The sequence below is a fragment of the Hoeflea sp. AS60 genome (genome assembly GCF_038900115.1).
Classification (GTDB): Bacteria; Pseudomonadota; Alphaproteobacteria; order Rhizobiales; family Rhizobiaceae; genus Hoeflea.
On the sequence record NZ_JBBMQP010000002.1, the window covers coordinates 1 to 227,522 of the forward strand.

A 227,522-nucleotide genomic window follows, 5' to 3' on the forward strand; every position below is an offset into this window, starting at 1 on the left:
GCTGGCGGCAACCGCTTCACCGTGCAAGGCGTTAAGGTTGCACGAAACGTTGTCATTCTCGATCTGGGCGCTTCGATGAACCTGACGCCCGACGCAACGCTTGGCTTCACCTATAGCGGTCAGTTCGGATCTGGAGTCAGTGATCAAAGCCTCAAGGCAAACCTCAGCGTCAAATTCTGACAATCGGCCTGCCGCCAAGGGATAGACCCCACCTGTCTATCCGCGCGACGCTCATGAAACCAGGCGGCGGTCGATCTTCCTTCCACAGTGAGAGTCTCCCTATGTTAAGTGCACGACCCGTCCTTGCGGCATTTGCTCTGGTAAACCTTGCTGGCATGGCCTTCGCTCAGGAGGTGAGCCTGCCGGGCAATGCGTCATCGCTGACCGAGGCCCATGGCGACTGGACAGTCAAATGTGCGGTTGTGTCTTCGTCTGACGGTGCAAAAACCAAGCGTTGCTCACTTTCGCAACAGCAAGTCGCCCAACAAACCGGGCAAAGGGCGCTGGCAATCGAACTCACGACTGCCAGCGAGGGTGCGAGCGGATCCCTCGTTCTGCCCTTCGGTCTTGCGCTGGAGCGCGGCGTTACCTACCAACTCGACGATGGCCCCATCGGCGCGACCCAAACCTTCCGCACCTGCTTGCCCGTGGGCTGCGTTGTCGACGTCACTTTCGACGCTGGCACCCTTGCCTCCTTCAGGTCGGGAAAGCAGCTCCAAGTGACCGCCACTGCCGACGGCGGTCAGGAGATGATCTTCTCCATTTCGCTCAGCGGGTTCTCAAGCGCACTTGACCGCGTGGTGGCACTCTTGGAGTCATAGCGAGCGGCACGTTCATGGTGGGCGGGAGCGGTCAAGAGCGCTTGGAAGACGCTACCCTATCCTTGTGGAAACGAACGAGTTCGGATCCAACAAAGAGCTTGGGAATTTCGGTGTCGCCCCGACGCAAGTCATGCCTCACATGATTACTCACCGTGTTTCGGGTAACACCTAGAATGTTGATGATGTCGTCTACGCAGTAGACGTGAGAAGCCTTGAAGCGACGCCACCAAGCGGACCACTTCATTTTTAACCCCTCAACCCCGTTTCGAATTTGAGAAGATCATCGAACATCCAGTGCGTGGAGCCGCTGCCCAGTTTGCCTGGCTGCGGGAGATCGGCCCTTTCCTCGGGCCACGGCCAGATTGTTGCGATGCTGACACTGTGTCGAGTAGCAACCTGCCTGACCTTGAGAAAAGGTCCCGAATTGCCATTGTCCGTCAAGTTTCCTGTGTTTGGCTTTTTCCAGGCAGTCGGATGGATTTGGCCGGCTTGTTCGGAGCATTCGACTAGCTCCTTTCCGGCGCCACTGGCGCTCGAGGAGCATTCTCATCTGTAAATAGGCGCCTGATCGGCCGGTGCGCAGTCGAATTTCGCAGAAACACGAAAATGCGCGGCAAAAAAGAGATCAGAGTGTTTGAATTCGGGCAAATTCCGATGTTGAATAACCAGCCACCCCCAGCTTGAGGGTAAGAACTAGCAACGTCATGTGCTGGAACCAAAAAAACAGCGAGTCGTCGCGATTGGTCACATGCTGTCGAATTATATCTCGACCTAGCTCGCCGGAACTCACGCTTAAGAGCTACCGCGATGTGGGGCCACGCATGGGGCCAGAAATCTGACTCTCCAAAGATCGTATAAAATCAACGTGCTGTAGAAAATAATGGCGGAGAGGAAGGGATTCGAACCCTCGATACCCTTCCGGGTATACTCCCTTAGCAGGGGAGCGCCTTCGACCACTCGGCCACCTCTCCGTCGACCGTCTGTTACCTTAGCGTGATCGGGTAATCAACCGGAATTCGGGAACGAAATCATCAATTGCATTGGGCTGCGGCCGGCCGATGGCCAATTCGTGTGCCCGAGGCTTGTCCACTCTGTATAACAGAGCCGGAAATTTGCGGTTATCAGCAGGCGGGGTCAGCTTATCCAGCGGAGTTCTCCAGGCAGGAGGCTGCACCCATGAAGCGATGCATCGGTCGGGTAAGACCGGGGCGTTCTTTGGCTCTCGATTGTTCGGGGAGCGACCCGTGTCTGCCGAATGTTGATTCGTGGCAATTCGAAGTGGGTGGCGTGCGCGTCGCCATGGATTGGTGAGCAGGGTCGGATTGCAGCCGAAATTGCGATCAATCGGGGCCTTTTCATGTGGCGGTAATGATCGGCGGTGGGCACGCCCGAGAAATTCGTATTGAGATGTGTTCAATCCGTTGGGTATTGATTGATCATGGCTGGGCAGAGAGCCTGATCCGGTCACCTGAACTCTCCGTCTCTCTATATATACAGATTGCAGTTCAGCGAGGTGTTGGCCCAATGTGCCGAGCAAGATCCACTTGCCGCAGTGCTTGTAAAAGCATTGCCCCTGATCATAGCGAGTCGGCAAAGGGCTTCCCAAATTGGCTCATACCACTCCGATTCTCACCTGATCCGCCGAAAATTGCCGCGAAACCACCGGCGGATGCTGCCTTGTGAAGCGTCTTGCGGCCCTGAGTTCCTAACGAAGGGTAAACAAACCAGGCCGGGCGCGCAGATTTCGTGTCATTTGTGCAACAGGATGTGGTGAAGGCAGGGCGAGAAGCCGTGAGGCGGAGTGATCAGCGTTGCGCGGGCCGCTCCGGTGAGTATGTTCACTAACGAAGCCACGGCGGTTACCCGCTTGTCTTCTTCCATTGTGGGGATGGGACAGAGAATACTGTCCTTCAGCGACAACCCAGACCATTAACTTTTGACTGGAGGTCAGAAATGAACATCAAGAGTCTTCTCATCGGCTCCGCAGCGGCTCTCGTCGCTGTATCCGGCGCTCGCGCTGCAGACGCAATCGTTGCAGCTGAGCCTGAGCCCGTTGAATACGTCCGCGTTTGCGACGCTTTCGGCACCGGCTACTTCTACATCCCTGGCACCGAAACTTGCCTTCAGATTTCTGGTTTTGTCCGCTTCCGCGTGACTGCAACCAAGGGCACCGCCGGTTACACCCAGAACACCCGCGCTCGCATCAACTTTGATGCACGTTCGGAAACTGAAATGGGCATGCTGCAGGGCTTCATCCGTCTTCAGTCCAACTCGGGCAACACTTTCGGCACCGACTCAGCTGTTGTTACCGACCAGGCGATCATCCGTCTCGGCGGCCTGTTCATGGGTTACACTGAATCTGCATTCGCAGCTCTCTGGGGCGGCGGCGTTGGCAACTGGGGCCTCATCCAGACCGATAACGGCGGTTCTTATTCCTACCAGCAGCGTCAGCAGATCGGTTATCGTTACGATGCCGACTCGTTCTACGCGGCTCTGGTTCTCGAGCATGATGCCAACCCTTCGCTCAACTGGACTCCTGACGTCGTCGGTGTTCTCGGCGTAACCCAGGGCTGGGGCGGTGCATTCGCTCACGTCGGTTACGACGAATCTGCCAAGGCAACCGGCGTCAAGGCTGGTGTTGAACTTGCAATCGCTGCTACCGGTGGTTCGCTCCGCGTCGGCGGTTTCTACTCGAACAAGATCGCTAACTCATACGGCGTTACCTTCGGTGCCATCGGTGAAGTTGCTAACTGGTCTGCTGGTCTTGGCTACACCCAAGACCTCACCGAGACCCTCAACGCGACCCTCGGTTACCAGTACTTTGACGGCTTCTCGGCTGCCAAGGGCGGCACACTCAAGAACGGTCACCTCATCGAAGGCGCACTGTCCTGGACTCCTGTCACGAACTTCAACGTTCGTCTTGAAGGCAACTGGGGCACTTCGCGCTCTTATGCTGGCGTGAAGACCAACACTGCAAGCGGCTTCATGTGGGTACGTCGTTCGTTCTAATCAAACCTCGGTTTGATCTGATAGAGCCCGGCAGCTTTGGCTGCCGGGTTTTTTTGTGCCAAGATTCCACTCTTGGATGATCTTTGGCTGAGAATCGTCGTCCGATGTGCATTTCGCTTTAGGCTTGGCCTCTTTTGAGCAGGGGTGATACGCTTCCGGTCTGCAAAGTTGCGGCGGAGAACCGATGCGAAACGTTAAACTCTGGACATGGCCTGGCCTGGCCGCCGTGGTATGTCTTTCGGCTCTCGCGATATGGTTCAAGGCTGGCGCGATTGAAGCAGATCTCCGTTCACGGACAATTTCCGCTTTGCAGCGAGACCATGCCTGGGTGCAGGTGCTGATCAACGGTCGCGATCTCACCCTGACAGGCCTGGCGCCAGATGAAGACAGCCGGAGCAAAGCGCTCTCCATCGCCCGCAATGTCCATGGTGTTCGCGATGTTAAGGATGCGTCTGTTCTGTTGCCGGAGGAAAAGCCTTACCGGTTGTCGGCAGAGAAAACCGAGAACGGCATCACGCTTGGGGGCTTTGTACCCAATGAAGCTGCGCGCGCTGACATTGTCTCGACGCTGACCGGATTGCTTCCAGGTATCGCGCTCTCAGACCAGATGAAACTGGCGAGAGGTGCGCCCGCGGAACTGGTTTCTCTTGCTGGCTTTGGATTGTCTGCGTTCACCCGCTTTTCCATCGGGTCAATGACCATTACTGACGGTACCATGCGGATCACCGGTAAGGCCCTTAATCCAGATGACCATGAGGCTGCGTTGTCAGTGCTTTCGTCCGTTCCGGCTTCCGCAGGTGTAGTGAGTGAAGTGGAGATTGTGCCAGCGGCAGCGATCGGCGACTATAGCTGGTCAGCCTCCAAGGGACCGGGCGGGCTTGTCCTGAATGGGTATGCGCCGGACTTTGCCGTTCGCAAAGCCATCATGACGCGAGCCGGTTTGGCGGGGGGAGACCTCGCTGCCGTTGACCGGATGCGGTTTGCAACGGGGGTTCCTGCTGGCGTGGACTGGCTGACGGCTGTCGAACTGGGGTTGTCTGCTCTTGAGAAAATGAGCGAAGGCACGGTCACCATCACGGACAAGACACTCGATGTGTCCGGGGAGGCGCGCGACGCGGACGCCTTCCGGGCGATACAGGACATGCTTTCCGGCAAGCTGCGAGGCGGTGTCTTGCTGGGTACGGCGGATATCGGGATGGCGCCAGGCCACGGCGCTGATTGACTGCATGACAGCTGCATCGCTGCTGCGGACGGACTGGTAGCCACCGGACATGGTGAAAGCCGTCCGCTCATGAACAAAGAAACGGACGAGGGCAAGGCGGAGTACCGCCGGATTGAGTTTCACATCCTTAATTAACGGGCCCCAGGCCCCTGGAGGGAATAATGTGGTACATGTTCACACATCTTTGGTTTTGGTTGTTGCTGGCTTTTCTCGTTGGCGGGCTGGTGGGATGGAAGACCTGCGGTCGCGTTCGGAGTTGAAAGCAAGTTCAGCTGATTTGGAGGCGGAGTGATGACCATGTTTGTTTTACAGGCCGTGTTTTTGATAGCCGTAGCGTTTGGTTTGGGATGCCTGGTTGGATGCATTCTCAAGGGCAGGTCGGGAAGCGCGCAGCCGCATCCGGGCGCTGCAGGTGCTGTCACTCATGAGGGTGCCGCGCATGCGGTAACTGCCGGCGAGCTTGCGGCGCAAAGTCCGCATTATGAGCCTGAGACTTCACCCCAACCGGCATCGGCCTTGGTTCCGAAGCCGGAACCGACAGAAGAAAATACAACTCCGGCTGCTGCAGCTCCAGCAACGGCGGCTTCAGCCAAAAAGGCAACCACACCTAAGACGGCCAAGCCAAAGGCTGCCAAATCTGCCGTGAGCAAGTCCAGCGCGCCGAAAGCCGCTGCTTCCAAGCCCAAGCCCAAGCCCAAGGCGACGGCTAGCGATGCTGCAAAGGTGATGGTGGAGAAACCGGTCACGGCGAAAGCCGCCGCCGCGAAGACGAAAGCAACAAAGACCAAGCCTGCTGCATCCGCAACTCCTGATAATCTTAAGCAAATCAAAGGGGTGGGGCCGCAGATTGAAGCCAAATTGAATGCTGCCGGGATTAACAGCTTCGCGCAGATCGCCGCCTGGACTAAGAAAGAGCAGGCGCAGTTCGCTGAGCAATTGTCCTTTGCCGGCCGGATCGAGCGAGAGGAATGGGTGAGCCAGGCCAAGATTTTGGCAAAGGGCGGTTCCACCGACTTCGCCAAGCGTGTTGCCAAGGGAGAGGTGGCGACTTCGGCTGGCAGCAAACCCAAGCGTGGCGCCAAGAAGTAGCATCGATTTGCTGCTGCCGCGTCATGCGGCAGCAAGCCGGTGCGGCGTCAGTGCTGTCGTTGTTTGTCGACCGCGGCGAAAAACCGGGTCAGGATGTCGGGAATTCCAGACAGATGCAGGATCGGCGCGTGGCCGTGACCGGGAATTGTGATGGTCTCAAGTGACGGCACACGGTTCTTCATCTCGATCAGCGTATGAGCTGACAGCAACGTTGAATGCTCCCCACGCAGTGCCAATAACGGCATGCCGCCCAGCCCCTCGAACTGCGGCCACAATGTCGGCAGCGGCGTGCCCAGATCTACGCCCTTGAGGCCATCAAGCAACGAAGGGTCGAAGTCAGCCTGAAGCTTTCCGTCTTTTTCCACATAGATTGCATGGGCGAAATCCATCCAATCGGCTTCACTGAGGGCGGGGAAGCTTTTTGCATGGGCAACGGCAAGGATCTGTGCCGCGTCCGTCCAGTTCTTAGGTGTCGGAGTGCGGGACAGATAAGCCTTGATCTGGACCAGTCCGGCACCTTCGATCACCGGACCGATGTCATTGAGCACGCCCGCGGCCATTACGCCGGGCCGCGTTGCTGCAAGTACATGCATGATCAATCCACCGCGCGAGGTTCCTATGAAGATCGCATGTTCAAGGCCGAGTGCCGCCATGCCGGCCAGCACGTCGTCGGCTTCGACGATAATCGTATAGCGGGAAGGGTCCTTGTCCCAGCCGGAACGGCCGCGACCACGGTAATCAAAACTGACCACGCGCCGCGGTGTTTTTGGATCGCTCGACAGCTGGCGCGCCAGATCATCAAAATCTCGGGTGGTGCGGGTCAGTCCGGGCAGACATACGACGGGCAGGCGCTCTCGGGTGGCGGGATTGTCGCGACCGTAGTCGGCAGCATGCAGACGAAGACCATCAGTGGCGGAAAAGAACACGCTTTCGTATGTGTCGGTGCTCACAGAACCGGCTGTGCCAGATTTTTCGTTTGTCCCAGATTTGCCGTTCGCCATCGTCAGATCCTGCTTTTGTCGGTTTTACTTCAGGATCAAGCCTATAGCCTTTTTGATGGGCAATGCGACAGGGCTTATCTGCGGCCAAACCTTAGGTCGCTCTCGATGTTGCCGGATTGGCCAAGGCGAGCCTTGTAGATCTGATAGTTCTCCATGACACGTTGCACGTAATGGCGCGTCTCGGTGAAAGGGATCATTTCAACCCAGTCAATGACCTCGTCAAGCGGTCGCCCGCGCGGATCGCCGAAGCGCTTGATCCACTGTGATACACGGCTAGGGCCTGCATTGTAGGCAATGAAGGTGAGGATGTAGGATCCGCCGAAGTCGGAAATCTGTTCGCCGAGAAAATGCGCGCCCAGGGTGGCGTTGTAGCTGGCATCGGTTGTCAGGCGTTCTTTCGAGTAGGGGAGGCCGTGGCGAGCTGCGACTCCTTTTGCCGTTCCGGGCAGGATCTGTAACAGCCCGCGGGCATTGGCCGGCGAAATCGCCGCCTTGTTGAAAGCGCTTTCCTGGCGCGCGATCGAATAGGCAAGCGCCTTGCCTGAGCCATTGATGTTGGCGGCCGTGGGCACCGCGCCCAGCGGATAGGCAAGGGCTGCGACATCGAGCCCGCGGTTCCAGGCGATCTTGCCGACTTGCAAGGAAATCTGATGTTCGCCGCGTTTCTCCGCCATGGACGCAAGGATGGCGAGTTCACCGGGATTGTCGAGTTCGGCCGCAAGGGCGCGGTAGAGCAGATTGGCACGCCACTCCACACCCGCATCCTCGAGCTTGCCAATGGCCTGCACCGCCTCCCGGCCAGCGAAGGTTGTCCGGTCCTTGGCGGTCGGCGACGGATAGGTGATTTCAAGGGAATTGCGGCCGAGTTTGGCGCTGGCGAGCTGGCCGTAGAATGTGGATGGATACTTTGCTGCTCGTGCGTAGTGCTCGGAAGCTTTCCCGCCGGCTCCGGCTTCAGCCGCACGGCCCAGCCAGTAGTGAGCGCGCGCGGTTGAAATCTGTCCACTTGCGACGGCAAGGATAGCGGAAAAATGCTTCACGGCGGTCTTGGCGTCCTTGAGCCCCCTCAGTGCGTACCAGCCTGCGTGAAATTCGGCTTCGGCTACCTCTTCCGGGCTCTGCGCGAGATGGGCTGCGGCGAGCTTGTAGGCAGTCTTTGCGTCACCATCTTCATAAAGGCCGCGACTGACCACCCTGGCTTCCACCCACCATTCATCCGGATCAACCAGGACCTCGCGGTCGCGTGGCATCCTGGCAAGAAGGGCAGCAGCTTCCTTGTCGCGCTCAAGTTCGCGCAATTGGCGAATACGCAGGTACAGGTAGGCTGGCGTGTCATGCCAGGACTTGTCGACGGCCTTGATCGCCGCTGTGGCCTTTGCAGGATTGCGGATCACGGCTGCCCAGGCGAGGTAAAGCGATTGCGCTTCGGCCTTTTTGGAAAGTGCTTTGGCGTCCTTGAAGTGATCACGGTAAAGCAGCATTTCCATGCGGCGGAAATGGTCGGCCTTGGTCAGCAGGCTGTCGAATTCGCGCAGAAATAAGCCGGCATCACGGTTATCCATGTTGACCGTGCGCCAGAAGTTTGAGGCAATGGTGCGCGCACGCTTGGTGTCGCCGCTCTCCATCAAGGCCCTGACAAGCGTGATGGCGCCTCTGGTGGTTTCGGGTTGCTTGTCGGCGAAGGTGGCCAACACCTGCTGTGCTGACGGCTTTTCGCGGAAAAGGGCATTTTCATAGAGCCGCGGCAGCGCGTTGAGGCCCGGCCAGCCTTTCAATTCGGTGGTCGCATCGGCTATCTCAGCCGATGGCACGCCGTCTTGTCCTGACAGGGCAATCGCCCAGGTCAGTATGTGGCGATCGAGCGTTTTCCGGGGCATGGAATCACGGATCGAGCGGGCGAGGCCGGCGTCCCTGTCGCCAAGCGCTTCCAGGCCTGACTTGAGCGCAAGGCTGGCCGATCTGGAGCCTTTGGTCAGTTTGGAAGACTGTTCGGGTTTGGGATCCGGCTCGGGGCTGACGGTGGAGGGCCGGGGCGCGGGCAGGGGGATCGAACCGGAGGGCAGCGGAGCAGCCGAAGTGACGCCGGCCAGCACTGTGGAAAGCGCGAACAGTGTTGCGAGTGCGGTCTTTTGCATTATGGCCTTCTGTTCGAAATGATGTCCTTGTCTGCCTGCTGCCGAACCGTCGCGCCCTCACCGTGGGTCCTGCATTTTCAATCCCGCAAAAAGCTTTAGCAAAAGCCCGTGAAGCGAGAGTTAAGCAGAGCGAATGCGCCTTGCCTCAAGCAAATAATCAAACCCAATTGCGGGGAATATACGGCCAGCACCACAAATTGGCCGCTGACGGGCTCCAATCAGCTCAAAAGCGCTTCGAGGTGCGGAGCAAGGCTTTTCCGGCGCGGTAATTTCCTGTATCGCCTCCGGTACAGGTTATTGAATGCGCTCACTGGGCGGCGAGTACAGTTTTTGGAGATCAGCATGTTCAAGGGTTCCCTTCCGGCCCTCATCACCCCCTTTACCGAAAATGGCGCGGTGGACGAGGATGGCTTTGCCAGCCATGTCGAGCGGATGATCAAAAACGGTAGCCACGGGCTTGTTCCGGTCGGCACCACGGGTGAGTCTCCAACGCTGACCCATGCCGAGCACAAGCGGGTGGTTGAGCTGTGCATCGAAGTCGCTGCAGGCAGGGTTCCGGTCGTGGCCGGAGCCGGATCAAACAACACAGCTGAATCGATCGAACTTGCGGTGCACGCCGAAAAGGCCGGGGCCGATGCCGTGCTTGTGGTCACCCCCTATTACAACAAGCCGACCCAGAAGGGCCTATATGCGCATTTCAAAGCCGTGGCTGAAGCAATCACGATACCGATCATCATCTACAACATTCCGCCGCGCTCGGTGATCGATATGTCGGTGGAGACGATGGCTGCGCTCAATCGTGATTTTCCCAATATCGTTGGTGTCAAGGATGCGACCGGCAATCTCGCCCGGGTACCGGAACAGCGTATGGCCTGCGGTGCGGACTTTGTGCAGCTGTCAGGTGAGGACCCGACGGCGCTGGGTTTCAACGCGCATGGCGGCGTGGGCTGCATATCGGTAACCGCGAACGTGGCGCCCAAGCAGTGCGCGGAATTTCAGGAAGCGACATTGCGCGGAGATTACGCCACCGCGCTGACGATGCTCGACCGGTTGATGCCGTTGCACAAGGCTATTTTTGCAGAGCCAGGTGTTTCCGGTGTCAAGTACTGTCTGGGCAAGATGGGCCTGGTCAAGAATGTGGTCCGTTCGCCGCTGCTTACGGTTGAACACGGGACAGCGGCCTTGCTTGACGCGGCGCTTGCTCAGGCGGGCGTGGCCAACTGATCATGGCTCCGAAAAAGGAAGACAAGTCGCAGTATGGCAAGGTCGTGGCTGAAAACCGCAAGGCCCGCTTCAACTATGAAATTGTCGAAACATTCGAAACAGGTCTGGTTCTGGCCGGGACCGAAGTGAAATCGCTTCGGGAAGGCAAGGCCAACATCGCCGATTCCTACGCCAATGAAGAGGGCGGGGAAATGTGGCTGATCAATTCGTATGTGCCTGAATATCTGCAGGCCAACCAGTTCAATCATGAGCCCCGGCGGCGGCGCAAGATTCTGGTGAAGTTGCGCGAAATTGCGCGGCTGGGGCAAGCCGTCCAACGTGACGGCATGACACTGGTGCCGTTGAAGATCTATTTCAACGACAAGGGCATCGCCAAGCTGCAATTGGCTCTGGCAAAGGGCAAGAAACTGCACGACAAGCGCGAGACCCAAAAGGAACGTGACTGGAACCGGCAGAAATCACGGCTGTTGCGGGACCGAGGCTAGAGCCGATCATCTTTAGCTTCAAGCCTGAGCCGGCTGCTGATGGCCGCTGCACTCAATCCTTTTCGGCAAGCAGCGATAGCGCGACTTTTTCAAACACGGCATTGAACATTTCAGGTGTCAGGCGACCGGTGTTTGTGTTGTAGCGTGAGCAATGATAGCTCGAAAACACGCTCAATCCGCCAAGTCTGGTTTCATTCGCGTGACCAAATGGGTGGTGCGAGGGATTGCCGCCGAGCGCGCGAATAGTGCTGTCGTGGGCAACCTTGCCCAGCGTTACTATGGTCTTGAGTTCTTGCAGTTGCCCGATCGTTGCGGTGAGAAACGTCCGGCATGTGTTGATTTCCGATGCGATCGGTTTGTTCCCCGGCGGAACACAACGAACAGCATTGGTGACCGCGGTGGCTCTCAAATGAGGTCTGTCAGCGGACAGGGTTTCAGAATTGGTCTTGGCGAAGCCATGTTTGCCAAGCGTTTCGTACAACAGTTCCCCGGAATGGTCGCCGGTAAAGGGAACCCCGGTACGATTTGCGCCACGCAAACCAGGCGCAAGCCCAACAATCAGCAGCTCTACCGAGCCTGATCCTTCGGGTGGATACCAGGTTGCCACCGGTCCGTTGTGCCAATCTGGAAACAATCTGCGGTTATCTACTACAAGACTTCGCAGCCGCGGGCATAGGCTGCACTCATGGTCAGGCTCTGTCATCGCTGAAACGTTCAGTTGGCAGCCAGCTTTTTCACCAATCAATCATCAAATTCGTCTTCATCTTCTTCCGCAGTCGCAAAAGCGCGTTGCGGACGCTCGGATGGGTCACGGCCAATTTCTGCTTTCAGACTTGTCAGATCGATAAAGTAATCAGCCTGGCGGCGCAGATCATCAGCGATCATCGGCGGCTGAGACAGGAGAGACGAGACAACGGTCACCTTGCGGCCCTTGCGTTGAAGCGCCTCAACCAGCGAAGTGAAATCGCCATCTCCGGAGAAAATCACGAGGTGATCGACCACATCGGATTGTTCCATGGCGTCAATTGCCAATTCGATGTCCATGTTGCCCTTTATTTTGCGGCGGCCCATGGAATCGGTGAATTCTTTTGCTGGCTTAGTAACAACCTTGTATCCGTTGTAATCGAGCCAATCGATCAAGGGACGGATCGAGGAATATTCCTGATCTTCAATCAAGGCGGTGTAATAGTAGGCGCGCAACAAATAGCCGCGAGACTGAAATGCCTTCAACAACTTCCGGTAGTCGATGTCGAAATTCAGGCTTTTTGAGGCGGCGTACAGATTCGCCCCGTCAATGAAGAGCGCAATTTTCTCTCTTGGATCAAACACTTATAGTATTCCTTTCAAATAAGCCTTTTGTCGCTGTCGCAGGCAAATTTGGCCTCCATATGGCAAATTTAGATCGATCTCGAACTTTTTAAAAGCCATAAAACTACCATCGCCCTACTATTCCACGACTCAGTAAATCGTGAGGGTGAACCAAATGCTGCGGTTGGTCCCATTTTTCAAGGGGTCGGGCCTTGATACTTATGCATAGCTGCTAAACAATCGATGATGCTGACGCACGGGTCCCTTACGTAAGGTGCTCCGAAGCGGGCATTTACAGAAAGCTCTTTGTTAAAATAAGGGGCTATTTTGCAGAAGGACTTTACGGAAATAGCCGCATCTGGAGCAAAGGACTTGAATTAGCCACACAATGTGTTTATCGCATGGACAAATTCCCCCATAGCAGTTTGTAAAGGACACGCAATGGCCCGCGTCACAGTCGAAGATTGCATCGACAAAGTTGATAATCGTTTTGAACTGGTATTGCTTGCCAGCCATCGCGCCCGCCAGATTTCTCAGGGCGGCCAAATCACGATCCCTCGTGACAACGACAAGAACCCGGTCGTCGCGCTGCGCGAAATCGCGGACGAGACCCTTTCGCCTGGCGATCTGAAGGAAGACCTCATTCATTCGTTGCAGAAGCACGTTGAAGTGGATGAGCCGGAGCCCGATCCGGAGCGTTATCTGCAGACCGGCGAGACTGCTGAAGAGACAGTGGTCGAAGATGATCAGCCGGAAAATGTTTCGTTTGGCTCAATGTCGGAAGAAGATCTTCTTGCCGGCATCGAAGGACTTGTGCCGCCGGAAAAAAGCGACGACTATTGATTGTCTGGTCGGTTGCCTGCTGATTTGCAACGAATTGGCAGCACCCGTCCCAGAGGCCGATAGACAACTGATGCTACACAATGCGCCGGTCGTTCGATTCGGCGCATTTTCTTGTTTTGGAGTGCCATTCCGATGATGCGTCAGTACGAGCTCGTGGAGCGCGTGCAAAAATACAAGCCGGATGCCAATGAGGCCCTGCTGAACAAGGCTTACGTTTATGCCATGCAGAAACATGGCAAGCAGACGCGCGCCAGCGGCGATCCGTACATCTCGCATCCCCTGGAAGTGGCTGCGATCCTGACCGAGATGCGGCTTGATGAATCGACCATTGCCGTGGCGCTGCTGCATGACACCATCGAGGACACTTCGGCAACGCGGGCGGAGATCGACGAGCTGTTCGGCGAGGACATTGGTCGGCTTGTCGAAGGCCTGACCAAGATCAAGAAACTCGATCTTGTGACCAAGCGCGCCAAGCAGGCCGAAAACCTGCGGAAATTGCTGCTGGCAATATCCGATGATGTGAGGGTGCTCCTGGTCAAGCTCGCTGACCGTTTGCACAATATGCGCACACTCGAATACGTGCCGCCGGAAAAGCGCGCCCGCATCGCCGAGGAAACCATGGATATCTATGCCCCGCTGGCCGGGCGCATGGGGATGCAGGAAATGCGCGAGGAGCTCGAGGAGCTCGCCTTCAAGAACATCAATCAGGAAGCCTATGACACCGTCACCGGCAAGCTGGCAGAGCTTTCGGAGCGCAATCGCGATCTGATCCACACCATCGAAGATGAATTGTCTGCGCTTTTCAAGCAGGAGGGTTTGAAGGCGCTGGTGAAGGGCCGGCAGAAAAAGGCCTATTCGGTGTTTCGCAAGATGCAGTCCAAGTCGCTGTCATTTGAGCAGCTGTCTGACGTTTTCGGTTTTCGCATTATCGTTGACACCGAGGCTGACTGCTACCGGGCACTTGGTATCGTGCACATGCGCTGGTCGGTGGTGCCCGGGAGGTTCAAGGACTATATTTCGACGCCGAAGCAGAATGATTATCGTTCGATTCATACGACCATTGTCGGGCCTTCGCGGCAGCGGGTCGAGTTGCAGATCCGAACCGGCATGATGCAAGCCATTGCCGAGCGCGGTGTTGCTGCGCATGCGCTGTACAAGGATTCCGCCTCGAGCGAGGAAGCTGTTCTGCTGTCCAAGGATTCCCGGGCCTATTCCTGGCTGAGGCAGACAATCGAAGCGCTTTCGGTCGGCGACAACCCCGAGGATTTTCTGGAACACACCAAGCTGGAGCTGTTTCAGGATCAGGTATTCTGTTTTACGCCGAAAGGTCAGCTGATCGCCTTGCCGCGCGGGGCGACGCCGATCGATTTTGCCTATGCGGTGCACACCGATATTGGCGATACCTGCGTCGGGGCCAAGATCAATGGCCGGATCATGCCGCTTGTCACCAGGCTTGCCAATGGCGACGAAGTCGAGATCCTGCGGTCTGGCGTTCAGGTTCCGCCGCCGGCATGGGAAGAGATAGTGGTGACCGGAAAGGCGCGTGCTGCCATTCGCCGGGCGACCAAGGCTGCGGTGCGCAAGCAATATTCCGGCCTCGGCATGCGTATTCTGGAGCGGACGTTCACGCGAGCGGGAAAGCCGCTGTCCAAGGATGGGCTCAAGCCGGTGTTGCATCGTCTGGGTCACAAGGATGTCGAGGACGTGCTGACAGCGGTCGGTCGCGGTGAACTGGCCTCCGACGATGTGTTCCGTGCGGTTTATCCCAATCACCAGGAGACACGGGTCTCGCCGCGCAAACCTGCGGATGAAGGATGGTTCAATCTTCGCAGTGCGGCGGGACTGATCTTCAAGCTTCCCGGTCTCGCCAAAACCCAGAAAGCATCCAAGGCTTCGCGGAAAATAGGGCCGGATCCGGACATGGACGCGATGCCTATCCGCGGCATGGATGACAATTCGGTGGTCAAATTCGGTCCGGGGGGCGCAGTTCCGGGTGACCGGATTGTGGGTATTCTGGAGACTGGCGCGGGCATCACCATTTATCCGATCCAGTCGCCTGAGCTGACCAAATTCGATGACGAGCCGAACCGATGGATCGATATCCGCTGGGATATTGATGAGAACAACAAGAACCGTTTTCCGGCCCGGATTCTTGTCACCGCTATCAACGCGCCTGGAACACTGGCTGAAGTTTCGCAGGCGATCGCAACCAGCGAGACCAATATCCAGAACCTTTCAATGGTTCGGGTTGCTGCCGATTTCACCGAGATGTTGATTGATCTGCAGGTATGGGACCTCAAGCACTTGATCCAGTTGATTACCCAGTTGAAGGCGCTCGGATCGGTATCTACAGTCGAACGGATTTATCAGTGAGCACAGGTGGCGGCTTGAGGGCTTGCCAAATGGGCAGCTGTGCCTTTGTCAGGAGTGTATATTTGAGCCGGACCTTTACCAGTTCTTCGCAGTTGGCGGGCACCCTGGTTCCCGTAAAATAGGGATAACGGGCGCTCTGGGAAATTTCTTGTCGGACTGACTTAGAGCTGACACAAAAAGAGCGATATACGGACACCACATGCTGTTTCGCCGCCGAAGACCAGAGGGATTTTTTGACCGGGTGCGCACCGCGCTCTGGCCAAGGAGATCTTTTGTCCGGTCGTTCCAGTATCTCATCAAGCGGGTACTGCGGTTGACGGCGACGCCGCACGCGATTGCTGCAGGGGTGGCGGCCGGTGTTTTCGCATCCTGGACACCGCTGCTCGGGTTTCACTTCATCCTCGCCTTTGCGCTCTCCTATGTGCTGGCGGGCAACATGGTTGCCGCGGCGCTCGGAACAGCGTTTGGCAATCCTCTGTCGTTTCCCTTCATCTGGGCTTTGACGATAAAGATCGGCAACATGCTGATCGGGATTGAAACCGGTGCGCATCAGAAGCACGTCAATCTGGAGGCCTTGCTGAGGCATCTCGATGTCAGTCAATTGTGGGATCCGGTGCTCAAGCCCATGCTGATCGGCGCCATACCGCCAGGGCTTGTCACCGGTATCTCATTTTATATTCTTACCTATTGGGGTGTGCGGGCATTTCAGGCACGGCGCAAATCGCGGCTTGCGGCGCGGGCCAAGGTCCGGATCCAAGAACTGGCAGCCGCACGGGCAGAGCGAAAAGCAGACAGGGTAAAGAACGCGTGATCATCGGCATAGGCAGCGATCTGATCGACATCAGGCGGATAGAGAAAACCCTTGAACGCCATGGCGAGCGCTTCACCCAGAGGTGTTTTACCGATGTGGAACGGGCCAGATCGGATCGCCGGGCGCAGCGTGCGGCCTCCTATGCCAAGCGGTTCGCGGCCAAAGAAGCCTGTTCAAAGGCACTTGGCACCGGGCTCTCCAAGGGCGTGTTCTGGCGCGATATGGGCGTTGTCAACCTGCCAGGCGGCAAGCCGACAATGCAGCTGAGCGGCGGGGCCGCCGAGCGTCTCGACAGCATGACGCCTGCCGACATGGTCTGTGCCATTCATTTGACAATAACTGACGATTACCCTCTCGCGCAGGCCTTCGTGGTCATCGAAGCGCTGCCGCGGTCTTGATGCTGACCTTGGTGGTTCCATCGGGTCTGGAAAAGGATTTTTGTTCGGGATCTGCGGAGCAGATTGCAGGACATTGGTGAGCGGTGTTGCCGCGAACGATGCAAAGGGCTAGAGAAAGCGCTTCCGCGCTCTACCTGAGGATTCCAACGCGTGTCAGATACTAAAAAAGACCAGTCCGGCGGACTTTGGGAAAACGTCAAGGTGCTTGCCCAGGCGCTGCTGCTTGCCGTGATCATCCGTACCCTGTTTTTCCAGCCGTTCAGCATTCCTTCCGGGTCGATGATGGAAACCTTGCTGGTTGGCGATTATCTGTTCGTTTCGAAGTACTCCTACGGATACACAAAATATTCGCTGCCGTTTTCGCCTGACCTGTTTTCCGGCCGGATCTGGGGCAGCGATCCCGAGCGCGGTGATGTTGCTGTGTTCCGCCTTCCCAGCAACACCAAGATCGATTACATCAAGCGCGTGATCGGGCTTCCAGGCGACCGGATTCAGGTCACTGACGGCGTGCTCTATATCAATGGTGAAGCGGTCGAGCGCGAACTCGTCGGTGCCTACAAGCCGGAAGGCCGCTACAGCCAGGGAACCGATGTTCCTGTCTACAAGGAAACGCTCCCCAACGGGGTGACGTACACCACGCTCGATCTCAGCCCCAATTCGCCCGGCGACAACACCCGGGAATTCGTGGTGCCTGAAGGCCATTATTTCATGATGGGCGACAATCGCGACAACTCGCAGGACAGCCGGTTTGAGGTTGGCTATGTGCCGCTCGAAAACTTCATCGGCCGGGCAACGATCATCTTTTTCTCTATTGCCGAAGATGCGTCACCGCTGGAAATCTGGAAGTGGCCGACTGACCTCAGGTTGGGTCGGTTCTTCAAATCAGCGCAGCGATGAAGCGGGCGTCGAAAAAGGTAGCGGAAATCGTCGCCAGTGTTGAAGAGCGCATCGGCCACACATTTGCCGATGCCGAAAGGCTCGAACGGGCGCTGACCCACTCAAGTATCCGAAATCCGGCGGGCGGCAATTACGAGCGTCTGGAGTTCCTGGGCGACCGGGTGCTTGGCCTGTGTGTTGCGGAACTGTTGTTTGATCATTTCCGCGAGGCCAGCGAGGGCGAACTCTCGGTCCGTCTCAATCAGCTTGTGAGCGCGCAGACCTGCGGTGAAGTGGCCGACAATCTGGGATTGCACGAGTTCATCCGCACAGGCGCGGATGTCAAGCAGGTGGCCGACAAACGCATGCTCAATGTCCGTGCGGATGTGGTAGAATCAATCATTGCGGCGATCTATCTCGATGCCGGGCTGGAGGCTGCGCGGGCCTTTATCCACAAGCACTGGAAGCCGCGGGCGTTTGCTGAAGATGCCGCAAGGCGGGACGCCAAGACAGAATTGCAGGAATGGGCCCATGCCCGCCATGGGGTTACACCCGTGTATCGTGTGACCGACAGATCAGGCCCCGACCATGAACCGGTGTTCAAGGTGGTTGTCGAGATCGAAGGTGCCAAGCCTGCGAGCGGTGAAAGCCGCTCCAAGCGTGCGGCCGAACAGGCAGCAGCGACGGCACTCCTCGAACGCGAAGGCGTCTGGCAGGCAAACGCAGGAAAAGATGATGACTGACACACCTGAAACAGATGCTACCCCGACCGAACCTCAGGCCCCGACCCGATCCGGCTTTGTTGCCTTGATCGGTGCTCCCAATGCCGGAAAATCGACGCTGATGAACCAGCTTGTCGGTGCCAAGGTCTCGATCGTCTCGCACAAGGTGCAGACGACACGGGCGATCGTGCGCGGCATTGCCATTCATGACCGGACACAGATCGTATTTATCGATACGCCTGGGATTTTTACGCCACGTCGCAGGCTCGACCGGGCAATGGTGACAACCGCCTGGGGTGGCGCCAAGGATGGTGATCTGGTTCTGGTGCTGATTGACGCCGAGCGCGGGATCAGGGGCGACGCTGAAGCGCTGCTCGAGTCTCTGGCCGATCGGCACGGGCACAAGATCCTGGTGATCAACAAGATCGACCAGATCAAGCGCGATACGCTGCTGGCACTGACCGCAGCCATTCACGAGAAGGCCAAGTTTGACGAGACCTTCATGATCTCGGCGCTGAACGGTTCCGGCTGCAAGGACCTGATGGAGTATCTGGCGAAAACGCTGCCCGAAGGTCCATGGTATTATCCCGAAGACCAGATCTCGGATCTGCCGATGCGGCAGCTGGCGGCTGAAATCACCCGCGAGAAGCTGTTCCTGCGGCTGCATCAGGAACTGCCCTACGCGTCGCATGTGGAAACGGAAAACTGGGAAGAGAAGAAGGATGGCTCGGTGCGCATCGAGCAGGTGATCTATGTCGAGCGCGACAGTCAGAAGAAAATCGTGCTGGGACACAAGGGCGAGACCATCAAGGCCATCGGCCAGGCGTCGCGCAAGGAAATCGCCGAGATCCTGGAGCAGAAGGTTCATCTGTTTCTTTTCGTCAAGGTTCGCGAGAACTGGGGCAATGATCCCGAGCGCTACCGCGAGATGGGACTTGAATTTCCGCACTGAGCGGGCAAAGTCACGCGATGGAATGGCGAGACGAGGGAATCATACTGGGCCTGCGAAAGCATGGTGAGACCTCGGTTATCGCCGAGGTAATGACGAAAGCGCATGGCCGACATCTGGGCATTGTGCGGGGAGGGCGCTCCAAGCGCTTGCAGCCAGTGTTGCAACCGGGCAATTCGGTGGATCTGGTCTGGCGCGCCCGGCTTGACGAACATCTGGGTCAATATCAAGTCGAGCTTCTGAATGCGCGTGCCGGACGTTTGATGGAAAGCGCCATCGGTGTGCATGGTGTGCAGGCTATGGCAGCGCTGTTGCGCCTTCTGCCCGAGCGCGATTCCCACCCACGGCTGCATGATGCCTTTGCGATCATTCTCGACAGTCTTGATACGCCTGAAGAAGCGGGTGCTCTTTATGTGCGCTTCGAGCTTGCGGTGCTTGAGGATCTCGGCTTTGGCCTCGACTTGAGCGCTTGCGCTTCGACGGGCGTGCGGACCGATCTCATCTATGTGTCTCCGAAGTCAGGCCGGGCCGTTTCAGCGGATGCTGGCGCGCCCTGGGCGGACCGACTGCTAGCCTTGCCGGCATTCCTGCCCGATCGGACACAAGCCTGTACGGATTCCCAGATGCTCGACCAGGCATTCAGGCTGACCGGCTATTTTCTCGGCCGCCACGTGTTTGAACCGCGCGGCGTGGAGCCACCGATCAGCCGTGAGAGTTTTTGCGCAGCCGCTTTGCGGGCAATGCCGCAGCCGGAACCTATCCATCCCTCTGTCCAGGAACCGATCTCATGACTGACAACGCAAATATCCGCGGCAACGGCCAGTTTTCCGGCGTTATTCCGCTCGAAGTCGTTGCCGAGGAAGGCGGCCTGTCGGTGATGCAGGGCATTCTCGAAGGCCGACTGCCGGGCGCCAGCATGGCCAGGACGCTCAATTTCTGGCTTACCAAGGTTGAAGAGGGCCTGATCGTTTTTACCGGCACGCCCAGCGTGGACCATCTCAATCCGCTTGGCACCATTCACGGGGGGTGGGCTGCTACGATCATGGATTCGGCGCTTGCCTGCGCGGTGATGACGACGATTGCGCCGGGTGAGGGGTACACAACAGTGGAGTTCAAGCTCAACCTGACGCGGCCGATCCTGCCTGACATGGGCGAACTGGCGTGCGAGGGCCGCATCCTGCACCGGGGCAAGACCATTGCCACCTCGGAAGCCTATCTGCGTGACAGTTCCGGCAAGTTGCTGGCACACGGCACCGAGACATGCGCTATTTTTCCGATTGCCAAATTGATGCGTTGAACCTGTGGAGCGGGTGGCGCGGAATAGCCGCCGAGAGGTTGTCTAGCCGGTGGTGCTGTACCTCAATCCATATCGTCCACGACGATGCCAAGCTTCTTGATCCTTGAATACAACGTTGTGGGCTTGATACCGAGTAGCTGCGCGGCGCCGTCTTCACCGGATACACGGCCACCGGTTCGTTTCAGGCAGGCGATGATGTTGCTGGCCTGAAGATCGTTCATCTGCTGCTCTGTCAGGATGTCTGCGTGCTTTGCAGCGTTCGATCTGCCTGAGCTCTTCTGCAAGTCGAGGATCAGCTTTTCTCCCCGGGACAGGATCGCCCCACGCTCGACGACATTCTGTAGTTCGCGGACATTGCCGGGCCAGTGGTAGTCCTGCAATTGTCGGATATTGGCCTTGGTGATCGTCGGCTTTTGCAAGTTCAGGCGCTCACAGGCGAGCGTCAGAAAGTGCTGCGTCAGCTCGGGTATGTCCGACAGACGCTCGCGCAGAGGCTGGCATTCGATGGGAAACACGTTGAGATGAAAATACAGGTCCTGACGCAACGTGCCGTTCTTGATGCAGGCTGTCAGATCCTTGCTTGACGATGCGATCACGCGAACATTGATCTTGCTGATGCGGTTGTCACCCAGCCGCTCGAGGGACTGTTCCTGCAGGGTCTTGAGGATCTTGCCCTGAAGCTCGATCGGGATTTCGGAGACCTCGTCGAGGTACAAGGTTCCGCCATTGGCGATTTCCAGCTTGCCGGTGCGGTCATGGACCGCTCCTTGAAATGCGCCGCGCACATGGCCGTACAATTCGCTTTCGAAGGATGAGGGCGGGATGCCAGCGCAGTTGATGCGAATGATCGGGCGTTTGGCGCGAGAACTTGACTTGTGAATGGCCGATGCGATGAGCGATTTGCCGGTTCCGCCTTCGCCGCTGATCAGGACATTGCTCTGGGTTTTCGAGACCAGTTCGATCTGGGCCAGAGTACGCAAGATTGCAGGTGAAGAGCCGGCAAGGTCGTAATGGGAGCGAACGTTGCGAATTTCTTCCTGCAGATATTCGTTTTCCTGCTCCAGCCGCTCGCGCAGGGCCTCGATCTGATCCATCGCCGCGCGCAGCTTGCGCTCGTTTTCACGTCGCTCGGAGACATCGCGGAAAATGACAACAGCACCGGCCAGGACCTGCTGGTCATAGATTGGTGTCGAGGTGTATTCGACCTGAATCGGGCGACTGTTCTTGTGCCAGAACACTTCGTCTTCCACCCGGTTGACCTGCTCATTGCGGAACGAATGATAGATCGGACACTCGCGCGAGGGGTATTTCCTGCCATCCAGATGGTGGTGATGTATCATGGCGTGGATGTCTTCGCCGAGCAGGTCCTCTTGTGTCCAGCCGAGCATCTCCTGTGCTGCATTGTTCACAAACGTGGTCTTGCCCTCAAGATTGATGCCGTAGATCCCTTCACCTGCCGCATCCAGGATCAGCCGGTTCTCATTTTCCATCTCCCGGAAGAAATCGCGCGCGCGGTTCCATTCCATCAGACCCTTGGCATGGAGATTGTGGGTTGACACGTTCTGGGACCGCGTATCGTAAGCGTCCATATCGATGATCTGCATCACCAGATATGTTGAGGCATCACGGTTGATGATGACACCGTGTATTTCCGTGTCGATCTGCCGTCCGATGGAGCTGACGAGCGTGAGGTCTCGGGTCCATGCGGTCTTATAGTAATCGACCTTTTCAGTGAAAACGATCAGTTCCGGCAGGCCGCCTGCAAGCAGGATCGCAAAATCCTTGCCAGGCAATTCGTCATCGTCAAGCAATTGGCAGGCCGAGCTGTTGGCCGTGACAATGACACCGCTGTGCGTGTCCAATGCGATGCACGGAAGAATGCTCGAATGCACATGGCCAAGCAGGGTTGGGTTGGAGTTTTCCATTCCTGATTAGTGCGCAGTGCAGCATAAAAAATCAACGATATTTCGTAAATTACGATAAATCGTAATATTCTGATCAATAGCTTGATTTAATATATTATTAAAAACAATGCATTGTGGGATTCTGGGGCTTTTCACAATTTTGCAGATTTTCGTGTTTCAGCCGGTAACCTGACTTCAGGAATTAGCGCAGGAGAAACCGATGACAGTCAAAAGTCTAAACGATCCCTTCTCAAGCAAAGCCGATCTACGGCATGGTGCCAAGTGTGGCTGCTCAGATTGCTCAGCCACTTCCGGCATCCGCGAAGAAAGCACTTTGCAATCGAGCGACGAGATGATGGAGCGCGCGATTGAAAGTGCAATCGTGCGTTCGGTATTCGGGCATTCGGACATCAGCCGCCGCTCTTTCATGGGAATGGTCGGGGGAGGGACGGCGGCTGCTGCGCTCGCGTCGATTTTCCCGATCGACAAGGCGAAAGCCGCATTGCTCGACACTTTGGGCAAACCTGAAAAGACAGACCTGAACATCGGCTTCGTGCCGATTACCTGCGCAACGCCGATCATCATGGCGCAGCCGCTTGGATTTTATGAACGGTATGGCCTCAATGCACAGGTCATCAAGACCGCCGGCTGGGCCGTGGCGCGCGACAAGTCTCTTGCCGGCGAATATGACGCCAGCCACATGCTGACGCCGATGCCTTTGGCGATGACACTGGGCGCCGGTTCGGTGGCCGAACCCTACATCATGCCGGCGGTTGAAAACATCAACGGCCAGGCCATCGTCCTGTCGAACGAGCACAAGGACAAGCGCGATCCAAAGCAGTGGAAAGGCTTCACCTTCGGTGTGCCGTTCGAGTATTCGATGCACAACTTCCTGCTCCGCTACTACGTGGCCGAGTATGGTCTGGACCCGGATGTCGACATCCAGATCCGCGTCGTTCCGCCACCGGAAATGGTCGCAAACCTTCGTGCAGGGAACCTCGATGGCTATCTCTCGCCAGACCCGTTCAACCAGCGCGCTGTCTGGGAAAACATCGGCTTCATCCACATCCTCACCAAGGAGATCTGGGAAGGCCATCCGTGCTGCGCGTTCGCAGCGCCGCTGTCCTTCGCAACAGAATTGCCCAACACCTATGGCGCTCTACTCAAGGCGATCATCGACGCGACGCAATACGCGTCCAATCCCGAGAACCGCAAGGAAATCTCTGCTGCGATTGCGCCAACCAACTATCTCAACCAGCCGGTTGAAGTTATCGAGCAGGTGCTGACCGGAACCTATGCGGATGGTCTGGGCGAAGTGAAAATGGTGCCTGATCGCATCGATTTCGATCCTTTCCCCTGGCAGTCAATGGGTGTGTGGATCCTCACCCAGATGAAGCGTTGGGGCTATATCGAGGGTGATGTCGACTATAAGTCGGTCGCCGAGCAGGTGTATCTTGCAGCTGACGCTCGAAAAATCATGAAGGATCTCGGCTACGACGCGCCGGCTGAGAACTACAAGTCGCACGTCATCATGGGAAAGACCTTCGATCCCGAAAAGCCCGAAGACTACGTCTCAAGCTTCGCGATCAAAAAAGGCTAAGGCATGAACGGCTTGTCTGTAAACAAACGTGCCGCGATCCTCTCGCTTGTTCTGCTGATTGTCGGCCTCCTGATATGGGAGGCCGCCATTCCGGGGCAGAAGCCGGTTGGGGAGCTCACCGAGTATGAGCGTTTGACGGGAGGCGCCTCTCAAAAGGCCGGCGTCCCTCCGCCAAGCCAGGTGTTTGAGAAGGCATGGGAACAGCTGAGCGATCCGTTTTATGATGCGGGACCGAACGACAAGGGGATCGGCATCCAGATCGGGTACTCGATCTACCGCGTGCTGTCAGGTTACTTTCTGGCAGCCCTTGTTGCGATTCCGCTCGGGTTTCTGATCGGCATGTCGCCTGTGGCCTACAAGGCGCTGAACCCTTTCATTCAGGTGCTCAGGCCCATATCGCCGCTGGCCTGGATGCCACTTGCGCTGTTCATCATTCAGGACAGCGAGCAGAGTGCGATCTTCGTGATTTTCATCTGCTCGATCTGGCCGATGCTTATCAACACGGCGTTCGGTGTCGCGGGGGTGCGCAAGGATTGGGTGAATGTGGCGCGAACCCATGAACTCGGGGCATTGCGCACCGCCTTCATGGTGATCCTGCCTGCCGCAGCACCCACAATCGTGACCGGTATGCGTATCTCCATCGGCATTGCCTGGCTGGTTATCGTGGCGGCTGAAATGTTGGTCGGCGGCACAGGCATTGGCTACTACGTCTGGAACGAGTGGAACAATCTCGATCTCACCTCGGTCATTTTTTCCATCCTGATGATTGGCGTCGTCGGCATGGCGCTCGACGCCATGTTCGGCGTATTGCAGCGCTTTGTCGTCTACACGGAATAGGAGCTTCATCTCGTGACCACTCCTTTTTTAAGCGTTGAACGCTTGACCCAAAAATATCCCGATGGTGCGGGTGGCCAGACCACCGTTTTCGAGAAGGCGAGCTTCGGCATCGAACTGGGTGAGTTTGTCGTCATTCTCGGCCACTCGGGCTGCGGCAAGTCGACCATCATGAACATTCTTGCCGGACTGGCGGATGCATCGGAAGGCGTTGTCATCATGGATGGCAAGGAGGTTTCCGGACCGAGCCTTGATCGCGGTGTGGTGTTCCAGAACTATTCGCTGTTGCCGTGGCTGAGTGCACTCAAGAATGTGACCTTTGCCGTCGCAGCCCGCTATCCCGACTGGTCAAAGGACCAGGTGCTGGCGCATTCGAAAAAGCATCTGGAAATGGTTGGCCTCAACGCGGATGTGTTTGACCGCAAGCCGAGCCAGCTCTCGGGCGGCATGCGCCAACGCGTGTCAATCGCACGGGCGTTCTCGATCAGCCCGAAACTGCTATTGCTGGATGAGCCCTTCGGGGCGCTCGATGCGCTGACCCGCGGCACGATCCAGGATGAGCTGCTGAAGGTCTGGGCCGGCACCAACCAGACCGTGTTCATGATCACCCATGACATCGACGAGGCAATCCTGCTGGCGGACCGCATCCTGCTGATGACCAATGGTCCCTTCGCCCGGGTGGCGGAATCCGTCGACATCACGATCCCACGCCCGCGCAACCGGATAGAGATCGTTGAAAACCCCAATTACTACGCGATCCGCAATCATCTGGTTCAGTTCCTGGGCAAGCATTCCAAGGAACTGGCCGGGCCTACCGATGCTGACGAGAACCGGCCTGTGACTGTCCATATCGACAAGACAGTGCCCGAGCGCTCGCACAACAAACTCGCCATTTAACACCAGACCAGGAGACTTCATCATGGCCAAAATGATGACCAAGGAAGACGTGACTGAAATGATACTGTCAGCCAAGCGCACCGCTGGCATGAAATGGGAGGACATCGCCTCACAGATCGGCATGTCGCCGGTCTGGACCCATTCCGCGGCCATGGGCATGAACGCGATGCCTAAGGAGAAGGCCGAGGCTTTTGTCTCCGTCATGGGCCTGCCGCAGGAGGCTGCACTGGTGCTGCAGGAGTACCCGACCAAGCTCTGGGAACAGGCGGTTCCGACAGATCCCTGCATCTACCGGCTTTATGAAATTGTCGGCGTCTATGGCCCGACGATGAAGGCATTGATCCAGGAAGAGTTTGGCGACGGGATCATGTCGGCCATCGATTTCGACATGCAGATCACACGCGTCAGCAATCCGAAAGGTGACCGCGTCAAGATCGAAATGTCCGGCAAATTTCTTGGCTATAAATCCTGGTAATGTCGCGGCCTCCCTTTCCACCTTTCACCGAGCAAACGGCTGTCCAGAAGATAAGGGCAGCCGAGGATGGCTGGAACGGTCGCGACCCGGCAAAGGTTGCACTCGCCTATACGCCTGACAGCAGATGGCGAAACCGGTCAGACTTCATCAATGGGCGCAGCGAGATCGAGGCGTTCCTGACCCGCAAATGGGAGAAGGAGCTCGAGTATCGGCTGATCAAGGAACTCTGGGCGTTCAGCGGCAATCGCATCGCGGTGCGCTTTGCCTATGAATGGCACGATGCAGGGGGCACCTGGTATCGTTCCTATGGAAACGAGAACTGGGAATTCGATGACGCAGGTTACATGAGCGCGCGTCATGCCAGCATCAATGATATCGAGATTGCCGAAGCTGATCGCAAGTATCATTGGCCGCAGGGCAGGCGGCCCGACGATCATCCCGGGCTTTCGGAGCTTGGACTGTGAACCGGCGGCAAACGTTCGGCATTTGAACGACGAAGGGCGCCCATGAGGCGCCCTTCGCAATTTGGCGACGTATTTGCGCCGGTCAGGCCATGGCTATCTTGCCGCCGCCCTGTCTGGTGACGGCGACAACCGCCGGACGGACCGGCATATCGTCCTTGAAATCGGGCCAGCGGGTGGCGGGCTGCTCATAGGTGGCAAGGCCTTCATCGCCCGGGTGCTGCACCGCGAGGAAAACGGTTTCGCCCTTGGGGTCGAACAGTGGACCGCACATCTCTGCTCCGACAGGAACCCGGAAGAACAGTTTCGAAGTGGCGCGGGCGTCACCATCCGTGTCAACAGCCCAGAGGCCGTCGGCGCGTCCGGTCTTCTTGGCCGAGTTGCCGTCAGTCGAGACCCAGAGCCTGCCATCGGCGTCAATGGCACAGTTGTCAGGCATGCCGAACCAGCCGTCCTTTGTCGTGGCGGAGGAGAAGCTGGCGCCGACTTCGGCGACCGAGGGATCACCGCATTTAAGCAGGATTTCCCAGGTTGACCTGGTGGAAGCGAAATCGCCATCGGTCTCGCTGATCTCGATAATGTGGCCGAAGGCATTGTCGGCGCGGGGGTTGGCGGCATTCTCGTCGCCGGCCTTGCGGCGCGTGTTGTTGGTCAGCATGCAATAGACCTTGCCGGTCATTGCATTGGGCTGAACGTCTTCGGGGCGGTCCATCTTGGTAGCGCCCAGAAGGTCGCCGGCGCGGCGGGCTTCAATGACCACATCGGCCTGGCTGGCAAAACCGTTGTCAGCAGTCAGAGGGCCGTCGCCATGAACCAGCGGCATCCAGTCGACTGTGCCGTCTTCGTTGAAGCGCGCGACGTAGAGCGTGCCGTCATCGAGCAGGTTCATGTTGGCTGCGCGGTCATCGGGGTTGTACTTGGCTGCCGTGACGAACTTGTAGACATAGTCGAAACGCTCGTCGTCGCCGCAGTAGAGCACCACGCGGTCGTCCTTGTTGACCACGCTCTCGGCACCCTCATGCTTGACCCGGCCAAGCGCGGTGCGCTTTTTCGGCGTCGACGTCGGGTCCATCGGATCGACCTCAACAACCCAGCCAAACCGGTTCGGCTCATTGGGTTCCTTGGAGACGTCGAAACGGTCGTGATGAGCGCCCCAATTGTACCAGCCAGCCGGTGCGCCATAGCGCTTGTAATTGGCTGCCTCGGGATGGCCTTCAGGCAGGTCGCCCATGAAGTAGCCGTGGAAATTCTCCTCCGCCATCAGCCATGTGCCCCATGGGGTGACGCCGCCGGCGCAGTTGTTCAGCGTGCCAAACACCCTGGTGCCCGAGGCGTCTGCATTGGTCTTGAGGCGGTCGTGGCCGGCGGCCGGGCCGGTGAGCATCATTTCGGTGCCCACATGCAGGCGGCGGTTCATCTTTCCCTCAAGCACGGGGCTCCACTTGCCGTTTTGCTTGCGGATTTCAATCACGGTGCCGCCATGGGCAGCCATTTCGATGTCGACGACGTCCTTTGTGAACTCGCCCATCATAACCTTGTCTTTGCCTTCACTGTCCTTGCCGATCGAGGCCCAGTTCGGCAACATCAGTTCTGCGTTGGTGTATTCGTGATTGACGACCAGCAGACCATGATCACCGGCCTCATCCAGCGGCACGAAGCCGACATAGTCATTGTTGTAGCCGAACTGTTTGGACTGGCTTTCTGCGGTCTGGTTCATCGGATCAAAATCCGGAGAATCGGCGAAAACCTTGTCGCCCCAACGCAAAAGCACGTCGGCGTCATAGCCTTCGGCGACATGATGGGTCTCGTCTACACCGGCCTCGATTTCCTTGAAGGAGAAGGCGCTCATGCCTTCGGCGCGAGCTTCATCGGCAATCATCAGCGCCAGCGGGCTGACGGTCGTGGCAATGGCGGTGACGGCCAGCGTGCCACCCAGGAACCCGCGACGTGAAAAGCGGCGGTTGATGATGTCGCCCATGGTCGGATTGCCCGAGGGGTTGCGGCCGACGTCTTCCTCGGCTTCGCGGATCTCGGTGAGGTTGATAACTTCGTCTTCTGGCTTGAACATCTCGTTCATGGCTTTCTCCATCGTGTTGGACTGAACCGTATGAGTGCCAATGCACCATTTTGCGTAACAGGCTTATGACATTTGCAGAAAAGGCACTCCCAGGATCGTCATCAATGGCCGGCGAAGGCTTGCAGCCTTTATCGATGGTATGCGAAAGATTTTGCCGGACTGTCCTGTGTGGCCGTTTTTCATTTGCCGACTGCTGGGTATGTATCTTGGAAGCCTTGGTTCTTATGTTTTTTGGTGCGGTTTTGTTCGCCGTGATGAGTATCCTGCCGGGGGACGCCGTGGCTGATGATGCCGATTACAAGGCCATTCTTGAGGCTTTTCTGGCTGAAAACCGGATTGCCGGTGGAACGCTTCATGTTTCGGGACCCGATGAAGAAGTCGAGGTTTCCAGCGGTGTTGCCGATGTCAGATCCGGCCAAGCGGTGACGGCGGAGACACGCTTCTACATTGCTTCGCTTGGAAAGATGGTGGTTGCCACTGCGATCCTCGCGGATGTCGAAACGGGCAAACTTGATCTCGATGCCAGCATATGGCCGCTGGTCAGCGACATTCCGCAGATCGCGTCCCTCGCAAATGTAAGGGATGTCAGTCTTCGGCAGTTGCTCAATCACACTTCGGGGTTTCCGGACTATTTGAGCGAAGATTTTGCACAAGCCAGTGCGCGGCAGCCTGACCGGCGCTGGACCGAAGCAGAGGTTCTCGCATTCGCCTATGACTGGCCGCCGCTTGGAAGCCCGGGGCAAGTCTTTGAATACTCGAATACCAATTACGTCCTACTGGGGCACATTCTCAAGCGGTCTCGTTCGAACATGGAGACGGCGTTGCGGGACAGTGTTCTGGCAAAGGCCGGTATGACTTCGACTAGTGTCGGTGCGGCGCACGACGAGCTTGATCTTGCGCGTGGGTATGCGGGCAGCGGGCGGCGCACCGACGTAAGCCGGGAAGCCTGGGCCAGAGCAACCGGCGACGGCCCTTTGGTGGGTACGGTCGGCGATGTTTCGCGCTTCATGCGGGCGCTCCTGCGAGACGGCAAACTGATCGGGCCCGACCTGGTGCGTGAGATGCTCTCGGGTTCAGGCCCGGAGGAAGGCTATGGCCTCGGCATAGGCATTGATGGGGATGAATGGGGCGACTGGTATGGGCATGCCGGCGGTGACGACGGCTTCGAGGCAGATGTCCGCTATTATCCGGATTCCGACGTTGTCATCGCCTTCAGCGTGAATGGAAATACCCACTCGGACACAGATCTTCTGGATCAGGCCGCCGAAATCTATTTCGAGCGCTGATGCATGCTGCGCTCAATTGGCTTAAATCGAGCGGTTACGTAAATGCATCACAACAAAGCCTCACAAGGTCCTTTGCGAATCCCATTGAATGCAGGGAGCATCAGCGGCCCGGCTGTTTTGGCAAGATCTTTCGTTCGATCGGCACTGAAATTGACTGCCTACTCCGCGGGAATCAGCGCGGGCCGGTCCACGGCCTGCTCCTTGATCGGCCAATGCACAATTGCCGCAAACAGACCGAGCGCCACGCCCAGCCACCAGACCGGGTTGTAGGTGCCGAAGATGTCGTAGAGGTAGCCGCCTAGCCAGACGCCGAGGAAAGAACCGACCTGGTGGGAGAAGAACACCACGCCGCCCAGCATGCCCAGATGGCGGGTGCCGAACATGATCGCCACCAGCGCGTTGGTTGGCGGCACAGTCGACAGCCACAACAGGCCCATGACGATGGCGAAGATCACCACTGATGTTCCTGTCTGCGGCAGCAGCAGAAAGGCGGTCACCGCAATCGAGCGGCCGATGTAGATCCAGACGAGTGCCATTGGCTTCGAATAGCGTTGGCCGATATAGCCCGAGGCCAGGGAGCCGATGATGTTGAAAAAGCCGATCAGCGCCAGCGACAGCACTGCAAACGAGCTGTCTATGCCGATGTCACGCAGATAGGCCGGAAAATGGGCGGTGATGAAGGCCACCTGGAAGCCGCAGACGAAGAAGCCCGAGACCAGCAGAAGGTAGCTCTTGTGACCCAGCGCCTCGCGCAGGGCTTCGCCGATGGACTGCTTGTACTGCAAGGCCGATTGCGAACCCGAGTTGGAATTGCCGCGCAGGGGAATGGCCAGGAACGGAATGATGAACATCATCGCCGCCATCCAGAGCAGAGCTTCCTGCCAGCCGTAAGCGTCGATCAGGCCCTGGCTGAGTGGTGCGAAGACGAACATGCCGGCAGAGCCCGCAGCCGTGCCGATGCCAAAAGCCATCGAACGCCGCTCGGGCGCGACATTTCGGGCAAAGGCTGCCAGCACGATGCCGAAGGACGCTGACGCAACGCCGAGACCGACGAGTACGCCGCCGCCGATGTAGAGCCAGCCGGGGGTTGGTGCGACCGACATGATGAACAGACCGGCGGAATAGACAAACGCGGAAAGCGCCAGCACCTTCCAGGTTCCATACTTGTCGGCAATGGCGCCAAAGAACGGTTGTCCCAGCCCCCAGAACAGGTTCTGGATCGCCATGGCGAGACCGAACGTGGTGCGGTCCCAGCCGGTGTCGGCTAGCATCGGCAGCTGAAAGAAGCCCATCGCCGAGCGCGGACCGAAGGACATAAGCGCAATCAGCGAACCGGCAACGATGATCAGCCAGGGCAGAGGCGGGACGGCTGCAGACGGACGGGTTTCGGACATGGAAGGGCTCCTGAACAGTTCGGCGACTTTAGTCATTGCCGTGCCGGGAACAAGTACTTTTGCTTGAACATAATGATCACAGAAATTGATTGATGGGAGGCGGCTGATCATCATCGCCAGAGGGTTTGTGCCCGCTTGTTGACAGCTGATGCCCTTGCAGGAATGGTGAAGGCAGACAAACTGTCAGCGGGAGGTAGCAGCCATGAAGCAGGGAATTCTGAAGGGATTTGCCGCGGGCCTCCTGTTGGCTGGGCTGACGGTCTGTACCTATGCCGGCGATTTCGACCCGGACCGTGCCGCATTCGATCCGGAAAGCAAATTTGTCATTACGCCGTTTGGAGCCATCATCGGCGACCCGGCGCAGGTGACTGACCTTTCCACTGACCGCACCGGCTTCACCTATTGCTCGGCTGTGCCGGACAAGGATCGCGGCCTCTTGTTGTTGGCATCAATCATGGTCCCGGCTCAGAACGGTGCCGAGGGCGGTGGCCATGCGATGATGATGAGTGTCGATCAGGCGCGCAATTTCATTGCCCATCTGCGCAAGGGCCCGGAATGGGCCAAGGTGGCCGCCGATAACAAGGTTGGGCTGTTTTCCAAACCGATCGGGGACGTGATCGGCGTGGAAGGCGAAGTCGAACATCTGGCGATCAAATTTGTCTCCGATGAGCAAAGCAACGGGTCCGTCAGGATCGAGCACATGCTCGGTGGCGTGCCCAAGGCATTCAGCCTTGGCATCAATCCGGCGCTGAAATATGCCGCACAGGCGGAATACGCACTTGAAACAGCGCTTGCATTGACCCCGGACGCGGCGCCTGCGGAGGACGCGGAAAAGAGCAAATTGTTCGAGTGACGAGAGCCCTTGGCGATATTGGGCCCGCTTGCAATCACAAAAGCAAAGTCCTATGTGAAGGGTTCCCCGGCATTGCCGGGTTCTTTTGAAACCTAATTATGCTCAATTTGAGCATAATAGATGATGACGGGAGGGTTTGCCATGACCCGATTGGACACAAGCACCGGCGCACAGGCCGCCATACAGGCACAAAGTGCTGCAGAGCGATTTGGCGTGATGGAGCGCCCGGAGTTGAAATACACCCCGGCAGTAGCGCGGGAAACCGCCCATCTCTACGATCGCGTGCGCCAGCATATCCCGGAAATAGAGTGGCCCGTCTACGCGCCTTATGTGCACGCCATCAACCGGATCAAGAAGGAACGCGGCGCTGCGATCCTGGCGCACAACTACCAGACCCCGGACATTTTTCACTGCGTTGCCGACATCGTCGGCGATTCGCTGCAGCTGGCGCGCGAGGCGTCGCTTGTTGATGGCGAGATCATCATTCAGTGCGGCGTGCATTTCATGGCCGAGACCTCGAAGCTGCTCAACATGGACAAGACCGTGCTGATCCCCGACGGGAAAGCCGGCTGCTCGCTATCTGATTCCATCACCGGCGCCGATGTGCGGCTGCTCAAAGAACGTTATCCCGGCGTGCCGGTGGTGACCTACGTGAACACTTCGGCCGATGTGAAGGCTGAAACCGACATCTGCTGCACCTCGTCAAATGCTGTTGCCGTGTGCGAAAGCTTCGACTCCGACACCGTGCTGTGCATCCCGGACGAATATCTGGCGATGAATGTCGCCAAGCAGACCAAGAAGAAGATCCTGACCTGGAAGGGCCACTGCGAGGTGCATGAGCGCTTCACCGCGGCCGAACTGCTGGCCTACAAGGAAGCCGATCCGACCATCGAAATCATCGGCCATCCCGAGTGCCATCCGGACGTGATCGCGGTCTGCGATTATTCCGGATCGACCGCAGGCATGATCAACTATGTCAAGGACACGCGTCCACCGCGGGTGCTGCTGGTGACCGAATGCTCGATGGCGTCCAACATTCAAAGCGAGGTCGAGGGCGTAGAGTTCATCAAGCCGTGCAATCTATGTCCGCATATGAAGCGCATCACCCTGCCCAAGATCCTCGACAGCCTGCTGTACATGACCGAGGAAGTGCTGGTCGATCCGGCGATTGCCGGTCGTGCACGACTTGCAGTCGAGCGGATGATCAATCTGAAAAACTGACGTTCTGGCCCGGCGGCCCGAGGGCCGCTCTCGTCCAGCAGGGAGCATGCCATGGCGTCCACCGCAATTGCCATTCATCAGCCGCAAGCCACCAAGCGATCCGATGAGGTCGTCATCATTGGTGGCGGGCTCGCGGGTCTGTTCTGCGCGCTCAAGCTGGCGCCCAAGGCGGTGACCGTGCTGGCCGCGGCGCCTATCGGGCGGGGTGCGTCCTCAGCCTGGGCGCAGGCGGGCATTGCCGCAGCCGTCGGGCCCGGCGATACGATCGAAAGCCACGTCAACGACACCATCGTTGCCGGTGACGGTATCGTCGATGAAGAAATCATCCACATGATGGCGTCGGAAGCGTCTGACCGGATCCACGATCTGCTCGGCTATGGCGTGCCGTTTGACCGGGACCTTGAAGGCCATCTGGCGGTCAGCCGTGAAGCGGCGCATTCGGAAAGCCGTATCGTCCGGGTCAAGGGCGACATGGCCGGGCGCGCCATCATGGAGGCGCTGGTGGCCTCGGTGCGCAAGACGCCATCGATCCGGGTGCTGGAAGGCTATGTGGTCGAGGATCTGATTGTCGAGGACGGCCGGGTGACCGGCGTCATAGCCCGCGACAAGGCTGGCAGCGGCGAGGAATTGCACCGCGTCACCGGCTCCAACGTGGTGATGGCGACTGGCGGCATCGGCCATCTCTACGAGGTCACTACCAATCCGACCGAGGCGCGCGGCGGTGGTATCGGCATGGCGGCGCGCGCAGGCGCGCGGATGGCCGACATGGAATTCGTGCAGTTTCACCCGACTGCAATCAATGTCGGCAAGGATCCTGCGCCGCTGGCCACCGAAGCGCTGCGCGGCCATGGCGCGACGCTGCACAATGCGGCCGGTGAACGCTTCATGCTGCCGCTGCACAAGGACGCCGAACTGGCCCCGCGCGATGTGGTGGCGCGCGGCATCTTTGCGGAAGTGAAGGCAGGACGGGGGGCGTTTCTCGATTGCCGCACGGCGGTGCACGATTTTGCCGCTGAGTTTCCAACCGTCTTTGGATACTGCACCGAAGCCGGCATAGACCCGGTTACCGAGATGATCCCGGTTATTCCGGCAGCCCATTATTTCATGGGTGGCATCTGGACCGACATCAATGGCCGCTCGTCCTTGCCGGGTTTTTGGGCCTGCGGCGAGTGCACCTCCACCGGCGCACACGGCGCCAACCGCTTGGCCTCGAATTCGCTGTTGGAAGCGGTGGTGTTTTCAGCCCGCATCGCCGAGGCGCTGAAGGCGGAAATCAAGCCGGATGCGCCCGAGAACTGGCAGGACGGCTCGGTGACCACGACCGAATATCTCACGGAAAACGATCACCCGAACATGGTGGCGCTGCGCCAGACCATGAGCGCCAATCTGGGCGTGTTGCGCGATGGCGAGGGCATGCGCGAAGCGCTTAACACGATCCTGCATCTGGCGCGGGAAAGCCACTCGGTCAGGTTTGACAATGTGATCACCACGGCGAAACTGATCGCGGTCTGTGCGCTCAACCGCACCGAAAGCCGGGGCGGGCATTTCCGCACTGATTTTCCGGAGGAGCATGCCGAGTGGAAACGACGCACGCTGGTCACGCTTGAGCAGGCTCACGCCATCATCCCCGATCTGCTGGAGGGCTGATCCATGACGACTGCATTCCTTCCCGAACTGCCGCAGCTGATGGTCGAGGAGCAGGTGCGCGCTGCACTTCTCGAGGATTTAGGCCGCGCGGGTGACATCACCACCAATGCCACTATCGGCCCGGACCGGCAGGCGACAGCCGAGATGAACAGCCGCGAGCTGGGGATCATCGCTGGCCTGCCGCTGGCCGAGGCTGCGTTCCGGCTGATCAATCCGGCGATCAAGTTCCAGGCCCTGTTGGCTGATGGTGCGCGGGTTGAGCCGGGGACGATGATTGCCCGCATCTCGGGTCCTGCGCGCGGGCTCTTGTCCGTCGAACGGGTGGCCCTGAACTATCTCATGCATCTTTCGGGCATCGCCACCTACACGGCGCGCTTTGCGGATGCGATTGCCCACACTTCGGCCAAGGTTACCTGTACCCGCAAAACCATTCCGGGGCTCCGGTCGGTGGAGAAATATGCCGTGCGCTGCGGCGGCGGCTCGTCGCATCGCTATGGGCTGGATGACGCGATCCTTATCAAGGACAACCATATCGCGGTGGCTGGCGGCATTGCCGAGGCGCTGAAGGCCGCCAAGGCGTTTGCCGGACATCTGGTCAAGATCGAGATCGAAGTTGATACCCTCGAGCAGTTCGAAACCGTTCTCAAGGAAGGCGCAGATGTCTGCCTGCTCGACAATATGGGTCCGGAGATGCTGAGAAAGGCGGTCGAGATGAACCAGGGACGGATCGTCCTTGAAGCCTCCGGCAACGTCAATCTCGACACCATCAAGGCGATTGCCGAGACCGGCGTCGATTACATCTCGACGTCAAAGATTACCATGGCGGCGCCTACGCTGGATATCGGGCTGGATATGGCGATCGGGTGAGGGAGCTTCGTCCTAGAACTCTGGGCGCGCACAAAGCCTTCTAGCCCCGTTTGGAAACCATGGTCATTTGGGCAGGCTTTGGGATCGTCAGTTCCTAGGCGATATGGATTTCCGTGGAAAACACGGTGCCATTATCCGATGTGTAGGTATGTGACCCGCCCAGCTGCATGACCATTCCCTTTATGATCTTGGTGCCCATGCCGGCCTTGCTGTTTTCAACATCAAACCCGGGCCCGTTGTCCGAAATGACAAGTTTCGCCACGTCGTCCGCTACGTGCTTGAGGCTGATCGAGATTGTCGCGTCGGGATTGTCCGGGCCAGCATATTTAAGCGCGTTGGTGACAACTTCATTGATGAGCATCGCCAGCGGCGTTGCGCGATCGTGGTTGAGCGACAATGGATCGATATCGAGGATCAATTTGGCAGTGGAGCCATAGGCCTGAAAAAGCTCATCCGTGATTGAGGCTATGAAAACGGGGGCATCGATCGCAGCATAGGCATCGTAGTTGTACATGTGCTGATGAACATTCGACATTGCTGCAAATCGCATTTGAATGTCGGTTTTCACCGCCTCTGGAAGATTTTGCATTCTCACCAGCGATTGCATCGACTGCATGTTGTTCTTTACCCGATGATGGATCTCGCGAAACAGCATCGTATTGGTAGCAAGGGCCGCTTCAAGCTCGTCATGACGCCGCCCATCTCGTTGAAGCAGCCTGATGACCCAGATCGCGCATACTGCAAGGGCCAGAACAGTCGGGATAACGATTGAAAGAAACAGCCCGACATCACGCCAGAACCGTCCTATCGTTTCTGAGCTTGCCACCGAAGCCAAAGCAATCAGCTCGGTGTCTGGCACTGTTTGGTAGCTGACAACTCTTTGAACATGGTCCAGCGGTGACTCGGCATAGTAGACACCAGATTCGGCATTGGGAAGAAGATCGGTGAAAAGGACGTAGTTGCTGAGATCGAGAGCTCCGTCTGCCAGTGGGTAACGAGCAACCAGCATTCCGTCTGAGCGTATGATGCTGATGGTTGACGCGGGTCCAAGGTCCAGAGACTCAAGCAGATCTTTCAGCACGGTTACGTCGAATGAAATAATTGCCACGCCGATGAAGGCGCCATCTCTCTCAAGCCGACGGCTGAAGGCGAATATCTGGTTGTTATCCAGGCGACTGATGAGAAGTGAGGATGTAAAGAAGAGCTTTCCTGCCGCGGGAGCCGAGAAATACTCCCGGTCGCGAATGTCGCGGTCCGCAAATTTGGGATCCGTCGTGTAAAGGGTCTGGCCGTCGGCTGCCACAATATATGCCTTGGCGCTGGCTGGCAGTCCTTCAAGCGCATCGCGAACGCCTGTCAGGGTGGAAAGGTCATTGGGCCGGACATCCCTTCCAAGCGCGGCGTCCATTCGCCGGAGCGCCTGGGCGGCGACTTCCACGATCCATTCGGTGTTGATCTTGACTGCCAGCGAAGCGGCTGTTGCAGAAGCCTCTGCCCGGGCTCCGGCGTCCTTTGCACCCTGATAGACCAGTGAGCCGACGATAGCGGAATAGATCAGCAGGGTCGCGGCGAGGAAAATACCGGCAGCCCGCGCGGAACCGGCAATCGCTTTAGTGACCATTGAGCATCTTCTCCGCGGCGACAGACCGCAATGCTTAGCGAGAATACATCCATTTAGCCATAGGCGTTTTGCTCCTACGGGCACCTCTGGGTTTCGCAAATTGAGCCCGGCACAGATAAGGCAACCACCCTAATCTCATAACGGAATCTGCTGCCGGGGTATTGGAAAACTCTGGCAGCCGGTACCACCATCACGGCGTCGCCCGAAGCCTTGATCCTATCGCCATGGAAATGGAAAGGGCCGCCCTATACCTGGCGGCCCCTATCGTTTTAGCGCGGTTCGCTGTGCAGTCCCTTGACGATGCAGTAGCAGGCGAGCAGAAGGATGATGGTGAACGGGAAGCCCGTTGAGACAGCCATCGCCTGCAACGCCCCCAATCCGCCGCCGAGCAGCAGCGCGATAGCGACCAGCCCTTCGAAGCTTGCCCAGAAGATGCGCTGTGGCACCGGCGCGTCGATCTTGCCACCGGCGGTAATGGTGTCGATCACCAGCGAGCCTGAGTCCGACGACGTGACGAAGAACACGATTACCAGCACGATGGCGATGAACGAGGTGATCTGCTGCAGCGGCAAGCCTTCAAGCATGGCAAACAGCTTGAGTTCCAGCGGGGCTTCGGCAACGAGCTGATAGCCGTCATTGACCAGCTGGTCGATGGCTGTGCCGCCAAAAACGGTCATCCAGAACACCGAGACGACCGACGGGATGAGCAAGACGCAAGTGAGGAACTCGCGCACTGACCGGCCTCTGCTGACCCGGGCGATAAACATGCCGACAAATGGCGACCAGGAAATCCACCAGGCCCAATAGAACGCCGTCCAGCCCTGGCGGAAATTGTCATCGTCACGTCCGAAGGGGTTGGAAAGTTCTGGCAGGTAACGCGCATATTCATAGAGATTGTGGAAGAAGCCGGTGAAGATTGCCATGGTCGGCCCGACGATCAGCACGAAGACAAGCAGCAAAGCTGCCAGCGCCATGTTGATTTCGGAAAGCCGCTTGACGCCCGCATCGAGGCCGGCGATCACCGACAGCAGCGCGACGCCTGTAATGGCGACGATCAGCAAGACCTTTGAGACGTCGCTCACTGGAATGCCAAACAGATGATTGAGGCCGGCATTGGCCTGTTCTGCGCCGAAGCCCAGCGAAGTGGCAAGCCCAAACAGCGTGGCGAAAACCGCCAGGATGTCGATGACGTGCCCAGTCCAGCCCCAGATGCGCTCGCCAAAGATCGGGTAGAAGACCGAGCGCATGGTGAGCGGCAGACCCTTGTTGTAGGAAAACAGTGCCAGTGACAGCGCCACGATGGCATAGATCGCCCAAGGGTGCAGGCCCCAGTGGAAGATCGTCGCCGCCATGCCAAGATCGCGTGACGCGGCAGCATCGCCTGCTGCCCCGCCCAATGGCGCCCAGCTCTCCGGCGTGCCGGCGGCGTCGGCGAAGGAGGAGGAGAAGTGCGAAATAGGCTCTGAAACGCCGTAAAACATCAGCCCGATGCCCATGCCGGCGGCAAACAGCATCGCAAACCAGCCAGTGTAGGTATAGTCGGGCGTCGCGTCCTTGCCGCCGATCCGGACCTTGCCGTAAGGCGAGACTATCAGGAACAGGCACAACAGCACGAAGATGTTGGCGGCCGTTAAGAAAAACCAGTCGAAGGTGCCGGTCAGCCAGTCGCGCAGCTCATTGAACGCCACACCGGCACTCTCCTGAAAGGCCAGAGTCACGAAGACGAAGGCAACGATGCTCAATCCGGAAATCGCAAAAACCGGATTGTGGATGTCGAGGCCGAACGGGCCTACTGACATGGAAATGTTGTCCTGACCGACTTCGTATTCGGTCTCGATCAAAGTGGCTGGGCCTTCCGGCGCCGGAATGCCGGGGTCGCTGATGTCACTCATGGGGTGTCTCCCGCTTGTGTTTTTGTTTGTGGCACATTTGCCGCGTGTCTGAAGTGCGTTCGTCCAGATGGAGGCTCTAGCCTCGGACGAGAAAGACCGATGCGTCGGTATGGGTTGCCAATCGGCCGCCATTGGACGGCCAGACATGGTCGACGACATTGGGAATATGCGACGCCATCACGACGAGATCGCTGTCGGTTTCATGCACCGCTTTGACCAGAGCGTCGTCAAGTTCGACGGCCGGATCGTGGCTGATAACGGCCTTGGCATCGGTCTCGATTCCGTGGATTTCGGCCTGGGCGGCTGCAAACCCCCCGAGTTTTTTCCCGTATTCAGCCGGATTGTGCCCCAGCGGTCCGGGTGCACTCGATGTTACTCCGACATAGGTTATTGGTGCAGAATAGAGTCTTGACAGATTTGCGGCTGTGTTCAATGCAACGTCCATTTTATCGACGTGTGCAAGATCAACAGGAACCATTATTTTCTTGTACATTGTCTATATCCGTCTTTTGTTCGACCGGCATTCTAGTTGCCGATATTATTATTGTTATGTCAGAATGACGGTCATGTATGGGGTGTTTTGGTCGTGGAGCGGCGCAAGACGCTCCGATTGCGACACAAGACTAGCCGGTACGAGGTGCGGATGCAAACCGCGGGGGAGGTTTTCTGAAACGGGGAACGCTGATCCGGCAACTATCCTGTGGATGTTGCAGCGGGTGAACGCCCCCGCGGTGCACTCGCTGCCATCCCAATATTGCTATACAACAGGCATGAACTTGGGTTCGGGAGGCCTAATTGTTTCAGACTGGCAATGGGAGGATGACGCCACATGAACCTTTTTTCGATGATGAACAAACGCGCCGAGGACAGCAATCCGATCCGCATCGGCATGATCGGCGCGGGTAAGTTCGGGACGATGTTTCTGTCGCAGGTGCGCAAGCTCGCGGGCATCCATCTGATCGGGGTGGCGGATCTTTCCCCTGCTAGCGCTAGGTCGAACATGGAGCTTGTCGGCTGGGAGCCGGAGCGGTTTTCTGCCACGTCGCTCGATCAGGCGGCGCAGGGAAACACCACCCATGTGGGTGACGACTGGCGAGCGCTTGTTGCCCATCCGGCCATCGATATCATCATCGAATGCACTGGCGCGCCGGTGGCGGCAATCGATCATATTCTTGGAGCATTCGAGAACGGCAAGCACGTGATCAACGTCACAGTCGAGGCGGATGCGTTTTGCGGCTATGCGCTCGCCCGCAAGGCCGAGGAAGCCGGGGTGATCTACTCGATGGCCTATGGCGATCAGCCGGCGCTGACTTGTGATCTTGTCGACTGGGCGCGGACCTGTGGTTTCAACGTGACCGCTGCCGGACGCGGCCACAAATGGCTGCCAGAGTTCCGCAAGTCGACGCCGGAAACGGTTTGGGACCATTGGGGTGTCACCAGAGACGCCGCCGAACGCGGCCGGCTCAATCCAAAAATGTTCAACTCGTTTCTGGATGGCTCCAAGCCGGCGATCGAATCCTCGGCGATTGCCAACGCGACTGGCCTGCTGGTTCCAACGAACGGACTGCAGTTTCCGGTCGGTGGGGCCGAGGATCTGGCCAACATCATGCGGCCGGTATCGGAAGGCGGGTGTCTGGAGCAGAAGGGCATGGTCGAGGTCGCCTCAGCGCTGACGCGCGAAGGCAAGCCGGTTCCCTACGATATCAGGCAGGGTGTCTGGGTGGTGTTCGAAGGCGAAACCGACTACCTGCGCAACTGCTTTCAGGAATACCTGGTCCGAACCGATGACAGCGGGCGTTACTCCTCGCTGTACAAGCGCTGGCACCTGATCGGGCTTGAGCTGCCGGTTTCTGTCGCCTCGGTCGGGTTGCGCGGCGAGCCGACCGGCGTTGCGCGGTGCTTCAACGGAGATGTGGCCGCGATTGCCAAGCGCGATCTTGCTGCTGGCGAAATTCTCGACGGGGAGGGCGGTTACACCGTGACCGGCGGTTTGCGTCCGGCGAAAGCATCCGTCGCTGCGGGCTACCTGCCGCTGGGGCTGGCGCACAACGTCAAGCTCAAGCGCGCCATTGCCGATGGCGATCCGGTCCGCTTCGAGGATGTTGAAATCGACGAAACAACGACGGCGTACAAATTGCGCAAATGGATGGAAGGGCTGGCTTGAGTTTGCGGCTCTGTCGTCTTCCGTCAGGATGAAGGTTTATTGGAGCTCCAGTTGCTTCTGGGCATAGTGTGCCGGCGGCAGGCCAACGTGACGGGTGAAGGCAACGCTGAAAGCGCTTGCGGAACCGTAGCCGACGCGCTCTGCGACTGCTGCGACGCCCGCTTCACGTCGCCGTAGCATATCCTTGGCCATCGCCATGCGCCAGGCGAGCAGATACTCCATTGGAGCCAAGCCGATCAGGCGCTGGAAGCGGTCGAAAAATGACGAGCGCGACAGGCCCGCCTGTTTGGACAGGTCCGCGACAGTCCATCGGCGGCCCGGGCTTTCGTGGATGGCGCGTATCGCCAGCGTCAGGCGCTCGTCGGCGAGCCCGCGCAGCAGTCCCGGCGACGCTGCCGTCCTTGCCGAGGACCGCAGCGCTTCGATGAGAAGAACCTCCAGCAGCCGTTCCAGGATGACATCGCGCGCCGGTCGCCGGGCGCGGGATTCGTCGCTGACAAGCTGCACAAGGGTCGCCAGCCTGCTGTCGTCTCGAATGTGGATGAGTTGCGGCAGCAGTGACACCAGCAGCGCCGCATCCGGTGACCCGAAGACGCAATAACCCACCAAAAATCGAATGTCCGGCGGGCAATTTTGAAGGCCATGCCTGATCTCGCCGTTGAGCAGCGAAGCGACCGGGGAAATGGCGTCTCCGGTTGCCGCCACCTCGAGCGATGACATGGTGAAGTCGTGGGCCGAAGGTATCAGCGCGAAGTCACCCCCTTTGAGCAAGATCGGCTCTTGGCCATCCACCGAAAGGCGGCAGGATCCGTCGAGAATGACGCAGAAGAAGGGCCGTCCGTATTCGGATCGGCGGACGCTCCATTGACCGGCACCACTGACAACCTTGGAATAAGGGGCGCCAGGCCGCAGCAGCGTGACAACTTCGGCGAGAGGATCAACCATTTCCGGACTCCTGCGAATGAAAGATGGACTTGTAATTATAGCACGTCCGAATTCGATGATCTATTTTCCTTTCATCGCAAACCAAAGGAGTCGCCATGAAAACCGTTCTTATCACCGGATGCTCGTCTGGATTCGGGCTTGAGACCGCCCGCTATTTCCTTGATCGAAACTGGAAGGTGATCGCCACAATGCGCAAGCCCGACGAGGCTCTGCTTCCCCGGTCCGAATATCTCAAGGTGTTTTCACTCGATGTCACCGATGCGGAAAGCATCCGGCAGGCCGTCGATGCCGCCGGGCCGATCGACGCGCTGGTCAACAATGCCGGCATCGGTTTGCTCGGCGTATTTGAAGCCACCACAATGGCCATCGTCCGTGAAATCTTCGAGACCAACACGTTCGGCACGATGGCGCTGACGCAGGCGGTGCTGCCGCAGTTCAGGCAACGGCAGGCGGGCGTCGTCGTCAACGTCACCTCAAGCGTGACATTGATGCCTCTGCCCCTTTTGTCAGTCTACACCGCCAGCAAGGCAGCGGTTACGGCCTTCACCCAATCGCTGGCGTTGGAACTCGGCCAGTTCAATGTGCGTATGGCTCTGGTGGAGCCGGGGCGGTCGCCAACGCGCTTTGCGGAAAACGCCCGGCCGCGGATGCAGGGCGGCATTCCCGACGCCTACGCCGGCTTTTCGGAGACTGTTTTCGCGTCTATGGGACCGTCTGCTGGCACCGAGCCCTTGGATGTGGCGCAAGCGGTGTGGCGCGCGGTTACCGATTCGGCGTCGCCGATGCGCATTCCTGCCGGAGCCGACGCCATTGCCATGGCCGAGGCAGGCTGACGTCATCATCCGGAAGATTGCCGATAGATGGGTCTTGGTGCCGCCGTGCAGATCCTGCATGGCGGCGTTACCGCGACCAGTGCAGCCGGCACACTAACCCCGGCTTCCCAGCCGCAACCCGGGCGCCGGGCGTTCCTCGAGGATCTTGGCGCGAAATCTGTAGAGTGCTGCAGGTCGTCCGCCGGTGGCGGAGCTGGCCGCGCCTGTAGGCTCAACCAGTTCGGCGCCCTCGACCAGACGGCGGAAGTTCTGCTTGTGCAGGTGGCGGCCTGAAATTGCCTCCACCGTGGTCTGCAATTCGGTCAGCGTGAATTCTGGTGGCATCAACTCGAAGATCACCGGGCGGTACTTGATCTTTCCTCTCAATCTTTGAACTGCAGTGGCAGCAATCCGGCGATGGTCAAAGCGCATGGCGCGACCCAGCTGGGTGGAAAGCCCGGTGGATTTCACTCTTTGATCAGCGACGGCTTCTGTGAGCAGTCCTGCTTCGTAAAGCAGTTCATAGCGGTCGAGCACCCGCTCCTCGTCCCAGGGGAAATCGCCCAGTCCGAACGCGAGCCTGATGCGCGCCTTGCGGCTTGGGGTCTGTGGGCGCTCAGCCGGTTCTTCGGCCCATGGCAGCAACCGTGGCAGGATCGCAGCATCAAGCATTCCGGGGCGGCCTTCGCGCCAGTCTTCCCAGGGAAACAGCTCGTACCAGTCGCGCCAGCGGGCACCGGTGGCGTGCAATGCTTCGGGGTTTTCAGCGTCGGCGCGGGTCAGGGCCAGATAACCGACGGAGACCAGATGCGGTCCGCCTTGGTCCCTGGCTTCATCGCTGTGCATCTGGCGGCCGCGGTCGCCAAAAGTGTAGAGCTGCTCGACATAGCCCAGATTGAGCGCGGTCTGGCTTTCGACGCTTGAGCGAAGACTGGCCTCGAATGTGCGGTGCCGCGTGGGATCGAAGGGTCCGAAGGGAAGGCCGTCGGCTGGTCCTTCGCCGGGAGAGGCAGGCACAGCCAGAATGCTCGGCGTGCGGTTGGTGACAGCAACGATCGCGGCGTTCAGGCCGATGCGCAGAGGAGCAATGTCGTCAGGTTGCATGCTGTTTGCTCCGTGGCGTGATCAGCCAGCGCCCCTGGGCCGATCCGGCGTGGCTGCGGGTACGTCGTCGCCAGGCCGGATTGCAAAGCAGATACGGCCACCCTCGAAGGCATCTGCGCCGCGGCCAATGGCCTTGATGGCGCGGATCAACCTTCCGCCACGGCCGAGCATGGAATCACCGATTTCGATCAGTCTCGCATTGGGTGTCACGAACGGCGAAGCTGAACGCAATCGTTCGGCCAGCGCCATCTCGTCCTGATCCGGCTCAAGCGTCAGGGCTGTGATTGCGGCGGCGGCCGGGGACCGGGAAATCCCGAGCCAACAATGAACGACCAGCGGCGCACGTTGATCCCACCCCTTTGCAAAGCGGATCAGCCGGTCGACATGAACCTCACCGGGAGCGGTGAGGCCCGGTCGGGCTTCGGCTATGTCATTGACCCCGAGCGTGAGGTGCCGGTTCTGGTCGATCACCCCGGGACGGTGGAAATTCTGGTTCCCCGCCAAGAGGCTGACCATCTCGCGTGCGCCATGCAGCACGGCGGTTTCGGCGATCTGGTTGAGGCGGCAGATAACGATATAGGACACCCGTCAACCTTTCCCGGCGCGGCGCATGGTTTCGATGGCCTCAAAGCGCTGAACGAACATCTTCTCGACTTCTGCGGCGGGACGGGGCAACACGTCGAGCATGTCCCTGCTGATGTCGCGTGGCGGTCCGAAGAAGGCACGCGCCTCCTTGTCGTCAAAACCTGCGAGTTCCGTCGCCTCGAAATAGGCCGCAATCCGGTCCGCCCGCTTGATCAGCGCCTTGATGTTCTTTGGCAAGACTGGCGGAAGAGAAAAGCGGATATGAATGGCAGCCTCCAGTCTGGCTTCAACGGTCTTGTAACCGCCGCCGACGACGGATTTGAACGGCGAAATCATGTCGCCGATGACATATTCCGGCGCATCATGCAGAAGCGCAAGCTGCAAGGTCTCAGGCGAAGCAACGGAAATCCTTCCGACAATCTGCTCGACCATCAGCGAATGCTGCGCCACGGAGAAGGCATGATCGCCGCGGGTCTGACCGTTCCAGCGCGCCACCCGCGCCAGTCCCTGGGCAATATCCGAGATCTCGACATCCAGCGGTGAGGGATCGAGCAGGTCCAGCCGCCGGCCGGAGAGCATGCGCTGCCAGGCGCGGGGAGCTTTTTCAACAGGGGGCATTGATCAGGGGTCCGGAGTGGTTGCTTCGTCGCTCTTAAAGGACAAACCGGTCCAGTCTGGCAAGGTCAATGTGACCGCAATCCCGTTAAGTGTCAGCGGACTGTCTTGCGCCATAGCATCACCGACCCGATCGGTCCGCACGATGGCAAGCGCAGATTTTCCTACCACAGAGCCAAGGGTGCCGACAGGCTTGTCGCCCGCCAGAATGCTGGTCTCCGATTCGGTCAGGGCTGCGGGCAAGTCTGCTTCCGCCGTCAGTGTTGCCACCCTGCGCCGGGCGGTGCCGCGATGCTGCATGCGGGAGACAACCTCCTGGCCGACATAACAGCCCTTCTTAAAATCGATGCCGGCATTCTTGTCCATCAGGACGTCATGCGGAAATACATCGGAAAGGGCGAAATCCGTGCCTGATTCCGCGACGCCGTGAGCTATGCGGACCGCATCCCAAGCCGGGCGCTTGGCGTCCAGGACTGCTCCGCTGCCGTGCAGTCGCCAGACATGAGCCTCTTGGGGAAAGCGCATGTCGCGAAGAGCGCCGTGCGGGGCGTCTCCAGCCCAGCCGGCAATGACGGGTACGTCAGCAAGCTGTTCAAATTTGACGGCAGCGCGAAGCTTGTAGAGCGTCAGCCTGCGGATGAAATCAGCGGTCTGATCAGCTCTTATGTCGCAGTCATAACCGGTCTCACCATGCTTGGAGATCAGAAAATCGAACAGGATCTTGCCCTGGGGGGTGAGCAGTGCTGCGGGCCGCGCTTCGCCCTGCCTTATCGCCTCGACGTTCGCAGTGATCAGGTTCTGCAGGAAATGCCCTGCATCGGCACCATCCACGCGTATGATATTCCGGTCGGGAAGAATTAGGGCTGGCACGGTGCGGCACTCCGGATCGGTCGGCATGAATACAGGTGGATAGGTAGGCGGTCGCGTGGCCACCGGCAAGGGTGAGCGGGCTCTGGTCTCTAGTCGCCGGCCATGAAAAAGCGCCACTCGCCATCGGGCGAGATGCCAACGCGGTAGAAATTGTATGCGCCGTAGGCCTTCATGTCCTCGACGTCACCGGCTGTCACCAGCCGCAGCAATTCCACCTTTTGCGGCGCAGTCAGGCTGTCGAGCGGCAGGGCCACGAAGTAGGGCCAGACAAAGGTCTCGTTCGGTCCGCCTGCGTCGATGCGGACAAAGCCGGTGTTGAGCAGGTCAATCAGGATAGCCAGGATTTCCTGTCCCTCGCCATCGCCGGAAATGGTGCGCAGGTATTCGACGGCATCTGCATCGATCTGGCTGAACGCCAATTGGGTCGCGTTGGGACCTGTTCCGAGCAGAGCGCGCAGTTTTTCCGGATCACCGGTGGCGGCTGCCTCCAGGATCAATTCACGCATTCGGCGCGCAGGTTCGGGCAACTGGCTGAGATCGGTGATGATGTCGGCTGGTGCTTGGTCCTCGACGACCGCTGCATCAGGGTTGCTATCTTCCGATTGGGACTGAGGAGTCTCGCGGATGATCGGATCTGGTTGAGGCAGTCCGCCATCGGGTCCGATTGTGGGTTCGTCTAGTGGAGGCGGGGCTACTTGGACTTGTTCCGCGTCCGCCGGTTGGGCTGGCTTCAGCTCGCTCAGGGCATTTGCCGGCGAGGTGAGGGTCAACATCAACGCCGCGGCCAGAACGGTTGATCCCAAACGCATCAAGTTCGTTCCGAATCCGCGTTTGCCCTTTTGGATCACTTGGTCGATCACGTGGCTCCCCGCCGGTAACCCTATTGAAGAATGCGTTGGGGGGAGAATTCGCCCGCCAGGATACGTTCCCTGAGCGAATCCACCAGAGCTTCTGCCTGATCCTCGCCCAGGGCGCGGACCGTTTCGCGAATCGCGGTGATCATAGCTGCATCGGCGATGATCTCAGGTTCAATGCCGTCGGCCGCGCTCTCGGCCCAGGCATCATGCTGCAATTCCAGCGCAACCTGAAGCTTCTCCTGGATGATCAGGTCATCGAGTTCATCGGGCGTATGGGGTGTGGGATGTGTCATGCGGACCAACTCTTACTTACTATCTCGTTAACACCCTAGCACGGCTTGAATCGTTTCGGCACGGTGCAGAGATGATATCGGTTAACAAAATGTCAATTTCCGTAGCGTGCAACAATTTCTGCGATGAGTGTGGCACCTTCGTGACGGTATCGCTGTTCTGCAACGAGGGCTGCCCCGGTGCAAGTTGTGTAAACTGCGGCAAACGCGCGGAACCCCCGATTGTAGCCTGCAGTAAGCTGCTCGCGGCGGTTCGGCTCGTCAACAGTCTCGCTGTCGAGCAGCGCCTGCATGCTCTCACGCCAACCGGTTTCGTCTTCGGAACCGCAAAGCGTCCGCAGATACTGGATGGATCCGAGGATTTCGGCCAGCCGCAACAACCTTGCTTCATAGGGCGGCGGCGGCAGGCTGGGCGAGGTTTCAGCCGCTTCGCCAGCTTCCTGTGCACCTGCATGCTGCTGGCCGATGGTCAGCAAGGCGGGCGTCAGCAGGGTGAGGACAAGGAGCAAGCGGCGCATCATGATGGCTCCCTTACACCAAGACAATGGCCGATGAAATCCCGTGCGCGGGTGCAGTTACTATTTACCTGGTCCTGTTTGACCCAAGAAGTGGCTGTGGCAAACACAGATGTTTGTTCACGTGCATGGTACTTGCAGGGTGGAGTTCAGCGAATCTGTCGTTCAGGCGGTTGGCTCTGCGACGATGCCGGGCGTTGAAAATGCCAAGACACTGGATTGAGATCAAACCTGTTTCTTCAATTCGGTCGCGAGTTTTTGAATCTGCTCGGCGCCAATTCCACAGCAGCCGCCGACCAATGTGGCCCCGGCTGAAACCCAGTCGCGGGCAAAGCGCAGATATCCGTCGCCATTGAGCTCGGCGCGCATGCCGCTCAAGCCTTCATTTGCCTTTTCTTCAGCCGTTTCCTGCTCGAATGCATTGGCATAGACACCGACCTCGGTTTTGGCATCCATCTGGCGGAAAACGGAAGCTGCGGTTTTGATTGCGGCTTCCATGACCTCAGGCTTCGAGCAGTTGAAAAGTAGTGCCTCGATCCCGGATTGCGCCGCCCAAGCGGCTGCCGCGGCAACGGTTTCACCGGACCGCAAAGCCGGCTCTGATGCGGCTGAGCCCCCCTTGTCATTGAGCGTAAACGAGATCCAGACCGGTTTGCCGGTGGCTTCAACTGCGGAGCGTACTGCTTCTGCTTCCGCGATCAGGCTCAGTGTTTCACCAAGCCAGACATCAATGTTGGGCAACAGGTTGTCGATCAGAACCGACAAATAGTGCTGTGCGCGCAAGGGATCAAAATTCTCAGGCTCGTAGGAGCCGAAAATCGGGGGCAGGGAGCCGCAGACCAGAACCTTGCGATCGGTGCGCGCGTCGGCGGCTTCACGCGCGAGCTTTCCGGAAAGGGCAATCAGCGCCGGGCCCTGCTCGTCAAAGCGTTTCTCACCAATGTGGAATGGCACCAGAGCATAGCTGTTGGTTGTGATCGCGTCGGCACCGGCGTCAATGAATTCCGAGTGAACCTGGCGCACGATCTCGGGGCTTTCCATCAGTGCCAGGGCCGACCACTCGGGTTGAACCAGCCGCGCACCAAGCCTTGTCAGTTCGCGGCTCATTCCACCATCGAGGATCTTGAGAGTGTGAGCCATGCGAAATGTCCTTGTACCAGATGGCGGGCGGTCGGAATCGTGTGTGGTTTTCGACCACAGCATGCCGCCTCAGGGGTTGAGCCTGTTCTCAGTATGAGTCGCCTCAAAAGGTCAACGCCTCATCGGCGTCGTCCAGCGCTCACAGTTGCGTGAGAATCGCGGCTTTCCAGGCGGTATACAAAAGGTGCCTACTTGCAGCTTTGCGCACGGTCCGTATCTCGGCCGGGTACATCGTGAACCAGCGCCGCGCAATGGCTCCCAACATTGCCCGGCGCAGCGTTCGCGCGACCAATCATAGCCTGAAAGGCCCTCAAAATGTTGCTTGAAAAGCTGAACTGGCGTTATGCCACCAAGAAAATGAACCCGGAGAAAAAGGTCTCCGACGACAAGGTTGAAAAGATCCTGGAAGCAGCGCGGCTTGCCCCCACATCCAGCGGCCTGCAGCCTTTCGAGATCATCGTCGTGACCGACCCCGAAGTGAGAGCCAAGATCCGCGCAGTGGCATGGGATCAGGCGCAGATCACCGACGGATCGCACCTGCTGGTTTTCGCGGCCTGGGACAATTACACTGAAGACCGGATCAACACCATGTTCGATCAGGTAAACGAAGAGCGTGGCGGCACCAACGAGGGGTGGGAAGCCTACCGGCAGAAGCTCCTGACCGGCTATGTTCCTCGCGATGCGGACGTGAACTACGAGCACGCCGCCCGTCAGGCCTACATCGCTTTGGGCATGGCTCTGACTGCCGCTGCCTTTGAAGGTGTCGATTCGACCCCGATGGAAGGCTTTGAGCCGGAAAAGGTCGACGACATTCTCGGTCTGAAAGCGCGCGGTTTGCGCTCGGTGACGCTGGTGCCGTTGGGCTATCGCGCCGAAGGCGACTGGCTGGTTGACCTGAAGAAGGTTCGCCGCGCCAAGGAAGACTTCGTGAGCTTCGTTTAAAAAAAACCACGCCGCGCCTCGATCTCGAGGCGCGGCTAGTCCTGTTGTTCCGTCTGATAATCACTCTCCAGCATGCACATGCAATCAATCATGCTTTGCGGGACCGGCAGTTCGCGTATCTCTGCGGGCGTGAACCAGCCAACAGCCTTGGCGTCATCCATGGCGATGGCATCACCGCCGGGATCATCGGCGCGAAAGACAGTCAGAAAAAAGTGCGAGGCGTTCCCTCCGGGATCATCCGAGCCGAGATCAAAGGTCGCGAAAGCGCGGGGATTTCTGGCCTTGAGTCCGGTTTCCTCCTCAAGCTCGCGCAGCGCAGCGAGCTCAAGCTTTTCCTCCGGATCAACCCGACCGCCTGGAAACGCATACATGTGCTGGGCCGGCGGGTTGGCGCGCAGAACCAGAAGATATTTCCCATTCCGCTCCAGTGCGACGGAGACGGCGAGTGCCGGTCCGGGTGCGGATTGATCTGCCTGCGTTGCCATTGCTTGACCCTGTCCCTCTCGTCAGTCATGGATTGGCAATGTGTGGACGATTTTCATTAACCGCAACCCCGGAACAGGTGCAGGAGCTGTTCGGTCTCGAAGAGATCGAGGGTTTCCCGCCGCGCTACAATATTGCGCCGACTCAGCCGATCCTGATCATTGCCGGAGACCGCCGCCGTGACGAGGGCGACAACCGCACCGACCGGCGGGCGCTTCTGGCGCGCTGGGGATTTCTGCCCGGCTGGGTCAAGGACCCGGCCGAGTTTCCGCTCCTGATCAATGCGCGGTCTGAAACGGCGGCCGAAAAGGCCTCATTCCGCGCCGCCATGCGGCATCGCCGTGTTCTGATAGTGGCATCGGGGTTTTACGAATGGCATCGACCGGGGAAGGGCTCGAAAGAAAAATCCATTCCTTACTGGATCAAGCCTAAGCAAGGCGGCATCGTCGCCTTTGGCGGGCTGATGGAAACCTATATGAGCGCCGACGGCGCGGAGATTGACACCACGGCGATCCTGACGGTCGGGCCCAATCGCGAGATCGCGCCGATCCATGACCGGATGCCGGTGGTGATCGCGCCTGAGGACTTCACCCGCTGGCTCGATTGCCTCAATCAGGAGCCGCGCCATGTGAGTGACCTGATGCTGCCTGCGCCGGACGACTATTTCGAGGCGATCCGTGTCTCTGACCTCGTCAACAAGGTTGCCAACTCCGGACCCGAAGTGCAGGAACCTGCAACAGATGCCGACCCAATCGAGCCCCCGGCAAAGCCCGCGAAGCGCACGGCGAAATCCAAAGCCGCCGATGCCCATTCCGACCAGATGAAGTTGTTCTGATCCATGCATTCCTTGTTCGCTTCCGCGATTTCCGGGCTTCTGCTCGGCGGCTCGTTGATCATCGCCATCGGCGCACAGAACGCCTTCATTCTGAGGCAGGGTCTGCTCAGGCAGCATGTGTTCATCCTGTGCCTGATCTGCGCGCTGTCGGACGCTGTGCTGATAGGCCTTGGCGTCGCGGGTCTCGGCGCGATCATATCGGGCTCGCAGATCCTGATTGGCGTGGTGACGCTGGGCGGTGCGGTGTTTCTTGCCTGCTATGCATTGCTGGCGCTCAAACGGGCGATCAAGCCTGCCGGGCTGGAAGCGGCCAAGACCGGTCCGGGATCGCTGAAGGCTGCCGTGCTCACCTGTCTCGCCTTCACCTTCCTCAATCCGCATGTCTATCTCGATACCGTGCTGCTGGTCGGCGGGTTGAGCGGGCGTTATCAGGGCACCGCGCGGCTGGCCTTTGCAATCGGCGCCATGTCGGCCTCGTTCCTCTGGTTCTTTGGGCTTGGCTATGGCGCGCGGGTTCTGGAGCCGCTGTTTTTGAAACCCTCTGCCTGGCGGGTTCTGGACGGGCTGATCGCTTTGGTAATGGCTGCGTTGTCTGTGTCGCTGCTGGTGCGGTTTTTCGCCGGCTGAAAGCCGCTGACGGGCATCTTGACCGGGCTCACGCAATCGGGGATAAGCACGGTATGAAAACGGCACACGGCGCACGCGCCACCTGCATTTGCGGCATCATTATTCGCTAGCGCTTCGCTGGCTCGGCCGTTTTCGTCTTCTCACCATACAGGACAAACGATCCGGGCCAGGGTGCTGGCATCGGGGAGTGGACATGACCGAACTCAAATTCTGGAACACGCTGACGCGGGTCAAGGAAGAGTTTACGCCGATCGATCCGGACAATGTGCGGATGTATGTCTGCGGCCCGACGGTCTATGATTTCGCCCATATCGGCAATGCCCGCCCGGTGATCGTGTTTGACGTGCTGTTCCGGCTGTTGCGCCATGTTTATGGCGAAGACCACGTCACCTATGTGCGCAACATCACCGACGTCGACGACAAGATCAATGCCCGGGCGCTTCGCGATTATCCCGACCTGCCGCTGAACGAGGCGATCGCCAAGGTGACCGAAAAGACCGCCGAGCGGTTCCACAAGGATGCGGCCGCACTCGGCTGCCTCGAGCCGACATTCGAGCCGCGCGCTACCGCCCATATCGACGGCATGGTCAGGATGATCCAGACGCTGATCGACAAGGGCAACGCCTATGTAACGTCGGGCAGGGAAGGACGCGAGGTGCTGTTTGCGGTTGGCTCTATGCCGGCCTACGGCAAGCTGTCGAACCGCAAGCTCGAGGACCAGCAGGCAGGCGCCCGCATCGCGGTGGAAGACCACAAGCGCAACCCGGCGGATTTCGTGCTGTGGAAAGAGTCGGCGAGCGACGAACCCGGCTGGGACGGCAGCTTCACCGAGGGCGGCGAGACTGTCAGCATCCATGGCCGCCCCGGCTGGCACATCGAATGCTCGGTGATGAGCGAGCATCATCTGGGTGAGACCTTCGACATCCATGGCGGCGGGTTGGATCTGATCTTCCCACACCACGAGAACGAGATCGCCCAGTCCTGCTGCGCCCACGGCAATGACCGGATGGCCAACCTGTGGATGCACAACGGCTTCCTGCAGGTCGAGGGCAAAAAGATGTCCAAGTCCGACGGCAACTTCGTCACCATCGCCGAGCTGCTCGACACCGACAAATTCGGCGGTCGCAAATGGCCGGGCGAAGTGCTGCGGCTGGCCATGCTGATGACGCATTACCGCGAGCCGATCGATTTTTCAGTGAAGCGGCTGGAGGAGGCGGAGGCTGCGCTTTGGAAGTGGGCTGACGCATCTGAAGGTGCATCGCTCATGTCTGGGATGGATGAGCATGCAGTTGAGATATTGTCTGAAGACCTCAATTTTTCTGCGCTTAAGGCTTATTTGGATCAGCTGAGCAAGGCAGCTTCAGGTGGGGATGAAAAGGCGCGCGATTGGCTTCGAAGCACACTCTATCACCTCGGATTTGTAGAGCTGCAGAGGCAGTCAGACGGCGAAACTGCCAAAATAGTTTTCGAGATGGCAGATTCAACTATAGGTCCGCGTATTCAGAAACGTCTCGAACTCCTTGCCACTAAGAACTGGGCCGAAGCCGACAAAATCCGTAACGAGTTGCTTGAGCAGGGTATCCAGCTCAAGGACGGTAAGGATCCCGAGACTGGCGAGCGGGTGACGACCTGGGAGGTCAAGCGGTGAGTAGCGGGCTTTACCCCCCTCTGTCACCTGCGGTGACATCTCCCCCGCAAGGGGGGAGATTTGGGGCCGTGCGGCTCCGCCTGAGTTCCAGATTAATTTCAGTGTTGGCGAGAGGTTCTCTTTCAGGTTGTGTTTCGGTTGCAGATGCAGTTTTGTTGGTGGGGCCTGATCTTTCGGCACGTCAATCTCCCCCCTTGCGGGGGAGATGTCACGCAGTGACAGAGGGGGGTAACTTGCCGCACAGCAAAGTGCCGCCGCACCTTCGCACAAACGCCCGCCGCAAGCGCAGCGCAACGACCGAGGCGGAACTCAAGTTGTGGAATGAACTCAGAGCTCATCGTCTGATGGGTCTGGGTTTCCGGCGGCAAGTGCCGATTGGCCGATATATTGTCGATTTTGCCTGTCCCGAGCACAAGCTTGTTGTCGAAGTCGATGGTAGCCAGCACGCCGAAAACCAAGCCCATGATGAGGTGCGCTCAGCCTATCTCGAGCAGCAGGGATGGCATGTCGTACGTTTCTGGAACCACGATGTGCTCAACGACATCGACAATGTCTGCACGCATATTTTGCGCCTCGTCGGAGGGGGTGACCAATGACGTCCTTTGAGAAGGGCATCCACACCGGCGGCTGCCAGTGCGGGGCGGTTCGCTACCGGATCGAGGGCGAACTCGAATATCCGCATCTGTGCCATTGCCGCATGTGCCAGAAGGCTGCGGGGAATTACTTCATGGCGCTCGGGTTCGCGCCGGGCAAGATGCTGAGCATCACCCGCGGCAAGCCGGGCTGGTTTCAGTCTTCCGATCCGGTGCGGCGCGGGTTTTGTCGGGACTGCGGCACGCCGCTGTTTTTCGACACGCTGCAATCGGACGGCATGGCGGTCACGCTTGGCAGTCTCGATGATCCGGCGGCGTTTCCGCCGGTGGCCAATGATGGCATAGAGACACGGGTTCCGTTTCGCGCGGCGCTGGACGGTCTGCCGGCAAAGAGTGTCGACCGGGATGATCTGCCGGGCGGTATCGCCAGCATTGCGTCCTCCAATCATCAGCACCCCGACCATGACACCGGCGTCTGGCCGATGGAGGAGACCACATGAGCACTGATACTCATTCCGGTGGCTGCCAGTGTGGCGCCGTGCGGTTCCGACTGAGCGGAGCGCCAGGCAACTCGTCGGTCTGCTATTGCCGGATGTGCCAGAAGGCATCGGCCAGCCATACTCTGGCCCTGGTATCTGTGGGCGAGGCCGGTTTCGAATGGACCCGTGGCGAACCATCCTGGTTTCAAAGCTCGAACGCGGCGCGACGAGGCTTTTGCAGCCAATGTGGAACGCCGCTTGCCTATGATGCTCCGGATGGGCTGGCACTGTCGGTGCTGACGTTTGACGATCCGGATGCTGTGGCGCCGACCATTGCCTATGGCATCGAGGGCAAGCGGATCTGGTGCGACGGTATTCCGGCGCTGCCTGAGCGCCACACTATGGAAGACGCCGACGCGGTGGCGTTTCTGAAAACGCTGGTGAATTACCAGCACCCCGACCATGACACGGAAACCTGGCCGGAGCGGAAACAGTGACCGCGCACCGGCCGGGAACCGAGATGCCGAATGGCTGCTTTACGGCCTGATCGGCAAGGGCGTACTGGTGGCCGTGGTCACAGTCGCCGTCGTCGTCTGGATCAATTGGAGATAATTTGATGAGTAATTTGCGTACACTTTACCCCGAGATCGAACCCTTCGAGACCGGCTTTCTCGATACCGGCGACGGTCATCAGGTCTACTGGGAGCGGGTCGGCACCAAGGGGGCCAAGCCGGCAGTGTTTCTGCATGGTGGCCCGGGCGGCGGCTGCGGTCCGGTACACCGGCGGCTGTTTGATCCTGCACTTTATGACGTGATCCTGTTTGACCAGCGCGGATGCGGACGCTCGACGCCGTTTGCATCGCTTGAGAACAACACCACATGGGATCTGGTCACTGATATCGAGCGGCTGCGGCAGATGGCAGGCTTTGAAAAATGGCTGGTCTTCGGCGGCTCCTGGGGCTCGACGCTGGCGCTGGCCTATGCCGAGACCCATCCGGCGCATGTGAGCGAACTGGTGCTGCGGGGCATCTACACGCTGACGCAGGCGGAACTCGACTGGTACTATCAGTTTGGCGTCTCGGAGATGTTTCCCGACAAGTGGGAGCGCTTTCTGGCGCCGATCCCGGAAGCCGAGCGTGGCGACCTGATGGCGGCCTACCGCAAGCGGCTTGTGGGTGATGACCGGGAGCAGCAGATTGCTGCGGCGAAAGCCTGGAGCGGCTGGGAAGGCGAGACGATCACGTTGCTGCCCGAGCCGTCGACCAGCGACAAGTTCCACGAGGATCAGTTCGCGCTGGCGTTTGCCCGGATCGAGAACCATTTCTTTGTGCACAAGGGCTGGCTTGAGGAAGGTCAACTGCTACGTGACGCTCACAAGCTTGAAGCGATCGACGGCGTGATCGTGCACGGGCGCTATGACATGCCGTGCCCGGCGCGGATTGCCTGGCAACTGCACAAGGCCTGGCCGCGTGCCGGCTTCCACCTGATCGAAGGCGCAGGCCATGCCTTCTCAGAACCAGGTATTCTCGACCAGCTGATCCGCGCTACTGACAGGTTTGCTGGCAAGGCAGACACATGACGGATTCCGTGATGGGCAAGCAACGCATCTACCTGTTCGACACCACGCTGAGAGACGGCCAGCAGACGCCGGGCATCGATTTTTCCGTCGAGGACAAGATCGCCATCGCCAAGATGCTGGATGATTTCGGCATCGATTATGTCGAGGGCGGTTATCCGGGGGCCAATCCAACCGATACGGCATTTTTTGCCAGGAACCGCACAGAGAAGGCCAAATTCGTGGCCTTCGGCATGACCAAGCGCGCGGGTGTGTCGGCGTCCAATGATCCCGGCCTTGCCGGTCTCATTCAGGCCGAAAGCGATGCGGTTTGCTTGGTTGCCAAGGCCTGGGACTACCATGTGAAGGTGGCGCTCGGTTGCACCAACGAGGAGAACCTGGACTCGATTTCGGGCTCCGTGCAAGCCGTGTCGGCAGCCGGCAAGGAGGCGCTGGTTGATTGCGAGCACTTCTTTGACGGCTACAAGGCCAATCCGGACTATGCCGTGGCCTGCGCCAAGGCAGCTTATCAGGCCGGCGCGCGCTGGATCGTGTTGTGTGACACCAATGGCGGCACCCAGCCTTCGGAAATCCGCGAGATCATTGCGTCGCTGATCGCTGAGGGCATTCCGGGTGATCATCTCGGCATCCATGCGCACAATGACACCGGCCAGGCGGTGGCAAATTCGCTTGCCGCCGTGGAAGCCGGCGTGCGGCAGATCCAGGGCACGCTCAACGGCATCGGCGAGCGCTGCGGCAATGCCAATCTGGTGACGCTGATTCCGACCCTGATGTTGAAACCGGCGTTTTCCGACCGGTTTGAAACCGGGATTGCACCGGAAAAGCTCGAGGAACTGACCCCGCTCAGCCACGGCTTTGATGAGTTGCTCAACCGTTCGCCGGCAACGCAATCGCCTTACGTCGGCGCATCTGCGTTTGCCACCAAGGCCGGCATTCACGCCTCGGCATTGCTCAAGGACCCGCGCACCTATGAGCATGTGCCGCCGGAAACTGTCGGCAATTTCCGCAAGGTCATGGTCTCGGATCAGGGCGGGAAATCCAATTTCATCAATGCGCTGAAACGGCGCGGCGTCGAAGTCGGCAAGGATGATCCGAAGCTCGACAAGCTGATCGGCATCGTCAAGGAGCGCGAGGCCACTGGCTACGCGTACGAGGGCGCGGATGCGAGCTTCGAGCTGCTGGCGCACCGGACGCTTGGCCGCGTGCCTGAATTCTTTTCCGTGACCAGTTTCCGGGTCATGGTCGAACGTCGATTCAACGCTATGGGGCAGATCACGACGGTCTCGGAAGCCGTGGTCAAGCTGGTGGTCGACGGCGTCGAAATGATGTCGGTGGCGGAAGGTCACGGCCCGGTCAACGCGCTCGACATCGCCCTTCGCAAGGATTTGGGCGTCTACCAGTCGGAGATCGCCGATCTCGAACTGGTGGACTACAAGGTGCGCATCCTCAATGGTGGCACCGAGGCGATCACGCGCGTTCTGATTGAATCCGCTGACAGCGACGGCGGGCGCTGGTGGACAGTCGGTGTGTCCGACAACATCATAGATGCCTCTTTCCAGGCGCTGATGGATTCGATCGTCTTCAAGCTGATGAAGAACCGGGACCTGGCGGGCAGGGTGGCTGCTGAGTAACGGGCCGGGCGATAGAGGAATGTGATTGATGATCGTGCAGGCATGTCTCAATGGTGCAAGAGCGCCTGATTTTCATCCAAAGTTACCGCTGACGCCAGAAGCCATGGCAGCGGATGCCGTTGCCTGCCTAATGGCGGGTGCGGCCGAGCTGCATATCCACCCGCGCGACGCCGATCTTGCCGAAAGTCTGGGCGCGGTAGATTCAACGATTGGGGTCGTGCGCGCGGCTTGCCCGGGAACGCTCATCGGCGTCTCCACCGGTGCCTGGATCGAGAACGATGTGCAGCGCACCCGCGATTGCATCTCCAGCTGGTCGGTGCTGCCCGACTATGCCTCGGTCAACCTGTCGGAAGACGACGCACCGGAGGTTATGGCCATATTGAGGTCGATCGGCGTGGGCATCGAAGCCGGACTTGCGACCGTGGCCGATGCCGAGCGCTTCGTCGCACTTGCCGATCACGACAAGGTTCTGCGCATTCTCATCGAGATCGAGGAGCAACAGCCACGTGCCGCAATCGACATCGCCGAGGGCATCATCGCGGTGCTGGCGCGCGCCGGCGTGACGCGGTCGATCCTGCTGCACGGTTTCGACGCCACTGTCTGGGATTTTGTGCACCTGGCCCGCGAGCGCAGCTGGTCGACCCGGATCGGGCTCGAGGACGGTCGCGTCATGTCGGACGGAAGCCTTGCAACCGGCAACGCCTCGCTGGTTGCAGAGGCCGTGGCAATATATCGGCGCGGATAGCCGCTGCCCGGCTCCTGGCGGGTGCTGCAAGAGCAATCGATGACCTGGCCGCGCAGCCCGAGGCAATCACGGAATTGAAAATCGCGGCAACGTGGAAGAACGGCCAGCCGGTCTATGCCGTGCTCAGGTCCTGGCTGAAACGAGGTCTCGCCATTGCCGCGTTCCGGGACATGGTGAAAAAGCAGTATCAATCTCGGCGATCAAAGCCGGTTGTCATTGTTCAGCGGAATGAATTTGCCCATTCATGCGGCTTGGCATAAGCGTCGTCCCCCAAAGCGAGAAGAGAACGGGACACCCGATGGCGACTGAAAAAGCTCCGGCAGCCTATGATGAAGACACGCCGCGCGGCTTTGCCTTTGCGCTGACCGCCTATCTGCTGTGGGGCTTTCTGCCGCTTTACATGAAGGCTGTCGGCCATATTCCTGCGCTGGAAGTCGTCGCGCACCGGGTGATCTGGTCTGTGCCGATTGCGGCCGTGGTGCTGATCTGGCTTGGGCGGACACAGGATATCCGCGCCGCGTTCAAGTCGCCGCGGACCATGGGCATGGCGCTGATCACGGCCGCGCTGATTACTGTCAACTGGTGCATCTATGTCTGGTCGGTGGCTGCGGGCAGGGCCATCGAGACGGCGCTGGGCTACTATATCAATCCGCTGTTCTCGATTTTCCTTGGCGCGGTGCTGCTGAGGGAAAGTCTCGATGGACGCCAGAAAACAGCGATTGCGCTTGCGGCGGTCGCGGTCGCGCTTCTGGCATGGGAATCGGGCGGCTTGCCCTGGGTCTCGGTCGGTCTTGCGTTGTCCTGGGGGTTTTATGCGTTCTTCAAGAAGTCGCTGCCCGTCGGTCCCAATCAGGGCTTCTTTCTTGAAGTCCTGGTCCTGACTGCGCCGGCGCTTGGCTATATCGCCTATACCGAATTCAACGGTACCGGCCATTTCGGCGATACCGGCATGACCGACATGCTGCTGTTGATTGGCTGTGGTCTGGTCACCGCGGTGCCACTGATGATTTACGCCAATGGCGCCAAACTGCTCCGGCTCTCGACGATCGGGATCATGCAGTATATCGCGCCGACGATGATCTTTTTCATCGCCGTGTTCATCTTCAAGGAGCCGTTCGGTGCCTACAAGCTGGCGGCCTTTGTGCTGATCTGGATTGCGCTGGCGATCTATACCTCATCGCTCTTGCGCAGCCGAAAGGCACGACAGGTTGCAGCCGCTTCAGCGCCAGCGGCTATAACCGACTGACGGTCAGTCTTACAGTTACACCTTGCTCACGATTGGGCAGATCTGTTCCTGAGGCCCGGTCCTGCTTGGCAAGCAACCCCGCATCAGATTGGTTGGCTTTGCACTGCCCCGAGACCGGGCAGGGTCAGGTTTCAGCAAGGCCTACATTTTTTCGAGTACAGCCGCATCGCCGTCAGATCCCAGGTTCTTCGATTGGGCCAGGATTGCAGGAACGATGTCTTCCGCGCGGTCGATCACCAGGGGCTGGACAAGATGGGCTGTATGGATGAAGCCCTGACTGCTCATGTGCCCGATCAGGGCATTGAGTGGGTCCCAGAAGCCGTTGATATTGGCAAAGACCATCGGCTTGGTGTGCCTGCCAAGCTGGGCCCAGGTCATGATCTCGATGATTTCCTCAAGCGTTCCGATGCCGCCCGGCAGGGTGACAAACGCGTCCGATCGCTCGAACATCATGTGCTTGCGTTCGTGCATGTCCTTGGTGACGTGCAGTTCGGTCAACTGGCCGAGTTCCTGCCGCGAGGCTTCCTTGTCCATCAGGAACTCTGGGATGATTCCGACAGCCTTTCCGCCGTTCGACATGACCGCGTCTGCGACCGCGCCCATGAGGCCCTTTGTGCCGCCGCCATAGACCAGATCAATGCCGTTCTCGGCCATGCTTCGGCCCAGTATCTCGGCCGCTTCACGGTATGCGGGCTCATGGCCCGGCTGGGATCCGCAATAGACGCAGATGGATCCAATTCGCGTTTGTTGTGTGCTCATTTTGCCAATGAGCATGTGCTCCATCATACGGTCAAGGTCAGCCATGCGATGCCAATTGCTTTTTCTTGTGCCATATACCCAAACCATATAGGTTTTTGCGCAATAGATGCATTTTTTGCCGTATCCACGGAGCATACAATGAATAAAAGCAATGCCGGTTTTTGGGCGTTCCTCGGAGTGGTGGCCGCGATTGTTGTCGGCGCATTCTTTTTAGAACCTAACATGTTCAAAACAAATCCGGAATCGGCTTCTGAACCGGCTCCAAACAGCAACATGATCGATGCCACTGCGGAAGCACCGGACACAGCTGCGGCAGTGCAGGGCGAGGGACAGGGTTTGCCTGCCGACGCGGCGAAAGCCGAATCGTCTGACAGGGCCGCATCCGATCCGGCAGATGTTGCTGACAGCTGGGCAACGCCAAGCTTTGATTTGCTCAGGGTTGAACCGGACGGGTCCACTGTGATTGCGGGCAAGGCTGAACCCGGCACCACGCTTGATATCATGAACGGAGAGACCGTGATTGCCTCGACTGACGTCGGCGCGAGCGGCGACTTCGCGGTTATTCTCGATACGCCCTTGTCGGCGGGTGATTACCAACTGACCTTGCGGGTCGTGGGCGAGGACGGAACCGTGCGGCAATCGGAAGAGGTTGCCACGGTTTCGATTCCCGAAAAAGCAGATGGCGAATTGCTGGCCATGGTCAGCAAACCCGGAAAGGCAAGCAGGATCATCGCGCAGCCGACAGCTGCCGCGACCGCGGGCCCAGTCGAAGTCGCATCCGCGACCGCTCCATCATCTGACATGAAGACAACGGATGCTGCTGCTGGTCAGCCGGAGGCTGCAGGCGCCGACCCTTCGGCTGAGAATGTGGCACGAACTGCAGGCAAAACCGAAATGGCTTCCGCTGTGGCTTCCGCTGGCGATACACCAACCGTTTCTCAAACACCTGCGCTTCCAGAGGCCTCGTCGCTGCTGACGACATCTGCGCCGCAGGTCGCTGATCAGAACGAAGCGACAGATCCTGCTGCTGCTTCCTCTTCGGAAGCCGAGCCCGCTGCCGAGGTTGCAATGGCTTCACCTGAAGCTGCCGCAGAAGCGAGCAAGGTTGAAATTCCCGCTGACGCCAGTGTGCGTGTCGATGCGGTTGAGATTGAAGGAGACAAAATTTTCATCGCCGGCTCCGCCACGCCTGGCTCCCGGGTTCAGGTTGCTGCCGATGGCGTTGTCATTGGTTCTGACACGGCCGATGAAACCGGACGCTTTATTGTCGAGGCCACCAGCAAACTCTCAGTCGGAGATCACATCATCAGCGCCGACCTCATGGATGCTGCCGGTGAGAACGTGTTGCTGAGGGCGACAGTGCCGTTCAACCGACCCGAAGGCGAAGCAATGGCAGCGGTAGCTCCAGCCCAGCCTGCCACGCCGGACACGGACACTTCGGCTGGTATGCAGACCTCTGACGTTGTCGCTGCCGGCGAATTGATCCTGCCTGATATCGCCAGCCTTTCGAAGGTGCGTGAAGATGCGTTCGAAGCGTTGTCGGAGCTCAAGAAAGTACTTTCTGGAACCGAGGCTCCGGAGGCCGCTACGGTTTCCGACGCGCTTGCGCTGGCAGTCGAGAAGCTCAAGTCTGCGGCGATGGCTGATCTGCCGGCGGGAAGCAGCAATGAAGCCATGGCAATCGCCCGGTCAATGCGGATCCAGGCCGAGGCAGCGCTTGCGGCGCTGATGCCAAAGGCTGAGGGCGGCGAGGCAACCACTGCAGCTCAGCCGAACACCGGAAATGACGCCTTGGTTGCTGGTGATCTGGCGAAAATGAGTGAAGTCATTACCCAGGCCGAGACGGCGCTGGCGGAACCGGCGGATATGGCCGCAGCCGCTGCTGATGTCGGCCCGGGGATCGTGGGCAGCTCGGGAGAACCGGGCGAGCCCAAGACCATCCTTCAGGCTCCGCTCGCCTCCACGCCCGGTGCCGTGATCATCCGCCGCGGCGATACCCTGTGGCAGATCTCGCGGCGCACCTATGGCGAGGGCGTTCGTTACACCACTATCTACGTGGCGAATCGGTCTCAGATCCTCAATCCGGACCGCATCAAGCCGGGGCAGGTGTTCTCCGTTCCCGAGAAGCCATTGGAGAATGCCGAGGAAATGCACCAGCAGCTTCTGGGCAAGGGGAAAAACCCCTAGAGCGGTTGACCAGTATCCATTCATCGTATATCGCCGATGAACGATGAATGGATCTGCCCTGAACAACGACCAGAAGGACGAAGCGGTCGCTCGCAAGCTTGCGGCGCTGGCGCATCCTGTGCGGTTGCGGTTGCTCAGGGATCTTGGGGCGGCTGACAGTTGTTGCGTCAAGGATCTGGTCGGACGGATCGGATTGGCACAGTCGACGGTATCGCAACACCTCAAGGTCCTCGTCGAAGCAGACCTGGTGAATTTCCGCAGTGAGCGGCAAAGTTCCAGATACACCGTCAACGCCGATGCCCTGCGCCAACTTGCAGGTGTTATCGGCCAGACTCTTGATCATTGTTGCGGCGACGCCAGTTGTTCGCGAGCGGGCAATGGTGAATATGCAGACCAAAATCGGCAGGTGGACGCCCAAGCGACACTGACCGGAACCAAGGACATCTGAATTGGCATCGAAAACGGTATCGGCTGACAAGGGGAACCCCTTCGGCACCCTGAAAAACCTGTGGCCCTACATGTGGCCCGCTGAACGGCCCGACCTCAAGATGCGGGTGCTGTGGGCGACGCTGTTCCTGCTCCTGTCCAAGCTCGTGCTGATCTCGGTGCCGTATTTCTTCAAGTGGGCCACCGATGCGCTGAATGGCGACCCGACAGTTGCGGCCTGGATGCCTGCGCTGATCGCCACACCGGTGATGCTGGTGATCGCCTACAATGTGGTCCGGATCGTGCAATGGGGGTTCAACCAGCTGCGAGATGCGCTGTTTGCCCGCGTCGGGCAGCATGCGGTGCGGCAACTGGCATACAAGACGTTCGTGCACATGCATGAACTGTCGCTGCGGTTCCATCTGGAGCGGCGCACTGGTGGTCTGTCGCGCGTCATCGAACGCGGGACCAAGGGCATCGAGACGATTGTCCGTTTCACCATCCTCAATACCGCGCCGACGCTGATCGAGTTCGCGCTCACGGCTGTCATTTTCGGTGTGGCCTATGGCTGGAGCTATGTGCTCGTTACCGGCGTTACCGTCTGGTTCTACATCTGGTTTACTGTGCGGGCGTCGGACTGGCGCATTGCGATCAGGCGGTCGATGAACTCGTCTGACACCGATGCAAACACAAAATCGGTCGATTCACTTCTCAATTATGAAACGGTCAAATACTTCGGCAACGAGGAGATGGAGGCGCGCCGGTTCGATGTGTCGATGGCGTCTTACGAGAAATCGGCGACGCAGGTCTGGACCTCGCTCGGTTGGCTCAACATGGGGCAGGGTGTCATTTTCGGCGTCGGCATGACGGTGATGATGGTCATGTCTGCGCTGGCGGTGCAGGCAGGCGAGCAGACTATCGGCGATTTCGTCTTTATCAACGCGATGCTGATGCAGCTCTCCGTGCCGCTGAATTTCATCGGCTTCGTGTACCGTGAAATTCGCCAGGGCCTTACCGACATCGAGCAGATGTTCGAGCTTCTCGATGTCGAGCCCGAAGTGCGTGACGCACCCGACGCGAAGCCGCTGGTGATCGATCAGGGTTCCATCCGGTTTGACAATGTCAATTTCAGCTATGATCCGGCGCGGCCGATCCTCAAGGGCATCTCGTTCGAGGTGCCGGCAGGAAAAACCGTCGCCATTGTCGGGCCTTCGGGTGCCGGCAAATCGACATTGTCGCGGCTGTTGTACCGGTTCTATGACATCCAGTCCGGCAGCATCACCATTGACGGCCAGAACGTGCGTGACGTCACGCAAAAGAGCCTGCGCGCCGCCATCGGCATGGTGCCGCAGGACACGGTTCTGTTTAATGACACCATTGCCTACAACATCCGCTATGGCCGGATAGATGCCAGCGAAGCGGAAGTTGATCAGGCCGCTGATCTGGCGCAGATCGGCGGCTTCATCCGCACGTTGCCTAACGGCTTCAAGGCGATGGTCGGCGAACGCGGGCTTAAACTGTCCGGTGGCGAGAAGCAGCGCGTGGCGATTGCCCGCACTATCCTCAAGGCGCCGCCGATCCTGATCCTGGACGAAGCGACGTCGGCGCTCGATACAGCGACCGAACAGGAAATCCAGACCGCGCTTGATTTCGTTTCAAAGGGCCGCACGACGCTTGTGATTGCTCACCGTCTGTCGACCGTCGTCAGTGCGGACGAGATCATCGTGCTCAAGGACGGCACTATTGCTGAACGCGGGGATCATGCCGATCTGCTTGCGCAGAAGGGGCTCTATGCGTCGATGTGGGATCGCCAGCGCGAGGCCACAGAGGCCGAAGAGCAGCTCAAGCGCATGCGTGAGGATGACGAGATGGGCATCGTCACGCGGCGGCGTACGCCGGAGGTTGGCGACGCCTGAGCAATCCTTGCGCAGTTGACGCCGTAAAGTGGTTTCCCCTTTGAGGCAATTTGCTGTAGTCACGGCCCAATGGTCAAATCAGGGAAGACGTCATGAGTATCATCGACAGCGTTCGCAACGCGCTGGTTCCGGTTCACCGGGACGGCTACAAATTTGTCGCCATTTTCTTTGGCGTATCTTTGCTGCTTGGCTGGATCGCCGATCCGCTGTTCTGGATCGGCATGGTGTTGACCGCCTGGTGCGCCTACTTCTTCCGCGACCCGGAACGGGTGACGCCGCTTGACGAAGATCTGGTGATCAGCCCAGCCGATGGCCGTGTGTCTTCGGTCGTGCGGATGATGCCGCCGTCCGAGCTCGGTCTGGGAACCGAAGAGATGCTGCGTATCTCGGTGTTCATGAACGTGTTCAACTGCCACGTGAACCGTGCGCCGGTTAAGGGGCGGGTGGTTCGCAAGATCTACTCGCAGGGCTCGTTTCTCAACGCCGAACTCGACAAGGCCAGCACGGAAAACGAACGCAGCGGTCTTGTGCTTCAGACCGGTCACGGCGAGATTGGCGTGGTGCAGATCGCAGGTCTGGTTGCGCGGCGGATTCTCTGCTGGGCTGAGCAGAACGAGCATCTTGATGCGGGCGAGCGGTTTGGTCTGATCCGGTTCGGATCGCGGCTCGATGTGTTCCTGCCCGCATCGGCGCGGCCTCTGGTCAGCATCGGGCAGACCGCTATTGCGGGTGAAACCATGCTCGCAGAATTTGGATCGAACAAGGGACCTGTGGTCAGCCGCCGCGACTGACCGTTGGCTCCGGCGACAAGGGAGACATGCATGCCAACGCCGTTTCCACCCTATGACCCGCATGGTCTGGATGAATCGGAGTACGAGGAGGGGCGTGGTCCGCGTCTGCGCGAAATCCCGTTCCGGATGCTTATCCCCAACCTGATCACGGTTCTGGCGATCTGTGCAGGCCTGACCGGTATTCGTCTGGCGTTCGAGAATCGCTTCGAAATGGCCGTCGCCATGGTGCTGATCGCGGCCTTTCTTGACGGTATTGACGGGCGCGTGGCGCGGCTGCTGAAGGCTCAGTCGAAGTTCGGCGCCCAGATGGATTCCCTTGCTGATATCGTCAATTTCGGTGTCGCTCCTGCGCTGGTCCTGTATGTGTTCATTCTCGATCAGGCCCGGTCGTTCGGCTGGATCGCTGCAATTGTGTTTACGATCGCTGCCGCGCTAAGACTTGCCCGTTTCAATGTCATCTCCGAGAGCACGACCAAATCGGCGTGGGAAAGCTATTACTTTGTCGGAGTGCCTGCGCCGGCAGGTGCTCTTTTGGTGCTGTTGCCGGTCTACCTGGGTTTTCTCGGGTTTCCGATTGACCGTGCCACCGGGCTTGCCGCTTCCGCATACACCGTGTTTATCGGGTTCCTGCTGGTCAGCAGGGTGCCGGTGTTCTCCGGCAAGGGGATCAGCGGCGGTGTACGGCGTGATCTGGTCATGCCCTTCATCCTGGTTGCTGTGGTTTACGTGTCGCTGCTGATGAGTTTCACATGGGAAACGCTGACGCTGACCGCGATCGCCTATCTCGCGTCTCTGCCATTCGGCGCCCGGGCATGGGCGCGAAAATATGGTCCTAAGTCACGTCAGGCGAATGGCAAAACCGAGTCTGGAAAAGCGGCATCTGGCTCGGATGATGATGCGGGCAAGTGATCTGAAGGGTCTGGCCCCCATCGCCGGTTAGCGATCTTCGCTTGTTTGGCAAGGTCAAGACTATCAGACGGTGCTGTCGGTGCGGTGCGACTTGATCCATTCGTCTGCGATCTTCTGGGTCGTCACGTAATCGGTCTTGCCTGAGCCGAGGAGCGGAATTTCGGGAACGTTGACGATTTCGCCGGGGACCATAAGGTCGGTTGCGCCGAAGCTGCGGGAATAGTCCCGCAATTCCTCACGCAGCGCAGGCATCTTGGTGGTCACCAGGACAATGCGCTCGCCCTTTCGCCTGTCTGCGACTGCGACAGCGGCATGGAAGGCTTCCGGCCAGAGCTGCTGGGCCATCAGTTCGATAGCCCCGAGCGAAACCATCTCGCCGGCAATCTTGGCAAAGCGCTTCACCCTGCCGCGGATGGAGATATAGCCGTCCTCGTCGACGTCCACGATGTCGCCGGAATCATGCCAGCCATCGGTCATGGTCTGAAGCACACCGGGATCAGAGGCCAGCATGTAGCCGAGCATGACATTGGGGCCGGACACAAACAGCCGGCCTGCATCATTGATGCCTTCCACCGGCTCGAGCCTCAGCGACATTGCAGGCAGCAATCTGCCGACCGTTCCATCCTTGAAATGACTGCCCGAATTGACGGCGGCGACGGGCGCAGTCTCGGTCATTCCGAAACCCTCGATGATGGTGGCGCCGAACCGTTCGCGATAGATCCGTCTGGTCTCGGCGCGGACTGCTTCCGCGCCTGCCACGATCAGCCTCAGGCTTTTGAAATCGGTATCCTTGGCGGTGCGGGCATAGCCGGCGAGGAAAGTGTCGGTGCCGAACATGATCGAGGGTTTGACTTCGCGTGCCACTGCCGGAATGAGCCGGTAGTGCAGGGGCGAGGGATACAGAAACAGTCTGACGCCATAGAGCAGCGGCAGGATGGCGCCGCCGGTGAGCCCGAAGCAGTGGAACACCGGAAGAACGTTGAACAGCTTGTCGCCTACCGAAATGTCGATGCGGGCTTCGGCCTGGGCAACATTGGCGTGCAGATTGGCATGCGAGAGCACCACGCCCTTTGGTGTTCCCTCCGAGCCGGACGTAAACAGGATGACGGCCGGATCACTCGCCTTGACTGGCCTGAGCGGCCTGCGCCAGCCGAGGAACGCGGTGGCTTTCTCGGCGCGTGAAATGCTCTCACGCAGGTCTTCAAGCCAGACAATCTTGACGCCGGCTTTTTCTATGGCAGCGACCGGTGCTTGAAGGCTGGCCTTTTCGACAAAGGCGCGGCTCACCAGCACGGTGCGGATCTTTGCAGTCGAAAGGGCTGAGACGATGGCTGCGGGACCGGCGGTGTAATTGAGCATGGCCGCGACCCGCCCGGCGGACTGGAGCGCCAGAAACGTCACTATGGCGGCGTTGGCGTTGGGCAGCATGACGCCCACGGCTTCGCCAGGCTGGCTCATCTTCGCGAACCGGGCGCCCAGAACGCGTGCGCCAATAAGAAGTTGCTTGTAGCTGAGCCTGCCGCCCAAGGCATCTTCGAGCACGGGCCCCACCTTGCCGTAGTGGTCGGCGGCATCGCGAAAGGCCAGAAACAGGCCGCGCTCGAGATCGTTGCTTTCAAACCGCGCCAGCGCCAGCAGATCGTGAACCCGGTCTTCATCGCGGGGAGCCGTCGCTCCATTGTCGGCCGGGCTGACGTCGTCAAATTCGAGAACACCCGATTGCGCCAGCGTAAAGTGCGGCAGCAGATGACGCGGTGCCCTCGATCTGGGATGAGCCGACCAGACCGAGAAGCTCGATCCGCGAACGTGCATGGCGTGAACTGCCGCGCCGTGTTTTCGCGCAAGTGCTGCCACGACCTTGTAAGTGGCCAGGGTTTCGATGGCGGGTTCCACATCGGGCGGGAACGGCAGTGTGACCGAGCCTCGAGCAGCAAGTACGGCCTCGATTGCGGCGGTGTCTCCGGCATGGGCAGTGCGGGCGAACAGGCGCATTCCAAACAGGATCAGCGAGCGTTGATCGTCGTCATGCAGCACATGCAGGCAATTCCGGTCGAGGACGGACCAAAGCACGGCTGCATCAAGACCGGATTGGCGCGAATAGACATGGACAAGAGGCCTGCCGGGTTTGGCGGAGAGGGTTTCCCGAGTGGGCAGGCGAAGACGGAAGAGCGTCCGGAGTTTGATCAGGGTGATGCCCTGCGCCAGTCCGGCGTTGCGTTGGCGCGCGACTTTAACTGCTGCCAGTAAACCCACGCCCAGCAAAATGATTATCAGCGTTGTCGCCAAACCCGCCATACACAACATCCTCCAGGCCCGCCGGTCCAGGAAGATGGTTCTCTGATGAACCGGGCGCAGCTCCCGTCCACAAGCCTAGAGCTGATCCGCTGCTAAGGGAACAGTCATGATTGGCGCCGGGGCGGCGGGAGAGGTTATACAGGTGGCTGATAGTCGAAGAAGCGGTTTTCAGCGACCCGGAACAGCTTGCCGGTTTCGGTGCATTCGGGCGCGCAGAGCGGGATCAGCTTTGCAGCGACTTCTGAAGGGTGGGGCAGGGTATCGGGATTTTCCCCCGGCACTGCCTGTGCCCGCATCGCCGTACGTGTGGCGCCCGGATCAATCGCGTTGACCCTGAGGGCGGTCTTTTCGGTTTCGGCGGCCCAGACCCGTGTCAGTGTTTCGACGGCTGCCTTGGAGGCTGCATAAGCCCCCCAGAAGGCGCGCGCTGAGTGGGCAACACCGGACGACAGGACCAGAGCCCGGCCGGCGTCAGATTTGATCAGCAACGGCTCAACCGAGCGGATCACGCGCCATGTCGCGGTGACGTTGACGGCCATTACCTTGTCAAACACCTTGGCCTCGAAATGGCCGACCGGCGAAATGGTGCCCAGCACGCCTGCATTGGCGATGAGAATGTCGAGCTTGCCCCAGCGATCGTTGATGGCGCCACCAAGACGGTCGATGGCAGGCATGTCGGTCAGATCCATCGGCACCAGCGTGGCGCTGCCGCCTGCCGCCTGAATGGCGTCGTCGAGTTCTTCAAGGCCGCCGGTGGTACGGGCCACGGCAATCACGTGCGCGCCCTCTTTGGCAAGCGCCAACGCGGTCCAGTAGCCAATGCCCCGGGAAGCGCCGGTGACGAGCGCGATGCGTCCTTGAAGAGAAGTCATGGAGAAAACTATCCGTTGTTTGCCAGCAGCGACAGGCTGCGCACATTGCCCAGATCGCCCTGATCGGTGAGCGTTGTCGGGTACTCGCCGGTAAAGCAGGCATCGCAGAACTGCGGGCACTCGGCATTGCGGCCAGGTTCACGCACCGCGCGGTAGAGGCCATCAATGGAGACGAAGCCCAGGCTGTCGACGCGGATGAAATCCGCCATCGCATCCACCGACATGCGCGAGGCGAGAAGCTGGGATTTCTCGGGGGTGTCAACGCCATAGAAGCATGACGACATGGTCGGCGGCGAGGCAATGCGCATATGCACTTCGCGGGCGCCGGCTTCACGCACCAGCTGGACGATCTTCTGGCTGGTGGTGCCGCGGACGATGGAATCGTCAACCAGCACGACGCGCTTGCCTTCAATCATGTTCTTGTTGGGGTTGAGCTTAAGCTTGACGCCCATGTGCCTGATCGAGGAGGAGGGCGCAATGAACGTGCGTCCGACATAATGATTACGGATGATGCCGAGCTCGAACGGCATGTTGGCCTGCTGGGCAAACCCGATGGCTGCCGGCGTGCCGGAATCTGGAACCGGAATGATGACATCGGCATCGACCGGGCATTCCTTGGCCAGTTCCTCGCCGATCCGCTTGCGCGCCTCATAGACATTCCGGCCCTCGATGGTCGAGTCCGGGCGGGCGAAATAGACATATTCGAAGATGCAGAGCCGCGGCGATTGTTTTTCGAACGGGAAATGGCTCTCGATGCCCTTGCCGGTGATGACCACCACTTCGCCGGGCTGGACTTCGCGAACGAAGCGCGCGCCGATGATATCGAGTGCACAGGTTTCCGATGCCAGGATATAGGCCCCGTCGAGATCGCCGATGCACAGCGGCCTGATGCCGAGCGGATCACGGGCGCCGATCATCTTCTTCTCGGACAGGCCGACCAGTGAGTAGGCGCCCTCGATCTTCGACAGCGCATCGATGAACTTCGGTACGATCCGGGTCTTCTCGCTGACAGCGATCAGATGCAGGATGGTTTCGGTGTCTGATGTCGAAGAGAAGATCGAGCCGCGCTTCTGCAATTCGCGCTGCACGGTGAGCGCATTGGTGATGTTGCCATTGTGGGCAATGGCAAAGCCGCCGCCGGCAAATTCGGCAAAGAAGGGCTGAACGTTGCGAAGGCCTTCGCCACCGGTGGTCGAATAGCGGGTGTGGCCAATGGCGCGGTCGCCGGGCAGGCGGTCCATGACCGAGCGCTTGGTGAAGGTGTCGCCAATCAGGCCGACATGGCGCTCAACGGAAAACTGTGATCCGTCGAACGAGACTATGCCTGCTGCTTCCTGGCCGCGATGCTGGAGCGCGTGCAGTCCGAGTGTCACAACGGCTGCGGCTTCGGGCTTGCCGAAAATTCCGAACACACCACACTCGTCATGGAAGCAGTCGGCTTCGTTGTCGACCGGTTTCAAGCCACTGTCTGTCATCGGCGTCGAACCTTTATGTAGACCTGCCGAGTTGATCCCGACAGGTATGTGTCATCCGCTTGTGGCAGGTGCCGCATCCGCTCCCGGTTCCTCGGAGCCGCCGCCGCGCATGCGATCAATGATCGTGGCATCGACATTGTCGGGCAACATGTTGACCAGCTTCGCGCCCAGCGAATCGAGCATCGGCTTTGATTTTGCGGTCACAACCCATTCAGGCTGCTTCGGCGCCTGTACCAGCCAGTTGAAGAACAGCATGGCCACGACAACCAGTAGCACACCGCGCGCTGCGCCGAAAACAAACCCGAGGGTCCGGTCGAGCGCGCCGATGCGGCTGTCGATGATGAAATCTGCAATGCGCATGGTGATGTAGGAAACCAGGATCAGCGCAATCAGGAAGACCAGCGCCGCGGAACCGATCATGGCGATCTTGTCGGAGGATGTATATTTCAGCGCCAGCGGTGTCAGCATAGGATAGATGAAATAGGCTGCAGCTGCTGCGGCGATCCAGGAAGCGACGGCCAGAACCTCGCGCGAGAACCCACGAACCATGGCAAGCACCGCTGAAAACAGCGTGATACCAAGCAGGATGCCGTCAAGAAGGGTAATAGGCATGAAATCGCGTTCCGTTCAGGCTCTGCCTACCTTTGCCTTTTGAGGCAGCCGGATAGGCTGAATTCAGTTTTCGTCATCGTCACTCCCGGTCAGAAGAGCACCTTTCGACCCGGCGATACGCGCAACCAGATCCGCCAGTGATTCCATCTGGGCCAGACCCGCCCCCGATTTGGATGGCAGGTCGGCGGAACCCGATGGCAATACCGCGTTGGCGAAGCCCAGCTTTTCGGCCTCCTTCAGCCGCAAACCCGTTTGCGCCACCGGCCGGATTGCACCCGACAGGCTGACTTCGCCGAAATAGACGCAATCGGCCGGAAGGGCAAGCCCGGCGAGAGAGGAAACCAGAGCCGCAGCCACAGCCAGATCTGCCGCCGGTTCTGCGATGCGGTAGCCACCGGCGATATTGAGGTAGACATCATGGCTGCCAAGACGCACTCCGCAATGGGCTTCCAGCACCGCGAGGATCATCGACAATCGTGCCGAATCCCAGCCGATCACCGCGCGGCGCGGCGTGCCGAGGCTCGATGGGGCAACCAGCGCCTGGACTTCGACCAGCACCGGCCTGGTGCCTTCAATGCCCGCGAACACCGCCGCACCCGGGGCTTTCGCATTGCGTTCGCCCAAAAAAAGTTCTGATGGATTGGCGACCTCGCGCAATCCCTTGTCGGACATTTCGAACACGCCGATTTCGTCGGTCGCGCCAAAGCGGTTCTTCACCGTGCGCAGGATGCGGTAGTGATGACCGCGGTCGCCTTCGAAATAAAGCACTGCATCGACCATGTGTTCAACCACACGGGGACCGGCGATCTGCCCATCCTTGGTGACGTGACCCACCAGAACCATGGCCGCACCCGTCTGCTTTGCGTAGCGCACCATGGCGTGCACGCCGGTGCGCACCTGCGTAACAGTGCCCGGCGCCGACCCAGCAAGATCGCTCCACAGGGTCTGGATCGAATCAATGATGACGAAATCAGGTCGCTTGCCCTCGGCGAGCGTGGCGAGGATGTCCTCGACATTGGTTTCGGCCGCCAGCAACACACCTGAGTCGGCGGCGCCCAGCCGTTGCGCTCTCAGCCGCACCTGGGCGACAGCCTCTTCACCCGAGACATAAATCACCCTGTTGCCCTGCCTTGCCAGCGCCGCGGCTGCCTGCATCAGAAGCGTGGACTTGCCGATGCCCGGATCGCCGCCGACCAGGACTGCAGACCCGCGCACGAAGCCGCCACCGGTGACGCGGTCGAGTTCGCTGACCAGAGTTGCGATGCGCGGGGCTTCCTCGATCTCGCCCGACAGGCTGGCGAGCGCTACAGGCCGGCCCTTCCGCGCAGCCGCCCCCGGTCCGCCACCGATGCCACCGGTCGGATCGTCCTCGACAATGGTGTTCCATTCGCCGCAGCCATCGCACTTTCCCGCCCAGCGCGTGTGCAGGGTGCCGCAGGATTGACAGACGAATTGAACGCGGGTCTTGGCCAAGGGTCAGTTACCTTTCTGTTTTAGCCGGTTTGTCAGGAAGATGGCGGTTTGTCCACTGTTTGTTCTCGTTTGCGTCGGGATATTCTGAAAAGCAGTGGATTGTTTCGCATGAAAGAACAGATGGCCTGGTTCAGGCACGGTAGCTGCGGGCATGGCGGCTTCCGAGGCTTGTAAGCACTTCGTAGCTGATCGTGCCCGAGGCGGTTGCTGCCTCTTCCAGCGTGATTGTGGGCCCCAGAAGCTCAATCCAGTCGCCAGCCTTGACGGCAGCTTCGGGCAGATCGGTGACATCGAACATGGCCAGGTCCATGGTGATCTTGCCGACCACCGGAACGCGAACGCCATCAACTGCGCCACAAGCGCCCTGCGGCACCGCGGAGCGCAGGGGTACGCCGGAGCCAGATCCGTTGCGGAGAAAGCCGTCGGCGTAGCCTACGCCGCAGACGGCGATTCGGCTGTCGCGGGTAAAGATGTGCGAAGCGCCATAGCTGACCGTCTCGCCCGCCTTGCCTTGCCTTATGACAAGCACCTGCGTTTCGGCGGTGACGACCGGGCGCATGGGCGTGACCGCTCCCGACACGGGTTCTCCGCCATAGAGCGCAATGCCCGGACGGGTGAGATCGTAACGGGCAGGAGAGCCAAAATGGATGCCGGCCGAATTTGCCAGGCTGGCCTCAATGCCGGGAAAATGATCGCGTATGCTCGCGAACATCTCCATCTGACGGGCGTTGAGCGGATGCGCGGGGTCGTCGGCACAGGCGAAGTGGCTCATCACCAGACAGGGAGAGGGCATGCTGGATTCGCTATGCTGGACAGCCTGCTCCGGCGAAAGTCCCATCCTGTTCATGCCGGTGTCTATGTGCAGCGCATAGGCACGGTCGCCGGCGCTGCCGCACCAGAACGCGGCTTGCTGTGGTGAATTGATGATGGGGACCAGATCATGCGCCAGCGTCTGGGCGAACGAGCCTTCGAAGACGCCGTTGAGCACGTAGATGCGGGCGTCCGGCAGCAACGGACGCAAGCGCGCACCCTCGTTGGCATCTGCGACGAAGAAATCTTGGCAGCCCTCGCGTGCCAGTCTGGCGGCTGCGTGATCGGCACCGGTGCCGTAAGCATCTGCCTTGACCGCCGCACCGCAGCGGGCGCTGCCCGACAGATCACGCATGATGCGCCAGTTCTGAGCCAGCGCGCCAAGGTCAATGGTCAGGCGCGTCGTGGCTGCGGAGGCTGAAACAGCTATCGTATCTATGGGTTCTGACCGGGGCATTGGTTTTCCTTATCGACGTTCAAATCGAATGGAAACAGCTGACAAAGGCGAATGCAAGCGGCTGTCCGGTTCTGAGGTCTTCCACTCTGTTGGCGACAGATGGCGTGACTGACCGAGCGGGCCTGCGTTTCTGCCCTAACGCGCATTGGAATAGGCCGTTGCTGCCTTGCGCTCGAGGTGCTTTGAAAATTTGGACAGGGGAAAGCAGATGACGAAGTAGAAAAGTGCCACCAATCCGTAGACCGTGAATGGCTGGAAGGTGGCATTTGTGACGATGGTGCCGGCCTTGGTCAGTTCGACGAAGCCGATAATCGACGTCAGGGCGGTGCCCTTGACCACCTGCACGGAGAACCCCGCGGTCGGCGGAATTGCGACCCTGAATGCCTGTGGCAGAATGATGAACCGCATCTGCTGAACATAGGTCAGCGCCAGGCTCCGGGATCCCTCCCATTGACCCTTCGGGATCGATTCGACACAACCTCTCCAAATCTCGGCGAGAAAGGCTGCCGTCCAGAGCGTCAGCGCCAGGCCCGCGGCCAGCCAGGCCGGAACGTCTATGCCGAACAGCCCGAAGCCGAAGAAGGCCAGGAAAAGCTGCATCAACAACGGCGTTCCCTGGAACAATTCGACGTAATAGCGGGCAAAGAGTTTTGCGAAGCGGTTTTTTGAAATGCGCAGAAACAGGATGACAAGCGCCACGATGCCACCGCCGATGAAGGCGACGAGAGATAAGACGAGTGTCCAGCGGGATGCCAGCAACAGGTTGCGAACGATATCCCAGGTCGAAAAATCGGTCATCAGCGGCTCCCGACCCGAGACGATGGAAAAAGCAGAAAACCCAACCGGTCGAGCCCTTTGCGCACAAGGATGGACAGCAGCAGATAGATCAGCGTTGTGACGAAATAGGCTTCGAAGGCGCGGAATGTGCGTGATTGAATGAAGTTGGCGGCAAAGGTGATGTCTTCGGCTGCAATTTGCGAAACCACAGCGGACCCGAGCATGACGATGACGATCTGCGACGACAAGGCCGGCCAGATCCGCTGCAGCGCCGGCAGCAGAATGATCTTCCAGAAGATCTGCAATGGCCGCAGGGCAAGTGCATGGCCCGCTTCAAACTGGCCTTTCGGGGTGGCCTCGATACCGGCCCGAATGATCTCGCAGCTGTAGGCTCCAAGATTGATGATCATGGCAAGGTTTGCAGCAGGCAGTTCTCCAAGCCTTATGCCGAGGGCTGGAAGGCCGAAGAAGATGAAGAACAATTGCACCATGAAAGGTGTGTTGCGTATCAATTCGACATAGACCGCGACCGGTGGCCGGAGCCAGCTTGGGCCGAGCGTGCGCGCCCAGGCACAGAATATCCCAAGGCCGACGCCGATCACCGCACCGACAAGTGTCAGCTCCAGAGTGATGGCGATCCCCTTCAGAATCACGGGATAATACTGGGCGATCCAGTCAAAATTGAAGGTGTAGTTCACCTGTCAGACGCCTCTGATGGTCGGGGTGGGCGCCGCCGGACGAGGCCGGCGGATTTCGTCCGGTGATCAGAGATCTTCCGGCAGTTTGATGCCAAGCCACTTTTCCGAGATGGCATTGAGCGAACCATCAGCCTTTGCTTCGGCAATGATCGCATTGACCTTTTCCATCAGTGCGGGCTCGTTTTCATTCATGCCGACATAGCAGGGTGAGTTCTTGATCAGGAATTTGGGCTCAGGACGCTTGGGCGGGTTTCTCTCGATGATGGCGGCAGCCACCACATTGCCCGTGGCCACCGCATCAACCTGACCGGACAGGAATGCCGAAATCGTTCCGTTGTTGTCCTCATAGCGCTTGATGGTGGCCTCGGAAGGCGCAACCTTCGTCAGTTCAAGATCCTCGATTGATCCCCTTGTAACACCGACGACCTTGCCCGCGAGGTCAGCTGCGCTCGAGATCGCAACATCGGCCGGGGCGAAAACGCCATTGTAGAATGGGGCATAGGGTGTGGAGAAGTCGATGACCGCATCACGCTCTGCATTCTTGCCGAGACTGGAAATGACCAGATCGACCTTGTTGGTCTGCAGGTAAGGGATGCGGTTAGCGCTCGTGACCGGAACGATTTCGGTTTTCACGCCAAGCTTTTCGGCGATCAGGTTCGCCATGTCGATGTCATAGCCTTGCGGAGCCATGTCGGAACCGACCGAACCGAAGGGCGGGAAGTCCTGCGGGACAGCAACGCGCAAGGTGCCGCTGCTTGCGATTGTGTCGAGCGCGTTGGCGCTGGCGACGTTCGCGCCCGGCAGCGCATAGGATATTGTGACGGCGAGCGCGAGGCCCAGGAAAGTTCTGCGTTGCATGGGAGGCTCCTTGTAAATTACACAAAGAAACCTCAGCAATTCGTATGCCATCTTCAAAACCGCTGCTATTCGAGCGGCTGACGGCTGTCTTACTGCCTTTTGGCGGCATTGTTACTGCTGCGCTGCCTAAATATTAAGCTATACTCAAACAAGTGCGCACTATTCGTCGTGGACAAACTGGTTGTAGGAATTGTCGGCCAGATCGGCAAACCGGGTGAATTCCGCCTGGAAGCCCAGCTGCACTGTGCCGGTAGGACCATGCCTCTGCTTGGCGATGATGACGTCTGCCGTGCCCTTGACCTTGAGCATCTTTTCTTCCCAGGCAAGATATTCCGGCGTCTTGATATCGGCGGCAATTTCGTCCTGGGCCCGGCGTGGTTCGCCGTTCTTGACGTAGTATTCCTCGCGGAACACGAACAGCACGACGTCGGCGTCCTGCTCGATCGAACCTGATTCACGCAAGTCGGAGAGCTGCGGGCGCTTGTCCTCGCGGCTTTCCACCTGACGCGACAGCTGGGAGAGGGCGATGATGGGAACATTGAGTTCCTTGCCGAGCGCCTTCAGGCCGGTGGTGATCTGGGTGATTTCCTGCACGCGGTTGTCGCTCGACTTGCCCGAGCCTGTCATCAGCTGGATGTAGTCGATCACCAGCACATCAAGCCCGCGCTGGCGTTTGAGACGGCGGGCGCGCGCCGACAGCTGCGCGATGGAGATACCACCCGTCTGGTCGATGTAGAGCGGGATCTTCTGCATCATCTGCGAGCAGCCGACGAGTTTCTCGAAATCGGCCTCGGAGATCTCGCCGCGGCGGATCTTGGACGAGGAGATCTCGGTCTGCTCGGAAATGATACGTGTGGCGAGCTGTTCAGACGACATTTCGAGCGAGTAGAAGCCAACGACGCCGCCGTTCTTGGCCTTCATCGAGCCGTCCGCCTGCACTTCGCCCTCATAGGCCTGGGCGATGTTGAAGGCGATGTTGGTGGCGAGAGACGTCTTGCCCATACCCGGACGTCCCGCGAGCACGATCAAGTCGGAGTGCTGCAGGCCGCCCATGCGGGCATCGAGTGACGAGATGCCGGTGGAAATGCCGGACAGTCCGCCGTCTCTCTGATAGGCAGCGCCCGCCATGTCGATGGCCAGCGAAACGGCATCATTGAACGACTGAAAGCCGCCGTCGTAGCGGCCGGTTTCGGCGAGTTCGAACAGGCGGCGCTCGGCGTCCTCGATCTGGGTGCCGGGCGGCATGTCGAGCGGCGCGTCAAAGGCGATGTTGACCATGTCCTCGCCAATCGAGATCAGCGAGCGGCGCAATGCCAGATCATAGATCGCGCGACCGTAATCCTCGGCGTTGATGATGGTGACGGCTTCGGTGGCAAGACGGGCGAGATACTGCGCCACCGTCATTTCGCCGACCTTGGCGTCGGACGGCAGGAAGGTCTTGATGGTTACCGGGTTTGCGGTCTTGCCCATGCGGACGATGTCGCCGCCGACCTCGTAGATCTTGCGGTGCAACGGCTCCTGAAAATGTTCGGGCTTGAGGAAGTCCGACACCCGGTAGAAGGCGTCATTGTTGACCAGGATCGCGCCCAGCAGCGCCTGCTCGGCCTCGATGTTTGACGGGGCCTCACGAAACAGCGGGCTTTTCTCGGCTCGGGCCGGGATCGACTCAATCTTGCGGGCGGCGTCATTCATAATGTCTTCTATCCTCGACAGGGTGCGGGCAAGTGTCTGACATAACCGGGGTGGGTGGCAGAGTCCGCGTGAAACGGACACGATTCGGCCAAGCACCCATTTTGTTCCCATTGTCCCCGTTGTCCACAGGTCGGATGCCGCCTGACATGAACAAAGACACGAAAACTCAAAAAAGTGCTTGGCCGGACTGTCGATGAATCGAATCAGACGCTGGTGTCAGGCAGAGGTGAGATAGCTCTCGCAGTCGACAACCGAGGCATAGGTGCCGTCCAGGGCGCTCATGAATGAGGCGTGCACCTGGGCTGCAGGCACTGCGACGCCGTCAAACTCCGTATCCCGCGCCGCGCAGGCGTCATGAACGACGGTGACCTTGTAGCCCAGATCCGAGGCTGCGCGTGTGGTCGCGTCCACGCACATCTGGCTCATGGCACCGACGATGACCACCTTCGTAATCCCGCGTGAAGACAGGGTGTCCTGCAGACGGGTGTTGAGGAAGCTGTTCGGCTCGTGCTTGAGAATCACCTCTTCGCCCGGCTGCGGCGCGACTTTGGGGTGGATCTCGGCTCCCTTGGTTCCCGGCTGGAAAAACGGCGCTTCATCGGACGGGATTTCATGATGGATGTGAGCGATCATGGCGCCGGTCTTTCGCGCATGCGCCAGAACCCGTGCCGCGTTGTCGCTGGCCTGGTCCATCTTGTCGAGTGTCCAGCGGCCGCCTTCAAAATAGTCATTCTGAATGTCGACGACGATAAGGGCTGTGTCAGTCATCTTGGCTCTCCTTGAATTGGTTACCATTGTTTACAGCTCGCGGCTGGATCGATAAATTGGCGAATATGACAAAGATTATGCGAAATGCGCCACAATGGTAACCCCCGACCGGTCGCTGGCCATTGTTGCCTACGAAGGGGTTCAGGAAGCAGCGGTGCTGGGGCTTGCTGACCTTCTTGACACGGCCAACATCATCAGCAGGCGGCAGAATGGTGTGGTGATTGACGTTCACACGATCAGACCGGGCGCATTGCCGCCGTTGTCTTTGCCCCTTGACGCGATGATCCTTCCACCCAACCGAAGTGGCGCGCGCGGAGCAACCGACCATGAGCTTCATGCCTGGATCCGCGAACGTCACGGGGCAGGGACACTCACCGCGTCGGTCTGTGCCGGACTGTTCTGGCTTGGTCATGCAGGATTGCTGGCGTCACGCCCGGTGACAACCCACTGGGCGCTGGAGGACGAGGTTCGTGCGACATTCCCGGATGCGGATCTGCAGCCCGAACACCTGCTGATTGACGACAATGATATTGTCACGGCGGGAGGCATGATGGCCTGGGTCGATCTTGGGCTGTTCTTTGTCGAACGCTGGCAGGGCATCGATGTGCTGACCAGCACCGGGCGGGATCTGCTGGTCGATCCCGGGAAACGGGAGCAGCGGAACTATCGCAGTTTCCGGCCAAACCTGAACCATGGTGACGAGACCATCCTGGCGCTTCAGCTGTGGATGGAAGGTCAGGTGCGCAATGATCTGAGTGCCGATTCGCTGGCTGAGCGGGCACGGCTGTCGGGAAGGACATTCCTGCGCCGGTTCAAGGCAGCGACCGGCTCAAGCCCGAATGCCTATGTGCAGGCGTTGCGCGTTGAGAAGGCCCGTGGATTGCTCGAAAGAACCCGGGATCCGGTCAGCGCCGTAGGCTGGGCGGTGGGCTATCAGGATATTTCGGCGTTTGGCCGGGTGTTCCGGTCGATCACCGGCCTAACGGCGGTCGAGTACAGAAGCCGGTTCAGCGTTCTCGACGTGCGGGCATAACTCACTGGAATTGGCTTCGAAACAAACGCGTCAGAGATGCGGCCTTCACCTGCGCGAGCGTCAGGGGGGCCTGTTGTCTGCAGCGCCGGGGTCCGGAAAACCTCCCAACGGCAACAGCATCTCGCGTTCAAAAGCGATGTGGCGCCGCATGGCCTCGAAAAAACCTCGCAGCATGTAGCCGATCGCTTCTATGTTGACGTCCGCACTTCCACTGCCGAGCGCATGGAGAGCATCGGTCAGTTCTTCGGCGAAACACTCGTCTTCACAATGCTCGAAGCGCAGACGGTTGAGTGTTGTCTCGATCTTATGATCGACGCCGGGCCGTCCCGCAATCATCGGGAACACCACATCTTCCTCGAACCGATGCACGCCTCTGATCATCGGACCAAGGGCGCGGGCCGCATAGATGCATTTCTGACGGTTGATGCCGTCGGGCAGTGAATCCGCGATTTCTTCCAGCCGATCGCAGAGCAGAAGCTGGTCCTTGTGCGCCTTGCGCAGGGCGGCAATCGGATCCTCGCCATGCGCCAGCTTGATCGTGGCGTTGTCTGTCATGAAGTGTTCACCCCAGTCAAAGAGCGGTCTTGGTGTGCGTTCCGGTATCCGTCTTTATCTGGAAGTTAAGTTCGGGATCGGCGCGCGTCCTTGACTTGGATCAATGCGGACCCATCGCGTCTCTGCGACTTGTGCAACGGTCCGGCAAAAGTCCGCGGCTTGTCTAAAGGGGGCAGGCGCGGCGGGTCTTGCGGCTTCGTTATGATACCCCTGGGGGATGGATACCAACCATGAAATACGCTTTCGAAACAATCGCTGTAGGCATCTTTGCCTTTCTGGCATTGCTCGGCGTGGCTTTCGCCAAGGACGATCTGTTCCAGGCCCATATGTGGGTCCTGTTCTTCGTCCTTCTGGTGAGCACCGTGCTGTTGCTGCGGCGAATCACATTCTCACCTGCAACCGGCCAATCAACCGACGACAAGTCGGGCTATTTTGACGAGGTCATACGTTACGGCACAATTGCTACCGTCTTCTGGGGGGTCGTCGGCTTTCTGGTCGGTGTCTTTGTGGCGCTGCAACTGGCCTATCCCGATCTCAACATTGAGCCCTACTTCAATTTTGGCCGTATGCGGCCGCTGCATACCTCCGCAGTGGTTTTTGCCTTTGGCGGCAACGCGCTGATCATGACCTCGTTCTACGTGGTTCAGCGCACCTGCCGCGCTCGCCTGTTCGGCGGCGATCTCGCATGGTTCGTGTTCTGGGGCTACCAGCTGTTCATCGTTATGGCTGCAACCGGCTATCTTCTGGGCATCACCCAGGGCCGTGAATATGCAGAGCCTGAATGGTATGTCGATCTCTGGCTGACAGCCGTCTGGGTAGCCTACCTGGTCGTCTTCATGGGAACGCTGTTCAAGCGCAAGGAACCCCACATCTATGTGGCCAACTGGTTCTACCTGGCCTTCATCGTCACCATCGCCATGCTCCACATCGTCAACAACCTGGCCATGCCGGTGTCGTTCCTGGGGATCAAGAGCTACTCGCTGTTTGCAGGCGTTCAGGACGCGCTGACACAGTGGTGGTACGGCCACAACGCGGTTGGCTTCTTCCTCACCGCCGGCTTCCTCGGAATGATGTACTACTTCATTCCGAAGCAGGCCAACCGGCCGGTCTATTCCTACCGGTTGTCGATCATCCACTTCTGGGCGCTGATCTTCCTCTACATCTGGGCCGGTCCGCACCATCTGCATTACACGGCTCTGCCCGACTGGGCACAGACGCTGGGCATGGTGTTCTCGATCATGCTGTGGATGCCCTCATGGGGCGGCATGATCAACGGCCTGATGACGCTGTCTGGCGCATGGGATAAGATCCGCACCGATCCGATCATCCGGATGATGGTGATGGCGGTGGCCTTCTACGGCATGTCGACTTTTGAGGGTCCGATGATGTCGATCAAGGCGGTCAACTCGCTTTCCCACTACACCGACTGGACCATTGGTCACGTGCATTCCGGTGCGCTGGGCTGGGTCGGCATGATCTCCTTTGGCGCCATCTACTTCCTGACGCCCAAGCTGTGGGGCCGTCAGCGGCTTTACTCGCTGCGCCTGGTCAACTGGCACTTCTGGCTCGCCACTCTCGGCATCGTCGTCTACGCCGCTGTCATGTGGGTTGCCGGCATCCAGCAGGGCCTGATGTGGCGCGAGTACAATGATCAGGGCTTCCTGGTCTACTCCTTCGCCGAATCTGTGGCAGCCATGAAGCCCTATTACGTCCTGCGCGCCGTCGGCGGCATGATGTATCTCGCGGGCGGCCTCGTCATGGCCTGGAACGTATACATGACCATCCGCGGCCATGAGCGCAACGAGGTCCCGATTCCGGGTTCTCGGCCCGCCATGCAGCCTGCAGAATAGGAGGCAAGACCATGTCATTGCTTGAAAAACACGGAATAATCGAACGCAACGCAACGCTGCTGATGGTCCTTTCCCTGGTGGTGGTCAGCATCGGCGGCATTGTCGAGGTCGCGCCGCTCTTCTATCTTGAAAACACCATCGAGAAAGTCGACGGAATGCGCCCCTACTCGCCGCTGGAACTGGCGGGCCGCAACATCTACATCCGCGAAGGCTGCTATGTCTGCCACAGCCAGATGATCCGCCCCTTCAGGGACGAGGTCGAACGCTATGGTCACTACAGCCTTGCAGCGGAATCGATGTACGATCATCCGTTCCAGTGGGGATCGAAGCGGACGGGGCCAGACCTCGCCCGCGTCGGCAATCGCTACTCGAACGAATGGCATGTCGGACACCTGACCGAGCCCCGCTCGGTGGTGCCTGAATCGGTGATGCCGAGCTACTCGTTCCTGGGCACCACGCCACTCAAGGTGGCCAATGTCACGGCTGATCTGGAGGCAAGTGCGATCGTTGGTGTGCCTTACACCGAAGAGATGATTGCAAACGCGGAAGCCGATCTGGCGGCGCAAGCCGATCCCGAGGCAGATACCTCGGATCTTGAGGCGCGTTACCCCAAGCTCAAGCTGGGTGACTTCGACGGCAATCCGACAGTGGTCACCGAGATGGACGCACTCATCTCCTATTTGCAGATGCTTGGCACGTTGGTCGATTTCTCGACCTACGACGAAGCCGCTGGCTACCGGTAAGGGGAACGCGAGATGGAAACCTACACTGCAATGCGCCACTTTGCCGACAGCTGGGGACTTGTCTTCATGTTTGTCGTGTTTGCTGGCGTGATCCTCTTCACGCTGAGGCCGGGCGGCAAGAAAGCCGCCTCCGATGCAGCGCAAATCCCGTTGAAGGAGGACTGAGACATGTCCGAAAAACACGTTGATGACGTATCCGGCGTCGAGACCACTGGTCATGAGTGGGATGGCATCCGGGAATTGAACAATCCGCTGCCGCGCTGGTGGCTGTGGACCTTCTATCTCTGCATCATCTGGGCCATCGGTTACGCGATCGCCTATCCGGCCATACCGCTGATCAATGGCGCGACCCCGGGTCTGCTCGGCTACTCGAGCCGCGCGGATGTGGTGGCAGACCTGGCGGATGCAAAGGCGGCACAGGGCACTCTGCTCGACAAGATCGCCTCGACACCGATCGAAGAGATCGAGGGCAATCAGGAGCTGCTTCAGTTTGCCATCGCCGGCGGCTCTTCGGCCTTCAAGGTAAACTGCGCGCAATGCCATGGATCAGGGGCTGCCGGATCCATGGGCTATCCCAACCTCAATGACGACGATTGGCTTTGGGGTGGAACGGTGAGCGACATCTACCTGACCATCGCGCACGGCATCCGTTATGATGCGGACCAAGATACCCGCACCTCGATGATGCCGGCCTTTGGCGACATCCTCGAGCCCCAGCAGATCAACGAGGTTGCGGCCTATGTGATCAGCCTGAGCAGCACTCCGTCCGATGAGGCGCTTGTCGAGCCGGGCAAGGTGGTGTTTGCGGAGAACTGTGCTGCCTGTCACGGCGAGAATGCCGAGGGTATTCAGGATTTCGGTGCGCCGCGTCTGTCCGACGGGATCTGGCTGAAGGTGTCAACCGAAGCCGAGATCGCCTCACAGATCCGCAATCCCAAGCACGGCGTCATGCCCGCCTGGTTGCCGCGTCTGGGAGAGCCGACGATCAAGCAGCTTGCCGTCTATGTCCATACGCTGGGTGGCGGTCAGTAAGGTCTGAACTGGTCCTGTAGTTCGGGACCTGATCAATCGCGAAACAAACCCCGCCGGATGCAAGTCCGGCGGGTTTTTTTTGGCGCTCAGCGTGGAAGTCGGCAACAAATTGCCGGGGCGGGATTGCTGGTTCAGCGACTGCTAGGTGAACGGGATATGGGTTGCGCGGAAACCTGATTTCATCAGCTTCAAGGCCCAAAGCTGCGACCAAACGGCTTCAGGTGATTACAATGCTTGGGTAGTCTCGAAAGCTCGCATCTACGGAAGCTAACCTATAGTAATATCCATTGCGCATCTTGTTGTGTGCCAATCGGCCGGCCTCGACAACCGCAGCGTCCACTGATGTGAATTCAACCCAATTCTTTTCATGCAATTGGTTGGATTTGTATGTCTCGCAAAGAACTCGGGCGCCTGGCTTGTTTCCAGCTTCGATCGTAATCGCGCATACAGTCAATGATTTTTTGAAGAGACGTTCCAGTACTATTGTTTGAAATATTTCGTGAACGCCACGGTTATTCTCATCCGCCGGAGATGGCATAAGCATATCGTAGAGATTTTCTGGACACCCCATTCGAGGCTCCCACCGGATCGGTTGCAAACAACGTCCAAAAGCTAACGTTATTTAAGCTTTCTATGATTTGCTTAATTTGGTCAATTTGCCAGAAGTACTCATTAAGTTCTGAGATTGCCGGCGCGCTCTCTGTCCAAACGGATAAGCAGAAATCGTGCCAATACCCATAAAGTATCAAACCAAGAACACACCCGATCAGATCTACCAATTCCCACCAAGCTCCGAAGTGAACTATGAGGCTGCTGCAAGCCTGTACGATCGAAGCGACAGGAATCATGCGTTCCAGTTCTGCTGAATGGCGGTAGCAAGCAGGTTCAAGACCTTGGGTTTCGATGCTCGCGTCGTCAGTTGCGGCCCTTTGCGGACCTACGTTTTTAGGCAGCCCAGGCTCAGTTAGAGCCCATATCTACCGAGAACGCGGTCGAAGTATGCTGACAATCGGATGACATGCCTTCGACGGCAAACTGATCAGAGCAGGACCGACAACTGGTTCACTCAAGCGCCACGAGTTCACGATCTTGTCGCGGCGATCGTCCAAATTTTCGGGAATACTCCCTCGAAAATTGTGCCGAGCTTTCGTATCCAACACCGAATGCGATCTCCGACACTTTCGCGCTGGAGGTCTGAAGCGCATCTCGCGCCCTGAGCAGGCGCAAATCCTTTTGATATTGCAGCGGAGACGTTCCGGTCACAGCCTTGAATTGCTCGAAAAAGGCCGAACTGCTCATGCCGACATCCCGGGCCAGTTCCTTGACGACTATGGTCCTGGCGAGATGGGTTTGGATGTCCCGCGTGGCCTGAAAAATGCGACTGGCCGTGCTCTCATGCCACAGCAGTTTATGAAGCGTCTCGCCGTGCGGCCCCATCAGGAGGCGGGCGTGGATTTCCCGGGCGGTGATCGGGGCCAACAGACGTCGCGACGCGTCGGTATCGCATTGGCTGAAATAGCGCCGCAAAGCGTCTTCGATCTCTTCATCGGTGTCGCACAGGTGAATTGAAAACGGTTCCGAAGGCCGGGTGTCCGACGAAGACAATACAGCCGGCGCCAAGGAGCGGATCAGGTCGAGATCAAGCGGGAAGACGAGCGCGACATAGGGCAAATCGGGTGTTGCTTGGGTAATCCGTGAGAGAACCGGCAAGGCGTGGCTGACGATCAGCGACTGGCCGGCGCGCACGGTTATTGTTTTTGCACTAGTCGCCACTTCCTTGGCACCTTGAAGGATAAGGCAGAGCAATGGGCGATAGACGGTTGCGTTTTGGCCTGTGGGCGCCTCGTGGCGCAGCAGATGTATGCCGCTGTCCTCATGAAATAGCGCCCCCTGACGCAATCCCGATTGATCCAGTAGCGACGACACGCGGTTCAGCAGTGCTACGTGTGTCATGACGGTCTCCCTTGCTCGGGCGCGAGCCATAGCATGGTAAGGCGAACGAATTTACAGAAAAACCCCAAAAATGGAGGATCATGCAAGAAAATAGGACAAATCATAAAGATTACCACGGGTGCCTCGAATATCGTGTCCATATCAACACGGAGGTATCACAGAGATGAAAAATGTTCTCATTACCGGTATCGCAGGTGGCTTCGGCAAACCCACGGCGCTGGCTCTCTTGGCAAGGGGCTACGTCGTCGCCGGAAGTGTCCGCAGTCGCAGCGGGAAGAATGCCACGACTGTCGCCGAACTCGAAGCGGCGGGCGCAAAGATTGTCGAGATGGACGTGACCGACACGGCCAGCACCGGGCGCGGTGTCTCTGATGCCATCTCTCAACTCGGCGGGCTCGACATCTTGTTCAACAATGCGGGCATTGGCTCCTATGGCATCCAGGAGCTGATGTCGCCAGAGGACATGACACGGGTTTTCGACGTGAATGTCATGGGCGTTCAACGGGTCATGCGGGCAGCGTTGCCGCATCTGCGGGCGCAGGGGCGCGGCACCGTGCTCTACACCTCCAGTTTGATCGGGCGGATTGCGACCCCGTTCTACGGCACCTATTCGGCATCGAAATGGGCGCTGGAAGCTATCGTCGAATGCTACCGTACCGAGCTTTCAGGGTTCGGGATCGAATCCTGCATCATCGAACCTGGGGCAATGCCAACAGCCTTCTTTGATGGCATGGTGACACCGAACGATGCTGCACGCGAGGCCGAATACGGCGACTTCGCCGCTGTGCCCGCGATGTCCAGCAACGGACTGGCCCAGATGCTCGACGCAACGCCCGATCAGCGGCCGGAGCGCATTGCGGAGGCGGTCGTCGCTCTTCTGGATAGGCCGCTTGGGGAAAAGCCCTTCCGCACGGTGGTCGACTATGTCGGCGTCGGCCCTGAGATCGTGCGTTACAACGAAGTGCTCCACGACGTCACCCGCAATATCTTCACCAATTTCGGCATCGAACAGATGCTCGATCTGAACGCTTGAGGCGGCTTACATGAAAACCATACTGATCACAGGAGCCTCATCGGGCATCGGCGAAGCAACGGCGCGGCACTTTCAGGCAAAAGGTTGGAACGTCATCGCCACGATGCGTGCTCCGTCCGAAGACAGCGCACTTGCCGATCTGGACAATGTGCTGGTGACGCGACTGGATGTCACCGATGCCGCCTCCATCCCTGCGGCAGTGGCGGCGGGCATTGAGAAGTTCGGCAAGATCGACGTGCTGCTAAACAACGCGGGCTATGGCGCTTACGGTGCGCTTGAGGCGTTCACGATGGAGCGTATTCGGCGACAGTTTGACACCAATGTTGTCGGTCTCCTGGAAGTGACCAAGGCCGTTCTGCCCCATATGCGCCAAAATCGTTCGGGCACGGTCATCAATATCTCTTCCATCGGCGGCCAGATCACCTTTCCCCTTGGCACCTTGTACCACGGCACCAAGTTCGCGGTCGAAGGTCTGTCAGAGGCCCTGCACTACGAACTTGAACCGCTTGGCATTCGGGTGCGCATTGTTGAACCCGGAATGATCAAAACGAACTTCGGCGGCAGGTCTTTCGATTTCGCGATGGATGAAGGCCTTTCGGACTATGCACCGACCGCCGAGGCGATGGGCCGCCTGTTCGGCAAGCTGGCATCAAATCCTTCCGCACCTGAAACGGTGGCGGAGGTCATTTGGGAAGCCGCGCATGAGGACGGAGACCGTTTGCGTTTCCGCGCCGGAGAGGATGCGGTAAGGCTGTTGGAAGAGCGGAAGAGCCAGGATGACGGAACGTTCATCGGCGGCATCAAGAAGTTGATGAGTGGCTGAGCCAATGTTGGCCACGATCGCATTGGCAGCGATGGTTCCGGTGCAGTAAAGGTCCGCTCCCCGCCCACCTTTGCCTAACGCAACAGCTGTTCGCCTGAAATCATTCAGCGCAGAAAACTGCCGCAATCCCGTCCTCACTCCACCGCAAACGTCAGTGATGCCCAGTAGCTTTCCCAATCTGCATTGCGATCCGCTGGTGCCTCGATCATCTCGACGGCTGCGGCGAGATAGGTGCCAGAGGCGGGGATGGTGAAGCTGGCCTGGCCGCTGTCGTCGGTGCGGGTGATGGTTCGTGCGGCGGCGGCTCCGTCTTGCCCTTTTTCAAACAATGCCACTTGCGTGTCAGCCAGCGGCTTGCCTTCCCAGAGGAGTGTAAACCCCATTTCGGCACCGGCCGAGAGCGTCGACGGGTTCTGGGCTGCGACCAGCTCAAGCCGCATGCCTGTGGCGCGGTCCTGGTCACCCGATGCGTCGCCGACGGAGACAAGCGTCTTGGCGCAACGCGTGTAGAGTTCGCGGACGTCATCGCGCGACAATCCGCGGGCATCATGGCGGGCGGGGATCGCAGTCAGGCCTTCGAGATCAAGATAATAGGCGAATTTCTCCCACTCCTGAAACCGGATCCTCTCTGCCATGGAGACGTAGGTGAAGATGGTCAGTCCTTCCGCACGCGGTGTCATCGAAAGGGCGGGAAGATCGCCGGTCACGCCGGTTACATCGGCCTCGCCGAGCCGGTCATAGCTTTTGAAAGCAACAAACCGGGAGGGGATATAGGGGAAGGCATTGCCCTTGAAGTCCTGCCCGATGCGGATGTCGGCCTTGATTTCGGTTTCCGGACTGACTGAATAATCATCGGGTTCAATCCAGAATTCATGCGCCGAGACTGGACTAATGGCCAGCATCGCTCCAATTAGTGCCCATACAGGTGTGCGGGCCGATCTGCGGCGTGCCGGTTGTTCCATGGTGTTGTCTCCAATGTGGTTCTGCAGATGAAGATGTTCTCCCGGTCTTTTAATCAAGTGCTTGCGCGGGTGATTTTTGCGTTCATCCTCGTGGCAGGAGCTTGCCAAAGCTTGCGCGCGCATGAAATCAGGCCGGCGATCGTCGATCTGGTGTTTGCTGGCGACGGCACGGTGCAGCTTGATATGTCGTTGATCCTCGAAGCGGCGCTGGCCGAAATCGGCGCAGGGCATGGCGACACCGATGACAGCCCAAATGCTGAGCGGTACGACCAGTTGCGGCTGCTGGGCGAGGCAGAACTCGCGGCCGAGTTCGAGCGGTTCAAGGCGAGGTTTCTGGAGGGCGTCAACATTGCGGCCGATGGAACAAATCTTCCGCTCGAGGTGGTCAATCTCGATCTCGATCCGGTCGGCGACACCGATTTTGCGCGGCTGAGCCGTTTGTCACTGACGGGCCAATTGCCCGCAGGGGCAAAGGATGTGGTGTTTTCGTTCGATCAGGCGTTCGGCCCGAGCGTCATTCGTGTCCCCGATGCACAAGGAGAATACAGCTATTCCGCCTATCTTGGTGATGGCAGCCCCAGCGAACCCATTCCGGTTGTTGGCGGCCTTACCGTGAGCGCCAGTCAGGTGTTTTTCGACTACATCGGCATCGGGTTTACCCACATCGTCCCCAAGGGGCTAGATCATATCCTTTTCGTGGTCGGTCTGTTTCTGCTGTCGCCGCGGCTCAAGCCGCTGCTTATCCAGATCACATCCTTCACGCTGGCTCATTCCGTGACGCTGGCGCTTGCCATGCTGGGCATCATTTCGGTGCCTGCGAGCATTGTCGAGCCGCTGATTGCAGCCTCAATCGTCTTCATTGCGGTTGAAAACCTGGCGACGAACAAGCTCAGCCCGTGGCGTCCCTTCGTGGTGTTCGGGTTCGGCCTGCTGCACGGTCTCGGCTTTGCGGGAGTATTGACGGAAATCGGTCTGTCGCCAGCGCATTTTGCCAGCGGGCTGATTGCCTTCAATGTCGGCGTCGAGGCGGGGCAGCTTGCGGTGGTGGCAGGATGCTACGCGCTGTTCGGAGCCTGGTTTTCCGACAAGAGCTGGTACCGTGCCCGCGTGACCATGCCAATGTCGCTGGCAATCGCCTGTGTCGCGGTATGGTGGTTTGCCGAGCGCACCGGTCTGGTCGCCTGAACGCCCGGGCGGATTTCGCCGACACAAATGCGTGCCACGCTCAAATTGCCGCGGCGCAAGACATGAGCCGGCAAATCCGTCCGTCTGTTTGACGTCTGGCCGCCCACTCTTGGTTGAAGGCGCCCAAGGTGGGTTTAAACAGATGTTAATCGGTTTGAATTCTAATTCACGTTGTAATTTTTAGGCTTTCGCCTGCAGGTTTTCCCGACGCTGGTGCATTTGGCGCCATGTATTTATTGGCTGCCAATTTCAACAATACCTTTGTCAAAATGAAAAAATTGCGTTTCAGAAGACTCATCCCGGCCATCCATTTTCTCGCGTTTCTGACGTTTCACTACCTGCTTGTTCTGGGGCATGTACCGCCGGAAAATCAGGTCCCGGCAACGCTTGGTGCATCCAGCTTGACGGCGATGACGTTTGCGATGGTGCTGGCGGCGCGGTTCCGGGCGGTGGACTGGTTCCTTGATGGTCCGGGACGCTCGTACAGACTGCACCGCTGGCTCGGTTATGCTGCCATGGCTCCGATGGTTGGGCACTGGATCCTCGCCACACCGTCTGGAGACGGCATCGTTCCGGGGCTCGCCTCGTCCGCAACAGTCAGCGCCGAATATGCAGCGGTCCTTCTTGTCATGCTTGCGGTGATCTCGCCGCTCAAGCTGGTACCTTACCATCTGTGGAAGTTCGGGCACTTCCTGATGGGGCCGGTCTACCTGATCGCGGTCTACCACACGTTTTTCGCCAGAATGCCAATTGCGACAGGCGATACGGTTTGGTGGGTTCTGCTGGCCTTGTCGCTTCTTGGAACCTTATCCCTGATCCGGACAGTGGTGCGCCATGTTCGCCCCGCCCGGACCTACGTTGTTTCGGAGATCATCCGGATCAAACAGGGGCTTGATATCCGCCTCAGGCCGATTGCAGCGAGGGACGAGATCAGCTGGCTTCCAGGTCAGTTCGCCTCGGTATCTGTCGAGGGCGCCGGCAGGTGGGAAACCCACCCTTTCACGATTTGCTCGGCGCCGGGAAAAGCCGAAATGCGCTTCGTTATCGGCAACCGGGGCGATTACACTGCGGATCTCGTGTCGCACCTCAAGCCGGGCGACAGGTTTCGCATTCATGAGGTGAATGGTGAATTCACCCCGCAATTCGCGCCCGACAGAACCGCCGCGCAGGTTTGGGTGGCTGGTGGCATCGGATTGACGCCATTTCTGGCAGCCATTGATGCGATGGTTCCCGACAACGGGGCGGCAATCGATCTTGTCTATTGTTACAGGTCTCTGACCTGGGCCTTCGATGTCGAGCGTCTGGTCAAGGCGGCGGAGACTTTGCCGCAATTGCGCGTGCATTTCTTCGACGGAGAACTGGCCGGGTTGTTCCAGAAAAACACCTTGCCGAGCCTGTGTGCTCCCGGCTGGAAGCAGGGTGACCTTTACATCTGCGGACCGGAGCCGTTGATCGATCCGGTTTGTGATTGCTGGCGGTTTCATGGTGGCGAAGGCTCGATCCATGTCGAACTGTTCGAGTTCAGAACCAGTTGGGAAGTATCCAGGTTGCTTGGAAAGCCGCGCCCGAACATTGACGGGGGTGCGGACCTTGCTCCTCCGGCGATATTGAGCTTCGGTGATCTTGCCGAACAGCCGGTTTCGGCTCCCCGTCGCAGGCGAGGTCCTAGCGTGCGAGCCTGGTTGGAAACGCGCCAAAAAATAGTTCACGAATGACGCGATTTGGCGCGCGTGTTCACAAGCGTCGCAAATAGTCTCGCCTTGCAGGGCGCTACGCGTGCCTTTTGCTCGGGAGACCTACAATGCCGCCTTTCCTGTCCATTTCCCGCCGCACCCGGCGCACCCCCTTTACCGATCGCGTGACCGCCGAAGGTGTGTCCGCCTATACGATCTACAATCACATGCTGCTGCCGACGGTTTTCCGGTCCGTGGTCGAGGATTATCGCCATCTCAAGACCGCCGTGCAGGTCTGGGATGTGGCATGCGAAAGGCAGATCGAGATATTCGGACCCCAGGCGGCCGAACTGGTGCAGATGCTGACGCCGCGCGACTTGTCGGACATGGTCGTCGGACAGTGCCTTTATACGCCGATGGTGGACGAGACCGGCGGCATGCTGAATGACCCGGTTACGGTCAAACTCGATGAGGACCGATACTGGGTGTCGATCGCCGACAGCGACCTGTTGCTGTGGATCAAGGGCCTCGCCGTTGGCTTCAGGCTCGCGGTGGACGTGGTCGAGCCGGATGTATCACCACTGGCGATCCAGGGGCCGCGCGCCGATGATCTGGCTGCACGGGTTTTTGGCGAAGAGGTGCGTTCGATCCGCTTCTTCCGCTACAAGCGGCTGGCCTTCAACGGAGTTGATCTTGTGGTGGCGCGATCGGGCTATTCAAAGCAGGGCGGCTTCGAGATCTATGTTGAGGGCGGTCAGCACGGTGAGCCCTTGTGGGACGCGCTTTTTGAAGCGGGCAGGGATCTTGATGTACGGGCCGGGTGCCCCAATCTGATCGAACGGATAGAAGCTGGCATGCTGTCCTACGGCAATGACATGACCCGCGCCAATACGCCACACGAGTGCGGCCTGGGCCGGTTTTGCGACACGAGGTCAGCCATCGGCTGTGTCGGCCGCGATGCCTTGTTGCGGGTCGCCAAGGAAGGGCCGCTCAAGCAGATCCGCTATCTGGAGATCGAAGGCAAGGCGGTGCCACCATGCTCGGAACCGTGGATTGTCAGTGCCGGAGACGAACCGGTGGGGCAGATTACCTCGGCGGCATGGTCTCCCGATTTTGGCACCAATGTCGCAATTGCAATGATCGGTCGTGATGCTTGGGACGAGGGGAGCGTTGTCGATGTCGCCACGCCCGATGGAAACAGGAGTGCGCGGGTGCGGGCCGGAAGCTGGCTGTGACGGATTGATCTTGATCAAGGCATAGGGGAGGCCGCGCATGCATTGTGCGGTCCAAACCAATGGTGCCCGATATGAACACGCAGACTCCTCCCGACGTCTCGGACGAACTTGACCAGATCGAACGACTTGAGGCCGAGTCGGTCAATGCTGCCTGGAAGCGCAAGCCGCTCTATGAAGCCCGCAAGAAGATTTTTCCCAAGCGGGCCGAAGGAACCTACCGCCGGTTCAAGTGGCTGATCATGCTGGTCACACTCGGGATCTACTACATCACGCCCTGGCTGAGATGGGATCGCGGGCCGTTTGCGCCGGATCAGGCCGTGCTGCTCGACGTTGCAAACCGCCGTTTCTACATGTTTTTCATCGAAATCTGGCCGCAGGAGTTCTTCTTCGTCGCTGGCCTGTTGGTGATGGCCGGATTCGGTCTTTTCCTGATCACCTCGGCGGTTGGGCGCGCCTGGTGCGGCTACACCTGTCCGCAGACGGTCTGGGTGGATCTGTTTCTGGTTGTCGAGCGGGCGATCGAGGGCGACCGCAATCAGCGCATGAAGCTTGAAGGCGCGCCCTGGAGCGTGTCGAAACTGGCCAAGCGCGTGCTCAAGCATGCAATCTGGATCCTGATCGGGGTTGCCACCGGCGGCGCCTGGATTTTCTATTTTGCCGACGCGCCGACCCTTTTGATGGAATTTCTCACGGGCCACGCCGCGCCTGTCGCCTATATCACGGTGGCGATCCTGACGGCGACAACTTACACCTTCGGCGGGCTGATGCGCGAGCAGGTGTGCATCTACATGTGCCCGTGGCCGCGCATCCAGGCTGCAATGCTGGATGAAAATTCGCTTGTGGTGACCTACAATGACTGGCGCGGCGAACCACGTGGACGCCACGCCAAGAAGGCTGCCGCGCAAGGGGTGATCCAGGGGGATTGCGTGGATTGCAATGCCTGTGTCGCGGTCTGTCCGATGGGCATCGACATCCGGGACGGCCAGCAGCTCGAGTGCATCACTTGCGCATTGTGCATCGATGCCTGCGACAACATCATGGACAAGCTCGACCGGCCACGCGGCCTTATCTCCTACGCCACGCTGTCTGATTATGCCGACAACATGGCGCTTGCCACGGACCCTCAAACCGGTGCGCTTGATCCAACCCGGGTTCGCACCGGAAACAACGGTTTTGTCGATAAGGTCAAGCATTTCAACTGGCGCATCGTCTTCCGCCCGCGTTCGCTGCTCTACATGGGCGTCTGGTCGTTGGTCGGCATCGGCCTGCTGGTGGCGCTGGTGTCGCGTGACCGTCTTGAGGTCAACGTTCTGCATGACCGCAATCCGCAATATGTGCTGGAATCAAACGGCGATATCCGAAATGGCTATTCGGTCAAGATCCTCAACATGATCCCCGAACCGCGCATCATCTTCCTGTCGATCGAAGGTCTGCCGGGCGCCACCATGAAGATCCCGGGGATCGATCAGCCTGCTGGTGTCTCCTTCGCAATCCCGGTCGAACCCGACCGCCTGCGCGAACTCAGGGTGGTTGTGAACCAGCCGAAGGAGTATGTTGGTTCAAAGACCGAGATTTTCCGCATCATTGCTGAAGACAAATCCAGCTCTGAGCGGGACAGCTACAGTGCGCATTTCCATGCGCCGGAGACAAAATGATGCAAATGATGCGAGCGATATTCCAGCCCAAGGAATTTACCGGCAGACACATGCTTTTCACGATGCTGGCGTTCTTCGGGGTCATCATCACGGTCAATCTGGTGATGGCGCGTTTCGCGATCACCACCTGGAGCGGCCTGGTTGTGCCCAACACCTATGTGGCCAGTCAGGAATTCAACGCCAAGGCGGCTGAAGCTCGGACCATCGACGCTCTGGGCTACCGGATGAAACTGATCCCCAGTGTCGACGGGCTTGAGATCGATTTCATCGATTCTGCGGGCAATCTGGCAATTGCGGATTCGATCATTGCCGAGTTACGGCGTCCGGTGGGCGAACACCATGACCGTCACATGGTTCTGACCCGCGATCCTGACGGGATTTACCGGGGTGCAGGCGAACTTGCGGAAGGCGAATGGATCGCCACCGTAACTGCGACCCGGGACGGCCAGACGCTTTACAAGAAGGGCCGGCGGTTTCACGTCAAGGCGGACGGGAGCATGGGACAGTGAGCTGTTGCGCGGCGGGTACAGAAAGCGCTGCGGAACTCGAGGCGCTGAAAACCGATGGGCCGTCAGCCGAAGAAATGTGGCTGTCGAGCCGTGCGCTGGGCGATGGGTTGCGCCAGGTTGACCTGATTGTACCCGGCGTCCATTGCGGCGCCTGCATAGCTCTTCTTGAGAAGGAGCTGCCCAAGACCAAAGGTGTCGATCACGCGCGGGTCAATCTTTCCACACGGCGCGTGTCGGTGGTGTTTGATGGCAAGGATGCCGGCGGGGCAGGCGCGGGGCACCCTGAAGCCGTGTTGACGGCGCTCGGCGAAAAATTCAAGTCGCTTGGCTATCCGGCGCATTTGCCCGGCGGCGCCGACGAGGCCGCGGATCCTGCCATGCGCGAGCTTCTGAAGGCACTCGCAGTGGCGGGCTTTGCCTCGATGAATGTGATGTTGCTTTCGGTCTCGGTCTGGTCAGGCGCGGAAGCGGCGACCCGGGATCTGTTTCACTGGGTCTCGGCGCTGATTGCAGCACCTGCGCTGATCTATTCCGGCCGGGTGTTCTTTGTCTCGGCCTGGGGCGCGCTCAGGCATGGTCGCGCCAACATGGACGTGCCGATTTCTCTCGGCGTGATCCTGGCCTACGGGATTTCGCTCTATGAAACGATCACCCATGGCGAGCATGCCTATTTCGACGCCTCGGTGACACTGCTGTTCTTCCTTCTCGCCGGTCGCGTGCTTGACCACATGATGCGCGAGAAGGCCCGTTCGGCGGTTCGCAATCTGGTGCGCTTGTCGCCGCGTGGCGCCATGGTGATCCGCGATGACGGCAGCCGTGAGTATCTTGCTCTCGACGAGATCGAACCGGGTATGCGGCTGGCGATTTCTGCCGGCGACCGGATCCCGGTGGACGGTCGCATCGTTTCGGGCCGTTCGGACATGGATTTTGCCGTCGTCAATGGCGAGAGCGCGCCGCAACTGGTCGAAGCCGGATCGCTGACACCGGCGGGCACGCTCAACCTCACTGGGCCGCTGGTGCTGGAGGCCACGCGCAGTGCCAGGAACTCGTTCCTGGCCGAGATGGTGTCAATGATGGAGGCGGCCGAAAGCGGCCGCGCTGGCTACCGGCGCATAGCCGACCGGGCCTCGGCCATCTATGCGCCCGTGGTGCATCTGCTGGCGATTGGCACATTCATCGGCTGGATGGTGGTGTCCGGCGACTGGCGCATGGCGATGCTGACAGCCGTCTCGGTGCTGATCATCACCTGCCCCTGCGCGCTGGGGCTCGCGGTGCCCGTGGTTCAGGTGATTGCTGCTGGCCGGCTGTTCGAGAACGGCATCATGGTCAAGGACGGGTCGGCGATGGAGCGCATGGCCCAGACCGACCACGTGGTGTTCGACAAGACCGGGACGCTGACCCAGGGCAAGCCGCAATTGATCAATGCTGCCGCGGTGGCTGCAGATCATCTGGCCATCGCGGCGCGGATCGCGCGGGCATCCCGTCATCCCTTGAGCCGGGCGCTAGCCCTGCTGGACCAGACAGGCAAGGACCTGCCGGAGTTCGAGATCGTCGAAATTCCCGGCGACGGGGTGGAAGCCAAGTCGCTCGATGGCGCAGTCTACCGTCTCGGCCGCAGCACATTCGCGCTTGATGGTCACACTGACGGGCCCGAGCGCGCGGCTGATGCAAGCCAGGTGATCCTTTCCAGGAACGGCCAGTTCCTGGATGTGTTCCTGTTCTCCGATCAGCTTCGCCGTGGAGCCCAGCAGGCCGTGGCGCGATTGGCATCGCTTGGCGTTGATGCCGAAATCCTGTCCGGCGACCGCGAAGCGCCGGTGAAGGCGCTGGCATCAGAACTCGGCATGACGGACTACGTCGCCGGTGTCCGCCCTCGTGGCAAGGTCGATCGGGTTCAGGCGCTGGCGGCAGCCGGTGGCAGGCCGCTGATGGTGGGAGATGGTCTCAACGATGCTCCGGCCCTGTCGGCAGCCTATGTGTCGATGGCGCCTGCCAGTGCCGCCGACGTTGGACGAATGGCTGCGGATTTCGTGTTCCTGCATGATTCGCTTGAGGCAGTGCCCTTGGCGATCGCCGTCTCTCGTAAGGCGGGCAGCCTCATCCGGCAGAATTTTGCGCTCGCCGTGATCTACAACTGCGTGGCGGTTCCGGCCGCGGTTCTGGGGCATGCCACGCCTCTGATCGCAGCGCTTGCCATGTCGTCCTCCTCGGTTCTGGTGGTGTTGAATTCGCTCAGATTGCGACGCAAGACCAAGGTTGAGAATTTCGCCCGGTCCGCACCCGATCAGGTTTCGACCGCGACTGTGGCCAGCGCCGGCCTGCAGGCATCGGCATGAACAACCTGATTTTCCTGATCCCGATCGCGCTCTTTCTCGGTGCCCTTGGGCTTGGCGCATTCCTGTGGTCGATGAAGAGCGGTCAGTATGACGATCTTGAAGGTGCTGCCTGGCGGGTGCTTGATGATGATGACGACAAGCCCAAACCGGATTGATCCGGCGTAAACGCAGAGCAGCCGATCCTTCAGCGCTCCAAAACTGTGGCAATTGAACAAGATAGCAGGCTCTGGCGCTTGCCGCGTGGCGTGGCTTGGGCCAAGGTTTGTTCCGGCTAGACCGCATTGCAGCCTCACGCCTGACGTGGCCAGATTGCTGTGGAGCCTGTGAGTTGGTACGCAGTCATTTCTTTGAATCAATTCGGATTTAAAGCGAACTGCCGATAGTAAAGGGAGGCCGGGATGGCCAAAGCGGAAATAGGTGTCATCGGATTGGGCGTCATGGGCGCAAATCTGGCCCTCAATATTGCCGATAACGGTTATCACGTCGCCGTTTACAACAGGACGGCCTCCCGCACTGAGGAGTTTGCTGCCGGCGCTGGCAATTTGTCCGACCGGGTAACAGCCTGCGCGACGCTTGAAGACTTTGTCGCCGCCATCCGCCCGCCGCGCCCGGTTATCATCATGGTCAAGGCTGGAGAGCCGGTAGATCAGCAGATTGCGGCGCTGAAACCTCTGCTGGCCGCAAACGACATCATCATTGATGCGGGTAACGCCAATTTTCGCGACACCATGCGCCGGTTCACTCACCTTGAAGGTTCAGGTCTGACCTTCATCGGTATGGGCGTATCAGGCGGGGAGGAAGGCGCGCGCCGCGGGCCTTCGATCATGGTCGGCGGTGCCGAAGAGGCCTGGCGGCGGGTCGAGCCGGTGCTCACCGCGATTTCGGCCAAATACATGGACGAGCCCTGTGCAGCCTGGCTTGGTGAAAATGGCGCCGGACACTTCGTCAAGACCATCCACAACGGCATTGAATATGCTGACATGCAGATGATTGCCGAGGTCTACGGCGTCATGCGTGACCATCTCTCAATGGATGCCGCGGCGATAGCGGCGGTGTTTTCAAACTGGTCGACAGGGCCTCTGGATTCCTACCTGATCGACATCACAGCGGATGTGCTAAGGGTTCAGGATGCGAGCACCGGACGCCCGATTGTCGATATCATCGTCGATGCTGCGGGCCAGAAAGGAACTGGCCGCTGGTCGGTTATCGAAAGCCAGATGATGGGGGTTCCGGCAACCGCCATCGAGGCGGCGGTGGCGGCGCGCAGCCTGTCAGCGATGCGCGACCAGAGAGCAAAGGCACAGGAACGCTTTGGCCTGCCTCAACAGCAGGACCCGCGTGAGGTTCAGCTTGTGGTCGATGATCTGGAGAAGGCGTTGCTTGCCGGCAAGGTTGTGGCCTATGCGCAGGGTTTCGCTGTTATGGCGGCAGCCTCGGAGGAGTTTGGCTGGAACCTGCCGATGGCCACGATTGCCCGGATCTGGCGTGCGGGATGCATCATCAGATCCCGGTTTCTCGATGAAATCGCCACTGCCTTCACCCAGGATCCCGACGTGCCTAACCTGGCGCTCACGCCCGCATTCTCCCAGATGATCCAGGATACCGATATGTCTCTGCGGCGGATTGTTGCCGAGGCTGCGTTAAACGGTTTGCCAGTGCCTGCGCTGGCCAGCGCGCTTGGATATTTCGACACCTATCGCCGCGAGCGCGGGACGGCCAACCTTATCCAGGCGCAACGCGATTTCTTCGGCGCGCATGGATTTGAGCGGCTTGATGGGGAAGGCGAGCACCACGGTCCGTGGGGCGGATAGAGCCGATCAGGGCGCGGCGAACCTCTTTTCAATGGCGGAGATCCCGGCCATGAGCTGCTCGGCACCTGTCTGGCCGAGCATTTCCATCAGCTTGGCCTCGTAGCTTCGGGCAAGTGTGACCAGATCCCGATAATTGGCGCTGCCGTCGCGCGTCAACTCGATGTGCTCTATGCGGCGGTCGGTTTCGTCAACCTGACGCGTGATCCATTTTCGCTCCTCGAGTGCACGGATGGCTCGGCTGACCTTGGTCTTGTGCATAGAGGAGTGGGCCCCGATCTCGGTGGCGGTGATCCGGTTGAACTGGCCGATGGTCGCCAGTGTCCGCCATTCCGGTCGGGTCATGCCATGCCGCTCGCGGTAGAGCGTCGCAAACTGGCGGCTGATGATTTCCGACGCTCGGGCCAGCCGATAGGGCAGGAAACCCTCGAGTGCCAGCGAGGCATCGTCCGGCTCAACTTCGGATGGTGTTTGAGGCACAGTCATCATGGTTTGTCATTTCCTTGATGGTTACGATTGCAACTTTTGTGAGTGTTCCGCATAAACCGAAAGTATCTCGGGTGCAATTGCAACGCCCCCGGCCAGGTTCTAAATCTGGATTCTTTTGGTAAGAAAAACCGGCTCAGGCCGCAGCGAGGTGTCATGGAGCGCAGTCAGATCAACGAAATCCTGGAAGAGAGCGAACGCTTCATTCGCTCTTTCGGTTACGTCATGCCGCCATTCGCCTATTGGAGCCCGGCGGAAATGCGTGCGCGCACTGCGTCAGACGCAGGGGCCATTCGCGACAACAGGCTCGGCTGGGACATCACCGATTACGGACAAGGAAAGTTCGATGATCTTGGGCTGTTTCTGTTTACTGTCCGCAACGGATCAGCGGCCGATCTGGCCGAGGGCAGGGGCATGCTCTACGCCGAGAAGATCATGATCTCGCGCAAGGACCAGTTGTCGCCGATGCACAGGCACACCATCAAGGCCGAAGACATCATCAATCGCGGCGGCGGCAAGCTGGTGCTGGAACTGTTCGCCTCCGGCGAGGATGGATCAATCGATCCTGCAGCCGATGTTTCCGTTTCGACCGATGGTGTGGTGCGAACATTTTCCGCCGGTGGCCTGCTCAAGCTCGATCCCGGCGAGAGTGTTACGCTGATGCCGGGCGTCTGGCATGCGTTCTGGGGAGAAGGCGGCGACGTTCTGATTGGCGAAGTCTCGACGGTGAATGATGATCTGACAGATAATGTCTTTCGGGAACCGATCGGTCGGTTTTCGACGATAATCGAAGACGAGAAGCCGCGTCACCTGCTGGTGTCGGATTACGATGACTGGCTTTGATGCTTTTTAGGCTGTGGTCCGAGGAGAAGTTGGCGTCAGCCGGAACCCCGCATGGTTCCGGCTGACGCTCAGGAAAAACCGCGCCGCACATCCTCACCCCGCCCCCGAGGCAGATGGGCTGCAGTTCCCCGTTCCTGATCAGGTGTCGGTTTTTTGGAGTAGGCCGAGCCTGCCCGCCTTTGCCAGCCCGGCAAGCCGGTTCGGGACCCGCAATTTCAACACTACCACATTGAGCACTGAAGCGACTTCAAATTCCGTCAGTTCCAGTTCGACACCGATTTGTGCATCGGTGATGCCTTTCGCACACTGGCGAAGGCATTCCAACTCTGTTCCTGTCAGGGGCAACAGTCCGCTGTCTTTGCCGAGATCCACAATCAAATTCCTTTTGTCAGGATGTCTGATCAGGCTGCGCCCGCTACCCGGCAGGGCGTTGCCCCAAGGAATTGAGCCTGAGGGCGGTGTGCGGTGCAGCAATTTCAGAATTGATGGTGCTTATGAGCGGCATCGCCACGAAAGGCATTCACCTCGCGCGCCAAAAGTAATATTTATGGCAAGTTGTAAACAATACGGTGTTCGCCTTGGTAAAGGCGAATTTTGCCAGCTTCAGGATCGTTCGTTCTTTTGGGTCTGCCTGTATTCTCTGGGGGGCATGCCGAACCAACGAATAGCGGACCGTGTGAATGCAGCTGGCGCCGAAAAGCCGAGCTTGTAACCGATTGTGGAGAGGGTGAAATTTGTCTCCAGCAGCAGCCGAGTTGCCATTTCCTTGCGTCCTTCATCAAGGATGGACTGCATACTTGTTCCTGCTTGAGTGAGCCGCCGCTGCAATGTGCGTGAACTGATACCAAGCCGTTCAGCTTCACTCGCAAGCGTCGGTGTGTCGTTCTCGAGGTTTTCCGCAACATGAAGCCGGATTGCGGATACCGGGTCACTGATATCAGTGCGGCGTAACTCGACCGCTTCGATCTGTTGCGACATCATGGCGAACAGCCGTGTGTCTGCCTGCGGATTGGCTCGATCCAGCAGTTGCACCGGAATGACCACCGTGTTGACCGGCTCTTTGAAGCTTATATTGCGCGTGAGTAACTGCCTGTGAAGATTAGGGTTTTTCGGCTGATCTCGCTCCAGCTCAACCCTTAGCTGACTGACGTCGTCTCCCAGAAAGCTACGAAAATGATTGAATGTCTGGGCTACACTCATGTCTACATATTGGTCGCGGTGCAAAATTAATGGCGAGTAGCTCCATTCAAAATGCGCCAAACGCGGGCCGACTTCCAAAGTGCAAATACTGGTCTCTGTAATCTTCTGAAGATTGCGTCCCATGAACACGAGGCAATCACGCAAGGTGGCCGCGTTCAGCATGGCGTAGCCGAATGGTCCCGAGGCACCCTTTACAAATGCCGCTGCTGATTTGAGCCCAAACTGGTCATCGCCGGAGATAAGCGCCAGCGCTTCCATGTAGCGGCAGACACGGTCAAGGCTTACCCGTTCGCCGATGATGTCGAAACGATCGGGATCCAGTCCGCACGCCCTGGCAATAGGTGCGGATTCCATGTCAAGACTTGCCGCATAACGGGCTATTCCAGAGGCCAGTCCGGCGGCAACTTCAAACTGGTCTGCCAGTGTAGGCTTCATAAATTGGCGTCCAAGGTGAAGAGTTCGGCGCCAACAGTAAACGCTGAAGTGGAGACGCTGTCGAGATCAAAGCTAAGCTGAATCCAGTAAACGAGTTGAAAAGAGTGCACTTTCTGTATGACAAGCGATATTTCTGCGACCGGTTTCCAGCTGCCCGCCAATGCGCCCAAGCGTATTTACGACTTTCATGCGCTGTGGCTTGAAAAGGCTGTCGGCGGTTTGCCCGATTCCGCGGCATTCGATGTGCTTGCCTTGAGCGCTGATTATCCCTTGCTGGCGCGTATCGGTGTCGAGGAGTTGAAGACCGGTCTGATCTGGCTTGAGGTTGCGTCTGCTGAATTCTGGCCGTTCAAGACGCCGGTGAAGGGCAGGCCGGTTATGGAATCTGTTCCGCCCCTCAGTGTGAAGCGCGTGATAAGTTCATTCCACGAGACGCTTGAGAGCGGGATTCCCGACTATTTCGAAACGACATCCTGGTTGAATGGTGGGCGCACGGTGTCGCTGGCGCGGCTGGTGGCGCCGCTGTCAGGGGCTGCCGGGCGGGAGCTGATTGCGCTCTGGGAAATGATAGAGCCGCCGCCGGCGGTTTGAAAGTGCGGTTTAAAGCCCGATAATCGCGAGATATTTATTTTAAGCTTATAGTATCTCGGGAAATCCATGTTAAAGAAAGGGCAGAGGCTGTAATGTGCCCCTTGATCAGGGGTCGATGCGCCCTGACTGGATCAATTGGGAGTTTTCAAATGTCCGTATCCCCCGCCGTTTCGATCAAATCTGCAAAATCGTCGTTTCAATGGGACGATCCGTTTCTGATCAATGATCAGTTGACCGAAGAAGAGCGGATGATCGCGGATGCTGCGGCAGCCTTTGCCGCCGACAAGCTGATGCCACGGGTGACCGAGGCTTATCTCAACGAGACCACTGACCGCGACATATTCTCCGAAATGGGTGCTGCGGGTCTGCTCGGTGTCACTGTTCCCGAACAGTATGGCGGTGCGGAGGCGGGTTACGTTTCCTACGGTCTTGTGGCGCGCGAAGTCGAGCGGGTCGATTCCGGCTACCGCTCGATGATGAGCGTGCAGTCATCGCTGGTGATGTACCCGATCCAGGCGTACGGCAGCGAAGAGCAGCGGAAGAAATATCTGCCCAAGCTCGCAAGCGGCGAGTGGGTTGGCTGCTTCGGCCTGACCGAGCCCGATGCCGGTTCTGATCCCGGCGGCATGAAGACCCGCGCCAAGAAAGTTGACGGCGGCTATGTGCTCAATGGCGCAAAAATGTGGATCTCGAATGCGCCGATCGCCGATGTCTTCGTGGTCTGGGCCAAGTCTGAAGCCCATGGCAACGAGATCCGCGGCTTCGTGCTGGAAAAAGGCATGAAGGGCCTGACGGCGCCGAAGATCGGTGGCAAGCTGAGCTTGCGCGCCTCGATCACCGGCGAAATCGTCATGGACAATGTGGAAGTATCGGAAGACGCACTGCTGCCGAACGTTTCGGGTCTCAAGGGTCCGTTCGGCTGTCTCAACCGGGCGCGCTACGGCATTTCCTGGGGCGTGATGGGTGCGGCAGAGGATTGCTGGCACCGTGCGCGGCAATATGGTCTTGACCGGCACCAGTTCGGCAAGCCGCTGGCCGGCACGCAGCTGTTCCAGAAGAAGCTCGCCGACATGCAGACCGAAATCGCGCTTGGCCTGCAGGGCTCGCTTCGCGTTGGCCGGCTGATGGATGAGGGCCGCTTTGCGCCGGAAATGATCTCGATCATGAAGCGCAACAATTGCGGCAAGGCACTCGATATCGCCCGGATGTCGCGCGACATGCACGGCGGCAATGGCATCCAGGCCGAATATCACGTCATGCGCCACGCGCAGAACCTGGAAACGGTCAATACCTATGAGGGAACCCATGATGTGCATGCGCTGATCCTGGGGCGGGCGCAAACCGGCATTCAGGCGTTTTTCTGAGGCTGAAATCTCAATCTCAAGCTGAATTGAAGGCGGGCCATGCGGTCCGCCTTTTTTCGTGCGCGACCTTGCCATCTGCAATCGGCCAGCAAGTTGGCCTGACTGCCTAAAAACCATATGATAATATTTACCCTTCTGAAACTGCATCCTGTTGAATTCAGCATTGGTTACATATCACCCGCGGTTTCAGGCGCTTAGATGCTCACACGCATTCCCAAGACTGACATAAAAAGAGGCATGTTTGTCGAAGCGGTCGAGTGTGCCGCGGTGGTTTTCAGCAAGCGTCGTTTCTTCGTCAGATCGGAACGCGATCTCAGCGAGATCATGGACAGTCCGGCCGAGTTCGTTCTGATCAACACGGCGATTGATGCCGACGGCGAGCCATCGACCGAGGTCGCGGCAGCGGCAATGCGGCAGGCTGGCAGTTTGCTTACCAAGGCCGAAGCGCTGGCGGCTGCGTCAGTCATGGTTGCGCGCTCGGTCAAGGTTCTCAAGACGGAACTGATCAGCATGGTGACCGGCCGCGGCTTCAACATGGCGCATATCGGACCGGTGATTGAGGAAATCGCCCGGGCCGATCCGGAAACCTCGTCATTGTATGTTCAGGTCTCGCGGCTCAAGCAAAAGGACGAGACCTCGTTTCAGCATTCGCTGTCGGTCGGCATCCTGATGGGCAAGCTGGGCGATGCGCTGGATCTGGACATGGATACTATCGAGATGCTGGTGCTTGCGGGCATGCTGCATGATGTGGGCAAGCTGACGATCTCGAAGGACATCCTGCAGAAGCAGGGCCCGCTGACGGTGCCGGAACGCAAGCTGATCCAGAGCCATCCGCGGCGCGGCCACCAAATCCTGACAAGATACCCGGGCATTCCGGCCGAGGTTCTCGAGATTTGCCTGCATCATCATGAATTGATTGACGGCAGCGGCTATCCATCGGGCAAAGCCGGAGACGAGATCGGCCTGCTGGTGCGGATTTCGACCGTTTGCGATGTCTTTGATGCGCTGACATCGGTCAGGCCCTACAAACGGGGCTGGAGCGTGTCTGAAGCCTTGAGCTGGATGTTCGAGCGGGATCAGCATTTTGACCGGAAGCTGGTGCTCCGTCTCGGTGCCAGCATCCACGCCTGACGTCGGTCGCTGCAACAAACACTTTTTTGTCAACCTCCACACGAAAACCCGGCGCGCGAAAACCTCGCCGTCGGTTTGAGGCATTTCAGTTCTTCCGGATGCTGCTGACAGCGGGCCGGACTGCGGGGCGCGCACGGGCACACGCCCGTGGTGGAATAATATGGGTTGGCTTTTGGCGCGTGGCAGCGCGCCCCGCCGTTGAGCGGCGCCGGCGCCTTCCGGGCGCCAGCGGGATCCAGGATCAGTGCACGAACACACGCAGCGGACGGTCGTTATCGTTCGGCATCCCGCCGCCGAACCCGTCCTTCCCGGTGGCCACTCGGGTCAAAGACCTTCCAGCCTCCGGGCCTGCCGGTCGCGGGCGGGCCCGCGAAAACTCCGGCAACCGGCCTGGGGAGCGCCCTTGTCCTCATCCGGCGCGGTTTCGCGCCAGCGGGAGAGGTGCTCCTGTCGCAGTGTCTTTCGGCGAATTCCCGTCGCCTGGACATGCTGTGGCCGGGATGTCCGATTTCTCATCCCTTTCGCGCTGGCGCTACGGTACCGCCCGCACGAAAGCTCACCACCTGCCGCCGCCGCGGGATCCGTAAGCCCGCAACATCCGTTCTGGCGGAAGGCGGGAACAGTTTGGCACAGGGCCGGGGAGTGGGGATGAAATGGGATGGGGATTTTGGGTAAGGGGTTGGGATTGTTGAGGTGGGGGTGGGAGTTTGTGCACGGGATTGGCTGATCAGATCCGGAGATTGCAACTGGTTAGCCCCTCCCAACTGTGGGTAGGGGGTTGGGAGGGGCCTTGTAATTTATCCGTAAACCCCAAATTGTGCGGCCAGATCCCAAAGACCCCGCCCCGGACCTTCGGTCCGTGGGCGCGAGTCACGTGCCTCGCCCCGTCCGATGGACCCCCACAAGGGGGAGGGTTGGGCACGGTGACCGCTGCGGCCTATGTGCCATCTTCGGCGATTTGCACCGGACCCCAATCTCCCCCCTTGCGGGGGAGATGTCGGCGTCGCCGACAGAGGGGGGGCATGTTTCGGCTTGGTTTGATAGTCCGGCGTGTGGCGCGGTTTACCCCCCTCTGTCACTTCGTGACATCTCCCCCGCAAGGGGGGAGATTAGGGGCGGCGGCCAAATGATTTAGGCGGGAGGCATGATATGAAAGCTTGTTATTTTCCAATCCTTTGTCAAAAGTACCGGGCACCATCGACTGAGTTTTGGGATCGATTTTATGGTCGCGGCAATTTTTTACCACAAGGCTGACAGTGCCTATGACGACCTGCCGTCACTCTATTACCATTTTCCCAAACAGTATCTTTCCAGAGTTGAGCAGGTCATTGGTCAGCCGATTGTCTACTACGGTCCACTCGGCGGCCAAGCAGGGCGCTTCTATTGGGCGACCGCGATCGTCACGGGCATCCGCCAAGATCCGTTGCGGCCTGATCACCATTATGCGGATCTTGATCAGTATATCGATTTTGATCGACTGGTCGGTTACCAGGAAAATGGTGGCTTCGAGCGAAAACTGATCCTTGCAGATGGGAAGGTTAGCGGAGGCCGTGCGGTTCAGGCGGTTCGTGTGATCAGTGATGAAGAGTGCGATGCCATTCTGAATGCAGGAATGAGTGAACAGAGTCCGTGGCCAGAACGCTATGACGAGGTTGCGCTTGGCTATGAATTTGATGACAACCCGCAAGCGCCGCTGGAACGTCCTCTCGTCGAGCAACTTGTCAACCGGCGTTTCCGCGATGTGAAATTCCGGCAGCATGTCCGGATTGCTTATGATCGGCGCTGTGCATTCACCGGTTTGCGACTGATTAATGGCAAAGGTAGGCCGGAAGTTGAAGCCGCGCACATCATGCCAGTCGAAAAGAACGGACCAGATTCCGTGCAAAACGGAATTGCTTTGTCAGGCACCGTGCATTGGATGTTTGACCGCGGCCTGCTGTCGATGAGTGATGATTTCACAATTTTGAAATCCCGCCAGCTCAATCACGATGTCTCACACCTTCTTAGGCCTGACATGAAAGCGCTGGTCCCCGAGGACCGAAGATTGCGGCCGCACCCCTATTATCTTGATTGGCATCGCACCAATTGTTTCAAGGCTGCCTGACTGCGTGCCGCAAACAATCCCCGTCTCCGTCGCGTCCCCTGCTTGACACCATGCCCACTCGCGCTCTCCTATGCGGCTGAATTTCGAGCACGGGCAGCGTCATGAAATATTCTGCATTTTCCATTTTCAAACAGGCGTTGTCTGGCAACAAGGGCTGGACGCCGGCGTGGCGGGAGCCGGAGCCGAAGAGCCATTATGATGTGATCATTGTCGGCGGTGGCGGGCATGGGTTGGCTGCTGCCTATTATCTGGCGAAGAACCACGGCATCACCAATGTGGCGGTGCTTGAGAAGGGGTATCTCGGCTCGGGCAATGTCGGGCGCAACACCACGATTGTGCGGGCCAATTATCTGCTTGAGGGCAATGAGCCGTTTTATTCGCATTCGCTCAGGCTCTGGGAAGGGCTTGAGCAGGAGCTGAATTTCAATGCGATGATGTCGCAGCGTGGGGTGATCAACCTGTTTCACTCCGACGGGCAGCGCGATGCCTATGCGCGGCGCGGCAATGCTATGCGGCTGGCGGGCGAGGATGCGGAGCTGCTGGGTCGCGAGGAAGTGCGCGAGCTGGTGCCTTATCTCGATTTCGACAATCCGCGGTTTCCCGTCCATGGCGGGCTGATGCAGCGGCGCGGCGGGACCGCGCGGCATGACGGCGTTGCCTGGGGCTATGCGCGGGGTGCGGACAGCCGCGGCGTCGATCTCATCCAGAATTGCGAGGTGACCGGCATTCGCCGCGAGGGCGGGCGCGTGGTTGGCGTTGAGACTTCGCGCGGGTTTATCGGTTGCAACAAACTGGGGCTGGCGGCTGCGGGGAACTCGGGCCGGGTGGCTCAAATGGCGGGGATGCGGCTGCCGGTGGAAAGCCAGGTGCTGCAGGCGTTTGTTTCGGAAGGGCTGAAACCCTTTATCGACCAGGTGGTGACGTTTGGGGCGGCGCTGTTTTACATGTCGCAGTCGGACAAGGGCGGGCTGGTGTTTGGCGGCAGTCTCGATCTTTACAATTCCTACGCCCAGCGCGGCAATCTTGCGACGGTGGAAAGCGTGATGGAGGCGGCCTGCGCGATGGTGCCGTCGGTCTCCCGCGTCAAGGTGCTGCGCGCCTGGGGCGGGGTGATGGACATGTCGATGGATGGCTCGCCGATCATCGACAAGACGCCGGTGGAGGATCTGTATCTCAATTGCGGCTGGTGCTATGGCGGCTTCAAGGCGACGCCGGCCTCGGGATGGTGCTTTGCGCACCTGCTGGCGACCGGCGAGACGCATGAGCTGGCGAAGGCGTTCCGGCTGGACCGGTTCACGCATGGACGCCAGATCGACGAAACCGGGCATGGTGCCCAGGCAAACCTGCACTAGAGGAGGGACGAGATGGCCAGTCTGATCACCTGTCCTCATTGCGGCGTGCGCCCGAAAGAGGAATTCACCATTCGCGGCGATGCGAGCCCGGTGCGGCCCGCGCCTGCAGCTGAGTTTGCGGCATGGGATGAGTATGTGCACATCCGCGACAATGTGCGCGGCGTGATGAAGGAACACTGGCAGCATTCGGGTGGTTGTCGGCGCTGGCTGGTGGTGGAGCGCGATACCTTTACACATGATGTGCATGGGGTGACGGACGCGGCGGACTTCACCAAAGCTAGGGCCGGCAAGCCGGCGAAGGCTGAGAAACCGGCGAAAGCAGGCAAGGGGAGGGCGAAGGCATGAGCTTCTCCCGGTTCAAGGATGGCGGGCTGATCGACCGCAGCAGGACGGTGCGGTTTAGCTTTGACGGACGCGCCATGGAAGGCTTTGCTGGCGACACACTGGCCTCGGCGTTGCTGGCGAATGGCGTGAGCCTGATGGGGCGGTCGTTCAAATATCACCGGCCGCGCGGGCTTTTGAGCGGCGGCGCATCGGAGCCCAATGCGCTGGTGACGATTGGCGACGGGGCGACGCGCGAGCCGAACTTGCGAGCATCGATGGTGGCGTTGCGTGAGGGGCTGGTGGCGGAAAGCCAGAACCGCTGGCCGTCGCTGGGATTTGATGTCGGTGCTGTCAATTCGGCGCTTTCTCCGTTTCTGGGCGCGGGGTTTTACTACAAGACCTTCATGTGGCCCGCCGCGATGTGGGAAAAGCTCTATGAGCCGGTGATCCGCAAGGCGGCGGGGCTGGGGCGGGCGAGCCATGCGCCGGATCCGCAAGACTATGAAAAGCGCTGGGCGCATTGCGATGTGCTGGTGATCGGCTCCGGGCCTGCCGGGCTGATGGCCGCGCTGAGTGCCGCGCGGGCGGGTGCACGTGTGATCCTGTGTGATGAGAATGCCGGTTTTGGCGGGCGGCTGATCCGCGACCGGGTGGAGATCGGCGACAGCGACGGGCCGGGCTTCGTGGCCTCCGTGATTGCGGAACTGGCGGGCAATCCGAATGTGCGGCTGCTCTCCAGCACGACCGTGTTTGGTGCCTATGACAGCTCTGTGTTTGGCGCAGTCGAGCGGCGCGATGGCGAGGCTTCCGGACCGGCGCAGCGGGTCTGGCGGATCGCGGCGAAACGCGCCGTGCTGGCGGCGGGTGCGGAAGAGCGGCCTTTGGTGTTTGGCGGCAATGACCGCCCCGGCGTGATGACGGCGTCTTCGATGCGCGGGCTGGTCAATGCCGAGGCGATCAGGCCGGGCGATCATGTGGCGGTGTTTTCGACCGGTGCTTCCGGACACGAGACGGCACGGGATCTGCTGGCACGCGGCCTCGCGGTGACGCTGGTGGATGCGCGCAGCGATGTGCCTGCGGCGGAACTGGCGGCGTCCGAGGGCGCGCGGGTGCTCAAGCGGCATGTGGTGGCGGATGCGCTCGGCGGCAAGGCGGTGTCGGGCGTCGAAGTGGTTGATCTTGCATCGGGCAGGCGCGAAAGCATCAAGGTCAGCGCGCTGGCGATGTCGGGCGGTTGGAACCCGGTGGTTCATCTCACCTGTCATCGCGGCGACCGGCCGGTGTGGGAGGCGGGCGCGGGCATGTTCCTGCCGCCCAGGGAGCGCGACGGGCTGATGGTGGCGGGCAGTGCTGCGGGCGTGCTCGATCTGGCAGGGTGCCTGAAGAGCGGCGCAGAAGCCGGAGCGCGGGCGGCCAGCGAGCTTGCCTTGAAGTCAGGCAAGACGGATCTGCCGAAAGTGCGGGAAGCCTGTGGCGGCTCGACCGGGTTTGCCACGCTGTGGCATGTCGCGGAAGCCAAGGGGAAGGCGTTTGTTGATTTCCAGAATGATGTGACGGTGTCCGATCTTGGGCTCGCGGTGCGCGAAGGCTATGGCCATGTGGAGCTTGCCAAGCGCTACACCACCACCGGCATGGCGACGGATCAGGGCAAGCTGTCGAATGTCAACGCCATCGGCATTCTGGCGGAAAACCGGGGGGTGACGCCCGATCAGGTAGGGACGACGACATTCCGGCCGTTTTACACGCCGGTCAGCATTGGCGCGTTGGCGGGTGAACATCGCGGGCATCATTACCGGCCGGTACGGCGGTCGCCGCTGCATGGCTGGGCCGAGAAGCACGGCGCGGTGTTCATTGAGGCTGGCGCGTGGATGCGGGCGTCGCATTTCCCGCAGGGTGGCGAGACGACATGGAAGGAGGCCTGTGATCGCGAGACATTGGCAGTCCGCGCAGGCGTGGGCATCTCGGATGCTTCGACGCTCGGGAAGATCGATCTCTCGGGCAAGGATGCTGCCAAGTTTCTCGATCTGATCTACACCGGCAAGATGTCGACGCTGGCTGTCGGCAAGGCGCGCTACGGGCTGATGCTGCGCGAAGACGGCTTGCTGATGGATGACGGCACCGTCAGCCGGTTTGGCGAAAACCACTATCTCATCACCACCACGACTGCGGCAGCGGGCGAGGTGATGGCGCATATGGAACTCTGTGCCCAGGCGCTGTGGCCGGAGTTGGACGTACGGCTTGCGTCGGTGACGGATCAGTGGGCGCAGATCACTGTCGCCGGGCCACGTTCACGCGATGTGCTGGCGCGCATCGTTGCTTATGATCTCGGCGAAGAAGCGATGCCGTTTCTGGCTGCGCGAGAGGTTACGCTGCATTCGGGGCTCAAGGCGCGGCTGTTCCGGATTTCGTTTTCGGGTGAGCTGGCGTTTGAGCTGGCGGTGCCGGCGCGGCACGGTGAGGCGGTGGCGGATGCCATTATGAACGCGGGAGCGCCGTTTGGGATTGTGCCTTACGGGCTCGAAGCGCTCAATGTGATGCGGATCGAGAAGGGGTTCATCACCCACGCCGAGATCGATGGTCGGACTACGCCGGGCGATCTTGGGCTTGGCAAGATGGTGAGTAGCAAGAAGGATGATTTCATCGGCCGGGTGATGCTCGGCCGCGAGGGGCTGCAGCGCGATGATCGCGAGCAGCTGGTGGGCCTCAGGCCAGTCAATCCGGCGCATCGCATTCTTTCCGGCGGGCATCTGCTGGAACCCGACACCGCGCCGACCATGGCCAATGATCAGGGTCATGTGACATCGGCGTGCTGGTCGCCGCATCTCAAATCGACCATTGCGCTGGCCATGCTCAAGCGTGGTCGTGCGCGGCATGGCGAGACGCTCATGGTGTGGGATGCGTTGCGCGGGATCGAAACAAAAGTGATCGTCGGCGAGCCGGTGTTCCTGCAAACAGGCGGAGCCGCATCGGCCAAGCCGGTTCGGGAGTACGAATCGGTTGCGCCTGGTGAGCCGCTTGTGATGGATCTGCTTGACGGGTTGACGGTGAGTGCCGATGGCAAGGCGGTGCTGGCGCAATTGCCCGACGCGCCGGTGTGCCTGGTTTCGGGACTGGCGGGCAAGGATGGTGCGGTGCGCAAAGCCGCCCGGAGCGGTGACGGTTTGATCCGGCCTGTGCAGCCGGGGCAGGCGCTCTGCGTTGGCAAGACTGGCGAGGCGCTTGAAGATCTGGTGGCGCGATTGGGTGTGGCGAGCGAGTTGAGCCTGTGTGATCTCACTGACGCGCGGGTCCGCTTCTCGATCTCCGGACCGCAGGCCGTGGATATCATCGCCACCCAGTCCGGGATCGACATGCATGCCAAGGTATTCAAGACAGGCTCAAGTGCGCCGACCCTGTTTGGCCATATGCCGGTGCAACTGACAAGGCTCGGCGATGACGCCTTCGAGATCATGGCGTTTTCGACCTATGCGCGAGACCTGGCCGAAAGCCTGTCGCGGTCGGTGTCCTTGCTGTCCTGAATCGCTGGTAACAGGAACGGTTTTTGGGCGAAACGCAGCGCTGCGTGAACACAGCGTATAACTTTAGTCGCAAATGGTGACTTGATTTTGTTGCGTTGCAGCATTAAATGAACATCAGGAGATTTCGGGAGGAATGACCTTTGGAAGTCGACCATGTTTTTGAAGTTTCTCTTCAAGCCACGCGATCCGGAATTCAGCCTCGGCGATGATATCAAACTCAGATATCTCGGTCCCGCGGACCTGAACGCTTTCCGCGACCACATTCACGAGCTTCATTTCGAGGATTTCCGGGATCGTTTCAACGGGCTGGTTTCTGACTACTGGCTCGACAAATATATAGCCCGGTCACTCAACGAAGCCATCGTCATCGGCGCCTATTCCGGTGACCATCTGGTGGCCGTGGCGGAGCTGCATACCGGCGGACGCATTGAACCCGGTCAGGGCGAATCAGCATTCTCTGTCGCATCCGACTGGCGGCAGAAGGGGCTCGGCACGATCCTGCTGAAGGCGCTGCTCAGGGCTGCATCCGAGAATGACGTGTCGACAATCATCGTTGAAACCGGTTCGCAGAACCATGCGATGAAGGGACTGGCGCGCAGATTTGGCGCCAAGATGCAGTTTGCAACTGATCAGTCGATCGGGCGCATCAACGTCGCCGATGGCCTGAGGCTTGCCGCGCGCAAGCTGGAGAGACGGAACTTTCCCGCCCCGCCGTTTCCTGTCGGCGAAGTTCCGCCAATTTCGGCATCGCTCATATAAGAAACTGATTCAAGTTGGTGGCAATCTGAGTCCGGATATTTCGACAAATTGTTGATAATATTTGGTTTAGTGCAATTTTGCAGGCGCAAACAAAAACGCCCGGGACACGATCATCGCGTCCCGGGCGCTTTCTATTCGTCCATCAAACAGTCGCCTCATGCGGCCTTGTTGCTGGTGGACCATGCCTTGGCAGCAGTCTGCTGCACTGATGCGTTTGCCTGGGTAACCGTTTCGCGGGCTGCGTCGGCAGCCTCGCGGATGCGATCATAATTGGCTTTGGCACTGTCGCGAACGTAGTCGGCCTGGATCTGCATCACGTCGGGCAGCGACCTGGCGGCAGCGGCCTTTTCGACCGTCGCAAAGGCGTGGCTGACATTGGCGGTGGTCATGTCGATCAGCGTCCGGGTGAAGCTGGCGTAGCTGCCCATCAACGAGACTGTTGCCTTTTCCGCCTCGGCGTTCATTGCGGAAGCGCTCTGATGAACCTGCTCTGCATGGGCCTGAGCATTTGCTGCCTGCTCGGCCACGAATTCGCGCGCAGCTTCCGGGTTGGCAATGTTTTCACGCAGATTTTCCACGGCCTCGGTGATGATCGTGCCCGCGTCCTGGGCCTTGGTTTCGGTTGCCTTGGACGTTGCTGAAGTGTTGGTCTTGGTCATGATCTTCATCCTCCTTGGTTGGGCAATGTCGCCACCCGGACGTCATGTCCGGGAGCTCGGCCATCGCCGCACAGTAAATTGTGTGATGCACAATATATGTTGCGTTGCAGCATAACCTTCAAGGGGTGGTGTGGAATAATTTCCCGTCAAACGGGCCAGGCGGGATGAAGTCTGATAGTGTGGACCGGCGATGATGTGTGATTGGCGGGGGCTGCCTCTGCCGTCACATTTGTGCCACGGGGCACGTATCACTATTGACGTGAGCTGAAGCGCCTGCACCTTCGTAAAGGGTCCGATCACCAGCGGCGACAAGAGCCTCGCCACAACAGGGAGAAACTCCATGACCGACAAAAAAGCCACCGACGATCTGGTTTCCATGTTCATGAATTTCGGCAAGGACATGAAGCTTCCTTCGCCCGACCTCGAGGCGCTGGTTGCACGGCACAAAAAAAACCTCGAGGCGCTTGATACCGCAGCGAAAACGGCCGGCTCGGGCGCAACGACCATCATGGCGCGCCAGCGCGAGATGGTGCAGGAAGCACTCAACGAGATTTCGGCCATGGCCGAGAATGTGAAGGGCGGCTCTGATCCGCAGAAGATGATGGCGGCTCAAACGGAGTTCGCCAAGCGCTCGTTCGAAATGGCGATCAAGAATACCAGCGAGATTGCCGGACTGGCGCAACAATCGGGAACAGAAGCGTTCAAGGTGCTGCAGCAGAATATGCAGGAAACGCTTGAGGAAGCCCGCAAGGCGATGATGCAGACCAAGAAATAGGTTGTCGCGTCAGATGAACTAGGCCCGACCGGTGTATCGCGCACCGGTCCGCCGGGGCTCCTTGCTCGGTCCTTGCGAGCAGCAGCGCTGGCAGTCTAGATACGGGTACAGGCCCTAGAATGTCCCCCGAGAAGGAATGAGCATGCGTATTGTTACCGGAAACGACATCCGTTCGGTCTGTTCCTGGCCATTTGCCGTGGAAGCCTTGCGCGCCGGGCACATGCTGGCGCCTGCCGAACTGCGCGACTCGCTGGTGGAGAATTCCGGCCGCAAGATGCTGGTGCGCACCGCCTGGATCGCTGGCCTTGCGTCCGGCGTCAAGGCGGTGACGATCTATCCCGAGAACCCTTCGCAACAGCCTCCACGGCCATCGGTGCAGGGGCAGGTGCTGCTGTTTGACGAGGCCGGCGGCCACGTGGTGGCGGTGCTGGAAGGCGTTGATCTGACCGCGTGGAAGACTGGGGGGGATTCGGCGCTCGGCTCATCGTGCCTGTCGCGTCCCGATGTGAAGACAATGCTGATGGTTGGGGCGGGATCGATGGCGCGGCCACTGATTGATGCGCATCGCTCGGTGCGGCCGTCGCTTGATACAGTGATGATCTGGAACCGCAACATTGCGCGGGCCGAGGAACTGGCGAAAGCGCTTGGCGCGGACGGGATCACCGCGAAGGCGGTGGCCGATCTCGATGACGCCGTTTCGCGTGCCGATCTGATCTCTTCGGCCACAATGTCGCTCGAGCCCCTGATAAAGGGTGGCGCACTCAAGAAAGGCGCCCATGTCGATCTGGTTGGCGCCTATACGCCGACCATGCGCGAGGCCGACGACGCGGTGCTCACGCGCGGGCGGTTTTTTGTCGACAGCTACGCCACCACTATCGGCCATATCGGCGAGGTGATGATCCCGATGGCTTCCGGCGTGATCAGCCGCGATGATATCCAGGGCGACATGCATGACCTGGTGCAGGGCAAGGCCGGGCGACAGTCCGATGACGAGATCACCGTGTTCAAGAACGGCGGCGGGGCGCACCTCGATGTGATGATCGCGCATGCTGTGTATGGTGCGGTTGACAACCTCTGACAGCGCGTTGTTTGGGTTGAATAATTTCGCCCGCCACGCAACTTGATCGTCGCCAGCGCGTTGAGCCATAAGTTTCCCACACTCGATTGCTGGCGGGTTCATGTTTCAGAATTTTTTCGCTGAATTTTCTCAAGACACACCTTCCGTCTTGTCGGCACTCATCGTCGGACTGGTGTTTCTCGGCTTTTTGTTCGAGAAACTGCCGCCAGCCGCGGTGGCGACTGCAGGGGCTGCCGCATTCCTCTTGCTGGGATATGTGTCGACCGAGGAAGTGCTGGCGGTGTTTTCCAACCCGGCGCCGATCACCATTGCAGCGATGTTCATCCTCTCTTCGGCGCTGGTCAGCACAGGCGTGCTTGATGCGGCTTCCTCGTATCTGGTCGGTTTGTCCGAACGGCGCGGACCGATCGCGCTGGTGCTGCTCTTGCTCGGTGCCGCGCTGGCGTCCGGCCTGATGAACAATACGCCGCTGGTGATAGTGCTGATCCCGATCATCTCGAAAATGGCCCGGGCGCTGAACATCGCCTCGAGCAAGGTGCTGATCCCGCTGTCCTATATGGCGATCCTTGGCGGCACGCTGACCCTGGTTGGAACATCGACGAACCTGCTGATTGACGGTGTGGCGCAACGCGAGGGTATGGAGCCGATGCGGATGCTCGAGATCCTGCCGTTCGGCCTGGTTGCGCTTGCGGTGGGCGCGTTGACATTGCTGCTGCTGGGGCCACGGCTTCTGCCCTCGCATGTCATCGCGGGCGAAGCGCTTGATGACAGCGCCACGGAGTTCATGTCGGAAGTGAAGATCCTCGCCGCTGCCGGCACTGACGCGGAAACGCCGTCAACCGGCAGGCCGCTGTCGGATTTCAGCGCCCTGTCAAAAACACGCGTGCTGGGCATCCTGCGCGGGACCGAGCGGCTGAAGCCCGACCCGGAGCTTGAACTCAACACCAATGACCTGGTGATTTTCAGCGCCAACCAGTCGGAGTTGCTGACACTTCGTGACCATCCGAACTACAAGCTTGGCTACTTCAAGACCCTGCTTGCGGCCGCGGATGAGAAGAAGACCGACAAGGTGGAGGCTGTCTATGCCGGTGATGCGGGCAGCAGCGGGCGGCAGCTGAGCGATCTCGGCTGGTTCAAGGCGGGAGTGCGGGTGCTTGGCATTTCACGGCAAAGGCACAACCCCGGGCCGGAACTCTCTGAAGTGCGGCTGAGGGCGGGCGACCGCATCCTGCTCGAAGGCAGCCCCGGCGATCTGGCGGGTATTCTTCAATCGGAGAGTTTCGTCGCCGTCAGCGAGCCAAAACTCAGGCCCTACAAACGGCACCGGGCGGGACTGGCCATGCTGACGATGGCAGCAGTGATTGCGCTCTCGATCTTCAATGTGGCGCCGATCGTCACCCTTTCACTGCTCGGTGTCGGCATCATCCTGCTGACGCGCTGTGTCGAGGCGGATGATGCGCTCAAAGCCATCGACGGGTCCATCCTGGTGCTGATCTTCGCGATGCTCGCCATTGGCCGGGGCCTGGACAACACCGGCGTGGTGCAGGACCTTGTGGATGCGGTGACGCCGTATCTCAAGACAGTCTCGCCGCTGGTGCTGCTGTTGGCCATCTACGGGCTCACATCGCTGCTGACCGAGCTGATTTCCAACAACGCGGTGGCCGTCATCCTGACGCCGATGGCGATCGGTCTCGCCACCTCGCTCGGGATCGATCCGAAGCCTCTGATCTACGCCATCATGTTGGGCGCCTCGGCCAGTTTCGCCACCCCCATAGGCTACCAGACCAACACACTGGTGTACGCCGCCGGCAACTACCGCTTTGCCGATTTTCTGAAAGTCGGGCTGGTGATGAATGTGGTTGTGGGTATTGCGAGCTGTCTGGCGATCTGGGCGTTTACGGGGATGTGATGGGTGGTGGCGCGTTGTCACTGCGCCCAGCCAAGCAGTGGCTGCAATATTTCGTTAACATTTTAGGCTCATAGATTCTGTTTAGAAACCAGGGCTCGTTTTCGAAATGTCGATGTTCAGATACTACGCGGCCAAGGCAAAAGGGCAGGCACTTGTTCCGGCAAAGGCGGTCCACACCAACTTCCTGAGAACCGGGCGGATCGCGCGCGACGCCGAGGACTGGGTCGCAGAAGAACGGCGCTACCTGACCGACGAGGAGGTGGCGGCGCGAACCGGTCTGCGGCTTGAAAACGCAGGCAGGAAGACGCACCAGCGGCTGAGCAGGTTCCACAAGGGCATCAGGTTTCCCGAGATCATCTTTCACAAGACCTTGGCTACGTTGCCGCATCTTGGCTATGTCCATGTGACGGCGTCGAAGGCAAACTTTGCCGACTACAAGGATGTCACCTGGGGTTTCTACATCGCCAATTTTTCGGCCGAAATCACCGCGGATGAGCACTTCTTCAATCGCATAAATCCGCGCTACTCGCGGATGTATTTCGCGGTGGCGATGAAAAACGAGGAAGACGGCAAGACGCTCCAGCAGGTGATCAACCGCGACTTCCGGGAAAACGGCGTCGTGTTCAGAACCGCTGACCCCAAGACAGCGCTCAAGAACGTGCTGATGCTGGGTGCAAAAAACGCCGAACTGCGCAAGATCGTCGAGGCGATCGGCTGAGAGGTTGAAACCACCGTTGGCCATATCTGCGCGGTGGTGATCGCCATGGGTTCAGGTGTGACCAGCCGGCAGGAACAAACAGGGCGACTTTTACAATCTGTTGCATTGCAGCGCCGAACGGAAATCGGCCGACGAGATCACCATGTTCAAGATTGGCGGCGGTGTTCATTGTAACGTGATGATCGTTCACGCAGAGTATGGGGCCGCTGGGGGGCTGTGAGGGGCGGACACATAACGTCGGTGAAGTGCGGGAAGCGCAGATTTGCCGGGTTGCCCAACAAGCTCCGCAAAGCATGATTTTCTGCACTTGCTCCCAGAGTCAAAGTGGTTCAGCGAAGTTTGTAAAACTACAGGACGCATGTACGATTGCGCACATTTGGAAGTCCTGAATGCAACCAAAGTTCAGGGATAGCGGAAATAAGTATTGATGCTTTCAAATACGATTTTAAATACCGCATATTTCACGGCCAATTTTTTGAATTTTCTATTCGAATACCAGTGTGGTGAGGCGAATTAAGCTTATTGAAAAGATTGGAAACGAGCAAAAATAATACCATACTCTGTGAACGATGTTTGGTTTATTTCTACTATATTTCTCAATTTCTGCGTCTTCTTTAGTGTAATGCCATTGTTTTGGATTCGCTTCTATCGCTTGGGATATGAGGTCGTATGCCCCAATAAATTGACGAAGGTCGCGCCCCGATTTGATTTTGGAAACAAATCTGGCGAGATACATGATGGTTTTGAGATCATGGTAATAGACTGCCACACGCTTGGTAGCCTCTCGTGGTGCAAGAGCTACCCAAACAAGCAAAGCTTCAATGGCAGATTCTCGGCTCGAGGAGTATTGCGCCAATTGAAATGCAAAAAGCCAGAAGTCGCGCGCTGCCGCGTCAGCAAAAGGCATGGACCGCTCCGGCACCTCTTCAAAGTCAAAAAAGCCGATATCGCCGCTTTGATGCTCAAACATGTCCCGCAAATTCGGACGCCCATGGATTAGCCCAGCGGCATGGAGTCGACCTAAGGAGGCCGTGGCCCGTCTCAATAGCGCATCTATAGACTGATGATCATGCGATAATAGAAATTCGCTAATCTTGTCATAGAGAGTCTGACCGAGATCAGGTGCAATAAAGACTGTGGGTGTTACAAGCGTAATCGGAGGGCTAGGTATGCCGACGGCATTCAGTGCCTTGGATTTGGCAAATTCATCTTCTGTTCGCTTGACTGCGCTCCTGAGTGGAGAGCTCTTTATAATAGGCGGATAAAGTATTGGGCTTGCAATCCCATGCAACAACTTTCCTACCGGATATATTGCTGGGCGATCTGACCTTTTAAGCCAATATGAGTTCCCGCAAATCGAGAATTTTTTTAAGCGATTTCCAGGGTATAAGCCAACGAGACGTTTGGCTTCTTGAGCAGCGGCATGATCTGTAACCGTGTCGTAATCTGGAATCTCCATATCTGCCATTTCCATTCCTGCTCATCGCCATCTTGCATTGAACTCAGCGCCAGTTCATGGGCCCTTGTCGTGGCTTGAAGCTGGCATCGGTCACTCGCTGAGGCGGTCGGCAATGCGATCAAGTCAAGTTATCCAAAAGCATCAGCAATGAGGTTTAATCATACCAATGCACGTTGGCCCATATTGACGGACTCCTTTTATAGGAAGCAAGAAATATGGCGGAAATTTGCGCCAATTTTATCTCTTCTACAGTTCTGTCTGTGATATCTCGTGATTTTGGTAAAAACATATTCGATCATCAATATTTAATGCTACAAAATTATTCAGATTGAATATCTAAAAAATTGTGTATTTAAACATATAAAAATAATTATATATATGTATAATACAAATATATTATTTGTGAAAGATTTTGAATGTATTTTGATAAAGAGACGTGTGACGAATAAATACGGTTTTATATGTGATCCTCGTTAAAATCATTATTATATGTGCCGCCTATCCTTTCAAAACGCTGCAAAAGGTTTCTTGGGTGAGGAGCTGCTGAATTGCGGCTTTGGGCCGAAAGTGCCGGGGCAGGGAGCCCATTGATAGGTTGTTCCTACCGGATAACTTCAGAACGCTCACTGCGCGTCGAAATCCAGCACCAGCTTTTCGGTATCCGGCCGCGCCTGGCAGCTCAGCGTAAAGCCGGCTTCGATTTCCCAGGGTTCGAGCGAGAAGTTTTCATCCATGGTGGCGGAGCCCTCGACGATCTTGCAGCGGCAGGTGCAGCACATGCCGCCGGCGCAGGAATAGGGCAGGTCGAGGCCTGCCTTCATCGCGGCGGTGAGCACGGTGTCGGTGCCTGCATCGACTTCGATGGTGCGGCGGGCGCCGTCGAGGATGATCTGTACGGATGAGCCGTGTTTGGCGCCGTTGACCTTCGCAGGATTTGGGGCCGGTTTTGGTGACGCTGCGGGCGCAGAGCCCGGGGCAGGGGTGAACAGTTCGAACTTGATCTTGTCCTCCGAAACACCGAGGGCGGCCATGGCGGCGGAAGCGGAGCGGATCATCGGCTCGGGGCCGCAGATATAGATCGCGTCGGCGGCCTTCGGATCGATCAGGCCGTGGCTTGCGAGCGTCTCGAGCTTGGCGGCGTCGAGCCTGCCGTTCATGATCTCCACGTCCTGAACTTCCTCATCCATGACATGGAGCAGCGTGAAGCGACCGGTGTAGCGGTCTTTCAGATCATTGAGATCATCAAGGAACATGACGCTAGAAGAATTGCGGTTGGCATAGAGCATGGTGACCGAGGAGTCCGGCTCGCCGGCCAGCACGGACTTTGCGATCGACAGGCAGGGGGTGACGCCGGAGCCTGCGGCCAGAAGCAGATATTCATGGTCGCCGCCGATCTGAGCGGTAAAGCGGCCCTGCGGCGGCATGACCTGGATACGGTCGCCGACCTTGAGTGTCTGGGCGAAACCCGAGAAACGGCCATCGGCGATGCGCTTGACGCCGACGGTGCGGCGGCCGGTTTCCAGCAGTGGCGAGCAGATCGAATAGGACCGGCGCATGTCCTCGCCGCCGATGTCGGCGCGCAGCGTCAGATACTGGCCCGGCAGAAAGGCAAAGGCCTCGCCAAGCTCATCGGGAATGGCAAAGGTGATGGCCACGGCGTCCGGCGTTTCCTTGCGGACGGCGGCAATTTCGAGTTCATGAAAGCGCGGAGCGGCCATGGGTCAGTTCCTCAGATGCACTTGAAATAGTCAAACGGTTCGGAGCACGCGTCGCAGCGGTAGTGCGCCTTGCAGGCGGTGGAGCCGAATTCGGACACCTTGGAGGTGTTGGACGAGCCACAGCGCGGGCAGGCGATGACGTCTTCGGAGAAGAAGGCGCGACGGCCACCGGACGCGCCCACCGGCGGGGCGATGCCATAGGCGCGCAGTTTCTCACGACCTTCCGCGCTGATCCAGTCGGTGGTCCATGCGGGCGTTATGACGCGCTCGATTTTCGCGTCTATGCCTGCGCTGAGCAGCGCCGACTGCACTGCCATCTCGATGGCGATGACGGCGGGGCAACCCGAATAAGTCGGCGTCAGCCGGACGAGGATGGCGCCATCCGCATTGCGGGTGACCGAGCGCAGGATGCCGAGATCGGCGACTGTGACGCAAGGTACTTCGGGATCGGGCACGCTGCTTGCCACATCAAGCGCGCGGGCGAGCTCGAAGTCAGTCACATTCGTGACGGGGCTATCGCTGCTCTTGCGCCCGGTGATGGTTGGCGACGGGTTCAAAGCGGTTACCAGGTCTGGCCGGGGTAGGCGCGCTGCATGAACTGGAGTTCAGCCAGCAGATGGCCCATGCCTTCGCCGTGGATACCGTCGCGGCCGCCCTTCTGGGGCATGCGCACGTCGGGCACGGTGAGATTTGCCGGGCGGAAGACAGTGGCGATGGTCTCGTCCCACTCGACGCGCAAAGAATCCGGATCCGGAAGGATGCCAGCCGCGACAGCGTCCGCGCGGGCGGGCGAGGCCATGAACATTTCGCCGGTGTAGCGGTGCAGCTCAGTCACGGCATCGGCCATGCGAGCAGCACTTTCGTCGGTGCCGTCGCCCATGCGGATGACCCATTCGCCTGCATGGCGCAGATGATAGGCCATTTCCTTTTCGGCCTTGGCGGCAATGCCGCGCAGCGTCTCGTCGCCCGAAGTGGCGGCGATGGTGTGCCAGTGGGGCTGCATGAAGGCTGCGAAATAGAGCTGGCGCAACATGGTGTGGGCAAAATCGCGGTTTTCGCGCTCGACCAGCAGACAGTTGCGATACTCGCGTTCGCGGCGCAGGAAGGCGAAATCATCCTCGCCACGGCCCTTGCCTTCGAGCTCGCCGGCATAGGCATAGAGCGCGCGGGCCTGGCCCAGCAGATCAAGTCCCATATTGGCGAGCGCCAGCTCTTCTTCGAGGATCGGCGCATGGCCACACCATTCCGACAGGCGGTGGCCGAGTATCAGACAATCATCGGCAAGTTCGAGGATGGCCGGAACAGCGGTGTCTTGCGAGAGTGTTTCAGCAACAGCCATCACATGTGCCCCACTTCATCGGGGATGTCGTAGAAGGTGGGGTGGCGGTAGATCTTGTCGTCGGAGGGCTCGAAATTGGCTTCCGCGAAGGACGGATCGGAGGCGGCGATGTCGGACGAGCGGACAACCCAGATCGAATTGCCCTCACCGCGGCGGGTGTAGACGTCGCGCGCCGACTGCAGGGCAAGTGCGGAATCGGCTGCATGCAGCGAGCCGACATGGCGGTGGTGCAGGCCGTTGCGCGGGCGGATGAAAACTTCCCAGAGCGGCGTCAGTTCGTGCTTGTCGGTCATTCTGCGGCCTCCTGAGTAAGGTTCTGTCTGTTGGCGCGTTTACGTGCGTGGGCGAGGGCTGCTTCGCGCACCCAGGCGCCATCATCCCAGGCCTTGTTGCGGTCGCGCAGGCGGTCGCGGTTCATCGCGCCGTTGCCGGAAACGACGGCCTTGAACTCGGCCCAGTCGATCTCGCCATGCTCATAGAGCTTGGTCTCTTCGTTCCACTTGAGATCCGGATCGGGGATGGTGAGGCCGAGATACTCGGCCTGCGGCACCGTGGCGGTGATGAATTTCTGGCGCAGCTCGTCATTGGAGAAGCGCTTGATCTTCCATTTCATTGACTGGTCGGAATTGGTGCTGTCAGTGTCGGACGGGCCGAACATCATCAGCGACGGCCACCACCAGCGATTGAGCGCGTCCTGCGCCATCTGCTTCTGCTCCTCGGAGCCCTTTGCGAGCGTCATCATGATCTCGTAACCCTGGCGCTGGTGGAAGCTTTCTTCCTTGCAGACGCGGATCATGGCGCGGGCATAGGGACCGTAGGAGCAGCGGCAGAGCGGGATCTGGTTCATGATTGCCGCGCCGTCGACCAGCCAGCCGATAGCGCCGATGTCGGCCCAGGTGGGGGTCGGGTAATTGAAGATCGAAGAGTACTTGGCCTTGCCCGCGAGCAGCTCTTCGGTCATCTGCTCGCGGCTGACGCCCAGGGTTTCAGCGGCCGAGTAGAGATAGAGGCCGTGGCCGCCTTCGTCCTGCACCTTTGCCAGAAGCGCGATCTTGCGGCGCAGGCTCGGCGCGCGGGTGATCCAGTTGCCTTCTGGCAGCATGCCGACGATTTCCGAATGCGCGTGCTGGCCGATCTGGCGCACCAGCGTGCGGCGATAGCCTTCGGGCATCGGGTCGTTGGGTTCGATTTTTTCCTCGCGGTCAACCCGCGCCTGGAATTCTGAAAGAAACTCTTCCGATTCCGTGGTGCTTGAGTCCGCGCCGATAAGGCCTTGGCTGTACATATCGAGATCCTCCGCAGTTGAGTCTGTTATATGTTACAGGCATGAAGAATGTCAAGAATATCTTGTAACACGTTTGCGCGCGGCCTGAATTCAGGCCCGGCTGCAGCCAAAGCGCTGGCGCAGCCGCGCATCGGGTGGTGGAAGGGGGCCTGAGGCCGTCATTACGTTCTCATCGAGCCAGGTCTCTGAGGCTGGCAGCAGCCGGGCATAGACTGCGGCGATCAGGCTGCGGGTTTCAGGCTCGGGATCATCGGGCTGGACGAGTTCAGCGGGCACGGCAAGCACGCGGAGTGCGACGCGCCGCCATTCGTGGATCATCAGGCATCTGAGCGTGATGGCATCTTCCGGCGTTGGAGTGGGGCCCAGATCAAGCGCCGCCCTGATGGGCTGATAGGCCGCGCGCAGCCGCTCGAATTCCGAGACCTGCCGCGCCTCGGCCATCTTTTCGAGCATGGCAGCACCGGGTTTGAGCGTTGGCGCATCAGCGAGCGTTGCGCCGGGCAGGCGCAAACCTGCTGGAAGCTTTTCAGCCAAGGCAAAGCAGAGGAACACCTGTGGCGTGAGTTGCAGCGCGCCCGCAGTTTCAATGTCGCGCAGGGTGGCGTCCGAGAGTGGCTCAGGTGCAATGACCAGTGATCTTGGCGTGCCGGCCGGCAGCAGAGATGTTTGTGCGTAGATTCGGCGTTCGGCGGACAGCACCGTGTCCCCTACATCGCCGGACAGCGCATAGAAACTGTTGCGGCCGTCGCGCGAGCGCTCGATCCAGCCATCGGCGGCAAGCCGCGAAATCGCGGTGCGCACCGCGCCGGCGCCAATGCCCAATCGCTGCATCAAGGTCTGCAGTGCACCGGCTGACACCACACCGCCACGCGGGCCGATGGCATCGCCCATGAAGCTCACGATCAGCGACCAGGCCGACAGCCGCTCGCTCGCCTGCACGGCGGCAAGGCGGGTCTCGATGGCACTGGAAATCGGATCGGGGGCGCGCATGGGGAGAGGCAATAGACGGATTTGGACGAGGCGGAAAGGGGTGGCGGGATGGCGGATGGTTTGGACGTCGGTCCAGTTGTTGTTCCGGACCTGACTATTGCGGCCAGAGGCTCATTGCCGTGTGAACACCACACAGAGATTGTTGGCAGGCATCTCGACTACGGAGGTCAAGGACAGTCCGGACTGTTCGGCGGTGCGGGCCACATCCTCCAACAGGCGGATGCCCCAGGCGGGATTTCGGGCGCTGAGGCTTGTATCGAAATCCACGTTGCTTGGCGCAAGTGGCTGGCCTTGGCGGCGATAGGGGCCGTAGAGCATCAGTACGCCGCCAGTGTCGAGCAGTTCGCCCGCGCCTTTCAGCAGGCCTTGGGTCGCCGGCCAGGGACTGATGTGGACCATGTTGATCGCGATCATCGCGTCGGCCCGCGCGATCGGCCAGGTCTCGCTCGACGCGTCAATATCGAGCGGTGGCAGCACGTTGCTCAGGGCTTCCGCTTTCGTCCATTCCTCAATCGAGGCACGCGCATCTGTTGACGGATCGGAAGGCTGCCAGACCAGGCTCGGAAAAAGGCTTGCAAAATGGATGACATGTTCGCCGGAGCCGCTGGCAATCTCGAGCACTTTTCCCGTGCCGGGCAGGATATCAGCCAAAACATCAGCGATCGGGCCGCGGTTACGAAGGGCGGCGGGGCTCGAGAGTTTCTGGTCTTGAGATGACATTGATGCGTCCTTGTGGTGGGGGGAACGGCAGCGATCTGGTTTCGGCTTGGCGTCGGGCTCTGCCACTATCCCTCATTCGCGGTAAGTCAGAAAGCCCAGGACAGCCCGGGTCACCCTGCGAGTCACGGCCTGAGTGTCCGTTTCGCCGCGCATGGCGGCGTCATTTGTCAGAACGCGGCAGATGGAAACAACGTCAGCGGCGATGACGGGGCTTGCATCCGGATCGAAACTCCGGACCACGCTTCTCACCTCGCCCGCGATTGACGACGCCAGATGCTGCATCTCTTCAGAGAGCTCCAGCGAACTTTCGACATATTCGAGTTCGAGCGCCAGCCGGGGGCGGGCAAACTGGTGATCGATGGCAATAGCGATCAGGCGGTGGAGCTTTTCGTCCGGTGGCAAATCTGATTGTGACACGGTCCGGATCTGGTCGAGCATCGACGCCCATTCGCGCCTGAGAAGCGAGGCGATGATCGACTGCTTGTTGGGGAAATACTGATAGAGCGAGCCGATGCTCACACCGGCGCGTTCCGCTGCCGCATTGGTTGTCAAAGCGGCAGCCCCGTGCTGTTCGAGAATGTGAGCCGCGGCCTCGATGATCGCCGTCTGCGTCGCTATCGAGCGGGTCTGACGTGCCTGTTTTCGTGGCGCATGCTGGGTCATGGCTGGCTTCTGTCCAATGCGAGTTGCGAAAGTGAGCATTAGCTCACATTCTTGTTGTCGTCCACAACACGAAGGATGGAAACATGAACTTTCTCAGGCCTTTCGACGTGCTTGCAGCCGTCGCCTTGTCTACCAGCAGCGCAACGGCGCAATTGGCCGATACCGCTTGCCCTGCGCGGTCCCCGCGGTCAGCCGGATCGGTATGGAGTTGTCGCATTGTCGCTGCCGGTTAGGAGGATCTCAAAATGAAACTGACAGTGTTTTTGTTGCTGCAGGCTTCCAGCGATTGGCTTCAGCTGGATCGCGCCACCCGCAAACAGATCGGAGATCAGGCCTTTGCCGACAGTTTTGGCGGTAGCGGGATTGCCGTCCGCTTTTTCGACGCCGAAGCGTTCTGCGCTGAAGTATCCGACGTGGCCATGATCGAGGCCGACAATCCGCACGATTACTATTTCGCCATCGAAAGGCTGCGCGACACGCCGGTGATCGCAAAGGGATATTTCCGCGTCGAGAAGATGATTCCGAGTTTCGAGAACGGTTATCAGGAGTTTGAAGATGCGTCATAAACACCAATCTCTGGCTGGAAATGTGATTCTCCTGACGGGCGCAACGCGGGGGATTGGCCGCGCGATGTGTGACAGGCTGGTTGCGGAAGGTGCACGCGTTCTGGCCGTTGCCAGCAACGCGGACGCGCTGGAGCGGCTGAGGGCCGAGTTCGGCGATGCCGTGGTGGCGATGCCGTGTGATCTTGATGATCCGCAGGCGCGGGCCGAGTTGGTCGCGCAGGTCAAAGACGAGGTGCCTCGGCTGGACGGGTTGATCAACAACGCCGGAATTCAGATCGAGATGCGCTTCTTCGCGCCGCAACACCCGCAAATCGCTGCAATGATCGCGCGCGAGATCGAGATAAACCTGGTCGCGCCGACCGAGCTGATTGCCGGACTTTTGCCGCAGCTGGGCGCATCGGGCTCGGGGTTCGTGGTGAACGTCACCACAGGGCTTGCGATCTTTCCGAAGCAGGCCTCTCCGGTCTATTGCGCGACAAAGGCCGGGCTGCGCAGCCTGACGCAATCGCTTCGCTACCAGGCTATGGCGGAGGGCGGGCAGGTCTTCGTCAGTGAAGCGATCATGTCCCTGGTCGATACGGAAATGACGCAAGGGCGAGGGCGCGGCAAGATCAGCCCCGAGCGGGCCGCCGGGGAAATTGTTGCCGGACTCAAGGCGAGAAAGCCGGAGATCTGGATCGGCAAGGCAAAGCTTCTTCGCGTGCTGGCGCGTGTCGTGCCGGGAGTGGCTGCCCGCATTTTGAGGTGATCGCGGATTTCCAACAGCTCACGCCGGCACACGCGCTGCCGCGTGCCCCGGTGGTGCATTGCACAGCGATCAGCTAGGCTCTTGGTTTGATAAGCATGTGAAACCAGCCGAAAAGGACCACCAGCCATGAGAGTTATCGTTATGGGGGCCGGCGTGATCGGGGTGACCACTGCGTATTATCTGGCCAAGGGCGGGGCGGAAGTTGTGGTGCTCGACCGGCAGACCGGACCGGGGCTGGAGACCAGTTACGCCAATGCGGGTGAGCTGAGCTACGGCATGACCTCGCCATGGGCAGCGCCGGGCGTGCCGGTGAAGGCGCTGAAATGGCTGTTCATGAAGCGCCGTCCGCTGTTCATCTGGCCGCTGATCAGCCCGCGGATGTGGATGTGGGGCCTGCAGATGCTCCAGAATTGCAACGACGAGAGCTACCGGGTCAACAAGGGCCGGATGGTGCGGATCTCGAACTATTCTCGCGATTTAATGCCCGAGCTGATCGCGGAAACCGGCATCGAATATGACGGACGGGCGCAGGGCACGCTGCAGCTGTTCCGCAATGCCAAGCAGATGAAGGATTCGCGCGCCGACCAGGAGATTCTTGCGGAGTATGATTCACCCTACGAGGTGCTGGGCCGTGATGCCTGCATTGCGGCCGAGCCGGCGCTGGCCGAGGTGCGCAACAAGTTTGTTGGCGGCCTGCAATTGACCGCTGACCGGACAGGCGACTGCCGCATGTTTACAATCGCGCTGGCCGAAAAATGCGCCGAAATGGGCGTTGAGTTCCAGTATGGCCAGTCGATCCGGTCGATCGCTGTGGAAAACGGCAAGATCGCCGGTGTCGACACCGAGATCGCCGGGCGGATCGAGGGTGACGCCTATGTCTGCGCTTTGGGCAGTTTCGGGCCGAGAGTGCTCGATCCCATCGGGGTGAAACTGCCGGTCTATCCGGTGAAGGGCTATTCGGTGACGCTGCCGGTGACAGATGACGCTTTTGCGCCGCAATCGACCATCATGGACGAAACCCACAAGGTGGCGATCACCCGGCTCGGCGACCGTATTCGCGTAGCGGGCACTGCCGAGATCGCCGGCTATTCCAATCGGCTGGGACCGCATGCGACCGACACAGTCAAGCACGTGATCAGCGATTTGTTTCCCAAGGGCGGCGATATCTCGAAGGCCGAAGGCTGGACCGGGCTCAGGCCGATGACGCCCGACGGCACCCCGGTGCTCGGAGCCTCGCGCTACGACAATCTCTACCTCAACACCGGCCACGGCACACTTGGCTGGACCATGGCCTGCGGATCGGGCCGTGCGGTGGCGGATGTGGTGCTGGGCAAGACGCCGGAGATCTCGTTTGAGGGGCTGACTGCGGAGCGGTATGGGTGAGGGGCCCGAAACGCCTCACATGTTTGCACAAGCGACTTGAAGGCGGGCCCATCCCACATCCAACGCATTTTGCAATACAGCGCTTTTAGCTTGCAGTTTCCTGTGTTCGCGGTTCGGGGCGGACAAAGATGCGTCTCACTTCGGGATGAGTCTTGCGCACCGCAGCGCCGATTGTGCCGATCAGACGCTCGAGATCCGGAACGGTCATCTCGTCGGGGAATTCCAGGGTAAAGGCCGCGAAAACCTGGTCGGCACCGAGCTGGACCGTTAACAGATCCACGATACGGCGGACTTCGGGATGCTTGCCAACTGTAGAGCGAAGGGCCTCAACAACCTCGGGGTTGGCGGCCTCGCCCACCAGCAGATGCTTGCTTTCACGCGCAAGCACGACGGCAACACCGGCAAGCAGGACGCCGATGGCGATCGAAGAGGCACCGTCCCAGACCGGATTTTCCGTCACCACGGCAATACCCGTGCCCACTGCAGCAATCGCCACTCCGATCATTGCCGCTGAATCTTCAAGCAAGACTGTGAAGGATGTGGGATCCTTGCTGCGCTGGACTGCCTGCCAGATGCTGCGGCGCCCCTTGACTTTGCGGAACGCCTTCCATGCGAACCACAGAGAGATCCCCTCGAACACAAAGGCAAGGCCGAACACGATGAAGTTGACCATCGGCTGGGTGATCGGCTCGGGGGCGAGGATGTGGATGACGCCTTCATAGATCGAAATTCCGGCACCCAGCGCGAAGATCATCATGGCGACCACGAAGCACCAGAAATAGAGTTCGCGCCCATAGCCCACCGGGTGTTCGGCGTCGGGGGCCTTTGCCGCACGTTTCTGCCCGTAGAGCAGCAGAACCTCGTTGCCGCAATCAACCAGACTGTGAACGCCTTCGCTCATCATCGCCGAGCCGCCGGTTATGAACGCTGCGATGAACTTGGTGATCGCAATCGCCAGATTGCCAATCAACGCCGCGTAAAGCGCTGTGGTGTTCTCGTGCTTGGCCATGGTCCCCGCGTCGTTCCCCTGAAAGTTTCTGACGTCGCGCATCAACGTCGAGCTCTACAGGAAGGTTCATTTAATTGTGCGGAAGGCATGAGCCATGGGGCGGGGCTGCGATGCACTCCGTTGTGGTCTTGTGAGATTATGAATGGAGACCTGCTGATACCGTGTGCTGGTGTAGAGGGCGGTGACCGACCTGATTCTGGGAAAACTGCCGGCAATTTCTTTCGAGTGGCTGGCCGATATGAGTGAGGGGGAGCCAAATCCGCCACAACCACAGCTGACGTTGACCCTAACCTGTGTCAGTCCCGGGCGTTTCTCGACGTGATAATCCTTTAATCTGAACAATTTGGCAGATTCAGTATCAATATGCCTGTCAATTCATTCCCGCGAAACAAGCTCGGGAAATCGAACTGCTACGGCAGACTGACCGTGCCCGGCAGCAACAGCTGCATTCATGGGCCTTTTGCAGGCGCGGCAAACACGGCTTTGCCACCCGCAAAACAAGAGACTTGGAAAGTTGTCCAATATGAAAAGCATTTTTTTCGCTGCTGCACTCGCAGCACTCGCGACCCCGACCGCAGCCCTGGCACAGGAGAATTGCGGTGAAGTCACGATTACCCAGATGAACTGGGACTCAGCGGCCATCGTGACGGCTGTGTCGAAATTCCTGATGGAACAGGGCTATGGCTGCGACGTGACCATCGTGCCATCCGATACCACGCCGGCGATGACATCGCTGTCTGAAAACAACGAGCCCGACATTGTCACCGAGCTGTGGGAAAATTCCGCAGGCGACGCCTACAAGAAGCTCAAGGCTGACGGCAAGATCGTCGAGCTTGGCAGCGTGCTTGACCCGGGCGGCGTCGAAGGCTGGTGGTTGCCTACCTACCTGGTCGAAGCCCATCCAGAACTTGCGACAATCCAGGGCGTGATGGAAAATCCCGAACTGGTCGGCGGCATGTTCAACAACTGCCCCGATGGCTGGGGCTGCCGCATCGTCAATGACAATCTGATCCGCGCCTACGACCTTGAAGGCAAGGGTTTCGAGATCTTCAACCACGGCTCCGGCGAGACACTGGCAACATCCATGGCAGCAGCCTACCAGGCCAAGGAGCCCTGGTTCGGCTACTACTGGGGTCCAACCACGCCGCTGGGCAAGTTCGACATGACCAGCGTCGATCTGAGCGAGTTTGACGCGGAAGCCTTTGCAGCCATCCAGAATGCTGATGCGCCAAATCCGAAGCCGACCTCGTTCGCCTCGGCTTCGGTGCTGACGATCGTGACCAAGGACTTCATGGAATCCCACCCTGACGTTTCAGCTCTTATGGGCCACGTGACGTTCAAGACGGAAACCATGAGCCAGCTTCTGGCCTGGAAGGAAGAGAAGAACGCATCGAATGAAGAAGCTGCGGTCTATTTCCTCAAGAACAATCCCGATGAGTGGAGCGGCTGGATCAACGCACCCGCCAAGGAAAAGCTCTCGGCATTGCTGAACTAGAACCGGTTCCGGCTGGCACATCTGCTGCCAGCCAGCGCCTGCGGGTGGCGTCCGTGAGAACGGGTCGGCCAACCAAGGCGGGCCAACAGACAGGGCCAGGGTCATGCGACCCGGCCCTGTGATTGGGCCCTGTGATTGATTGAGACAAGTAAATTAGGGGCTGCAACGGCCGCTATATTCTGCCCCGGGTGAGTGATGCATGGCGACTTATGATTTTCTTTTCGATTGGACGGGCCTGCGCACCTGGTGTGGCGCCAGCGGTGATGACGGCGGCGGGATGATGTCCATGGCGCAATTGCTCGCGCAATCATCGGGCAACAGCGCTGAAAAGACGGCATGGGAAACCCCGTTTCCATCGATGGATGCGATGCATGAAGCCTGCACGTCCTTTCCCCAGTCGCGCGAACTCACCAGCGGTCTCGAGCAAGGCTTCATGTCGATCAAGAACAGCCTGAAAGTGGTTGTCGATCCGCTGACCCAACCATTGAGCTGGGCGCTCAACGAAGCGCTGTGGATCATGCAAGCGGTGCCCTGGTTCATCATGATTCCGCTGTTGATGCTGATTGCCTTTGCGGTCGCCCGCTCGTTCAAGCTGGTCGGGCTGGTGGCGCTCTGTTTCGGCTTCCTCGGCTTTGTCGATTATTACACCTACACGATGCAGACGCTGGCTATCATCTTTGTCTGCGCCTTTACCTGCGTGCTGCTGGGCGTGCCCATAGGCATTGCCATGTCGCGCAGCGACCGCGTGCAGCGCATCATGATCCCCATTCTGGACATGCTCCAGACCCTGCCGCCCTTTGTCTATCTGATCCCGTTGATCTTCCTGTTCTCGGTCACCGAGCCGAAGCTCTACGGCATCGCCATCATCCTTTATGCCATCGTGCCGGTGGTCCGGCTCACCGATCTCGGCATCAGGCTGGTCGACGCTGATGTGATTGAGGCGGCAGACGCATTCGGCATGACCAAGACGCAAAAACTGTTCAACGTCGAAATCCCGCTGGCGCTTCCCAACATCATGGCGGGCGTCAACCAGACCATCATGATGAGCCTCGCCATGGTGGTGATCGCATCGCTGGTCTCGGCCCCGGGGCTGGGCGTGCTGGTGCTGCGCGGCATCCGGTCTCTGGAGCTTGGTGTTGGCCTGCTCTCGGGTCTCGGCATCGTTCTCCTCGCGATCATTCTCGACCGCGTCACCAAGGCGGCGCTTGCCCGCATCAATGTCAGCCAGACGCGATAGGAGATGACGGATATGACCGATACCAAGACCAAGATCTCGATCCGCAATCTCTACAAGATATTCGGAGAGAATCCCGAGGTGGCCCTGCAACAGGTCAAGGATGGAATGGGCAAGACCGAGCTTCAGGAAACGCACAACCACGTTCTTGGCCTCAACGATATCAATATCGATATCGAGACCGGCAAATCGACGGTCATAATGGGATTGTCCGGCTCGGGCAAATCGACGCTTATCCGTCACCTCAACCGGCTCATCGAGCCGACTTCGGGCGAAGTATGGGTGGAAGGCGAAAACATTCTCGAGTTCGGCGAAGCGCAATTGCGGCATCTGCGTCAGCGCAGAATGTCGATGGTGTTCCAGAAGTTCGCACTGCTGCCGCATCGCACGGTGCTGCAAAACGCCGGCCTCGCGCCCTCCATCGAAGGGCAGAACGAACGCAAATACGCAGACGAGGCGCGCAAATGGCTCGACCGTGTCGGGCTGCAGGGGCAGGGCGACCAGTATCCACATCAGCTCTCGGGCGGCATGCAGCAGCGGGTGGGCATCGCCCGTGCGCTGACCAGCAATTCCGACATCATGCTGATGGACGAAGCGTTTTCAGCCCTCGACCCGCTGATCCGCACCGATATGCAAAACCTTCTGAACGAGCTGCAGGCCGAATTGCAGAAGACCGTGGTGTTCATCACCCACGATCTCGACGAGGCGCTGAAACTGGCCGATCATCTGGTGATCCTCAAGGATGGTTTCGTCGTCCAGCAGGGCGAACCGCAGCATATATTATTGCATCCGGCGGATCCCTACATCGAGGATTTCGTCAGCGACATCAACCGCGCCCGCGTGCTGCGGGTGCGTTCGGTCATGCTGAAGACACCCGACGCACATGGCGAACGCGCAGGCGAGATCGATCATGACGACACGCTCGAATCGGTGATCGCGCGGTCGGAAGGCGACACAGCTCTCAGCTACCGGGTGATGAAGGACGGCAAGCCGGTTGGCGTGCTGGATATGCGCAAACTTGTCCGCGCCCTGGTGCCGTCGGCACAATCGGAAGATCCGGAAAGTGCGCGTCGCAGCGGCTGACGCGGCACTCCACCTATGGGGCAGAGGCTAAATCGACGATTGCTCGCTGATCAGCAATCCGCACGGGAGGTACGTTTGTGCTGTGCAGCGCTGGCACCTCGCTACCGGAATGCCCCTTCACACCTCCGCCTGGTGCTCTCGCCAGATAATAAACACTCCGCTTGCGATGATCACCGCCGCGCCCACAAATGTCAGCGCGTCCGGGATCTCGTTCCAGAACAGCCAGCCGAGAGCCGTGGCCCAGATGATGGCGGTGTAGTCCAAGGGCGCCACGACCACGGCGGGCGCGAGGCGGAAGGCCTGTGTCATCAGGGTCATGCCGGCGGTGCCGAAGATGGCGACGGCGGCAAAGAGCCATAGATCCTGCGCGTTCACCGGGGTCCAGACGAAGGGGACAAGGAACAGGCTGATCAATGCGCCGGTGGCCGTCATGTAGAGCAGAAGGGTCCAGACGCTCTCGCGCGTATCGACCCAGCGCGCTGACAGCATCAGAAGCGCGTAGATGAAGGCAGTGGCGACCGGCAACAGCGAGATTGTCTCGAAAGCTGAGGTGCCAGGACGGACGGCAATCAGGACGCCGAGAAAGCCGACAGCGACGGCGAGCCAGCGCCGCCAGCCGACATGCTCGCGAAACATCAGCGCCGAGAGAGCGGTGATGAACAACGGTGCGACAAAGATCAGTGCCGTGGCTTCAGCGAGGCCCATATAGGTAATCGAGGTGAAGAACAGGTAGGTTGCAGCGATCCAGAGCCCGCCGCGCAACATATGCGCAAGCGGCCGGTGCGAGCGCAGCGCCGGGGCGCCACCCATCTTCCAGGCGATCAGGATGGCGAAGGGCAGGGCGATCAGGTTGCGCAGGAACTGGATCTGAAGCGGTGAATAGCTCGCTGTCAGTGTCTTTGCCAGCGCGTCGTTGACGCAAAGGCAAGCAACGCCGACGCACATCATGATAATGCCCGCAGACGTGCGAGTTCTCTGTTCGGTCGGTTTTTGCAGCAAGATTCGCTCCCCGTCTCAGTGGGGCAACCTAGCAGCATCGGCTCGAAAATCGAGTGCGATGTTGGCGCGGCGAGTGCGTGGATCAAGTCCGAGGTGAAGGGGTGCTGAAACTGTCGCCCGGTCTGCCATCAGCCGTATTCGTTCATCGTGTGCAGCTCATACTCCGCTACCTCGTCGCCGTCCTGGTTCAGCACTGCAACATGCCAGCGGACTTCGCCATATTCGTCGGTGCGGCGGGTCTTGCGCTTGACGGTGAGCTGCACCGAGATGGCGTCGCCGGGCGAGACCGGTTTCATGAATTTCAGCCCGTCCAGACCGGTGTTGGCGAGCACCGGGCCGGGGTCGGGGGAGACGAACAGGCCGGCTGCGAAGGACAGAAGCAGGTAGCCGTGGGCGACGCGGCCTGGGAAGAACGGGTTGGCCTTGGCGGCTTCCTCGTCCATGTGGGCGTAAAAGGTGTCGCCGGTGAAATGGGCGAAAGTCTCGATGTCTTCGAGCGTCACCGTGCGCGGACCCGCTTCGATGGTGTCGCCAATCTGCAGCTCGTCGAAGGTGCGGGTGAAGGGGTGGGCGGTTGATATCGGCTTGGCCGCGCCCTTGATCCAGGTGCCTGTGATGCCGGAGATGATGTCGGGGCTGCCCTGGATGGCGGTGCGCTGCATGTAATGCATGACGCCGCGGATGCCGCCGAGTTCCTCGCCGCCACCAGCGCGGCCGGGGCCGCCGTGAACCATGTGCGGCAATGGCGAGCCGTGGCCGGTGGCTTCCTTGGCGCTGTCGCGGTTGTTGACATAGATGCGGCCATGCGAGGCGCCGGCATCCATCAGCAGCGAGCGGGCGACGGCGGGATCATGGGTGATGACGGATGCGACAAGGCTGCCCCTGCCGCGGTTCATCAGCTGGCCCGCGTGGGCGAGATCGCGGTAGGGCATCAGTGTTGCCACCGGGCCGAAGGCCTCGACCGAGTGCACGGCGTCGGCCTTGTCCGGATCATCGCAGGCAAACAGCATCGGCGGCACGAAGGCGCCTTTCGTCTTGTCCGCGCCGTCGACTTCGAAGGATTCCGGATCGCCGGTGAGAACCCGGCCCTCGGCGGCAATGCGGCTTGCCTTGTCCAGCACGTCGGATTTCTGCGCGGCGGAGGCGAGTGCGCCCATGCGGGTGGTCTCGAGCGCAGGATCGCCGATGCGGGTTTTCGAGAGCTTTTCAGCAATCGCGTCGCCGACAGGGCCGAGCAGGGCCTGAGGAACGATGATGCGGCGGATGGCGGTGCATTTCTGGCCGGCTTTCGCGGTCATCTCGCGGACGGCTTCCTTGACCAGAATGTCGAATTCGGGGCTGCCTTCGGTCACATCTGGCCCCAGCACGCTGGCGTTGAGGCTGTCCTGTTCGGCGACGAAGCGGACGCTTTTCTCAAGCAGGATCGGATTGGAACGCAGCATCAGTGCGGTCTTGGCCGAGCCGGTGAAGCCGACGACGTCCTGGTAATCGAGCCGGTCGAGCAGATCGCCGAGACCGCCGGAGACCAGTTGCAGCGCGCCGTCGGGGAGGAGGCCGGATTCAATCATGCGGCGGACGCATTGCTCGGTGACATGGCAGGTGGATGTTGCCGGTTTGACGATCGCGGGCATGCCTGCGAGCAGCGTCGGCGCCAGTTTCTCGAGCATGCCCCAGACTGGGAAATTGAAGGCGTTGATGTGGACTGCGACGCCCTGCAGCGATGTGGCGACATGCTGGCCGACGAACGTGCCGGTGCGCGAGAGCATTTCGAGTTCGCCGTCGACATAGATGTGGCCATCGGGCATTTCGCGACGGCCTTTTGAGGCGTAGACCATCATGGTGCCGATGCCGCCGTCGATGTCGATCATGGCGTCGGACTTGGTGGCGCCGGTGGTGTAGGACAGGGCGTAGAGCTCGTCCTTGAACTTGCCGAGTTCGAGTGCCAAGGCTTTGAGCATTCGGGCGCGATCATGGAAGGTCATGGCCCTCAGCGCCGGCCCACCCTTCTGCCGGGCGTAATCAATCATGGCTTGCGCATTGAGCGAGGCCTGGCCTGCGATGGCGAGCGGCTGGCCGGTTACGGCGCTGGCGATGGGACGGGCGCCGTCATCGGCAGCGGTCCACTGACCGGTGAGATAACTGTGCACATTGATCAAACCCATGTCTCTCTCCCTGATGGCGGCCGGGCCGCCCTTTATCCTGCATTTGATTTCGCGCGTGGGGCGATTATGCCTTGAAAACGCCGGCTGCTTTCCAGGAGCCGGGACTTTGTGCGGCGATGGCCTCGAATGCCTCGCGCATCCGGTCCATGCCGGTTTCCTCAGCCCAGAACATCGGGCCACCGAGGTGCTTGGGGAAGCCGTATCCTTCGGTCCAGACGATATCGACGGCGGTGTCGCTGGTGGCGATGCCTTCCTCAAGGATCAGATTGGCTTCGTTGACGATGGCTGCCATGATGCGCACGACGATCTCGTCGGTGGTGAAGGACTGCTCGGTTGTGCCGTGTTCTGCCCGCCAGGAAGCAACCATCGCAAGAACCTCCGGGTCAGGCTTGCCGGTGCCGTCGGTATGATCGTACCAGCCTTTTTTCGCCGCGCTTCCGCGGCCCTGACGGCCCATTTCGCAGAGCTTGTCGGCGATATCGACATATCGGCCGGGCCAGGTGCCCGCTGCCAGTTGGCGCTTGCGGTTGGCCCAGCTGATCTGCAGCCCGGTGCGGTCCTGCAGCTCATAGGGTCCCATCGGCATGCCGAGGCTGCGCATGGCTTTGTCGACATCGTAGGGCGAAGCGCCGTCGGCGACCATGTAATCTGCCTGGCGACGGTAGGCGGAGAGGATGCGGTTTCCGATGAAACCATCACAGACGCCGGTTTCGACCGGGATCTTGCCGAGGCCGCGGGCAAAGGCGAAGGCGGTGGCCATGGTCTGATCGCTGGTGACCGAGGTGCCGACGACTTCGACCAGCTTCATGATGTTGGCGGGCGAGAAGAAATGCAGGCCGAGAAAACGACCCGGTCCGGGCATGCCTTCGCTGATAAGGTTCGGATCAAGATAGGATGTGTTGGTGGCGATCAGTGCGGTCTCTGACATCACGTCCGAGAGTTGCTTGAACACCGCACGCTTGACTTCGGGGTCTTCAAACACGGCCTCGATGGCGATGTCGGCGTCGCTCGCTGCCGCGTAATCCGCACCTGCGGCGAATGCCGCGCGACGGGCTTCAGCCTTCTGTTCGGTAATGCGGCCCGAGGCCAGGTCCTTGGCGATAATTTCCTCGACCCGGCTGCGACCGGCTTCCGCGCTTTCGACATCGCGTTCGAGAATCGTGACCCGATGACCGGCGGCGAGGCTCGCCGCCGCGATGCCCGCGCCCATCAGACCGCCGCCGACGATGGCAACATGGGAAATGGCTGCAGGCTCAAGAGCCTTCAGGCGCTCCGGCCTTGTGACCGAGCGGCTGGCAAAGAACAGCCGACGCAGGGCGCGTGACTGGGAACTTGCGCGCAGGTCCAGATGGGTCTGGCGTTCGATCTTGCTGCCTTCGGCGAATGAGAGTTTGGCGGCCAGCGCTGTGGTTTCGAGCGCGATCATCGGTGCATCAGCGCCCTTGGCGGATTTGGTGATCTCGGCCTTGAGCGCGGTGAGGTCGGCGTCCTCGACGGCGCGAGCGGATGTGTTTTCGGGGCGTGCGGGCAGGGTGTCGCGGAACGCGGCCAGGGCTGCCATCTGATCGCCGTTGAAGACGAGATCGAGGCCACCGAACTCTTCGAATGTCTTTGCATTGACTGGCTTGCCGTTGGCGGCCATGCGCGCGGCGCGCTCCAGTCCGATGACGCGGGGCAGTCGTTGGGTGCCGCCAGCGCCCGGGATCAGGCCGAGCGTGACTTCGGGCAGGCCGAACCTGGTCTTTTCATCTGCAATCCGCCAGGCGCAGGCAAGCGCCAGCTCAAGCCCTCCGCCGAGCACTGTGCCATGCATGAGAGCGATGAACGGGGTCTGGCTGGCTTCGATCGCGTCGAGCACATCGGGCAAATGCGGCAACGGTGGTGGTCCGGCGAATTCGGAGATATCGCCACCGGCGACGAAGGTCCGCCCGGCGCAGACAATTGCGGCGGTGGCGCAATTGGCTTCGTTGACAAGGCGCACGGCCTCCATCAAGCCCTTGCGTACGCTGACCGAGAGCGGATTGACCGGGGGATTGTCGATGGCCACCAGGGCGTGACCATCCTGGATGACGACATCGACCACCTTTGCTTCCGGACCTGATTGAAGGGTGGCGGAATGGGTCGTCACGATGGCGGCTCCTCGAGAGATTTTTTGAAAAGATTGGCGGTGAATATCACTGTTTTATTAATTGACCAACCGGTCGGCTTATGCAACCCTTATTTTCAGGAGGACCCTTGCGATGAGTGAACCGGTAGTACATTCCTGGAACGGCGGCGTGCTGGAAATCACGCTCAACCGGCCGGATCGACTGAACTCTTTCAATGACGAGATGCACGCGGTGATGGCCGATTGCATGGCCACCGCACGGGACGATGCGCGGTGCCGGGCGGTGCTGCTGACCGGCGCGGGGCGGGGGTTTTGCGCAGGCCAGGATCTGTCGGCGCGCAATCCGGACGCGATGGACGGCCCGCCGGATCTTGGCGACACGATTTCGCGTTTCTACAACCCGCTTATCCGCAGCATCCGCAATCTGGAGAAGCCGATTGTCTGCGCCGTCAATGGCGTGGCTGCAGGCGCAGGTGCAAACCTGGCGCTGGCCTGCGACATCGTGCTTGCGGCGCGTAGCGCCAAGTTCATCCAGTCGTTCGCCCGGGTCGGCCTCATTCCCGACGCCGGCGGTTCGTGGATGCTGCCGCGGCTGATCGGCGAGGCGCGGGCCAAGGCAATTGCCATGACTGCGGAGCCGGTCAGTGCGGAGCGGGCGGAACATTGGGGCATGATCTGGAAGTCCTATGACGACGCCGAACTGATGACCGAGGCAAGGGCGCTGGCTTCACGTCTCGCCCTTGGACCAACCTTCGGACTGGGCAAGATGAAGAGCCTGATCCAGGCCGCTGCCGGCCACGAGCTCGACGTGCATCTTGATCTTGAAGCCAAGACGCAACGCGAGGCCGGGTTCTCTGCAGATTACGCCGAGGGCGTGCGGGCCTTTCTTGAAAAGCGCGATCCGAAGTTCGGAGGCAGCCAATGAGCGGTATTTCCGATCAGGAACGCGCCGAGCGGTCATCCGCTGCTATGCTGAAGGACGACCACACCACCAAGGGCATGGGCATGACAATCGATGCCGTGGGGCCGGGTCTGGCGACGCTTTCGATGGTGGTGCGCAAGGATCATCTCAACGGTCATGGTTCGTGCCACGGCGGCGCGATCTTCACGCTGGCCGACAGCGCGTTTGCCTTTGCCTGCAACAGCCACAACACCATGACGGTCGCCCAGCATTGTTCGGTGACCTTCCTGGCGCCGGGGCGTGAGGGCGACCGGCTGACGGCAACGGCGCGGGAAGTGGCGCTGGCCGGCAGGTCAGGTATCTACGACGTGACGGTGACACGCGAAGATGGCACCACAATTGCCGAGTTTCGCGGATTGTCGCGGACCGTCTCGGGCACGCATTTTGAAGAACCGGCCGCTTAAGGGCGGCGCACAGTTTGGGAGGAGCGCGCGAGGCTGAAGGCCGCCGCCGCCCGTGGAGTTGAGGAAAAACCGATGCTTGATTTGACGCCCGACCGGGCAAGCCTTGATCCGATTGAAACTGCGTCGCGTGATGAAATATCCGCGCTGCAGCTCAGCCGCATGAAATGGTCGCTGGCCCATGCCTATGAGAACGTGCCGCACTACAAGGCGTCGTTTGATGAAAAGGGCGTGCATCCGGACGATCTCAAGACGCTGGCCGACCTTTCCAAATTTCCATTCACCACCAAGATCGATCTGAGGGACAACTACCCCTTCGGCATGTTTGCCGTGCCGCGCGAGAAGGTTGTCCGCGTCCACGGATCATCGGGCACGACCGGCAAGCCAACCGTCGTTGGCTACACCGCCGGTGACATCGACATGTGGTCCAATCTGGTAGCGCGCTCGATCCGCGCCTCGGGCGGGCGTGCCGGCGACATCGTGCATGTATCTTATGGCTACGGGTTGTTTACCGGCGGTCTCGGCGCGCATTACGGCGCCGAGCGGCTGGGCTGCACCGTGGTGCCGATCTCGGGCGGCATGACCGAGCGGCAGGTGTCGCTGATCACCGACTTCAAACCGCGCGTCATCATGGTGACGCCGTCCTATATGCTCTCGATCCTCGACGAGTTCCGGCGTCAGGGCGTCGATCCGCGCGAAAGTTCGCTGGCGGTCGGCATTTTCGGGGCCGAGCCCTGGACCAATTCGATGCGCAGCGAGATCGAGCAGGCCTTCGACATGCATGCTGTCGATATCTACGGGCTGTCGGAGATCATGGGGCCGGGCGTTGCCAATGAATGCGTCGAGACCAAGGATGGCCTGCACATCTGGGAAGACCATTTCTACCCCGAGGTGATCGATCCGGTTACCGGCGAGGTTCTGCCTGATGGAGAGATCGGCGAACTCGTGTTCACGACGCTGAGCAAGGAAGCGCTTCCGATGGTGCGTTATCGCACGCGTGACCTGACACGGCTGTTGCCGGGCACCGCGCGCTCGATGCGGCGGATGGAGAAGATCACCGGGCGTTCGGATGACATGATCATCCTGCGCGGGGTCAATGTGTTTCCGACCCAGATCGAGGAGCAGATCCTCAAATGTGCGGGCCTTGCGCCGCATTTCCAGATCGAGCTGAGCACCAATGGCCGCATGGACGACATGACGGTTCATGTTGAATCCACGGCTTCTGCTGCCAGTGAAGCTGCGCGCGCCGCGTCCGCCAAGGAGCTGGCGCATCACATCAAGAGTGTCGTCGGCGTCACTGCCCGCATCGACGTGGCCGAGCCCGGCAATGTTGTGCGTTCCGAAGGCAAGGCCAAGCGTGTGGTCGACAACCGGAACCGGGCCTGAACCCATGGCCCGGACCATCGCCAAGGATCATGAAGCCAAACGCGAGGCGATTCTGAAGACCGCCGCCGTTTTCTTCGCGAAGCAGGGCTTTGACCGGGCCTCAATGGGCAAGCTGGCGGATGCCTGCGGTGTGTCCAAGGCACTGATTTATCACTACTATCCGTCGAAAGATGCGTTGCTGTTCGATATTCTCGACACGCATCTGACAGCGCTTGTGGAGGTGGTGGAGACCACGGCCTCCCAGCCCGGCACTGCCTCCGAACGGCTCCGCGCGCTGGTCCGCGCGATCCTGATTGCCTACCGGGACTCCGACGCAGAACACAAGGTGCAGCTCGATGCACTGTCATCACTGCCGGAGGACAACCAGATCCATCTGCGCGCGCTGCAGCGGCGGTTGGTTGCCTGCATGTCGGAAAGCGTGCGCGAAATCGAGCCCGAGCGGTTTGTCAGCCGGCCCGAACTGCTGGCGCCAGTGACGATGTCGGTGTTCGGCATGCTCAACTGGTTCTATCTCTGGTACAAGCCGGGCGGTCCGGTAGACCGTGACGCCTATGCGGACATCGTTGCGGATCTGGTCATCGGCGGGCTGCCTGCGGTGTGTGCCGGTGAGGCGGCTAGCTAGAACAGGTATGTCTATCGAAGCTGGATGGACATCCAGCCGGCGGTGATTTTGACAGCTCAGGCTCAATTCCCGACAGGTTGCCGCGAATTTCGGCGGAAAAAATACCACCCTGTCCACAACACCGCGTAGAGCGCCAAGGCTGCGTAGATTGCCGGTTGAGGACTGTCGGGCAAACTGATCGAGCCCGCGTAGGATGCGATCAACACATAGGGAAGCGTGCTCAGGCTAAAATAGCCCACGTAATGAGCGAATGGCATGTTGGTGGCTCCAGCCATGCAAGCGGTCACTTCTGGAACTATGGGGGCCGCACGGGAGAGCACAATCATGGTGGGACCATTGCGTTTGAAGGCTTGCGCCATCTCCTGCCGCTCTTCCTTGTCGCGCACCAAAAATGAAACAGCCCGTGCGCCCCAGATGCGGCTGATGCCATAACCGGAAAATGCGGCCAGCGACATGCCCGTGAATGCGGCGGCGGCTCCGGCTGGAAAGCCAAGGAAAAATCCACCCAATATTGTAATTGTCAGTGTTGGAACAGCGACAAACAAATCCAGAAACAGCAGCAGAACAACGGTTCCGGCCAGCCAGAACGGATCGACACGTCCGGCCAGTTCGAGCCAGTGGTTGACGTTCTCCACCGTCAGAATGCCGAGGATGCGGCCCAGAATGAAGGTAAGGGCGAAAGCTGCTCCCAGGAACAGCATTACTTTGATCAGAGGTTTCATGAGTTTATCCCGCCTTCATGATGTTCTGTGCAAGCCGAGGAGAGAGGCGCTGTATCAGCCGCAGTAACTTCACTTTGCCGATATCGATGTTCGGCCCGGAAGATTGCATCCCACGGATGATTTGGGCGGCAGCTTGCTCGACGGATATTTTCGCCTTGCCTCTGCCTTTCGTCATGGCTGTATCAATCAATGGCAGGAATACCTGTTTGACCTCGATATTGGTGTCTTCAAACTGGTACGCCAGCGATTGGGACAAAATGTTGAGGGCGCCTTTGGTGGCGCAGTAAACGGCTGAACTGGTCTTTGGCACCAAGCCCAGACCGGAGTTGATGTTAACAATCATTGATGGATTTGGCTGCAGGAGGTTGGGCAGTAGAAGATGGATGAGACTGCAAACGGAGGTGAAATTGATATCGATCTCCCGCTTGATGGTTTCATAGCGGAAATTTTCGTCGAGAAAGTGCGGCGTGTACTGAACAGCTGCATTGTTGATCAGGATATCGATTTTCTTCTCGCTTCGGACCAGAAGATCAGCAGCTCTTTCGACAGATTTCAGATCTGCTAGGTCCGCCTCATAGATTTGGACGCGGTCGAATGAGCGGCGCAGATTTTCGAGGCCGGTGGACATGCGGGCGATAATCGAGATTACATTTTCATCCTGGAGTTGTTTCAAAAGCTCAAGCCCGAGGCCCGATGCGCCGCCGGTTATGACGATGTGTTTGTCGACAATGCCCATGAAGAATTCCTGCTATGGCTGGTTCATGTTCAAATTTCGTGCAAACTAGGCAGGCGTTTCGGTTCTGGAATTAACCCAAGTCAAAAGTCATGAAATTAGGCGAGTTTATTGCACAGAACGGCACCTCGCTTTCGAAGCAGCCAGGGCAGCATTTGTTCCGGCAGGGGGATCAGGACTCTTCGCTGTACTTCGTAAAAACAGGATTGTTGAAGGCCTATTATCTGTCTGCGGACGGCAAGGAGAACATCAAATCCTTTATCCTGCCGGATGATTATATCGGCAGTTTGATGGCGAGCCATGCGGGAAAGTCCTGCACCTTCAGTCTTGTTTGCCTGAAGCAATGTGACCTGACAGTCTTGCCGTTCAACACCCTGTATCAGGCAGTTCGAACTGACCCCGACATCTCGGCCGCCGTTGTCGACTTCCTCCTGGGCTTTGCGATGAAAAAGGAAGTTCGCGAGTACGAGCTGCTGTGTCTTTCGGCGCAGGACCGATACAAAAGGCTGCTGGAAAATACACCTGATATCCTGAAACTCGTGACGCAGAACGAGATCGCCCGTTATCTCGGGGTTACGCCTGTCGGGTTGAGCCGTATCAAGAAGCGCCTGACGACCTGACGCAGACCGCTGTATTGATGCCCGGGGGCGGGCGGGGCGGCCATCTGGTTGCCAAAGTCAGTTACCTGTCATTTCCCCTGGCATTTTGCGCTTGAGCGGTGCGTGGACCGGTGTAAAGCGCCCTTGGCCGGATCAGCTGGTTGGCGGTTCGCTGCTCCAGCCCATGCGCGATCCAGCCGACCGAGCGGCCGATTGCAAACAGCAGGAAGGCGGAGCCCTCGGGCAATCCCAGATAGCGTCTGAGGGCGACAAGCGCGAAGTCGAGTGATGGCTCTGCTCCTGTCAGTTGCCTTGCCGCCTCAACCAGTTGGGCGGCCTCGGCAAAATCCGGTGCTATCGTCGCCAGAAGCGCCTTGGCGCGGATATCGCCGTCCGGATAAAGCGGATGGCCAAAGCCCGGCAGCGTGTCGCCGGTCCGCACCCTGTCGCGGAGGCTTTTGACTGGGTCGATGCTGTTCCAGACTGTTTCGACGCTTGTCGTCGTCGCTCCATGCTTGACGCCGCTCAAGGCTGCGAGCGCGCCGACAATGACCGGCTTCAGTGATGCGCCAGTGGACGCCACGCAGCGCGCGGTGAAGCTGGAAGCGTTGAGTTCATGATCGGCGCAAAGGACAAGGGCCTGGCGGATAAGATCGGCGCCGGGTCCATCAACGCCCCAGGCTGCGGCCAGCTGCTGGTGGATCAGGGCCGATTGCGGCGCTTGCCTGAGAGCGGAGGCGGTGAGGATGCGCACCAGATCGCCGCCGCCGCGCGCTTGTGAAGCCGGATCGGTTCGCCATGCCGAGGTCGGGTCATTGCGCGCTGCCACGGCGAACAAGGGCAACAGGGTTTCTGTTGCCGGCGCAGCGGCGACCTGTGCGGCCAGCTCAATATAGGCCTTGATGGTCATCGGGGCGCGGCGCGGGAAGGCCGTCTCCGCAGGCGCCTGCCAGAGCAGGGCCGCGATGTCTTCAAGCGATGCAGTGCGAGATAGCTCCACCGCGCTCTGGCCACGATAGTAGCACTGGCCATCCTCAATCAGCGTCAATCCGGATTCCAGCACCGGCATGCCCCAGTCGAGCGTTGCCTTGGCGATTTCCTTCGGTTTGCGGCCACGCCGTCTTGTTTCGGCCAATTGCTCGACGGCATCGGCCAGATAGCGGCTCTGGCGCGGATCGTCGGCGGGCACGGCCTTGATCAGTCCGCGGCTGACATAGGCGTAAAGCGTCTGGCGCGAAACACCCAGGCGGTTCGCCGCTTCCTTGGCATCAATGTAGTCCGCCATATGAAAACCCTATGGTTGATTAATATGATCAATATTGACGATATCTGGATCCTGCGATCATGTGAAGCTCTAACGCTGAAAGGAGCCTTGCCATGGCGCAGATGCAGACAAGTGAGGAAACCGGTGTGCGCAGGATGACGTCCAAGCTTTGGAGCGCCTTGGGTGGAAAGCTGGAACTGGCTGAAAGTGTAAAAATTGCCGGGCACGGCTCTTTGCCGTCAATCTTTGCAGTCAGCGATTTTGCGGCCGCCACGATTGCCACGGCGGGGCTTGCGCTTGCCGAGTGGACCGAAGTGCGGTCGAGAGATGTGCCGTCTATCACGGTGGACCGGCGGCTGGCGTCGCTGTGGTTCGGGTTTTCGATTGCGCCGCAGGGCTGGGAGCTTCCGCCGGTATGGGATCCGATCGCAGGCGACTATGCCTCCGCCGATGGCTGGATCCGACTTCATACCAATGCGCCGCACCACCGCGACGCAGCGCTCCGCGTGTTGGGAACGGGGGCCGAACGTGCGGCGGTGGCGGAAGTGGTTGCGACATGGCGGGCTGACGAGCTGGAAGCGGCGATCGTGGCTCAAGGCGGGTGTGCCGCTGCCATGCGCAGCGGGGAGGATTGGGCGGATCATCCGCAAGGTCGGTCCGTGTTGGCGGAACCGCTGATGCGGATTGAAACAGGGGCCACAGCAGCAAGATTTGCTGATGGTTTCGATGCATCGCGACCGCTGGCCGGTGTGAAAGTTCTGGATCTGACGCGGGTGCTGGCAGGCCCGGTTGCGACGCGGTTTCTGGCAGGCTTCGGCGCTGACGTGCTGCGGATTGATCCGCCCGGGTGGGATGAGGGCGCGATAATCCCCGAGGTTATGCCGGGCAAGCGGTGCACGCGGCTTGATCTGAAAACGGCGGCCGGTCTGGATTGCTTCAAGTCGCTTCTGGCTGAGGCTGATGTTCTGGTGCACGGCTACCGATCGGACGCGCTTGAGGCCTTGGGGCTGGGTGCCGATGTCCGCGCCAGTATTCGCTCGGGTCTGATTGATGTGTCGCACGACGCCTATGGCTGGACAGGATCGTGGGCCAACCGGCGCGGGTTTGACAGTCTGGTGCAGATGAGTTCCGGCATTGCCCACGCCGGAATGGCCGCCGCCGGGGCAGGCCGGCCGGTACCGTTGCCGGTTCAGGCGCTCGATCATGGCACCGGTTATCTTCTCGCTGCGGCTGCAGTGCGCGGGCTGACGTGGCGGCAGATACAGGGCACAGGATCGCGGTCGCGGACGTCGCTTGCGCGCGTCGGCGGCTTTCTGACTTCGTACCCGCAGGGCGCGATCAACAGCCTTATTGGCAAGCCTGAAACGTCCGACTACCTGGGAGACATCGAGCTGACCGACTGGGGCCCGGCCTTGCGTTTGCGGTCACCCTTGACGCTGGGAGGTGCAGTGATGCGCTGGGAAAAGCCTGCGGGGGAACTGGGGACATCGCCAGCGGAGTGGTGAAACTTACCGGCGGCATCGACCAACCGCCGAGGGGAAGACGTGGGTAATTTGTTGCCCATTCGCTCTCGCCCGTGGGCAATAAATTGCCTGTATCGATGTTCGGATTTGCCCAAGGTGGCTGAATTCATGTACAGCGGTGGTCTGGCATGCGCATTGCAAGCTGACATCCGTATTCAAGTGCAGCGAAGATGAACGCTTCGCAATAATAATAAGATGGAGGAGAAACCTATGATCACAATCAACCGCAGAAGCCTCGTAACGCTGATGGCCGCGACAGCCATGGGCCTGTCGCTCGCACCGGCCAAGGCCGACCAGTTTGTCAACATCCTGACCGGCGGTACCTCGGGCGTTTACTATCCGCTCGGCGTAGGCCTGTCGAAGATCTATGCCGAGAAGATCGACGGCGTACGTACCCAGGTCCAGTCGACCAAGGCTTCGGTCGAAAACCTCAACCTGCTGCAGCAGGGCAAGGGTGAACTGGCTCTGGCGCTTGGCGATTCCGTCAAGCTTGCGTGGGAAGGCGATCCGGAAGCCGGTTTCAAGGCTCCGCTCGACAAGCTGCGCGGCATTGCAGCGGTCTATCCCAACTACATCCAGATCGTTGCGTCGAAAGAGTCCGGAATCAAGAACTTCGCTGACCTCAATGGCAAGAGCCTGTCGGTTGGTGCGGCAAAGTCCGGCACCGAACTCAACGCCCGCAAGATCTTTTCTGCTGCCGGCATGTCCTATGACGATCTTTCCAAGACGGAATATCTGCCATTTGCGGAATCGGTCGAGCTGATCAAGAACCGCCAGCTGGATGCAACACTGCAGTCGGCCGGTCTCGGCGTGTCGTCGATCAAGGATCTTTCGACCTCGATTGACGTGCAGATCGTTGCCGTTCCCGATGATGTGGTGAAGGCGCTTGGCGCACCCTACATCGCGGCAACCATTCCGGCCGGCACCTACAATGGCCAGGACGCCGATGTCAGCACCGTGGCCGTGGTCAACTTCCTCGTCACGCATTCCGATGTCAGCGACGATCTCGCCTACGAGATGACCAAGCAGCTGTTCGAGAACCTTCCCGAGCTGGAAGCAGCACACAAGGCCGCAGCCCAGATCAAGCTCGAAAGCGCGCTGAACGGTATGCCGCTGCCGCTGCACCCGGGCGCCGAGCGCTACTACAAGGAAAAGGGCATGATGTAAGACCGGGCGAAAGTTCGGTCAGCATCATCGTTTGACCGTGGCGGCCACTTCAACGCGTGGCCGCCACGGGTACTTGTGTCCTGGGGAGACAACGCATGCTTCATGATCAGACACCGCATCAGGCTCCGGAAGATCAACCCGACCTCGGCCTGCATGATCCGCTGGCGGAAAGCTTTCCTGCCACACGCGAAGGCCGTTTGCTGTTCTGGATTGCACTGGCTTTTTCGGTCTTCCAGATTGCCACCGCGGCCCATATCGTGGATTTCGCGAGCCAGGTGGTGCGGGCGATCCATGTCGGCTTCCTGATGCTTCTGACATTCCCGCTGGTCGCGCTGGCAAGGAAATCCGGCCCTGCAGTCAAGGCGGTTGCCTGGTTTGCAGCGGGGCTCGGCGTCCTTGTCGCCTTCTATCAATGGTATGAATATACAGAGCTGTTGTTGCGCGCAGGCGACCCTCTCGACCGGGACATCGTTCTGGGCGTGATTGCGCTCGTAACCGTGTTTGCTGCAGCCTGGGTGATCATGGGGCCGGCGCTGCCGATCATTTCCGGCGCCTTCCTGGCCTATTGCCTGTTCGGCGAGTATCTGCCGGCGCCGTTCGATCATCGGGGTTACGATTTCGCCCAGGTGATCGACCATATGGCCTACGGCACCGAAGGCATTTACGGCATCCCGATCTTCGTTTCTTCAAGTTTCATTTTCCTGTTCATCCTGTTCGGCTCGTTTCTCGAGAAGGCAGGCATGATCCAGCTGTTCACCGACGTGTCGCTCGGGCTGGTTGGCCACAAGCGCGGTGGGGCTGCCAAGGTCTCGGTGATCTCGTCGGGCCTGATGGGAACGATCTCCGGATCCGGCGTCGCCAATGTGGTGACGACAGGGCAGTTCACCATTCCGCTTATGAAGAGTTTCGGCTACCGCGCAGCCTTTGCCGGCGGCGTGGAAGCGACCTCATCGATGGGTGGTCAGCTGATGCCGCCTGTGATGGGGGCGGTGGCCTTCATCATGGCCGAGACGCTCGGCGTCGAATATTATGAAGTGGTGCAGGCGGCGATCATTCCGGCCGTGCTCTATTTCGCGTCCGCCTTCTGGATGGTGCATCTGGAGGCCGGCAAGCACAATCTGGTCGGCTTGCCAAAGAGCGAACTTCCATCGCCGATGAAGGCGCTGAAAGCCCAGTGGTATCTGGTGCTGCCACTGTTGATGCTGATCTATCTGTTGTTTTCTGGCTATACGCCGCTGTTTGCAGGAACTGTCGGCCTGGCGCTGACGGTGCTGCTCATTCTTGGCGGTTCGATTGCGCTCGGCCTGCCTGCAGGCGTGATCCGGATCATGTTCTGGATCGGGCTCGGACTGGTTGCCGCAGCCTTCCTGCAATTCGGCATCATGGTGGTCCTGGCTGCAGTGCTGGCACTGGTTGGCTGGAATGCACTGAGCAAGGGTGGCCGCGAGACGCTTGCGATCTGCCGGGATTCCCTGGCCGAGGGCGCCAAGACGGCGCTGCCTGTCGGTGTCGCCTGCGCCGTGGTCGGCATCATCATCGGGACGATGACGCTGACCGGGGCTGCCAATACGTTCGGTCAGTTCATCGTCTCTGTCGGCGACAAGAGCCTGTTTCTGTCGCTGGTGCTGACGATGATCACCTGCATCGTGCTGGGGATGGGGATACCGACAATTCCGAACTACATCATCACCTCGTCGATTGCCGGGCCGGCGCTTCTGGAGCTGGGCGTGCCGCTGATCGTCAGCCACATGTTCGTGTTCTATTTCGGCATTCTGGCCGATCTGACGCCGCCGGTGGCGCTCGCCTGTTTTGCCGCAGCACCAATTGCCAAGGAGAACGGGCTGAAGATCTCGATGGAGGCGATCAAGGTGGCCGCCGCAGGCTTCGTCATCCCGTTCATGGCGGTCTACACGCCGGCGCTGATGCTGCAGGACGGAGGACCGCTGGCGGCGGAGATCGGTTACATTCCCGCGGTCATCTACATTGTCGCCAAGACGGCTCTTGCGATTGGGTTGTGGGGCGCCGCGGTGATCGGTTTTCTCGGCAGCCGGCTTGGTTGGCCGCTCAGGGGCCTCGGGATGATCGCGGCTTTTACCCTGATTGCGTCGCTACCGCTGACCGACGAGATTGGCTTTGCGCTGGCGGCAGTTTTCGCGTTTTTGGCCTATCGCCAGATGCGCGGGCGCGAGGCAGCGGTCTGAATGGTACTCGCGCTCTGCGTCACGGCAGGCGGCAAGGCGGTGGCCATTGCTGCCACGCTGTTCAGTCTGTCCTGGACCCACTCGGTGGAAAAGACCGAATGGCTGGAGAACTGGCGGGTGACACCCTCAGGTCTTGAACTGACCGAAGCGCGGGTCAAGGGATCGGGTGCCGGAATGGATCCGGGCGAGGGGGCCCGGCTCGAAGATGGCTGGTGGGTGTGGTCGCCCGAGATGCCCATAGTGCCCGAACTGGTTCTGGCGTCTTCCGGCGCAACTGTGTCTGCGTGGAAACTGTGCCACAAGGACGGCTGTGTAGAGCTTGGCGCCGAGGCGCAAGAGCCGGTGCGGATCAGTCCCTGCCAGCGTTGAATTGTTGCTTGGTCTCTCAGTGGCAACGCCTCTATGCATTTTGCAGATGCAACACTACAGTACCACTATATCGCGGCAGGTCTGATATGGTCGTGATGTGTACTGGTTGGAGAGAGCATAAACACGATGGGCAGGTTTTCATTTCCGATGGCTCAGGGCCGCGCTGAAGCACTGGGCGAAATTCATGCGCGCCCGTTCGCGCTGGTGGGCAAGTCCCGCGTCATCTTCCAGCTGGCATTTCTGACAGAAGGCGGCTCGGTGGTGGACCATGCAGTGCTGGCCGGTCTTGCCCGCGCCAGAGGCGTGGCGGTGCCCGGGCGCGATACCGCGCATTTCTCGATGCCGTGGGGGCAGGGCACTCTGCGCTGGGAACGGCATACGGAATTCTCAACCTATTTCTGGGATACGCCGGCGCCATCAAAATTTGGCGACGTTGTCGATACGCATCCGTTCGGTGACCAGTTTTCGCCGCCGGGCAGCATGATTTCCGGAATCCGGCTTGAGGTGCGGGCGGATTCACCTGAGACGGAAGCCGCGATGGAGTCGTTCGATCCCACGAGCCTTTGCATAAGTGAGGTGAAGGGCGGTCAGGCCATGATTGCCACGGACTTCCGGCAGGACGGCGATGGGCTCACGCGCATACTGGTGATCGACAAGGGCATGACAGATGCCGGTCGCGGTGCTGTGGTGCAGCGGCTCCTCGATATCGAGACCTACCGGACGCTTGCGGCGCTGGGACTGTCGCTTGCCCGCTCCTTGTCGCCCGAAATGCGTCGGATCGAGGACAATCTGACCAAGATCACGCAAGCCATGAAGACCGGCGCGCGTGACAATGCTGACAGCCTGCTTGCGGAAATCACCATTCTCGCGGCGGAACTGGAGGCGAGTGCTGCACTGAGCCTCTACCGCTTTGGAGCCAGTCGCGCTTATTACAACATTGTCGGCGAGCGCATCTCATCGCTCGCGGAAACCCAGCAGCCGGGGATCGAGACCATCGGCGCGTTCCTGGAGAAACGGCTGGCGCCTGCCATGCGCACGTGCCAGTCGATCGAAGAACGCCAGGCCAACCTGTCGCGCAAGCTTTCGCGCGCCACTTCCCTTCTGCGAAGCTGGATCGATGTCGAACTCGAACGCCAAAACAGCGCGCTGTTGAGTTCCATGAACCGCCGGGTGAAGTTGCAGCTCAGAATGCAGCAGACCGTGGAGGGGCTCTCGGTGGCCGCGATTTCCTATTATATCGTCGGTTTGTTCGGCTATCTCGCCAAGCCGCTGGATGCGCTCGACCTGCCGGTCAAATCCGGTCTGGCATCGAGCCTGTTTGTCCCAATCGCCATCGGCTTTACCTGGATGGTGGTGCGATCGATCCGCAAGGGCCACGATGTTGAGGACCAGGCCGGCGGCGACTGATGGCGGTGCACGCAGAGCTTTCGCGGCCCTTGTTGCATCCAAGAGGCAGTAAATAGGACCCGCCACGTTTCGTTCCTGACACGGGCGGGCAGGAAAAAAGCCGCCCTGAAGGCGGGCGGCTTTCTCTCGACCAAGATGGATCAGAAATCCATTCCGGCTGGCATGGCCGGAGCCGGTGCATCCTTCTTGGGCTTCTCTGCGATCATCGCTTCTGTTGTGACCAGCAGGCCGGCAACGGATGCGGCGTCCTGCAGGGCGGTGCGAACCACCTTGGCCGGGTCAATGACGCCCATCTTGTAGAGGTCGCCATATTCGCCGGTCTGCGCGTTCCAGCCCCATGCGCGGTCAGTCTTCTCGCGCAGTTTGCCGACGATGATGGAGCCTTCCGCACCGGCGTTCTGAGCGATCTGGCGCACCGGCGCCTCGATGGCACGGCGGACGATGTCAATGCCGACGCGCTGGTCGTCATTGGCGGGCTTGAGGCCGTCAAGCGCGCCGATGGAGCGCAGCAGGGCAACGCCGCCACCAGGCAGGATACCTTCCTCGACCGCTGCGCGGGTGGCGTGCAGCGCGTCGTCGACCCGGTCCTTCTTTTCCTTGACCTCGACTTCGGTGGAGCCACCGACGCGAATGACGCCGACACCGCCGGCAAGCTTGGCCAGCCGCTCCTGCAGCTTCTCGCGGTCATAATCGGAGCTGGTTTCCTCGATCTGCGCCTTGATCTGGGCGATGCGGCCGTCGATTTCCTTGCGTGAGCCGGCTCCGTCGATGATGGTGGTGTTTTCCTTCTCGATCGACACCTTCTTGGCGCGGCCGAGCATCTCGAGCGTGACATTCTCGAGCTTGATGCCGAGATCCTCGGAGATCACCGATCCACCGGTGAGGATGGCGATGTCCTCGAGCATGGCCTTGCGGCGGTCGCCGAAGCCCGGCGCCTTGACGGCGGCGATCTTGAGCCCGCCACGCAGCTTGTTGACCACGAGTGTGGCCAGCGCTTCGCCCTCGACGTCCTCGGCGACGATCAGCAGCGGCTTGCCGGACTGGACCACGGACTCGAGAACCGGGAGCATGGCCTGCAGGTTGGAGAGCTTCTTTTCGTGGATGAGAACATAGGGATCTTCCAGCTCGACACGCATCTTGTCCTGATTGGTGACGAAGTAGGGCGAGAGGTATCCGCGGTCGAACTGCATGCCCTCGACAACTTCGAGTTCGGTTTCGGCGGTCTTGGCTTCCTCGACCGTGATCACGCCGTCATTGCCGACCTTCTGCATGGCTTCGGCGAGATAGCGGCCGATTTCAGTATCGCCATTGGCGGAGATGGTGCCAATCTGGGCGATCTCGTCGTTGTTCGAGATCTTGCGGGCGCTGGACCTGAGGTCCTGAACGATCGCGTCGACGGCAAGGTCGATGCCGCGCTTCAAGTCCATCGGGTTGAGGCCGGATGCAACGGCCTTTGCGCCTTCCTTGACGATTGCCTGGGCCAGCACAGTTGCGGTGGTGGTGCCGTCACCGGCCAGATCGTTGGTCTTGGAAGCGACTTCGCGCAGCATCTGCGCGCCCATGTTTTCGAACTTGTCCTCAAGCTCGATTTCCTTTGCGACGGAGACACCGTCCTTGGTGATGCGCGGCGCACCGAAGGATTTGTCGATGACGACATTGCGGCCCTTGGGCCCCAGTGTGACCTTCACAGCGTCAGCGAGAATGTCGACGCCGCGCAGCATCTTCTCGCGTGCGTCGGTATGAAACTTGACGTCTTTAGCAGCCATTTTTCGATCCTTTCAATTCGTTCCCAATTGCTGGCAAGCACTCAGGCAGCCGCCTTGATCGTTGCGCCGGTGTCGAGAATTCCCATCACGTCGGACTCCTTCATGATGAGAAGGTCTTCGCCATCAATGCTGATTTCAGTGCCGGACCATTTTCCGAACAGCACGCGGTCACCCTTTTTCACGTCGAGCGCTACAACTTCGCCCTGATCGTTGCGCGCGCCGGGGCCGGTGGCGATGACTTCGCCTTCCTGCGGCTTTTCCTTGGCGGTGTCGGGAATGATGATGCCTCCCTTTGTCCGTTCGTCACTCTGAACGCGACGGACGAGAATGCGGTCGTGTAAAGGTCGGAATTGCATGTTTTCCTCCTGGACAAACATAGAGTTGACTCCCTTTCCATCCGGAGCCGATAGCCTTCCGGCGGAAGCCAGACCCTGAGCTCTCCAGGCATCTGGCGGCAGTCGATTTGGTTTTTGAGAATGAGCATTTCAAGAGCTGAGATGAAAAAAAATCAGCACTCACTTCTGGCGGCTGCTAACGTACTGAATATGCGACGCAAAACGTGAAACTTCTTGCCAAGCTTTCGGTCTTTTGGTCTCATCCTCCTGTTCAAGAACAGGAGGTCAAGGCGACAATGGTTTCACCTGAGTTCGAACGGCAGATCGAAGGCTATGGATTGACGACGGCACATATATTCTACCGGCTGCCGGATTTTCAGTCCGTGCTGCAAACCTATGTCTGGCAGGACTACGATATTGCTCCGCATTTTCCGGGCATGCGGCAATTTCTGGAATTCTGGGAAGCCCGGCTCGAGGGCAAGCTTCACTCCGTGCAATACGCGCATCAGAAGCTGATCGGACCGAAAGAGTGGCGGCGCGTCGACGGCGAATTCCTGTTGAATTGACGTCCCCAGCACTTCCGATGGCCAAAGGCAGACTTCAGGCGTGAAGCGTTGCGCGCATGCCTGCCTCGCAAAACCGCACCAGATCGTCAGCAAGGTCATTCGTGGCCGCTTCGGTGTCCGGCGCAGCCGACAGTGCTTCGATGCGCCATTTCGAGGTCGATAGCGACAGCATGGCCGAGACGGAGAAGACAAAAGTCACTGCAATGCTGGTCTTGTCCGCCTTGGGGAACAGTCTGGCGATTTCGGTGATGAAGGTTCCTGCGGTGGGGTCGAAACAGCGCTCGGAGATTGCGTGCCAGCGGGCGTCGGCGGATACCATCGCCACCAGCCGGGCATAGGCCAGCCATTGCGGATCACCGGCGCCGGCCTTTTCGAGATAGGGGCGCAGGAACGCAGAGAGCAAGGCCTCGAGTGTAAGTGGTGCGTCGAGCGCTTTGCGGGCCGCAAGTGCATCCAGCCGCAACTGCGACAATTCCAGTGCCCGCCTTTCGACAACGCGTTCGAACAGGGCTTCCTTGCCGCCGTGGTGAAAGCTGATCGAGGCGATCTGCGCGCCGGCTGCCGCTGCAATGTCACGAACCGACGCGCCATCATAGCCGCGCTCGGCAAACAGGCGTTCGGCGGCATCAAGAATGCTCAGGCTCGTGGCGAGCGACCGCTTGGAAGCGGCGCGACGGCGTGGTTGCGATTCATGGCTGGAGATCGGGAAATTGGGGCTCATGATTCATCTTGTCTTATTTTGAACGATCGTTCAATATTGTCTCGACGAGGAAAATCCACTGAAGCCAGGGAGGGGGCAGTTGGACATGCAGTTGAAAGCAGGCGGAGAGAATCCGTCCGGCACCGAGGATTTGCGCAGCCACTATGCCTTGATTGGCGCGGGCCCGATGGGGCTGGCGATGGCAAAGACGCTGATCGAGCAGGGCATCGCCTTTACCGGCTTCGAGCTGAATTCCGATGTCGGTGGACTTTGGGACATCGACGGTCCGAAATCGACCATGTACGAGACGGCGCATCTGATCTCGTCGAAGAAGATGACCGAGTTCGCGGATTTTCCGATGGATGAACGGGTGGCGGAGTACCCGTCCCATCGTGAGCTGAAAAACTACTTTGGCAAGTTTGCGGATCATTTTGGAATTCGGAAACATTTCAGGTTCGGCACGGAAGTGCTCTCGGCGACGCCGCTGGGCAAGCCGGGTGAAGGTTGGCGGGTGACGTGGCGCGAGGCCGACGGCCAGGAGAGCCAGGCGGATTTTGCCGGGGTCCTGATTGCCAACGGCACGCTGTCAGAGCCGAACATGCCCAAATTCAAGGGTAATTTCTCCGGCGAATTGATGCATTCGAGCGCCTACCGGGATCCCGAGGTGTTCAAGGGCAAGCGGGTGCTGATCATAGGGGCTGGCAATTCGGGCTGCGATATTGCCGTGGATGCGATCCATCACGGCAAGAGCTGCGATATCTCGATGCGGCGTGGCTATTACTTCGTGCCCAAATATGTGTTCGGCCGACCCGCCGACACGATGGGTGGCGCAATCAAGTTGCCGATGTGGCTCAAGCGCCGGGTCGACGGCATGATCCTGAAATGGTTCACCGGTGATCCGGCGAAATACGGGTTTCCGAAGCCAGATTATGCGCTTTATGAATCCCATCCGGTGGTCAATTCGCTGATCCTGTTTCATGCCGGGCATGGCGATGTCACAATAAGGCCGGACATCGACCGGTTTGACGGCAACACGGTTCATTTCAAGGATGGCGGCCAAGCCGATTACGACCTCATACTGGCGGCGACCGGATACAAGCTTCATTACCCGTTTATAGACAAGGCGCTTCTGAACTGGCAGGGCGATGCCCCGCATCTGTTTCTCAACTGCCTGCATCCCGAGCGCGACGATCTGTTCGTGCTTGGCATGGTGGAAGCCTCCGGTCTTGGCTGGCAGGGTCGGCACGAGCAGGCCGAGATGGTGGCGCGCTACATCGCAGGGCTCAAGAAAAACTCCATGGCAGTCAAGGCGTTGCGGGAAGAGAAAGCTGCAGGGTTCAAGCGCGCGACGGGCGGCATGCATTACATCGACCTGCCGCGCATGGCCTATTACGTCGACAAGAGAACCTACCGGACTGCTGTGACCAGCTGGATCGCGGCGCTGAAAGGCGGTGGGAAATGACCGATATCGACGCCATTCGGCTCAATTTCAGTCCCGGAAGCCTGATGCTGCTCAATGCTATCCTGGCAATAGTGATGTTCTCGATCGCGCTGGATCTCAAACCATCGGACTTTCGCGCGCTTCTGCGAACACCGAAAGCCTTGCTGACCGGTATGGTTGCGCAATTTCTTGTACTGCCGGTGCTGACATTCGGGATGCTTCTTGTGACCAATCCGCAGCCGTCGATTGCATTGGGGTTGATCCTGGTCGCAGCCTGTCCGGGCGGCAATATTTCCAATTTCATCACCCATCGCGCAGGCGGGAATTCGGCCTTGTCGGTCTCGATGACCGGGATTGCCACTTCGGCTGCCATTTTCATGACTCCGTTCAATGTCGCTTTCTGGGGCAATCTGTATGAGCCGACGCGGGCGATCCTGCGGCAGACGACACTTGATCCGGTGTCGATTGCCATAACGGTTTTCTTCATGCTGATCCTGCCTTTGATTCTCGGGATCATGGTCAATGTCCGGCGACCGGATCTTGCTGCGCGGATACGCAAGACGATGCAGCGGATATCCATGGTGATCTTCATCGGCTTTGTCGTTCTGGCGCTGGCGGCGAACTGGAGCTTCTTTCTGTCCTTTGCGGGTGCCGTGGCGGGGCTGGTGGTGTTGCACAATGCATTGGCGCTTTCGGGCGGTTATCTCACCGCAACGGCAGCAAGATTGTCCGACTATGACCGTCGAGCCATCACCATCGAAACCGGTATCCAGAATTCGGGGCTGGGCCTGGTGCTGATCTTCACTTTCTTTGGCGGGCTTGGCGGAATGGCAGTGGCGGCGGCGTTCTGGGGTATCTGGCATGCCATCTCCGGGCTGGCGCTGGCCGCTGTCTGGTCCCGCCGGGAGGCTCGGCGATGAGCCGCGTTCTGGTCACGGGCGCTGCGGGTGCGGTTGGGCAAGTGTTGCTCAAGCAACTGGCGGCAGCGGGTGTCGAGACGCTTGCCACCGATCTCCACAGGCATGAAGATACGCCCGATGGCATCGGTTTCCTGAAACTGGACGTGCGCGGCAACGATGCCAAACGCGTCATCAGCGGGTTCAAGCCGGATGTAATCGTGCATCTGGCCTCGATCGTTTCGCCCTCGCGCGGCATGACGCGGGAATTCATCCATGAAGTCGATGTAACCGGCACCCGCAATGTGCTTGAGGCCGCCATCAGCCATGGTGTCAGGCGTCTGGTGGTCACCTCCTCGGGGGCTGCCTATGGCTACCATGCGGACAATCCGGTTCCTCTGCGCGAAACTGATCCGGTGCGGGGCAATCAGGAGTTTCCCTATTCAGATCACAAGCGGCAGGTCGAGGAGATGCTGGCCGAGGCGCGCGCCTCGCATCCGGAGCTTGAACAGGTGGTGTTGCGCGTTGGCACCGTGCTGGGGGCGGGGCTCGAAAACCAGATCACCGAACTGTTTCACCGCTCGCGGCTGATTGCGGTTCAGGGATCGGACAGTCCGTTCGTCTTCATCTGGACGGTGGATCTGGCGCGTATCCTGATGCGCGCTGCAGGCGTGGGGCCCGCGGGCATTTTCAATGTTTGTGGAGATGGCGCACTTTCGGTGCATGAGCTTGCCAAGGCGCTTGGAAAGCCGGTGATGGCGCTGCCAGCCTGGGTGCTGAAAGCGGCGCTCGGGATTGCCCGGCCGCTTGGCGTATCAAGGTATGGGCCTGAACAAGTGCGCTTCTTGCAATATCGCCCGGTTCTCGACAACACGGCCTTGAAAACCGTGTTTGGCTACAAGCCGGAACTGAGCAGCGCCGAGACTTTCGAGGTGTGGCGCAAGGCGGCGGGTCTATGAGCCGTGTCGCGGTCATCACCGGCGGCGCCGGGGGGCTAGGGCAGGCGTTTGCCGGCCAGCTTCTGAAGGATGACTGGCAGGTTGTGCTGGTTGACCTGCCTGGCGCTTTGGATGCCTTGCAGCTTCAGAGTGATCGGCTCGAACGGGTTGCCTGCGACCTGACCGATGAAGCAGCGGTCGCCTCGGTCTGTGGCGAGATTTCGGCCCGCTATCCGGCGCTTGATCTCGTCATCCACAATGCCGGGGTCACCCAGATCGGGCTGTTTGACGAGACCACGCTCGCCTCGCAACGGCTGGTGATGGAGATCAACTATTTCGGCTCGGTGCGGATCGCTGCAGGTTTGCTGAAAGCGGTGCGGGCCGGCAAGGGGACGCACCTGGCAATTTCGTCGGTCGCGGGCTTCGCGCCGCTCTACAAGCGCACGGCCTATGCGGCCAGCAAGCACGCGCTCAACGGCTTCTTCTCCTCGCTGGCATCGGAAGAGGCGCAGTATGGCGTCAACGTGGTGATAGCGGCGCCATCGTTTGTTGCCACCAATCCGGGACGGCTTGATGCCGGGGATGATGGCATCGGTAGGCCGGGGGCTGCGACGGACGGGTTTGACGAGATGAGCCCTGAGCGGGCCGCGGAAATCATTTTTGCCGGCTGGCGGCGGGGCAAGACGTTCGTCCCTGTTGGGCGGGTGGCCACGCTTGGCTGGCTGATCACACGGCTTTCGCCACGGCTCTACAGCTGGCTGATGATGCGGAAAATCCGGCCCTAGGCCAACAATTGTTTCACAGGTATCGGCGGCCGAAAGCGTGATGCAGCGGCCCTGCGGATTGGATTCATTTGTGTGTTTCAAACACATGAGAGGCGGTCGGGATGAAATTTAATCAATCGATTGATTAAATTTTGGGACGCGCTATGATTGAGCCCAATCCAACCTAGGGACCATGTGCCGTGCCAACAGGATCAGCCGCCTCATCAAATGCCACCAAAGCCGGCGATCAGACACGCGCGGCGTTGGTGATGGCCGGTATCAGGCTGTTCGGCACCAAAGGGTTTGAGGCCACTTCAACCCGCGAGATTGCGGCTGCGGCCGAAGCGAATATCGCCTCCATCGCCTATCATTTCGGCGGCAAGGAGGGGTTGCGGCTTGCCTGCGCGGACATGGTGGGCAGCCGGATCAAGGCCGTTGTCGGTCCGGTTCTGGGTGCCATCGATCCAAAGGGAGATCCCGCCCTGGCGCAGGATGCGTTCGAGCGCGTGATCATGGGCGTGACGGATTTCATGCTCGGGCAGGTGGAGGCCCGCGACATCGCCAGCTTCATGGTGCGCGAAATGGGGACGCCAGGCGCGGTGTTCGACAAGGTTTATTCCGATTTCGTATTACCGGTGCATCGCAGCCTCTGCGGTCTTCTGGGGCTGGCCACCGGTCAGGATCCTGAGAGCGACCTGATCCGCATTGGCACCTTCAGCATTGCGGGTCAGGTCGTCTATTTCCGCATCGGGCACGCAATCGTCGCCAAGCGGATGGAATGGAAAGCGGTCGGTCCGGATGAGGTTGACGCCATCAAGGCAGTCATTCTGGCCAATATACGCGGCTTTATCACAACTCACAGGAAGCAGGACTGATGATGTCGATCATTTGCGCCATACCCGTCATTGCCAGCTTGTTCTCGTCATGCGGCGGCGCTGGTCCGCTTGCCGTCGGCTATGTCGAAGGTGAATATGTGCTGGTGGCCCCGGTCGAAACAGCACAGATCGTTGATCTGGCTGTCAGACGTGGTGAGCGGATCATCGCCGGTCAGGCGCTGGGAAAGCTCGAAAGGCGTGATGCCGAAATCGCTGTCGCCCAGGCTGCCGCCGGACTGGCGCAGGCCGAAAGTCAGTTGGCCAATCTGCAGGAGGGACGGCGGCCCGAAGAGATTGCCAGCATTGTCGCTTCGCTCAGTTCGGCGAAGGCCCAGACACTGGAGGCCGAGCGTGTGCTGCAGCGCCAGTCGGACCTTCTGAAACAGGGAATTGCCACCCAGGCAGCCTATGATTCTGCCTCGACGGCGTTGGAGCTCAACCGCGCCAAGGTGAGCGAGCTTGAGGCAAATCTGGCGGTAGCGCGGCTTCCCGCGCGGCTCAACGAAATCAAGGCTGCGAAGGCTGCCGTTGATCAGGCGGGAGCGGTTCTGGAATCGGCCGAGTGGCGGCTGACCAAGCGGGTATTGTCGATCCCGCAAGCGGGCGTCGTCTCCGACATCATCAGGAACGCCGGCGAGGTGGCGGGTCCGCAGGCGCCGGTTCTCTCGGTTCTGCCGGACGGGGCAGTCAAACTCAGGGTCTATGTTCCCGAACAAGCACTTTCCGGCATTGCTGTCGGCAAGGTCCTCGTGGTCCATTGTGACGGTTGCGGCGAGGGGATGCGGGCAACTGTCAGCTATGTTTCGCCTGATCCCGAGTTTACCCCGCCGGTGATCTACTCGCTCGAGAACCGGCAGAAGCTGGTTTATCTGATTGAAGCCCGCCCGGATGCAGATGCCTCGGCGCTGGTGCCGGGACAGATCGTCGATGTCGAGCTTGAAGGTGACGGACAGTGAACGCCATCGAGGTCAGCGGACTGGTCAAGCGCTTTGGCGACAAGACGGTCGTCGATCATGTCTCGATGTCAGTGGCGGAAGGCGAAATCTCCGGATTTCTCGGGCCGAACGGGTCGGGCAAGACAACGACCATCCGTGTCATGTGCGGACTGCTGACGCCGGACGAGGGCGAGGGGCGGGTGCTCGGGCACGACATTCGCACCGACGGGCTCATAATCAAGCGCGAAGTCGGCTACATGACGCAGAAATTCTCGTTCTACGAGGACCTGTCGATGGAGGAAAACCTGACCTTCGTGGCCCGGCTATACAACCTGCAACCGGTTGCTACCGTGGTGCGCGACACGCTGGAGGATCTCGGGCTCTTGTCGCGGCGGAAACAACTGGCGGGTACCTTGTCGGGCGGCTGGAAACAGCGGCTGGCGCTTGCCGCCTGCATCATGCACAAGCCCAAGCTGCTGCTGCTCGACGAGCCGACCGCAGGGGTCGACCCCAAGGCCAGGCGCGAGTTCTGGGACGAGATCCACATGCGCGCCAGCGCCGGGCTGACGGTGCTGGTCTCGACCCATTACATGGACGAGGCGGAGCGCTGCCATCGCATTCACTACATTTCCTATGGAAAGCTGCTGGCGAGCGGCACCGTGCCGGATGTCATTCGCGATGCGGCGCTGACCACGTTCGTGCTCGATGGCGGCGACACCACCCAAGCGGCCAAACTGTTGCAAGGCATGGACGGGGTTGATCAGGTCGCTCCCTTCGGCCTCACCTTGCATGTCGTCGGGCAGGACAAGGCGTCTCTCGTCGCTGCGGTCTCGAAAGTGGCAAAGGAGACGGGTGTCAATTACCGCGAGGGCAATACCAGCCTTGAGGATGTATTCATCCAGTTCATGGGCAAATCGACGGACAACATGGCATGAGCTCGATGTTCTCGTTTCGCCGCCTGATGGCCATCATCATCAAGGAAGGCATCCAGATGCGGCGCGACCGCATCACCTTTGCGATGATGCTGGGCGTTCCGCTGATGCAGCTGGTGCTGTTCGGCTTTGCCATCAACAATGATCCCAAGGGGTTACCTGCGGCGCTGGTGACCACCAGCCATGACCACTACACGCGGGCGATGATCTCGGCGATGGAGAACACCGGCTACTACCGCTTCGATCATGTGGTGGCCAGCGCCGCGGAGGCCGACCGGCTGATCCAGTCCGGCGCTGTCTCGTTTGTTGTTACCGTCCCGTCTGATTTCGCCCGCCGGGTCCAGCGCGGCGACCATCCGCAAATCCTGATCGAGGCGGATGCGACCGATCCGTCGGTGGCCTCCGGCGCGATTTCAACACTCGGTACGGTGGCAGCGCAGGCGCTGCTGCGTGAGCAATCAGCCGAGGCGCTTGCCGCGCGACAATCGACATCAGCGCTCGAGGTCGTGGTTCACCGGCTCTACAATCCGGAAGGCGTCACCCAGTACAACATCGTGCCTGGTCTGCTCGGCGTGATCCTGCAATTGACCATGGTGATGATGACATCGATGGCGCTGACACGCGAGACCGAGCGCGGCACGATGGAGAACCTGCTCGCCATGCCGGTGAGTCCGCTCGAGATCATGCTTGGCAAGGTGCTGCCTTTTCTGGTTGTCGGCGCGGTGCAGGTGGTGGTGGTGCTGACGGCTGCCAAGTTCCTGTTCAACGTGCCGTTTATCGGGTCGATGACGCTGCTGCTGGTCAGTATCCTGATCTTCGTGCTGGCGCTGGTCTTGCTGGGATACGCGTTTTCGACGCTGGCGCGGACCCAGATGCAGGCGATGCAGCTCACCTTCTTCTTCTTCCTGCCGTCGCTGCTGCTCTCAGGCTTCATGTTTCCCTATCGGGGCATGCCGGGCTGGGCGCAGACTCTTGGCGAGATTTTCCCGCTCACCCATTTTCTCCGGATCATCCGCGCGGTGATGCTCAAGGGCGCGGACCTGCAAGGGGTGGCCACCCCGCTTGCAGCCCTGCTGATCTTTGTCGCGGTCTACATGGTGCTGGCGCTGATGCGGTTCCGCCGCACGCTGGACTAGACACGCTCAGGAAGGTTCTGCAGACTGCGAGCCTGTCCGGGATGCAAGGGGGATCGAAATTCGAGCCTCCAGCCCGCCGAGCGATGATGAGCCGAGTTCAAGTTTTCCGCCAAACGCGTCGACGATGTCGCCGGATATCGCCAGGCCGAGGCCTGCACCGGTTTCGGATTGATCAAGCCGCTTGTCCTGCTCGATAGCCCTGTTCGCGTCAACCGGATCAAGGCCAGGGCTATCATCGCCAATGCGGATGACAATCGCATCTGATGAGGTCTTGGCTTCGACCAGCACATGGTGACGCGCGAAGCGAACCGCGTTTTCCGCCAGATTGCCGAGGAGTTCGTTGAGATCGTCCGGATCGACCGGAACCGTGATGGCTGCATCGACGACGCATTCCAGCCTGAGGTCTTCTCCTGCCGGGGTCCGCTTGAGCGCGCGCAGGATGCCATCGACGATGGGCTTGAGTGGCGTGCGGTCCTGGCTTCGACCATGGCGCAGCCGGGCGCGGGCAAGTTCACGCTGGATATGGCGGCGCATACGCTCGGTCAGTTCGGAAATATCGTCGGCGATCTCGGTCTCGCCCCTGGCACGCAACCGTTCGACGTCGGAGACCAGCGCGGACAATGGGGTTTTCAGGCCGTGAGCCAGGTTTGCCGCGCGGTCCCTGGCGCGGCTGATGGCCTGATCCTGGGCGTCGAGCAGGGCGTTGACCTCCTCGACCAGCGGCCCAACCTCCTGTGGCACGTTGTCGACTTCCAGCCGCCGCAGCGCTCCGTTCCGAATGGCGCTGACGCCCGAAAGAACGCGATAAACCGGCTTCAGGCCTTCGTCGATCTGAAGTAGCAAGCCGAGCAGAAGCACGCCGCCGAGGATTGCCAGAACCGGAGCCAGATCTCTTGCAGATCCGGTCTCGAGCGTGCTGATTTCTGCCCGGTCGATGGCCACGGCTACCCGCAATCGATGATCGCCGTCAGGTGCCGTGAGAAGCACCAGTGTTTCATGGACCAGGAGTTCCGAGCCCTGTGGACCGGCGGTGTCGTGGACATGGGTTTCGCCCGGGCGCAATGTGTCTTCGGGGACGTTGATGTCGGTATCCCACAAGGACCGCGACTTGAGCTCTCTGGCTTTCGTTTCATCGCCGACCTGCCAATACAAGCCGCCAAAGACCGCATGAAACCTCGGGTCGACGGGCTCACGATCAAGCGACAGGGCCGAGTTGGCGTCAAAGCGCAGGCCGCCGGTGAGCTGGTTTAAATGGGTGTCGAGTTCCTGGCCGACGCGGCGCTCGAGGTGGCGATCAAACAGGGCCGACAGGCTGAAGCCGGTGACCAGCAGGGCCACCGCCACAACGATTGCCGCAAAGGCAAACAACCTGAACCGGAGCGACCGACCGGGTTTCATGAGGCGATGTCCGGCTCGGCGACGATGTAGCCGAAGCCACGGCGGGTCTCGATCAGCTCGAGAGGCAATTTGCGCCTGACGCGGCCGACCAGTACCTCGATGGCATTGGATTCGCGCTCGAAATGAGCCGATTGCAAATGCTCGGCAAGTTCCTGCTGCGGCACCACGCGGCCCTTGTGCAGCATCAGGTAGGCAACAAGGCGATATTCCTGCGGCGACAGGCTGATGGGCAAGCCATCCACGCTGAGCCGCATCTGCCGCGTGTCGAGTTCTGCTCCTCCGACAATGACGACCGGGCTTGCCTGTCCGCCGGAGCGGCGGATAATGGCGCGCAGCCGGGCGACAAGTTCTTCCATGCGAAAGGGTTTGGGCAGGTAATCATCCGCGCCCGCGTCGATGCCCTCCACCCGCTCGGCCCATGTTCCCCGTGCGGTCAGGACCAGGACCGGTAAATCACGCCCTGCTGCACGCCAGCGTTTGAGAACGGTCACTCCGTCGATGCCGGGCAATCCGAGATCAAGAATGGCAGCGGCGTAGGTCTCGGTGTCGCCCACAAACCAGGCCTCTTCGCCATTGGTTTCGCTGTCGACGATATAGCCCGCCGCGTCCAGCGCTGTGGCGACATCCCGGCGGATACGTTCATCATCTTCGACAAGCAGAATGCGCATGGGCTCTAGCGACCGTTCTTGAGGATGAGGATCTTCGCCGTCCGCGCGTCGATTTCATATTTAAGGCGGCGACCTGCGCCATCGAGAACATAGAGCTCGTAAATCGGCGTGCCCTCGGAATATTCGAACTCTATCTCCCGAATTTTGCCCCCGATTTGCGGTCTGATTGTCTTGAGGATGTCCGACAACGGCAGGATCTCTCCCTTTTTTACCGCAGCGCTGAGCTTTTCGCGTTGACGCAGATCATCATTCGCGCGCGCAGGCGCCAGAGCAATGAGCAACAGCAGGACAAAGAAAAAGCGATTCATGGAGGCATCATCGTGTTTTGAAGATGACAGAACACTGACACGCCCGGTCAGCACACAGTCTCCCGAAGTCTGCCGTATCACCAAAACACAATCCACGGAATGACAGGCTTATCCTCCGCGCTGTCTTGTATGTGGTGCACCGGTGGGGCAAGTTCGCTGCCGTCCGGGCTGTGCAATCGCGCACTTTTCCGGGAACGCCGGGCAAATGCTGCGACCGGTTGCAGCCAGGTGGAGTGTCTTCGGGGTGTCTTTATGGATCTGATTGAAAACCGCACCATTGACGAAATAATTCTCGGCGACCGGGCCGAGATCGAACGGGTGCTCACACGTTCGGATGTCACGCTGTTTGCAACGGTTTCGGCCGATGTCAATCCTGCAAGCCTGGATGCAGGCGACGAGGATGGGCCGGAACTTCAGCAGGGCATTGTTCAGGGCATGTGGGCGGGGACACTGATTTCTGCGGTTCTGGCGACGCGGCTGCCGGGTCCAGGTACCGTTCATCTCAGCCAGACGCTCAAATTCCATCGCGAGGTCAGCGTTGGTGACCGCATCAGCGTGAGGGTTGAAGTCACCGGCATCGACAAGAGCTCGGGCCGGGTCAATCTGGAGTGCGCTTGCGTCAATGCCGATGGCGAGATCGTTGTGTCCGGCAGCGCCGAGGTGCAGGCGCCGCGCAAGAAGATCAAACGGCACATGGCCCGCATGCCGATCACCCAGCTCAAGGCGCCGGGTGTTCGATTTGGCGAGCTGGTTGATCGGGCGAGGCTGCTTGATCCACTGGTCACGGCCATCGTTCACCCCTGCGACGATCTCAGCCTGGGCGGGGCGCTTGCTGCGCGCGACGAGGGCATGATCGTGCCGGTGCTGGTCGGCCCGAGGGCCAAGATCGAGGCCGCTGCGGAAGCGGCGGGTCTCGATTTGCACGGGCTCGAAATCGTCGACGCCCCGCACAGCCATGCCGCAGCCGAAATGGCAGTGGCGCTGGTGCACGAGGGCCGCGCCGGCGCACTGATGAAGGGCAAGCTGCACACCGACGAATTGCTGACCGCAGTCCTCAACAAGGCCACGGGATTGAGAACCGAACGGCGGCTCAGCCATGTCTTCGCGCTCGATGTGCCGGGCCAGAACCGGACGCTGTTCGTCACCGACGCGGCGATCAATATCTCGCCCGATCTCGAATCATTGCGCGACATCGTCCAGAACGCGATTGATCTCGCCATTGCGATCGGGGTCGAAACGCCGCTGGTGGCGCTGCTGTCGGCTGTCGAAACCGTGACCGGCAAGCTGCCGTCAACAATTCTCGCTGCCGCTATCTGCAAGATGCATGACCGCGGCCAGATCGTTGGTGGCAAGGTCGATGGACCGCTCGCCTTCGACAACGCCATCTCTCCCGCCGCCGCGGCCGCCAAGGGGATCGTTTCCGACGTGGCTGGCTATGCCGATATTCTGGTGACGCCCAATCTCGAAAGCGGCAACATGATCGCCAAGCAGCTGATCCATCTGGCCGGCGCGTCGTCAGCGGGTATCGCGCTCGGCGCGCAGGTGCCGATCATGCTCACCAGCCGATCCGACACCGTCGATGCCCGCATCGTCTCGGCGGCGCTGGCCAAGGTGTTTTATCACTGGCGGAGGGAGCGGCCGTTGGGGCTGGGGTAGGGGCAGAGTGAGGGTGTATTTCTGTGGGATTATCAGGGTTCAGTTCGGGGCGATCAGAGGTTGACGATATCTCGACCGCTTCCTAAAAATCGACGAATGATGGTCCCCGTTGCAAAGCTCTCCAGCCTGGTGGCAACGGCTTTCGTTGCAGTCCTCTTTGGTATTTTCCTATTGGAACCTGGCCCAGTCTTGGCGCAGGTTCCGGATAATGCAGCCGAAACACGTGTAAAGGCGGGCATTTATGTAAGTCCCCCTTTTGTCATGATCGATGCGAATGGCACTGAAACCGGGATGGCGATCGATCTCTGGGAGCACCTTGCTGAAAGGTTGAATATCCAGACGGACTACACAGTGTATTCGACATTTCGTGATTTGATCGATGCGACCGCCGGCGGCGCAGTGGACATTGCCATAACCAACCTGACGATCACCAAAGATCGCGCAGCAGTTGTTGATTTTACGCAACCCTGGTTCGATGCGGGATTGCGGATCATGGTGTCTGAGCAGCCAGCCACCGGTTTCAACGCAATCCTTCAGGGCCTGTCGGAAGCGGGTTACCTGCGTGCCTATGGTTGGCTGATCGCGATCATTGTGTTCGCTTCGCTCACACTGACTGCATTTGACCGCCGGTTCGATCCCGATTTTCCCCGGCGCTGGCGCGACGGGATCGCCGAGAGCTTCTTTGCGGTGATGTCGGTGGCGACGTCAGGACGGACCCCTGCGCGAAAGAACCTCTTCGGCTGGCTGGGGCGCATATGGTCCGCTCTGTGGCTGGTCTGCGGGATCGGGGTCCTGGCGTATGTGACGTCTTCAGTCACCAGCGTGATGACGACCCTTGCAATCACGGGGGCTATCGACGGCCCTGCAGATCTGCCGGGCCGCCAAATTGGTGTTTTTGCCGGAAGCGTGGCTGAGGATTTCTCCAGAGCCTCAGGCCTGAACATCAGGTCTTTTGCCGGCATTGAAGCTGCTGTCAGAGCCCTCAACGAAGGGCAGATCGACGCGATTGTGGGCGATGCGCCGGTGCTGGAATACTATGCCCATGTGATGCCCGACCTGTCGCTTTCGGTGGTTGGGCAGATCTTCGAGCCGGATAAATATGGTTTTGCCCTGTCGCCGGAAAGCGCGCTGACCAAACCGCTTACAATTGAGTTGCTGGGCCTGAAGGAGGACGGTGTGATCGACGATCTGAAGACCGAGTATTTCGGAAGCGACTGGTGAGCGACGAGCTGGTTGCCGCGAGCACTGCCGTTGATCCCCAGGCTTTCGCGCACATCCGGGTCGTGATCGGTGTCGTTACCGGGTTGAGCGTGACGCGTCTGCTGGGTGGGCTGTCTCGTTTTGTACAACATCCCGCACTCAACCGGATCTATCCGCCGCACCTGGCATGGGTATTCTTCGTGCTGCTCTCGGTCATTCATTTCTGGTGGTTCGAGTTCGGCTTGTTCCGGGTCACGCAATGGGGGTTCGGCGAATATGTGTTCGTGCTCAGTTATGCCGCGCTGATTTTCTTCATCTCCACATTGCTGTTTCCCGACCATATGGCGGATTATTCCGGCTATGAGAATTACTTTCACTCCCGGCAGAAATGGTTTTACGGCCTTCTTGCCACGTTTTTTGTCGTGGACATGTTGGATTCGGCTCTGAAGGGCGGGCAATATTTCGAAGCACTCGGATCAATGTATCCTGTCCGGCAAACCCTCCTGAGCTTGCTCTGCATCGCCGCAGCTTTCATCAAGCGAAGAAGCTACCACCTGGCTTTCGCGATTGCCGCGATCGTGGCCGAGATCTGGTGGATCTTCTCCCAATTCAGGTTCCTGGAGTAGCGCACGGTTCCACAGACCTTGCCTTTATTGAAGAAAGTGTGCCGACAACAAATTGCAATCAGATTGGGGTGTGTTGGGCTTACGTGATACCGGCAAGCCGATCACGTTCGGCTTTCTTCCCTCCGCGTCTCTGGCGGCGTCTGCCGGAAGGTCGACGATCTCATCCCGACAGGCCCAATGACGGGAACATCACGCGCAATACCCAATGACCGGATACCAGGCAAAATCGCTGCATCCTTGCAGCTTCTCGCCAGTTCAGCCTGTACCACGCCTATTCGGGATCGGACCTAGAGCCCGACGTCCGCCGGGTTACGCCGACATTCTGGTGACGCCCAATCTTAAAAGCGGCAACATGATTGCCAAGCCGCTGATCCATCTGGCTGGTGCCTCGTCAGCAGGCATTGCGCTCGGCGTGCAGATGCCGATCATGGTCACCAGCCGGTCGGATACCATCTACGCCCGCACGTCTCGGCGGCGCTGGCCAAGGTGTTTTATCACTTGCGGCGGGAGTGGCCGTTGGGGTTGCCGTCTTAGATGCGGAAACTCAGAGTTGACTTGCTCCGACAGGTCAGCGGCTCGCACCAGAAATGGCGACCCGTACAAGCCGCGCTGTCAAAAACCTGCAAATTTCTGTGCGAAAATGACAGGCGCCATGAGGGCAGATGTGTGCGGATCACAGGACGTGAGTTCCAGCTCATGTCCTGGCAGCCTGTTTGATATTTTGGGGCATTACAGTTGATGCATCGGGCACGAGATGGAGTTGGGCCCGGCTTCTTGGAAGGCTGCCGGGATGCTCGCGTTGCAGCCATTCAAGCATGTTTTCCCGGACTTCGCAGCGGAGTTCCCAAGCGATCGGCGAATTGCGAGCGCTCATCAAGGCGCGCACTGTGACGCTGTCGCGGTCCGTTTCAATCACCTGAAGATTGACGACTTTCTTGTCCCATCTGGGCGACGCTTTGACGATTTCTTCCAGTTTCAGCCGAATATCGCCAATGGGTGCAGTGTAGTCCAGATGCCAGTTTACCGAGCCGATGATCGAACCGCTTTCCCGCGTCCAGTTCTCAAACGGCTTTTCAATGAAGTAGCTCAGTGGAACCACCAGGCGGCGCCAATCCCAGATCCGTATGATCACATAGGTGGATGCAATCTCCTCAACCCATCCCCACTCTCCCTCGACGATAACCACGTCCTCAAGGCGGATTGGCTGTGTGAGAGCAATCTGAATTCCAGCAATCAGATTGGCAAGCACAGGGCGCGCGGCAAAGCCCAGAACCAGACCTGCAGCACCGGCGGACGCGAACAGGCTGACGCCGAATTGCCGCACCGCGTCAAAACTCGACAGCACGAAGCCTGCGGTCATCAGCACGATCAAAAGTCTGCCGATCCTCTGGATCATACGCACCTGCGTCGTCTGCTTGCGCGTCGACAAATTGTCTTCAGCGTCGCCCGGAAGACGTCTGAGAAATCGCATGCATGCAACGTCCAGTGCTACGATCAGGATCCAGCCGATGACGACCAGCAGCGTCGCTGTGGCGAATTGAGACAGGCCATCACGCCAGGCGGGAGGCAGACCCGCGACATTCACAAGGAAAAGACCAACAATCATCAGAACAAGCAGCCGGCTTGGTTTGCGCAATCTCGGCAAGACAGAAAAGACAAGTCCCGACCGGCCCCTGTAGAACCTGCTGACGGGGCGCCAGAAAACCGAATGCAGGATCAGGGCAAATAAAATACCAAGTGTGACGATCAGCCAGGGCCAGATTGCAGCCGGCACCAGGCTTTCGAAAAGGCCCATGGCCTGTTTGACTTCGTGAAAGACCGGTTCAACGGCTTCAACTGGTTCCATAAGGTCTTCCGTTTCTGTTGCACTGCAGCATCCAAGTGCAGCTTGAGCAGGGTGTCAAGGCATCATCCCAAATCGATTGGCTGTGGCTTCACCATTTTGGGCTGAGGTTTCAGCGCGAAATTATCTGATGGAGATGCGGTAAGATGCTAGCTGCGAGCGGATTCTGGTTGCTTGCGGTGAGGCCACAAAGACCTGGTGATGCCCAAATTCGAAAGCGGCAACATGATCGCCAAACAGCTGATCCACCTGGCCGGCGCCTCGTCAGTGGGCATAGTGCTTGGCGCGCAGGTGCCGATCATGCTGACCAGCCGCTCGGACACCGTGGATGCCCGGATTGTCTCGGCGGCGCTGGCAAAGGTGTCTTATCACTGGAGCAGGCTTAGGCCGCTTGGGGTGGCTTAGGGAAGCTGGGACAGGAGGTCAGGCAGCGCCCTCAGGTTTTCGATCTGTCTGAAACGGTCATGATCGACGGGTGCTTCGACATGCTCCAATGACCAGGTGAGGGCATGCGGGACGAAGATGCCCCATGCGCCAAGCTCGAGCACGGGAACGATGTCTGACTTGAGCGAGTTGCCGACCATCGCCGTGCTGTGCGGCTCCGCGCCTCTCTGGGCGAATATCCGCCGGTAGACCGCGGCGTTCTTGTCCGGCACTATTTCGATGGCGGCAAACTTCTCTGCCAGACCGGACTGGGCAAGCTTGCGTTCCTGGTCGAACAAGTCGCCTTTGGTAATCAGCATAAGGCTGTAGCGGCCGGCGAGCGTGTCGAGCACATCGCCCGCGCCTTCCATCAGTTCGATCGGGTGGCCCATAAGTTCGCGGCCGATCGCCAGAATCTTGGCGATGGTTTCGGTCGGAACCTGGCCGTCGGTGACTTCGATCGCCGTCTCGATCATCGACAGAACGAAACCCTTGATGCCAAATCCGTAGATCTTCAGGTTCCGTTTCTCTGCGGCCAGCAAACGTTCCGAAAGATGGTCGCCTTCCGCATGGTCAAACAGGAGTGCACGGAATTCCCGCTCGGTCAGGCGATAGAACTGCTCGTTTTGCCAAAGTGTATCGTCGGCGTCGAAAGCAATGGTCTTGAGCATTGCAAATATCCCAAATACAAGGTTTTCCGGGGCAGGCCGGAACTCTCACCGCATCAACAGCACCGGTGCCTTGCAGCTTCTGAGCATTTCACTAGTCGTCGAGCCGATGACGAAGGCGCGGATGCGGGAGTGGCCGTAGGCGCCCATGGCGACGAGGCAGGAGCCGTGCTCCTCGACGCGTTTGCCCAGAACCTCGTCGGGCTGTCCTGACAGAATGGTTGTTTCCACGCTCAAACCGGCGCCAACGAGAATGGCCTTGGCGTTTTCGAGCGCCTTTTCGGTGTCGCGGTTGCGGCTTCCGACGGTGACCAGATCAATGTTCAGGCCTGCAAACAGCGGATTTCGGGCAATGTGATCGACCACGCGCTGGCTTGAAGCGCCGCCATCATAGGCGATGATTGCGGTGGTGATCGGCTTGAAGGCGCGGGAGGCGACAAAGACCGGCTTGTGGCTGGCGCGGATGAAGCGCTCGAGGTGGGCGCCGAGCCTGAGGCTTGCGAAATCGGCTTCTTCGCCGCGTTTGCCAACCATGATCACGCTGGCGGGGCCTTCCTGCTCGATCACCGTGTCGACTATTTCGCCCATACGCAGGTGAGCGCCGGCGACCTTCTGGCCTGCGGCCTCGATGATGCTGCGGGCATCGTCAAGGATGGCGCGGCCCTTCTGCTGCAGCAGTTTTGAGCGTTGCTCATCAAGCGATGAAAGCTGTTCCAGCAATGCGGTGCGGGCACCCAGCGCAATCGATCCGGAGAGATCTGATTTGCTCGCGCCCGGATGGCGGTCGAGCACGTGCAGCAGGTCGACTTCGGCGTTCATGCGTTCCGCAGCCCAGGCCGCGTGGTCGCAGACGCTTTTCGAATAGGTGGACCCGTCAACAAGGGCCAAAAGGATGTTGGTCATGATCATGTCCTCCCTTAGAGCGCATGCCACGTCCACCTGGACGCACAAAGGTCGCTCTATTTCTACTAAACCAGGGCATCTTATATGCATCAGGCGATTTCGCCTGATGCAGGATGCACTAGCTCGTTGATTTTACGCAATTGCGGACGCGAAACCGGTTCCCACTTTCGCTGGAATTGCTTTAATGCGAAATCAGCTGGTCCATGGCGCCCGGCTTGTCGTGAATGGCAAGCCGGTCGACGATGGTTTCCGATGCTTCGTTCATGCCGATGATCTCCACCTCGGCGCCATCGCGGCGGAATTTCAATACCGCCATGTCGAGTGCTGCGACGCTGGAAATATCCCAGATATGGGCGCGGGAGACGTCGATGACGACACGCTCGAGCACTTCGCGGAAATCAAAAGCTTTCATGAAATCTTCCACTGACGCGAAGAACAGCTGGCCTTCGACGATGTAGGTCCGTGTGCGGCCATCTTCCGAAAGGTGCGAGCGGACGCCGAACAATTGCGCGATCTTCCAGGCGAAGAACAGGCCCGACAGCAGCACGCCGACGAGGACGCCGATGGCGAGATTGTGGGTGAAGACCACGAACAGGACGGTCGCCAGCATCACTACGGAAGAGGAGCGGGGATGGGTGCGCAGGTTCTTGATCGAGGACCAGGAGAATGTGCCGATCGAGACCATGATCATGATCGCCACCAGCGCCGCCATCGGAATTTTGGCGACCGAATCCCCCAGCACGACAATGAAGAACAAGAGCATGGCGCCGGCAACAAAGGTCGACAGGCGTCCGCGTCCGCCGGATTTCACATTGATGATCGACTGGCCGATCATGGCGCAACCGGCCATGCCGCCAATGAAGCCGGTGGCAGTGTTGGCGATGCCCTGGCCGACGCATTCCATATTGCGGTTGGATGAGGTGTCGGTGAGATCATCGACGATGGTCTGGGTCATCAGCGATTCGAGCAGGCCGACGGCGGCAACTGCGACCGAATAGGGCAGGATGATCCACAATGTTTCGAGCGTCAGCGGGATGTCAGGGATCAGGAAAATCGGCAGCGTATCGGGCAGCGCGCCCATGTCGCCCACGGTGCGCAGGTCGAAGCCGAAGAACACCGTGACTGCGGTGAGCACGACGATGGTTACCAGCGGCGAGGGGATGGCGGTGGTGATCAGCGGGAACAGATAGATGATGCCAAGGCCTGCTGCGACCATGACATAGGTGAGCCAGGGCACACCCATGAGTTCGGGCAGTTGCGCCATGAAGATCAGGATCGCGAGCGCATTGACGAAGCCGGTCATCACCGATTTCGACACGAAGCGCATGACATAGCCCAGCTTGGCGATGCCCGCCACGATCTGGATCAGGCCGGCGAGCACGGTGGCTGCAAGCAGATACTCAAGCCCGTGTTCCCTGACCAGAGTGACCATGAGCACGGCAGTCGCCGCCGTGGCCGCCGAAATCATGCCCGGACGCCCGCCGACGATCGCGGTGATGACAGCAATCGAAAACGAGGCGTAGAGGCCGACCTTGGGGTCGACGCCTGCGATGATCGAGAAGGCGATGGCTTCCGGGATCAGCGCCAGTGCGACGACGAGGCCGGACAGGATGTCGCCCCGGATGTTGCTGGTCCACTGCGAAAAATAGCTGTTGAGCGAAATCATGGAGAGTTGGCGTCCTGTCCGGTGAAAGGATGTTTCGGTGATGCTGTGCTTGCAGGAGGGGCCAATGCGAACAGTGTTTGCGGCCCGGCGTTCCTGCTTCCTGCTGGGATCATGATCCGTAAGCGGATCAACGAGAGTGCGGTCTCGATACAGGCATAAGCCGGGATTGCCAAGCCACGCCTGTTCGCAGGTGCGGAAAAACTGCCGATAAGGCCGAAATCAGGCGGTGAGTTCGTGGATCTTCACGTCCGGGCACACAGACCTGGCAATGTCGCAGAGATGACTATGGTGAGTGAGATAGATCACCTGGCCGACGCCTGCCATGCCGGCAAAAAGCCTAAAGGTTTCCTCGGCGCGGAAATCATCAAACGTCTCCATGATGTCATCGGCAATGAACGGCACGGTCTGGCGCGAGGCGGCAAATTCATGGAAACCCGCAACCCGAAGCGCCAGATAGAGCTGGAACCGCGCGCCCTTGGACATTTCCGCGGCCTGCTTGGAGGTTCCGTCGTTCTGGATGGCGATCAGCAATTCGCGTCCCTTGTCTGGCTGCGAGGCCAGGTTCCTATAGCGGCCACGGCTGATGGTGCGGATGGCCTCTGACGCGCGCTGCATCATTGATGAGCTGTGGCGCTCGCGATAGAGCGTGAGTGCCTGTTCCATGGCGATGATCCCGGCTGAAAGCCTGAGATAACGCTCGGCACCGTCCGCGATGGCGAGCAGAATTGTCTTGCGGCTCTGTTCGATCCGGGCCACCGCATCGTCTCCGCCGACCGCGTTCATGGCCTCTGATGCGCGGCTCTGGGCGGCGAAAAGATGCTGGACTTCGGCGTCGAGCTTTTCAAGTGATGCTTCAAGGTCCTGCTTTTCGGCGCTCAGTTCTGCTGCGTCCGTGGCCTCCAATTGGGCACGGGCCTCCTCGAGCGAGCCTGCGCCCAGCGTCTCGCGAATCTCGGACGCGATCTGCTCTATCCTGAGAGCAAGCTGTTTGCGTTCGAGTGCCTGCTCTGTGCGAAGGGCCGCATCGGCCAGCGTCTCGGCGCCAAGCGCATCAAGCATCTGCGACTTCCGGGCCGCATGGGCTGCAAGGGTTTCAGAGTGGTTGCGCTGCCGTGACGTGGCCTCTTCGATCTTTCGCGACAGATCCTCGTGCCGGGTGCGCGCCTTTTCCGCTGTTGCCAGCCGTTCGGTCAGGTGTCGCGCGATGGCGGCCGGAGGGACAGCGTCCGTTTCAATCCCGGCGCTCAAGGCCGTTGCCTGAAGGGCGGCAGTATAATCGGCCTGATCGCGTTCCATCTTGGCAATGCGGTCGGCAAGGCTTGCGCGGTCATGGATCGCGGTTGCCAGTTCGCCAAGCACCGGCAACGCCTCGCGCACTTCCGCAGCGGTCGGGGCCTGTTTCCCTTCGCCAAGCCAGCATCCGTCGCAGGCTTCCTTCCAGGCCAGCATCCAGACCTTGGCTTCCTCTTCGGCTGTTCGCACATCACGTTCGCGCCGGGTCAGAATGCGCTCCTGTTCGGCCAATGTCTGACGGTAGCCCTCGAGCCGGGTTTCCTGGCTGACCAGATGCTGCCCTCGGGTGACCAGCGTCTCTAGGTCGTCCTCGGTTGAAAGCTCAGGATCGAGTGGCTCCAGCGCCCGAACCATCCGGTCGACCGCCGCCTGCCGATCCTGTCCAGCGGTTTCAAGGTCCCGGAGGTGGGCACGAAGCGTTTCGTCAGCTTCAATCGCCATCTCTCTGCGGTGGAGCCAGGTCTCGAGCGTCTCAATTGTCATCTCGGTCGGAAGGCTGGCCGAGAGTTGTTCGATGCTTTTGGCGATCCGGGCACTCAGTTCGGCAAGCGCGGACTCGAGCTTGGTTTTTGTGGCCGTTGCGCCTTCAAGCTCCGTTGTCGCGATAGCCGTTTGCACCGCAATTTCATTGAGCTTGGCAACATCGGCCTGATGCGATGCGCGCTTATCGGCTGCCTCATCATAGGCCCGCATCGCGGCTTCGAAGGATGTGGCGGTATCTGCGTCAAGACTGGCCTTGTGATTTGCCCAGGTCAGATCTCTGGCTGCCCGCAGACTATCGGTTTCCGTGGCTGAGAGCAGGGCGCGCGATTGGGCGACTGCGCCAGCCTCGGCCTCGAAACGTTTGAGGGAGTGCGTGAGGCGGGTGATGTCTTCGCGGGCGACGTCCAGCTTCCGCCCTGTTTCCTCGATTTCCGACTTCCATTTCCGGAGTGTGTCGGGGGAAGGAGGCTGCATGGCTCGCAATTCGGTGGTGTCGCCCTGCCATGGGGACAGTGTGTCGATGAGCGCAGCGGATTTTTCGCGGGCTGCGGCAACGGCACGTTTGGCGGTCTGGCGCCGAAGCCCGTGATCGTCATTGCGAAGCAGTGTCAGGGTCTCGCTCAAGGCCGCGATCTGGCTTTGCCGGCGCTCTGGTGTGGTTTGAGCGGGGTCACCGCCAGCAGACTGCAGGTGTGCGTTGGCGTCGTCGCGGCTGGCCTTGGCGTCTGCGGCTTCTTTCTTTGCGACGGTCAACCGCACATCGAGGCTTGACCGCGCATCGATGAGGTCGCGCAGGGCCGCAGTCCTGGATGTGTTCAGCAGGAGCTGTTCCGCGTCTGGTTCGCCGGCCCGGCCGAGGCGGACCAGAAACTGCTCGATGCGTCCGTCAATCCGGCCCAGTGCAGTGCGGCGCTCCGGCAGATCCTCGCCGGCTGCATCATGGCGCGTTCGCAGCCGGTCAAGTTCTGTAAGCCTATCCTGAAGCGACAGGATTTCCGCATCAACACCGATTGTTTCCAGTTCAGCGCTGAGACGATCGATCTCTTCGTTCAATGCTTCGCCGCTGGCGGTGAGGGACGCTTCCTCATTTCCGAGATCGCGCACCTGCTGCCGCCATTCCGGCGCGACTGCGGGCAGGTCCATGAGCGGTTCAAGCTGCTCGCTCAGTCGCTCAATGTCTGCCAGGCGCGGCCGTGCGTTCAGCAGGCGATCAACCGCTGTCAGCCGGATGCGGAGGTGCTTTCGTCGCTCGCCGGCTTCGGCGTGCCGCGACCTTGCCTCATCAAGATCCTTGTTCAGCTGGGCATATTTGCTGGCCTGGGTGTCGATCAGATCGCGCTCGGCTTTCAGCTCCGCCAGCTCGGATTTGAGTTCACTGAGGATACGCTTCTGGGCGCGGGGCTTGTAGAATTCCTCGGTCTCCGTGCGGATCTGGACAAGCCGCTGGGAGAGTTCACCCAGCCCCGCGCTGGCAGAGAACAGCAGTTCACCCAGATCGCCACGGCTTGCGAGGATGCTTTCGCCGCCCTGTTCCAGGCTCTCGTCATCAAGCGAAAACATGGTCTGGTAGCTGTCCCGGTCGAGCCCGCCAAGACCTGCAAGCAGCGCTCCGTCGGAGACGGTTTGATCTCTGCCGTCGAGCAGGCTGTTCTGCGGCCGCTTGATCCTTACAAAGTCCTGGGTCTTGCCATCGATTTCTATCGCTGCGCCAATACGCATGTTTGGATAGGGGTGGAGGAAGTTGTAACTGCTTTGCGCGCCGATGCCGAACAGCAGGTCGAGCCAGGCGCTGAACAGGGTCGACTTTCCCGCTTCATTGGGGCCGTAGACGATATGCAGATCGGCTGCGCCCTCGGTCCGGGCACCGAAATTGATGACATGGTCGGTGAACTTGCCATAGCGGGTGAGATCGAGGCGATTGAGGCGCATCAGGCAGTCTCGCTCCCTGATGAAGCGCCGGATTGGAGCCGCGCCAGCACGTCATCACCGCCCTGGCGGGCAAGCTCGATGCGGCGGGCTCTGGTCTCTGTCTCGTCCCTGCCGAACAGATCGCGAAGATCGGTCGGCAGTTGAGCCTGCAACGTATCCGCCAAACTCGCCAGGGCGGTTTCAAACGCGTCAGACTCGAGGATGCCGGTTTCAATCAGCGCTTTGAGCTCATGCAGCGGGTCGGTCGCAGAGCCTTGAGCCGTCTTTGGCGGTGTGCAATCAATGTCGAGCTTTTCGATCCAGATTGCGCCAATCTGCGCGGCGCGTTCTTCAGCTTCGGCCATGAGCAGATCGGCGTCACGGCGCATGCGCCAGGCGAGCGGGGTTTCACCGGTAAAGCCGAGCCGTACCACCAGTTCAGATGCTGCTGAAACCGTGCGAGCTTGTTTCAGAGCGTCGCTGAGGGACTGCGCCAAGGCGTTCCATTCGCTCACGCTACCCGCATCAATGGTGACACGGGTGAACTCGGCGAGTGCGGTCTGTCTTTCTTCAAGATGCACGGTTCCATCGTCTAGGATGGACACGAGCGTCACGGACTTTGGGCCGTCCTCGTTGATGTCGCGCCCCTGCGGCATGCCGGGCATGACGATGGTGGTCGATCCGGATATGGCAGCGCGTTTGTGGATATGTCCCAGTGCCCAATAGTCAAAGCCGGTGGCTTGCAGTTCAGCCGGGCTGCAGGGCGCATAGGGATCGTGGCCGGGCGCACCGCCGAGGCTCGTGTGCATGATGCCGATGTTGATGGCATCGGGTATGGCCCGAGCGTATTTCGGCAGCAGGCTTTCAGGCGCTGTCGGATTGGCAAAACTCAGACCGTGGATGGCAACGGGCTTTTTGCCTGGGCCACGTTCAATGAGCGCATGCTGGGCGCGTCCACCAAACAGTTTGACCAGGTCCGGCAGCACCAGTTCGCGGGATATGCGCGACAAGGCGTCATGATTGCCACGAATGATGAAGGTGCGGATGCCGGCGTTTGAAAGACGGCCGAGTTCGCTGGCCAGAAACCGGGCCGTTTTCATCGATGTCTGATCGCCATCGTAGAGATCGCCGGCGATCAAAAGCGCATCGACACGCTCATTGATGCAGAGGTCAATAATGTTGCTGAAGGTTTGACGGGTCGCCCCGCCGATCAGATCGGCAAGGTCCGGATTGCGCAGCGCCAATGATTTGAGCGGCGAATCAAGGTGGATGTCAGCGGTATGGATAAAGCGGAAACCGGTGATTGAAATGTCCTCCGGCGCTTTCCGAGTCATTCAGGATCGTGTGGCCTCGAGCCCTAGCACAGGCTTTCAGCTTGGGCACAGGTTTTTCGCCAGACATGACGGCAAAGTGCCGCGACGCCGATTGCAAGAAAGCGTTAGGATCGGTGTCTGCGACAGAACTGCAATCAGGGCTTGCTGCCGGTTTTCCCGGTGATTTGCAGCCAGTGACCGCCATGTTTGGGAGACTGGATCTTGCGGAAGCTTATCCGCGCCGACTGAACCGGCTGGACGTCATCCTGAAGATTGTCGAGGACATAATCGCCATCCCGGGTTCTGACCACCAGAACGGTGTGAGCTTCACCTCTGGCGTAACCCATGGTCAATAGCAGCTGTGACGCCTTGAAGCCCTTGCGCAAAAGCTTGGCACGTTTGGCCAGTGCGAAGTCTTCGCAATCGCCTGCGCGGGCATTGGCTGTCCAGAATTCCTTGCGGCCAAAGGCGGTGGTGTCGGCAGCTGGCTTGATTGCACGATTGACTGCCAGGTTGACGCTGTTCAGGACGCCCAGACGTGCGGCCGGCAAACCGGCATTCGCTGAACGACTGCGGCAATCAGATGCGTTGCGTGTGCAGTATTCCACATGGCCATAGGGCCGGGTGGTCTCCCTGCCGGTTTTTAGCCATGTAGATGCGAATGCCGGCGACAGCAGTGAAAACAGAGCCGCCAGGGCGACCAGCAAGAAAAGAGGTGCGCTCATGGATAGGACGGAGCTCCTTGTTTGCAGTTTCTAGCAAGGCCGGCGGCCTCGACTGCAATGATAAGATTCGAAAAAAGCCGGTTAGGCAAGCTTTGCCTGGGGAAACTGTTCTTTATGTGGCTCGATTGAACATTGGCGCCTATTTATTCATATGGGTAATTTTGCATAAGAAATAATCATAGTCTAAAAAATGTGCAAATATGTGCATAATTTTGGGGTGAATTTTGGCGGGCAATGCGGGATAGCTTTAAAATCCGTTAATTTCCGGGCTCAAGTGAAACTGGCAAGGGGTTTGCATTGAATACATCCGTGGACACGAACAGCACGGAGGCTGACATGAAATTTACCACTAAATTGCGTATCGCAGGGGCGGCGGCATTTATTACTTCTACCGTTTTGACACAATCGGCGTATGCGCAGGAGGAGACAATCAAGGTTGGTGTTCTGCACTCGCTTTCCGGCACTATGGCGATTTCTGAAACAACACTTAAAGACACGGTGTTGATGCTGATCGAACAGCAGAACGCCAAGGGTGGCGTGCTGGGCAAGAAGCTCGAGGCAGTTGTCGTCGACCCGGCTTCTGACTGGCCGCTGTTTGCCGAGAAGGCGCGCGAGCTGCTGACAGTCGACAAGGTCGACGTGATGTTCGGCTGCTGGACTTCAGTGAGCCGCAAGTCGGTTCTTCCGGTGATCGAAGAGCTGAACGGTCTTCTGTTCTACCCGGTTCAGTATGAGGGCGAAGAATCCTCCAAGAACGTCTTCTACACCGGTGCTGCTCCAAACCAGCAGGCAATTCCCGCGACCGATTACTTCCTGGAAGAACTCGGCGTTGAAAAGTTTGCGCTGCTCGGAACTGACTATGTCTATCCGCGCACAACCAACAAGATCCTCGAGCAGTATCTCAAGGACAAGGGCATTGCTGCCGAAGACATTTTCGTCAACTACACGCCTTTCGGTCATTCCGACTGGTCCAAGATTGTTGCTGACGTGGTTGCCCTTGGCGCCGACGGCAAGAAGGTTGGCGTGATCTCGACCATTAATGGCGACGCCAACATCGGCTTCTACAAGGAACTCGCAGCGGCCGGTATCTCGGCGGACGACATTCCGGTCGTGGCCTTCTCCGTCGGTGAAGAAGAGCTTTCCGGTCTCGACACCACCAACCTCGTCGGTCACCTGGCTGCCTGGAACTACTTCCAGTCTGCCGATGTTCCGGTCAATGCCGAATTCATCAAGGAATGGAAGGCATTTGCAGGCGAAGAACGCGTGACCAACGACCCGATGGAAGCCACCTATATCGGCTTCAACATGTGGGTCCAGGCCGTTGAGGCCGCTGGCACCACCGACGTCGATGCGGTTGCAAAGGCCGTGGTCGGGCAGAAAGCTCCGAACCTGACCGGCACGATGGCCGAAATGCTGCCCAACCATCACCTGACCAAGCCGGTTCTGATCGGCGAAATCCAGGCCGATGGCCAGTTTGACATCGTCAGCCAGACAGAGCCTGTCCCAGGCGATGCATGGACCGACTTCCTGCCCGAATCCAAGGTGCTTGAGTCGGACTGGATCGATCTGAAGTGCGGTATGTACAACACCGAGACCAAGACCTGCGTTCAGCTCAATTCCAATTATTGATAACTGACGACAAGGGAAGGGGGCCTCAGGGTCCCCTTCCTGCAGTGTTTTCAAACAATTCCGGTTTTCCATGCTCCGCATCGCACTCATCTTATTCGCCGCGCTGATTGCACTTTCACCCGCCAGTGCGCAGGAGAGTGACCTCAACGCCTTGCTCGAGATACATCGCGCCAAGATCGAAAAGCCTTCGCGCACGACCATCGGCCCTGTTCTCAAAGATCTTGCCGAAAGCCAGTTGCCGGGTGTGGCGGTATTGCTGGAGAAATGGCGTGAGAAGGAATTGTGGCAGCGCGAATCCGACGGGCGGTTCTTCTATGTGGAGAAACGCGACGGCGGCCAGTTGATGCTGATTGATGTCGCGACCGGCGCGGAAGCTGGCGAAGCCGACGAAAACGAACTCGACAATCTCAAGCCAAACAGCGGTGTTCGTGGCGTGATTGCTGCGGTACTTGTCCAGTTCCAGCTTTCTGACCCGGATCCGGAACGCCGCCTGCAGGCGCTGACAGCGCTGGAACGCGATGCCAATGCCTCTCACCTGAGCATCCTGCGTGCCGCGATCGAAACGGAAACAGATCCCGCTATCAAGACGAGGAAAGAACGTCTGCAACGGCTGCTGACCATTCCGTTTGGCAGCGATCAGGCGACACGGGTCGCCGCGATCAAGAGTTTTGCCGGAGATCCCGGAGTGGACGCGCGGGCTGCGCTAAACCCGTTGCTTGCCACAAACGTTGCGGTCTTCGACGCTGCGCCCGAGGGGGTAAATGTTGCCAGATTGCTCACACCCGGTCGCGACATAGAACCGGCGGCGGCCTATCAGTTGCTGGTTGACGAGGGCAAGGCGCGCCCCATCGTGCCGCTGGCCGAGCGCAAGCAAGCGTTGATCGCCAGTATCCAGGACGGAATGGTTGCCGGAATTCCGGTTGCAGAGCTGGTAACGCAGACCGCACGCGATAGGGCCTATCTGGCACTTGCGGCTGCAGGGACTGTGCCGCCGCTGGTGAGTGTCGAGGAACAGCGTTCCGCAATCGCTGATCATGTGTTCGCAGACATCTACACCGAAAAGGATCCGGTGCTAACCACGGCCGCCAGAGAGACGCTCGCCAATATCAGCGGCACCGTGGGCTTCTATCAATTTGTCGATCTGGCGCTGGATGGCCTGTCGCTGGCGTCGATCTACTTCCTGGCCGCGATCGGCCTTGCAATCACCTTCGGGGTGATGGGAGTGATCAACATGGCGCATGGCGAGTTCATCATGATCGGTGCCTACACCGGCTATGTCGTCCAGCAGTATATTCCCAACTACACAGTCTCCATCATCGTCGCTCTACCGCTGGCCTTCGCTGTGGCCTTTCTGGCCGGCGTCGCTCTTGAGCGGCTGGTAATCAGGTATCTCGCGCACCGTCCTCTGGAGACGCTGCTTGCGACCTTCGGGATTTCGATTGCGCTTCAGCAGATCGCCAAGAATATCTTCGGAACGCAAGCCCGACCGCTCACCTCTCCATCCTGGCTGGACGGCGCCTGGGTGCTCAACGACGTGGTGTCGATCAGCTATATCCGGATCGCGATCTTTGTTCTTGCCATCGCCTTCCTTGGCTTGCTGCTTTTCATCCTGAACAAGACCCGGCTCGGGCTCGAGGTCCGGGCGGTGACGCAGAATCCGCGGATGGCGTCCTCGATGGGGATCAAGCCTGACCGCATCAACATGCTGACCTTCGGGCTCGGCTCCGGCATTGCGGGGATCGCAGGCGTTGCCATCGGTCTTTTCGCCAAGGTCACGTCGGAACTTGGCTCCGGTTACATCGTCCAGAGCTTTATGACCGTCGTCGTCGGCGGCGTCGGAAACATCTGGGGCACGCTGGCCGGTGCCGGAATGATCGGTTCGCTGCAAAAGGTGATCGAGTTCTTCAATCCGTCAAACACTTTGGCGGCGCAGACCTACATGATCATCTTCATCATCATTTTCATTCAGTTCCGACCCAAGGGCATTATCGCGCTCAAGGGCCGTGCGGCGGGGGACTAGACCATGCAACGCTCCCTGTTTGCCAGGCAGCCGTCGGTGCTGATCTTCATCGGTCTTCTCGCGGTCTTTACCATTGCGATCACAATCATGTCGGAAGGGTTTGGGCTCGGCATTGTCTCGACGAGCCTGATCAAGATCCTCGGCAAGACCTTGTGCCTTTGCCTTATCGCCATCGCCATGGATTTGGTCTGGGGCTATTGCGGGATCCTGTCGCTGGGGCATTTCGCCTTCTTCGGGCTTGGTGGCTATATGATCGGCATGTGGCTGATGTATGAGCGCACCAAGGACATCGTCATCGCCTCACTCGCCGGCGGGGAATTGCCGCCGACGTCTGAAGAGATCCGCGATGCGATTGGCTCGCAAATCTTCGGTGTCGTGGGTGGCGCTGATATCCCGGCGATCTGGTATTTCGCGGACAGTCTCTATGCGCAGCTGGCCCTGGTGGTTCTGGTGCCGGGGCTTCTGGCGCTGGTTTTCGGCTGGCTCGCTTTCCGCAGCCGCGTGACCGGGGTGTATCTCTCCATCCTCACCCAGGCGATGACACTGGCGCTGGCGCTTTACCTGTTCCAGAACGACAGCGGGTTACGCGGAAACAATGGCCTGTCAGGGCTTCAGAACATCCCCGGTCTGACCGATCTGCCCCAATCGGTGGTCTCGGTCTGGTTTTTCCTGGCGTCCGCTGTTGCGCTCGGTCTGGGCTATATGGTGGCTGCCTGGGTTGTGTCTGGCAAGTTTGGCAATGTTGTCCGCGCCATCCGCGACGACGAAGCCCGCATTCGGTTCATGGGTTACCCGGTGGAGGCCTACAAGCTGGTGGTGTTCACGCTGACCGCAGTGATCGCGGCAATCGCAGGTGCGCTGTACTATCCGCAGGCTGGCATCATCAATCCGGCCGAAATCGCGCCGATCGCCTCGATCTATCTGGCGGTCTGGGTGGCGATCGGCGGGCGCGGGCGGCTTTACGGTGCGGTCATCGGCGCTGCAACGGTGTCGCTGCTGTCGTCGTGGTTCACTGGTGGTCAGGCGCCCAGCATTCCGCTCGGCTTCTACACGATCGACTGGGTTGACTGGTGGCAGGTGCTGCTCGGACTTGGCTTTGTGCTGGTCACCTTGTTTGCGCCTAAAGGCATTGGCGGGCTGTTTGACCGGCTGGTCAGAAAGGAAGCATCATGAGCGCGCTTCTGGAAGTGACCTCGATTTCGGTGTCGTTTGACGGCTTCAAGGCGATCAACAACCTCTCCTTCGAGATCGGCGGGCAGGAGTTGCGCGCCATCATCGGACCCAACGGCGCCGGCAAGACCACCTTCATGGACATCGTCACGGGCAAGACCAAGCCGAACGAGGGCAGGGTGCGCTTTGGCGAGCCGCAGCTCGATCTTCTGCGTTTGTCCGAAAGCCAGATCGCGCGTGCCGGTGTTGGCCGCAAGTTTCAGCGGCCGACAGTGTTCGAGGCACAAAGCGTGCGTGACAACCTGACGATGGCGCTCAGCAATGACCGGCTGCCATTCGCTGTGCTGCGCTACAAGCCATCAAAGGAAGACGGAAACCGGGTGTCAGCACTGGCAGAGGAAATCGGCCTTTCGGCAGAACTTGACCGGACTTCAGGCGAACTGTCCCACGGCCAGAAGCAATGGCTGGAAATCGGCATGTTGCTGGCGCAGGACCCGAAGCTGCTTCTGGTCGATGAACCGGCTGCGGGCATGACGCTGGGCGAACGCGAACACACCACTGACCTGTTGCGCCGGGCTGCGGAAACCCGCGCGGTTGTGGTCGTCGAGCACGATATGGAATTTGTCCGCAGGCTCGATTGCAAGGTGACGGTGCTTCACGAAGGGTCGGTTCTGGCGGAGGGGACGCTTGATCACGTTACCGCCAATTCCGACGTCATTGATGTGTACCTGGGGCGATGACCATGCTGGAAGTTGAAGACCTGACCTTGCATTACGGCCAGTCGCAAATCCTCAAGGGCATCTCGCTGAAAGCCGATGTGGGGCAGGTGACCTGCGTTATGGGCACCAATGGCGTCGGCAAGACCAGCCTCCTGAAGGCCATCTCCGGGGTTCATCAGCGCTCTGGTGGCGACTACACGCTCGCGGGTGAAGCAATCGGGAAACTTGCCCCGTATCAGCTGGCTGCCAAGGGGGTGGGTTATGTGCCGCAGGGCCGCGACATCTTTCCGCTTCTGACAGTGACTGAAAACCTGGAAACCGGGTTTGCCTGCCTGCCGCGCTCCGAGCGCAAGATTCCGGATCATATCTATGAGCTTTTTCCGGTGCTCAAGGACATGCGCAACCGGCGCGGTGGTGATTTGTCTGGCGGCCAGCAGCAGCAGCTCAGCATCGCCCGCGCGCTGATAACAAAGCCCAAATTGCTTCTGCTCGACGAGCCCACCGAAGGCATCCAGCCCAACATCATCCAGCAGATCGGGCGTGTGATCTCGCTGCTTCGTGACGAGGGCACGATGGCGATCGTGCTGGTGGAGCAGTATTTCGAGTTTGCCTATGGTCTGGCTGACAGGTTCTGCGTCATCGAGCGCGGTGAAGTCAAAATGTCCGGCGATCGCGAGAGCCTGAGTAAGGAAACACTTCGAGCTGCGGTTTCGGTTTGAGGAATTGGTGAATTTGGCGGCATGCCCAGGTTTTGGGCGAATGCTGATCTTGCCGAGCAGAGCCTGCCCATTGCAAGTGCATCGAGGTTAATGATCTGGACTTAAAAGGCTGCGAAAGCCGCTTTGGAACGACCCGCCTGAACTGGCACGGTACATGCATTTATAAAAACCAGATCCAGAGGGGATCACAACAACGCTCGAAAAGAGTGCTTTGCCAAAGGCCGTCAGGCAGGAAAACGCAAGTCCCGGATGTACGGACAGCGCCCTGCCTGGCGGTCTTTTCATATTCCGGGGTGAGGATCGGTGATCTGGATCTGCGCGCCAAGGTTTGTTCCCCGGCCCCGGGCGCGGAGTTCAGGGAGTTTGCGGTCAACCACCCAGTCAGTCGTCGCGGCTGCGAGCCAGATCGCAAACAGCGTTACCCATGCCGTCAGCGCGAAAATGCTTGCGCCGGTAACGCCGGCGCCGACAGCACAGCCTCCGGCCAGCATGCCGCCGAAGCCCATGAGGGCTGCGCCGGCGAGATAGCGCCGCATCGAATCTCCTCCCTCAAAGCCCTGCAGTTCAAGTTCGCCGGTTGCCCAGGCTGCAACAAACGCGCCGATGAAAACGCCGGGCACAAGGCCGACGTCGAAATCGATCATTGATCCGGGACGCGAAAGGAACAGCATCAGCGTATCGGCGGAGGGGCCGGTGAAACTCAAGGATTTGAGCTGGACGGGTTCGAAGGCGATCGAGGTCATGGCGCTGGTGAACAACCAGGCCAGCGGAATGCAGGCGCCAACAGCGAAGGCCGCAATGGTCTTCCAGATCCCGATCCTGCGCCATATCGCCAGTGAGAGGCTTGCCAGAAGGCCGATTACGACCGCTGCGGAGGCTACCCAGTCCGGGATGCCTGACATCGCCAGGAGGTCGTTCGATCCGATGGTCAGTGTTGTCAGCGGTGCTGCCAGCGCATCCCGCACAGGGGAGAGGAAACCGTGCAGACTGGCCTGCGCCACAACCGCGAAGACGAGGCCCGAGAGCAGGGCGCGGAGGTTTCCTGTGGCGGAAAGCACCAGAAGCCGTGAGGAGCAGCCGCGCGCGAGCACCATGCCGGTGCCAAACAGCAAGCCGCCAAGAGCGGCACCCGACAGGCTTTGCGGGGAGGCCAGTTGCCGCGCTTCGGTGGCGGTGAACATATCCAGAGACGTCAGCAGCATCGTGCCGGCAATGGCGGTCGAGAACACGATCAGCCAGATTGCCATCTTGCCGCCAATCTGGCCACGGGAGAACTCAACGGCAGCCGCGCGCAGACAGAAACGGCTCTGTTGCGCGAAACCGCCAAATATTGCACCAATGACCGCGCCGCCAATGAGAAGCGTCACATTGTCGCCGAAACGGTCAGCAAGCAGTTCAAGGTTCATGGTATTACCCCCGTGAGACCAAGAACGCCGATTTCAGCCAAGAGGCATTGACCTGGGTCAAGACAAAGGCAAATATTCATATAAATCTATATGGGAGAAAAATCATGGCACCGCTCAACCTGAAGCGACGCACACTCTTGCAGGCCGGCATGGCAGCTGCGGCAACCGCAATGATGCCGATGGGGTTGCGTCAGGCCAATGCAATCGAGATCGGCGACGCGGTGTTGACCAGCGTCAGCGACGGCAACCTTGTACTGCCGGTCAGCTTCTCGTTTCCGGATGCACCGCAGGATGAGCTGATGGCGCTGCTGGTCAAGAACGGATTGGCGACCGATACTCTGCTGCCTGATTGCAATGTTCCGATTCTGAAAACCGCTGACCGGCTGATCATGTTCGATGTTGGCGCGGGCGCGAACTTCATGCCGTCTGCTGGCAAGCTTATCGACAACATGGCAGATGCGGGCTTCGATCCGGCTGATGTTACGGACGTTGTCTTCACCCATGGCCATCCCGACCATCTTTGGGGGCTGGTTGATGATTTTGATGAGGTCGTCTTCAGCAATGCCCGCTTCCACATGGGCCGGACGGAGTGGGAATTCTGGCGCAATCCCGGAACGATTGACGCCATGCCGGAAGAGCGCAAGACCTTCGCGGTTGGCGCGCAGAACCGGCTGGCGTTTCTTGAAGACACGATCAACCTGTTCGAGCCTGGCGCCGAAGTGTTGCCGGGTATCGAAGCCGTCGACACGTCAGGGCATACGCCCGGTCACATGTCGTTCATGATCCATGGCGGGTCGGACCCGCTGCTGATTGCCGGTGACGCAATGACCCATTTTGCGATTTCGTTCGAGTATCCCGCATGGCCGACAGGGTCGGATCAGGATCCGGAAAAGGGCGCGGCCACAAGGCTCAGGTTGCTCGACCGGCTTGCGACCGACAAGGCATCGCTTACGGGTTACCACCTTCCCGAGCCCGGTGAAGGAAAGGTCGAACGGGAAGGCTCGGCTTACCGCTTCGTGGCTGCGGGCTGAGCTTTTGCCAGGGTCTTGGGGGCGCGCCAATCAGCGATAAAGCTGAACGGCGTGCCTTCGACAAGCATGCCGAGCCCCATCCGGGCACCGGCTGCGATTGAGATCATCACGATAGGTGCTGAAATCGCCATAACGGAGAAGGCGCTGACGCCCTGTCCAATGGTGCAGCCGAGTGCGAAAACGCCTCCGGTTCCCATCATAAAAGCGCCAAGCAGATGGCGGCTGAGTTCGCGCGCATCATCACAGGCTTCCCAGCGCATGTCGTCGGAACGGAACGCAGACACTGCCGCCCCGAGGAAGACGCCAACGACGAGGCCTACGCCGTAATCGGGCAGTTCTCCGGTGACTGTGATGATCTGAAGGATGGTTTCGCCGACCGGCATGACAAAGGATCCGGCTTCGATCTGAACCGGATGGTAGGCCAGTGCCGCATAATTGCTGGTGATGACCCAGCCGGCTGCGATGCAGAGGCCGATGACAATGCCCGCTATCAACCGTTTGCGGTCAGCGCGGAAACTGGCCGATTTGAATACCCACCAGAGGCCGGCCGCGCCAACCAGCAGCGCGATAGGCAGAGCGATGTCTAGGCCGGTTACGCGGGACAGCAATGTGCCTGCGGATTGTCCGCCAAAGCGCGTGAGGTCAATCGACAGCGGATCAAGAAGGGCTGCGCGAACGTGGGCGGTGACGCCGCGCTGGGCGGCAAGTGCCGCAAGCCCAAGTCCGGTGAGGACCACAAGCGCGCGCAGGTTGCCTCCACCCAGCCGGACAAGTGCGCCAAAGCCGCAGGTGCCGACCAGTGCCATGCCGACGCCGAACATCAGTCCGCCGACAATTGCGCCGGCAAGCGGCAGCGGTTCAGTCAGATAGAAGGATTTCTCGATGGTGACGAGACCAGCTGCACTGAGCAGTTGTGTGGCGATGAGGGCTGTGAAGGCGGCCAGCGCCCAGGCCCGCAGCGGACGGTCGTCACCTGCATACCAATGGCGTTCGAGTGCCGCCATTGTACAAAAATGGCTTCGTCTCGCGGCATATCCGATGACCGCACCGACCAGGCAGCCCGAAAGCGCCAATACCCATCCTGAATCCATCATGATGGTCATCTCCTCCCGTTGGCCAAGGTTCGATCCCGGTCTTGTTGTTGCGAACTTACGGCCCGGCACAACGCAATGCAAGCAAGGCGTGCCTGTTTCAGTTTGTGCGATCAGGCGGATCGCACAGCAGTTGATAAAGCGAGATCACCACGGCCGAGACTTCCGGGCTGGTGATCGAATAATGGATGATACGGCCTTCGCGGCGGGTGCTGACCAGATGATCAAAACGCAGCCGGGCCAGTTGCTGTGAAACGGCAGCCTGCGGCAGCTCGAGCAATTGCTCGAGTTCGGAGACCGATTTCTCGCTTTCCGACAAAAGCCAGAGAATCAGCAGCCGTGTTTCGTGGGACAGTGCCTTGAGAACGTCGCTCGCCTTGCGGGCCTGGCCGGCGAGGAGGGTGATGTCCTGCCCGTTGAAGTCCGGGGCCCTGAAGTCCTCGCCCTTGAAATCTTGACCCGTGAAATCCTGGCTGGGCGGCAGGTCGATCGTCATGGTTCCAGCTTTGAAAGCATGTCGTCTACAAGTGCCCAAAAGAACTGATCGCCGGGATATCCACGTATCCGTGCAACCTCGCGGCCGTCATCGACCAGCACGAACGTCGGCGTGAACCGTTCAATCGGAATGCCGGCCAGATCGGCGGGGATATCGCCGTGAATGTTGACGCGGCGCAGTGGGGCGCGCTTGCCCTGTTCGGTTTTCGGCCAGGCTGGCGCGATTTCTTCGTTGAACCGTTTGCACCAGACGCAGCCGGGCTGCTCGAACATGACCATTTCTGCTGCCATGACTGGAGCTGACAGGCCTATGAAGAAGGCCAGTGCAGCCGCGTAAACTGAGGTCATAACGCCGGTCCGTTCATTGAAATTAGTGATTGCAATATATATGCAAATTTGCATATCTTGCAACCGCATTGTGATTGATCCTGGGTCGTGGGAGGCCCGATGCAGAAACATATGTAGGTGTTTTTGTGCAGTTGACATCGCATGAGAGAAACCGGCAAGCAGCAAACCAATGAGGAGGGCGGCGGCTCTAAGTCTTGATAGACGGCAAGCGTCGCAGGGGAGAACACAAAAATGATCGATGTCGGGTATGGCGCCGCTTTTTTGGCCGGATTGCTGTCCTTTTTCTCGCCCTGCGTGTTGCCGATCGTGCCGCCTTATCTGGCCTATCTCGCCGGCATGAGCTTCAATGAAGTCAAGAATGCAGATGCGGACAGTGTGGCCTCGCGCCGAATCGCGCTGGCCTCGATTGCCTTTGTTCTGGGCTTCAGCACCGTCTTTGTGTCGCTTGGTGCGACGGCCAGCCTGATTGGCCAGTCAGTGGCGCGGTACTTTGATGTCCTGGCGATCGTTGCCGGTGTTCTGATTCTGCTGATGGGTTTGCATTTCCTTGGCGTGTTCCGATTCGCGCTGCTTTATCGCGAAGCGCGTGTTCAGGTTGAGCGCAAGCCGGCCGGCATGGTCGGCGCCTACGTCATGGGTCTGGCATTTGCCTTTGGCTGGACACCCTGCGTGGGGCCGATCCTGGCTGCGATCCTTTTCATGGCTGCGGCCAAGGAAAGTGCGGGGCAGGGCGCGCTGCTTCTGGGGCTATATGCGCTTGGAATTGGGATACCCTTTGTCGTTGCAGGGTTTTTCGCGAGCCGTTTCATCCGGTTTTCGACGCGGATAAAGAAACATATGGCTGTTATCGAAAAGGCCATGGGCGTACTTCTGGTGATAACAGGCATCCTGTTCATGACCGGTCAAATGTCCCGGATCGCGCAATGGCTGCTTGAGATGTTTCCCGCATTCGCTACGATTGGATAGGAGAAGTACCATGATCAGACGTGCGATTTTTGCATTTGCCGCGCTTGCTGCCTTTTCAGTTCACGCTTGGTCATCCGAGATCGGCGAGGACGGGCTGCACAAGGAAGACTGGTTTGCGCTCACCTTCCGCGATGTTGCCGAAGACATCGTCACGGCCAAGGAAGAAGGCAAGCGGCTGGTGATGATATTCGAGCAGCGCGGGTGTATCTATTGCGCCAAGATGCACGAGGACCTGCTGTCAGACCCGGAAGTTTCAGACTTCATCAAGGCCAACTACAAGGTCGTTCAGTACAACATGTTTGGCGATGAGGAAGTCACCGATCTCGACGGCGAAGTGCTGACGGAAAAGACCGCAGCGCGCAAATGGGGGTATGTTTTTACACCGACGCTGGTGTTCCTGCCGGACGAAGTGCCGGAAGGCAAGACCGTGGCGGAGGCAGCAGTTGCGACCATGCCGGGTGCGTTTGGAAAGTGGACGTTCCTCAACATGTTCAAATGGGTAGCTGAAAAGGGCTATGAGGGCGATGAGCACTTTCAGAAGTACCATGCCCGAATTATTAACGATTTGCGTGCACAGGGTCGTCTTGACGCTGAATAGGTTGTGTTAGTGAACACATTCAAGAAATCATATTTTTGCATTGATTGTGTTGTAAAGTATGAGTATCGTGGAATCGGAGCGGATCCGGACTTTTGTGTCCGGTCAATCGGAGGAGGGAACGCCAGATGACAAGGCGCCAGATGACAAGGCGAATGAAATTTACATTGGGGGCAGTAGCGGCGGTTGCGTTGTCGACTGCAGCTTTTGCGAGCGAAGTTGCGCCTGACGCGGTAGAGTTCACCGATGACGGTGTGACTGCATCATTGACCGGTGTTGCGGGTGATCCCGTTGCCGGCGCAGAAGCCTTCAAGAGTCGCAAGCTTGGCAATTGCCTGGCGTGCCACGTCAATGCCGACATGTCGGGCGAACTTTTCCAGGGCAACGTAGGTCCTGCGCTCGATGGCGTGGCATCACGCTGGGATGAGCCTCAGCTCAGGGCGATTGTGGCGAACTCGAAGGCCGTCTTTACCGAAGCAACAGTCATGCCCGGCTTTTACTCTCTCAAGGTCGGTGCGCATGTGGCAGAGGATTTTCAAGGCAAGACCATCCTGACTGCGCAGCAGGTCGAGGATGTCGTTGCCTATCTCGGCACACTCAAGGAATAATCTGGAGCAAAGGAGCTCGAAGCCAATGAATTTCACAAGACGACACGTCTTAGGACTGACAGCGGGTGCGGCCGTATTTGCCGTCGCTGGTGCGCGAATTTCGCCGGCTCTGGCGTCCGCGGAAGAAGCTGAAAAGATGATCATGGAGTTTTCGGGCGGGGCGACCCCGGGCGAAGGCAAGATCTCATTGAACACGCCGGAAATTGCCGAGAACGGCAACACAGTGCCGGTTTCCGTCACTGTCGAAAGCGCCATGGAAGGCGATGATCTCGTCGAGTCGGTTATCATCTTTGCTGATGGAAACCCGAGTCCGGCGGTTGCCACCTTTCATTTCACCGAAATGAGCGGTGAAGCTCTCGCAACAACCCGTATCCGGCTTGCCAAGACCCAGAACGTCATCGCGGTTGCGAAGATGAAAGACGGTTCGGTCTTCATGGACAAGAAGCAGGTCAAGGTAACCATCGGCGGCTGCGGCGGCTGAGGCAGGACAGGATTTAGGAAAATGGCATCAAAACCACGCATCAAGGTGCCCAAGTCGGCTTCGGCCGGTGAGGTGATCACCATCAAGACGCTGATCAGCCACGAGATGGAATCTGGCCAGCGCAAGGACAAGGATGGCAATCCCATCCCGCGTCAGATCATCAACAAGTTCACCTGTACCTTCGAAGGGCAACTGGTGTTCGAATGCGATCTGGATCCGGCGATTTCCGCCAATCCCTATTTCGAGTTCAATGCAAAGGTGCCCACCAGCGGGACCTTCGTGTTCACCTGGCTCGATGATGACGGGTCGGTCTACGAGGCCGAGGCACCGATCGAAGTCAAATAACTTTGGGAGGGATCCTGAGCGGGAGGAGGCTCCTGCAAAGGGAAATCCCGGGAGGACGGAGACTGTTATGAAAAGACTTTTGATAGCCGGTGTCGTGTTGGCGGCCGTCTTTGCGGGGGCTGGTCCGGTTATGGCCGACCCCGTGGACGATACACTCGAAATCGACGGCATTCCGATCACAACACGGACAGCGTCACCTGAAGGACATCCCTTCGACGAGGTGTACTCAGGCTGGCTTTTCCGTGAGCCAGAAACCCGTGACGCAGAACGTGACAGCATTGAAAACCCCGGCATGATCGCTGTTGAAGACGGCGAAGTGCTTTGGAGCAAGGTCGAAGGCACTGCCGGAAAATCCTGCGCGAGCTGCCATGGCGATGCTGCGGAAAGCATGAAAGGCATCGGAGCCCACTTCCCGAAATGGGATGCGGATTCCAAAAAGCCGATCAATGTCGAGCTGCAGATCAACAAGTGTCGCACCGAGCAGATGGGCGCGGAAGCGCTTCCGTTCAACAAGGGTGGCCAGCAGGAACTGACAGCCTACATCAAGTATCAGTCGCTCGGCATGCCGGTCGAACTCGATCTTACGCAGGGCGACATGCAGTCTTGGTGGGAAAAGGGCAAGGACGTCTACTACACCCGTACGGGTCAGTTGAACCTCGCCTGCGCAAGCTGCCACGAAACGGCTATGGGCAAGTTCATCCGGGCTGACCATTTGAGCCAAGGGCAGGTCAACGGCTTCCCGACATATCGTCTGAAAAGCGGTCTGACTTCCCTGCATCAGCGGTTCCGCGGCTGTATCCGCGATACTCGCGCCGAGCAGCCAAAGGCATTCTCGGACGATCTGATGGCGCTTGAAACCTATGTGACTTGGCGCGGTACCGGCCTTTCGGTCGAGACCCCGTCTGTTCGCCAGTAGATGACGACTTGCCGGAGGCGTCTCGACGCCTCCGGCCCCAAACAGAAGCGCGTCGTACCAGACCCGCCTTGGCAGCTGAAATGCTGAGCATTACGCGATAACCGGTCGTCAGATCGAAACGACTTGAAGAGTTTTGCGTTAACGAATTGAAATTAAAAGAAAATACGGATTCTGGCGGTTGCTGGAGCGAGTTCGCTTGTCCGTTTTTCACCCGAATGGAGAGTGGGATGCATACCAGGCGAGATTTTCTGCAATATGCGCTGAATGCTGGTTTTGTGCTTGGTGCCGCCGGATTGGGCGCAAACCCGTCGCGCGCGCTGGCGCAGCAGAAGTTGACGCAGGATGATCTGCTCAAGTTCGATTCCAAGGGGCAGGTGACACTGCTGCATTTCACCGACTGTCATGCGCAGCTCAAGCCCGTGTTCTTCCGGCCGCCGGACACCAATATCGGCGTTGGCGACTATGCCGGCGTGCCGCCGCATCTGGTGGCGGAAGAGTTTCTCAACTATTTCGATATTCAGAAGGGCAGTCCTTACGCATATGCCCACACGATGGTCGATTACGTCGATCTGGCCCGGACCTACGGTAAGCTTGGCGGGCTTGATCGCACGGCGACACTGGTCAAGGCGATCCGCGCCGACCGCGGCGATGACAAGGTTCTGTTTCTTGATGGCGGCGACACCTGGCAGGGGTCCTACACGTCGTTGAAGACCAACGGTATGGACATGGTCGAGTGCATGAAGCTGCTCAAGCCCGATGCGATGACCGGGCACTGGGAGTTTACGCTCGGCCAGGATCGTTTCCTGGAACTGGTCGATGCGATGGGATACCCGTTCCTGGCTTCCAACATTTTCGATGCCGAGTGGGATGAACCTGCCTTTGAGCCGACCGCCTATTTCGAGCGTGGGGGGGTGAAGGTGGCGGTTATCGGTCAGGCGATGCCTTATACGCCAATCGCCAACCCGAGCTGGATGTTCCCGAAATGGTCGTTCGGCATCCGCCCCGAAGTGCTGCAGGCCAATGTCGATGCGGCGCGCGAGGAAGGTGCCGAAGTGGTGGTGCTGTTGTCTCACAATGGCTTCGACGTTGATCGCAAGCTTGCCGGTGTTGTCAGCGGACTGGATGTGATCGTTACAGGCCACACCCATGATGCCACTCCGTTCGCGCTTGAAGTCGAGGGCACATTGCTGATGTCATCGGGATCGCACGGCAAGTATCTGGGCCGTATCGACCTTGATGTGAAGGATGGCAAGGTCGCGGGTTACAGCTCGACCCTGATCCCGGTGTTTGCCGATGTGATCACGCCTGACCCCGAGATGGCCGCCAAGATTGCGGAAGTTCGCGCTCCTTACGAGGAAGAGACGCAGCGGGTGATCGGCCGCACGGACAGCCTTCTTTATCGCCGTGGCAATTTCAACGGCACCTGGGACGACCTGATCTGTCAGGGCATCATGGAAGAGCGCGACACCGAGATTTCGCTGTCGCCCGGTTTCCGCTGGGGCACGACGCTGCTTCCGGGCGCCGATATCACTATTGACGATCTCTATACCGAAACCTCGATGAGCTATCCGTCGGTCTACCGGCTGGAGTTCACCGGAGCGCAGCTCAAGGACATCATGGAAGATGTCTGCGACAACCTGTTCAACAAGGATCCTTTCCTGCAGCAGGGCGGCGACATGGTCCGTGTCGGCGGGTTCAGCTACGCCTGCACGCCTGAAGCCGGAATGGGTGACAGAATTACCGACATGCGGCTTACCGGCAGCGGTGAGCTGCTCGAGGCCGACAAGACCTACATGGTCGGCGGCTGGGCGTCGGTCAACGAAGGGGTCGAAGGCCCCGCGATCTACGACCTGATGGAAACCTACATCACCAAGAAATCAGTGGTTACGCTGGATCCCGACGCTGCGGCGGTTCGGGTGATCCGGTGAAACTGATTGGTACTGAAAGGCCGGGTATCAAACCCACGGCGATGACGACGGAGACAACAATGCAGATGCTGGACAGGCGCAACGGGAGGATCTCATGGTAGATGTCACCGATCCGAAACGGACAAGACAGGCAGCGTCACGGCGCGATTTTCTCAAGGCCGGGCTGCTTGGCGGAGCAGCGGTTGCTGCGAGCGCCGGAGTGGCGCGGGCGGCGGGTGATCCACTGATCACCGATATCCAGGACTGGAATCGCTATCTCGGCGAGGGGGTTGATGTTGCGCCTTATGGCAAGCCTTCGGAGTTCGAAGCCGATGTCGTGCGCCGCAATGTGCCGTGGCTGACTGCCGATCCGGTTTCGTCGATCAATTTTACGCCGTTGCACGACCTCGACGGCATCATCACGCCGAATGGTCTTTGCTTCGAGCGGCATCATGGAGGTGCTGCTGTGATCAATCCCGCCGATCATCGCTTGATGATCAACGGACTGGTCGATACGCCGCTGGTGTTCACCATGGAAGACCTCAAACGGTTTCCGCGGGAAAACCGGGTCTACTTCCTGGAATGCGCCGCCAATGGCGGCATGGAATGGAAGGGCTCGCAGCTCAACGGCTGCCAGTTCACCCATGGCATGATCCATTGCGTGGTCTATACCGGCGTTCCGCTGCGCTATCTTTTGGAAGAGGCGGGCGTAAAGACCAATGGCAAGTGGTTGCTCGCTGAAGGCGCCGATGCATCGGCGATGACGCGCTCGATCCCGATGGAAAAGGCGCTTGATGATTGCCTCGTGGCATTCAAGATGAATGGCGAAGCGTTGCGCACCGAACAGGGCTATCCGCTCAGGCTTTGTGTTCCCGGTTGGGAAGGCAACATGTGGGTGAAGTGGCTGCGCCGGCTTGAAGTCGGTGATGAACCCTGGGGCCAGCGCGAGGAAACGTCGAAGTACACCGACCTTCTGGCCGATGGAAAGGCACGGCGACACACCTTTGTGATGGATGTGAAATCCGTCATCACCAGCCCGAGCCCGCAGGCTCCGGTGACCCATGGCAAGGGGCCATTGGTCATTACTGGCCTTGCGTGGTCCGGAAGTGGCACGATCACGCGCGTTGACGTGACGATTGACGGTGGTCGCACCTGGCAGCCTGCGCGCATTGACGGGCCAAGCCTGCCCAAAGCGCTGCACCGGTTCTATCTCGATATCAACTGGGACGGCTCGGAAATGCTGCTGCAGTCCCGCGCAATCGATGATCAGGGACTGGTTCAGCCGACCAAGAACCAGCTGCGCGCGGTGCGCGGCGGTAACTCGATCTATCATAACAATGGCATCCAGACATGGCACGTCAACAACGACGGGGTGGTTGAAAATGTTGAAGTTTCCTAAGTCTGCGGCACTTGCCGTTCTGGCGCTCGCAGCCCTTGCCAGCCCCTCGCTGGCCGATGGCGACGCGGACGCCGGCATGAAGGTGTTCAACAAGTGCAAGGCCTGCCACGCCGTTGGTGATGGCGCCAAGCACAGGGTTGGACCGGAGCTCAACGAGCTGTTTGGCCGGACCGCCGGGTCCGCTGAAGGCTACAAGTACTCCAATGCCATGGCCGAGGCGGGGCAGGGTGGTCTGGTCTGGGATGCGGAAACGCTCGGCACTTATCTCGCCAATCCGAAAGCCATGGTCAAAGGCACCAAGATGGCCTTTGCCGGACTGAAGAAAGATGATGATATTGCCAATGTGCTGGCCTATCTGAAAACGTTCTCCCAGGAGAGTGCGGCGGCTCCGGCGGCGGTTGAAACGGCTGAAAAGCCGGTTGAAACCGCCGACGCGAGCGCGACAGCAGAAACCGCTCCTGCGGTGGCCATGGATGTCGAGAAAAGCCAGGGTGCTTTCGGACTGGGCCGCAAGGCAACCGATGATGAAATAGCTGCCTGGAACATTGATATCCGTCCGGACGGAACCGGGCTTCCTGAAGGCAAGGGAACCGTGGCTCAGGGCGAGCCGATCTTCGCTGAAAACTGCGCCGTCTGTCATGGCGACTTCGGCGAAGGCGCAGGCCGCTGGCCGGTGCTGGCCGGTGGCCAGGATACACTGCTCAAGGACCGACCGGTGAAAACCATCGGCTCCTACTGGCCATACCTGTCAACCGTGTTCGATTATGTCCGTCGCGCCATGCCATTCGGCAATGCCCGCTCGCTTTCTGATGACGACGTCTATGCGCTGACGGCTTATCTTCTGTATCTCAACGATGTTGTCACGGACGAGGATTTTGAGCTCTCCAAGGAGAACTTCTCGTCGATCCATCTGCCGAATGAAGCGAATTTCATTGAAGACGACAGATTGAGCGAGCCGCAATATGCCAAGGGCATTGAGCCCTGCATGACCGAGTGCAAGCCGGGCCCTGTGGAAATCACCGCGCGCGCGCAGATCATTGACGTTACGCCGGAAGGCGAAGGCGACGAGAACTCCAGCGGCGGAATCGACTGACAGCCGGGCGTGCAAAAGCGCTCGCGGCAAGGGTTGAACTGACGAAATTCTGGCAGGCATCATGCGCGCATGGTGCCTGCTTTTTTGCAGGAGGCACCCTATGCCGAATGCAGGCCGTCCCCTGCATTGAGTGCAATGGCATTGACTGGCTCGGCTATCTCAAATCTATCGCGCTTGCCAGCCGTGGGGGAGCACTGGTACTTCCATCGTCGTGATGTTGTCCTGGAGGCCAAATGATGTTTGCCTGTTCGCCTGGTCGACTGGTTCGCGCTCTTCTGCTGGCCGGGCTGTTGCTTGTTCCCGCCCAGGCCTGGGCCGGCGATGTGCTGGTTTTTGCTGCCGCGAGCCTCAAGACCGCGCTCGAACAGGTTGCCGAGGACTGGCGCAAGCGCACCGGGAAGGCCGTGACCATTTCCTATGCGGGTAGCTCCAGTCTGGCTCGGCAGATCGAGCAGGGCGCGCCGGCGGATATCTTCATTTCAGCCTCTGTTGACTGGATGGACTACCTTCAGGCGTCGGAGATGATCCAGCCGGAGAGCCGAAAAAACCTGCTTGGCAACCGGCTTGTGCTGATTGCCCATGGCCGCGAAGGCAAAGAGTTCGACTTGGACGCTGATACCAATCTTGCCGGGATGCTTGGCGATGAGCGGCTGGCGATGGCTTTGGTCGATTCGGTGCCTGCAGGTGTGTATGGCAAGCAAGCGCTCACGAGCCTGGGCCTGTGGGAGGCGGTTTCTCAGAAGGTCGCGCAGACCGACAATGTGCGCGCGGCGCTGGCGCTGGTGTCCTCCGGTGAAGCGCCCTTCGGAATTGTCTACGCCAGTGATGCCATCGCCGATGACGACGTCAGCGTGGTCGCGGCCTTCCCTGACAAAACCCATGATCCGATCATCTACCCTGCGGCTCTGATTGCCACGTCAGCGACGCCAGATGCGCTTGATTTTTTCGACGCCCTGCGTAGCCCGGCTGCGGCTGAACTGTTCAAGGCGCAGGGCTTTACGATGCTCTCCGGGCAGGGCGATGGCTGACTGGCTCACCCCTGACCAGTGGAGCGCAGTTGTCCTGTCGCTCAAGGTGTCGTTATGGGCCACAGTGCTGAGCCTGCCTCTTGGTGTGGCTGTGGCCTATCTGCTGGCCCGCTATGAATTCTGGGGCAAGCAGGCGCTCAATGGTCTGGTTCATCTGCCGTTGATCCTGCCGCCAGTGGTGACCGGCTACATCCTGTTGCTGATGTTCGGACGGCGTGGGCCGATTGGCGGATTTCTCGATGATATGTTCGGACTGGTGTTTGCCTTCCGCTGGACGGGTGCCGCGCTTGCCGCAGCCGTGATGGCTTTCCCGTTGATGGTGCGCGCCATCCGGCTCGCCATCGAAGCGGTCGATCCGAAACTTGAACAGGCGGCGTCAACGCTTGGCGCATCGCGGCTTTGGGTGTTCGTGACTGTCACCTTGCCGTTGATTCTGCCGGGGGTGATCGCAGGAGCCATTCTGGCGTTCGCCAAGGCGATGGGTGAGTTTGGCGCCACCATTACATTCGTCTCCAACATTCCGGGGCAGACCCAGACCCTGCCTTCCGCGATCTACAGTTTCCTGCAGGTTCCGGGAGGGGACAGCAAGGCGATGCAACTGGTGCTGATCGCCGTGGCAATCGCGATGCTGGCGCTGTTCCTGTCTGAATGGGTGGGCCGGTCGGTGGCGCGAAGGATCTCGGGATCATGAGTCTCTCGGTCCGTATCGCGCATAGCTTTGGCGCGTTCTCGCTCGATGTCGAATTCGAGGCGCCTTCGGGGGTGACGGCACTGTTTGGCCGGTCTGGATCGGGCAAGACCTCGGTGGTCAACGCCGTGGCCGGGCTGTTCAAGCCCGAGAGCGGGCACATATTTCTCAACGAGACTGTGCTGTATGACGCAGACCGCCGGATTTCCGTGCCGGTGCATCAGCGGCGGCTTGGCTATGTGTTTCAGGAGGGGCGGCTGTTCCCGCATATGAGCGTGCGGCAGAACCTGCTCTATGGCCGTTGGTTTGCGCCGCGTACGCCGGGAGCGGACTTTGATCACGTGGTCGGCATGCTCGGCATTGATGGATTGCTTGCCCGGCGTCCAGGTGCGTTGTCCGGTGGCGAAAAACAGCGTGTGGCGATTGGCCGGGCGCTGCTGGCCAATCCTCGCCTGTTGCTGATGGATGAGCCGTTGGCAGCCCTCGACGAGGAGCGGAAGGCCGAAATCCTGCCCTATCTCGAGCGGTTGCGGGAGGAAACAGCTGTTCCTGTTCTCTATGTCAGCCACTCCATGGCGGAGGTGGCGCGGCTGGCCACGACACTGGTGCTGATGGAAAACGGACGCGTGATCCGGGCAGGGCCGGCATCCGAGGTGCTCTCCGATCCTGAAAACGTGCCAGCGCTCGGGGTTCGTTCCGCCGGTGCTTCGCTTCATGCAATCGTTGCGGCGCAGGAGGAGGACGGGCTGACCCGTCTTGAGGCGTCAGCAGGCCCCTTGTTCCTGCCAAAGGTTGACGCGGGGATCGGGTCGCGGCTTTCCATCCGCATTCTGGCGCAGGATGTGATCCTGTCGCGCACCCGGCCCGAGGGTCTGTCAGCGCTCAATATATTGCCCGCGACGGTGACAGCGGTTCGGCTTGGCGACGGCCCGGGTGCGATCATTCAGCTCAAGGCTGGCCAGGACCTGTTGCTGGCGCGAATTACCCGGCGGTCCGCACAGGCGCTGGAGCTGGCTCCGGGCGCCGAGTGTTTCGCAATTATCAAATCAGTTGCCGTGGCGCAGTCGGATGTCGGTGGCGTCGGCTGATCCGATCAGGCTTGCGGCATACGGATAAGGCCGATGCGGGCATAATCCCGGTAGAGCGTCGAGAACCTCAATTCGCCGTGGTGATCGGCGGCAATCGCAGCCATCGCGTCGCCAAGGGTCTCGCGTGGCGTGACATGAAACTTTGCGAGCCACGTCTTCAGGCCCTTGCCGAACCAGCCGGGCAGGGCGGTTTGCTGGCCGAAATCCACCACATGCAGTTCGCCGCCGGGCGCTAAAGCCTGCATCGCCTGGTGGAGTGCTGCTTCCCAGCCCGGGATCATCGAGAGGCTGTAGGAGAAGAACACCCGATCGAAGCTCGAACGGCCGAAGAGAGCGGAGGCAGCGAAACGCGTAGCATCGCCCTGGGCCAGGCTGACGCGGCTTCCTATCCTGTTCTTCAAGATATTTGCATCGGCTGACTTCAGCATTTCAGCCGAAATGTCGATGCCATAGAGTTTGGCATCAGGGTAGCGTTCGGCTGTCAGGATCAGATTGCGGGCGGTGCCGCAGCCGATCTCCAGCACGCTGCCACCGTTGGGTGGCTTGAGGGCCGCAATCAGATCGTTGCGGCCGAGCAGGTAGTATCTGCGCGTCAGATCGTAGATGTGGCGCTGGTGGCGGTAGATGCCGTCCATCACGGATGCATTGGCCGAGACGGTGCTCATGCCGCGGTGTCGCGTTTTACATGCAGATGAAAGCCACCATAGATCGCCGAGCGATCACGTGCACCCAGCTCCAGGCTCTGCTTTGTGCGGTAGTCCCACTTGTCGAGGATCGCACCGGGAACGTGACCGGGGAGCGGAGACGTTGCTGCCGCAGTACGATAGATCACACGCGCTCCGGGAGCAGCAGTGCGGGTGATCTCGGCCCACAAATCCGATAGTTGGCCGTCAGTCATCCAGTCCTGCGCATCAAGCAGCACAAACGCGTCGACCGAGGCTGCCGGCCGGGCAGCAAGAAGCGCGGTGATGCTTTCGTTGACGATGGTCACGCGGGCTGCATTGCGGCGGACGGTTTCAAAATTTCGGGCCTCGAGATAGGGCGGCAGGCTTGCCGATTCACCGGGCTGGTAGCCACGTCCGAAGGCCTGCCAGGCAAAGTAGTTGTCCTTGAGCGGAAAGCCGCAGGCGAGACGTTCCGTGCGGATGCGCAGCGCGCCTGTCATGCCGTCGGTCGAGTCACCGGCGAGCGCTTCGTATTGTGCCGGCGGGATGCCCAGACCGAACAGTGAGGCGCGCAGCGAGGTCAGCGCTTTGAAGCTGCGGCTGTTGAACACCGGAGCGATGCGGGTTTCGAAGAATTCGCGCTGCTTTTCAACGCTGTCCATGCGCAGCAGCTCCCGCGGATCAACGCCATAGATCTTGCCGATGATGTGGGCGGCGGAAATGAAGCGCCCAAGCAAGCCTGTGGTGTAGAAGCCGCGGGTGAAACGGCTGATCCGGCGGCGTCCGTTGACCTCCCTGCGGTCCCAATAGGCGCGTGTTTTCTCATCGAGATGTGGGCGGATGTGGCGATCATAGAGTGCGACATTGGTTTTCAGATTGGCGTGGCGGAACATGTTGGAGAATGCAGTGTGGCCAGGCAAATGGGTGGCGGCGGCAAGCTTGAGTTTTCCCAGCGCCACATGCGCCGGCGACAGGTCGACGGCGATGATCTGAGCCGGGTTTGCGGTCAGGTAGGACATGACATTGCAGGAGCCGGAAGCGATGGTGACCAGCGTGTCGGTTGGCTTGAGCGCCAAGGCCTCCATGTCGATCAGCGGGTCTTCCCAGATCTGCGGGTAGACCAGGCCTCGAAAAGCTGCCGAGAACACCCTTTCGAGGATGCCGGTGGAGGACAGGGCAGTGTTGCGCACGACCGCACCGTCGATGCGTGCGCCGACGGCGGTGGTTTCAATCATGGTCATTTGTCAGGACTCCAAAGGAGAGAAGGGGGCGGTCATGCCGCTTGGTCTTGTGCGCCAGCTATCTGTTTGAGGGGCGTGGTCCGTGCCAGTTGTCCGGCTTTGTCGGAAATACGTCGCGACCAGTCGATGATCTCCATGCGGCCGTCGGAATGCTCGACGACAGCGGTGCAGCTTTCCACCCAGTCGCCGGTGTTGATGTAGCGGATGCCGCCCCGCATCTCATTTGCGGCGTGGTGGATGTGGCCGCAGATGACGCCGTCGGCGCCATGCTTGCGGGCTTCCTCGGCCAGCACTTCTTCAAAATCCGAGATGAAGTTGACCGCGCTCTTGACCTTGAGCTTGGCCCAGCGTGAGAATGACCAGTAGCGCAGGCCCAGCAGCTTGCGGGAGCGGTTGTGCCACTTGTTGGTCCACATCGCGAAACCGTAAGCCATGTCTCCCAGATGTGCGAGCCAGCGGTGGTTCATCACCACCATGTCGAATTCGTCGCCATGGATGACCAGCAGGCGCTTGCCGTCTGCGGTCTCAAACACGTCGCGCTCAACCACTTCGATGCCGCCGAAATGCACGCCCTGATATCCGCGCAGCATTTCGTCGTGGTTGCCCGGCACATAGACGATGCGCGTGCCCTTGCGAGCCTTGCGCAAAAGTTTCTGAACCACATCATTGTGCGATTGCGGCCAGTAGAAGCCTTTGCGCTTCATGCGCCAGCAATCGATGATGTCGCCGACGAGGTAGATTGTTGGGGCATCATGCTGGCGCAGGAAGTCGATCAATATTTCCGCCTGACAATCGGGCGTGCCCAAATGAATGTCGGAAAGAAAAATGGTCCGGTAATTTTGGGTCACGGGGCCCGCCTGAACTTTGAGCTATCGTCCTGCTGGCAGGCTTAAACACGATTCACTTCTCAGTTTTGTGACGGTCATTGTGACAGGGTCGTGGGAGACAGATCAGGCGGGAGTTTCGGCGGCGGGGTTGTCTATGAGCAGCTCGACGCGGTCGGCCGCAAACCGGGACTCGCCGTAAAGCACCGGACGACCTTCGGAATCGATATCAACCGCGCGGGTGAGCAGCACGATGGCACCGGGGGAGAGGGCGAGCAGATCGAGATCCTCGCTGCTGGCGTGCCGGGCTTCCACTGCGGTGGTCTTTCGGGTGTAGTCTTCCACACCAAGGCGCGCCAGAGAGGCGGTGATCGACCCGGTCTTCGCATAGAGCGCGGCGATCTCGCCGAATCGGGTGGCGTCAAACCAGGATGTCGCCGCGGAGATCGGAACCCCGTCGGCGGCCGAGAGTGTCGACAACTGGATCACTGGTGCTTCGGCGGGCAATGACAACGCTGTTGCCACGTGCGCCGGGGCGGGCACAGTCTCGCTCGACAGAAGCTTGCCGGAGCGGATTTGCGCCTGATCTTCAAGCCCGGACGAAAAACGGGTGCGCTGGCCGATCGGGTAACGCAGGCGTTTGCGATCGTTGAGAAAGGTGCCGCGGCCTTGCTCTGCGCGCAGGATGCCTTCCTTCTCGAGTGCCGCGATGGCTGCACGCACTGTGTGACGGTTGACCCCGAAGCGGGTGGCCAGTTCCGCCTCCGCGGGCAGCCGCTCGTTGGCGGCCAGTCCGGTCAGTACAGACTGGCGAATCTGGTCGGCGACCTGCCGCCACAGGGCAACGCCGGTCCGTCTTTGCAGTGCTTTCACGCCGGTTTCCTTTCGTGATGTCACAGGCTCGTCACATGAGAAGTTTAAGTGTATCGTAATTGATATGGTTGTCTAGATAAATAGACAAATAAGGAGATCTCGATGGCGCTTGCAGAAAATGTGCGCGACGAAACGCCGGGCACCGATGGTGCCGGGGATATGACCCGGCGGCAGAGGCTGTTGTCGGTGCTGGCAAAGGCACCCGGCAAGGATCTGCTGTCGTGCTGGAAGCAGACCGGTCTTGATCCCGCAGTTGAACTGTTGCGCGGTCCGGAGTGTGGCCTGGTGGCGCTTCAGGGGCGCGCTGGCGGCACCGGCCAGCCGTTTCATGTCGGGGAGGTTTCAGCCACCCGCGTAACCGTCAGGATCGGATCGGGGCAGGTTGGTCACGCGATGATCAGCGGACGTGACACCAGAAAGGCGCAACTGGTCGCAGTCATTGACGCGCTGGCGCAGGACCCCGCCCAGGCAGATCTGATCGAGCGCGCCATCGTCGCGCCGCTTGAGGCTTTGGCCGCAGAGGCAGACGCAAAACTGCGCGCCGAGACGGCTGCGACAAGGGTCAATTTTTTCACCATGGTGCGAGGGGAAGACTGATGCCATCCGCCACACACACATCCGCTGTCTATGAAGGCGGGTTTGCCGACCCGGTCGGTGCATCTCAGACGGTTTTTCGCGCGCTCATGGATGCCATGGCGCGGCCGGGCTCGGTTCAATCCTTGCCGCATGTCACCGCACCTCCAGCGCCATTGACCGCTTCGGCCTCTGCGCTGATCGTCATGCTGGCCGATGCCGATACGCCGGTCTGGCTTGATCCGGCGCTGACCAAGACATCAACAGTCAAGGACTGGATCGTGTTTCACACCGGCGCACCGGTTGTAAGCCATCCTTCCGATGCGGCCTTTGCACTTGTCGCCGCGCCGCAGAACCTTTCGGCGCTGAATGGGTTTTCGCTCGGCACGCAGGAATTCCCGGACCGCTCGACAACGGTGATCCTTCAGGTTTCCACGTTGTCTGAAGGGGCTCAGCTCACGCTGGAAGGTCCTGGCATCAAGGATCAGGCATCGCTTTCGCCTGCGCCGATGCCGCAGCATTTCGAAGCCCAGTGGCAGGCCAACCGGGCCGCCTTTCCGCGCGGCATTGACCTGGTTCTTGCCGCTCCGGACTGCGTGGCGGCGCTTCCGCGCAGCACCCGTCTTGTCCGTAAGGAGGCCTAAGTCATGTATGTTGCTGTCAAAGGCGGCGAAGCCGCTATCGCCAATGCTCACCGTCTGCTCGCCGCCCGCCGCCGAGGCGATGCCAATGTGCCGGGACTGACGCTTGAGCAGATTGCAGGGCAATTGTCGCTCGCAGTCGACCGGGTGATGGGCGAAGGCTCGCTGTACGATCCCGAACTTGCTGCGCTTGCCATCAAACAGTCGCGCGGCGATCTGATCGAAGCCGTGTTCCTGCTCCGTGCCTACCGGACGACGCTGCCGCGGTTTGGCCACTCGGTGCCGATGGACACAGGCGCCATGCTGGTCGAACGGCGGATTTCGGCGATCTACAAGGATCTTCCTGGCGGGCAGCTGCTTGGCCCAACATTCGATTACACCCACCGCCTGCTTGATCCGGCGCTCGCCGGTGACGAGCCACAGGACGCGCCGGAAAGCAGCGCGGACACGGGCGAGAAGGTTATCCGTGTGTCCGATATTCTGGGCGATGAGGGATTGATCGAGGAAGACGCTGCCACGGACAGTTCAGAGCCAGTTGCCGACATCACTCGCACACCGACAGAATATCCGATGGGTCGCGACGCAAGGCTACAGACGCTGGCGCGCGGTGACGAAGGATTCCTTCTGGCGCTCGCCTACTCGACCCAGCGCGGCTATGCGCGCAGCCACCCCTTTGCCGGCGAAATCCGCATCGGTGAAGTCGATGTCGAGATGATGATTCCGGAACTCGGCTTCACGGTGGTGATCGGGCGGGTAAAACTTACCGAATGCCAGATGGTCAACCAGTTTCAGGGGTCGGCCAAGGCTCCGCCGCAGTTCACACGCGGCTACGGTCTGGTGTTCGGGCAGGCCGAACGCAAGGCGATGGCGATGTCATTGTGCGACCGGGCGCTCAGAGCGTCAGAACTGGGCGAAGATATTGTGGCGCCGGCCCAGGACGAGGAATTCGTGCTGTCGCACTGCGACAATGTGCAGGCGACCGGATTTGTCGAACACCTCAAGTTGCCGCATTACGTCGACTTTCAGGCCGAACTCGATCTGGTGCGCCGGATGCGTACGGAGCATTTCGCAAGTGCCGCGAAGGCTGCGGACGAGACATCAGCAACTGACGACACCAGGGAGGCTGCGGAATGAACGCGCTCAGAAAAGACGATCCTTCACAGAATCTCGCGAGCTACAATTTCGCCTATCTCGATGAGCAGACCAAGCGGATGATCCGCCGGGCGATCCTCAAGGGGATTGCGGTGCCGGGCTACCAGGTTCCGTTCGCCAGCCGCGAAATGCCGATGCCTTACGGCTGGGGCACCGGCGGGGTGCAGGTGACCGCTGCGATCATCGGGCCCGATGATGTACTCAAGGTGATCGACCAGGGTGCCGACGATACCACCAATGCGGTTTCGATCCGCGCCTTCTTTGCCAAGACCGCCGGTGTGGCGACGACGACCGCGACGCCTGATGCCTCGATCATCCAGACCCGGCACCGGATTCCGGAAACGCCGCTGACTGCGGGGCAGGTGCTTGTCTATCAGGTGCCGATCCCCGAACCCTTGCGCTTTCTCGAGCCGCGCGAGACCGAGACCCGTAAGATGCATGCGCTTGAGGAATATGGCCTCATGCACGTCAAGCTTTACGAGGACATCGCCCGTAACGGCCACATCGCCACCACCTATGCCTATCCGGTCAAGGTCGAGGGGCGTTACGTGATGGATCCCTCGCCAACGCCGAAATTCGACAACCCGAAAATGCACCAGTCCGAAGCGCTGCAATTGTTCGGCGCGGGCCGTGAGAAGCGGATCTATGCCATCCCACCGCACACCGAAGTGGTCAGCCTCGACTTTGAAGATCATCCGTTCGAGATCCAGCATTTCGAGCAGCCCTGCGCGATGTGTGGCGCCGAGCAGGTCTACCTCGACGAGGTGGTGCTCGACGATCATGGTGGACGCATGTTCGTCTGCTCCGATACCCACCACTGCGAAAGCCGCCGCGCCGAGGGCCATCGCGGCGCGCTGCTTGGTGACGAAGCTGACGCCCAGAAGGAGGCGACGATATGAGCCATTCCGATACTCTTGAGGCTCTCGCCAAGGCAGGCATCCCTGCGCCGGCCCAGCCTCTGCTCAGCGTTGAAAATCTGACCCGGGTCTATGGCAAGCGCATCGGCTGTGCCGATGTGAGCTTTGATCTCTGGCCGGGCGAAGTGCTGGCGATTGTCGGCGAATCCGGCTCCGGCAAGACCACGCTTCTTAATTGTATTTCGTCACGAATGACGCCGACCTGCGGCACTGTGCATTACCGCATGCGGGATGGCTCGAGCGCTGACATCTACAAGATGGCGGAAGCAGAGCGCCGCTACCTTATGCGCACCGACTGGGGCTTTGTGCATCAGAACCCGATTGACGGCTTGCGGATGACGGTGTCGGCCGGCGCCAATGTCGGCGAACGGCTGATGGCGGTGGGCAACCGGCATTACGGCAACATCCGCTCAACCGCGATTGAATGGCTGTCTCGGGTCGAAATCGATGAAGACCGGGTCGATGACCAGCCGCGCACCTTCTCTGGCGGCATGCGCCAGCGGCTGCAGATCGCCCGCAATCTGGTGACCGAGCCGCGGCTCGTGTTCATGGATGAACCGACAGGCGGGCTTGATGTTTCGGTACAGGCGCGGCTTCTTGATCTTTTGCGCGGACTGGTTTCCGATCTCGGTCTTGCCGTTGTGGTGGTTACCCACGATCTCGCTGTGGCGCGGCTTTTGTCAGACCGGATGATCGTGATGAAGGAGGGCAAGGTTATCGAGGCTGGTCTCACCGACCGGGTGCTTGATGACCCGCGCGCGCCCTACACCCAGCTTCTTGTTTCCTCTATTCTGCAGGTCTGACCCATGAACACGCTGCTTGTTGCCTCGGAAGTTCAAAAAACCTTCATCATGCACATGCGCGGCGGCGTCGAATTGCCGGTTGTCGCCAATGTATCATTCTCGCTCAAGGCCGGATCATGCGCGGTGCTTGGCGGCCCGTCAGGCGTCGGCAAGAGCTCGATCCTGAAGATGCTGTACGGCAATTACGGCTGCGACAGCGGCCAGATCCTGGTGCAGCACCATGGCCGTCACATCGATATCGCCAGTTCATCTCCGCGCACTGTGCTGGAGATCCGGCGCGACACGATCGGTTATGTCAGCCAGTTTTTGCGCGCGGTGCCGCGGGTTTCGGCGCTGGATGTGGCTGCGGAGCCACTGATGATCCGCGGTGTGGCGCAGGAGACAGCGCATGAACGGGCGCGAGAGCTGTTTACCGAACTCAATCTTCCCGAAAAACTCTGGTCGCTGCCGCCGGCGACGTTTTCGGGCGGCGAACAGCAACGCGTCAACATTGCGCGCGGTTTCATCACCGATCATCCGGTGCTGCTGCTTGACGAGCCGACGGCGTCGCTCGATGCGGCCAACCGTGAGGTGGTCATCAGCCTGATCGCCCGCAAGAAGGCCGATGGTGCAGCACTTCTCGGGATTTTCCACGATCATGACGTGCGCAATGCAGTGGCTGATCACGTCATCGACGTCTCCGCCTTTGCCACTGGAAAGTCTGCTGCATGACCAGATTGTCTGATACGCCTCTGGTGCACTCCACCGCCAAGATCGTGGATTCGACGCTTGGACGCTACACCGAAGTCGGCGCCAACTGCACCGTGGCGCATTCAACCATGGGCGACTATTCCTACTGCGTCGAGAACACGCAAATTGCGTATGCCAATATCGGCAAATTCGCCAACATCGCTTCCCATGTGCGGATCTATGCCAGCATGCACCCGATGGAGCGGGCGTCCTTGCATCATTTCAGTTACCGGTCGTCGTGGTATTTTGACGGTGCGGCAGATGATCAGGAGTTCTTTGACTGGCGCGCCGGGCAGGGGATAACGATCGGTCACGACAGCTGGATCGGGCACGGCGCGGTTGTGATGCCGGGCGTGAAAATCGGCAATGGCGCCAGCATCGGCGCCAACGCGGTGGTAACAAGAGATGTCGCCGATTTCGCCATCGCCGTCGGTGTGCCGGCACGCACGATCAGGCAGCGTTTTTCCGATGATATCGCCAGCCGTCTCGATGCGCTCGCCTGGTGGGACTGGGAGCATGACCGGCTTCATGCCGCGCTCAAGGATTTCCGGTCGCTGCCGGCCGAGGAATTTCTCGAGCGCCACGGCGGTTAAATCTCTCCCTGCCAGCACTCCTCGAAAATCAGCTCATCGAGGGGCAGTCTGCGGTTCCAGCCTTTGACCTCAAGTTCTGGCCGCTCATAGAGCTCATCGACATAGCCCAGACACAGATAGGCGACGATCTCGATCCTGTCGGGAATACCGAGAATGGATTTGAGGTCGGCGTCGCGAAAGATGCTGACCCAACCCATGCCGATGCCTTCGGCGCGCGCCGCGAGCCATAGGTTCTGCACCGCGCAGACGGTGCTGTAGAGATCCATTTTGGAAGTGTGGGTTCGCCCCAGAACGACATCACCACCGCGATCACGGTCACAGGTGACGCAGATATTGAGCGGCGCCTTGCGGATGCCCTCGAGCTTGAGCGACTTGTATTTCGATTGCCGCGCTTCAGGGAACATTGTGGCTGCTTCATCATTGGCGCGACCGAACGCGTCGGCGACACGATCGCGAACACTTTGATCCCTGATAGTTATGAAATTCCACGGCTGCATGAAGCCGACCGATGGCGCGTTGTGGGCGGCCTCCAGCAGACGGCGCACCACGTCATCAGGAACAGGGGTCGCCAGGAACTGGTCGCGCACGTCGCGGCGGGTGAAGATGGCTTTGTATACGGCGTCGCGTTCAGCCGTATCGAAAGCCCTGGCTGCAGTCAGCATTGATGTATTCGGCATTGTTTGATCCCCAACAATCCGTAACACCCCGCAGCGCTGTCCATGCGCTCAAAGGCTATGACGTCTGGCCGGTCTTCTGACTTCGGATCATCTGGTCTGCGCGCCTTCCCGGGTCTCTCCCAGTGGCATGTCGCTCAGACCATCCCCGTCACAGCGTTGGGCACGTTCCGGATTTTCACCGAATTCCCGATTCTCCCGCATGTCACGGGCACCAGACACTTGCATAGGGCCATGGCGGTGGCCGGAGTGCAAGCATCAAAACTGCAGAAATATGTGGGTTTTTGCTTGTTCGGCAGGACGGCTGTGGATCGTAACAAAACTGACATCAAACCGACATCGCGCCTTCACATGGCTGGGCTAGTCCAATCCTCGAAAGTCACAAAACCAAACGTGATCTCAGAGGATTTGCTTATGCTTGAATTGACCGATGTGACCCGCCGTTTTGGCAACAACATAGCCGTTGATGCAGTCACACTCTCAATTCCCGAGGGCCAGATGGTCGGCGTCATTGGACGTTCGGGAGCAGGCAAGTCCACGCTTCTGCGCATGATCAACCGTTTGACACCGTCGAGCAGCGGAGAGATCCGGTTCAAGGGCAAGACGGTCTCGGGCCTGAATGGCGGCGGGCTCCGCAATTGGCATCGTGATTGTGCGATGATCTTCCAGCAGTTCAATCTTGTGCCGCGGCTTGATGTGCTGACCAACGTCTTGCTCGGTCGCCTCAATCACCGTTCGACAGTGCTCAACATTCTCAACATCTTCACTGTCGAAGAGCGCGCCAACGCGCTTGCCGCACTGGAGCGGCTCGGCATCGCCCAGACCGCGCTTCAGATGGCAGGCACGCTGTCTGGTGGCCAGCAGCAGCGCGTCGCCATTGCCCGGGCCCTGATGCAGTCGCCATCGATGATCCTGGCTGATGAGCCGATCGCTTCGCTTGATCCGCTCAATGCGCAGATTGTGATGGATGCGCTCAAGGACATCAATGAACGTGAAGGCATCACGGTGATCACCAACCTGCATACGCTTGATACTGCGCGCCACTATTGCGAGCGGGTGATCGGCATGGCGGGTGGCAAGGTGGTTTTCGATGGCCCGCCCGATGAACTTACCACCGAAGCCGTCCGGATGATCTACGGCGCCTCCGACGATGGCACGGAAATCTCTGAATCCATCACATCGACATCCATTTCAGCCGGTCAACCAGTTGTGCCGGCCAAACCGAAATCCACCGGTCCACTGCAGCCCGCGCTTCGCGCGAGAACTGCAGCCACCGGGGTCGCCTTGCCAGCGTAACAGGCTCAACCCACGGAATTGCCGGCAAGACGCCGGTCCGAACCAGGAGCAGATCCATGATCAAGAAAGCCCTTCTCGCAGCGGCATCGTTCGCTGCCGTCATCGCTGTCCAGCCTGCAGTTGCTGAAGACCTCAAGGACTTCCGCATCGGTATTCTCGGTGGCGAAAACGAAGCCGACCGTCTGCGCAGTTTCCAGTGCATGACAGAAAAGCTGCCTGCCGTTCTCGGCGTTGAAAAGGTTTCGCTTTTCCCCGCTGCCGATTATGACGGCGTTATCCAGGGCCTGCTTGGTGGCACGCTCGATTATGCCGAACTCGGCGCATCTGGCTACGCCAAGGTCTATCTTGATGATCCGAAGGCAGTCGAGCCTATCCTGACCACCATCCAGACCGATGGCGCCACCGGCTACTACTCGGTGATGGTCGCTCGCAAGGATTCAGGCATGACCAAGCTTGAAGACCTCAAGGGCAAGAAGCTCGGCTTTGCCGATCCGGACTCCACCTCGGGCTTTCTGATCCCGTCGGTTACCCTGCCGGCTGCCATCGGCATGCCAATTGCCGATTTCTTCGCTGAAACCGGCTTTGGCGGCGGTCATGAAAACCTCGTCCTCGAAGTGGTCAAGGGCAACTTCGACGCTGGCACAACCTGGGCTTCGGGCGTTGGCGAATTCAAGGACGGCTATACCTCCGGCAACCTGAAGAAGATGGTCGACAAGGGCATCGTCGATATGGGCGATCTGGTCGAACTCTGGAAGTCGCCGCTGATCCCGAACGGTCCGATCGTTGTTCGCTCAACGATGGATACAGACATGAAGACCAAGTTCAAGGACTTCATGATGGCCCTGCCTGAAAGCGATCCGGAGTGCTTCTCCGCGATCCAGGGCGGCGATTACAAGGGCTATACCGAAGTTGATCCTTCGTTCTACCAGGCGATCATCGACGCTCGCAAGGCCAAGATCGGCTCGTAAGCCTCATCCGCATCACATCGCCGCGGTCCCTTGTTCAAGGGGCCGCGGTTTTACCTGTCAGTACAGGACCTCATCATGACAACGCCCCGACATTCACAGATGGTCATCGAGACCGAGCGGCACTGGCAGGCTTTGGCCCGGCAACGGCGTATCTACACAGGCCTGGGGCTTGCGCTTCTCATGATGGCTTTGGCGGGTTCTCTATGGTTTGCCAACGAGACCAATGCCGGCAAGTTCTGGGACCGGCTGCCACATTTTTTCGATTTCTTCGGCGACATGATCCCTCGCGACGGATGGGAAGTCTGGCGCGCACTGTTCGATCTTCCGAGCCCCTATGCGGACGGATCGCTGAAATATGACTATCCAGTCGGTCGAGTGTGGCTGACCGACAGTCTCTACATGCCCGAATATGTCTACAAGATGATCGAGACCATCAACATCGCCATCGTCTCGACCATCATCGGCTTCACCTTCGGCTTCCTGCTCTGCTTCCTTGCGGCTTCGAACCTGACGACGAGAGGCTGGCTGCGTGGTTTCGTGCGGCGTTTTCTGGAAATTCTCCGGGCCTTCCCGGAGATCGTGATCGCCGGGTTCTTTGCAGCAATTCTGTCGCTCGGCCCGGTGCCGGCAATCATTGCCGTTGCGATCCACACGATTGGTTCCTTGGGGAAAATGTTCTTCGAGGTGGTGGAAAACGCGGACATGAAGCCCGACGAAGGATTGCGCGCGGTTGGCGGCAGCTGGGTCGAGAGGGTTCGGTTTGGAATGGTGCCGCAGGTGCTGCCGAATTTCCTGAGTTACACTCTCCTTCGGCTCGAAATCAATGTGCGCGCCTCAACGATCATCGGCGCAGTTGGTGGCGGTGGCATCGGGGAAGCCCTGCGGCTGTCGATCAGTCGCGGCCATGAGGCCAAGACCATTGCCATCGTCCTTCTGCTGCTCATCACCGTGATTGCGGTTGATCAGCTTTCTGCCTGGTTGCGCAAACGTGTGGTCGGCGAGCAGGCCTTTACCAGTGCCCGTGCAGGAGCCTTGTCATGACCGCGATGACTGCAAGCCAGATTGACGATATTGTCGGGCGCTACCCGGATGTGTTCAACCGATCGTTTCTGACCCGTTACGGCAAGGTTGTGATGGTTGCGGCCGTCGGCCTTTACCTGGTTTTTGCCTGGAACCTGTTTGCCATCGGGCAGGTTTTTCAGCGCGGCAGCTGGGATATTGCCGGAAGCTATCTCGCTGACTGGATCTCGTACGAAGTGCGACCGGATATCGTTTATCACGACGGGTATCTGGAGGTGGAGTTTCCAAAATATTCTCCGCTTGGCTCCGACCCCAAGCCAGACTGGCTGGTGACCGAGAATGCCGAAGTGACGGTGATAACAAAGGCCACGAAAGCCGCACCGGCCGAGGCGCCGCCTGCGGCAACGGGCTTCATGAATCCAGGCGCCAAGGGAACGTCGACAGGTTTCATGGCGCCGGGTGCGGCGCTCGGCGGCGCTGCGGCGGATGCCGGGTCATCGACAGCGGCGACGCCAGCGACCTCGGAACGGAAAATTCTGCCGGTCCGTGTCGATGTCGACATGAGTTCGGGTTCGGTTCTGGTTGAACCTTACCGGGTGACGCTGAAACGCGGCTCGGAGACGGTTGTCCTCAATATCGGATCTGACGGTCTTGTGCGGGCCGACAGCGCTCTGCCTGAATGGGTGGTCAATCGCCGCGAAGGTGAAAAAATGATCGCCAGTTTCGGATTTGCCGGCCGAGTTGAAATTGAAGACGACGAGGTCAAAGTCCGGCAACGGTTCCTGGGCTGGGAGAATTTTGTGTTCGACACGTCTTCTCCGTTCTGGAACCGCGGCTTTGGCGATGTCGCAGCGACAGTTCTCTGGGGAGAGCGGATAAAGCCGGAGCAATCCAACCTGTCGCTTGCTGTTGATAATTTCCTCAACAATGCCGAATGGCAGCATGGCGATGTGTTCATCAAGCTCGGACAGACGATTGTCATGGCGTTCGTCGGCACGCTGTTCGCCACTGCAATCGCTTTTCCCTTGTCCTTTATGGCGGCGCGCAACATCACCCCGAGTTTCCTGACCAACCAGGTGGTGAAACGGCTGTTTGACTTCCTTCGCTCGGTCGACATGCTGATCTGGGCACTGTTTTTCACGCGCGCATTCGGCCCCGGACCGCTCGCCGGCATTTCCGCCATTTTCTTCACCGATACCGGGACGCTCGGAAAACTTTACTCCGAGGCCCTGGAAAACATCGACGAGAAACAACGCGAGGGTGTACGTTCGCTGGGTGCGAATCCGTTGCTGATTCAGCGGTTCGGCGTCGTGCCGCAGGTCTTGCCGGTGTTCGTCAGTCAGTCGCTGTATTTCTGGGAATCCAACACCCGCTCGGCGACCATCATCGGTGCGGTTGGCGCGGGTGGCATCGGTCTCAAATTGTGGGAGGCGATGCGCACCAATGCGGATTGGGAGAATGTTGCCTACATGGTGATGCTGATCCTGATCGTGGTCTACATTTTTGACACGATTTCCTCGCGACTGCGTGGATTGCTGATCGGCAAGGGACAGACTTGATGCGATATGCTCTCTATTTTGCTCCGGGTCCTGGCGAGGCGCTGGCGGATCTTGGCGCGAGCTGGATAGGGCGTGAGGCTCTAACCGGCGTGGCGGTCGATCATCCTGAACTTGGTGGCTTAAGCGCAAACGAGCTTGCGTCGATCACCGGCCCGGCGCGGCGCTACGGATTCCATGCAACGCTCAAAGCACCGTTTCGTCTGGCCGAGGGCGTGAGCGAAGCCGATCTGGTGAGGGCAATGGACCAGTTTGCCTCCGATGCCGTGGCATTTGAGATTCCGTCGTTGGTCGTTGGACGGCTCGAGGGGTTTCTGGCGCTGGTTCCAGGAGGAACCGCACCCGAGCTGAACGCTTTCGCCAATCTGGTTGTTGAAGCATTTGAGCCGTTGCGTGCGCCCCTGACTGAAAGGGAAATCGAGCGCCGCAATCCGGAATCGCTGTCATCAGAGCAACTCAAACATCTGATGCGATGGGGTTATCCCTATGTGTTTGACAGCTTCCGCTTTCACATGACCTTGACGATGCGGCTTTCCGAGCCCGACATCACACGCGTTGAAACCGCCGCAAATGAACATTTCGCCTTTGCTCTTTCCGGCCCTGTTCCGGTGCGGGCGCTGAGCCTCTTCGTCGAGCCTGCGCCCGGCGCTCCATTTCAAATCCATAGCCGGACGCCGCTGGCGACTGGCAAGCACAGAAAGACTGCCTGAATGACCACCGAGACAATTTTGACCAACGCCCGGCTTGTTCTGGAAGACCGGATCGTTTCCGGCAGCCTCGTGGTAAGGGATGGCGTTATTGCCGAGGTCGCGGAAGGCAATTCAGCCACGGGCGTGGATATGGAAGGGGATTATATAATCCCCGGTCTGGTCGAGCTGCATACCGACCATCTCGAGGCGCATTATTCCCCGCGCCCGGGTGTGCGCTGGAATGCCATCTCCGCAATCCAGTCCCATGATGCGCAGATTGCCTCTTCAGGTATCACTACGGTGTTTGATTGCCTTCGACTCGGTTCAGATGCTGATGACGGTTTCCAGGTTGGCGAAATGCGCGCGATTGCCGATGCGCTGGCTGAGGCGCGGTCGGAGAACCGGCTCCGCGCCGATCACCTCATTCATCTGCGCTGCGAAGTTTCGGCTGCCGATGTTCTTGAGCACTTTGCCGATTTCAAGACCGATACGCAGGTGCGGCTGGCTTCGCTGATGGACCATGCACCCGGGCAACGTCAGTTCCAGACCATGGAGCAGTACACGCTTTACTACAAGACCAAGCGCGGCCTGTCCGACGAGGCCTTCGCCCAGTTCGTGAACCGCCGGCTTGATGCGTCAGCGCTCCATTCCGACGCCCACCGCAAGGTTCTGGCCAGTGCCTGCGCCGAGCGCGGGATCACGGTTGCGAGCCACGATGATGCGACCCTTGATCATGTCAATGAAGCGGTTGGTTTCGGTGTCAAACTCGCCGAATTCCCCACCAGCATCGAGGCTGCGCAGGCTTCTCACAAGGCAGGCATGAGCGTTCTGATGGGGGCTCCCAATGTCGTTCGGGGCGGATCCCATTCGGGCAATATTGCTGCGACGGATCTGGCCCGTTCGGGCGTTCTGGATGTGCTGTCATCAGACTATGTTCCCTTCAGCCTGATCCATGCCCCGTTTGTGCTGACCGATGAAATCGAGGGCCTTGATCTGCCTGAAGCCATTCGGCTGGTGACGGCAACGCCCGCGAAAACGGTCGGGCTTGATGACCGTGGCAGTCTCGCAGCTGGCAAGCGAGCTGATCTGGTGCGAGTGCGTCGCGAGACCGGCGTTCCGATCGTACGATCAGTCTGGCGCCAGGGCGAACGGGTGGCCTGATGCCGGTGGCAAGAGATGTCCTGGCCCAGGCGTTGGGTCCGTTGATCGTGGTGCTGGGGCCGAGCGGCTCTGGCAAGGATACGTTGATGTCGCATGCGCGCAGCGTGCTTGCCGATGACGCAGACGTGCTGTTCGTCCGACGGGCAATAACTCGACCTGCTGATGCAGGGAGTGAAGACCATATCCCGATGAGCGACGCCGAGTTCGATGAGGCACTTGACCAGGGACAGTTTTCCCTGACGTGGGCTGCGAACGGATTGCGCTACGGCCTGCCGCGTTCCATCGAAGCGCACCTGGCCGAGGGCAAGCTTGCCATTGTCAACGGCTCAAGAGGAGCGTGGACTGTCATACAACAGGTGTTTCCAAGTTCGGTGGCCGTGGAAATCAAAGTTGAACCCGAAATTCTTGCGCGCCGCCTTCAGGCAAGAGGCCGGGAGAGTGCGTCGGAGATAGAGGCTAGGCTGGCGCGTGCTTCTGCTCTTACGTCAGGCTTCGTGGCTGATGCCGTCATCGATAATTCCGGCGCGGTGGAAAGAGCAGGATCGGAGCTGGTCGCGTATGTGACGCGGATGATCGGTGCATCAAGCTCTGTCTGATCTCAAGGCACTCTAACCAGTATGCGAACAGATCACGGTCGTCAGTTTGTAGAAACTGAAGCTTTGACACGAACTTACTCTTCGTCCTCGTCAGTGTCTGGACCACCATCAAGACGGTGTTTGATGGCAAGGGCATAAATCACATTGAGAACATTTCGATCCTGGACGTTGGGATCGCTTAGCGCCAGCAAGGCCGCGCGGACAAGGCGCTTGCTGGTGGCCTTGGGACATTGCTCGAACACATAGTTGTGCAACTCGCCATCACTCAGGCCCTGATAGGCACCTTCAATGAGCGCGTCATACACTTTCTGGATTTTTTTCTTGGGCATTTGCGCCTCCTGATTTGTGGGCCAATTCACGGTCGTCCTGTGATCAGTAATGATGCCCATTGTCACAAACAACCACATGGCTGCATCGGACAATATTGCTGTTCACCGTGAACTTGCGCGCGCGCAGGGCGCTGAGGCAGAAATCTCGCGAAACCGGCCTAGAGGCAGAAAATGAGGTATTAGTAATTAATCATAATTAAACCAGTCTGTCGCAGATTGTGATGCTTAAGTACTAGGCCAAGCGAAGGGCATGAAGCCTGTCGACCTGCAATGATTGCGAACCCGGTAGTAGGCCAATGCAATTGTTCAGGGGGATACATGGGATTGAATTTGGTAAAGAGCTCGGCTGGGAAAGCCGGTGGCTCATCGCGAAGCATCACACAGAAAATCGCGATTACGGTCATTCTTGTGAACTTGCTTGGGTTGGCCGTTACCAGCTTTGCAATTTCCCAGATGTCAGGTTCAAGTCAGATGGAGATGGCCGAGCGCAACTGGCTCAAGGATACGGCCCAGATCGGCGCACAGGCGGCCGGTGGGGTGAAATGGGGCAAGACCGAAGCCATTCGGTCGGCCTACGAGATCTTTCAGAATGACCCCAAACTTGCTCTTGTGGGCTTCACCGCTTTCAATCAGGCTGGTGACCAGGTGGACGTCTGGACGCGGTCAGAAACGCCCGATGCTTCTCTCGTGCAATCCCTGGCCTCGAACCCTGGCGAGCTGAAGGCTCCGGTTCTTGAGGAAGACGCTTCTTCTGTGGTCGTTTCTGCTCCATTGCCGGCGGGCAAGGATGGCGTATCTCAGGGGCAGATCAAGACTGTCTGGTCGACTGACGACATCACTCTTTCGGCCCGCAATTTCGCACTCAAGGCGATGGCATCCCAGATCATAGTGCTGATCATCGCTGTCGCTATGCTGCTGTTTGCCATGCGCAAATTTGTTGGCCGCCCTCTTGCCGACGTCAACAAGCGTATCGGGGAGTTGCAGGCCGGAGACATTTCGGCCCCGGTCCCGCACGCGGAGAAGGGCGACGAGATTGGCGTTGTTGCGCGAGCCTTGACCGAGTTCTGTGATGCCGCGCAGATGAAGCTTGATGCTGATGCCGAGATGGTGCGGCAGCGCGAGCAACTGGATGCGGAGCGCCAGGCCAACATGAGCGAAACCGAACGCTCGTCGCAGGCGCAGCGCAAGGTCGTTCAGGAACTGGGCACAGCGCTCGAGAAACTTGCTTCTGGCGATCTGACCGCACGCGTTCCAGATCTTGGTGGTGAATTTGCCACGCTGCAGGGCAATTTCAACAAGGCGCTTGAAGCCCTCGAGCAGACAGTTGGCACGATTGACAGTGCCCAACATGCGGTCAAACAGGCATCTGACAGCCTGGGTGGCTCCACCGACGAGCTTGCCCGCAGAACCGAGCAACAAGCCGCGGCGCTTGAGGAGACTGCGGCTGCGCTTGATGAAATCACCGCGACCGTCAAGGCTTCATCAGAGCAGGCTACGGAAGCCGGTACTCTTGTCGGATCAACGCGCGACGCAGCGACATCGTCTTCCGAGATTGTTCGAAAGGCCATTACCGCGATGGGTGGCATTGAGCAATCCTCATCGCGCATTGCCCAGATCCTCAAGGTGATTGACGATATCGCGTTCCAAACCAACCTGCTGGCGCTGAATGCCGGCGTCGAGGCCGCACGTGCCGGTGAAGCAGGCAAGGGCTTTGCAGTGGTTGCACAGGAGGTTCGTGATCTCGCGGGACGTTCGGCCAATGCGGCAAAGGAAATCAAGGATCTGATCGAGGAGAGCGGCGCCCAGGTCAGTAACGGCGTCGATCTCGTCAACAAGACAGGCCAGTCCATGGATCAGATCGAACGGCAGATTACCGAGGTCGCCCAGAAGATCGACTTGATTTCGCGAGGGTCGCGTGAACAGGCGACGGGGCTGTCGCAGGTCAATATGGCCATCAACGAGATGGATACCATGACCCAGAAGAATGCGGCGATGGTTCAGGACAGCAACACGTCGTCGCAGAACCTGGCCGGAGAATGTGAACGGCTTGCCGACGTTGTCAGATCTTTCAAGCTGACAGGCTCGACATCTCGAACCCGCACAGCTGAACCGTCCCGACCGGCACCAGCTCCGAAAATGTCCGCACCGCGGCCGGCGGCGGCTCAACCTCAGTATCGCAGCCAGGGAAATGCGGCGCTCGCTCCGAGCACGGATAGCTGGGAAGAGTTTTGAAACTGAGTGCCGAAATCAGAAACGATCTCTAATGATCGCAATCAACTTTCAACGAGGAGAATACACCCATGAAGACTAAGCTTTTTGTATCAGCCATGCTTGCGGCCTGCGCTTTCGCATTTACACCTGTTGTGGCCCAGGCTGAAGACGCGCATGTTGCGCCGGTCAGGGAATTCATCAGCCAGAACGTTGAGGGCTGGTTGACCGATCCTGTCGTCGTCAGCGCTATCAAGGAGCAGAATGCCAAGACCGCCGGCTATGACCAGGCTGCAATTGACAAGCTCGACAAGGACTGGCGCGCTCAGGCAACGGCTGCAGACAAGCCGATGGTTGATGAAGTTCTGGCAACACCACTTTCCAAGTTCCTGATGGAAAAGAAAGACGGCAGCCAGGGCATGATCACGGAAATGTTCGTCATGGACGCCAAGGGGCTCAATGTTGGCCAGAGTGATGTCACCTCTGATTACTGGCAAGGTGATGAAGCCAAATGGCAGAACACATTCGCTGCGGGCCCCGGCGTGGTATTCGTTGACGGCGTGGAAGAAGATGAATCCACCCAGGCTCTGCAATCACAGGCCAGCATTACCATTTCCGATCCGGATACCGGCGAGCCGATTGGCGCGATTACCGTCGGTATCAACCTCGACATGCTTTAGAATCAAAGCCGTCTGGTCTGCTGCTCTGACCCGCCTGGTGCGGGTTTAGACAACGGCTTGGCTTTGCCAGTGGCTGCTTTGACGCCGCGCTTTTCTTTCCGGTTCCGGAACAGAAGGCGCGGCGTTTGTCGTTTCAGGAGCAGCGGCGGATTCGGTGTGCGAGGCTCGCTCCGGAAGCCGGATTAGTATGACCTGAAATGGTCAGGACAGAGCCGGAAGGGCTTGCGCAACGCTGACTGAGATGGTCGACATAAACCTGCCCGCTTGTCATGGAGCGGCAATACAGAACGGATAGTCATACCCAAGCCAAAATGGAGCCCGTCATGAAGCTGGTGCATATTTCCGACATCCACATCAATGCGGAGCCGATCCTCGGTCTTGATTCAATTGCCAGTTTCAAAAAGTGCCTGGCCTATGTCGAAGCCAATGACCACGATGCCGACCGCGTGGTGATCACGGGCGACCTGACCCATTACGGACAGGAAGAGAGCTACCGGGAACTGGAGGCAATCCTTGCTGGCAGCTCGCTCAAGGGCAAGCTGGAGCCACGGCTGATGGTCGGCAATCATGACAACCGTGAGGCGTTCGAGTCAGTGTTTTCCACCACCAGTCGGGATGGTTCGGGCTTCATTCAGTGGACCGAGGAAACTCCGGCCGGACTTTTCGTTTACATGGATACTGTCGATGCGGGCCGACATGGCGGGCTCTATTGCGAGAAGCGGATGGCCTGGCTGAAAAACGTGCTCGACGGTACGCGGGCCAAGGGGCAGAAGGCCTATTTGTTCATGCACCACAATCCTGTGCGAGTGCACGTGGCCAATGCCGACGTTATCGGGATTATCAACGAGCGCGAGCTTCAGTCGCTGCTCAGAGATTATAACGACACAGTCGCGCATCTGTTCTTCGGCCACTGTCACTATTCGCTGAGTGGCGCAGTTTGCGGCATTCCCTATTCGGCTCCGCGGTCGACAAATCACGCTTGCTGGCCGGATTTCTCAGGCCAGATCAACCGGATGGGATATGGCGATCTGGCGCCAAACTACAATGTCTGTTTCCTCAACGAAAATAGCACAGTGATTCACTCGATTGATTTTCTCGACGCCGACATTGTTCAGTGGAGAATCGAGGATGACGTCGAGGCGATTTCGATCTGAAGTTACGGGAGCCGTTGCCGCAGCTGGCCTGAACTCGGGGCCTGAACTTGAGGGTCTGAATTCAGGGCTTGTGCTCGGGTGGAAACTCGACAGGCCCGCCCTGGGCTTCCCAGGTTGAAAAGCCTTCTTTCAGATGAGCCGCTTCAAAGCCCATATCGTTGAGCGTTGCGGTTGTCAGCGCCGAGCGCCATCCGGATGCGCAATGGAAGACGAATTTCTTGTCCTCTCCGAAAATCTCCTTGTAGTAGGGGCTTTGCGGGTCGACCCAGAATTCCACCATGCCGCGCGGGCAATGGAAGCTGCCCGGAATGTAGCCTGAACGCTGGCGCTCGCGGACATCACGCAGGTCGACAATGACGACGTCCGGATCATCCACCATGGCAATGGCGGCTGCGGTTTCAATTTCCTCGATGCGGGCACGGGCATTTGCGACAAGATCGGCGACGGGGGTGATGGTCTTGGCCATTGGGGTACCTGTTAAACATGAATAGGGCGCTTTTGCATGATTGACCCAACATGGCGCTTGGTTCAACAGTCCTGATGGTTCCAGTCCTGTTTATGACCGAGGCCAAGCGACAGATCAGACTGAAGGAAAGCCAGACCATGCCAGGTTCATCGACAGTCTCCTTGTGGGATGAAACATCGGAAGAGGTCTACCAAGCGTCACCGATGACGGCTGACGTGACAACCGATCTGGCCATTGTCGGGGGCGGATACACCGGACTTTCGACTGCGCTGCATGCCGCTCAAAAGGGCCTGGATGCCTGCGTTCTGGAAGCTCATCAGATTGGCTATGGCGGGTCGGGGCGGAATGTGGGGCTGCTCAATGCCGGCCTTTGGCTGCCGCCGCAGGATGTAAGGGCGAAGCTCGGTGGTGAGCAAGGCACGCGTCTGGTTGATCTGCTCGGAGACGGTCCGAACTACGTGATGTCCCTGATCGAGCGGCACCAGATCCGCTGTGAACTGACGCGAACCGGCACCATTCACGCGGCCCATTCCCAGAGCGGGTTCAAGGATCTATCCCGACGTGCCGAGGAGTGGGTCCGTCTCGGTGCGCCGGTCAAGCTGCTGTCGCGAGAAGAGGCAGCAGAGAAGATCGGCTCCAGCGCATTTCATGGCGGCTTGCTGGATGCGCGAGCCGGGACAATCAACCCGATGGGATATGTGCGCGGTCTCGCTCGTGCTGCACAGGCAGCAGGTGCACGAATTCACACCGGCGCGGCAGTGACAAGGCTCACCAAACAGACAGGTGGCTGGCTGCTTGAAACGGAAGGCGGTGCTGTTGCTGCCAAAGCGGTGGTGCTTGCCACCAACGCCTATTCCGATGATCTTTGGCCGGGACTGAAACAGAGTTTCGTGCCGATCCACTATTTCCAGGTGGCGACGGTTCCGCTTGGTGCGCGCGTCGCCAACATCCTGCCCGAGCGGCAGGGGATCTGGGACACCGGCCAAATCATGTTTTCGCTCAGACGGGACGCTGCGGACCGATTGATCATCGGCTCGATGGGATCGGTGATTGGTGGTGCGAAAGGTCTGTCGGAACGTTGGGCGGCGCGACAGCTGAAGCGGCTGTTTCCGGACCTCGGGCCGGTGGAATTCGAAGCCTCCTGGCACGGACAGATTGCGATGACGGCCGATCACCTGCCGCGCATCCACCGCTTGGATGAAGGGCTTTACACACCAATCGGCTACAATGGCCGGGGCATTGCGCCGGGTACGGTGTTCGGCAAGGCAATGGCGGATCTGCTGACGGGCGGCCGTGAAGCCGATCTGCCGATGCAGGTGACAGGGATGAGGCCGGAAGCGGCGCGGGGGCTGAAGACAGGGTTCTATCAGGCGGCGTTCGCAGCAAATCAGATGCTGAAGAGCATATAGCGGCAAGGCCCAGCATTTGCCGGTTTGGGTGAATGGGTTAGTGATTGACGGGTTGCTCTTGGATTGAGTGCACTTGGGAGGAGCAGGCAGACTGGACCGGGGAGATCAGGGATGGACAGTTGTGACGTGATTGTGGTGGGCGGCGGTCTTGCCGGACTTGTGGCTGCGGCGGAACTTGCCGAC

217 protein-coding genes, 1 tRNA gene, 2 pseudogenes and 1 riboswitch (1 of these 221 running past the window's edge) are annotated in these 227,522 nt (G+C 59.4%); of the genes and pseudogenes, 139 read left to right on the forward strand and 81 right to left on the reverse strand.

From position 1 onward, the window contains the following. Both WNZ14_RS10275 and WNZ14_RS10280 read left to right on the forward strand, forming a co-directional pair. Nucleotides 1-180, forward strand: a 180-nt coding sequence (locus WNZ14_RS10275) for an autotransporter outer membrane beta-barrel domain-containing protein (protein WP_342868561.1), incomplete at its 5' end; no start/stop codon positions are given. Between the two features lie 155 nt (nt 181-335). Continuing rightward, nucleotides 336-821 (forward strand): invasion associated locus B family protein, encoded by a 486-nt coding sequence (locus WNZ14_RS10280; protein ID WP_342868562.1) that lies wholly within the window; start codon nt 336-338, stop codon nt 819-821. A gap of 881 nt (nt 822-1,702) precedes the next feature. Here the strand turns inward: WNZ14_RS10280 and WNZ14_RS10285 are convergent. Then, nucleotides 1,703-1,792: transfer RNA gene (locus tag WNZ14_RS10285), tRNA-Ser, on the reverse strand. A gap of 982 nt (nt 1,793-2,774) precedes the next feature. Between WNZ14_RS10285 and WNZ14_RS10290 the strand changes: the two genes are divergently transcribed. The 3 genes from WNZ14_RS10290 (at nt 2,775) to WNZ14_RS10300 (ending at nt 6,141) form a co-directional block, all read left to right on the forward strand. Beyond that, a complete protein-coding gene (locus WNZ14_RS10290; RefSeq protein ID WP_342868563.1) occupies nt 2,775-3,830 on the forward strand; it encodes a porin in 1,056 nt (351 codons plus the stop codon). Between the two features lie 184 nt (nt 3,831-4,014). Then, entirely contained in the window at nt 4,015-5,052 is a 1,038-nt protein-coding gene (locus WNZ14_RS10295; protein ID WP_342868564.1) for a BON domain-containing protein, read from the forward strand. Between the two features lie 291 nt (nt 5,053-5,343). Continuing rightward, nucleotides 5,344-6,141: a hypothetical protein gene (locus WNZ14_RS10300; protein WP_342868565.1), complete on the forward strand. Its 798-nt coding sequence runs from the start codon at nt 5,344-5,346 to the stop codon at nt 6,139-6,141. A 47-nt stretch (nt 6,142-6,188) separates the two neighbouring features. On the opposite strand, the gene WNZ14_RS10305 is transcribed toward WNZ14_RS10300, so the two are convergent. Next, nucleotides 6,189-7,091 (reverse strand): alpha/beta hydrolase, encoded by a 903-nt coding sequence (locus tag WNZ14_RS10305; protein ID WP_342868566.1) that lies wholly within the window; start codon nt 7,089-7,091, stop codon nt 6,189-6,191. 125 nt (nt 7,092-7,216) lie between these two features. After that, entirely contained in the window at nt 7,217-9,277 is a 2,061-nt protein-coding gene (locus WNZ14_RS10310; protein ID WP_342868567.1) for a lytic transglycosylase domain-containing protein, read from the reverse strand. 342 nt (nt 9,278-9,619) lie between these two features. Here WNZ14_RS10310 and dapA point away from each other — a divergent pair, with 342 nt between their 5' ends. After that, nucleotides 9,620-10,501, forward strand: a complete 882-nt coding sequence (gene dapA, locus WNZ14_RS10315; protein ID WP_342868568.1) for a 4-hydroxy-tetrahydrodipicolinate synthase — start codon at nt 9,620-9,622, stop codon at nt 10,499-10,501. A gap of 2 nt (nt 10,502-10,503) precedes the next feature. After that, on the forward strand, nt 10,504-10,986 hold the full coding sequence (smpB, locus tag WNZ14_RS10320) for an SsrA-binding protein SmpB (RefSeq protein WP_342868569.1): 483 nt from the start codon (nt 10,504-10,506) through the stop codon (nt 10,984-10,986). 52 nt (nt 10,987-11,038) lie between these two features. Here the strand turns inward: smpB and WNZ14_RS10325 are convergent, their stop codons facing one another. After that, nucleotides 11,039-11,731: a uracil-DNA glycosylase gene (locus WNZ14_RS10325; protein WP_342868570.1), complete on the reverse strand. Its 693-nt coding sequence runs from the start codon at nt 11,729-11,731 to the stop codon at nt 11,039-11,041. After that, nucleotides 11,728-12,315 carry an NYN domain-containing protein gene (locus tag WNZ14_RS10330; protein ID WP_342868571.1) on the reverse strand — a complete coding sequence of 196 codons (588 nt, stop codon included), beginning with the start codon at nt 12,313-12,315 and terminating at the stop codon, nt 11,728-11,730. The genes WNZ14_RS10325 and WNZ14_RS10330 overlap by 4 nt, the downstream gene beginning before the upstream one ends. A 420-nt stretch (nt 12,316-12,735) precedes the next feature. Between WNZ14_RS10330 and rpoZ the strand changes: the two genes are divergently transcribed. From rpoZ to WNZ14_RS10375, 9 genes are all read left to right on the forward strand, one after another. Continuing rightward, nucleotides 12,736-13,137, forward strand: coding sequence for a DNA-directed RNA polymerase subunit omega (gene rpoZ / locus WNZ14_RS10335; protein ID WP_342870206.1), 402 nt, complete (start codon nt 12,736-12,738; stop codon nt 13,135-13,137). Nucleotides 13,138-13,269: 132 nt separating this feature from the next. Beyond that, complete coding sequence (locus WNZ14_RS10340; RefSeq protein ID WP_342868572.1) at nt 13,270-15,510, forward strand: bifunctional (p)ppGpp synthetase/guanosine-3',5'-bis(diphosphate) 3'-pyrophosphohydrolase; 2,241 nt, start codon at nt 13,270-13,272, stop codon at nt 15,508-15,510. A gap of 199 nt (nt 15,511-15,709) precedes the next feature. After that, the gene (locus tag WNZ14_RS10345) at nt 15,710-16,321 is read left to right on the forward strand and encodes a DUF2062 domain-containing protein (protein ID WP_342868573.1); all 612 of its coding nucleotides are present in this window, start codon (nt 15,710-15,712) and stop codon (nt 16,319-16,321) included. Then, nucleotides 16,318-16,719, forward strand: coding sequence for a holo-ACP synthase (gene acpS / locus WNZ14_RS10350; protein ID WP_342868574.1), 402 nt, complete (start codon nt 16,318-16,320; stop codon nt 16,717-16,719). Before WNZ14_RS10345 ends, acpS begins: the two co-directional genes overlap by 4 nt. A 150-nt stretch (nt 16,720-16,869) precedes the next feature. Then, nucleotides 16,870-17,616, forward strand: a complete 747-nt coding sequence (lepB, locus tag WNZ14_RS10355; protein ID WP_342868575.1) for a signal peptidase I — start codon at nt 16,870-16,872, stop codon at nt 17,614-17,616. Beyond that, nucleotides 17,613-18,338 carry a ribonuclease III gene (gene rnc / locus WNZ14_RS10360; RefSeq protein WP_342868576.1) on the forward strand — a complete coding sequence of 242 codons (726 nt, stop codon included), beginning with the start codon at nt 17,613-17,615 and terminating at the stop codon, nt 18,336-18,338. The genes lepB and rnc overlap by 4 nt, the downstream gene beginning before the upstream one ends. Beyond that, nucleotides 18,331-19,269, forward strand: a complete 939-nt coding sequence (gene era / locus WNZ14_RS10365) for a GTPase Era (RefSeq protein ID WP_342868577.1) — start codon at nt 18,331-18,333, stop codon at nt 19,267-19,269. Before rnc ends, era begins: the two co-directional genes overlap by 8 nt. 17 nt (nt 19,270-19,286) lie before the next feature. Further along, a complete protein-coding gene (recO, locus tag WNZ14_RS10370; protein ID WP_342868578.1) occupies nt 19,287-20,057 on the forward strand; it encodes a DNA repair protein RecO in 771 nt (256 codons plus the stop codon). Beyond that, nucleotides 20,054-20,563, forward strand: coding sequence for a PaaI family thioesterase (locus WNZ14_RS10375; RefSeq protein WP_342868579.1), 510 nt, complete (start codon nt 20,054-20,056; stop codon nt 20,561-20,563). Before recO ends, WNZ14_RS10375 begins: the two co-directional genes overlap by 4 nt. Nucleotides 20,564-20,625: 62 nt before the next feature. On the opposite strand, the gene WNZ14_RS10380 is transcribed toward WNZ14_RS10375, so the two are convergent. Next, nucleotides 20,626-22,488 (reverse strand): sigma 54-interacting transcriptional regulator, encoded by a 1,863-nt coding sequence (locus tag WNZ14_RS10380; protein WP_342868580.1) that lies wholly within the window; start codon nt 22,486-22,488, stop codon nt 20,626-20,628. A gap of 331 nt (nt 22,489-22,819) precedes the next feature. On the opposite strand from WNZ14_RS10380, the gene WNZ14_RS10385 reads away from it, so the two are divergent. Genes WNZ14_RS10385 through WNZ14_RS10405 form a run of 5 tightly spaced genes read left to right on the forward strand, consistent with a single transcriptional unit; the run spans nt 22,820 to nt 26,737 of the window. Continuing rightward, the gene (locus tag WNZ14_RS10385; protein ID WP_342870207.1) at nt 22,820-24,067 is read left to right on the forward strand and encodes a CmpA/NrtA family ABC transporter substrate-binding protein; all 1,248 of its coding nucleotides are present in this window, start codon (nt 22,820-22,822) and stop codon (nt 24,065-24,067) included. Nucleotides 24,068-24,070: 3 nt separating this feature from the next. Continuing rightward, on the forward strand, nt 24,071-24,904 hold the full coding sequence (gene ntrB / locus WNZ14_RS10390; RefSeq protein ID WP_342868581.1) for a nitrate ABC transporter permease: 834 nt from the start codon (nt 24,071-24,073) through the stop codon (nt 24,902-24,904). 12 nt (nt 24,905-24,916) lie between these two features. Continuing rightward, nucleotides 24,917-25,798, forward strand: coding sequence for an ABC transporter ATP-binding protein (locus tag WNZ14_RS10395; RefSeq protein WP_342868582.1), 882 nt, complete (start codon nt 24,917-24,919; stop codon nt 25,796-25,798). Between the two features lie 22 nt (nt 25,799-25,820). Continuing rightward, on the forward strand, nt 25,821-26,273 hold the full coding sequence (gene cynS / locus WNZ14_RS10400; RefSeq protein WP_342868583.1) for a cyanase: 453 nt from the start codon (nt 25,821-25,823) through the stop codon (nt 26,271-26,273). Beyond that, nucleotides 26,273-26,737, forward strand: coding sequence for a nuclear transport factor 2 family protein (locus WNZ14_RS10405; protein WP_342868584.1), 465 nt, complete (start codon nt 26,273-26,275; stop codon nt 26,735-26,737). Before cynS ends, WNZ14_RS10405 begins: the two co-directional genes overlap by 1 nt. Before the next feature lie 82 nt (nt 26,738-26,819). On the opposite strand, the gene WNZ14_RS10410 is transcribed toward WNZ14_RS10405, so the two are convergent. Then, nucleotides 26,820-28,811: a PhoX family phosphatase gene (locus WNZ14_RS10410; RefSeq protein ID WP_342868585.1), complete on the reverse strand. Its 1,992-nt coding sequence runs from the start codon at nt 28,809-28,811 to the stop codon at nt 26,820-26,822. A gap of 278 nt (nt 28,812-29,089) precedes the next feature. Between WNZ14_RS10410 and WNZ14_RS10415 the strand changes: the two genes are divergently transcribed. Beyond that, nucleotides 29,090-30,097, forward strand: a complete 1,008-nt coding sequence (locus WNZ14_RS10415) for a serine hydrolase domain-containing protein (protein ID WP_342868586.1) — start codon at nt 29,090-29,092, stop codon at nt 30,095-30,097. Between the two features lie 158 nt (nt 30,098-30,255). Here the strand turns inward: WNZ14_RS10415 and WNZ14_RS10420 are convergent, their stop codons facing one another. After that, nucleotides 30,256-31,491: an MFS transporter gene (locus WNZ14_RS10420; RefSeq protein ID WP_342868587.1), complete on the reverse strand. Its 1,236-nt coding sequence runs from the start codon at nt 31,489-31,491 to the stop codon at nt 30,256-30,258. 202 nt (nt 31,492-31,693) lie between these two features. On the opposite strand from WNZ14_RS10420, the gene WNZ14_RS10425 reads away from it, so the two are divergent. The 4 genes from WNZ14_RS10425 to nadC all read left to right on the forward strand — a co-directional run bounded on the left by WNZ14_RS10425 (nt 31,694) and on the right by nadC (nt 36,079). Continuing rightward, nucleotides 31,694-32,344: a hypothetical protein gene (locus WNZ14_RS10425; protein WP_342868588.1), complete on the forward strand. Its 651-nt coding sequence runs from the start codon at nt 31,694-31,696 to the stop codon at nt 32,342-32,344. A 141-nt stretch (nt 32,345-32,485) separates the two neighbouring features. Continuing rightward, a complete protein-coding gene (gene nadA, locus WNZ14_RS10430) occupies nt 32,486-33,565 on the forward strand; it encodes a quinolinate synthase NadA (RefSeq protein ID WP_342868589.1) in 1,080 nt (359 codons plus the stop codon). A gap of 51 nt (nt 33,566-33,616) precedes the next feature. Beyond that, a complete protein-coding gene (locus WNZ14_RS10435; RefSeq protein ID WP_342868590.1) occupies nt 33,617-35,212 on the forward strand; it encodes an L-aspartate oxidase in 1,596 nt (531 codons plus the stop codon). 3 nt (nt 35,213-35,215) lie between these two features. After that, entirely contained in the window at nt 35,216-36,079 is an 864-nt protein-coding gene (nadC, locus tag WNZ14_RS10440) for a carboxylating nicotinate-nucleotide diphosphorylase (protein ID WP_342868591.1), read from the forward strand. A gap of 94 nt (nt 36,080-36,173) precedes the next feature. Here the strand turns inward: nadC and WNZ14_RS10445 are convergent, their stop codons facing one another. The 3 genes from WNZ14_RS10445 to WNZ14_RS10455 all read right to left on the reverse strand — a co-directional run bounded on the left by WNZ14_RS10445 (nt 36,174) and on the right by WNZ14_RS10455 (nt 40,085). After that, complete coding sequence (locus WNZ14_RS10445) at nt 36,174-37,700, reverse strand: cache domain-containing protein (RefSeq protein ID WP_342868592.1); 1,527 nt, start codon at nt 37,698-37,700, stop codon at nt 36,174-36,176. Between the two features lie 269 nt (nt 37,701-37,969). Beyond that, complete coding sequence (locus WNZ14_RS10450; RefSeq protein WP_342868593.1) at nt 37,970-39,592, reverse strand: BCCT family transporter; 1,623 nt, start codon at nt 39,590-39,592, stop codon at nt 37,970-37,972. Nucleotides 39,593-39,668: 76 nt separating this feature from the next. Further along, complete coding sequence (locus WNZ14_RS10455) at nt 39,669-40,085, reverse strand: universal stress protein (protein WP_342868594.1); 417 nt, start codon at nt 40,083-40,085, stop codon at nt 39,669-39,671. Between the two features lie 336 nt (nt 40,086-40,421). Here WNZ14_RS10455 and WNZ14_RS10460 point away from each other — a divergent pair, with 336 nt between their 5' ends. Continuing rightward, entirely contained in the window at nt 40,422-41,756 is a 1,335-nt protein-coding gene (locus tag WNZ14_RS10460) for a Gfo/Idh/MocA family oxidoreductase (RefSeq protein WP_342868595.1), read from the forward strand. Between the two features lie 36 nt (nt 41,757-41,792). Here WNZ14_RS10460 and WNZ14_RS10465 read toward each other — a convergent pair whose 3' ends face one another. Further along, nucleotides 41,793-42,701 (reverse strand): AraC family transcriptional regulator, encoded by a 909-nt coding sequence (locus tag WNZ14_RS10465; protein ID WP_342868596.1) that lies wholly within the window; start codon nt 42,699-42,701, stop codon nt 41,793-41,795. Nucleotides 42,702-42,796: 95 nt separating this feature from the next. Between WNZ14_RS10465 and WNZ14_RS10470 the strand changes: the two genes are divergently transcribed. Next, nucleotides 42,797-43,534, forward strand: coding sequence for an SDR family oxidoreductase (locus tag WNZ14_RS10470; protein ID WP_342868597.1), 738 nt, complete (start codon nt 42,797-42,799; stop codon nt 43,532-43,534). Nucleotides 43,535-43,627: 93 nt separating this feature from the next. Here the strand turns inward: WNZ14_RS10470 and WNZ14_RS10475 are convergent, their stop codons facing one another. The 8 genes from WNZ14_RS10475 to WNZ14_RS10510 form a co-directional block, all read right to left on the reverse strand. Beyond that, a complete protein-coding gene (locus tag WNZ14_RS10475) occupies nt 43,628-44,617 on the reverse strand; it encodes an NAD regulator (protein ID WP_342868598.1) in 990 nt (329 codons plus the stop codon). Between the two features lie 21 nt (nt 44,618-44,638). Then, entirely contained in the window at nt 44,639-45,202 is a 564-nt protein-coding gene (locus WNZ14_RS10480) for a tyrosine phosphatase family protein (protein WP_342868599.1), read from the reverse strand. A gap of 3 nt (nt 45,203-45,205) precedes the next feature. Continuing rightward, the gene (locus WNZ14_RS10485) at nt 45,206-45,820 is read right to left on the reverse strand and encodes an HD family hydrolase (RefSeq protein ID WP_342868600.1); all 615 of its coding nucleotides are present in this window, start codon (nt 45,818-45,820) and stop codon (nt 45,206-45,208) included. Between the two features lie 3 nt (nt 45,821-45,823). Then, nucleotides 45,824-46,687 carry a folate-binding protein YgfZ gene (locus WNZ14_RS10490; RefSeq protein ID WP_342868601.1) on the reverse strand — a complete coding sequence of 288 codons (864 nt, stop codon included), beginning with the start codon at nt 46,685-46,687 and terminating at the stop codon, nt 45,824-45,826. Nucleotides 46,688-46,776: 89 nt separating this feature from the next. Further along, nucleotides 46,777-47,496: a hypothetical protein gene (locus WNZ14_RS10495; RefSeq protein WP_342868602.1), complete on the reverse strand. Its 720-nt coding sequence runs from the start codon at nt 47,494-47,496 to the stop codon at nt 46,777-46,779. Nucleotides 47,497-47,567: 71 nt separating this feature from the next. Continuing rightward, on the reverse strand, nt 47,568-47,837 hold the full coding sequence (locus WNZ14_RS10500) for a hypothetical protein (protein WP_342868603.1): 270 nt from the start codon (nt 47,835-47,837) through the stop codon (nt 47,568-47,570). 92 nt (nt 47,838-47,929) lie between these two features. After that, entirely contained in the window at nt 47,930-48,355 is a 426-nt protein-coding gene (locus WNZ14_RS10505; protein WP_342868604.1) for a TIGR02301 family protein, read from the reverse strand. A 219-nt stretch (nt 48,356-48,574) separates the two neighbouring features. Continuing rightward, nucleotides 48,575-49,489, reverse strand: a complete 915-nt coding sequence (locus WNZ14_RS10510) for a homocysteine S-methyltransferase family protein (RefSeq protein WP_342868605.1) — start codon at nt 49,487-49,489, stop codon at nt 48,575-48,577. A gap of 315 nt (nt 49,490-49,804) precedes the next feature. On the opposite strand from WNZ14_RS10510, the gene WNZ14_RS10515 reads away from it, so the two are divergent. Next, nucleotides 49,805-50,431 (forward strand): NAD(P)H-dependent oxidoreductase, encoded by a 627-nt coding sequence (locus tag WNZ14_RS10515; RefSeq protein WP_342868606.1) that lies wholly within the window; start codon nt 49,805-49,807, stop codon nt 50,429-50,431. A gap of 35 nt (nt 50,432-50,466) precedes the next feature. On the opposite strand, the gene WNZ14_RS10520 is transcribed toward WNZ14_RS10515, so the two are convergent. After that, entirely contained in the window at nt 50,467-50,916 is a 450-nt protein-coding gene (locus tag WNZ14_RS10520) for an NUDIX hydrolase (protein ID WP_342868607.1), read from the reverse strand. A gap of 38 nt (nt 50,917-50,954) precedes the next feature. Here WNZ14_RS10520 and WNZ14_RS10525 point away from each other — a divergent pair, with 38 nt between their 5' ends. From WNZ14_RS10525 to rarD, 10 genes are all read left to right on the forward strand, one after another. Next, nucleotides 50,955-51,749, forward strand: coding sequence for an SOS response-associated peptidase (locus WNZ14_RS10525; RefSeq protein ID WP_342868608.1), 795 nt, complete (start codon nt 50,955-50,957; stop codon nt 51,747-51,749). A gap of 12 nt (nt 51,750-51,761) precedes the next feature. Beyond that, the gene (locus WNZ14_RS10530; RefSeq protein WP_342870208.1) at nt 51,762-52,376 is read left to right on the forward strand and encodes a LysE/ArgO family amino acid transporter; all 615 of its coding nucleotides are present in this window, start codon (nt 51,762-51,764) and stop codon (nt 52,374-52,376) included. A gap of 193 nt (nt 52,377-52,569) precedes the next feature. Beyond that, a complete protein-coding gene (cysS, locus tag WNZ14_RS10535; RefSeq protein ID WP_342868609.1) occupies nt 52,570-54,024 on the forward strand; it encodes a cysteine--tRNA ligase in 1,455 nt (484 codons plus the stop codon). A gap of 233 nt (nt 54,025-54,257) precedes the next feature. After that, entirely contained in the window at nt 54,258-54,620 is a 363-nt protein-coding gene (locus WNZ14_RS10540; protein ID WP_342868610.1) for an endonuclease domain-containing protein, read from the forward strand. After that, complete coding sequence (locus tag WNZ14_RS10545; protein ID WP_342868611.1) at nt 54,617-55,117, forward strand: GFA family protein; 501 nt, start codon at nt 54,617-54,619, stop codon at nt 55,115-55,117. Before WNZ14_RS10540 ends, WNZ14_RS10545 begins: the two co-directional genes overlap by 4 nt. Continuing rightward, nucleotides 55,114-55,593 (forward strand): GFA family protein, encoded by a 480-nt coding sequence (locus WNZ14_RS10550; RefSeq protein ID WP_342868612.1) that lies wholly within the window; start codon nt 55,114-55,116, stop codon nt 55,591-55,593. Before WNZ14_RS10545 ends, WNZ14_RS10550 begins: the two co-directional genes overlap by 4 nt. Nucleotides 55,594-55,712: 119 nt before the next feature. Further along, on the forward strand, nt 55,713-56,675 hold the full coding sequence (gene pip / locus WNZ14_RS10555) for a prolyl aminopeptidase (RefSeq protein ID WP_342868613.1): 963 nt from the start codon (nt 55,713-55,715) through the stop codon (nt 56,673-56,675). Nucleotides 56,676-56,686: 11 nt separating this feature from the next. Beyond that, entirely contained in the window at nt 56,687-58,303 is a 1,617-nt protein-coding gene (gene cimA, locus WNZ14_RS10560; RefSeq protein WP_342870209.1) for a citramalate synthase, read from the forward strand. 28 nt (nt 58,304-58,331) lie between these two features. Next, complete coding sequence (locus WNZ14_RS10565) at nt 58,332-59,048, forward strand: 3-keto-5-aminohexanoate cleavage protein (protein ID WP_342868614.1); 717 nt, start codon at nt 58,332-58,334, stop codon at nt 59,046-59,048. 298 nt (nt 59,049-59,346) lie between these two features. Beyond that, on the forward strand, nt 59,347-60,294 hold the full coding sequence (gene rarD, locus WNZ14_RS10570; RefSeq protein WP_342868615.1) for an EamA family transporter RarD: 948 nt from the start codon (nt 59,347-59,349) through the stop codon (nt 60,292-60,294). Between the two features lie 141 nt (nt 60,295-60,435). On the opposite strand, the gene WNZ14_RS10575 is transcribed toward rarD, so the two are convergent. Together WNZ14_RS10575 and WNZ14_RS10580 are read right to left on the reverse strand one after the other, a co-directional pair. Further along, nucleotides 60,436-61,053 (reverse strand): TIGR00730 family Rossman fold protein, encoded by a 618-nt coding sequence (locus WNZ14_RS10575; RefSeq protein WP_342870210.1) that lies wholly within the window; start codon nt 61,051-61,053, stop codon nt 60,436-60,438. A 23-nt stretch (nt 61,054-61,076) separates the two neighbouring features. Further along, nucleotides 61,077-61,328, reverse strand: coding sequence for a hypothetical protein (locus WNZ14_RS10580; RefSeq protein ID WP_342868616.1), 252 nt, complete (start codon nt 61,326-61,328; stop codon nt 61,077-61,079). Here WNZ14_RS10580 and WNZ14_RS10585 point away from each other — a divergent pair. From WNZ14_RS10585 to pssA, 5 genes are all read left to right on the forward strand, one after another. Next, entirely contained in the window at nt 61,327-63,240 is a 1,914-nt protein-coding gene (locus WNZ14_RS10585; RefSeq protein WP_342868617.1) for an Ig-like domain-containing protein, read from the forward strand. The genes WNZ14_RS10580 and WNZ14_RS10585 overlap by 2 nt on opposite strands. Nucleotides 63,241-63,283: 43 nt before the next feature. Further along, a complete protein-coding gene (locus tag WNZ14_RS10590; protein WP_342868618.1) occupies nt 63,284-63,688 on the forward strand; it encodes a metalloregulator ArsR/SmtB family transcription factor in 405 nt (134 codons plus the stop codon). Between the two features lies 1 nt (nt 63,689). After that, nucleotides 63,690-65,582 carry an ABC transporter ATP-binding protein/permease gene (locus tag WNZ14_RS10595; RefSeq protein WP_342868619.1) on the forward strand — a complete coding sequence of 631 codons (1,893 nt, stop codon included), beginning with the start codon at nt 63,690-63,692 and terminating at the stop codon, nt 65,580-65,582. A gap of 77 nt (nt 65,583-65,659) precedes the next feature. Continuing rightward, nucleotides 65,660-66,373, forward strand: coding sequence for a phosphatidylserine decarboxylase (locus WNZ14_RS10600; protein ID WP_342870211.1), 714 nt, complete (start codon nt 65,660-65,662; stop codon nt 66,371-66,373). A 30-nt stretch (nt 66,374-66,403) separates the two neighbouring features. Continuing rightward, the gene (pssA, locus tag WNZ14_RS10605; protein WP_342868620.1) at nt 66,404-67,282 is read left to right on the forward strand and encodes a CDP-diacylglycerol--serine O-phosphatidyltransferase; all 879 of its coding nucleotides are present in this window, start codon (nt 66,404-66,406) and stop codon (nt 67,280-67,282) included. Nucleotides 67,283-67,345: 63 nt separating this feature from the next. On the opposite strand, the gene WNZ14_RS10610 is transcribed toward pssA, so the two are convergent. From WNZ14_RS10610 to WNZ14_RS10660, 11 genes are all read right to left on the reverse strand, one after another. After that, nucleotides 67,346-69,577 (reverse strand): AMP-binding protein, encoded by a 2,232-nt coding sequence (locus WNZ14_RS10610; RefSeq protein WP_342868621.1) that lies wholly within the window; start codon nt 69,575-69,577, stop codon nt 67,346-67,348. Nucleotides 69,578-69,711: 134 nt separating this feature from the next. Beyond that, nucleotides 69,712-70,449, reverse strand: coding sequence for an SDR family NAD(P)-dependent oxidoreductase (locus tag WNZ14_RS10615; protein ID WP_342868622.1), 738 nt, complete (start codon nt 70,447-70,449; stop codon nt 69,712-69,714). Between the two features lie 8 nt (nt 70,450-70,457). Then, on the reverse strand, nt 70,458-71,924 hold the full coding sequence (gene purF, locus WNZ14_RS10620; protein WP_342868623.1) for an amidophosphoribosyltransferase: 1,467 nt from the start codon (nt 71,922-71,924) through the stop codon (nt 70,458-70,460). A 51-nt stretch (nt 71,925-71,975) separates the two neighbouring features. Next, nucleotides 71,976-72,536 (reverse strand): CvpA family protein, encoded by a 561-nt coding sequence (locus WNZ14_RS10625; RefSeq protein WP_342868624.1) that lies wholly within the window; start codon nt 72,534-72,536, stop codon nt 71,976-71,978. 63 nt (nt 72,537-72,599) lie between these two features. Further along, nucleotides 72,600-74,009 carry a DNA repair protein RadA gene (gene radA, locus WNZ14_RS10630; protein WP_342868625.1) on the reverse strand — a complete coding sequence of 470 codons (1,410 nt, stop codon included), beginning with the start codon at nt 74,007-74,009 and terminating at the stop codon, nt 72,600-72,602. A gap of 130 nt (nt 74,010-74,139) precedes the next feature. Continuing rightward, entirely contained in the window at nt 74,140-75,276 is a 1,137-nt protein-coding gene (gene alr, locus WNZ14_RS10635; protein WP_342868626.1) for an alanine racemase, read from the reverse strand. 135 nt (nt 75,277-75,411) lie between these two features. Next, a complete protein-coding gene (locus WNZ14_RS10640; protein WP_342868627.1) occupies nt 75,412-76,074 on the reverse strand; it encodes an amino acid ABC transporter permease in 663 nt (220 codons plus the stop codon). Then, nucleotides 76,074-76,751, reverse strand: a complete 678-nt coding sequence (locus WNZ14_RS10645) for an amino acid ABC transporter permease (RefSeq protein WP_342868628.1) — start codon at nt 76,749-76,751, stop codon at nt 76,074-76,076. Before WNZ14_RS10645 ends, WNZ14_RS10640 begins: the two co-directional genes overlap by 1 nt. 66 nt (nt 76,752-76,817) lie before the next feature. Further along, complete coding sequence (locus tag WNZ14_RS10650) at nt 76,818-77,609, reverse strand: transporter substrate-binding domain-containing protein (protein WP_342868629.1); 792 nt, start codon at nt 77,607-77,609, stop codon at nt 76,818-76,820. Nucleotides 77,610-77,768: 159 nt separating this feature from the next. Continuing rightward, nucleotides 77,769-79,301 carry a replicative DNA helicase gene (locus WNZ14_RS10655; RefSeq protein ID WP_342868630.1) on the reverse strand — a complete coding sequence of 511 codons (1,533 nt, stop codon included), beginning with the start codon at nt 79,299-79,301 and terminating at the stop codon, nt 77,769-77,771. 216 nt (nt 79,302-79,517) lie between these two features. After that, nucleotides 79,518-80,069 carry a cysteine hydrolase family protein gene (locus WNZ14_RS10660; RefSeq protein ID WP_342868631.1) on the reverse strand — a complete coding sequence of 184 codons (552 nt, stop codon included), beginning with the start codon at nt 80,067-80,069 and terminating at the stop codon, nt 79,518-79,520. Nucleotides 80,070-80,163: 94 nt separating this feature from the next. On the opposite strand from WNZ14_RS10660, the gene WNZ14_RS10665 reads away from it, so the two are divergent. Further along, the gene (locus WNZ14_RS10665; RefSeq protein ID WP_342868632.1) at nt 80,164-81,102 is read left to right on the forward strand and encodes a helix-turn-helix domain-containing protein; all 939 of its coding nucleotides are present in this window, start codon (nt 80,164-80,166) and stop codon (nt 81,100-81,102) included. 60 nt (nt 81,103-81,162) lie between these two features. Here WNZ14_RS10665 and WNZ14_RS10670 read toward each other — a convergent pair whose 3' ends face one another. After that, a complete protein-coding gene (locus tag WNZ14_RS10670) occupies nt 81,163-81,657 on the reverse strand; it encodes a hemerythrin domain-containing protein (RefSeq protein ID WP_342868633.1) in 495 nt (164 codons plus the stop codon). A gap of 230 nt (nt 81,658-81,887) precedes the next feature. Here WNZ14_RS10670 and ccoN point away from each other — a divergent pair, with 230 nt between their 5' ends. Genes ccoN through ccoP form a run of 4 tightly spaced genes read left to right on the forward strand, consistent with a single transcriptional unit; the run spans nt 81,888 to nt 85,282 of the window. Then, nucleotides 81,888-83,507: a cytochrome-c oxidase, cbb3-type subunit I gene (gene ccoN / locus WNZ14_RS10675; protein WP_342868634.1), complete on the forward strand. Its 1,620-nt coding sequence runs from the start codon at nt 81,888-81,890 to the stop codon at nt 83,505-83,507. Nucleotides 83,508-83,518: 11 nt separating this feature from the next. Further along, the gene (gene ccoO / locus WNZ14_RS10680; RefSeq protein ID WP_342868635.1) at nt 83,519-84,250 is read left to right on the forward strand and encodes a cytochrome-c oxidase, cbb3-type subunit II; all 732 of its coding nucleotides are present in this window, start codon (nt 83,519-83,521) and stop codon (nt 84,248-84,250) included. Between the two features lie 12 nt (nt 84,251-84,262). After that, on the forward strand, nt 84,263-84,415 hold the full coding sequence (locus WNZ14_RS10685; RefSeq protein WP_342868636.1) for a cbb3-type cytochrome c oxidase subunit 3: 153 nt from the start codon (nt 84,263-84,265) through the stop codon (nt 84,413-84,415). A 3-nt stretch (nt 84,416-84,418) separates the two neighbouring features. Then, complete coding sequence (gene ccoP / locus WNZ14_RS10690; RefSeq protein WP_342868637.1) at nt 84,419-85,282, forward strand: cytochrome-c oxidase, cbb3-type subunit III; 864 nt, start codon at nt 84,419-84,421, stop codon at nt 85,280-85,282. Between the two features lie 1,062 nt (nt 85,283-86,344). Here the strand turns inward: ccoP and WNZ14_RS10695 are convergent. Then, the gene (locus WNZ14_RS10695; protein ID WP_342868638.1) at nt 86,345-87,265 is read right to left on the reverse strand and encodes an AraC family transcriptional regulator; all 921 of its coding nucleotides are present in this window, start codon (nt 87,263-87,265) and stop codon (nt 86,345-86,347) included. A gap of 133 nt (nt 87,266-87,398) precedes the next feature. Here WNZ14_RS10695 and WNZ14_RS10700 point away from each other — a divergent pair, with 133 nt between their 5' ends. Beyond that, the gene (locus WNZ14_RS10700) at nt 87,399-88,268 is read left to right on the forward strand and encodes an SDR family NAD(P)-dependent oxidoreductase (RefSeq protein WP_342868639.1); all 870 of its coding nucleotides are present in this window, start codon (nt 87,399-87,401) and stop codon (nt 88,266-88,268) included. Between the two features lie 10 nt (nt 88,269-88,278). After that, nucleotides 88,279-89,091 (forward strand): SDR family oxidoreductase, encoded by an 813-nt coding sequence (locus tag WNZ14_RS10705; RefSeq protein ID WP_342868640.1) that lies wholly within the window; start codon nt 88,279-88,281, stop codon nt 89,089-89,091. Between the two features lie 134 nt (nt 89,092-89,225). On the opposite strand, the gene WNZ14_RS10710 is transcribed toward WNZ14_RS10705, so the two are convergent. Further along, nucleotides 89,226-90,053: a DUF4198 domain-containing protein gene (locus WNZ14_RS10710; RefSeq protein WP_342868641.1), complete on the reverse strand. Its 828-nt coding sequence runs from the start codon at nt 90,051-90,053 to the stop codon at nt 89,226-89,228. Nucleotides 90,054-90,164: 111 nt separating this feature from the next. On the opposite strand from WNZ14_RS10710, the gene WNZ14_RS10715 reads away from it, so the two are divergent. The 8 genes from WNZ14_RS10715 (at nt 90,165) to gndA (ending at nt 100,457) form a co-directional block, all read left to right on the forward strand. Further along, complete coding sequence (locus WNZ14_RS10715) at nt 90,165-91,238, forward strand: HupE/UreJ family protein (RefSeq protein ID WP_342868642.1); 1,074 nt, start codon at nt 90,165-90,167, stop codon at nt 91,236-91,238. Between the two features lie 278 nt (nt 91,239-91,516). Further along, complete coding sequence (locus WNZ14_RS10720; RefSeq protein ID WP_342868643.1) at nt 91,517-92,953, forward strand: ferredoxin reductase family protein; 1,437 nt, start codon at nt 91,517-91,519, stop codon at nt 92,951-92,953. Between the two features lie 86 nt (nt 92,954-93,039). After that, entirely contained in the window at nt 93,040-94,146 is a 1,107-nt protein-coding gene (locus WNZ14_RS10725; RefSeq protein WP_342868644.1) for a dimethylsulfoniopropionate demethylase, read from the forward strand. 71 nt (nt 94,147-94,217) lie between these two features. Further along, nucleotides 94,218-95,801: a cytochrome c oxidase accessory protein CcoG gene (gene ccoG / locus WNZ14_RS10730; protein ID WP_342868645.1), complete on the forward strand. Its 1,584-nt coding sequence runs from the start codon at nt 94,218-94,220 to the stop codon at nt 95,799-95,801. Continuing rightward, nucleotides 95,798-96,310, forward strand: a complete 513-nt coding sequence (locus WNZ14_RS10735) for a FixH family protein (protein WP_342868646.1) — start codon at nt 95,798-95,800, stop codon at nt 96,308-96,310. Before ccoG ends, WNZ14_RS10735 begins: the two co-directional genes overlap by 4 nt. Continuing rightward, nucleotides 96,307-98,646, forward strand: coding sequence for a cation-translocating P-type ATPase (locus WNZ14_RS10740; protein WP_342868647.1), 2,340 nt, complete (start codon nt 96,307-96,309; stop codon nt 98,644-98,646). Before WNZ14_RS10735 ends, WNZ14_RS10740 begins: the two co-directional genes overlap by 4 nt. Next, on the forward strand, nt 98,643-98,801 hold the full coding sequence (ccoS, locus tag WNZ14_RS10745) for a cbb3-type cytochrome oxidase assembly protein CcoS (RefSeq protein WP_342868648.1): 159 nt from the start codon (nt 98,643-98,645) through the stop codon (nt 98,799-98,801). The genes WNZ14_RS10740 and ccoS overlap by 4 nt, the downstream gene beginning before the upstream one ends. A gap of 243 nt (nt 98,802-99,044) precedes the next feature. Next, nucleotides 99,045-100,457 (forward strand): NADP-dependent phosphogluconate dehydrogenase, encoded by a 1,413-nt coding sequence (gene gndA / locus WNZ14_RS10750; RefSeq protein WP_342868649.1) that lies wholly within the window; start codon nt 99,045-99,047, stop codon nt 100,455-100,457. A 6-nt stretch (nt 100,458-100,463) separates the two neighbouring features. On the opposite strand, the gene WNZ14_RS10755 is transcribed toward gndA, so the two are convergent. Next, on the reverse strand, nt 100,464-100,943 hold the full coding sequence (locus WNZ14_RS10755) for a MarR family transcriptional regulator (protein ID WP_342868650.1): 480 nt from the start codon (nt 100,941-100,943) through the stop codon (nt 100,464-100,466). 153 nt (nt 100,944-101,096) lie between these two features. On the opposite strand from WNZ14_RS10755, the gene WNZ14_RS10760 reads away from it, so the two are divergent. After that, complete coding sequence (locus WNZ14_RS10760) at nt 101,097-101,783, forward strand: D-lyxose/D-mannose family sugar isomerase (protein WP_342868651.1); 687 nt, start codon at nt 101,097-101,099, stop codon at nt 101,781-101,783. A gap of 138 nt (nt 101,784-101,921) precedes the next feature. Here WNZ14_RS10760 and WNZ14_RS10765 read toward each other — a convergent pair whose 3' ends face one another. Both WNZ14_RS10765 and WNZ14_RS10770 read right to left on the reverse strand, forming a co-directional pair. Beyond that, nucleotides 101,922-102,155: a LuxR C-terminal-related transcriptional regulator gene (locus WNZ14_RS10765; RefSeq protein WP_342868652.1), complete on the reverse strand. Its 234-nt coding sequence runs from the start codon at nt 102,153-102,155 to the stop codon at nt 101,922-101,924. A gap of 231 nt (nt 102,156-102,386) precedes the next feature. Continuing rightward, complete coding sequence (locus tag WNZ14_RS10770) at nt 102,387-103,418, reverse strand: AraC family transcriptional regulator ligand-binding domain-containing protein (protein WP_342868653.1); 1,032 nt, start codon at nt 103,416-103,418, stop codon at nt 102,387-102,389. 117 nt (nt 103,419-103,535) lie between these two features. Between WNZ14_RS10770 and WNZ14_RS10775 the strand changes: the two genes are divergently transcribed. The 8 genes and pseudogenes from WNZ14_RS10775 (at nt 103,536) to WNZ14_RS10810 (ending at nt 114,561) form a co-directional block, all read left to right on the forward strand. Next, a complete protein-coding gene (locus WNZ14_RS10775; RefSeq protein ID WP_342868654.1) occupies nt 103,536-104,009 on the forward strand; it encodes a hypothetical protein in 474 nt (157 codons plus the stop codon). A gap of 149 nt (nt 104,010-104,158) precedes the next feature. Then, nucleotides 104,159-105,373, forward strand: a complete 1,215-nt coding sequence (locus WNZ14_RS10780; protein ID WP_342868655.1) for an acyl-CoA dehydrogenase — start codon at nt 104,159-104,161, stop codon at nt 105,371-105,373. 198 nt (nt 105,374-105,571) lie between these two features. Further along, nucleotides 105,572-106,504: an HD-GYP domain-containing protein gene (locus WNZ14_RS10785; protein ID WP_342868656.1), complete on the forward strand. Its 933-nt coding sequence runs from the start codon at nt 105,572-105,574 to the stop codon at nt 106,502-106,504. Between the two features lie 1,222 nt (nt 106,505-107,726). After that, complete coding sequence (locus tag WNZ14_RS10790; protein ID WP_342868657.1) at nt 107,727-108,608, forward strand: HNH endonuclease; 882 nt, start codon at nt 107,727-107,729, stop codon at nt 108,606-108,608. 101 nt (nt 108,609-108,709) lie between these two features. Next, nucleotides 108,710-109,960: a sarcosine oxidase subunit beta family protein gene (locus WNZ14_RS10795; protein WP_342868658.1), complete on the forward strand. Its 1,251-nt coding sequence runs from the start codon at nt 108,710-108,712 to the stop codon at nt 109,958-109,960. Nucleotides 109,961-109,972: 12 nt separating this feature from the next. After that, nucleotides 109,973-110,305, forward strand: coding sequence for a sarcosine oxidase subunit delta (locus WNZ14_RS10800; protein ID WP_342868659.1), 333 nt, complete (start codon nt 109,973-109,975; stop codon nt 110,303-110,305). Then, nucleotides 110,302-113,232, forward strand: a pseudogene (locus tag WNZ14_RS10805) (sarcosine oxidase subunit alpha family protein); the annotation flags it as partial. The gene WNZ14_RS10800 and the pseudogene WNZ14_RS10805, both read left to right, overlap by 4 nt. Before the next feature lie 723 nt (nt 113,233-113,955). After that, the gene (locus WNZ14_RS10810) at nt 113,956-114,561 is read left to right on the forward strand and encodes a GNAT family N-acetyltransferase (RefSeq protein ID WP_342868660.1); all 606 of its coding nucleotides are present in this window, start codon (nt 113,956-113,958) and stop codon (nt 114,559-114,561) included. Nucleotides 114,562-114,716: 155 nt separating this feature from the next. Here WNZ14_RS10810 and WNZ14_RS10815 read toward each other — a convergent pair whose 3' ends face one another. Beyond that, the gene (locus tag WNZ14_RS10815) at nt 114,717-115,220 is read right to left on the reverse strand and encodes a phasin family protein (protein ID WP_342868661.1); all 504 of its coding nucleotides are present in this window, start codon (nt 115,218-115,220) and stop codon (nt 114,717-114,719) included. 340 nt (nt 115,221-115,560) lie between these two features. Between WNZ14_RS10815 and phaP the strand changes: the two genes are divergently transcribed. The 4 genes from phaP to WNZ14_RS10835 all read left to right on the forward strand — a co-directional run bounded on the left by phaP (nt 115,561) and on the right by WNZ14_RS10835 (nt 119,700). Continuing rightward, the gene (phaP, locus tag WNZ14_RS10820; RefSeq protein ID WP_342868662.1) at nt 115,561-115,995 is read left to right on the forward strand and encodes a TIGR01841 family phasin; all 435 of its coding nucleotides are present in this window, start codon (nt 115,561-115,563) and stop codon (nt 115,993-115,995) included. 142 nt (nt 115,996-116,137) lie between these two features. After that, entirely contained in the window at nt 116,138-117,073 is a 936-nt protein-coding gene (locus WNZ14_RS10825) for an ornithine cyclodeaminase (RefSeq protein ID WP_342868663.1), read from the forward strand. Nucleotides 117,074-117,173: 100 nt separating this feature from the next. Continuing rightward, a complete protein-coding gene (locus WNZ14_RS10830) occupies nt 117,174-118,982 on the forward strand; it encodes an SLC13 family permease (RefSeq protein WP_342868664.1) in 1,809 nt (602 codons plus the stop codon). 106 nt (nt 118,983-119,088) lie between these two features. After that, a complete protein-coding gene (locus tag WNZ14_RS10835; protein ID WP_342868665.1) occupies nt 119,089-119,700 on the forward strand; it encodes a DUF6656 family protein in 612 nt (203 codons plus the stop codon). Nucleotides 119,701-120,184: 484 nt separating this feature from the next. Here the strand turns inward: WNZ14_RS10835 and WNZ14_RS10840 are convergent, their stop codons facing one another. From WNZ14_RS10840 to WNZ14_RS10880, 9 genes are all read right to left on the reverse strand, one after another. After that, a complete protein-coding gene (locus WNZ14_RS10840) occupies nt 120,185-121,168 on the reverse strand; it encodes a hypothetical protein (protein WP_342868666.1) in 984 nt (327 codons plus the stop codon). 614 nt (nt 121,169-121,782) lie between these two features. Further along, the gene (locus tag WNZ14_RS10845; RefSeq protein ID WP_342868667.1) at nt 121,783-122,877 is read right to left on the reverse strand and encodes a 2Fe-2S iron-sulfur cluster-binding protein; all 1,095 of its coding nucleotides are present in this window, start codon (nt 122,875-122,877) and stop codon (nt 121,783-121,785) included. An 11-nt stretch (nt 122,878-122,888) separates the two neighbouring features. Beyond that, on the reverse strand, nt 122,889-123,377 hold the full coding sequence (paaD, locus tag WNZ14_RS10850; protein ID WP_342870212.1) for a 1,2-phenylacetyl-CoA epoxidase subunit PaaD: 489 nt from the start codon (nt 123,375-123,377) through the stop codon (nt 122,889-122,891). A gap of 62 nt (nt 123,378-123,439) precedes the next feature. Beyond that, nucleotides 123,440-124,216: a 1,2-phenylacetyl-CoA epoxidase subunit PaaC gene (gene paaC, locus WNZ14_RS10855; RefSeq protein ID WP_342868668.1), complete on the reverse strand. Its 777-nt coding sequence runs from the start codon at nt 124,214-124,216 to the stop codon at nt 123,440-123,442. Then, a complete protein-coding gene (gene paaB, locus WNZ14_RS10860; RefSeq protein WP_342868669.1) occupies nt 124,216-124,509 on the reverse strand; it encodes a 1,2-phenylacetyl-CoA epoxidase subunit PaaB in 294 nt (97 codons plus the stop codon). The genes paaC and paaB overlap by 1 nt, the downstream gene beginning before the upstream one ends. Continuing rightward, nucleotides 124,506-125,501 carry a 1,2-phenylacetyl-CoA epoxidase subunit PaaA gene (gene paaA, locus WNZ14_RS10865; RefSeq protein WP_342868670.1) on the reverse strand — a complete coding sequence of 332 codons (996 nt, stop codon included), beginning with the start codon at nt 125,499-125,501 and terminating at the stop codon, nt 124,506-124,508. Before paaA ends, paaB begins: the two co-directional genes overlap by 4 nt. Before the next feature lie 90 nt (nt 125,502-125,591). Then, nucleotides 125,592-126,491, reverse strand: a complete 900-nt coding sequence (locus WNZ14_RS10870; protein WP_342868671.1) for a PaaX family transcriptional regulator C-terminal domain-containing protein — start codon at nt 126,489-126,491, stop codon at nt 125,592-125,594. 111 nt (nt 126,492-126,602) lie between these two features. Then, nucleotides 126,603-127,211 (reverse strand): DUF938 domain-containing protein, encoded by a 609-nt coding sequence (locus WNZ14_RS10875; protein ID WP_342868672.1) that lies wholly within the window; start codon nt 127,209-127,211, stop codon nt 126,603-126,605. A gap of 72 nt (nt 127,212-127,283) precedes the next feature. Then, nucleotides 127,284-127,874 carry a TetR/AcrR family transcriptional regulator gene (locus tag WNZ14_RS10880; RefSeq protein WP_342868673.1) on the reverse strand — a complete coding sequence of 197 codons (591 nt, stop codon included), beginning with the start codon at nt 127,872-127,874 and terminating at the stop codon, nt 127,284-127,286. 245 nt (nt 127,875-128,119) lie between these two features. On the opposite strand from WNZ14_RS10880, the gene WNZ14_RS10885 reads away from it, so the two are divergent. The 3 genes from WNZ14_RS10885 to WNZ14_RS10895 all read left to right on the forward strand — a co-directional run bounded on the left by WNZ14_RS10885 (nt 128,120) and on the right by WNZ14_RS10895 (nt 130,571). Beyond that, the gene (locus WNZ14_RS10885; RefSeq protein ID WP_342868674.1) at nt 128,120-128,440 is read left to right on the forward strand and encodes a darcynin family protein; all 321 of its coding nucleotides are present in this window, start codon (nt 128,120-128,122) and stop codon (nt 128,438-128,440) included. Next, a complete protein-coding gene (locus tag WNZ14_RS10890; RefSeq protein WP_342868675.1) occupies nt 128,430-129,188 on the forward strand; it encodes an SDR family NAD(P)-dependent oxidoreductase in 759 nt (252 codons plus the stop codon). Before WNZ14_RS10885 ends, WNZ14_RS10890 begins: the two co-directional genes overlap by 11 nt. A 126-nt stretch (nt 129,189-129,314) precedes the next feature. Next, on the forward strand, nt 129,315-130,571 hold the full coding sequence (locus WNZ14_RS10895; RefSeq protein WP_342868676.1) for a D-amino acid dehydrogenase: 1,257 nt from the start codon (nt 129,315-129,317) through the stop codon (nt 130,569-130,571). Nucleotides 130,572-130,656: 85 nt separating this feature from the next. On the opposite strand, the gene WNZ14_RS10900 is transcribed toward WNZ14_RS10895, so the two are convergent. After that, complete coding sequence (locus WNZ14_RS10900) at nt 130,657-131,622, reverse strand: cation diffusion facilitator family transporter (RefSeq protein WP_342868677.1); 966 nt, start codon at nt 131,620-131,622, stop codon at nt 130,657-130,659. Nucleotides 131,623-132,103: 481 nt separating this feature from the next. On the opposite strand from WNZ14_RS10900, the gene WNZ14_RS10905 reads away from it, so the two are divergent. The 3 genes from WNZ14_RS10905 (at nt 132,104) to WNZ14_RS10915 (ending at nt 135,392) form a co-directional block, all read left to right on the forward strand. After that, nucleotides 132,104-133,075 carry an ABC transporter substrate-binding protein gene (locus WNZ14_RS10905; protein ID WP_342868678.1) on the forward strand — a complete coding sequence of 324 codons (972 nt, stop codon included), beginning with the start codon at nt 132,104-132,106 and terminating at the stop codon, nt 133,073-133,075. Nucleotides 133,076-133,274: 199 nt separating this feature from the next. Next, nucleotides 133,275-134,312 (forward strand): ABC transporter permease subunit, encoded by a 1,038-nt coding sequence (locus WNZ14_RS10910; RefSeq protein ID WP_342868679.1) that lies wholly within the window; start codon nt 133,275-133,277, stop codon nt 134,310-134,312. 12 nt (nt 134,313-134,324) lie between these two features. After that, a complete protein-coding gene (locus WNZ14_RS10915) occupies nt 134,325-135,392 on the forward strand; it encodes a betaine/proline/choline family ABC transporter ATP-binding protein (RefSeq protein ID WP_342868680.1) in 1,068 nt (355 codons plus the stop codon). 117 nt (nt 135,393-135,509) lie between these two features. Here WNZ14_RS10915 and WNZ14_RS10920 read toward each other — a convergent pair whose 3' ends face one another. The 3 genes from WNZ14_RS10920 to WNZ14_RS10930 form a co-directional block, all read right to left on the reverse strand. Next, entirely contained in the window at nt 135,510-136,391 is an 882-nt protein-coding gene (locus WNZ14_RS10920) for a DMT family transporter (RefSeq protein WP_342868681.1), read from the reverse strand. A 128-nt stretch (nt 136,392-136,519) separates the two neighbouring features. Continuing rightward, the gene (gene paaZ / locus WNZ14_RS10925) at nt 136,520-138,553 is read right to left on the reverse strand and encodes a phenylacetic acid degradation bifunctional protein PaaZ (protein ID WP_342868682.1); all 2,034 of its coding nucleotides are present in this window, start codon (nt 138,551-138,553) and stop codon (nt 136,520-136,522) included. A 64-nt stretch (nt 138,554-138,617) separates the two neighbouring features. Next, on the reverse strand, nt 138,618-140,681 hold the full coding sequence (locus WNZ14_RS10930) for a 3-hydroxyacyl-CoA dehydrogenase NAD-binding domain-containing protein (protein WP_342868683.1): 2,064 nt from the start codon (nt 140,679-140,681) through the stop codon (nt 138,618-138,620). A 112-nt stretch (nt 140,682-140,793) separates the two neighbouring features. On the opposite strand from WNZ14_RS10930, the gene paaG reads away from it, so the two are divergent. The 4 genes from paaG to WNZ14_RS10950 all read left to right on the forward strand — a co-directional run bounded on the left by paaG (nt 140,794) and on the right by WNZ14_RS10950 (nt 144,030). Further along, nucleotides 140,794-141,585 carry a 2-(1,2-epoxy-1,2-dihydrophenyl)acetyl-CoA isomerase PaaG gene (paaG, locus tag WNZ14_RS10935; RefSeq protein WP_342868684.1) on the forward strand — a complete coding sequence of 264 codons (792 nt, stop codon included), beginning with the start codon at nt 140,794-140,796 and terminating at the stop codon, nt 141,583-141,585. After that, entirely contained in the window at nt 141,582-142,025 is a 444-nt protein-coding gene (gene paaI, locus WNZ14_RS10940) for a hydroxyphenylacetyl-CoA thioesterase PaaI (protein WP_342868685.1), read from the forward strand. Before paaG ends, paaI begins: the two co-directional genes overlap by 4 nt. Nucleotides 142,026-142,097: 72 nt before the next feature. Then, nucleotides 142,098-143,408, forward strand: coding sequence for a phenylacetate--CoA ligase PaaK (gene paaK, locus WNZ14_RS10945; RefSeq protein WP_342868686.1), 1,311 nt, complete (start codon nt 142,098-142,100; stop codon nt 143,406-143,408). Between the two features lie 4 nt (nt 143,409-143,412). Continuing rightward, nucleotides 143,413-144,030, forward strand: a complete 618-nt coding sequence (locus WNZ14_RS10950) for a TetR/AcrR family transcriptional regulator (protein ID WP_342868687.1) — start codon at nt 143,413-143,415, stop codon at nt 144,028-144,030. 62 nt (nt 144,031-144,092) lie between these two features. Here WNZ14_RS10950 and WNZ14_RS10955 read toward each other — a convergent pair whose 3' ends face one another. Then, nucleotides 144,093-144,752 (reverse strand): VTT domain-containing protein, encoded by a 660-nt coding sequence (locus WNZ14_RS10955; RefSeq protein WP_342868688.1) that lies wholly within the window; start codon nt 144,750-144,752, stop codon nt 144,093-144,095. 4 nt (nt 144,753-144,756) lie between these two features. Beyond that, complete coding sequence (locus WNZ14_RS10960; RefSeq protein ID WP_342868689.1) at nt 144,757-145,488, reverse strand: SDR family NAD(P)-dependent oxidoreductase; 732 nt, start codon at nt 145,486-145,488, stop codon at nt 144,757-144,759. A gap of 89 nt (nt 145,489-145,577) precedes the next feature. Here WNZ14_RS10960 and WNZ14_RS10965 point away from each other — a divergent pair, with 89 nt between their 5' ends. Continuing rightward, nucleotides 145,578-146,105, forward strand: a complete 528-nt coding sequence (locus WNZ14_RS10965; protein WP_342868690.1) for a Crp/Fnr family transcriptional regulator — start codon at nt 145,578-145,580, stop codon at nt 146,103-146,105. Nucleotides 146,106-146,166: 61 nt separating this feature from the next. Here the strand turns inward: WNZ14_RS10965 and WNZ14_RS10970 are convergent, their stop codons facing one another. Then, complete coding sequence (locus WNZ14_RS10970) at nt 146,167-147,369, reverse strand: citrate synthase family protein (protein WP_342868691.1); 1,203 nt, start codon at nt 147,367-147,369, stop codon at nt 146,167-146,169. A 92-nt stretch (nt 147,370-147,461) separates the two neighbouring features. On the opposite strand from WNZ14_RS10970, the gene WNZ14_RS10975 reads away from it, so the two are divergent. The 5 genes from WNZ14_RS10975 (at nt 147,462) to WNZ14_RS10995 (ending at nt 154,015) form a co-directional block, all read left to right on the forward strand. Next, a complete protein-coding gene (locus tag WNZ14_RS10975) occupies nt 147,462-148,853 on the forward strand; it encodes a CoA transferase (RefSeq protein WP_342868692.1) in 1,392 nt (463 codons plus the stop codon). 228 nt (nt 148,854-149,081) lie between these two features. Beyond that, a complete protein-coding gene (locus tag WNZ14_RS10980) occupies nt 149,082-150,038 on the forward strand; it encodes a TAXI family TRAP transporter solute-binding subunit (RefSeq protein ID WP_342868693.1) in 957 nt (318 codons plus the stop codon). Between the two features lie 95 nt (nt 150,039-150,133). After that, the gene (locus WNZ14_RS10985; protein ID WP_342868694.1) at nt 150,134-152,239 is read left to right on the forward strand and encodes a TRAP transporter permease; all 2,106 of its coding nucleotides are present in this window, start codon (nt 150,134-150,136) and stop codon (nt 152,237-152,239) included. After that, nucleotides 152,240-152,608 carry a DUF1850 domain-containing protein gene (locus WNZ14_RS10990; RefSeq protein WP_342868695.1) on the forward strand — a complete coding sequence of 123 codons (369 nt, stop codon included), beginning with the start codon at nt 152,240-152,242 and terminating at the stop codon, nt 152,606-152,608. A gap of 126 nt (nt 152,609-152,734) precedes the next feature. Further along, nucleotides 152,735-154,015, forward strand: a complete 1,281-nt coding sequence (locus tag WNZ14_RS10995) for a DUF3422 family protein (protein WP_342868696.1) — start codon at nt 152,735-152,737, stop codon at nt 154,013-154,015. A gap of 140 nt (nt 154,016-154,155) precedes the next feature. On the opposite strand, the gene groL is transcribed toward WNZ14_RS10995, so the two are convergent. Continuing rightward, complete coding sequence (gene groL, locus WNZ14_RS11000; RefSeq protein ID WP_342868697.1) at nt 154,156-155,781, reverse strand: chaperonin GroEL; 1,626 nt, start codon at nt 155,779-155,781, stop codon at nt 154,156-154,158. Between the two features lie 41 nt (nt 155,782-155,822). Beyond that, complete coding sequence (locus WNZ14_RS11005) at nt 155,823-156,137, reverse strand: co-chaperone GroES (protein ID WP_342868698.1); 315 nt, start codon at nt 156,135-156,137, stop codon at nt 155,823-155,825. A 275-nt stretch (nt 156,138-156,412) separates the two neighbouring features. Here WNZ14_RS11005 and WNZ14_RS11010 point away from each other — a divergent pair, with 275 nt between their 5' ends. Beyond that, the gene (locus WNZ14_RS11010; protein WP_342868699.1) at nt 156,413-156,682 is read left to right on the forward strand and encodes an usg protein; all 270 of its coding nucleotides are present in this window, start codon (nt 156,413-156,415) and stop codon (nt 156,680-156,682) included. 34 nt (nt 156,683-156,716) lie between these two features. On the opposite strand, the gene WNZ14_RS11015 is transcribed toward WNZ14_RS11010, so the two are convergent. After that, nucleotides 156,717-157,403: a TetR family transcriptional regulator gene (locus WNZ14_RS11015; protein WP_342868700.1), complete on the reverse strand. Its 687-nt coding sequence runs from the start codon at nt 157,401-157,403 to the stop codon at nt 156,717-156,719. Nucleotides 157,404-157,488: 85 nt separating this feature from the next. Between WNZ14_RS11015 and WNZ14_RS11020 the strand changes: the two genes are divergently transcribed. From WNZ14_RS11020 to WNZ14_RS11055, 8 genes are all read left to right on the forward strand, one after another. Further along, nucleotides 157,489-158,844, forward strand: a complete 1,356-nt coding sequence (locus WNZ14_RS11020) for an NAD(P)-binding domain-containing protein (protein WP_342868701.1) — start codon at nt 157,489-157,491, stop codon at nt 158,842-158,844. Continuing rightward, nucleotides 158,841-159,743, forward strand: coding sequence for a bile acid:sodium symporter family protein (locus WNZ14_RS11025; RefSeq protein ID WP_342868702.1), 903 nt, complete (start codon nt 158,841-158,843; stop codon nt 159,741-159,743). Before WNZ14_RS11020 ends, WNZ14_RS11025 begins: the two co-directional genes overlap by 4 nt. Then, complete coding sequence (locus WNZ14_RS11030) at nt 159,740-160,678, forward strand: SDR family oxidoreductase (RefSeq protein WP_342868703.1); 939 nt, start codon at nt 159,740-159,742, stop codon at nt 160,676-160,678. The genes WNZ14_RS11025 and WNZ14_RS11030 overlap by 4 nt, the downstream gene beginning before the upstream one ends. Then, nucleotides 160,675-161,442, forward strand: coding sequence for an SDR family NAD(P)-dependent oxidoreductase (locus tag WNZ14_RS11035; RefSeq protein WP_342868704.1), 768 nt, complete (start codon nt 160,675-160,677; stop codon nt 161,440-161,442). The genes WNZ14_RS11030 and WNZ14_RS11035 overlap by 4 nt, the downstream gene beginning before the upstream one ends. Nucleotides 161,443-161,621: 179 nt before the next feature. Further along, on the forward strand, nt 161,622-162,296 hold the full coding sequence (locus WNZ14_RS11040; RefSeq protein WP_342868705.1) for a CerR family C-terminal domain-containing protein: 675 nt from the start codon (nt 161,622-161,624) through the stop codon (nt 162,294-162,296). Between the two features lie 2 nt (nt 162,297-162,298). After that, a complete protein-coding gene (locus WNZ14_RS11045; RefSeq protein ID WP_342870213.1) occupies nt 162,299-163,252 on the forward strand; it encodes an HlyD family efflux transporter periplasmic adaptor subunit in 954 nt (317 codons plus the stop codon). Then, entirely contained in the window at nt 163,249-164,166 is a 918-nt protein-coding gene (locus tag WNZ14_RS11050) for an ABC transporter ATP-binding protein (RefSeq protein WP_342868706.1), read from the forward strand. Before WNZ14_RS11045 ends, WNZ14_RS11050 begins: the two co-directional genes overlap by 4 nt. Continuing rightward, entirely contained in the window at nt 164,163-165,299 is a 1,137-nt protein-coding gene (locus WNZ14_RS11055) for an ABC transporter permease (protein WP_342868707.1), read from the forward strand. The genes WNZ14_RS11050 and WNZ14_RS11055 overlap by 4 nt, the downstream gene beginning before the upstream one ends. A 6-nt stretch (nt 165,300-165,305) precedes the next feature. Here the strand turns inward: WNZ14_RS11055 and WNZ14_RS11060 are convergent, their stop codons facing one another. Genes WNZ14_RS11060 through WNZ14_RS11070 form a run of 3 tightly spaced genes read right to left on the reverse strand, consistent with a single transcriptional unit; the run spans nt 165,306 to nt 167,673 of the window. Next, on the reverse strand, nt 165,306-166,697 hold the full coding sequence (locus WNZ14_RS11060; protein WP_342868708.1) for a HAMP domain-containing sensor histidine kinase: 1,392 nt from the start codon (nt 166,695-166,697) through the stop codon (nt 165,306-165,308). Beyond that, the gene (locus tag WNZ14_RS11065) at nt 166,694-167,365 is read right to left on the reverse strand and encodes a response regulator transcription factor (protein WP_342868709.1); all 672 of its coding nucleotides are present in this window, start codon (nt 167,363-167,365) and stop codon (nt 166,694-166,696) included. The genes WNZ14_RS11060 and WNZ14_RS11065 overlap by 4 nt, the downstream gene beginning before the upstream one ends. Before the next feature lie 5 nt (nt 167,366-167,370). Further along, the gene (locus WNZ14_RS11070) at nt 167,371-167,673 is read right to left on the reverse strand and encodes a PepSY domain-containing protein (protein WP_342868710.1); all 303 of its coding nucleotides are present in this window, start codon (nt 167,671-167,673) and stop codon (nt 167,371-167,373) included. Between the two features lie 252 nt (nt 167,674-167,925). Between WNZ14_RS11070 and WNZ14_RS11075 the strand changes: the two genes are divergently transcribed. From WNZ14_RS11075 to WNZ14_RS11090, 4 genes are all read left to right on the forward strand, one after another. Next, nucleotides 167,926-169,329: a bifunctional enoyl-CoA hydratase/phosphate acetyltransferase gene (locus tag WNZ14_RS11075; RefSeq protein WP_342868711.1), complete on the forward strand. Its 1,404-nt coding sequence runs from the start codon at nt 167,926-167,928 to the stop codon at nt 169,327-169,329. 60 nt (nt 169,330-169,389) lie between these two features. Next, nucleotides 169,390-170,550: a transporter substrate-binding domain-containing protein gene (locus WNZ14_RS11080; protein ID WP_342868712.1), complete on the forward strand. Its 1,161-nt coding sequence runs from the start codon at nt 169,390-169,392 to the stop codon at nt 170,548-170,550. Beyond that, nucleotides 170,547-171,155 carry a hypothetical protein gene (locus WNZ14_RS11085; protein ID WP_342868713.1) on the forward strand — a complete coding sequence of 203 codons (609 nt, stop codon included), beginning with the start codon at nt 170,547-170,549 and terminating at the stop codon, nt 171,153-171,155. Before WNZ14_RS11080 ends, WNZ14_RS11085 begins: the two co-directional genes overlap by 4 nt. Nucleotides 171,156-171,507: 352 nt before the next feature. Beyond that, entirely contained in the window at nt 171,508-171,894 is a 387-nt protein-coding gene (locus tag WNZ14_RS11090) for a hypothetical protein (RefSeq protein ID WP_342870214.1), read from the forward strand. Here WNZ14_RS11090 and WNZ14_RS11095 read toward each other — a convergent pair. Then, nucleotides 171,850-173,001, reverse strand: a complete 1,152-nt coding sequence (locus WNZ14_RS11095) for a mechanosensitive ion channel family protein (RefSeq protein WP_342868714.1) — start codon at nt 172,999-173,001, stop codon at nt 171,850-171,852. The genes WNZ14_RS11090 and WNZ14_RS11095 overlap by 45 nt on opposite strands. Before the next feature lie 189 nt (nt 173,002-173,190). Between WNZ14_RS11095 and WNZ14_RS11100 the strand changes: the two are divergent. After that, nucleotides 173,191-173,403 (forward strand): annotated as a pseudogene (locus tag WNZ14_RS11100) (phosphate acyltransferase); the annotation flags it as partial. Here WNZ14_RS11100 and WNZ14_RS11105 read toward each other — a convergent pair. The 6 genes from WNZ14_RS11105 to WNZ14_RS11130 all read right to left on the reverse strand — a co-directional run bounded on the left by WNZ14_RS11105 (nt 173,400) and on the right by WNZ14_RS11130 (nt 182,380). After that, a complete protein-coding gene (locus WNZ14_RS11105) occupies nt 173,400-174,092 on the reverse strand; it encodes an HAD family hydrolase (protein WP_342868715.1) in 693 nt (230 codons plus the stop codon). The pseudogene WNZ14_RS11100 and the gene WNZ14_RS11105 overlap by 4 nt on opposite strands. Before the next feature lie 45 nt (nt 174,093-174,137). After that, entirely contained in the window at nt 174,138-174,992 is an 855-nt protein-coding gene (locus tag WNZ14_RS11110) for a universal stress protein (protein WP_342868716.1), read from the reverse strand. Between the two features lie 181 nt (nt 174,993-175,173). Beyond that, the gene (locus WNZ14_RS11115; protein WP_342868717.1) at nt 175,174-176,658 is read right to left on the reverse strand and encodes a SulP family inorganic anion transporter; all 1,485 of its coding nucleotides are present in this window, start codon (nt 176,656-176,658) and stop codon (nt 175,174-175,176) included. Between the two features lie 219 nt (nt 176,659-176,877). Further along, nucleotides 176,878-180,363, reverse strand: coding sequence for an AAA family ATPase (locus WNZ14_RS11120; RefSeq protein ID WP_342868718.1), 3,486 nt, complete (start codon nt 180,361-180,363; stop codon nt 176,878-176,880). Beyond that, nucleotides 180,363-181,676: a DNA repair exonuclease gene (locus WNZ14_RS11125; protein WP_342868719.1), complete on the reverse strand. Its 1,314-nt coding sequence runs from the start codon at nt 181,674-181,676 to the stop codon at nt 180,363-180,365. Before WNZ14_RS11125 ends, WNZ14_RS11120 begins: the two co-directional genes overlap by 1 nt. A 134-nt stretch (nt 181,677-181,810) precedes the next feature. Next, entirely contained in the window at nt 181,811-182,380 is a 570-nt protein-coding gene (locus WNZ14_RS11130; protein WP_342868720.1) for a transglutaminase-like cysteine peptidase, read from the reverse strand. A gap of 336 nt (nt 182,381-182,716) precedes the next feature. Here WNZ14_RS11130 and urtA point away from each other — a divergent pair, with 336 nt between their 5' ends. From urtA to urtE, 5 genes are all read left to right on the forward strand, one after another. Further along, nucleotides 182,717-184,009, forward strand: a complete 1,293-nt coding sequence (gene urtA, locus WNZ14_RS11135) for an urea ABC transporter substrate-binding protein (RefSeq protein ID WP_342868721.1) — start codon at nt 182,717-182,719, stop codon at nt 184,007-184,009. A gap of 70 nt (nt 184,010-184,079) precedes the next feature. Continuing rightward, on the forward strand, nt 184,080-186,029 hold the full coding sequence (gene urtB / locus WNZ14_RS11140) for an urea ABC transporter permease subunit UrtB (RefSeq protein ID WP_342868722.1): 1,950 nt from the start codon (nt 184,080-184,082) through the stop codon (nt 186,027-186,029). Between the two features lie 3 nt (nt 186,030-186,032). Next, entirely contained in the window at nt 186,033-187,202 is a 1,170-nt protein-coding gene (gene urtC, locus WNZ14_RS11145) for an urea ABC transporter permease subunit UrtC (RefSeq protein ID WP_342868723.1), read from the forward strand. Next, nucleotides 187,199-187,939 carry an urea ABC transporter ATP-binding protein UrtD gene (gene urtD / locus WNZ14_RS11150; RefSeq protein WP_342868724.1) on the forward strand — a complete coding sequence of 247 codons (741 nt, stop codon included), beginning with the start codon at nt 187,199-187,201 and terminating at the stop codon, nt 187,937-187,939. The genes urtC and urtD overlap by 4 nt, the downstream gene beginning before the upstream one ends. A 2-nt stretch (nt 187,940-187,941) precedes the next feature. Then, complete coding sequence (urtE, locus tag WNZ14_RS11155; RefSeq protein ID WP_342868725.1) at nt 187,942-188,637, forward strand: urea ABC transporter ATP-binding subunit UrtE; 696 nt, start codon at nt 187,942-187,944, stop codon at nt 188,635-188,637. Nucleotides 188,638-188,918: 281 nt separating this feature from the next. Here the strand turns inward: urtE and WNZ14_RS11160 are convergent, their stop codons facing one another. Next, nucleotides 188,919-190,043 carry a YeeE/YedE family protein gene (locus WNZ14_RS11160; RefSeq protein WP_342868726.1) on the reverse strand — a complete coding sequence of 375 codons (1,125 nt, stop codon included), beginning with the start codon at nt 190,041-190,043 and terminating at the stop codon, nt 188,919-188,921. A gap of 104 nt (nt 190,044-190,147) precedes the next feature. Here WNZ14_RS11160 and WNZ14_RS11165 point away from each other — a divergent pair, with 104 nt between their 5' ends. Then, entirely contained in the window at nt 190,148-191,074 is a 927-nt protein-coding gene (locus WNZ14_RS11165) for an MBL fold metallo-hydrolase (protein ID WP_342868727.1), read from the forward strand. Here the strand turns inward: WNZ14_RS11165 and WNZ14_RS11170 are convergent. The 3 genes from WNZ14_RS11170 to WNZ14_RS11180 all read right to left on the reverse strand — a co-directional run bounded on the left by WNZ14_RS11170 (nt 191,050) and on the right by WNZ14_RS11180 (nt 193,008). Then, entirely contained in the window at nt 191,050-192,168 is a 1,119-nt protein-coding gene (locus WNZ14_RS11170) for a YeeE/YedE family protein (protein WP_342868728.1), read from the reverse strand. The two genes, WNZ14_RS11165 and WNZ14_RS11170, sit on opposite strands and share 25 nt — an antisense overlap. Before the next feature lie 97 nt (nt 192,169-192,265). Further along, the gene (locus tag WNZ14_RS11175; RefSeq protein ID WP_342868729.1) at nt 192,266-192,661 is read right to left on the reverse strand and encodes a metalloregulator ArsR/SmtB family transcription factor; all 396 of its coding nucleotides are present in this window, start codon (nt 192,659-192,661) and stop codon (nt 192,266-192,268) included. Next, nucleotides 192,658-193,008, reverse strand: a complete 351-nt coding sequence (locus tag WNZ14_RS11180; protein ID WP_342868730.1) for a transcriptional regulator — start codon at nt 193,006-193,008, stop codon at nt 192,658-192,660. Before WNZ14_RS11180 ends, WNZ14_RS11175 begins: the two co-directional genes overlap by 4 nt. A gap of 231 nt (nt 193,009-193,239) precedes the next feature. Here WNZ14_RS11180 and WNZ14_RS11185 point away from each other — a divergent pair, with 231 nt between their 5' ends. From WNZ14_RS11185 to modC, 12 genes are all read left to right on the forward strand, one after another. Next, nucleotides 193,240-193,974 (forward strand): cytochrome c biogenesis protein CcdA, encoded by a 735-nt coding sequence (locus WNZ14_RS11185; RefSeq protein WP_342868731.1) that lies wholly within the window; start codon nt 193,240-193,242, stop codon nt 193,972-193,974. A gap of 10 nt (nt 193,975-193,984) precedes the next feature. After that, nucleotides 193,985-194,572 (forward strand): thioredoxin family protein, encoded by a 588-nt coding sequence (locus WNZ14_RS11190; protein WP_342868732.1) that lies wholly within the window; start codon nt 193,985-193,987, stop codon nt 194,570-194,572. A 152-nt stretch (nt 194,573-194,724) separates the two neighbouring features. Further along, nucleotides 194,725-195,177, forward strand: a complete 453-nt coding sequence (gene soxX / locus WNZ14_RS11195; RefSeq protein ID WP_342868733.1) for a sulfur oxidation c-type cytochrome SoxX — start codon at nt 194,725-194,727, stop codon at nt 195,175-195,177. A 25-nt stretch (nt 195,178-195,202) separates the two neighbouring features. Beyond that, the gene (gene soxY, locus WNZ14_RS11200; protein WP_342868734.1) at nt 195,203-195,658 is read left to right on the forward strand and encodes a thiosulfate oxidation carrier protein SoxY; all 456 of its coding nucleotides are present in this window, start codon (nt 195,203-195,205) and stop codon (nt 195,656-195,658) included. Between the two features lie 21 nt (nt 195,659-195,679). Then, nucleotides 195,680-196,003, forward strand: coding sequence for a thiosulfate oxidation carrier complex protein SoxZ (gene soxZ, locus WNZ14_RS11205; RefSeq protein ID WP_342868735.1), 324 nt, complete (start codon nt 195,680-195,682; stop codon nt 196,001-196,003). Between the two features lie 67 nt (nt 196,004-196,070). Further along, entirely contained in the window at nt 196,071-196,919 is an 849-nt protein-coding gene (gene soxA / locus WNZ14_RS11210) for a sulfur oxidation c-type cytochrome SoxA (protein WP_342868736.1), read from the forward strand. 227 nt (nt 196,920-197,146) lie between these two features. Further along, nucleotides 197,147-198,847 carry a thiosulfohydrolase SoxB gene (gene soxB, locus WNZ14_RS11215; protein ID WP_342868737.1) on the forward strand — a complete coding sequence of 567 codons (1,701 nt, stop codon included), beginning with the start codon at nt 197,147-197,149 and terminating at the stop codon, nt 198,845-198,847. A gap of 94 nt (nt 198,848-198,941) precedes the next feature. Further along, the gene (gene soxC, locus WNZ14_RS11220; protein WP_342868738.1) at nt 198,942-200,225 is read left to right on the forward strand and encodes a sulfite dehydrogenase; all 1,284 of its coding nucleotides are present in this window, start codon (nt 198,942-198,944) and stop codon (nt 200,223-200,225) included. Next, nucleotides 200,209-201,318 (forward strand): c-type cytochrome, encoded by a 1,110-nt coding sequence (locus WNZ14_RS11225; protein WP_342868739.1) that lies wholly within the window; start codon nt 200,209-200,211, stop codon nt 201,316-201,318. Before soxC ends, WNZ14_RS11225 begins: the two co-directional genes overlap by 17 nt. A gap of 233 nt (nt 201,319-201,551) precedes the next feature. Next, a complete protein-coding gene (gene modA, locus WNZ14_RS11230) occupies nt 201,552-202,346 on the forward strand; it encodes a molybdate ABC transporter substrate-binding protein (RefSeq protein WP_342868740.1) in 795 nt (264 codons plus the stop codon). Beyond that, complete coding sequence (gene modB, locus WNZ14_RS11235; protein ID WP_342868741.1) at nt 202,339-203,037, forward strand: molybdate ABC transporter permease subunit; 699 nt, start codon at nt 202,339-202,341, stop codon at nt 203,035-203,037. Before modA ends, modB begins: the two co-directional genes overlap by 8 nt. Further along, the gene (modC, locus tag WNZ14_RS11240; RefSeq protein ID WP_342868742.1) at nt 203,034-204,122 is read left to right on the forward strand and encodes a molybdenum ABC transporter ATP-binding protein; all 1,089 of its coding nucleotides are present in this window, start codon (nt 203,034-203,036) and stop codon (nt 204,120-204,122) included. The genes modB and modC overlap by 4 nt, the downstream gene beginning before the upstream one ends. Before the next feature lie 5 nt (nt 204,123-204,127). Here modC and WNZ14_RS11245 read toward each other — a convergent pair whose 3' ends face one another. The 4 genes from WNZ14_RS11245 to phnF form a co-directional block, all read right to left on the reverse strand. Further along, nucleotides 204,128-204,787, reverse strand: coding sequence for a class I SAM-dependent methyltransferase (locus WNZ14_RS11245; protein WP_342868743.1), 660 nt, complete (start codon nt 204,785-204,787; stop codon nt 204,128-204,130). Then, a complete protein-coding gene (locus WNZ14_RS11250) occupies nt 204,784-206,028 on the reverse strand; it encodes a DUF3419 family protein (protein ID WP_342868744.1) in 1,245 nt (414 codons plus the stop codon). The genes WNZ14_RS11245 and WNZ14_RS11250 overlap by 4 nt, the downstream gene beginning before the upstream one ends. Before the next feature lie 32 nt (nt 206,029-206,060). Then, complete coding sequence (locus tag WNZ14_RS11255) at nt 206,061-206,876, reverse strand: UDP-2,3-diacylglucosamine diphosphatase (protein ID WP_342868745.1); 816 nt, start codon at nt 206,874-206,876, stop codon at nt 206,061-206,063. 102 nt (nt 206,877-206,978) lie between these two features. Further along, a complete protein-coding gene (gene phnF / locus WNZ14_RS11260; RefSeq protein ID WP_342868746.1) occupies nt 206,979-207,725 on the reverse strand; it encodes a phosphonate metabolism transcriptional regulator PhnF in 747 nt (248 codons plus the stop codon). Between the two features lie 159 nt (nt 207,726-207,884). Between phnF and phnG the strand changes: the two genes are divergently transcribed. From phnG to WNZ14_RS11295, 7 genes are read left to right on the forward strand one after another with little or no spacing between them, the layout of a single operon-like run. After that, on the forward strand, nt 207,885-208,322 hold the full coding sequence (gene phnG / locus WNZ14_RS11265) for a phosphonate C-P lyase system protein PhnG (protein ID WP_342870215.1): 438 nt from the start codon (nt 207,885-207,887) through the stop codon (nt 208,320-208,322). After that, a complete protein-coding gene (phnH, locus tag WNZ14_RS11270) occupies nt 208,322-208,942 on the forward strand; it encodes a phosphonate C-P lyase system protein PhnH (protein ID WP_342868747.1) in 621 nt (206 codons plus the stop codon). The genes phnG and phnH overlap by 1 nt, the downstream gene beginning before the upstream one ends. Before the next feature lie 3 nt (nt 208,943-208,945). Continuing rightward, nucleotides 208,946-210,073 carry a carbon-phosphorus lyase complex subunit PhnI gene (locus WNZ14_RS11275; protein ID WP_342868748.1) on the forward strand — a complete coding sequence of 376 codons (1,128 nt, stop codon included), beginning with the start codon at nt 208,946-208,948 and terminating at the stop codon, nt 210,071-210,073. Continuing rightward, nucleotides 210,070-210,990: an alpha-D-ribose 1-methylphosphonate 5-phosphate C-P-lyase PhnJ gene (locus WNZ14_RS11280; RefSeq protein ID WP_342868749.1), complete on the forward strand. Its 921-nt coding sequence runs from the start codon at nt 210,070-210,072 to the stop codon at nt 210,988-210,990. Before WNZ14_RS11275 ends, WNZ14_RS11280 begins: the two co-directional genes overlap by 4 nt. Then, nucleotides 210,987-211,811, forward strand: coding sequence for a phosphonate C-P lyase system protein PhnK (gene phnK, locus WNZ14_RS11285; protein WP_342868750.1), 825 nt, complete (start codon nt 210,987-210,989; stop codon nt 211,809-211,811). Before WNZ14_RS11280 ends, phnK begins: the two co-directional genes overlap by 4 nt. Nucleotides 211,812-211,814: 3 nt before the next feature. Next, nucleotides 211,815-212,522, forward strand: a complete 708-nt coding sequence (gene phnL / locus WNZ14_RS11290; protein ID WP_342868751.1) for a phosphonate C-P lyase system protein PhnL — start codon at nt 211,815-211,817, stop codon at nt 212,520-212,522. Beyond that, nucleotides 212,519-213,133, forward strand: coding sequence for a DapH/DapD/GlmU-related protein (locus WNZ14_RS11295; protein ID WP_342868752.1), 615 nt, complete (start codon nt 212,519-212,521; stop codon nt 213,131-213,133). The genes phnL and WNZ14_RS11295 overlap by 4 nt, the downstream gene beginning before the upstream one ends. Here WNZ14_RS11295 and bluB read toward each other — a convergent pair. Further along, nucleotides 213,130-213,810 (reverse strand): 5,6-dimethylbenzimidazole synthase, encoded by a 681-nt coding sequence (bluB, locus tag WNZ14_RS11300; protein WP_342868753.1) that lies wholly within the window; start codon nt 213,808-213,810, stop codon nt 213,130-213,132. The genes WNZ14_RS11295 and bluB overlap by 4 nt on opposite strands. Nucleotides 213,811-213,858: 48 nt before the next feature. Next, a riboswitch (cobalamin riboswitch) is annotated at nt 213,859-214,041 on the reverse strand. A gap of 180 nt (nt 214,042-214,221) precedes the next feature. Here bluB and phnC point away from each other — a divergent pair. The 7 genes from phnC to phnN all read left to right on the forward strand — a co-directional run bounded on the left by phnC (nt 214,222) and on the right by phnN (nt 221,093). Next, complete coding sequence (gene phnC / locus WNZ14_RS11305; RefSeq protein ID WP_342868754.1) at nt 214,222-215,103, forward strand: phosphonate ABC transporter ATP-binding protein; 882 nt, start codon at nt 214,222-214,224, stop codon at nt 215,101-215,103. 56 nt (nt 215,104-215,159) lie between these two features. Then, a complete protein-coding gene (phnD, locus tag WNZ14_RS11310) occupies nt 215,160-216,071 on the forward strand; it encodes a phosphonate ABC transporter substrate-binding protein (RefSeq protein ID WP_342868755.1) in 912 nt (303 codons plus the stop codon). A gap of 75 nt (nt 216,072-216,146) precedes the next feature. Further along, entirely contained in the window at nt 216,147-217,112 is a 966-nt protein-coding gene (phnE, locus tag WNZ14_RS11315) for a phosphonate ABC transporter, permease protein PhnE (protein WP_342868756.1), read from the forward strand. Next, nucleotides 217,109-218,650: a phosphonate ABC transporter, permease protein PhnE gene (gene phnE, locus WNZ14_RS11320; protein WP_342868757.1), complete on the forward strand. Its 1,542-nt coding sequence runs from the start codon at nt 217,109-217,111 to the stop codon at nt 218,648-218,650. The genes phnE (WNZ14_RS11315) and phnE (WNZ14_RS11320) overlap by 4 nt, the downstream gene beginning before the upstream one ends. Next, nucleotides 218,650-219,357 carry a DUF1045 domain-containing protein gene (locus WNZ14_RS11325; protein ID WP_342868758.1) on the forward strand — a complete coding sequence of 236 codons (708 nt, stop codon included), beginning with the start codon at nt 218,650-218,652 and terminating at the stop codon, nt 219,355-219,357. Before phnE (WNZ14_RS11320) ends, WNZ14_RS11325 begins: the two co-directional genes overlap by 1 nt. After that, complete coding sequence (locus tag WNZ14_RS11330) at nt 219,358-220,497, forward strand: alpha-D-ribose 1-methylphosphonate 5-triphosphate diphosphatase (protein ID WP_342868759.1); 1,140 nt, start codon at nt 219,358-219,360, stop codon at nt 220,495-220,497. It abuts the gene before it with no gap. Further along, the gene (gene phnN, locus WNZ14_RS11335) at nt 220,497-221,093 is read left to right on the forward strand and encodes a phosphonate metabolism protein/1,5-bisphosphokinase (PRPP-forming) PhnN (protein ID WP_342868760.1); all 597 of its coding nucleotides are present in this window, start codon (nt 220,497-220,499) and stop codon (nt 221,091-221,093) included. The genes WNZ14_RS11330 and phnN overlap by 1 nt, the downstream gene beginning before the upstream one ends. A 74-nt stretch (nt 221,094-221,167) precedes the next feature. Here the strand turns inward: phnN and WNZ14_RS11340 are convergent, their stop codons facing one another. Beyond that, the gene (locus WNZ14_RS11340) at nt 221,168-221,422 is read right to left on the reverse strand and encodes a hypothetical protein (protein ID WP_342868761.1); all 255 of its coding nucleotides are present in this window, start codon (nt 221,420-221,422) and stop codon (nt 221,168-221,170) included. A gap of 453 nt (nt 221,423-221,875) precedes the next feature. On the opposite strand from WNZ14_RS11340, the gene WNZ14_RS11345 reads away from it, so the two are divergent. The 3 genes from WNZ14_RS11345 to WNZ14_RS11355 all read left to right on the forward strand — a co-directional run bounded on the left by WNZ14_RS11345 (nt 221,876) and on the right by WNZ14_RS11355 (nt 225,464). Continuing rightward, nucleotides 221,876-223,654, forward strand: a complete 1,779-nt coding sequence (locus WNZ14_RS11345; RefSeq protein WP_342868762.1) for a methyl-accepting chemotaxis protein — start codon at nt 221,876-221,878, stop codon at nt 223,652-223,654. 68 nt (nt 223,655-223,722) lie between these two features. After that, a complete protein-coding gene (locus WNZ14_RS11350; protein ID WP_342868763.1) occupies nt 223,723-224,310 on the forward strand; it encodes a hypothetical protein in 588 nt (195 codons plus the stop codon). 323 nt (nt 224,311-224,633) lie between these two features. Continuing rightward, the gene (locus WNZ14_RS11355) at nt 224,634-225,464 is read left to right on the forward strand and encodes a metallophosphoesterase (protein WP_342868764.1); all 831 of its coding nucleotides are present in this window, start codon (nt 224,634-224,636) and stop codon (nt 225,462-225,464) included. Nucleotides 225,465-225,525: 61 nt separating this feature from the next. Here the strand turns inward: WNZ14_RS11355 and WNZ14_RS11360 are convergent, their stop codons facing one another. Then, nucleotides 225,526-225,930, reverse strand: coding sequence for a rhodanese-like domain-containing protein (locus WNZ14_RS11360; protein ID WP_342868765.1), 405 nt, complete (start codon nt 225,928-225,930; stop codon nt 225,526-225,528). 50 nt (nt 225,931-225,980) lie between these two features. On the opposite strand from WNZ14_RS11360, the gene WNZ14_RS11365 reads away from it, so the two are divergent. Together WNZ14_RS11365 and WNZ14_RS11370 are read left to right on the forward strand one after the other, a co-directional pair. Further along, the gene (locus WNZ14_RS11365) at nt 225,981-227,339 is read left to right on the forward strand and encodes an FAD-binding oxidoreductase (protein ID WP_342868766.1); all 1,359 of its coding nucleotides are present in this window, start codon (nt 225,981-225,983) and stop codon (nt 227,337-227,339) included. Between the two features lie 111 nt (nt 227,340-227,450). After that, nucleotides 227,451-227,522 carry the beginning of an FAD-binding dehydrogenase gene (locus WNZ14_RS11370; protein WP_342868767.1) on the forward strand. It continues 1,581 nt past the right edge of the window, so 72 of the gene's 1,653 nt are visible here — the first part of the coding sequence; it begins with the start codon at nt 227,451-227,453; its stop codon lies beyond the right edge, outside the window.

Coding starts and splice junctions, on each gene's coding strand:
- WNZ14_RS10950 (WP_342868687.1), top strand. CDS start 143,413: ATGGCCCGGACCATCGCCAAGGATCATGAAGCCAAACGCGAGGCGATT.
- WNZ14_RS10800 (WP_342868659.1), top strand. CDS start 109,973: ATGGCCAGTCTGATCACCTGTCCTCATTGCGGCGTGCGCCCGAAAGAG.
- WNZ14_RS11180 (WP_342868730.1), bottom strand. CDS start 193,008: ATGACCTCAGTTTACGCGGCTGCACTGGCCTTCTTCATAGGCCTGTCA.
- WNZ14_RS10345 (WP_342868573.1), top strand. CDS start 15,710: ATGCTGTTTCGCCGCCGAAGACCAGAGGGATTTTTTGACCGGGTGCGC.
- WNZ14_RS11225 (WP_342868739.1), top strand. CDS start 200,209: ATGTTGAAGTTTCCTAAGTCTGCGGCACTTGCCGTTCTGGCGCTCGCA.
- rnc (WP_342868576.1), top strand. CDS start 17,613: ATGAAGCGGGCGTCGAAAAAGGTAGCGGAAATCGTCGCCAGTGTTGAA.
- WNZ14_RS11095 (WP_342868714.1), bottom strand. CDS start 173,001: ATGGAACCAGTTGAAGCCGTTGAACCGGTCTTTCACGAAGTCAAACAG.
- WNZ14_RS10375 (WP_342868579.1), top strand. CDS start 20,054: ATGACTGACAACGCAAATATCCGCGGCAACGGCCAGTTTTCCGGCGTT.
- WNZ14_RS10380 (WP_342868580.1), bottom strand. CDS start 22,488: ATGGAAAACTCCAACCCAACCCTGCTTGGCCATGTGCATTCGAGCATT.
- WNZ14_RS10610 (WP_342868621.1), bottom strand. CDS start 69,577: ATGGCGGGTTTGGCGACAACGCTGATAATCATTTTGCTGGGCGTGGGT.
- WNZ14_RS10580 (WP_342868616.1), bottom strand. CDS start 61,328: ATGTTGCTGTTTGGAGCCGGTTCAGAAGCCGATTCCGGATTTGTTTTG.
- WNZ14_RS10795 (WP_342868658.1), top strand. CDS start 108,710: ATGAAATATTCTGCATTTTCCATTTTCAAACAGGCGTTGTCTGGCAAC.
- WNZ14_RS10310 (WP_342868567.1), bottom strand. CDS start 9,277: ATGCAAAAGACCGCACTCGCAACACTGTTCGCGCTTTCCACAGTGCTG.
- WNZ14_RS10665 (WP_342868632.1), top strand. CDS start 80,164: ATGGTAACCCCCGACCGGTCGCTGGCCATTGTTGCCTACGAAGGGGTT.
- WNZ14_RS10890 (WP_342868675.1), top strand. CDS start 128,430: ATGCGTCATAAACACCAATCTCTGGCTGGAAATGTGATTCTCCTGACG.
- paaK (WP_342868686.1), top strand. CDS start 142,098: ATGCTTGATTTGACGCCCGACCGGGCAAGCCTTGATCCGATTGAAACT.
- soxX (WP_342868733.1), top strand. CDS start 194,725: ATGAAATTTACATTGGGGGCAGTAGCGGCGGTTGCGTTGTCGACTGCA.
- phaP (WP_342868662.1), top strand. CDS start 115,561: ATGACCGACAAAAAAGCCACCGACGATCTGGTTTCCATGTTCATGAAT.
- WNZ14_RS11350 (WP_342868763.1), top strand. CDS start 223,723: ATGAAGACTAAGCTTTTTGTATCAGCCATGCTTGCGGCCTGCGCTTTC.
- WNZ14_RS10960 (WP_342868689.1), bottom strand. CDS start 145,488: ATGGGCATTGTCGACAAACACATCGTCATAACCGGCGGCGCATCGGGC.
- WNZ14_RS10845 (WP_342868667.1), bottom strand. CDS start 122,877: ATGGCCGCTCCGCGCTTTCATGAACTCGAAATTGCCGCCGTCCGCAAG.
- WNZ14_RS10830 (WP_342868664.1), top strand. CDS start 117,174: ATGTTTCAGAATTTTTTCGCTGAATTTTCTCAAGACACACCTTCCGTC.
- modA (WP_342868740.1), top strand. CDS start 201,552: ATGATGTTTGCCTGTTCGCCTGGTCGACTGGTTCGCGCTCTTCTGCTG.
- nadC (WP_342868591.1), top strand. CDS start 35,216: ATGACGACTGCATTCCTTCCCGAACTGCCGCAGCTGATGGTCGAGGAG.
- WNZ14_RS11125 (WP_342868719.1), bottom strand. CDS start 181,676: ATGACTCGGAAAGCGCCGGAGGACATTTCAATCACCGGTTTCCGCTTT.
- cysS (WP_342868609.1), top strand. CDS start 52,570: ATGACCGAACTCAAATTCTGGAACACGCTGACGCGGGTCAAGGAAGAG.
- pip (WP_342868613.1), top strand. CDS start 55,713: ATGAGTAATTTGCGTACACTTTACCCCGAGATCGAACCCTTCGAGACC.
- WNZ14_RS10710 (WP_342868641.1), bottom strand. CDS start 90,053: ATGGAACAACCGGCACGCCGCAGATCGGCCCGCACACCTGTATGGGCA.
- WNZ14_RS11185 (WP_342868731.1), top strand. CDS start 193,240: ATGATCGATGTCGGGTATGGCGCCGCTTTTTTGGCCGGATTGCTGTCC.
- WNZ14_RS10520 (WP_342868607.1), bottom strand. CDS start 50,916: ATGGCAACGCAGGCAGATCAATCCGCACCCGGACCGGCACTCGCCGTC.
- ccoS (WP_342868648.1), top strand. CDS start 98,643: ATGAACAACCTGATTTTCCTGATCCCGATCGCGCTCTTTCTCGGTGCC.
- WNZ14_RS10915 (WP_342868680.1), top strand. CDS start 134,325: ATGACCGATACCAAGACCAAGATCTCGATCCGCAATCTCTACAAGATA.
- WNZ14_RS11055 (WP_342868707.1), top strand. CDS start 164,163: ATGAGCTCGATGTTCTCGTTTCGCCGCCTGATGGCCATCATCATCAAG.
- WNZ14_RS10420 (WP_342868587.1), bottom strand. CDS start 31,491: ATGTCCGAAACCCGTCCGTCTGCAGCCGTCCCGCCTCTGCCCTGGCTG.
- WNZ14_RS10565 (WP_342868614.1), top strand. CDS start 58,332: ATGATCGTGCAGGCATGTCTCAATGGTGCAAGAGCGCCTGATTTTCAT.
- WNZ14_RS10775 (WP_342868654.1), top strand. CDS start 103,536: ATGACAAGCGATATTTCTGCGACCGGTTTCCAGCTGCCCGCCAATGCG.
- WNZ14_RS10405 (WP_342868584.1), top strand. CDS start 26,273: ATGTCGCGGCCTCCCTTTCCACCTTTCACCGAGCAAACGGCTGTCCAG.
- WNZ14_RS11130 (WP_342868720.1), bottom strand. CDS start 182,380: ATGAGCGCACCTCTTTTCTTGCTGGTCGCCCTGGCGGCTCTGTTTTCA.
- WNZ14_RS10525 (WP_342868608.1), top strand. CDS start 50,955: ATGTGTGGACGATTTTCATTAACCGCAACCCCGGAACAGGTGCAGGAG.
- WNZ14_RS10840 (WP_342868666.1), bottom strand. CDS start 121,168: ATGGCAGATATGGAGATTCCAGATTACGACACGGTTACAGATCATGCC.
- ntrB (WP_342868581.1), top strand. CDS start 24,071: ATGAACGGCTTGTCTGTAAACAAACGTGCCGCGATCCTCTCGCTTGTT.
- WNZ14_RS10955 (WP_342868688.1), bottom strand. CDS start 144,752: ATGAAACCTCTGATCAAAGTAATGCTGTTCCTGGGAGCAGCTTTCGCC.
- WNZ14_RS11295 (WP_342868752.1), top strand. CDS start 212,519: ATGACCAGATTGTCTGATACGCCTCTGGTGCACTCCACCGCCAAGATC.
- paaG (WP_342868684.1), top strand. CDS start 140,794: ATGAGTGAACCGGTAGTACATTCCTGGAACGGCGGCGTGCTGGAAATC.
- WNZ14_RS10770 (WP_342868653.1), bottom strand. CDS start 103,418: ATGAAGCCTACACTGGCAGACCAGTTTGAAGTTGCCGCCGGACTGGCC.
- WNZ14_RS10550 (WP_342868612.1), top strand. CDS start 55,114: ATGAGCACTGATACTCATTCCGGTGGCTGCCAGTGTGGCGCCGTGCGG.
- WNZ14_RS10290 (WP_342868563.1), top strand. CDS start 2,775: ATGAACATCAAGAGTCTTCTCATCGGCTCCGCAGCGGCTCTCGTCGCT.
- smpB (WP_342868569.1), top strand. CDS start 10,504: ATGGCTCCGAAAAAGGAAGACAAGTCGCAGTATGGCAAGGTCGTGGCT.
- WNZ14_RS10460 (WP_342868595.1), top strand. CDS start 40,422: ATGAACCTTTTTTCGATGATGAACAAACGCGCCGAGGACAGCAATCCG.
- ccoG (WP_342868645.1), top strand. CDS start 94,218: ATGAACACGCAGACTCCTCCCGACGTCTCGGACGAACTTGACCAGATC.
- WNZ14_RS10655 (WP_342868630.1), bottom strand. CDS start 79,301: ATGAATGACGCCGCCCGCAAGATTGAGTCGATCCCGGCCCGAGCCGAG.
- WNZ14_RS10585 (WP_342868617.1), top strand. CDS start 61,327: ATGATCGATGCCACTGCGGAAGCACCGGACACAGCTGCGGCAGTGCAG.
- WNZ14_RS10755 (WP_342868650.1), bottom strand. CDS start 100,943: ATGATGACTGTGCCTCAAACACCATCCGAAGTTGAGCCGGACGATGCC.
- WNZ14_RS11355 (WP_342868764.1), top strand. CDS start 224,634: ATGAAGCTGGTGCATATTTCCGACATCCACATCAATGCGGAGCCGATC.
- urtB (WP_342868722.1), top strand. CDS start 184,080: ATGCTCCGCATCGCACTCATCTTATTCGCCGCGCTGATTGCACTTTCA.
- WNZ14_RS10965 (WP_342868690.1), top strand. CDS start 145,578: ATGAAATTAGGCGAGTTTATTGCACAGAACGGCACCTCGCTTTCGAAG.
- WNZ14_RS10970 (WP_342868691.1), bottom strand. CDS start 147,369: ATGGCGGACTACATTGATGCCAAGGAAGCGGCGAACCGCCTGGGTGTT.
- WNZ14_RS10885 (WP_342868674.1), top strand. CDS start 128,120: ATGAAACTGACAGTGTTTTTGTTGCTGCAGGCTTCCAGCGATTGGCTT.
- WNZ14_RS10485 (WP_342868600.1), bottom strand. CDS start 45,820: ATGCCCCCTGTTGAAAAAGCTCCCCGCGCCTGGCAGCGCATGCTCTCC.
- WNZ14_RS10660 (WP_342868631.1), bottom strand. CDS start 80,069: ATGACTGACACAGCCCTTATCGTCGTCGACATTCAGAATGACTATTTT.
- phnH (WP_342868747.1), top strand. CDS start 208,322: ATGCCATCCGCCACACACACATCCGCTGTCTATGAAGGCGGGTTTGCC.
- WNZ14_RS10295 (WP_342868564.1), top strand. CDS start 4,015: ATGCGAAACGTTAAACTCTGGACATGGCCTGGCCTGGCCGCCGTGGTA.
- WNZ14_RS11245 (WP_342868743.1), bottom strand. CDS start 204,787: ATGAGCACCGTCTCGGCCAATGCATCCGTGATGGACGGCATCTACCGC.
- soxA (WP_342868736.1), top strand. CDS start 196,071: ATGAAAAGACTTTTGATAGCCGGTGTCGTGTTGGCGGCCGTCTTTGCG.
- WNZ14_RS11020 (WP_342868701.1), top strand. CDS start 157,489: ATGCAGTTGAAAGCAGGCGGAGAGAATCCGTCCGGCACCGAGGATTTG.
- urtA (WP_342868721.1), top strand. CDS start 182,717: ATGAAATTTACCACTAAATTGCGTATCGCAGGGGCGGCGGCATTTATT.
- WNZ14_RS11110 (WP_342868716.1), bottom strand. CDS start 174,992: ATGACCAACATCCTTTTGGCCCTTGTTGACGGGTCCACCTATTCGAAA.
- WNZ14_RS11070 (WP_342868710.1), bottom strand. CDS start 167,673: ATGAATCGCTTTTTCTTTGTCCTGCTGTTGCTCATTGCTCTGGCGCCT.
- WNZ14_RS11045 (WP_342870213.1), top strand. CDS start 162,299: ATGTCGATCATTTGCGCCATACCCGTCATTGCCAGCTTGTTCTCGTCA.
- modC (WP_342868742.1), top strand. CDS start 203,034: ATGAGTCTCTCGGTCCGTATCGCGCATAGCTTTGGCGCGTTCTCGCTC.
- WNZ14_RS11075 (WP_342868711.1), top strand. CDS start 167,926: ATGGATCTGATTGAAAACCGCACCATTGACGAAATAATTCTCGGCGAC.
- soxZ (WP_342868735.1), top strand. CDS start 195,680: ATGGCATCAAAACCACGCATCAAGGTGCCCAAGTCGGCTTCGGCCGGT.
- WNZ14_RS11175 (WP_342868729.1), bottom strand. CDS start 192,661: ATGACGATCGACCTGCCGCCCAGCCAGGATTTCACGGGTCAAGATTTC.
- WNZ14_RS10500 (WP_342868603.1), bottom strand. CDS start 47,837: ATGACACATCCCACACCCCATACGCCCGATGAACTCGATGACCTGATC.
- ccoP (WP_342868637.1), top strand. CDS start 84,419: ATGTCCGAAAAACACGTTGATGACGTATCCGGCGTCGAGACCACTGGT.
- phnE (WP_342868757.1), top strand. CDS start 217,109: ATGACCGCGATGACTGCAAGCCAGATTGACGATATTGTCGGGCGCTAC.
- WNZ14_RS10495 (WP_342868602.1), bottom strand. CDS start 47,496: ATGCGTTTGGGATCAACCGTTCTGGCCGCGGCGTTGATGTTGACCCTC.
- WNZ14_RS10435 (WP_342868590.1), top strand. CDS start 33,617: ATGGCGTCCACCGCAATTGCCATTCATCAGCCGCAAGCCACCAAGCGA.
- WNZ14_RS10780 (WP_342868655.1), top strand. CDS start 104,159: ATGTCCGTATCCCCCGCCGTTTCGATCAAATCTGCAAAATCGTCGTTT.
- soxY (WP_342868734.1), top strand. CDS start 195,203: ATGAATTTCACAAGACGACACGTCTTAGGACTGACAGCGGGTGCGGCC.
- ccoN (WP_342868634.1), top strand. CDS start 81,888: ATGAAATACGCTTTCGAAACAATCGCTGTAGGCATCTTTGCCTTTCTG.
- phnC (WP_342868754.1), top strand. CDS start 214,222: ATGCTTGAATTGACCGATGTGACCCGCCGTTTTGGCAACAACATAGCC.
- groL (WP_342868697.1), bottom strand. CDS start 155,781: ATGGCTGCTAAAGACGTCAAGTTTCATACCGACGCACGCGAGAAGATG.
- WNZ14_RS10465 (WP_342868596.1), bottom strand. CDS start 42,701: ATGGTTGATCCTCTCGCCGAAGTTGTCACGCTGCTGCGGCCTGGCGCC.
- WNZ14_RS10425 (WP_342868588.1), top strand. CDS start 31,694: ATGAAGCAGGGAATTCTGAAGGGATTTGCCGCGGGCCTCCTGTTGGCT.
- WNZ14_RS10910 (WP_342868679.1), top strand. CDS start 133,275: ATGGCGACTTATGATTTTCTTTTCGATTGGACGGGCCTGCGCACCTGG.
- purF (WP_342868623.1), bottom strand. CDS start 71,924: ATGACAGACAGTGGCTTGAAACCGGTCGACAACGAAGCCGACTGCTTC.
- WNZ14_RS11190 (WP_342868732.1), top strand. CDS start 193,985: ATGATCAGACGTGCGATTTTTGCATTTGCCGCGCTTGCTGCCTTTTCA.
- WNZ14_RS11120 (WP_342868718.1), bottom strand. CDS start 180,363: ATGCGCCTCAATCGCCTCGATCTCACCCGCTATGGCAAGTTCACCGAC.
- WNZ14_RS10905 (WP_342868678.1), top strand. CDS start 132,104: ATGAAAAGCATTTTTTTCGCTGCTGCACTCGCAGCACTCGCGACCCCG.
- urtD (WP_342868724.1), top strand. CDS start 187,199: ATGAGCGCGCTTCTGGAAGTGACCTCGATTTCGGTGTCGTTTGACGGC.
- WNZ14_RS10340 (WP_342868572.1), top strand. CDS start 13,270: ATGATGCGTCAGTACGAGCTCGTGGAGCGCGTGCAAAAATACAAGCCG.
- WNZ14_RS11015 (WP_342868700.1), bottom strand. CDS start 157,403: ATGAGCCCCAATTTCCCGATCTCCAGCCATGAATCGCAACCACGCCGT.
- WNZ14_RS10980 (WP_342868693.1), top strand. CDS start 149,082: ATGATCACAATCAACCGCAGAAGCCTCGTAACGCTGATGGCCGCGACA.
- WNZ14_RS11025 (WP_342868702.1), top strand. CDS start 158,841: ATGACCGATATCGACGCCATTCGGCTCAATTTCAGTCCCGGAAGCCTG.
- paaB (WP_342868669.1), bottom strand. CDS start 124,509: ATGACCGACAAGCACGAACTGACGCCGCTCTGGGAAGTTTTCATCCGC.
- WNZ14_RS10470 (WP_342868597.1), top strand. CDS start 42,797: ATGAAAACCGTTCTTATCACCGGATGCTCGTCTGGATTCGGGCTTGAG.
- WNZ14_RS11340 (WP_342868761.1), bottom strand. CDS start 221,422: ATGCCCAAGAAAAAAATCCAGAAAGTGTATGACGCGCTCATTGAAGGT.
- WNZ14_RS10545 (WP_342868611.1), top strand. CDS start 54,617: ATGACGTCCTTTGAGAAGGGCATCCACACCGGCGGCTGCCAGTGCGGG.
- WNZ14_RS10455 (WP_342868594.1), bottom strand. CDS start 40,085: ATGTACAAGAAAATAATGGTTCCTGTTGATCTTGCACACGTCGATAAA.
- recO (WP_342868578.1), top strand. CDS start 19,287: ATGGAATGGCGAGACGAGGGAATCATACTGGGCCTGCGAAAGCATGGT.
- WNZ14_RS11365 (WP_342868766.1), top strand. CDS start 225,981: ATGGCGCTTGGTTCAACAGTCCTGATGGTTCCAGTCCTGTTTATGACC.
- WNZ14_RS10790 (WP_342868657.1), top strand. CDS start 107,727: ATGGTCGCGGCAATTTTTTACCACAAGGCTGACAGTGCCTATGACGAC.
- WNZ14_RS10510 (WP_342868605.1), bottom strand. CDS start 49,489: ATGGCTCACACTCTCAAGATCCTCGATGGTGGAATGAGCCGCGAACTG.
- WNZ14_RS10280 (WP_342868562.1), top strand. CDS start 336: ATGGCCTTCGCTCAGGAGGTGAGCCTGCCGGGCAATGCGTCATCGCTG.
- WNZ14_RS10895 (WP_342868676.1), top strand. CDS start 129,315: ATGAGAGTTATCGTTATGGGGGCCGGCGTGATCGGGGTGACCACTGCG.
- WNZ14_RS10700 (WP_342868639.1), top strand. CDS start 87,399: ATGAAAAATGTTCTCATTACCGGTATCGCAGGTGGCTTCGGCAAACCC.
- WNZ14_RS10835 (WP_342868665.1), top strand. CDS start 119,089: ATGTCGATGTTCAGATACTACGCGGCCAAGGCAAAAGGGCAGGCACTT.
- WNZ14_RS10640 (WP_342868627.1), bottom strand. CDS start 76,074: ATGACCGATTTTTCGACCTGGGATATCGTTCGCAACCTGTTGCTGGCA.
- dapA (WP_342868568.1), top strand. CDS start 9,620: ATGTTCAAGGGTTCCCTTCCGGCCCTCATCACCCCCTTTACCGAAAAT.
- WNZ14_RS10990 (WP_342868695.1), top strand. CDS start 152,240: ATGGTACTCGCGCTCTGCGTCACGGCAGGCGGCAAGGCGGTGGCCATT.
- WNZ14_RS10615 (WP_342868622.1), bottom strand. CDS start 70,449: ATGACTTCTCTTCAAGGACGCATCGCGCTCGTCACCGGCGCTTCCCGG.
- bluB (WP_342868753.1), bottom strand. CDS start 213,810: ATGCCGAATACATCAATGCTGACTGCAGCCAGGGCTTTCGATACGGCT.
- WNZ14_RS11275 (WP_342868748.1), top strand. CDS start 208,946: ATGTATGTTGCTGTCAAAGGCGGCGAAGCCGCTATCGCCAATGCTCAC.
- WNZ14_RS10810 (WP_342868660.1), top strand. CDS start 113,956: ATGTTTTTGAAGTTTCTCTTCAAGCCACGCGATCCGGAATTCAGCCTC.
- WNZ14_RS11250 (WP_342868744.1), bottom strand. CDS start 206,028: ATGACCATGATTGAAACCACCGCCGTCGGCGCACGCATCGACGGTGCG.
- WNZ14_RS11325 (WP_342868758.1), top strand. CDS start 218,650: ATGCGATATGCTCTCTATTTTGCTCCGGGTCCTGGCGAGGCGCTGGCG.
- WNZ14_RS10625 (WP_342868624.1), bottom strand. CDS start 72,536: ATGCCTATTACCCTTCTTGACGGCATCCTGCTTGGTATCACGCTGTTT.
- paaA (WP_342868670.1), bottom strand. CDS start 125,501: ATGTACAGCCAAGGCCTTATCGGCGCGGACTCAAGCACCACGGAATCG.
- urtE (WP_342868725.1), top strand. CDS start 187,942: ATGCTGGAAGTTGAAGACCTGACCTTGCATTACGGCCAGTCGCAAATC.
- WNZ14_RS10900 (WP_342868677.1), bottom strand. CDS start 131,622: ATGCGCGACGTCAGAAACTTTCAGGGGAACGACGCGGGGACCATGGCC.
- phnL (WP_342868751.1), top strand. CDS start 211,815: ATGAACACGCTGCTTGTTGCCTCGGAAGTTCAAAAAACCTTCATCATG.
- WNZ14_RS10445 (WP_342868592.1), bottom strand. CDS start 37,700: ATGGTCACTAAAGCGATTGCCGGTTCCGCGCGGGCTGCCGGTATTTTC.
- WNZ14_RS10880 (WP_342868673.1), bottom strand. CDS start 127,874: ATGACCCAGCATGCGCCACGAAAACAGGCACGTCAGACCCGCTCGATA.
- ccoO (WP_342868635.1), top strand. CDS start 83,519: ATGTCATTGCTTGAAAAACACGGAATAATCGAACGCAACGCAACGCTG.
- WNZ14_RS10785 (WP_342868656.1), top strand. CDS start 105,572: ATGCTCACACGCATTCCCAAGACTGACATAAAAAGAGGCATGTTTGTC.
- WNZ14_RS11170 (WP_342868728.1), bottom strand. CDS start 192,168: ATGATGGATTCAGGATGGGTATTGGCGCTTTCGGGCTGCCTGGTCGGT.
- WNZ14_RS11115 (WP_342868717.1), bottom strand. CDS start 176,658: ATGATTTCGCTCAACAGCTATTTTTCGCAGTGGACCAGCAACATCCGG.
- phnE (WP_342868756.1), top strand. CDS start 216,147: ATGACAACGCCCCGACATTCACAGATGGTCATCGAGACCGAGCGGCAC.
- nadA (WP_342868589.1), top strand. CDS start 32,486: ATGACCCGATTGGACACAAGCACCGGCGCACAGGCCGCCATACAGGCA.
- WNZ14_RS10515 (WP_342868606.1), top strand. CDS start 49,805: ATGTTGCTTGAAAAGCTGAACTGGCGTTATGCCACCAAGAAAATGAAC.
- phnK (WP_342868750.1), top strand. CDS start 210,987: ATGAGCCATTCCGATACTCTTGAGGCTCTCGCCAAGGCAGGCATCCCT.
- WNZ14_RS11035 (WP_342868704.1), top strand. CDS start 160,675: ATGAGCCGTGTCGCGGTCATCACCGGCGGCGCCGGGGGGCTAGGGCAG.
- WNZ14_RS10875 (WP_342868672.1), bottom strand. CDS start 127,211: ATGTCATCTCAAGACCAGAAACTCTCGAGCCCCGCCGCCCTTCGTAAC.
- WNZ14_RS11345 (WP_342868762.1), top strand. CDS start 221,876: ATGTCAGGTTCAAGTCAGATGGAGATGGCCGAGCGCAACTGGCTCAAG.
- WNZ14_RS10450 (WP_342868593.1), bottom strand. CDS start 39,592: ATGAGTGACATCAGCGACCCCGGCATTCCGGCGCCGGAAGGCCCAGCC.
- WNZ14_RS11060 (WP_342868708.1), bottom strand. CDS start 166,697: ATGAAACCCGGTCGGTCGCTCCGGTTCAGGTTGTTTGCCTTTGCGGCA.
- WNZ14_RS10590 (WP_342868618.1), top strand. CDS start 63,284: ATGAATGGATCTGCCCTGAACAACGACCAGAAGGACGAAGCGGTCGCT.
- paaI (WP_342868685.1), top strand. CDS start 141,582: ATGAGCGGTATTTCCGATCAGGAACGCGCCGAGCGGTCATCCGCTGCT.
- rarD (WP_342868615.1), top strand. CDS start 59,347: ATGGCGACTGAAAAAGCTCCGGCAGCCTATGATGAAGACACGCCGCGC.
- rpoZ (WP_342870206.1), top strand. CDS start 12,736: ATGGCCCGCGTCACAGTCGAAGATTGCATCGACAAAGTTGATAATCGT.
- WNZ14_RS11105 (WP_342868715.1), bottom strand. CDS start 174,092: ATGCTCAAGACCATTGCTTTCGACGCCGACGATACACTTTGGCAAAAC.
- WNZ14_RS10735 (WP_342868646.1), top strand. CDS start 95,798: ATGATGCAAATGATGCGAGCGATATTCCAGCCCAAGGAATTTACCGGC.
- WNZ14_RS10505 (WP_342868604.1), bottom strand. CDS start 48,355: ATGATGCGCCGCTTGCTCCTTGTCCTCACCCTGCTGACGCCCGCCTTG.
- WNZ14_RS10670 (WP_342868633.1), bottom strand. CDS start 81,657: ATGACAGACAACGCCACGATCAAGCTGGCGCATGGCGAGGATCCGATT.
- era (WP_342868577.1), top strand. CDS start 18,331: ATGACTGACACACCTGAAACAGATGCTACCCCGACCGAACCTCAGGCC.
- WNZ14_RS10975 (WP_342868692.1), top strand. CDS start 147,462: ATGGCGCAGATGCAGACAAGTGAGGAAACCGGTGTGCGCAGGATGACG.
- phnG (WP_342870215.1), top strand. CDS start 207,885: ATGACCCGGCGGCAGAGGCTGTTGTCGGTGCTGGCAAAGGCACCCGGC.
- WNZ14_RS11090 (WP_342870214.1), top strand. CDS start 171,508: ATGATTGCCAAGCCGCTGATCCATCTGGCTGGTGCCTCGTCAGCAGGC.
- WNZ14_RS10695 (WP_342868638.1), bottom strand. CDS start 87,265: ATGGCTCGCGCCCGAGCAAGGGAGACCGTCATGACACACGTAGCACTG.
- WNZ14_RS11065 (WP_342868709.1), bottom strand. CDS start 167,365: ATGCGCATTCTGCTTGTCGAAGATGATGAACGTATCCGCCGGGATGTC.
- WNZ14_RS10475 (WP_342868598.1), bottom strand. CDS start 44,617: ATGCAACCTGACGACATTGCTCCTCTGCGCATCGGCCTGAACGCCGCG.
- cynS (WP_342868583.1), top strand. CDS start 25,821: ATGGCCAAAATGATGACCAAGGAAGACGTGACTGAAATGATACTGTCA.
- WNZ14_RS10995 (WP_342868696.1), top strand. CDS start 152,735: ATGGGCAGGTTTTCATTTCCGATGGCTCAGGGCCGCGCTGAAGCACTG.
- WNZ14_RS10705 (WP_342868640.1), top strand. CDS start 88,279: ATGAAAACCATACTGATCACAGGAGCCTCATCGGGCATCGGCGAAGCA.
- phnD (WP_342868755.1), top strand. CDS start 215,160: ATGATCAAGAAAGCCCTTCTCGCAGCGGCATCGTTCGCTGCCGTCATC.
- WNZ14_RS10300 (WP_342868565.1), top strand. CDS start 5,344: ATGACCATGTTTGTTTTACAGGCCGTGTTTTTGATAGCCGTAGCGTTT.
- urtC (WP_342868723.1), top strand. CDS start 186,033: ATGCAACGCTCCCTGTTTGCCAGGCAGCCGTCGGTGCTGATCTTCATC.
- WNZ14_RS11360 (WP_342868765.1), bottom strand. CDS start 225,930: ATGGCCAAGACCATCACCCCCGTCGCCGATCTTGTCGCAAATGCCCGT.
- paaC (WP_342868668.1), bottom strand. CDS start 124,216: ATGGCTGTTGCTGAAACACTCTCGCAAGACACCGCTGTTCCGGCCATC.
- WNZ14_RS11165 (WP_342868727.1), top strand. CDS start 190,148: ATGGCACCGCTCAACCTGAAGCGACGCACACTCTTGCAGGCCGGCATG.
- soxB (WP_342868737.1), top strand. CDS start 197,147: ATGCATACCAGGCGAGATTTTCTGCAATATGCGCTGAATGCTGGTTTT.
- soxC (WP_342868738.1), top strand. CDS start 198,942: ATGGTAGATGTCACCGATCCGAAACGGACAAGACAGGCAGCGTCACGG.
- WNZ14_RS11330 (WP_342868759.1), top strand. CDS start 219,358: ATGACCACCGAGACAATTTTGACCAACGCCCGGCTTGTTCTGGAAGAC.
- paaZ (WP_342868682.1), bottom strand. CDS start 138,553: ATGGGTTTGATCAATGTGCACAGTTATCTCACCGGTCAGTGGACCGCT.
- WNZ14_RS11005 (WP_342868698.1), bottom strand. CDS start 156,137: ATGCAATTCCGACCTTTACACGACCGCATTCTCGTCCGTCGCGTTCAG.
- modB (WP_342868741.1), top strand. CDS start 202,339: ATGGCTGACTGGCTCACCCCTGACCAGTGGAGCGCAGTTGTCCTGTCG.
- WNZ14_RS11030 (WP_342868703.1), top strand. CDS start 159,740: ATGAGCCGCGTTCTGGTCACGGGCGCTGCGGGTGCGGTTGGGCAAGTG.
- alr (WP_342868626.1), bottom strand. CDS start 75,276: ATGCCCCGGTCAGAACCCATAGATACGATAGCTGTTTCAGCCTCCGCA.
- phnN (WP_342868760.1), top strand. CDS start 220,497: ATGCCGGTGGCAAGAGATGTCCTGGCCCAGGCGTTGGGTCCGTTGATC.
- WNZ14_RS10650 (WP_342868629.1), bottom strand. CDS start 77,609: ATGCAACGCAGAACTTTCCTGGGCCTCGCGCTCGCCGTCACAATATCC.
- WNZ14_RS10385 (WP_342870207.1), top strand. CDS start 22,820: ATGATGGAGCGCGCGATTGAAAGTGCAATCGTGCGTTCGGTATTCGGG.
- WNZ14_RS10685 (WP_342868636.1), top strand. CDS start 84,263: ATGGAAACCTACACTGCAATGCGCCACTTTGCCGACAGCTGGGGACTT.
- gndA (WP_342868649.1), top strand. CDS start 99,045: ATGGCCAAAGCGGAAATAGGTGTCATCGGATTGGGCGTCATGGGCGCA.
- WNZ14_RS10870 (WP_342868671.1), bottom strand. CDS start 126,491: ATGCGCGCCCCCGATCCGATTTCCAGTGCCATCGAGACCCGCCTTGCC.
- WNZ14_RS11280 (WP_342868749.1), top strand. CDS start 210,070: ATGAACGCGCTCAGAAAAGACGATCCTTCACAGAATCTCGCGAGCTAC.
- WNZ14_RS11010 (WP_342868699.1), top strand. CDS start 156,413: ATGGTTTCACCTGAGTTCGAACGGCAGATCGAAGGCTATGGATTGACG.
- WNZ14_RS10575 (WP_342870210.1), bottom strand. CDS start 61,053: ATGAGCACACAACAAACGCGAATTGGATCCATCTGCGTCTATTGCGGA.
- WNZ14_RS11160 (WP_342868726.1), bottom strand. CDS start 190,043: ATGAACCTTGAACTGCTTGCTGACCGTTTCGGCGACAATGTGACGCTT.
- WNZ14_RS10725 (WP_342868644.1), top strand. CDS start 93,040: ATGCCGCCTTTCCTGTCCATTTCCCGCCGCACCCGGCGCACCCCCTTT.
- WNZ14_RS10985 (WP_342868694.1), top strand. CDS start 150,134: ATGCTTCATGATCAGACACCGCATCAGGCTCCGGAAGATCAACCCGAC.
- WNZ14_RS10760 (WP_342868651.1), top strand. CDS start 101,097: ATGGAGCGCAGTCAGATCAACGAAATCCTGGAAGAGAGCGAACGCTTC.
- WNZ14_RS10410 (WP_342868585.1), bottom strand. CDS start 28,811: ATGAACGAGATGTTCAAGCCAGAAGACGAAGTTATCAACCTCACCGAG.
- cimA (WP_342870209.1), top strand. CDS start 56,687: ATGGGCAAGCAACGCATCTACCTGTTCGACACCACGCTGAGAGACGGC.
- WNZ14_RS10825 (WP_342868663.1), top strand. CDS start 116,138: ATGCGTATTGTTACCGGAAACGACATCCGTTCGGTCTGTTCCTGGCCA.
- WNZ14_RS10815 (WP_342868661.1), bottom strand. CDS start 115,220: ATGACCAAGACCAACACTTCAGCAACGTCCAAGGCAACCGAAACCAAG.
- pssA (WP_342868620.1), top strand. CDS start 66,404: ATGCCAACGCCGTTTCCACCCTATGACCCGCATGGTCTGGATGAATCG.